215 protein-coding genes, 1 tRNA gene, 1 pseudogene and 1 riboswitch (2 of these 218 running past the window's edge) are annotated in these 228,571 nt (G+C 70.9%); of the genes and pseudogenes, 72 read left to right on the top strand and 145 right to left on the bottom strand.

Features of this window, described 5'->3' with window-relative positions:
* Positions 1-539, top strand: the 3' portion of a protein-coding gene (pstB, locus tag ACEN8D_RS13655; protein ID WP_070417788.1) for a phosphate ABC transporter ATP-binding protein PstB. It extends 241 nt beyond the left edge of the window; only the last 539 of its 780 coding nucleotides appear in the window; the start codon falls outside the window, past its left edge; it ends in the stop codon at positions 537-539.
* Positions 540-822: 283 nt separating this feature from the next.
* On the opposite strand, the gene ACEN8D_RS13650 is transcribed toward pstB, so the two are convergent.
* From ACEN8D_RS13650 to ACEN8D_RS13640, 3 genes are all read right to left on the bottom strand, one after another.
* Positions 823-1,704, bottom strand: a complete 882-nt coding sequence (locus ACEN8D_RS13650) for an anti-sigma factor (RefSeq protein ID WP_309777156.1) — start codon at positions 1,702-1,704, stop codon at positions 823-825.
* Positions 1,701-2,300 carry an ECF RNA polymerase sigma factor SigK gene (gene sigK, locus ACEN8D_RS13645; protein ID WP_309777158.1) on the bottom strand — a complete coding sequence of 200 codons (600 nt, stop codon included), beginning with the start codon at positions 2,298-2,300 and terminating at the stop codon, positions 1,701-1,703. The genes ACEN8D_RS13650 and sigK overlap by 4 nt, the downstream gene beginning before the upstream one ends.
* Before the next feature lie 582 nt (positions 2,301-2,882).
* Positions 2,883-3,512, bottom strand: coding sequence for a DNA-directed RNA polymerase subunit beta (locus ACEN8D_RS13640; RefSeq protein ID WP_070417785.1), 630 nt, complete (start codon positions 3,510-3,512; stop codon positions 2,883-2,885).
* A 125-nt stretch (positions 3,513-3,637) separates the two neighbouring features.
* Between ACEN8D_RS13640 and ACEN8D_RS13635 the strand changes: the two genes are divergently transcribed.
* The 5 genes from ACEN8D_RS13635 (at position 3,638) to ACEN8D_RS13615 (ending at position 6,438) form a co-directional block, all read left to right on the top strand.
* On the top strand, positions 3,638-3,799 hold the full coding sequence (locus tag ACEN8D_RS13635; protein ID WP_175473634.1) for a hypothetical protein: 162 nt from the start codon (positions 3,638-3,640) through the stop codon (positions 3,797-3,799).
* A 52-nt stretch (positions 3,800-3,851) separates the two neighbouring features.
* A tRNA-Lys gene (locus ACEN8D_RS13630) sits at positions 3,852-3,924 on the top strand.
* 51 nt (positions 3,925-3,975) lie between these two features.
* Positions 3,976-5,079 (top strand): acyltransferase family protein, encoded by a 1,104-nt coding sequence (locus ACEN8D_RS13625; RefSeq protein WP_309777162.1) that lies wholly within the window; start codon positions 3,976-3,978, stop codon positions 5,077-5,079.
* A 63-nt stretch (positions 5,080-5,142) separates the two neighbouring features.
* On the top strand, positions 5,143-5,952 hold the full coding sequence (locus ACEN8D_RS13620) for an SGNH/GDSL hydrolase family protein (protein ID WP_309777164.1): 810 nt from the start codon (positions 5,143-5,145) through the stop codon (positions 5,950-5,952).
* A gap of 165 nt (positions 5,953-6,117) precedes the next feature.
* Positions 6,118-6,438: a hypothetical protein gene (locus ACEN8D_RS13615; RefSeq protein WP_070417782.1), complete on the top strand. Its 321-nt coding sequence runs from the start codon at positions 6,118-6,120 to the stop codon at positions 6,436-6,438.
* Between the two features lie 182 nt (positions 6,439-6,620).
* On the opposite strand, the gene ACEN8D_RS13610 is transcribed toward ACEN8D_RS13615, so the two are convergent.
* Positions 6,621-7,553 carry an aldose 1-epimerase family protein gene (locus ACEN8D_RS13610; RefSeq protein ID WP_413398295.1) on the bottom strand — a complete coding sequence of 311 codons (933 nt, stop codon included), beginning with the start codon at positions 7,551-7,553 and terminating at the stop codon, positions 6,621-6,623.
* A complete protein-coding gene (locus ACEN8D_RS13605) occupies positions 7,550-8,428 on the bottom strand; it encodes a DeoR/GlpR family DNA-binding transcription regulator (RefSeq protein WP_309777166.1) in 879 nt (292 codons plus the stop codon). Before ACEN8D_RS13605 ends, ACEN8D_RS13610 begins: the two co-directional genes overlap by 4 nt.
* Before the next feature lie 64 nt (positions 8,429-8,492).
* Between ACEN8D_RS13605 and galT the strand changes: the two genes are divergently transcribed.
* Together galT and galK are read left to right on the top strand one after the other, a co-directional pair.
* On the top strand, positions 8,493-9,602 hold the full coding sequence (galT, locus tag ACEN8D_RS13600) for a galactose-1-phosphate uridylyltransferase (RefSeq protein ID WP_336697248.1): 1,110 nt from the start codon (positions 8,493-8,495) through the stop codon (positions 9,600-9,602).
* Entirely contained in the window at positions 9,599-10,735 is a 1,137-nt protein-coding gene (galK, locus tag ACEN8D_RS13595) for a galactokinase (RefSeq protein ID WP_413461494.1), read from the top strand. Before galT ends, galK begins: the two co-directional genes overlap by 4 nt.
* Positions 10,736-10,775: 40 nt before the next feature.
* On the opposite strand, the gene ACEN8D_RS13590 is transcribed toward galK, so the two are convergent.
* The 4 genes from ACEN8D_RS13590 to glyA all read right to left on the bottom strand — a co-directional run bounded on the left by ACEN8D_RS13590 (position 10,776) and on the right by glyA (position 14,058).
* Positions 10,776-11,279 (bottom strand): hypothetical protein, encoded by a 504-nt coding sequence (locus tag ACEN8D_RS13590; protein WP_413399149.1) that lies wholly within the window; start codon positions 11,277-11,279, stop codon positions 10,776-10,778.
* Between the two features lie 29 nt (positions 11,280-11,308).
* Complete coding sequence (locus ACEN8D_RS13585) at positions 11,309-11,662, bottom strand: hypothetical protein (protein WP_413399150.1); 354 nt, start codon at positions 11,660-11,662, stop codon at positions 11,309-11,311.
* Positions 11,663-11,848: 186 nt separating this feature from the next.
* Positions 11,849-12,778: a tetrahydrofolate dehydrogenase/cyclohydrolase catalytic domain-containing protein gene (locus tag ACEN8D_RS13580; RefSeq protein WP_413399151.1), complete on the bottom strand. Its 930-nt coding sequence runs from the start codon at positions 12,776-12,778 to the stop codon at positions 11,849-11,851.
* On the bottom strand, positions 12,775-14,058 hold the full coding sequence (gene glyA / locus ACEN8D_RS13575; RefSeq protein ID WP_302847420.1) for a serine hydroxymethyltransferase: 1,284 nt from the start codon (positions 14,056-14,058) through the stop codon (positions 12,775-12,777). The genes ACEN8D_RS13580 and glyA overlap by 4 nt, the downstream gene beginning before the upstream one ends.
* A 59-nt stretch (positions 14,059-14,117) precedes the next feature.
* Positions 14,118-14,203, bottom strand: a riboswitch (ZMP/ZTP riboswitch).
* 37 nt (positions 14,204-14,240) lie between these two features.
* Here glyA and clpS point away from each other — a divergent pair.
* The 8 genes from clpS (at position 14,241) to nagA (ending at position 20,657) form a co-directional block, all read left to right on the top strand.
* Complete coding sequence (clpS, locus tag ACEN8D_RS13570) at positions 14,241-14,540, top strand: ATP-dependent Clp protease adapter ClpS (protein WP_083403394.1); 300 nt, start codon at positions 14,241-14,243, stop codon at positions 14,538-14,540.
* Positions 14,537-15,013 (top strand): DUF2017 family protein, encoded by a 477-nt coding sequence (locus ACEN8D_RS13565; RefSeq protein WP_309777172.1) that lies wholly within the window; start codon positions 14,537-14,539, stop codon positions 15,011-15,013. The genes clpS and ACEN8D_RS13565 overlap by 4 nt, the downstream gene beginning before the upstream one ends.
* On the top strand, positions 15,010-15,951 hold the full coding sequence (locus tag ACEN8D_RS13560) for a GNAT family N-acetyltransferase (RefSeq protein ID WP_309777173.1): 942 nt from the start codon (positions 15,010-15,012) through the stop codon (positions 15,949-15,951). Before ACEN8D_RS13565 ends, ACEN8D_RS13560 begins: the two co-directional genes overlap by 4 nt.
* 51 nt (positions 15,952-16,002) lie before the next feature.
* Entirely contained in the window at positions 16,003-16,434 is a 432-nt protein-coding gene (locus ACEN8D_RS13555) for a MarR family winged helix-turn-helix transcriptional regulator (protein ID WP_309777174.1), read from the top strand.
* 164 nt (positions 16,435-16,598) lie between these two features.
* On the top strand, positions 16,599-17,933 hold the full coding sequence (locus tag ACEN8D_RS13550) for an MFS transporter (protein WP_309777176.1): 1,335 nt from the start codon (positions 16,599-16,601) through the stop codon (positions 17,931-17,933).
* 270 nt (positions 17,934-18,203) lie between these two features.
* Complete coding sequence (purU, locus tag ACEN8D_RS13545; RefSeq protein WP_071302110.1) at positions 18,204-19,082, top strand: formyltetrahydrofolate deformylase; 879 nt, start codon at positions 18,204-18,206, stop codon at positions 19,080-19,082.
* Between the two features lie 7 nt (positions 19,083-19,089).
* The gene (locus ACEN8D_RS13540; RefSeq protein ID WP_083295174.1) at positions 19,090-19,488 is read left to right on the top strand and encodes a YrdB family protein; all 399 of its coding nucleotides are present in this window, start codon (positions 19,090-19,092) and stop codon (positions 19,486-19,488) included.
* Positions 19,485-20,657 carry an N-acetylglucosamine-6-phosphate deacetylase gene (gene nagA / locus ACEN8D_RS13535; RefSeq protein ID WP_309777179.1) on the top strand — a complete coding sequence of 391 codons (1,173 nt, stop codon included), beginning with the start codon at positions 19,485-19,487 and terminating at the stop codon, positions 20,655-20,657. Before ACEN8D_RS13540 ends, nagA begins: the two co-directional genes overlap by 4 nt.
* 13 nt (positions 20,658-20,670) lie before the next feature.
* On the opposite strand, the gene ACEN8D_RS13530 is transcribed toward nagA, so the two are convergent.
* Positions 20,671-23,127 (bottom strand): GH92 family glycosyl hydrolase, encoded by a 2,457-nt coding sequence (locus tag ACEN8D_RS13530; RefSeq protein ID WP_309777180.1) that lies wholly within the window; start codon positions 23,125-23,127, stop codon positions 20,671-20,673.
* Between the two features lie 109 nt (positions 23,128-23,236).
* On the opposite strand from ACEN8D_RS13530, the gene ACEN8D_RS13525 reads away from it, so the two are divergent.
* On the top strand, positions 23,237-23,902 hold the full coding sequence (locus tag ACEN8D_RS13525; RefSeq protein WP_309777182.1) for an immunity protein CdiI family protein: 666 nt from the start codon (positions 23,237-23,239) through the stop codon (positions 23,900-23,902).
* Between the two features lie 36 nt (positions 23,903-23,938).
* Complete coding sequence (locus ACEN8D_RS13520; protein ID WP_309777183.1) at positions 23,939-25,126, top strand: MalY/PatB family protein; 1,188 nt, start codon at positions 23,939-23,941, stop codon at positions 25,124-25,126.
* Between the two features lie 9 nt (positions 25,127-25,135).
* Here ACEN8D_RS13520 and nagB read toward each other — a convergent pair whose 3' ends face one another.
* Positions 25,136-25,921 (bottom strand): glucosamine-6-phosphate deaminase, encoded by a 786-nt coding sequence (nagB, locus tag ACEN8D_RS13515; protein ID WP_071302113.1) that lies wholly within the window; start codon positions 25,919-25,921, stop codon positions 25,136-25,138.
* Between the two features lie 61 nt (positions 25,922-25,982).
* Here nagB and ACEN8D_RS13510 point away from each other — a divergent pair, with 61 nt between their 5' ends.
* The gene (locus tag ACEN8D_RS13510; protein WP_071302114.1) at positions 25,983-26,462 is read left to right on the top strand and encodes an NUDIX hydrolase; all 480 of its coding nucleotides are present in this window, start codon (positions 25,983-25,985) and stop codon (positions 26,460-26,462) included.
* 65 nt (positions 26,463-26,527) lie between these two features.
* On the opposite strand, the gene ACEN8D_RS13505 is transcribed toward ACEN8D_RS13510, so the two are convergent.
* The 4 genes from ACEN8D_RS13505 to ACEN8D_RS13490 form a co-directional block, all read right to left on the bottom strand.
* Positions 26,528-27,598, bottom strand: coding sequence for an ABC transporter ATP-binding protein (locus ACEN8D_RS13505; RefSeq protein ID WP_413461456.1), 1,071 nt, complete (start codon positions 27,596-27,598; stop codon positions 26,528-26,530).
* Entirely contained in the window at positions 27,595-28,362 is a 768-nt protein-coding gene (locus ACEN8D_RS13500; protein WP_413399949.1) for an ABC transporter permease, read from the bottom strand. The genes ACEN8D_RS13505 and ACEN8D_RS13500 overlap by 4 nt, the downstream gene beginning before the upstream one ends.
* A gap of 128 nt (positions 28,363-28,490) precedes the next feature.
* Complete coding sequence (locus ACEN8D_RS13495) at positions 28,491-29,447, bottom strand: ABC transporter permease (protein WP_495601035.1); 957 nt, start codon at positions 29,445-29,447, stop codon at positions 28,491-28,493.
* Between the two features lie 5 nt (positions 29,448-29,452).
* Positions 29,453-30,595 (bottom strand): ABC transporter substrate-binding protein, encoded by a 1,143-nt coding sequence (locus ACEN8D_RS13490; protein WP_413398697.1) that lies wholly within the window; start codon positions 30,593-30,595, stop codon positions 29,453-29,455.
* A 219-nt stretch (positions 30,596-30,814) separates the two neighbouring features.
* Between ACEN8D_RS13490 and ACEN8D_RS13485 the strand changes: the two genes are divergently transcribed.
* On the top strand, positions 30,815-31,252 hold the full coding sequence (locus tag ACEN8D_RS13485; protein WP_413398698.1) for a YdeI/OmpD-associated family protein: 438 nt from the start codon (positions 30,815-30,817) through the stop codon (positions 31,250-31,252).
* Between the two features lie 85 nt (positions 31,253-31,337).
* Here ACEN8D_RS13485 and ACEN8D_RS13480 read toward each other — a convergent pair whose 3' ends face one another.
* The 11 genes from ACEN8D_RS13480 to ACEN8D_RS13430 form a co-directional block, all read right to left on the bottom strand.
* A complete protein-coding gene (locus tag ACEN8D_RS13480; RefSeq protein ID WP_309777196.1) occupies positions 31,338-32,201 on the bottom strand; it encodes an NAD(P)H-hydrate dehydratase in 864 nt (287 codons plus the stop codon).
* Positions 32,191-32,931 carry a histidine phosphatase family protein gene (locus ACEN8D_RS13475; protein ID WP_413398700.1) on the bottom strand — a complete coding sequence of 247 codons (741 nt, stop codon included), beginning with the start codon at positions 32,929-32,931 and terminating at the stop codon, positions 32,191-32,193. Before ACEN8D_RS13475 ends, ACEN8D_RS13480 begins: the two co-directional genes overlap by 11 nt.
* A gap of 33 nt (positions 32,932-32,964) precedes the next feature.
* The gene (locus ACEN8D_RS13470; RefSeq protein WP_413398701.1) at positions 32,965-33,936 is read right to left on the bottom strand and encodes a hypothetical protein; all 972 of its coding nucleotides are present in this window, start codon (positions 33,934-33,936) and stop codon (positions 32,965-32,967) included.
* Positions 33,937-34,214: 278 nt separating this feature from the next.
* The gene (locus ACEN8D_RS13465) at positions 34,215-37,328 is read right to left on the bottom strand and encodes an alpha-mannosidase (protein ID WP_413398702.1); all 3,114 of its coding nucleotides are present in this window, start codon (positions 37,326-37,328) and stop codon (positions 34,215-34,217) included.
* Positions 37,329-37,359: 31 nt separating this feature from the next.
* Positions 37,360-38,190: a carbohydrate ABC transporter permease gene (locus ACEN8D_RS13460; RefSeq protein WP_309780391.1), complete on the bottom strand. Its 831-nt coding sequence runs from the start codon at positions 38,188-38,190 to the stop codon at positions 37,360-37,362.
* 68 nt (positions 38,191-38,258) lie between these two features.
* A complete protein-coding gene (locus tag ACEN8D_RS13455) occupies positions 38,259-39,209 on the bottom strand; it encodes a carbohydrate ABC transporter permease (RefSeq protein WP_396127713.1) in 951 nt (316 codons plus the stop codon).
* Positions 39,210-39,319: 110 nt separating this feature from the next.
* Positions 39,320-40,678 carry an extracellular solute-binding protein gene (locus ACEN8D_RS13450; RefSeq protein WP_309777201.1) on the bottom strand — a complete coding sequence of 453 codons (1,359 nt, stop codon included), beginning with the start codon at positions 40,676-40,678 and terminating at the stop codon, positions 39,320-39,322.
* Between the two features lie 121 nt (positions 40,679-40,799).
* The gene (locus ACEN8D_RS13445) at positions 40,800-41,642 is read right to left on the bottom strand and encodes a PhzF family phenazine biosynthesis protein (RefSeq protein ID WP_309777203.1); all 843 of its coding nucleotides are present in this window, start codon (positions 41,640-41,642) and stop codon (positions 40,800-40,802) included.
* Positions 41,643-41,799: 157 nt separating this feature from the next.
* On the bottom strand, positions 41,800-44,274 hold the full coding sequence (locus ACEN8D_RS13440; RefSeq protein ID WP_495601034.1) for a lamin tail domain-containing protein: 2,475 nt from the start codon (positions 44,272-44,274) through the stop codon (positions 41,800-41,802).
* Between the two features lie 190 nt (positions 44,275-44,464).
* Positions 44,465-45,709: an ROK family transcriptional regulator gene (locus tag ACEN8D_RS13435; protein ID WP_413398993.1), complete on the bottom strand. Its 1,245-nt coding sequence runs from the start codon at positions 45,707-45,709 to the stop codon at positions 44,465-44,467.
* 20 nt (positions 45,710-45,729) lie between these two features.
* A complete protein-coding gene (locus ACEN8D_RS13430; protein ID WP_413461506.1) occupies positions 45,730-47,790 on the bottom strand; it encodes an acyltransferase family protein in 2,061 nt (686 codons plus the stop codon).
* 76 nt (positions 47,791-47,866) lie between these two features.
* Between ACEN8D_RS13430 and ACEN8D_RS13425 the strand changes: the two genes are divergently transcribed.
* Positions 47,867-48,325, top strand: coding sequence for a GNAT family N-acetyltransferase (locus ACEN8D_RS13425; protein ID WP_070417757.1), 459 nt, complete (start codon positions 47,867-47,869; stop codon positions 48,323-48,325).
* Positions 48,322-48,657, top strand: a complete 336-nt coding sequence (locus tag ACEN8D_RS13420; protein WP_070417756.1) for an MGMT family protein — start codon at positions 48,322-48,324, stop codon at positions 48,655-48,657. Before ACEN8D_RS13425 ends, ACEN8D_RS13420 begins: the two co-directional genes overlap by 4 nt.
* Before the next feature lie 9 nt (positions 48,658-48,666).
* Here the strand turns inward: ACEN8D_RS13420 and ACEN8D_RS13415 are convergent, their stop codons facing one another.
* The 7 genes from ACEN8D_RS13415 to ACEN8D_RS13385 form a co-directional block, all read right to left on the bottom strand.
* Positions 48,667-49,092, bottom strand: a complete 426-nt coding sequence (locus ACEN8D_RS13415; RefSeq protein ID WP_413398991.1) for a DUF805 domain-containing protein — start codon at positions 49,090-49,092, stop codon at positions 48,667-48,669.
* A 120-nt stretch (positions 49,093-49,212) separates the two neighbouring features.
* Positions 49,213-51,021: an ABC transporter ATP-binding protein gene (locus ACEN8D_RS13410; protein ID WP_413398994.1), complete on the bottom strand. Its 1,809-nt coding sequence runs from the start codon at positions 51,019-51,021 to the stop codon at positions 49,213-49,215.
* Positions 51,022-51,131: 110 nt separating this feature from the next.
* Positions 51,132-52,955 (bottom strand): ABC transporter ATP-binding protein, encoded by a 1,824-nt coding sequence (locus ACEN8D_RS13405; protein ID WP_070417754.1) that lies wholly within the window; start codon positions 52,953-52,955, stop codon positions 51,132-51,134.
* A gap of 356 nt (positions 52,956-53,311) precedes the next feature.
* Complete coding sequence (locus ACEN8D_RS13400) at positions 53,312-53,518, bottom strand: hypothetical protein (RefSeq protein ID WP_139199214.1); 207 nt, start codon at positions 53,516-53,518, stop codon at positions 53,312-53,314.
* A gap of 142 nt (positions 53,519-53,660) precedes the next feature.
* Positions 53,661-55,295, bottom strand: a complete 1,635-nt coding sequence (gene purH, locus ACEN8D_RS13395; protein WP_413399873.1) for a bifunctional phosphoribosylaminoimidazolecarboxamide formyltransferase/IMP cyclohydrolase — start codon at positions 55,293-55,295, stop codon at positions 53,661-53,663.
* A complete protein-coding gene (gene purN, locus ACEN8D_RS13390; protein ID WP_413399872.1) occupies positions 55,292-55,885 on the bottom strand; it encodes a phosphoribosylglycinamide formyltransferase in 594 nt (197 codons plus the stop codon). The genes purH and purN overlap by 4 nt, the downstream gene beginning before the upstream one ends.
* A 23-nt stretch (positions 55,886-55,908) precedes the next feature.
* Positions 55,909-58,098, bottom strand: a complete 2,190-nt coding sequence (locus ACEN8D_RS13385) for a cell division protein PerM (protein WP_495601033.1) — start codon at positions 58,096-58,098, stop codon at positions 55,909-55,911.
* A 204-nt stretch (positions 58,099-58,302) separates the two neighbouring features.
* On the opposite strand from ACEN8D_RS13385, the gene ACEN8D_RS13380 reads away from it, so the two are divergent.
* Entirely contained in the window at positions 58,303-59,091 is a 789-nt protein-coding gene (locus ACEN8D_RS13380; protein ID WP_413399175.1) for a hypothetical protein, read from the top strand.
* Between the two features lie 74 nt (positions 59,092-59,165).
* Here the strand turns inward: ACEN8D_RS13380 and sucD are convergent, their stop codons facing one another.
* Positions 59,166-60,053 (bottom strand): succinate--CoA ligase subunit alpha, encoded by an 888-nt coding sequence (gene sucD, locus ACEN8D_RS13375; protein WP_413399174.1) that lies wholly within the window; start codon positions 60,051-60,053, stop codon positions 59,166-59,168.
* Between the two features lie 11 nt (positions 60,054-60,064).
* Complete coding sequence (gene sucC / locus ACEN8D_RS13370; RefSeq protein ID WP_309777219.1) at positions 60,065-61,234, bottom strand: ADP-forming succinate--CoA ligase subunit beta; 1,170 nt, start codon at positions 61,232-61,234, stop codon at positions 60,065-60,067.
* A gap of 252 nt (positions 61,235-61,486) precedes the next feature.
* On the opposite strand from sucC, the gene ACEN8D_RS13365 reads away from it, so the two are divergent.
* From ACEN8D_RS13365 to ACEN8D_RS13350, 4 genes are all read left to right on the top strand, one after another.
* Positions 61,487-63,118, top strand: a complete 1,632-nt coding sequence (locus ACEN8D_RS13365) for a RecQ family ATP-dependent DNA helicase (protein WP_413399173.1) — start codon at positions 61,487-61,489, stop codon at positions 63,116-63,118.
* Between the two features lie 196 nt (positions 63,119-63,314).
* Positions 63,315-63,608: a hypothetical protein gene (locus tag ACEN8D_RS13360; protein WP_413399172.1), complete on the top strand. Its 294-nt coding sequence runs from the start codon at positions 63,315-63,317 to the stop codon at positions 63,606-63,608.
* A gap of 40 nt (positions 63,609-63,648) precedes the next feature.
* On the top strand, positions 63,649-64,056 hold the full coding sequence (locus ACEN8D_RS13355; RefSeq protein WP_229085236.1) for a hypothetical protein: 408 nt from the start codon (positions 63,649-63,651) through the stop codon (positions 64,054-64,056).
* Entirely contained in the window at positions 64,053-64,904 is an 852-nt protein-coding gene (locus tag ACEN8D_RS13350; protein ID WP_413398320.1) for an oxygenase MpaB family protein, read from the top strand. Before ACEN8D_RS13355 ends, ACEN8D_RS13350 begins: the two co-directional genes overlap by 4 nt.
* Here ACEN8D_RS13350 and ACEN8D_RS13345 read toward each other — a convergent pair.
* Positions 64,877-65,386 carry an FHA domain-containing protein gene (locus tag ACEN8D_RS13345; RefSeq protein ID WP_413461360.1) on the bottom strand — a complete coding sequence of 170 codons (510 nt, stop codon included), beginning with the start codon at positions 65,384-65,386 and terminating at the stop codon, positions 64,877-64,879. The genes ACEN8D_RS13350 and ACEN8D_RS13345 overlap by 28 nt on opposite strands.
* Positions 65,387-65,504: 118 nt before the next feature.
* Between ACEN8D_RS13345 and ACEN8D_RS13340 the strand changes: the two genes are divergently transcribed.
* The 15 genes from ACEN8D_RS13340 (at position 65,505) to ACEN8D_RS13270 (ending at position 81,628) form a co-directional block, all read left to right on the top strand.
* Entirely contained in the window at positions 65,505-65,798 is a 294-nt protein-coding gene (locus tag ACEN8D_RS13340; RefSeq protein ID WP_070417742.1) for a WXG100 family type VII secretion target, read from the top strand.
* Between the two features lie 106 nt (positions 65,799-65,904).
* Positions 65,905-66,198 carry a hypothetical protein gene (locus tag ACEN8D_RS13335; RefSeq protein WP_070417741.1) on the top strand — a complete coding sequence of 98 codons (294 nt, stop codon included), beginning with the start codon at positions 65,905-65,907 and terminating at the stop codon, positions 66,196-66,198.
* Positions 66,198-67,481, top strand: coding sequence for a WXG100 family type VII secretion target (locus tag ACEN8D_RS13330; protein ID WP_413398318.1), 1,284 nt, complete (start codon positions 66,198-66,200; stop codon positions 67,479-67,481). Before ACEN8D_RS13335 ends, ACEN8D_RS13330 begins: the two co-directional genes overlap by 1 nt.
* 17 nt (positions 67,482-67,498) lie before the next feature.
* Positions 67,499-68,110 carry a hypothetical protein gene (locus tag ACEN8D_RS13325; RefSeq protein ID WP_139219757.1) on the top strand — a complete coding sequence of 204 codons (612 nt, stop codon included), beginning with the start codon at positions 67,499-67,501 and terminating at the stop codon, positions 68,108-68,110.
* Positions 68,107-68,580: a hypothetical protein gene (locus ACEN8D_RS13320; RefSeq protein WP_092385211.1), complete on the top strand. Its 474-nt coding sequence runs from the start codon at positions 68,107-68,109 to the stop codon at positions 68,578-68,580. Before ACEN8D_RS13325 ends, ACEN8D_RS13320 begins: the two co-directional genes overlap by 4 nt.
* Positions 68,573-70,054 (top strand): hypothetical protein, encoded by a 1,482-nt coding sequence (locus ACEN8D_RS13315; protein ID WP_413398317.1) that lies wholly within the window; start codon positions 68,573-68,575, stop codon positions 70,052-70,054. Before ACEN8D_RS13320 ends, ACEN8D_RS13315 begins: the two co-directional genes overlap by 8 nt.
* Positions 70,051-70,626, top strand: a complete 576-nt coding sequence (locus ACEN8D_RS13310) for a hypothetical protein (RefSeq protein ID WP_092385215.1) — start codon at positions 70,051-70,053, stop codon at positions 70,624-70,626. Before ACEN8D_RS13315 ends, ACEN8D_RS13310 begins: the two co-directional genes overlap by 4 nt.
* Positions 70,623-72,095, top strand: a complete 1,473-nt coding sequence (locus ACEN8D_RS13305; protein WP_413398316.1) for a hypothetical protein — start codon at positions 70,623-70,625, stop codon at positions 72,093-72,095. Before ACEN8D_RS13310 ends, ACEN8D_RS13305 begins: the two co-directional genes overlap by 4 nt.
* The gene (locus ACEN8D_RS13300) at positions 72,092-72,682 is read left to right on the top strand and encodes a hypothetical protein (RefSeq protein WP_092385219.1); all 591 of its coding nucleotides are present in this window, start codon (positions 72,092-72,094) and stop codon (positions 72,680-72,682) included. The genes ACEN8D_RS13305 and ACEN8D_RS13300 overlap by 4 nt, the downstream gene beginning before the upstream one ends.
* Positions 72,679-73,233, top strand: a complete 555-nt coding sequence (locus ACEN8D_RS13295) for a hypothetical protein (protein ID WP_092385221.1) — start codon at positions 72,679-72,681, stop codon at positions 73,231-73,233. Before ACEN8D_RS13300 ends, ACEN8D_RS13295 begins: the two co-directional genes overlap by 4 nt.
* Positions 73,234-73,441: 208 nt before the next feature.
* The gene (locus tag ACEN8D_RS13290; protein ID WP_413398315.1) at positions 73,442-77,812 is read left to right on the top strand and encodes a type VII secretion EssC family protein; all 4,371 of its coding nucleotides are present in this window, start codon (positions 73,442-73,444) and stop codon (positions 77,810-77,812) included.
* Positions 77,813-77,862: 50 nt separating this feature from the next.
* Positions 77,863-78,693: a phosphoribosyltransferase family protein gene (locus tag ACEN8D_RS13285; protein ID WP_413398314.1), complete on the top strand. Its 831-nt coding sequence runs from the start codon at positions 77,863-77,865 to the stop codon at positions 78,691-78,693.
* Positions 78,690-80,273 carry a nicotinate phosphoribosyltransferase gene (locus ACEN8D_RS13280; RefSeq protein WP_413398313.1) on the top strand — a complete coding sequence of 528 codons (1,584 nt, stop codon included), beginning with the start codon at positions 78,690-78,692 and terminating at the stop codon, positions 80,271-80,273. Before ACEN8D_RS13285 ends, ACEN8D_RS13280 begins: the two co-directional genes overlap by 4 nt.
* Entirely contained in the window at positions 80,270-80,971 is a 702-nt protein-coding gene (locus ACEN8D_RS13275; protein WP_083295168.1) for an NUDIX domain-containing protein, read from the top strand. The genes ACEN8D_RS13280 and ACEN8D_RS13275 overlap by 4 nt, the downstream gene beginning before the upstream one ends.
* An 18-nt stretch (positions 80,972-80,989) precedes the next feature.
* Positions 80,990-81,628 carry a pyridoxine/pyridoxamine 5'-phosphate oxidase gene (locus ACEN8D_RS13270; protein ID WP_413398312.1) on the top strand — a complete coding sequence of 213 codons (639 nt, stop codon included), beginning with the start codon at positions 80,990-80,992 and terminating at the stop codon, positions 81,626-81,628.
* Between the two features lie 169 nt (positions 81,629-81,797).
* On the opposite strand, the gene ACEN8D_RS13265 is transcribed toward ACEN8D_RS13270, so the two are convergent.
* From ACEN8D_RS13265 to ACEN8D_RS13245, 5 genes are all read right to left on the bottom strand, one after another.
* Positions 81,798-84,155, bottom strand: a complete 2,358-nt coding sequence (locus ACEN8D_RS13265; RefSeq protein ID WP_413398190.1) for a GNAT family N-acetyltransferase — start codon at positions 84,153-84,155, stop codon at positions 81,798-81,800.
* Entirely contained in the window at positions 84,152-85,570 is a 1,419-nt protein-coding gene (locus tag ACEN8D_RS13260) for a lysine N(6)-hydroxylase/L-ornithine N(5)-oxygenase family protein (protein WP_413398191.1), read from the bottom strand. Before ACEN8D_RS13260 ends, ACEN8D_RS13265 begins: the two co-directional genes overlap by 4 nt.
* Entirely contained in the window at positions 85,567-87,027 is a 1,461-nt protein-coding gene (locus ACEN8D_RS13255; protein ID WP_413398192.1) for a pyridoxal phosphate-dependent decarboxylase family protein, read from the bottom strand. Before ACEN8D_RS13255 ends, ACEN8D_RS13260 begins: the two co-directional genes overlap by 4 nt.
* Positions 87,028-87,121: 94 nt before the next feature.
* Positions 87,122-89,587 carry an ATP-dependent helicase gene (locus ACEN8D_RS13250; RefSeq protein WP_070417725.1) on the bottom strand — a complete coding sequence of 822 codons (2,466 nt, stop codon included), beginning with the start codon at positions 89,585-89,587 and terminating at the stop codon, positions 87,122-87,124.
* A gap of 12 nt (positions 89,588-89,599) precedes the next feature.
* Positions 89,600-90,610 (bottom strand): glycerophosphodiester phosphodiesterase family protein, encoded by a 1,011-nt coding sequence (locus ACEN8D_RS13245; protein ID WP_071294783.1) that lies wholly within the window; start codon positions 90,608-90,610, stop codon positions 89,600-89,602.
* 59 nt (positions 90,611-90,669) lie between these two features.
* On the opposite strand from ACEN8D_RS13245, the gene ACEN8D_RS13240 reads away from it, so the two are divergent.
* Together ACEN8D_RS13240 and ACEN8D_RS13235 are read left to right on the top strand one after the other, a co-directional pair.
* Positions 90,670-91,182 carry a hypothetical protein gene (locus ACEN8D_RS13240; RefSeq protein WP_413398194.1) on the top strand — a complete coding sequence of 171 codons (513 nt, stop codon included), beginning with the start codon at positions 90,670-90,672 and terminating at the stop codon, positions 91,180-91,182.
* Between the two features lie 209 nt (positions 91,183-91,391).
* Complete coding sequence (locus ACEN8D_RS13235; protein WP_070417722.1) at positions 91,392-92,255, top strand: Bax inhibitor-1/YccA family protein; 864 nt, start codon at positions 91,392-91,394, stop codon at positions 92,253-92,255.
* Between the two features lie 277 nt (positions 92,256-92,532).
* Here ACEN8D_RS13235 and guaA read toward each other — a convergent pair whose 3' ends face one another.
* The 5 genes from guaA to ACEN8D_RS13210 are packed head-to-tail and all read right to left on the bottom strand — an operon-like array spanning position 92,533 to position 97,340.
* Positions 92,533-94,125: a glutamine-hydrolyzing GMP synthase gene (gene guaA, locus ACEN8D_RS13230; protein ID WP_413398196.1), complete on the bottom strand. Its 1,593-nt coding sequence runs from the start codon at positions 94,123-94,125 to the stop codon at positions 92,533-92,535.
* Positions 94,122-94,568 (bottom strand): DUF3817 domain-containing protein, encoded by a 447-nt coding sequence (locus ACEN8D_RS13225; RefSeq protein ID WP_070417720.1) that lies wholly within the window; start codon positions 94,566-94,568, stop codon positions 94,122-94,124. The genes guaA and ACEN8D_RS13225 overlap by 4 nt, the downstream gene beginning before the upstream one ends.
* Positions 94,569-94,578: 10 nt before the next feature.
* Positions 94,579-95,358, bottom strand: coding sequence for an SURF1 family cytochrome oxidase biogenesis protein (locus ACEN8D_RS13220; protein ID WP_413398198.1), 780 nt, complete (start codon positions 95,356-95,358; stop codon positions 94,579-94,581).
* A gap of 5 nt (positions 95,359-95,363) precedes the next feature.
* Complete coding sequence (locus ACEN8D_RS13215; RefSeq protein ID WP_413398200.1) at positions 95,364-96,806, bottom strand: cation:proton antiporter; 1,443 nt, start codon at positions 96,804-96,806, stop codon at positions 95,364-95,366.
* A 3-nt stretch (positions 96,807-96,809) separates the two neighbouring features.
* A complete protein-coding gene (locus ACEN8D_RS13210) occupies positions 96,810-97,340 on the bottom strand; it encodes a cation:proton antiporter regulatory subunit (protein WP_022906983.1) in 531 nt (176 codons plus the stop codon).
* Positions 97,341-97,439: 99 nt separating this feature from the next.
* Between ACEN8D_RS13210 and ACEN8D_RS13205 the strand changes: the two genes are divergently transcribed.
* Complete coding sequence (locus ACEN8D_RS13205; protein ID WP_413398202.1) at positions 97,440-97,952, top strand: hypothetical protein; 513 nt, start codon at positions 97,440-97,442, stop codon at positions 97,950-97,952.
* A gap of 54 nt (positions 97,953-98,006) precedes the next feature.
* Here the strand turns inward: ACEN8D_RS13205 and ACEN8D_RS13200 are convergent, their stop codons facing one another.
* The 7 genes from ACEN8D_RS13200 to ACEN8D_RS13170 all read right to left on the bottom strand — a co-directional run bounded on the left by ACEN8D_RS13200 (position 98,007) and on the right by ACEN8D_RS13170 (position 105,565).
* Positions 98,007-99,896 (bottom strand): glycerol-3-phosphate dehydrogenase/oxidase, encoded by a 1,890-nt coding sequence (locus ACEN8D_RS13200; RefSeq protein WP_071294789.1) that lies wholly within the window; start codon positions 99,894-99,896, stop codon positions 98,007-98,009.
* Between the two features lie 60 nt (positions 99,897-99,956).
* Positions 99,957-101,078, bottom strand: coding sequence for a GuaB3 family IMP dehydrogenase-related protein (locus ACEN8D_RS13195; RefSeq protein ID WP_071294790.1), 1,122 nt, complete (start codon positions 101,076-101,078; stop codon positions 99,957-99,959).
* Positions 101,079-101,144: 66 nt separating this feature from the next.
* Positions 101,145-101,330, bottom strand: a complete 186-nt coding sequence (locus ACEN8D_RS13190) for a hypothetical protein (RefSeq protein WP_139199221.1) — start codon at positions 101,328-101,330, stop codon at positions 101,145-101,147.
* A 186-nt stretch (positions 101,331-101,516) separates the two neighbouring features.
* A complete protein-coding gene (locus ACEN8D_RS13185; protein ID WP_309777270.1) occupies positions 101,517-102,338 on the bottom strand; it encodes an ABC transporter ATP-binding protein in 822 nt (273 codons plus the stop codon).
* A complete protein-coding gene (locus ACEN8D_RS13180; protein ID WP_070417714.1) occupies positions 102,335-103,222 on the bottom strand; it encodes an ABC transporter ATP-binding protein in 888 nt (295 codons plus the stop codon). The genes ACEN8D_RS13185 and ACEN8D_RS13180 overlap by 4 nt, the downstream gene beginning before the upstream one ends.
* Positions 103,215-104,201, bottom strand: a complete 987-nt coding sequence (locus ACEN8D_RS13175) for a branched-chain amino acid ABC transporter permease (RefSeq protein WP_070417713.1) — start codon at positions 104,199-104,201, stop codon at positions 103,215-103,217. The genes ACEN8D_RS13180 and ACEN8D_RS13175 overlap by 8 nt, the downstream gene beginning before the upstream one ends.
* 11 nt (positions 104,202-104,212) lie before the next feature.
* On the bottom strand, positions 104,213-105,565 hold the full coding sequence (locus ACEN8D_RS13170; RefSeq protein WP_071294793.1) for a branched-chain amino acid ABC transporter permease: 1,353 nt from the start codon (positions 105,563-105,565) through the stop codon (positions 104,213-104,215).
* Positions 105,566-105,920: 355 nt separating this feature from the next.
* On the opposite strand from ACEN8D_RS13170, the gene guaB reads away from it, so the two are divergent.
* The 3 genes from guaB to ACEN8D_RS13155 all read left to right on the top strand — a co-directional run bounded on the left by guaB (position 105,921) and on the right by ACEN8D_RS13155 (position 109,453).
* Positions 105,921-107,423 (top strand): IMP dehydrogenase, encoded by a 1,503-nt coding sequence (guaB, locus tag ACEN8D_RS13165; RefSeq protein ID WP_070417711.1) that lies wholly within the window; start codon positions 105,921-105,923, stop codon positions 107,421-107,423.
* A 78-nt stretch (positions 107,424-107,501) separates the two neighbouring features.
* Positions 107,502-107,885 carry a VOC family protein gene (locus ACEN8D_RS13160; protein WP_261646623.1) on the top strand — a complete coding sequence of 128 codons (384 nt, stop codon included), beginning with the start codon at positions 107,502-107,504 and terminating at the stop codon, positions 107,883-107,885.
* A gap of 233 nt (positions 107,886-108,118) precedes the next feature.
* The gene (locus ACEN8D_RS13155) at positions 108,119-109,453 is read left to right on the top strand and encodes an ABC transporter substrate-binding protein (protein WP_071294794.1); all 1,335 of its coding nucleotides are present in this window, start codon (positions 108,119-108,121) and stop codon (positions 109,451-109,453) included.
* Positions 109,454-109,683: 230 nt separating this feature from the next.
* Here ACEN8D_RS13155 and rarD read toward each other — a convergent pair whose 3' ends face one another.
* Complete coding sequence (rarD, locus tag ACEN8D_RS13150; RefSeq protein ID WP_070417709.1) at positions 109,684-110,646, bottom strand: EamA family transporter RarD; 963 nt, start codon at positions 110,644-110,646, stop codon at positions 109,684-109,686.
* Positions 110,647-110,778: 132 nt separating this feature from the next.
* A complete protein-coding gene (gene groES / locus ACEN8D_RS13145; protein ID WP_017885484.1) occupies positions 110,779-111,075 on the bottom strand; it encodes a co-chaperone GroES in 297 nt (98 codons plus the stop codon).
* Positions 111,076-111,238: 163 nt separating this feature from the next.
* On the opposite strand from groES, the gene ACEN8D_RS13140 reads away from it, so the two are divergent.
* A complete protein-coding gene (locus tag ACEN8D_RS13140; RefSeq protein ID WP_413398696.1) occupies positions 111,239-112,441 on the top strand; it encodes a class I SAM-dependent methyltransferase in 1,203 nt (400 codons plus the stop codon).
* Positions 112,442-112,548: 107 nt separating this feature from the next.
* Here the strand turns inward: ACEN8D_RS13140 and ACEN8D_RS13135 are convergent, their stop codons facing one another.
* The 10 genes from ACEN8D_RS13135 to glmS form a co-directional block, all read right to left on the bottom strand.
* Positions 112,549-113,271, bottom strand: a complete 723-nt coding sequence (locus ACEN8D_RS13135; RefSeq protein WP_413398695.1) for a DUF4190 domain-containing protein — start codon at positions 113,269-113,271, stop codon at positions 112,549-112,551.
* Between the two features lie 123 nt (positions 113,272-113,394).
* Complete coding sequence (gene tsaD, locus ACEN8D_RS13130; protein WP_413398694.1) at positions 113,395-114,444, bottom strand: tRNA (adenosine(37)-N6)-threonylcarbamoyltransferase complex transferase subunit TsaD; 1,050 nt, start codon at positions 114,442-114,444, stop codon at positions 113,395-113,397.
* Complete coding sequence (gene rimI, locus ACEN8D_RS13125; RefSeq protein ID WP_413398693.1) at positions 114,437-114,988, bottom strand: ribosomal protein S18-alanine N-acetyltransferase; 552 nt, start codon at positions 114,986-114,988, stop codon at positions 114,437-114,439. The genes tsaD and rimI overlap by 8 nt, the downstream gene beginning before the upstream one ends.
* The gene (gene tsaB, locus ACEN8D_RS13120; protein WP_413398692.1) at positions 114,985-115,611 is read right to left on the bottom strand and encodes a tRNA (adenosine(37)-N6)-threonylcarbamoyltransferase complex dimerization subunit type 1 TsaB; all 627 of its coding nucleotides are present in this window, start codon (positions 115,609-115,611) and stop codon (positions 114,985-114,987) included. Before tsaB ends, rimI begins: the two co-directional genes overlap by 4 nt.
* Before the next feature lie 67 nt (positions 115,612-115,678).
* Positions 115,679-116,278 carry an NAD(P)H-dependent oxidoreductase gene (locus ACEN8D_RS13115; RefSeq protein WP_413398691.1) on the bottom strand — a complete coding sequence of 200 codons (600 nt, stop codon included), beginning with the start codon at positions 116,276-116,278 and terminating at the stop codon, positions 115,679-115,681.
* 45 nt (positions 116,279-116,323) lie between these two features.
* Positions 116,324-116,848, bottom strand: coding sequence for a tRNA (adenosine(37)-N6)-threonylcarbamoyltransferase complex ATPase subunit type 1 TsaE (tsaE, locus tag ACEN8D_RS13110; RefSeq protein WP_413398690.1), 525 nt, complete (start codon positions 116,846-116,848; stop codon positions 116,324-116,326).
* Positions 116,845-118,005 (bottom strand): alanine racemase, encoded by a 1,161-nt coding sequence (alr, locus tag ACEN8D_RS13105; RefSeq protein WP_413398689.1) that lies wholly within the window; start codon positions 118,003-118,005, stop codon positions 116,845-116,847. Before alr (ACEN8D_RS13105) ends, tsaE begins: the two co-directional genes overlap by 4 nt.
* On the bottom strand, positions 118,002-119,105 hold the full coding sequence (gene alr, locus ACEN8D_RS13100) for an alanine racemase (protein ID WP_413398688.1): 1,104 nt from the start codon (positions 119,103-119,105) through the stop codon (positions 118,002-118,004). Before alr (ACEN8D_RS13100) ends, alr (ACEN8D_RS13105) begins: the two co-directional genes overlap by 4 nt.
* A complete protein-coding gene (locus tag ACEN8D_RS13095) occupies positions 119,102-119,482 on the bottom strand; it encodes a holo-ACP synthase (RefSeq protein ID WP_413398687.1) in 381 nt (126 codons plus the stop codon). Before ACEN8D_RS13095 ends, alr (ACEN8D_RS13100) begins: the two co-directional genes overlap by 4 nt.
* Positions 119,483-119,489: 7 nt before the next feature.
* Positions 119,490-121,337, bottom strand: coding sequence for a glutamine--fructose-6-phosphate transaminase (isomerizing) (gene glmS, locus ACEN8D_RS13090; protein WP_309777303.1), 1,848 nt, complete (start codon positions 121,335-121,337; stop codon positions 119,490-119,492).
* Between the two features lie 70 nt (positions 121,338-121,407).
* Here glmS and ACEN8D_RS13085 point away from each other — a divergent pair, with 70 nt between their 5' ends.
* On the top strand, positions 121,408-121,893 hold the full coding sequence (locus ACEN8D_RS13085; RefSeq protein ID WP_309886590.1) for a glutathione peroxidase: 486 nt from the start codon (positions 121,408-121,410) through the stop codon (positions 121,891-121,893).
* 102 nt (positions 121,894-121,995) lie between these two features.
* Positions 121,996-122,940 carry a type I pantothenate kinase gene (coaA, locus tag ACEN8D_RS13080; protein WP_071295218.1) on the top strand — a complete coding sequence of 315 codons (945 nt, stop codon included), beginning with the start codon at positions 121,996-121,998 and terminating at the stop codon, positions 122,938-122,940.
* 273 nt (positions 122,941-123,213) lie between these two features.
* Here the strand turns inward: coaA and glmM are convergent, their stop codons facing one another.
* The 10 genes from glmM to ACEN8D_RS13030 form a co-directional block, all read right to left on the bottom strand.
* Positions 123,214-124,587, bottom strand: a complete 1,374-nt coding sequence (glmM, locus tag ACEN8D_RS13075) for a phosphoglucosamine mutase (protein WP_070417698.1) — start codon at positions 124,585-124,587, stop codon at positions 123,214-123,216.
* Between the two features lie 22 nt (positions 124,588-124,609).
* Entirely contained in the window at positions 124,610-125,095 is a 486-nt protein-coding gene (gene rpsI, locus ACEN8D_RS13070; protein WP_022906971.1) for a 30S ribosomal protein S9, read from the bottom strand.
* A gap of 38 nt (positions 125,096-125,133) precedes the next feature.
* The gene (gene rplM, locus ACEN8D_RS13065) at positions 125,134-125,580 is read right to left on the bottom strand and encodes a 50S ribosomal protein L13 (RefSeq protein WP_022906970.1); all 447 of its coding nucleotides are present in this window, start codon (positions 125,578-125,580) and stop codon (positions 125,134-125,136) included.
* 237 nt (positions 125,581-125,817) lie between these two features.
* Complete coding sequence (locus ACEN8D_RS13060) at positions 125,818-128,505, bottom strand: ExeM/NucH family extracellular endonuclease (RefSeq protein WP_413398559.1); 2,688 nt, start codon at positions 128,503-128,505, stop codon at positions 125,818-125,820.
* A 106-nt stretch (positions 128,506-128,611) separates the two neighbouring features.
* A complete protein-coding gene (locus tag ACEN8D_RS13055) occupies positions 128,612-129,358 on the bottom strand; it encodes an MBL fold metallo-hydrolase (RefSeq protein ID WP_413398558.1) in 747 nt (248 codons plus the stop codon).
* 39 nt (positions 129,359-129,397) lie between these two features.
* Complete coding sequence (locus tag ACEN8D_RS13050) at positions 129,398-129,661, bottom strand: hypothetical protein (RefSeq protein ID WP_413398557.1); 264 nt, start codon at positions 129,659-129,661, stop codon at positions 129,398-129,400.
* The gene (locus ACEN8D_RS13045) at positions 129,658-130,305 is read right to left on the bottom strand and encodes a hypothetical protein (RefSeq protein ID WP_229085532.1); all 648 of its coding nucleotides are present in this window, start codon (positions 130,303-130,305) and stop codon (positions 129,658-129,660) included. The genes ACEN8D_RS13050 and ACEN8D_RS13045 overlap by 4 nt, the downstream gene beginning before the upstream one ends.
* Positions 130,306-130,364: 59 nt before the next feature.
* Positions 130,365-131,234, bottom strand: coding sequence for an ABC transporter ATP-binding protein (locus tag ACEN8D_RS13040; RefSeq protein ID WP_413398555.1), 870 nt, complete (start codon positions 131,232-131,234; stop codon positions 130,365-130,367).
* 16 nt (positions 131,235-131,250) lie between these two features.
* Positions 131,251-131,679 carry a hypothetical protein gene (locus ACEN8D_RS13035; protein ID WP_495601032.1) on the bottom strand — a complete coding sequence of 143 codons (429 nt, stop codon included), beginning with the start codon at positions 131,677-131,679 and terminating at the stop codon, positions 131,251-131,253.
* Between the two features lie 122 nt (positions 131,680-131,801).
* Positions 131,802-132,689, bottom strand: coding sequence for a tRNA pseudouridine synthase A (locus ACEN8D_RS13030; RefSeq protein ID WP_413398553.1), 888 nt, complete (start codon positions 132,687-132,689; stop codon positions 131,802-131,804).
* 161 nt (positions 132,690-132,850) lie between these two features.
* On the opposite strand from ACEN8D_RS13030, the gene ACEN8D_RS13025 reads away from it, so the two are divergent.
* Together ACEN8D_RS13025 and ACEN8D_RS13020 are read left to right on the top strand one after the other, a co-directional pair.
* Entirely contained in the window at positions 132,851-133,840 is a 990-nt protein-coding gene (locus ACEN8D_RS13025; RefSeq protein ID WP_413398551.1) for an ATP-binding cassette domain-containing protein, read from the top strand.
* Complete coding sequence (locus tag ACEN8D_RS13020) at positions 133,837-134,667, top strand: ABC transporter permease (RefSeq protein WP_070417694.1); 831 nt, start codon at positions 133,837-133,839, stop codon at positions 134,665-134,667. Before ACEN8D_RS13025 ends, ACEN8D_RS13020 begins: the two co-directional genes overlap by 4 nt.
* Here the strand turns inward: ACEN8D_RS13020 and ACEN8D_RS13015 are convergent.
* The 8 genes from ACEN8D_RS13015 to infA form a co-directional block, all read right to left on the bottom strand.
* Positions 134,649-137,858 carry an AfsR/SARP family transcriptional regulator gene (locus ACEN8D_RS13015; RefSeq protein WP_495601031.1) on the bottom strand — a complete coding sequence of 1,070 codons (3,210 nt, stop codon included), beginning with the start codon at positions 137,856-137,858 and terminating at the stop codon, positions 134,649-134,651. The two genes, ACEN8D_RS13020 and ACEN8D_RS13015, sit on opposite strands and share 19 nt — an antisense overlap.
* Positions 137,859-137,886: 28 nt before the next feature.
* Positions 137,887-139,005 carry an FUSC family protein gene (locus ACEN8D_RS13010; protein ID WP_413461605.1) on the bottom strand — a complete coding sequence of 373 codons (1,119 nt, stop codon included), beginning with the start codon at positions 139,003-139,005 and terminating at the stop codon, positions 137,887-137,889.
* Between the two features lie 208 nt (positions 139,006-139,213).
* Entirely contained in the window at positions 139,214-139,780 is a 567-nt protein-coding gene (gene rplQ / locus ACEN8D_RS13005) for a 50S ribosomal protein L17 (protein ID WP_070417691.1), read from the bottom strand.
* Positions 139,781-139,846: 66 nt separating this feature from the next.
* Complete coding sequence (locus ACEN8D_RS13000; protein WP_022906362.1) at positions 139,847-140,842, bottom strand: DNA-directed RNA polymerase subunit alpha; 996 nt, start codon at positions 140,840-140,842, stop codon at positions 139,847-139,849.
* A gap of 208 nt (positions 140,843-141,050) precedes the next feature.
* Positions 141,051-141,449: a 30S ribosomal protein S11 gene (gene rpsK / locus ACEN8D_RS12995; RefSeq protein WP_017885507.1), complete on the bottom strand. Its 399-nt coding sequence runs from the start codon at positions 141,447-141,449 to the stop codon at positions 141,051-141,053.
* A 9-nt stretch (positions 141,450-141,458) separates the two neighbouring features.
* Positions 141,459-141,833: a 30S ribosomal protein S13 gene (gene rpsM / locus ACEN8D_RS12990; RefSeq protein WP_058728274.1), complete on the bottom strand. Its 375-nt coding sequence runs from the start codon at positions 141,831-141,833 to the stop codon at positions 141,459-141,461.
* 162 nt (positions 141,834-141,995) lie between these two features.
* Positions 141,996-142,112, bottom strand: coding sequence for a 50S ribosomal protein L36 (rpmJ, locus tag ACEN8D_RS12985; protein WP_022903266.1), 117 nt, complete (start codon positions 142,110-142,112; stop codon positions 141,996-141,998).
* Between the two features lie 70 nt (positions 142,113-142,182).
* Positions 142,183-142,404: a translation initiation factor IF-1 gene (gene infA / locus ACEN8D_RS12980; protein ID WP_017885509.1), complete on the bottom strand. Its 222-nt coding sequence runs from the start codon at positions 142,402-142,404 to the stop codon at positions 142,183-142,185.
* A gap of 288 nt (positions 142,405-142,692) precedes the next feature.
* On the opposite strand from infA, the gene ACEN8D_RS12975 reads away from it, so the two are divergent.
* Positions 142,693-144,003 (top strand): LCP family protein, encoded by a 1,311-nt coding sequence (locus ACEN8D_RS12975; protein ID WP_413398052.1) that lies wholly within the window; start codon positions 142,693-142,695, stop codon positions 144,001-144,003.
* Positions 144,004-144,232: 229 nt separating this feature from the next.
* Here the strand turns inward: ACEN8D_RS12975 and map are convergent, their stop codons facing one another.
* The 26 genes from map to ACEN8D_RS12845 form a co-directional block, all read right to left on the bottom strand.
* Positions 144,233-145,012: a type I methionyl aminopeptidase gene (gene map / locus ACEN8D_RS12970; protein WP_413398057.1), complete on the bottom strand. Its 780-nt coding sequence runs from the start codon at positions 145,010-145,012 to the stop codon at positions 144,233-144,235.
* 61 nt (positions 145,013-145,073) lie between these two features.
* Positions 145,074-145,664, bottom strand: a complete 591-nt coding sequence (locus tag ACEN8D_RS12965) for an adenylate kinase (protein WP_070417689.1) — start codon at positions 145,662-145,664, stop codon at positions 145,074-145,076.
* A complete protein-coding gene (gene secY / locus ACEN8D_RS12960; protein ID WP_022906357.1) occupies positions 145,661-146,983 on the bottom strand; it encodes a preprotein translocase subunit SecY in 1,323 nt (440 codons plus the stop codon). Before secY ends, ACEN8D_RS12965 begins: the two co-directional genes overlap by 4 nt.
* Before the next feature lie 146 nt (positions 146,984-147,129).
* Positions 147,130-147,594: a 50S ribosomal protein L15 gene (rplO, locus tag ACEN8D_RS12955; RefSeq protein WP_022906356.1), complete on the bottom strand. Its 465-nt coding sequence runs from the start codon at positions 147,592-147,594 to the stop codon at positions 147,130-147,132.
* Positions 147,591-147,776 (bottom strand): 50S ribosomal protein L30, encoded by a 186-nt coding sequence (gene rpmD / locus ACEN8D_RS12950; RefSeq protein WP_022906355.1) that lies wholly within the window; start codon positions 147,774-147,776, stop codon positions 147,591-147,593. The genes rplO and rpmD overlap by 4 nt, the downstream gene beginning before the upstream one ends.
* Positions 147,776-148,576, bottom strand: a complete 801-nt coding sequence (rpsE, locus tag ACEN8D_RS12945) for a 30S ribosomal protein S5 (RefSeq protein ID WP_413398053.1) — start codon at positions 148,574-148,576, stop codon at positions 147,776-147,778. Before rpsE ends, rpmD begins: the two co-directional genes overlap by 1 nt.
* Positions 148,573-148,947, bottom strand: a complete 375-nt coding sequence (gene rplR / locus ACEN8D_RS12940; RefSeq protein ID WP_031261773.1) for a 50S ribosomal protein L18 — start codon at positions 148,945-148,947, stop codon at positions 148,573-148,575. The genes rpsE and rplR overlap by 4 nt, the downstream gene beginning before the upstream one ends.
* A 2-nt stretch (positions 148,948-148,949) precedes the next feature.
* Entirely contained in the window at positions 148,950-149,486 is a 537-nt protein-coding gene (gene rplF / locus ACEN8D_RS12935) for a 50S ribosomal protein L6 (RefSeq protein WP_031261772.1), read from the bottom strand.
* Positions 149,487-149,492: 6 nt separating this feature from the next.
* The gene (gene rpsH, locus ACEN8D_RS12930; RefSeq protein WP_022906351.1) at positions 149,493-149,891 is read right to left on the bottom strand and encodes a 30S ribosomal protein S8; all 399 of its coding nucleotides are present in this window, start codon (positions 149,889-149,891) and stop codon (positions 149,493-149,495) included.
* A 153-nt stretch (positions 149,892-150,044) separates the two neighbouring features.
* Positions 150,045-150,635: a 50S ribosomal protein L5 gene (gene rplE, locus ACEN8D_RS12925; RefSeq protein ID WP_022906350.1), complete on the bottom strand. Its 591-nt coding sequence runs from the start codon at positions 150,633-150,635 to the stop codon at positions 150,045-150,047.
* On the bottom strand, positions 150,635-150,994 hold the full coding sequence (gene rplX / locus ACEN8D_RS12920; protein ID WP_022906349.1) for a 50S ribosomal protein L24: 360 nt from the start codon (positions 150,992-150,994) through the stop codon (positions 150,635-150,637). Before rplX ends, rplE begins: the two co-directional genes overlap by 1 nt.
* Before the next feature lie 3 nt (positions 150,995-150,997).
* Positions 150,998-151,366, bottom strand: coding sequence for a 50S ribosomal protein L14 (gene rplN, locus ACEN8D_RS12915; protein WP_017885523.1), 369 nt, complete (start codon positions 151,364-151,366; stop codon positions 150,998-151,000).
* Positions 151,367-151,397: 31 nt separating this feature from the next.
* Complete coding sequence (gene rpsQ / locus ACEN8D_RS12910) at positions 151,398-151,682, bottom strand: 30S ribosomal protein S17 (protein ID WP_022906348.1); 285 nt, start codon at positions 151,680-151,682, stop codon at positions 151,398-151,400.
* The gene (rpmC, locus tag ACEN8D_RS12905) at positions 151,682-152,002 is read right to left on the bottom strand and encodes a 50S ribosomal protein L29 (RefSeq protein ID WP_022906347.1); all 321 of its coding nucleotides are present in this window, start codon (positions 152,000-152,002) and stop codon (positions 151,682-151,684) included. The genes rpsQ and rpmC overlap by 1 nt, the downstream gene beginning before the upstream one ends.
* Positions 152,002-152,421 (bottom strand): 50S ribosomal protein L16, encoded by a 420-nt coding sequence (gene rplP, locus ACEN8D_RS12900; protein ID WP_022906346.1) that lies wholly within the window; start codon positions 152,419-152,421, stop codon positions 152,002-152,004. Before rplP ends, rpmC begins: the two co-directional genes overlap by 1 nt.
* Positions 152,422-152,423: 2 nt before the next feature.
* Positions 152,424-153,221 (bottom strand): 30S ribosomal protein S3, encoded by a 798-nt coding sequence (gene rpsC, locus ACEN8D_RS12895; protein WP_022906345.1) that lies wholly within the window; start codon positions 153,219-153,221, stop codon positions 152,424-152,426.
* Positions 153,221-153,613, bottom strand: a complete 393-nt coding sequence (gene rplV / locus ACEN8D_RS12890; RefSeq protein ID WP_022906344.1) for a 50S ribosomal protein L22 — start codon at positions 153,611-153,613, stop codon at positions 153,221-153,223. Before rplV ends, rpsC begins: the two co-directional genes overlap by 1 nt.
* Before the next feature lie 25 nt (positions 153,614-153,638).
* Positions 153,639-153,920, bottom strand: a complete 282-nt coding sequence (rpsS, locus tag ACEN8D_RS12885) for a 30S ribosomal protein S19 (protein WP_022906343.1) — start codon at positions 153,918-153,920, stop codon at positions 153,639-153,641.
* Between the two features lie 11 nt (positions 153,921-153,931).
* Entirely contained in the window at positions 153,932-154,771 is an 840-nt protein-coding gene (gene rplB / locus ACEN8D_RS12880) for a 50S ribosomal protein L2 (RefSeq protein ID WP_070417686.1), read from the bottom strand.
* Between the two features lie 18 nt (positions 154,772-154,789).
* Positions 154,790-155,089 (bottom strand): 50S ribosomal protein L23, encoded by a 300-nt coding sequence (rplW, locus tag ACEN8D_RS12875; protein WP_022903283.1) that lies wholly within the window; start codon positions 155,087-155,089, stop codon positions 154,790-154,792.
* Positions 155,086-155,745 carry a 50S ribosomal protein L4 gene (gene rplD / locus ACEN8D_RS12870; RefSeq protein ID WP_070417685.1) on the bottom strand — a complete coding sequence of 220 codons (660 nt, stop codon included), beginning with the start codon at positions 155,743-155,745 and terminating at the stop codon, positions 155,086-155,088. Before rplD ends, rplW begins: the two co-directional genes overlap by 4 nt.
* 2 nt (positions 155,746-155,747) lie before the next feature.
* On the bottom strand, positions 155,748-156,401 hold the full coding sequence (gene rplC, locus ACEN8D_RS12865) for a 50S ribosomal protein L3 (RefSeq protein ID WP_070417684.1): 654 nt from the start codon (positions 156,399-156,401) through the stop codon (positions 155,748-155,750).
* 13 nt (positions 156,402-156,414) lie between these two features.
* On the bottom strand, positions 156,415-156,723 hold the full coding sequence (gene rpsJ, locus ACEN8D_RS12860) for a 30S ribosomal protein S10 (RefSeq protein ID WP_022903286.1): 309 nt from the start codon (positions 156,721-156,723) through the stop codon (positions 156,415-156,417).
* Between the two features lie 518 nt (positions 156,724-157,241).
* Positions 157,242-158,054 (bottom strand): DarT ssDNA thymidine ADP-ribosyltransferase family protein, encoded by an 813-nt coding sequence (locus ACEN8D_RS12855; protein ID WP_070417683.1) that lies wholly within the window; start codon positions 158,052-158,054, stop codon positions 157,242-157,244.
* Between the two features lie 80 nt (positions 158,055-158,134).
* Positions 158,135-159,112, bottom strand: coding sequence for a DNA topoisomerase IB (locus ACEN8D_RS12850; protein ID WP_071295234.1), 978 nt, complete (start codon positions 159,110-159,112; stop codon positions 158,135-158,137).
* A 95-nt stretch (positions 159,113-159,207) separates the two neighbouring features.
* Positions 159,208-167,817 (bottom strand): isopeptide-forming domain-containing fimbrial protein, encoded by an 8,610-nt coding sequence (locus ACEN8D_RS12845; RefSeq protein WP_413398054.1) that lies wholly within the window; start codon positions 167,815-167,817, stop codon positions 159,208-159,210.
* Positions 167,818-168,070: 253 nt separating this feature from the next.
* On the opposite strand from ACEN8D_RS12845, the gene ACEN8D_RS12840 reads away from it, so the two are divergent.
* On the top strand, positions 168,071-168,637 hold the full coding sequence (locus ACEN8D_RS12840) for a GNAT family N-acetyltransferase (RefSeq protein WP_413398055.1): 567 nt from the start codon (positions 168,071-168,073) through the stop codon (positions 168,635-168,637).
* 81 nt (positions 168,638-168,718) lie between these two features.
* Here the strand turns inward: ACEN8D_RS12840 and ACEN8D_RS12835 are convergent, their stop codons facing one another.
* The 20 genes from ACEN8D_RS12835 to ACEN8D_RS12740 form a co-directional block, all read right to left on the bottom strand.
* Complete coding sequence (locus ACEN8D_RS12835; RefSeq protein WP_413398056.1) at positions 168,719-168,976, bottom strand: DUF6079 domain-containing protein; 258 nt, start codon at positions 168,974-168,976, stop codon at positions 168,719-168,721.
* A gap of 178 nt (positions 168,977-169,154) precedes the next feature.
* Positions 169,155-170,342 (bottom strand): elongation factor Tu, encoded by a 1,188-nt coding sequence (gene tuf, locus ACEN8D_RS12830; RefSeq protein ID WP_070417678.1) that lies wholly within the window; start codon positions 170,340-170,342, stop codon positions 169,155-169,157.
* Positions 170,343-170,476: 134 nt separating this feature from the next.
* Positions 170,477-172,591, bottom strand: a complete 2,115-nt coding sequence (gene fusA / locus ACEN8D_RS12825; protein WP_070417677.1) for an elongation factor G — start codon at positions 172,589-172,591, stop codon at positions 170,477-170,479.
* Between the two features lie 87 nt (positions 172,592-172,678).
* A complete protein-coding gene (gene rpsG / locus ACEN8D_RS12820; protein ID WP_022903294.1) occupies positions 172,679-173,149 on the bottom strand; it encodes a 30S ribosomal protein S7 in 471 nt (156 codons plus the stop codon).
* A 4-nt stretch (positions 173,150-173,153) separates the two neighbouring features.
* A complete protein-coding gene (gene rpsL, locus ACEN8D_RS12815) occupies positions 173,154-173,522 on the bottom strand; it encodes a 30S ribosomal protein S12 (RefSeq protein ID WP_017885540.1) in 369 nt (122 codons plus the stop codon).
* A 386-nt stretch (positions 173,523-173,908) separates the two neighbouring features.
* Positions 173,909-175,045, bottom strand: coding sequence for a hypothetical protein (locus ACEN8D_RS12810; protein ID WP_413400144.1), 1,137 nt, complete (start codon positions 175,043-175,045; stop codon positions 173,909-173,911).
* A gap of 34 nt (positions 175,046-175,079) precedes the next feature.
* On the bottom strand, positions 175,080-175,538 hold the full coding sequence (locus ACEN8D_RS12805) for a DUF6121 family protein (RefSeq protein WP_070417675.1): 459 nt from the start codon (positions 175,536-175,538) through the stop codon (positions 175,080-175,082).
* Positions 175,539-175,563: 25 nt separating this feature from the next.
* Positions 175,564-176,223: a CBU_0592 family membrane protein gene (locus tag ACEN8D_RS12800; RefSeq protein WP_495601030.1), complete on the bottom strand. Its 660-nt coding sequence runs from the start codon at positions 176,221-176,223 to the stop codon at positions 175,564-175,566.
* A gap of 176 nt (positions 176,224-176,399) precedes the next feature.
* Positions 176,400-177,161 carry a hypothetical protein gene (locus ACEN8D_RS12795; protein WP_413398756.1) on the bottom strand — a complete coding sequence of 254 codons (762 nt, stop codon included), beginning with the start codon at positions 177,159-177,161 and terminating at the stop codon, positions 176,400-176,402.
* 1 nt (position 177,162) lies between these two features.
* The gene (locus ACEN8D_RS12790) at positions 177,163-177,891 is read right to left on the bottom strand and encodes a hypothetical protein (protein WP_413398757.1); all 729 of its coding nucleotides are present in this window, start codon (positions 177,889-177,891) and stop codon (positions 177,163-177,165) included.
* Positions 177,888-178,940 carry a type IV pilus assembly protein PilM gene (pilM, locus tag ACEN8D_RS12785; RefSeq protein ID WP_413398758.1) on the bottom strand — a complete coding sequence of 351 codons (1,053 nt, stop codon included), beginning with the start codon at positions 178,938-178,940 and terminating at the stop codon, positions 177,888-177,890. The genes ACEN8D_RS12790 and pilM overlap by 4 nt, the downstream gene beginning before the upstream one ends.
* Positions 178,941-178,974: 34 nt before the next feature.
* Positions 178,975-179,805 (bottom strand): prepilin peptidase, encoded by an 831-nt coding sequence (locus tag ACEN8D_RS12780; protein ID WP_413398759.1) that lies wholly within the window; start codon positions 179,803-179,805, stop codon positions 178,975-178,977.
* Complete coding sequence (locus ACEN8D_RS12775; protein WP_413398760.1) at positions 179,802-181,724, bottom strand: hypothetical protein; 1,923 nt, start codon at positions 181,722-181,724, stop codon at positions 179,802-179,804. The genes ACEN8D_RS12780 and ACEN8D_RS12775 overlap by 4 nt, the downstream gene beginning before the upstream one ends.
* Positions 181,721-182,395, bottom strand: coding sequence for a PulJ/GspJ family protein (locus ACEN8D_RS12770; protein WP_402716825.1), 675 nt, complete (start codon positions 182,393-182,395; stop codon positions 181,721-181,723). Before ACEN8D_RS12770 ends, ACEN8D_RS12775 begins: the two co-directional genes overlap by 4 nt.
* Positions 182,395-183,759, bottom strand: a complete 1,365-nt coding sequence (locus ACEN8D_RS12765) for a prepilin-type N-terminal cleavage/methylation domain-containing protein (protein ID WP_413398761.1) — start codon at positions 183,757-183,759, stop codon at positions 182,395-182,397. The genes ACEN8D_RS12770 and ACEN8D_RS12765 overlap by 1 nt, the downstream gene beginning before the upstream one ends.
* An 85-nt stretch (positions 183,760-183,844) precedes the next feature.
* A complete protein-coding gene (locus ACEN8D_RS12760) occupies positions 183,845-184,312 on the bottom strand; it encodes a type II secretion system protein (protein WP_413398762.1) in 468 nt (155 codons plus the stop codon).
* Positions 184,313-184,513: 201 nt separating this feature from the next.
* Complete coding sequence (locus ACEN8D_RS12755; protein WP_413398763.1) at positions 184,514-185,737, bottom strand: type II secretion system F family protein; 1,224 nt, start codon at positions 185,735-185,737, stop codon at positions 184,514-184,516.
* Positions 185,737-187,413: a type IV pilus twitching motility protein PilT gene (locus ACEN8D_RS12750; RefSeq protein WP_495601029.1), complete on the bottom strand. Its 1,677-nt coding sequence runs from the start codon at positions 187,411-187,413 to the stop codon at positions 185,737-185,739. Before ACEN8D_RS12750 ends, ACEN8D_RS12755 begins: the two co-directional genes overlap by 1 nt.
* Before the next feature lie 16 nt (positions 187,414-187,429).
* The gene (locus ACEN8D_RS12745; protein ID WP_413398400.1) at positions 187,430-189,100 is read right to left on the bottom strand and encodes a GspE/PulE family protein; all 1,671 of its coding nucleotides are present in this window, start codon (positions 189,098-189,100) and stop codon (positions 187,430-187,432) included.
* A 208-nt stretch (positions 189,101-189,308) separates the two neighbouring features.
* A complete protein-coding gene (locus ACEN8D_RS12740) occupies positions 189,309-190,331 on the bottom strand; it encodes a GNAT family N-acetyltransferase (RefSeq protein ID WP_309886564.1) in 1,023 nt (340 codons plus the stop codon).
* Between the two features lie 79 nt (positions 190,332-190,410).
* Between ACEN8D_RS12740 and ACEN8D_RS12735 the strand changes: the two genes are divergently transcribed.
* Positions 190,411-190,806, top strand: coding sequence for a VOC family protein (locus tag ACEN8D_RS12735; RefSeq protein ID WP_413398399.1), 396 nt, complete (start codon positions 190,411-190,413; stop codon positions 190,804-190,806).
* A 160-nt stretch (positions 190,807-190,966) separates the two neighbouring features.
* Here the strand turns inward: ACEN8D_RS12735 and ACEN8D_RS12730 are convergent, their stop codons facing one another.
* The 7 genes from ACEN8D_RS12730 to ACEN8D_RS12700 all read right to left on the bottom strand — a co-directional run bounded on the left by ACEN8D_RS12730 (position 190,967) and on the right by ACEN8D_RS12700 (position 202,365).
* A complete protein-coding gene (locus ACEN8D_RS12730; RefSeq protein ID WP_413398398.1) occupies positions 190,967-191,218 on the bottom strand; it encodes a hypothetical protein in 252 nt (83 codons plus the stop codon).
* A 127-nt stretch (positions 191,219-191,345) separates the two neighbouring features.
* Entirely contained in the window at positions 191,346-195,227 is a 3,882-nt protein-coding gene (gene rpoC, locus ACEN8D_RS12725; protein ID WP_070417663.1) for a DNA-directed RNA polymerase subunit beta', read from the bottom strand.
* Positions 195,228-195,269: 42 nt separating this feature from the next.
* The gene (rpoB, locus tag ACEN8D_RS12720) at positions 195,270-198,758 is read right to left on the bottom strand and encodes a DNA-directed RNA polymerase subunit beta (RefSeq protein ID WP_070417662.1); all 3,489 of its coding nucleotides are present in this window, start codon (positions 198,756-198,758) and stop codon (positions 195,270-195,272) included.
* A gap of 368 nt (positions 198,759-199,126) precedes the next feature.
* Positions 199,127-199,654, bottom strand: a complete 528-nt coding sequence (locus ACEN8D_RS12715; protein ID WP_071302476.1) for a hypothetical protein — start codon at positions 199,652-199,654, stop codon at positions 199,127-199,129.
* A gap of 343 nt (positions 199,655-199,997) precedes the next feature.
* Complete coding sequence (locus tag ACEN8D_RS12710) at positions 199,998-200,657, bottom strand: response regulator transcription factor (protein ID WP_413398397.1); 660 nt, start codon at positions 200,655-200,657, stop codon at positions 199,998-200,000.
* A complete protein-coding gene (locus tag ACEN8D_RS12705; protein WP_413398396.1) occupies positions 200,654-201,859 on the bottom strand; it encodes a sensor histidine kinase in 1,206 nt (401 codons plus the stop codon). Before ACEN8D_RS12705 ends, ACEN8D_RS12710 begins: the two co-directional genes overlap by 4 nt.
* On the bottom strand, positions 201,856-202,365 hold the full coding sequence (locus ACEN8D_RS12700; protein ID WP_071302473.1) for a hypothetical protein: 510 nt from the start codon (positions 202,363-202,365) through the stop codon (positions 201,856-201,858). The genes ACEN8D_RS12705 and ACEN8D_RS12700 overlap by 4 nt, the downstream gene beginning before the upstream one ends.
* Before the next feature lie 133 nt (positions 202,366-202,498).
* On the opposite strand from ACEN8D_RS12700, the gene ACEN8D_RS12695 reads away from it, so the two are divergent.
* The 6 genes from ACEN8D_RS12695 to ACEN8D_RS12670 all read left to right on the top strand — a co-directional run bounded on the left by ACEN8D_RS12695 (position 202,499) and on the right by ACEN8D_RS12670 (position 207,794).
* Positions 202,499-203,341, top strand: coding sequence for a spermidine synthase (locus ACEN8D_RS12695; RefSeq protein ID WP_413398395.1), 843 nt, complete (start codon positions 202,499-202,501; stop codon positions 203,339-203,341).
* Positions 203,342-203,467: 126 nt separating this feature from the next.
* Complete coding sequence (locus tag ACEN8D_RS12690) at positions 203,468-204,244, top strand: hypothetical protein (protein ID WP_413461442.1); 777 nt, start codon at positions 203,468-203,470, stop codon at positions 204,242-204,244.
* Between the two features lie 135 nt (positions 204,245-204,379).
* Positions 204,380-205,222, top strand: coding sequence for a tetratricopeptide repeat protein (locus ACEN8D_RS12685; RefSeq protein WP_413400212.1), 843 nt, complete (start codon positions 204,380-204,382; stop codon positions 205,220-205,222).
* A complete protein-coding gene (locus tag ACEN8D_RS12680; RefSeq protein ID WP_413400213.1) occupies positions 205,219-205,695 on the top strand; it encodes a SprT-like domain-containing protein in 477 nt (158 codons plus the stop codon). Before ACEN8D_RS12685 ends, ACEN8D_RS12680 begins: the two co-directional genes overlap by 4 nt.
* Positions 205,696-205,742: 47 nt before the next feature.
* Positions 205,743-206,438 carry a CGNR zinc finger domain-containing protein gene (locus ACEN8D_RS12675; RefSeq protein WP_070417654.1) on the top strand — a complete coding sequence of 232 codons (696 nt, stop codon included), beginning with the start codon at positions 205,743-205,745 and terminating at the stop codon, positions 206,436-206,438.
* Positions 206,439-206,543: 105 nt separating this feature from the next.
* Entirely contained in the window at positions 206,544-207,794 is a 1,251-nt protein-coding gene (locus ACEN8D_RS12670) for an Nramp family divalent metal transporter (protein WP_413461841.1), read from the top strand.
* 43 nt (positions 207,795-207,837) lie between these two features.
* On the opposite strand, the pseudogene ACEN8D_RS12665 reads toward ACEN8D_RS12670, so the two are convergent.
* Both ACEN8D_RS12665 and ACEN8D_RS12660 read right to left on the bottom strand, forming a co-directional pair.
* Positions 207,838-208,143, bottom strand: a pseudogene (locus ACEN8D_RS12665) (DUF427 domain-containing protein); the annotation flags it as partial.
* Between the two features lie 51 nt (positions 208,144-208,194).
* On the bottom strand, positions 208,195-208,803 hold the full coding sequence (locus ACEN8D_RS12660) for a 2-phosphosulfolactate phosphatase (protein WP_413399628.1): 609 nt from the start codon (positions 208,801-208,803) through the stop codon (positions 208,195-208,197).
* Positions 208,804-208,899: 96 nt separating this feature from the next.
* Between ACEN8D_RS12660 and ACEN8D_RS12655 the strand changes: the two genes are divergently transcribed.
* From ACEN8D_RS12655 to ACEN8D_RS12640, 4 genes are all read left to right on the top strand, one after another.
* Positions 208,900-209,532, top strand: coding sequence for a GNAT family N-acetyltransferase (locus ACEN8D_RS12655; RefSeq protein WP_071295193.1), 633 nt, complete (start codon positions 208,900-208,902; stop codon positions 209,530-209,532).
* Positions 209,533-209,602: 70 nt separating this feature from the next.
* Positions 209,603-210,094, top strand: coding sequence for a hypothetical protein (locus ACEN8D_RS12650; protein WP_070417649.1), 492 nt, complete (start codon positions 209,603-209,605; stop codon positions 210,092-210,094).
* 118 nt (positions 210,095-210,212) lie between these two features.
* Positions 210,213-210,782, top strand: coding sequence for a DUF1684 domain-containing protein (locus ACEN8D_RS12645; RefSeq protein WP_071295230.1), 570 nt, complete (start codon positions 210,213-210,215; stop codon positions 210,780-210,782).
* Positions 210,783-210,792: 10 nt separating this feature from the next.
* A complete protein-coding gene (locus ACEN8D_RS12640; protein WP_071295229.1) occupies positions 210,793-211,152 on the top strand; it encodes a GntR family transcriptional regulator in 360 nt (119 codons plus the stop codon).
* 19 nt (positions 211,153-211,171) lie between these two features.
* Here ACEN8D_RS12640 and ACEN8D_RS12635 read toward each other — a convergent pair whose 3' ends face one another.
* On the bottom strand, positions 211,172-211,996 hold the full coding sequence (locus ACEN8D_RS12635) for an endo alpha-1,4 polygalactosaminidase (protein ID WP_336697343.1): 825 nt from the start codon (positions 211,994-211,996) through the stop codon (positions 211,172-211,174).
* 273 nt (positions 211,997-212,269) lie between these two features.
* Here ACEN8D_RS12635 and ACEN8D_RS12630 point away from each other — a divergent pair, with 273 nt between their 5' ends.
* On the top strand, positions 212,270-213,877 hold the full coding sequence (locus ACEN8D_RS12630) for a DEAD/DEAH box helicase (RefSeq protein WP_495601028.1): 1,608 nt from the start codon (positions 212,270-212,272) through the stop codon (positions 213,875-213,877).
* 125 nt (positions 213,878-214,002) lie between these two features.
* Positions 214,003-214,206, top strand: a complete 204-nt coding sequence (locus ACEN8D_RS12625) for a CsbD family protein (protein WP_070417647.1) — start codon at positions 214,003-214,005, stop codon at positions 214,204-214,206.
* A gap of 80 nt (positions 214,207-214,286) precedes the next feature.
* Here ACEN8D_RS12625 and ACEN8D_RS12620 read toward each other — a convergent pair whose 3' ends face one another.
* Positions 214,287-214,829 carry an NUDIX hydrolase family protein gene (locus ACEN8D_RS12620; protein ID WP_070417646.1) on the bottom strand — a complete coding sequence of 181 codons (543 nt, stop codon included), beginning with the start codon at positions 214,827-214,829 and terminating at the stop codon, positions 214,287-214,289.
* An 85-nt stretch (positions 214,830-214,914) separates the two neighbouring features.
* Between ACEN8D_RS12620 and ACEN8D_RS12615 the strand changes: the two genes are divergently transcribed.
* Positions 214,915-215,532 (top strand): alpha/beta hydrolase, encoded by a 618-nt coding sequence (locus tag ACEN8D_RS12615; RefSeq protein WP_309777415.1) that lies wholly within the window; start codon positions 214,915-214,917, stop codon positions 215,530-215,532.
* 77 nt (positions 215,533-215,609) lie between these two features.
* On the opposite strand, the gene ACEN8D_RS12610 is transcribed toward ACEN8D_RS12615, so the two are convergent.
* A complete protein-coding gene (locus ACEN8D_RS12610; protein ID WP_413461385.1) occupies positions 215,610-216,248 on the bottom strand; it encodes a PadR family transcriptional regulator in 639 nt (212 codons plus the stop codon).
* A gap of 170 nt (positions 216,249-216,418) precedes the next feature.
* On the opposite strand from ACEN8D_RS12610, the gene ACEN8D_RS12605 reads away from it, so the two are divergent.
* Together ACEN8D_RS12605 and ACEN8D_RS12600 are read left to right on the top strand one after the other, a co-directional pair.
* Positions 216,419-221,203 (top strand): Lhr family ATP-dependent helicase, encoded by a 4,785-nt coding sequence (locus ACEN8D_RS12605; RefSeq protein WP_413461386.1) that lies wholly within the window; start codon positions 216,419-216,421, stop codon positions 221,201-221,203.
* Positions 221,204-221,223: 20 nt separating this feature from the next.
* Positions 221,224-222,003, top strand: coding sequence for a DNA-formamidopyrimidine glycosylase family protein (locus ACEN8D_RS12600; protein WP_413399116.1), 780 nt, complete (start codon positions 221,224-221,226; stop codon positions 222,001-222,003).
* Positions 222,004-222,021: 18 nt separating this feature from the next.
* Here the strand turns inward: ACEN8D_RS12600 and ACEN8D_RS12595 are convergent, their stop codons facing one another.
* The 4 genes from ACEN8D_RS12595 to ACEN8D_RS12580 form a co-directional block, all read right to left on the bottom strand.
* On the bottom strand, positions 222,022-224,139 hold the full coding sequence (locus tag ACEN8D_RS12595; protein WP_413399117.1) for a glycosyl hydrolase: 2,118 nt from the start codon (positions 224,137-224,139) through the stop codon (positions 222,022-222,024).
* Positions 224,140-224,143: 4 nt separating this feature from the next.
* On the bottom strand, positions 224,144-224,884 hold the full coding sequence (locus ACEN8D_RS12590) for a biotin/lipoyl attachment domain-containing protein (RefSeq protein ID WP_092385340.1): 741 nt from the start codon (positions 224,882-224,884) through the stop codon (positions 224,144-224,146).
* Positions 224,881-226,641: a glycosyltransferase family 2 protein gene (locus ACEN8D_RS12585; protein ID WP_413399118.1), complete on the bottom strand. Its 1,761-nt coding sequence runs from the start codon at positions 226,639-226,641 to the stop codon at positions 224,881-224,883. The genes ACEN8D_RS12590 and ACEN8D_RS12585 overlap by 4 nt, the downstream gene beginning before the upstream one ends.
* A 353-nt stretch (positions 226,642-226,994) precedes the next feature.
* Entirely contained in the window at positions 226,995-228,029 is a 1,035-nt protein-coding gene (locus tag ACEN8D_RS12580) for an aldo/keto reductase (RefSeq protein WP_070417638.1), read from the bottom strand.
* 116 nt (positions 228,030-228,145) lie between these two features.
* Here ACEN8D_RS12580 and ACEN8D_RS12575 point away from each other — a divergent pair, with 116 nt between their 5' ends.
* Positions 228,146-228,571: the 5' portion of a TetR/AcrR family transcriptional regulator gene (locus tag ACEN8D_RS12575; RefSeq protein ID WP_309777425.1), read on the top strand. 120 nt of this gene lie beyond the right edge of the window; the window shows 426 of its 546 coding nt (coding positions 1-426); it begins with the start codon at positions 228,146-228,148; its stop codon lies beyond the right edge, outside the window.

Below are 228,571 nucleotides of genomic sequence, written 5' to 3'. Positions count from 1 at the left end.
TGCTCGTCCGTCGCCAGGTCGGCATGGTGTTCCAGCGTCCGAACCCGTTCCCGACGATGTCCATCAAGGACAACGTGCTCGCGGGCGTGAAGCTCAACAACAAGCGCCTCTCCCGCTCCGAGTCGGACGACGTCGTCGAGCGGTCCCTGCAGGGCGCGAACCTCTGGAACGAGGTCAAGGACCGCCTCGACAAGCCCGGCATGGGGCTGTCCGGCGGCCAGCAGCAGCGCCTCTGCATCGCCCGGGCGATCGCGGTGCAGCCGGACGTGCTCCTCATGGACGAGCCGTGCTCGGCGCTCGACCCGATCTCGACCCTCGCGATCGAGGACCTCATCGAGGAGCTGAAGAAGGAGTACACGATCGTCATCGTGACCCACAACATGCAGCAGGCCTCGCGCGTCAGCGACAAGACGGCGTTCTTCAACATCGCCGGCACCGGCGCACCCGGCAAGCTCATCGAGTTCGACGACACCGCGACGATGTTCTCGAACCCGTCCGTGCAGGCCACCGAGGACTACGTCTCCGGCCGCTTCGGGTGATCGTCGTCCGCCCGTGCGGACCCTGAACGACAAGACCGACGTCGTACGACGTCGGTCTTGTCGTTCGTTGTGCGCGCGGGCTGTTGCGGGCGCAGGATTGCGACAACGCGGTCGTCGTACGACAGCGGCGATGTCGTTCCGGCTCCGTAAGCCGCGGCAGCCAGGAGGCGCGTCCCACCGCCCACAGGCAGGTCACGAATCACCACCACCCGCAGGGAACGACGAACTCCCCGCCCGCGGACCGTGCCACGCGAGCGGGGAGACGTGCGAACCAGTGCCCGGGTCAGGCCGAGGTGGTCGGGACCGCCATGATCGGCGTCGTCGTCGGCTGGTCCGAGCCACCGGCGGGCTCCACTGTCATGCCGATCGTCGCACCGTGCGACAGCGACCCCTTGAGGACCGCCGAGTGCACCCCGGAGGACACCCCGTCCATCAGACCGGCAGCGTTGATCTTGCCGCCGGTGCCCTCGGAGCCGATGTACCAGAGTTCGTAGGTCTTGCCCTCCGGAGCCGCGGGGACCCCGTCGAGGATGACCGCGGACTTGCCGACCTCGTTCGACCAGACGACCGTGGCCGTCCCGCCGCCCGCGACCTTGGCGGTGCTGCGCTGGAAGTCCGACGCGGCGTAGATCCGGTCGAGTCCGCCGGAAGCCTGGGTCGTACCAGGGCCGGGCTCGTTCGAGGGCGTGAAGGACGTGCCGACGCCGAGTCCGACGCCGAGGAAGACCACGGCGACGGCGGCCGCGGCGGAGAGTGCCGCTGCCGGACGCTGGAACCAGCGACGGCGAGCCTTCTCCGCAGCCGCACCACCGGCGGACGTGAGGTCCGTGGCGGGGGCGAACCGCGCCTCCTGGCCGGCATCGCCGACCGGCGCGTCAGCGACCGGAGCGGTCGTGGCAGCCGCCTCGGACCGCGAGGCCACCGGAGCAGCCTGCGGGGTCGATGCGATCTGGGCCATCAGCGACGCCTTGAGCGACGAGGGCGGCTCGATCGGGGTGACGGCGTAGGCGAGCTGCAGCGCGGTCTCGCGCAGCGAGTCCGTCTCGGCCTGCAGCTCCGGCGAGGTGGCGAGCGTCGAGTCGAGCAGTGCCCGCTCGTCGTCCGACAGCGCGTCGAGGGCGTGTGAACCCGTCAGCAGTGCGGGGTCGTCGTGTCGTTCGGTCATGATGTCACCCCCATCTCGTCGCGGAGTCTAATCATCCCGTCACGGAGACGGGTCTTGACGGTGCCGATCGGGACACCGAGGTGGTCGGCCATCTCGCTGTGCGAGTAGCCGCCGTAGTACGCGAGTTGGACTGCCTGGCGCTGGAACTCGGTGAGCTTCGCGAGCGCCCGGCTGACGCGTTCGTGTTCGATCCGGATCTCGACCGACTCGGAGACCTGGTCGAAGCCGGCCTCGAAGTCGCGGATGCCGATCTTCGTGTCACGGTCGTGCGAGGACTGCGATGCCCGCACCCGGTCGACCGCTCGGCGGTGGGCCATGGTGAGGATCCAGCTCGCTGCGGTGCCGCGCTTGCGGTCGTAGCGGGTGGCTTGCTGCCAGACCTCGAGGAAGACCTCTTGCGTGACCTCTTCCGACTGCGCGCGGTCCCGGAGGAGCCTGGTCACGAGGCCGAGCACGCGGCCCGAGAGCACGTCGTACAGCTCGGAGAAGGCTGCCTGGTCGCCGGTCGCCACGCGGGTGAGGAGGTCGTCTGGGGACGCCTGAGCCGGCTCGGTCGAGCTCCAGCTCTCGGTGTCACTGTCCACGATGGCAAGCATTGCAGGTTTCCCTCCTCTCGGTTGCGATCTGGCTGTGAGTCCTGTCCGACCACGCGTTCGGGTCTCGTGGTCGGACAGTGGTGCAGGACAGCACGAGGGCCCGCGTGACCCGCAGGGAATTGACCGCCAGGGAGCGGACCGGGTCTCGCGGGACCCTCGCTGTCGTGACCGGCTCATCGCCTGTCACGGTGATGATTCGGCACCCTCGCCCAACCGGATTGGAGCGGTTCTCACGGCTTGTCGCTGGGGCGCGCTCGGGGCACGCCCGGCGTCGGTTCTGTCCACCGAGAGTGAACAGGGTCGTGTGCACGGCCGCGGTCTCGTAGAATCGATGTCGCCGGGCCGCAGCAAGCCCCGGGCTCCAAAATTCGCCGCTTCGAGCGGCCTCGCGCCGAGAGGCGCTTCTGCGGCCCGGTTCTTCTCTGCCCGCTTCGTGCCTCGTGCCCGCTTCTCGGGTGCGCGTTCCGTGCGCGCTTCTCGGGTGCGCGTTCCGTGCCCGCTTCTTGCGTGCGTGTCGCGTGCCCGGTGGGCGTCGTCGCGGTCGGGCCTGGAGGCGCGGTGCGGGTCCGCCCCGCGGCCCGCTCAGTCCAGGCTGTCGCGACGCCAGAGCGACGCCGCCTCGGTGAGGTCGGCCGCCAGTTCCGACAGGCGCAGCGCGCGCGTCGTGAGCTCGGACGCCCGGTCCCCCGCCGTGAGGTCCGCGTCGTCCGCCACCGCGGTCGCCCCCGCTGCCGTGAGCCGGCAGAACGCGGCACCACGGTCGAGCGCCACCGCGAGGTCACCCGTGTAGAGGCCGTGCAGGATCCGGTCGGCCAGCGTCAGGATCTCCGCCGGTCCGGTCGGCTGCTCCGCGCCCGCGACGGCCTGGTCGATCGTGCCGATCCGCTCCGTGCCGCGCGCGAAGAGGTACGCGATCTCCTCCGGGTTCTGCCGGATGACGGTGCGGACGAGGTAGATCCGCCACAGTGCGCCCGGGAGCGTGTGCGCCCCCACCCGCGCCCACAGCTCGGCGATGGCGTCGATGCCGTGCACGTCCGTGTAGGTCACCAGGCGCTCGACGACCGCCGGGTCGGGATCCTGACGCACGCGGTGGAGCAGGGCGTTCGCGGTCTCGTGCGCGACGCGGTTCACCACGGCCGGGTCCTCGCCGCCCTGGATCGCGGCGAACTCCTGGTCGGTGAAGTGGACGGGACGGTGGTGATCGCGAGGCACCGCGTCAGTGTAGGCACGGCCGGTGACGCGCCCGCCCTCCGTTCGCCCAGAACGCAACCGCTCCGTCGCGCGTACGGTGTCTGATCGGGAGGCGCTCCTCCCGCACGCGAAGGAAGAGGACTCCCATGAACCCCCTGCTCATCATCCTGGCCGTGATCGCGGTCATCCTGCTGTTCGTCGGTGGCTTCACCGCGAGCCTGAAGTTCCTGCTCTGGGTCGGCCTCGTGCTGCTCATCGTCGCGGTCGTGCTGTGGCTCGTCCGCACGCTCACCGGGCGTCGCAGCTGACCCGTCCCCTCGGTTCTTCCCGGAGGCCCTCACCCGCTAGCCTTGCGGGTGAGGGCCTCTAGCTCAGTTGGTAGAGCACCGGACTTTTAATCCGAGGGTCGTGGGTTCGAGCCCCACGGGGCCCACCGAACGTGACCGTTCCTTGGCTTGGCCGGGCTTCCCGTAGGATCGTCGGCATGCGCGATCGCCCAACCGGCAGGATCGGCTCACTGGACGGACTCCGCGGCGTCGCTGCCGCCGTCGTCGTCGTCCACCACGCCTTCCTCTCGATCCCGACCCTCTCGGACGGCAACTACCGCCGTGACGTCCCCGACTGGGCGAGCTGGATGGTGTACTCCCCCGCCCACCTCGTGTGGGCCGGCAGCGAGGCCGTCTTCGTCTTCTTCGTGCTGAGCGGCTTCGTCCTGACCCTCCCGGCCCTCCGCCGGTCGCAGGACTGGATCGCCTACTACCCGAGCCGGCTCGTCCGCCTCTACCTGCCGGTGGTGGCGTCGATCGCGCTCGCGCTCGTGTTCTTCTTCCTCGTTCCCCGGCAGGACCAGCCGCACCAGTCGTTCTGGATCAACCGGCACGCCGAGCCGTTCACCCTGCACGGACTCGTGAACGACCTCACGCTCCTCGCTCCGACGCTCGTGAACAGCCCGCTCTGGTCGCTCACGTGGGAGGTCCTCTTCTCCCTGCTGCTGCCGCTCTTCGTCTCGATCGCCGCGGTGACCCGACGCTGGTGGTGGGTGACCGCCATCGTCGCCGTCTTCCTGTCGGCCCTCGGCGAGTACGAGCACTCGAAGTGGCTGATGTACCTGCCGATGTTCCTGCTCGGCTCCGCGCTCGCGGCCGGCTGGGAGCGCCTGCCGGACGTCCCGACGCTGCTCGGCTGGGTCCTGCTCGTGGTGAGCCTCCTCGGCATCACCGTGAAGTGGTGGCTGCCGACGACGGCGTGGTGGTCGCCCGTGCTGCCCGCGATCATCCTCGCTTCGGCCGGCACGATCGTCGTGCTCGCCGGCAGGTGGTTGCCCGCCGAGCGCTTCCTGCTCGGTGCGATCCCCCGCGAGCTCGGGCGGCTCTCGTTCAGCCTCTACCTCGTGCACGAGCCCATCACGGTGACCGTCGCGAACCTCCTCCCGCGTGCCCTGCCGTCCTGGCTGGTCCTCGTCGCGATCCCGATCGGCATCGGCGTCGCCTACGTGTTCTCGCGGCTCGTGGAACTGCCGGCGCACCGCTTGGCGAAGCACATCGCGAAGTCGCTCTCGAGCCGTCCACCCGTCCCGCAGGCTGTCTGACGGTTCAGCACCTCGCCGGGCGGGTGTCCGGGGGCACGGATGCTGAGCACCTACAATCCCGGTGTGGCTCGACGAACCGACGGCGGTGTGCCCGGCGGCTCCCGTCGGTCCACCGCGCAGACCAGGCGCCGACGAGCGGTCCCCGCGATCGCCCTCGGCGCCATGTGCCTCGGCATCGCCGGGCTGCTCGTCATGCTGCCCGCCGTGTCCGACGCATGCCAGCCGGTGCCCGCGACATCCGACTTCTCCGCTGAGCAGGTCGCGGACGCAATCGCCCCGGGCTCCGACGTCCTCATCGTCGGCGACTCGTACACAACGGGTCGCGGTTCCTACGACGACGTGCACGGGTGGGCGCAGGACCTCGTGTCCGAGCGGCAGTGGGACGCGACCATCAACGGCTACCCGGGCACCGGCTACGTGAACCCCGGCCGCGGTCGCTCGTCGCGCACCGTCTACCTGTCCCGGATCGAGCAGCGGGCAGCGCTCACGCCGGACCTCGTCATCGTCCAGGGCAGCCAGAACGACTGGCTCACCGACTCCACCACCCTCGAGAAGACCGTCGAGCGGACGCTCCGGCAGGCCGAGCTGCAGTGGCCGGACGCGGTCGTGGTGGCGATCGGCCCGTCGGCACCCCAGCCGCGCGCCGAGGCCACGACGGGCATCAACGACGCGGTGGCCGCGGGTGCCAACGCCGTGGGCGTCCCGTACATCGACGCGATCGACGGGCAGTGGTTCACCGCGATGAACAGCGGCAGCTACGCCGCGACCGACCAGCAGCACCTCAACGACGCCGGGTACCTGTACCTCGCGGGCAAGATCGACGCCGAGCTCGAGCAGCTCGCGACGCAGCCCGACGGCGAGCAGTGCCTCTGAGCACTCGACCGGGGTACAAGTCGTCCTCAGGAGCCTCAGGGTGGTTCCACTGCACAGTTCAGTCCGCGTTCAGCCGACTGTTGGGCTGCCGCCGATAGTGTCGTTCCCGGATCCGATCGACGGATCCTGCAGCACCGCACCATCGCAGAACGAACGGGGTACACCGTGATCGAGCCCATCGAAGCCACGCAGACCAGCACCACCGGTGACGCGCGCCGCATCGTCGAGCTCGCAGCAGCGACCAACACGACGATGAGCAACGAGCTCCTGCTCGACACGCTCCGCCGGAACGCCCAGGTCACGACCCGCCACATCCGCAAGGACTTCGTCGAGGTCGCGACCGGCACCGCGGTGCTCGGCTACGTCTGCCGGCAGCGCAAGGACTTCATCGCCCTCCGCGGGGACGACCCGGCGTGGGCGCACGAGGTGGGCCGCTACGCGAGCGAGTCCCTCGCGGTCGAGGCGCTGCGCATGCGTCGCGCCTGACCCTCCCGGACGAACGACGAAGGCCGCCTCACCTCGGGGCGGCCTTCGTCGTGCCCGGCGCGGACCAGCGGCGAGTGCCCCACCGCCCGACCGAGCCTCGCCTCCGTGGACAGATTCGCGACGCTGGGCACGCGAAACCGTCCGCACGGCCGAGTCTCGGCTGCGGACCGGCCGCGCCCGGGTCAGGACCAGACGCGGCGGATGCCCCAGCTGCCGGTCCAGGCCTCGTCGGGCTCGAGCCAGCGCAGCCCCTCCCCGGAGTTGAGCGCGTCGGCCGGCGCCGTCATCGGCTCCACCGCCACGGCCAGCCCGGTGCCGTCGCCACGGGGGAACTCGCGGGAGGTGAACACCTGCACGTACGGGAACGACCCGTCCTGCCAGAGTTCGACGCCGTCGCCCTCCGGCCCGTGCATCGTCGTGCGCCGGATCCCCTCGGCGTCGGGCGTGACGTCCGTGTACGCCGTGTCGAGGTCGGCGTCACCGGCGCGGACACCGGAGCGCAGGTCGAACGGGGTGCCGTCGACGGCCACGGTGCCGTTCGGGATCTTCCGCTCGTCCACGGTGAACGCCGTCGCCGCGTCGAGTCGTACGACGAGGTCCTCGGCGGGGGTGTCCCCGGCACGGAGGTACGGGTGCGCGCCGATCGCGAACGGCGCACGCACGCCGGAGCGGTTCACGACCTCGTGCGTCACCCGGATGCCGTCGTCGACGAGCTCGTGGTGCACGCGGGTCTCGAGCGTGAAGGGCCAGCCGTGCTGCGGGTGGATCGTGACTTCCTGCACGATGCCGGACTCGGTCTGGGACACGACGCGGTACGGCGCGAACCGGAGCAGCCCGTGCGAGGCGTTGCCGTACTTCGGCTCGGAGACGTCGAGCTGCTGCTGCTTCCCGTCGAGTTCCCACACGCCGCCGGCGACGCGGTTCGGCCACGGCGCGAGCACGATCCCGTTCGCCCCGGGCGGCTGCGACGTGACGGGGAACGGCTCGGTGAGGTCGAACCCCGCGGCGCGGAGTTCCCGGATGCCGGCCGCCACCTCGGTGACGATCGCCTCGACGACCCCGTCGGGTCCGGCGTGGCGGAGGTGGTACTGCCCTCCGGTGGGAGCTGCGGTCATGAGGTACGGGTCCTTCCCGGTGCGGATGGTGCTGATCGTGCGGATGGTGCTGGTACTGCCGGCTCGTCCGCCACGACCACCTCGACGCCGGCCGCCCGGATCGGGGCGACCTGCTCCGCCGTGGTCTCGGCGGTGACGACGACGTCGATGTCCTCGAGCCCGCGGACGACCCCGATGTGGGCCCGGCCGAACTTCGACCCGTCCGCGACCACGACCGTACGCCGAGCCGCGGCCGCGAGCATCCGCTTCGCCTCGGTCTCGGGCAGGTTCACGTTGGTGAGGCCGTGCGCGACGTCGACCCCGGTGCCACCGAGGAACACGAGGTCCGCGGCGATCATCGGCAGCAGCGTGCCGTTGAACGGCGCCACGAGGGAGTGCTGCAGCGGGCGGAGCGTCCCCCCGGTGACGATGACGGTGAAGCGCGGGACGGCGGCCTCGAGCACGAGCGCGGTCGTCAGCGAGTTCGTGACCACCGTGACGTCGACGAGGTCCTCGCGGGCGACCAGTGCCGTCGCCACGGCGGCGGGCGTGGTGCCGACGTCGAGCACGACGCACTGCCCGGAGCGCACGAGCGCCGCCGCGGCGCGGCCGATGGCGGCCTTGGCCACCTGGTGCTCGACGGCGGTCTCCTCGAAGGGGCGCTCGGTGGAACCGGCCCCGAGGCGGACGGCACCGCCGCGGACCCGCCGGATCCGCGCCTCCTGGTCGAGCAGGGAGAGGTCCTGCCGGACGGTCACCTCGCTGGTGCCGAGGGCCGCTGCCAGGGCGGCCGTACGGACGAGTCCGGGCGCGCCCTCGACGATCGAGACGATGCGGTCCTGCCGCAGCGGCGCGGGGAGCGCGCCGGCCAGGAAGGAGAGGTCGTCGTCCGTCATGCCACCAGTTTCGCGTGCTTACGAACACTTTCGCAATGCTTCGTGGAGCCGCTAGGGTTGTGCGGTGATCACCAAGCGCGTGACGAAGCTCGCGGACGGACGCGACCTCTTCTACTTCGACGACGCCGACTCGACGCTGCCCGCAGAACGCAGCATCGACCAGCGTGTCCTCGACCCGCGGCCGGAGACGGCGCGCATGCGGCAGGACGTCCTCACGGGCGAGTGGGTGTCCATCGCGGCGAGCCGGCAGAACCGCGTGTTCCTGCCGCCGGCCGACCAGGACCCGCTCGCGCCGCAGTCGGCGGAGAACCCCTCCGAGATCCCGAGCCGGTACGACGTCGCGGTGTTCGAGAACCGCTCCCCGTCCTTCGGCCCGATGCTCGCCGGACCCGACGGGGCGGACGACGCCCCGCCGTCGCTCGACTCCCTGACCGAGGTCGGGCTGAACCGGCAGTTCCGGAGCGTCGGGCGGTGCGAGGTCGTCTGCTTCTCGCCCGCGACCGAGGGCTCCTTCGCGTCGATCTCCGAGTCACGCGCCCGCACCGTGGTCGAGGCGTGGGCGGACCGCACGGCGGCGCTGTCCCGCATGCCCGGCATCCAGCAGGTCTTCCCGTTCGAGAACCGGGGCGAGGCCATCGGCGTCACGCTTCACCACCCGCACGGGCAGATCTACGCCTACCCCTACGTCACCCCGCGCACCCAGCGCCTGCTCGAGAGCATCGAGCGGTTCGGGCCGGACCTGTTCGAGCAGCACCTCGCGAACGAGCGCGCCTCCGACCGGGTCGTCCTCGCCGGTGAGCACTTCACCGCCTTCGTGCCCTTCGCCGCACGCTGGCCCATCGAGATCCACATGCTCCCGCACCGGCACGTCCCCGACTTCGCCGGGCTCACCGACGCCGAGAAGGACGAGCTGGCGCACATGCACCTGCGGCTCACCCGCGGGATCGACAAGCTCTACGACGACCCGACGCCGTACATCGCCGCGTGGCACCAGGCGCCGGTGCACACCGGGCGCGACACCGTGCGGCTCATGCTCCAGATCACGTCCCCGCGACGCGCGGCGGACAAGCTCAAGTTCCTGGCCGGCAGCGAAGCCGCCATGGGTGCCTGGATCGGGGATCTCGTCCCCGAGAAGGCGGCCGAGTTCATCCGAGGAGGGATCGAACGCGCATGACGTTCCAGCAGGTCTACGGGTACGAGCCCGCGGTGCGGTACTCCGCGCCCGGCCGGGTCAACCTCATCGGCGAGCACACCGACTACAACGACGGGTACGTGCTACCCTTCGCCATCGACCGTCGCACGACCGCCTCGATCGCCCCGCGAGACGACCGGCAGCTGCGCGTCGCGTCGGCGTTCGACGCGGGCACCGTCGTCGAGCTCTCCCTCGACGAGCTGGCGCCCGAGCGCATGGACGGCTGGTCGGCGTACGTCCTCGGCATCGCGTGGGCACTCCGCGAGCAGGCGGGCGCGGACCTCATGGACAAGACCGGCTTCGACGTCTTCATCGAGTCGGACGTCCCGGTCGGTGCCGGGCTCTCGTCGAGCGCCGCGATCGAGTGCGGCGTCGCACTCGCCTTCAACGACCTGTGGGAGCTCGGGCTCGACCGGAAGACCCTGGCCCGGGTCGGCCAGTACTCCGAGAACCACGCCGTCGGTGCCCCCACCGGGATCATGGACCAGTCCGCCTCGCTGCTGGGGGAGCAGGACGCGGTCGTCTTCCTCGACTGCCGCACGCTCGACACCGCCGTGGTCGACCTGGCGCTCGAGGCGAACGGGCTCGAGGTCCTCGTCGTCGACACCCGCGTCGAGCACGCGCACGCCACCGGCGGCTACAAGGCCCGTCGCGAGTCGTGCGAGCACGGTGCGGCCGTGATGGGCGTCGAGGCGCTCCGCGACCTGTCGGTCGACGACCTGCCGCGCGCGCAGGAACTCCTCGACGACGAGACCTTCCGCCGTGTCCGGCACGTCGTGACCGAGGACCAGCGCGTCCTCGACACCGTCCGCACGCTGCGCGAGCACGGGCCGCGGGCGATCGGGTCCCTGCTGGTCGCGTCGCACGAGTCGATGCGGGACGACTTCGAGATCTCGGTGCCGGAGCTCGACCTCGCGGTCGCGACCGCGATGGAGCACGGTGCGGTGGGCGCGCGGATGACCGGTGGCGGCTTCGGTGGTGCGGCGATCGCGTTGGTCGACCAGGAGGCGCGGCAGACGATCGCAGACGCGGTCACCGCCGCCTTCGCCGCGGCCGGGTACCGCGAGCCGACGGTGTTCACGGTGCACGCCGCGCAGGGCGCCCGGCGCGACTGACGCGCCGGGTCCCGCCGGCCGCCCGGGCCGGGACCGCGGGTCAGCGGGTCGCGTGCCCCGTGGTGACGGTCACGCCGCCCCACGGGAAGCCGTGCGGGTGCAGGACCTCGTGGTCGATCTGGTCCATCACGACATGCCCCTGCCACACGGTGTAGATCAGCACGCCGACCACGACGACCACCGGGACGGCCAGGTACGCCGCGAACCGGACGACGTCGCCGAGTGATCGCTTGCCGAACCGCGCGAGCATCGGCGGCAGGAACACCCCGACGACGACCACGAGGAGCAGGACGGCGATCGCGGCGGGCGCTGTGTGTCCCTCGGCCTGCACGGTCGGCGGCGCGCTCGACAGCGGGTTGCCCGCGTTGTCGATCCAGTGACCGTCGCCGTCCGTCCCGCCGTACTCCGACGAGACGGACCACATCGTGAGCGTCGGGTACGACAGGAGGGCGACGGCCCCGATCAGCACGAGGCCCCGCGCTCGCGGTCGCAGCTTCCGTCCGGCGTGCGCCATCACGGGCGCGGTCTGCACGTTCTCCCCCATGTGCGAGACCGTAGCACCGCGGTCGACGCTCACGGCGCGCCCTCCAGTCGCTGGATCGACCACGAGACGTCACCGATCGTGAACGGGTGCAGGTCGCCGTGCGCGACGGCCCAGTACACCCACTGCCACTGCACGATGAACAGCACCCACACCAGTACGGTCACCCCGACCGTGAGGAGCACCCACCCGATCCACGGCCGGGCCTCGAACTGCACGAAGCCGAGTTCGTGCACGTCCGTGCTGCCGGGCAGTCGCGGCTGAGCGGACCAGTTCTGTCCGAGGACCTGCAGGAACAGGCACAGCAGCGTGATCCAGACGAGCTTGCGGGCGTCCTTCGTGAAGAGCGACTCGCGTGCCCGGGGCTCCGCGGCGGAGGTGGTCATGCCCGAACGGTAGCGCGGTGCCGGCCGCGGCAGAAGCGCCCGTCCGGGGCACGCCCCGGACCCGGCCACCTCGGGCCCGGGCGGACATGGCGGCGCCGACCCGCGCCTCCCGACCAAGCTTCGTGAGCAGAAATGGTCGGGTCCGACGACGGGACCCGACCATTTCTGCTCACGAAGCGACGCGCGCTAGTGCAAGTGGCGCTCGGCGGCCTCGACGACGTTCTTCATCAGCATCGCGCGGGTCATCGGGCCGACACCGCCGGGCGTCGGCGACAGGAAGCCCGCCACCGAGGCGACCGCGGGGTCGACGTCGCCCCGGAGGCGAGCCTCGCCCGTCTCCGGGGAGACCACGCGACTGATGCCGACGTCGATGACCGCCGCACCGGGCTTCACCCAGTCCGGCTGCACGAGCCCCGCGACACCGGCCGCAGCGACGATGATGTCCGCGCGGCGGCACTCTGCGGCGACGTCCTCGGTGAGGGAGTGGGTGAGGGTCGCGGTGGCCTCGAGCCGGGTGAGGAGCAGCCCGAGCGGACGACCGACCGTGAGCCCCTGCCCGATGATCGTGACGTGCTGGCCCCGGATCGGGACGTCGTACGCCTCGAGCATCGCGACGATGCCGCGCGGGGTGCACGGCAGGGGTGCGTCGATCGTGCCGGCACCGCCCGGGACGGCGAGCACGAGCTCACCGAGGTTGGTCGGGTGCAGGCCGTCAGCGTCCTTCGCCGGGTTCATCAGCTCGAGCATCGGGATCGGGTCGATCCCCTGCGGCAGCGGGAGCTGCACGATGAACGCGGTGACCCGGGGGTCGTCGTTCATCTGCAGGATCGCTGCCCGGATGTCGGCGGCCGACGCGGTCTCGGGCAGGTCGATGCGGACCGAGTCGAGCCCGATCTGCGCCGAGTCGCGGTGCTTGCCCGCGACGTAGGAAACCGAGCCCGCGTTCTGGCCGACCATGATCGTGCCGAGCCCGGGGCGGAACCCGTGGTCGTGCAGCCGGTCGATGCGGACCTTCAGGTCGTCGAGCGTGCGGGCGGCGAGGGCGGTGCCGTCGATGCGGACGGCACTGCCCTCACCCGCCCAGCGCTCGCGCGGCAGCGGCGCGGCGCCGCTCACGCGTAGAGCGGGAACGCGTCGGTCAGGGCCTTCACCCGGGCCGAGAGCGCGTCGATGTCGGGGTTCGGCATGAGGGTCAGCGCGATGATGTCCGCGACCTCGGTGAACTCCGCGTCGCCGAAGCCACGCGTGGCCAGCGCCGAGGTGCCGATGCGGACACCCGAGGTGACCATCGGCGGGCGCGGGTCGAACGGCACGGAGTTGCGGTTCACGGTGATGCCGACCTCGTGCAGGAGGTCCTCGGCCTGCTTGCCGTCGACCTCGGACGTACGGAGGTCCACGAGCACGAGGTGCACGTCGGTGCCACCGGTGAGGACGTCGATGCCCGCAGCCTTCGCGTCGTCGGCCGTCAGCCGTGCGGCGAGCGCCTGTGCACCGCGGATCGTGCGCTCCTGGCGCTCCTTGAACTCCGGGGTGGCGGCGAGCAGGAACGCGGTGGCCTTGGCGGCGATCACGTGCATGAGCGGACCGCCCTGCTGGCCCGGGAACACGGCCGAGTTGAGCTTCTTGAAGAGCGACTCGTCGTTCGACAGGATGATGCCGGAGCGGGGGCCGCCGAGGGTCTTGTGCACCGTCGAGGACACCACGTGGGCGTGCGGCACCGGGGACGGGTGCAGGCCGGCGGCGACGAGACCGGCGAAGTGTGCCATGTCCACCCAGAGCTTCGCGCCGACCTCGTCCGCGATCTCGCGGAACTTCGCGAAGTCGAGCTGGCGCGGGTACGCCGACCAACCGGCGATGAGGACCTTCGGCTGGTGCTCGATGGCCTTCGCGCGGATGTCGTCGTAATCGACCTCGAACGTCTCCGGGTCGACGCCGTACGCGACGGCGTTGTAGATGCGGCCGGAGAAGTTGAGCTTCATGCCGTGGGTCAGGTGACCGCCGTGCGCGAGCTCGAGGCCGAGGATGGTGTCGCCGGCGGACGCGATGGCGTGCAGGACGGCCGCGTTCGCGGTCGCACCCGAGTGCGGCTGGACGTTGGCGTACTCGGCGCCGAAGAGGGCCTTCGCGCGGTCGATGGCGAGCTGCTCGGCGACGTCGACGTACTCGCAGCCGCCGTAGTAGCGCTTGCCCGGGTAGCCCTCGGCGTACTTGTTGGTGAGCACGGAGCCCTGCGACTCGAGGACGGCGCGCGGCACGAAGTTCTCCGACGCGATCATCTCGAGGGTGTCGCGCTGGCGGCCGAGCTCCTGCTCGAGGACGCGGGCGATCTCGGGGTCGACCTCGTTCAGCGGGGCGTTGAAGGCGGTGTTGGTGGCTGCGGGGGGCAGATCGGTGATGGACACGGGACTCCTCGTTGTCTGTTCCGTCGCGCACGCGCACGACGAGGTGGACGGGTGGGCGCGGCCCAGGCGTACGGCCGCGCACCGTGTCAGGTGTCGCTCCCCGATGGTGACCCATCCAACGCCAGTCGCGACCCCCCGATCGTACCGAGCGAGCAGGTTCGTGTCACCCTGGGTGCATGACCCTGTTGACGCCCGACGTGGACGAGCGCACCGACGCCCGTACGAGCGTGCGACCGGACACGCCGTGGGTCGCGGTCGTGTGGGACGACCCGGTGAACCTCATGTCCTACGTGACCTACGTCTTCCAGCAGTACTTCGGCTTCCCGCGCGCGAAGGCGGAGCGACTCATGCGCCAGGTGAACGACGAGGGACGCGCGATCGTGGCGACCGGCCCCCGCGAAGCGATGGAGGCCCACGTCGAGGCCATGCACGGGTACGGGCTGCAGGCCTCGGTGGACAGGGCGCCCGCTCCGTGATCCCGTTCGTCCGCCGTGCCGACGGCGTGCACCTCGCCATGTCCTCCGGCGAGCGCGGCGTGCTCACGTCGCTGACCGAGCAGCTGCAGCAGGTGCTCGACGGGGACCTCGCATCGGACCCGGTCGCGGCGCGGATGTTCCCGGACGCCTACCGCGACGACGCCGAGGCGAGCGCGGAGTTCCGGCGGTGGACCGAGTCGGACCTGGTGGCGAGGAAGACCGAGAACGCCCGGGCCGTGCACGCGTGGCTCACCGGGGCACGGGACGGCGCCTTCGAGACCTCGGACGAGCAGGCGTGGCTGCGCTGCCTGACGGACCTGCGGCTGACGATCGCGGACCGGCTGGGGATCGTGGACTCCGCCACGGAGGAGCAGTCGTCCACCGCCGACGCGGGCGTCGGCCTCCGGGACGTCTACGACTGGCTCGGGTACGTGCAGGAGCACCTGGTCGAGACCCTGACCGGTCCGCGGTGAGCGTCGCCTTCCGCCCCGTCGACGGTGACGACCTGGAGGCGCTGCTCGCCTTCTCGACGGACGAACCGGTTGCGTGGATCGGTGCGAACCGGTACCGGGCCGAGTCCGCCACGGGCAACTACCGCCCGGAGTGGTCGTGGCTGGCCCTGCGGGACGGTCGCCCCGTCGGCCGCGCCCTGTGGTGGGGCGGCGCGGACGCCACGGCACCGTCGACACTCGACGACCTGCTCATCGCACCGGGTTCGTCCGACCCCGACGAGCGCCGGGAGATCGCCGCCGGACTCATCGCCGCCGGGGCCGCCGCGTTCGGTTCGCTGCCGGAGTGGATCGTCGACGTCGCGGTGGACTGGCACACGGACGACGACGCCGTCGCGGCCGTGCGGTGGCGGACGGAAGCGGCCCGTGCCGCCGGACTCGGACGGATGACCGAGCGGGTCAGCGTCGCGCTCGAACAGCCGGGCGCTCCCGCGACGGCGTCGGTGCCGACGCCGGCCCTGCGGTTCCGCGGCGGCGGCGACGCCGAGTTCGTGGACCTGTTCGCGCGCGTCGCGGTCGGGAGCCTCGACGCACACACGCTGGCCGCCGTCGCCGAGCTGGGCTCGCGGGGCGCGGCCGCCGACGACCTCGCGTTCTACCGGTCGCTACCCGGATCCCGTGACGGGTGGCGGATCGCCCTCGACGCGGAGGGGCTCGTCGTCGGCTTCGTCATCGCGACCCGGACGGCGTACGACGCGGCCGTCAGCTCCATCGGCGTCCTGCCGCAGCACCGGGGTCGCGGCGTCGTCGACGGACTGCTGGCCGAGGCGGTCCGGGTGCACGCCGCTGCCGGTGCACCGCGGGTGGTCGGGACGACGGACGCGACGAACACCCCGATGCGTCGGGCGTTCGAGCGTGCGGGGTTCGTGGTGACGAAGCGGCGGATCGTCTTCGAGCCGTGAGTTCAGAAGGCAGCCTTGCAAGTTCACCTGTCGAAGTAGTACCGTGACGGTATGGAATCTGACGGCGACGGCTCGGACGTGCTCGCCGGGGCGCTGCTGACGCTGTACGGCAAGATCCGCCGCACGACCCTCGTCGGCAAGGTCGACGACGTCACGGCCTCGCAGTCCGCCGCACTCGGTCGACTCGTCCGCGACGGCGCGACCACGACGGCCGAACTCGCCCGCGCCGAGGGCGTCCGGCCGCAGTCGATGGGGGCGACCGTCCAGGCGCTCGAGGACCTCGGCCTCGTCACCCGCACGCAGGACCCGACCGACGGGCGCCGGACCATCGTCGCCGCGACTGACACCGGCCGCACTGCCCGCGACGAGTCCCACCGCGCCCGGACCCGCCTGCTCGCCGAGCGCCTCGCGACGCTCGACCCCGACGACCGTGCCACGGTCGCCCGCTCCCTCCGCATCCTCGAACCCCTCGTCGAACCGTGACCACCAGGAGGGGCGACCCGCGTCGACCGACGCGAGCCGCGCCTCCTGGCCGTCACGACGCGACCCCCTCGCAAAGGCAGCCGAACACGTCCACCGCAACCGCCTCCACACCCGTCTCCCCGTCGACCGATCCCGGCGGGAGCGGCTTCGGCCCGAAGCTCCTCGTGCCGGTCCTGGTCGGACCGCTGCTCAACCCGATCAACACGACGATGGTGTCGGTCGCCCTCGCGCCGATCTCCCGCGACCTCGGGATCGGTGCCGCGCAGGCGATCTGGCTCGTCGCGGCGCTGTACCTCGCGAGCGCCATCGCGCAGCCGACGATGGGCAAGCTCGCCGACCGGTTCGGTCCGAAGAAGGTGTTCCTGACCGGACTCGTCATCGTCGGGGTCGCCGGGATCGTGCCCGAGTTCCTGACCGGCTTCGGCGGCGCGGTGTTCGCGCGCGTGCTGATCGGCATCGGGACCTCGTCGGCGTACCCGGCCGCGCTGACGACCCTGCGCCAGCACTCCGCCCGCATCGGGAAGCCCACCCCGCCGCTCGTGCTCGGCGCGCTGTCGATCACGTCGCTCGTGTCCGCCGCCGCCGGGCCGCCCCTCGGTGGAGCGCTCATCGCCGCGTTCGGCTGGCACGCGATCTTCCTCGTCAACGTCCCGCTCGCCGCCTTCGGGATCGTCGTCTCCGCGCTGTGGCTGCCGTCGGACAGGCTCCGGCCGCGGACCGACGAGGACCTGCCCGTCCTCACCGCGCTCGACCCGTTCGGGATGCTGCTCATGACCGGCTTCGTGTCGGCGCTGCTCGTGTTCCTGCTCGACCTGTCCGCCGGACTCTGGTGGCTGCTCGGCACGGCGGTCGTGCTGCTCGTCGCGCTCGTGCTCTGGGAGCTCCGCGCCGTGCGGCCGTTCGTCGACGTGCGCATGCTCGCCCGCAACGGGGCCCTCTCCCGCACGTACATGCGGCTGTTCCTCGTGTACATGCTCGCCTACACGATGACCTACGGCTTCTCGCAGTGGGTGCAGGACGTCGCGGGCTACTCGAGCGACGTCGCCGGGTACATCCAGCTGCCCGCGGCAGTCGTCGCCGGGGTCGCGTCGTTCCTCATCGCCCGGAAGACCGCCGTGCGGGGGCCGCTCATCGTCGCGGCCGTGGTGCCGATCGTCGGCGGGCTGCTCCTCCTGCTGCTCCACACCGGGTCGCCGGTGTTCCTGCTCGTCCTCGCGCCGGCGCTGTTCGGCGTGCCGCAGGCCCTGGCGTCCGTGTCGAACCAGGCGGCGCTCTACCGGGTGGTGCCCGCGGAGTACATCGGGACCGCGGCGGGGCTGTCCCGGACGAGCGTGTACATCGGAGCGATCGGGGCGTCCTCGCTGATCGGCGGGGTGTTCGGCCAGGCCCCGACGACGCCGGACCTGCACGTGCTGGCGTGGGTGATCGTGGGGGTCGCGGTGCTGTTGAGCGTCCTGACGATCGCCGACCGGGCGCTGTCGCGGCCGCTCCCCCGCTGACGCCGCGGGCGCGGCGCGCGCCGCGGCGGGCGGCGGGCGCAGCCCGCCCACCCGGCCGGCCGCTGGCCAGACGCGCGCACAACCAAAGTCACGTCGAACCGCGCGATCGTCCGGTTCGACGTGACTTTGGTTGTGCGCCGCCCGCTTGCGCCGCCGCCCGGCGGCGCCGGAGCCGCGCGCGCCGCGCCCGCGCGACCGCTGGCGAGCCGCAGCCCGACCGGCGGGGCCGCGCCGCGCCTCCCGACAGCGCGATCCCGGTACCCTGATGCGGTGACCGACCCGACCGCCCCGAGCGAGCAGACCCCCACGCACTGGACCCTCACGCTGGTCTGCGACGACCAGCCCGGGATCGTGCACGCCGTCTCCGGAGCCGTCGTCGCCGCGAGCGGGAACATCACCGAGTCGCAGCAGTTCTCGAGCGTCGACACGAACACGTTCTTCATGCGCCTCCAGGTCATGGCACCCGTCGACCGCACCACGTTCGAGGCCGCGCTCGCCCCCGTCGCCGAGCGCTACGACGCCCGCGTCCAGCTCGACGTCGTCGGCCGGCCGCTGCGCACCCTCGTCCTCGTGTCGAAGGCCGGACACTGCCTGAACGACCTGCTGTACCGGCAGCGCGGCGGACAGCTCCCGATCGAGGTGCCGCTCGTGCTCTCGAACCACGCGGACCTCTCCGAGCTCGCGTCGTTCTACTCCGTGCCGTTCGAGCACCGGCCGGTGACGGACGCCGCGAGCAAGCAGGAGATGGAGCGCCGGGTGCTGCAGGCGGTCGAGGAGCACGACATCGAGCTCGTCGTCCTCGCCCGGTACATGCAGATCCTCTCGCCGGAGCTGTGCGCCGCACTCGAGGGTCGCGCGGTGAACATCCACCACTCGTTCCTGCCGGGCTTCAAGGGCGCCAACCCCTACCGGCAGGCACACGCCCGCGGGGTCAAGCTCATCGGTGCGACGGCGCACTTCGTGACGAGCGACCTCGACGAGGGCCCGATCATCGAGCAGAACGTCGTCCGCGTGGACCACACGAAGGACCCCGCCGAGCTGGTCTCGATCGGCCAGGACGAGGAGTCCCGCACGCTCACCCAGGCGGTGCGCTGGATCGCCGAGGACCGTGTCCTCCTCGACGGCGCCCGCACCATCATCTTCAAGTAGGCACCGCATGTCAGCACCGCAGTCCCCCGTCGATTGGGGCGACACCCCGGACCCGCACGCCATCCGCCCCCGGAGGCTCGACGGCTGGACGGTGCTCCGCATCCTGGTGTGCGCGTTCGGCCTGGTCTCGCTGGCGTACTGGGGCTACATCGCGTGGCCGTTCCCGATGCCCGGCATCCTGTTCATGATCGGCGCACCGGTGTTCGCCGCGGTGGTCTGGTACCTGTTCCGGTCGCAGGCGTCGCCGATCGAGACGGACATCGTCGGCAAGACCATCGTCGAGGTCGCCCTCGTGATCGCGGCCGGCGGGTGCTGGATCTCGATCGGGCACCCGGTGGTGGGGCTGGTCTTCATCCTCGTGGCGGCCCTCTCCGGCGTGGTGCAGTTCCGGAAGGAGACCCGGTGAACGGCGGCGGCTCCGGCGGCCAGGAGGCGCGGCGCACCCTGATCCGCTCGGCCCACGTGGTCGACGCGGCCGGCTCCACGGCGGACGGCTGGGTCCTCGTCGTCGGTGACACGATCCACGCGGTCGGCTCCGGCCCCGAGGCACCGGCGGCGACCTCGGTGCACGAGGTCGTGGACCTCGGCGACGCCGTCCTGACGCCCGGCTTCATCGACCTGCACGGCCACGGCGGCGGCGGCACCGCGTACGAGGACGACTCGATCGCGGCCGCCCTCGAGGTCCACCGGTCGCACGGCACGACCCGCTCGGTCCTGTCCCTCGTCGCGAACCCGGTCCCCGCGCTGACCGCCTCGCTCGACCGCATCCGCACGGTGATGGCCGACGACCCGCTCGTGCTCGGCGTCCACCTCGAGGGTCCCTTCCTCTCCCCGCACAACAAGGGCGCCCACAACGAGTCGTTCCTGATCGACCCGGCGCCCGGTCCGGTCGCGGAACTGCTCGAGGCCGGCGAGGGCGTCGTCCGCCAGGTCACCATCGCGCCGGAGCTCGCCGGCGCCCTCGACGCGACCGAACGGTTCGTCGCCGCGGGCGTCACCGTCGCCGTGGGCCACACCGTCGGCACGTACGACCAGGCCCGGGCAGCGTTCGACGCCGGCGCGACCATGCTCACGCACGCGTTCAACGCCATGCCGGGCATCCACCACCGGGCTCCCGGGCCGATCGCGGCGGCCGTGGCCGACGACCGTGTGACGCTCGAGCTCATCCTCGACGGCGTGCACGTGCACCCGTCCGTGGCGTCGATGCTGCTGCGGGCGGCGCCGGGTCGTGTCGCCCTCATCACCGACGCCATGGGCGCTGCCGGTGCGGCCGACGGCTCCTACACGCTCGGGTCCCTCGCCGTGACCGTGACGGACGGGATCGCGCACGTGGCGGGGACGGACACCATCGCGGGGTCGACGCTGACGCAGGACGTGGCGCTGCGGAACGCCGTGACCCTCGCGGGACAGGCGCTGCCGGACGCCGTGGCGGCGCTGACCAGCGTGCCGGCGGCGGCGCTGGGGCTCGGCGACCGGCTGGGTCGGCTCGCGCCGGGGTACGCCGCCGACCTCGTGGCGTTGTCGCCGTCGTTCGAGGTCCAGCGGGTGTGGGGCGCGGGGCGCGAGCTGCGCTGACGCGCCGCGGCGCCTACCGGTCGACCGGCCGCCCCCGCACCCCGCTCGCCCACGACGTGTCCGCCGTGTCCCCGACCCGCAGCGACAGCGTCCCACCGCGGGTCACGAACGACGCCGGCACCCACGACTTCTCGAGCGTCCGGCCGTCCAGACGTGCACCGTGGACGTACGGCTCCGTGCCGGAGGACCGGACGACGATCCGCTCCCCGCTCGACCGCCGGATGTCGACCGTGCTGAACGTCGGGCTCCCGATGAGCATCTCCGCCCGCCCCGGCGTCTGCGGGAACAACCCGATCGACGCGAAGACGTACCAGGCGCTCATCGTGCCGAGGTCGTCGTTGCCCGGCAAGCCGCTCGGCCCGGTCGTGTAGGCGTCGTCGACGACCCGACGCACGGTCTCCTGCGTCTTCCACGGCTTGCCGAGCGCGTTGTACATCCACGGCGTGTGGATGTCGGGCTCGTTGGTCGGGTCGAACTTGGTGGGATCACCACCGGTCACCGCGAACGCGCCGGAGCTGTCGTGGAAGAAGGCGTCCAGGCGAGCCGCAGCGGCGTCGTCACCGCCCAGCGCGGTCGACAGCCCGTGCACGTCCTGCGGCACGAGCCACGTGTACTGCGCACTCGTCCCCTGCGCGAACCCGGTGCCGGTCGAGGGCGACCAGTCCGGTGTCCACGATCCGTCGGCCTGGCGAGCGGCCTGGTAGCCGACGGCCGGGTTGAACGTGTTCTTCCAGTAGGTCCCGCGCTCCGCGAACATCCGGGCGTCCGAGCGCAGCCCCAGCGACGAGGCCCAGTACCCGAGCGCACTGTCGGAGATCGAGTCCTCGAGGGTCTCCGCAGCGCCACCCCAGCACGAGCAGTCGTCGTTCGCCGCGTAGTGCCGCTGCAGGTACTCGTCGAGGGCCGGCCGCTGCGCCAGGCACTGACCAGGGCACCCGATGTCACTCTCGGCGTCGGCGTTCTCGACGGTGGCCTGGTGCCGTAGCGAGGCGTAGGCGGCTCGCACGTCGAAGTTCCGGACACCCATGGCGTACCAGGTGGCGAGGGTCGCGGCCGAGGGGTCGCCCGTCATCACGTGCGTCGGCGCCCCGAGGTGGAGCCAGCGGTCCCACACGCCACCGTTCTGCTCGGCGAACCGCAGCATCGACTGCGCCATGTCCCCGGCGACGTCCGGTCGCAGCAGGGCGAGCAGCTGGATCTGCGCCCGGTACTGGTCCCACCCGGAGTACGTGCCGTAGACGGCCCGGTGTCCCCGGTCCATCCGGTGCACCCGCTGGTCCGGCCCCAGGTAGCGGCCGTCGCGGTCGTTCAGCGTGTTCGGCTGCATGAGCGCGTGGTACACGGACGTGTAGAGCTGGGTGGTCCGGTCCGCCGTGCCGCCACCGACGCGCAGGCGCGACAGTTCGCGGTTCCAGGAGGCGCGGGTGCCGGCCGCCACGCTGGCGACGGTCGAGCGCGGGGTCACCTCTCCGTCGCGGTTCGCGACGGCTCCTGCCGCGCTCACGTACGAGATGCCGATCTTCGCGTGCACCGTCGCACCGCGACGCGCGTCGAAGCCGACCCACGCGCCGGAGCCGCGTCCGGCACGGTCGGCGCCGGTCAGGTAGCCCTCCCCGCCGGAGGAGGACGTGCCTCCTGGTCGGACCGCGCCGTCCTGCCAGGTGCCGGTGCTCGTGAACGCCCGGTCGAAGGTCGCCGTGAAGAACAGGCGGTAGTAGCTGCGGCGGTCGGGGTTCGTGGCCCCGCCCCCGTTCGCTCGGCGGCTGCAGAAGCCGCCGGTCAGGACGCTGCCGCTGACCGTGCGGGTCCGTGCGTCGACGCGGGTGGTCGCCGCCTCGCTGCCGTTGATCGAGTTCGACGTGCGGAAGAGCAGGTTCGCGTCCTTGCCTGCCGGGAACGCGAACTCGCCGACGCCGGCTCGCGTGGTGACGGCGAGGTCGGTTCGGACGCCGTTGTCGAGGCGGACCGTGTAGCGGCCGGGGCTCGCGGACTCGTCGTCGTGCGAGTACCCGGCGGCGTAGACCGCGTCGGTGGAGTCGGACGACGGCGAGGTCGTGACCGGTGTGGTGACGGGCATGATCGGCACGTCACCGGCGGCCCCCGGCGCGCAGCCGGCACCGTTCAGGTGCGTCAGGCTGAACCCCCGCAGTCGGTCGACGTCGTACGAGTAGCCGTTCGCGACCGGGGTCGAGGTCTGGTCGCCCGCGGTGCCGGTGGGGCTCCACTGCATCATGCCGAACGGGGCGGTGGCGCCGGGCCACGTGTTGCCGTCACCGCTCGTACCGATGAACGGGTCGACGTACCGGGCGGGGTCGGAGACGGTCCGGGCCGCCTGTCCTGCCTGCCCGGACGGCGAGGCGACCGCCGGTGCGGCGACCAGCCCCGTCCCGAGCAGCGCGGCGATCGTGGCCACCGCGGCGAGCGGCAGCGGGCGGAGGAGCGGGCGACGGTGCACGCGGGAACGGTTCACGCCCGCGACGCTAGACCCCTCGGACGGGGGACGCGCGATCGGTCACCGAGCGCTCTCCTGCTGTTCACGTCGATCGGCCGGCAGGCCCGCGCCTGCTTGGATGGACGCCATGCAGCACGGGGACGAGCACGCGCCGGGCGGTCGACGACACCCAGCGCGGGCGATCGTCCTCGTGATGGCCGAGTACGGCGTCGGGGACTCGCCGCTCTGGTACCGCGGATCCTCCCAGGACGTCGGCCTGGTCGATCCGGACGCGGACGGCCTCGGCCTCAGCGCTGCCCTGCGGCACGACCTCGAGGCGTGGAACGACGTGTTCGACGCGCTGAGCGGGACGTCGTTCGAGTGGCCCTCGGCCGCCGTCCGTGACGCCCACCGGGTCGACGCGTTCACGCTCGCGAGCAGGGTGCAGCTCGAAGTCGGTGACGACGTCCACGTCTGGTGCGGTGCCGGCGGCGGAATCGACACCTTCCCGGTCGCGCACCCCGTCGTGGTGGCGCCCGCCGACCGCGTCGGCACCGAGGTCGAGTCCTGGAACGGCCGCCGCCGCGCCGAGATCATGTCCGCGCGCGCCGCCGGGCTCCGCGAGGGCACCGAACGCGCGATCGTCGGGTGGCGCGCGCTGACCGAGCGGGCCGGGGGTCCGTTCGGTGACGCGGGGACCCGAGCACTGGGACTCCGCACAGCAGCACGCATGCAGGCCGATGTCGGCGTCCGGGCGCAGGTGGTGTCCTTCGCGGGCGCGAGCGGACCGTACACCCTCGCCGACGTCGACTGAGGTCCAGATCACACCCTCCGCTGCGAGGATGGGCCCATGAGCGTCATGGTCTCCCTCTTCGATGCGCACCGCACCCGCACCAGCGAGAAGTACACGGCCTACCCGCCGGACGTGCTGCCGATGTTCGTCGCGGAGATGGACAGCATGCTCGCCGAACCCGTGCGGGACGCCCTCGTGGCCGCGGTCACGAACGGCGACACCGGGTACGTCGGGCACGGCCGGGCGCTTCCCGAGGCGTTCGCCGACTTCGCCGAGGCCCGCTGGTCGTGGCGCCTCGACCCGGACCTCGTGCGGACCACCACGGACGTCTCGGTGGCTGCGGTGGAGACGCTCCGCCGGGTCATCGAGCCCGGGGACCAGGTCGTCATCATGCCGCCCGTGTACCCGCCGTTCTGGGAGTACGTCGCCGAGGCCGGCGGCTCCGTGACCGAGGTCCCGCTGCTCGCACCCGAGGGCACCGCGGACCCGTTCGACACCACGGCCGGGTGGCGGATGGACCTCGACGGGATCGGCCGGGCGTTCGCGGACGGAGCCCGGACGGTGCTGCTCTGCAACCCGCACAACCCCCTCGGACTCGTCCACACCCGGGAAGACCTCGCCGCCCTCGCCCGACTCGCCGCCGAGTGGGACGCCGTGGTCGTCTCGGACGAGATCCACGCGCCGCTCGTGCACGCGGACGCGACGTTCACGCCCTTCCTCGACTCGTGCCCCGAGGCAGCGGAGCTCGGGGTCACCCTGACGAGCGCGAGCAAGGCGTGGAACCTCGCGGGGACGAAGTGCGCCCTGATGGTCGGCGCCTCCGACCGCGCCCGCGCCTGGTTCGACGGCATGCCCGGCGAGGTCGTGGAGCGCACCGGGATCCTCGGGTACACCGCGAGCGTGGCGGCGTTCAGCGAGGGCGGACCCTGGCTCGCGTCGCTGCTGACCGAACTCGCCGCGAACCGCCGCACCCTGGCCGAGCGACTCGGCGACGTGCTGCCCGGCACCGGGTACCGGCAGCCGCAGGCGTCCTACCTGGCGTGGCTCGACCTGCGAGCGCTGCCGTGGGGTGACGACCCCGCAGCCCTCCTCGTCGACGAGGCGAAGGTCGCGCTCGGCAGCGGACCGGACTTCGGACGCCAGGGGGTCGGGTTCGCGCGACTCAACTTCGGGTGCTCGGCGGAGACCCTCGACGACGGACTCAGCCGCCTGCACACCGCGTTCGAACGACGTGCAGGAGGCTGATCCGCGGTCCTACTCGAACAGCTGCCAGGCCGGCTTGTTCGCGTACGTGTACGTGTAGTAGTCGGCGAGCTTGAGGCCCGCCGCGGCTTCCTCGTCGACGACGACGGTGGCGTGCTCGTGCAGCTGCAGCGCGGACCCGGGGACGAACGACGACAGCGGCCCCTCGACCGCGGCGGCCACGGCGTCGGCCTTCGACGAGCCCTGGGCGACGAGGACGAGCTCACGGGCCTCGAGGATGGTGCCGAGCCCCTGCGTCATGCAGTGCGTCGGGACCTGGTCGAGGCTGTCGAAGAAGCGGGCGTTGGCCTCGCGCGTGGACGGGGCGAGGGTCTTGATGCGCGTGCGGGACGCGAACGACGACGTCGGCTCGTTGAACCCGATGTGCCCGTTCGCGCCGATCCCGAGGATCTGCACGTCGACCCCGCCGGCGGCACGGATCGCGGCGTCGTACTCCTTCGCCGCGAACTCGAGGTCGGACGCGCGGCCGTCCGGGACCCGCACGCGGGAGGGCTCGAACCCGAGCGGCTCGATGACGTCGCGCTGGATCACCGAGGCGTACGACTCGGGGTGCTCGAGCGGGATGCCGACGTACTCGTCGAGGGCGAACGCGCGGGCCTCGGCGAACGAGATCTCCCCCGCGTCGACACGACGCTGCAGGTCGGCGTAGATGCCCTGCGGGCTGGACCCGGTGGCGACGCCGATGACGGCGGACGGCTTCTTCGCGACGACGGAGGCGATCTTGGCCGCGGCGACGCGACCGACCTCAGCCGGCGTGGGCAGGATGATGATCTCCACGGGGACAGCCTACTGGTCATGACCAGTCCGCGACAGGGCCCCGTGTCGGTAGCGTGGCGGCATGCCCACGCCTGACTTCGTCCTGTCCCTCCGCTCGAAGATCGGGAACGAGCCGCTCTGGCTCACCGGGGTCACCGCCGTCGTGACGCGCGGCGAGGGTCCTGATCGTGAGCTCCTCGTCGTGCGCCGGGCCGACAACCACGCCTTCACGCCGGTCACCGGCATCGTCGACCCCGGCGAGGAACCCGCGGTCGCCGCCGAACGCGAGGTCCTTGAGGAAGCCGACGTCGTCGCCGTCGCCGAGCGCCTCGCGTGGGTGCAGGTGCTGCCGGAGATGACGTACCCGAACGGCGACCGGGCGCAGTACCTCGACCTGGTGTTCGCCTGCCGGTACGTCTCCGGGGAGCCCTTCCCCGCCGACGGTGAGAACACCGAGGCCTTCTGGGCGCGGCTCGACGCGCTGCCGGAGATGCCCGCGACCATGCGGGCGCGCATCGAGGCGGCCCTGTCCGACGACCCGGCCGCGCGCTTCCAGCGCTGACCCGCGGGACGGGACGGGAGGCGCGGTGCGGGCCCGCACCGCGCCTCCCGTCCGGCAGTTCGCGATTACGCGAGCGGGGCGACCGCCACGGGCGCACCGAGCAGGCGCACGGCGACGGCCTCGCCGGCCGCACGACGGTCGCCGACCTCGTGCTGCACCGTCACGACGGTGTCGTCGTCGAGCCGCACCGTCGTGCGCCGGATCGACCCGAGGAAGCTCGAGGCCACGACCGTGCCGGTGACGCCCTCCGAGGCGAAGGCGACGTCCTCCGGGCGGACGTAGGCGAGCACCGGGCCGTCCGGCGCCGAGGCGTCGAGCGCCGGGACGCTGAACCCGTAGACGAACACGTCACCCCCGCGCAGGTCCCCGCGGAGCCGGTTCGACTGCCCGACGAAGTCCGCCGTGAACGCCGAGGACGGGGACCGGTAGAGCTCCTCGGGCGTGCCGATCTGCTCGATGTCGCCGGCGTTCATCACCGCGATGCGGTCCGAGACGGCGAGTGCCTCCTCCTGGTCGTGGGTGACGAACACGGTCGTGATGCCGAGGTCGCTCTGGATGCGGCGGATCTCGTCGCGGAGGGACACGCGCACCTTGGCGTCGAGCGCGGACAGCGGCTCGTCGAGCAGGAGCACACGGGGCCGGGTGACCAGGGCCCGGGCGAGGGCGACGCGCTGCTGCTGGCCGCCGGAGAGCTGGTGCGGGTAGCGGTCGGCGAACTCGGCGAGGTGCACCATGTCGAGCGCGTCGATGACCTGCTCGCGGCGCGCGGCGGCGGGGACCCGGCGCATCTCCAGGCCGAACGCGACGTTCTGCCGCACGGTCATGTGCGGGAACAGCGAGTACTGCTGGAACACCATGCCGATGTCCCGCTTGTCCACCGGGGTGCCCGCGACGTCGACGCCGTCGATGCGGATGGAGCCGGCGTCGATGGCCTCGAGGCCGGCGAGCGCCCGGAGCGCGGTCGTCTTGCCGCAGCCCGAGGGCCCGAGCAGCGACACGAACTCCCCGGGTTCGATGCGGAGCGACAGGCCGGCGAGGGCACGGTGCGCGCCGTAGTGCTTCTCGACGCCGTGCAGCTCGACGGTCGCGCCGTCGGTGGCGAGCGATGCCGGGGCGGCGGGGGCGGTGACGGTCATGCGGACTCCTTCGGGGCACGGCGACGGCGGGAGCCGACCCGGCCGATGACGACGAGCAGCACGAATCCGAAGACGAGTGCGCCCAGCGAGAAGATCGCGGCGACGTAGGGGTCGGTCGACTGCACGAGCAGGAGCGCCGTCTGGAACGTCGTGCGGGAGAGGAACGAGGCGAGGGTGTACTCGCCGAGGACGACCGTGATGGTCAGGAAGCAGGCGGCGGTGATGCCGCGGCGGAGGTTCGGCAGGAGCACCCGCCACGTGACGGTCCACCACGACGCGCCGAGCGACCGGGCGGCCTCGGAGAGCACGGCCATGTCCATCGCGGTGATGGCCGCGGCGATCGGTCGGAACGCGAAGGGCAGCGAGACGATGCCGATCGCGAACGACAGGGTCCACGCGCCCGAGCCGAAGACCTGGGCGACGACCTGGTACACGGGGATGAACCCGACGACGAGGACGACCACGGGGACGGTGATCGGCACGATGCACACGAACTCGAGGACCCGACGGAGCCGCGGGTACCGCAGGGCCGTGATGATCTGGGCCGGCAGCAGGACGAGCAGCACGATCCCCACGGTGATGAGCGCGATGAGCAGGGATGCCCCGAGGCCGTCGAACACCGGCTGGTAGGTCGCGGCGTTCACCGGGTCGACGAGTGCGCCGTAGTGCGCGAGCGTCAGGCTGCCGTCCGTCCCCTGGCGGAAGGTGAACTGCGCGAGGGCGACGAGCGGGACGGCGAACACGAGGCCGACCACGACGAGCACGATCGCGGCGGTGACCCGTGACGGGGCCGCGCCGAAGCCGCCGGGGCGAGTCGCGCCTCCTGGCCGACGACGAGACGACGAGCGCGACGGGCGCGACCCAAGCGACGGACGCACTGGGGCAGCCGCGCTCATCGCTGCCACCTCGACGCCCGGCGCTGCAGCAGCGAGTACGCGCCCATCACGACCGCCATCACGACGACCATGCCGAAGGCGAGCACACCGGCGACGTTCTGCAGTCCGATGATCGTCTCGCTCGTGAGCTGCGTGCGGATGGTGAGCGGCACGATCCCGCCCTGGGAGATCAGGGCCGCCGCGGTGGCGAACGACGAGAACCCGTTCGCGAAGAGGAGCAGCAGCGATCCCCAGAACGCCGGCGCGAGCACGGGCAGGCCGATGCGGCGCCAGTACGTCGCGCGGGAGGCGCCGAGGGTGGCGGCGGCTTCACCCCACTGGGTCTTGACGCCTTCGAGGGCGGGCATGAACGTGAGGACCATCAGCGGCACCTGGAAGTAGACGTAGGGGATGACGAGCCCGGGGACCGTGTAGAGGAAGGTGCCCTCGGCGTTGAGGTCGATGTGGAAGACGGACACCAACCACGTCGTGACGAGGCCCTGCGCGCCGATCGTGGCGATGAACGCGAACGCGAGCATGACGCCGCCGAACTGGGCGAGGACGCTCGCAGCGGAGTCGATCACGGACCGGACGAGCCCGTCGGGCCGGAGCGCGGCGAGCGCCCAGCACACGATCGCCCCGACGACGGCACCGATCACGGCGGACACGGCCGACAGGGCGAACGAGCCGCCGAAGGCACGGATGACCGACGGGTCGGCGAACGCGGCGAGGTTGGCGAACGTGAACGCGCCGTCGCTCGTGAAGAAGCCGCTGCCGATCGCGACCACCGCGGGGACGGCCAGGAACAGCAGGACGTAGGCGGCGAACGGGGTGAGGCCGAGCCACGCGATGCCGCCGCGGCGCCGGACACGGGGTCCGGCGACGCGGCGGGCGGTGGCATCGGCCGGCTGCTCGCTCGTGACGAGCGTCGCCCCGGCGACCGGTGCCGATGCGGTGGTCGATGCGGTGGTCATGCTGCTCAGGAGCCCATCGTCGAGGCCCACTTCGCCGACAGCACCTTCGCCGCGGCGGTGACCTGCTCGTCGGTCAGCTCGACGTAGTCCTTCGGCGCGCCACCGGCGGCGTCGAGGGCGTCCTGGTCGACCTTGCCCGACTTCTCGAGCGCGGCGAGGGTGGACGGGAAGGCACCGGCCTGGAGGTACAGGTTCTGCACGTCCGGGCTGGCGATGTACTCCTGCCAGAGGCGCGCGGCCGCGGGGTGCGGGGCGTCCTTGTTGATCGCCTGCGAGTAGTACGAGCCGAGGGCCTGGCCCTCGGGGACGACGGTCTTCCAGTTCTTGTTCCCGCTCGCGCCGGCCGCCGGACCCCACGCGAGGTTGTTGTAGGACCACTGGATCACGACGGGCGTCTCGCCCGAGGCGACGGTCGCCTGCGACGGCAGCACGTTCTGGAAGTTGCCCGCCTGCTTCAGCTTGCCGAAGTAGTCGACGCCCTTCGTGATGTCGTCGGCGGAGCCGCCGTTCTCGAGCGCCGCGAGGTACACCGCCGACGCGGCCTGGTTCGCCTGCGTCGGGTCGCCCGCGATCGAGACCTTGCCCTTGTACTCGGAGCCGAGCAGGTCGTCCAGGTCCTTCGGGGCGTCCGTGATCTTCGACGAGTCGTAGCCGATCGACATCAGGCCCGTGTAGTCGCGGGTCCAGGCGCCGTCCTCGTCCTTGAGGTCCGAGGGGATGTCGCTCCAGTTCGCGACCTTGTAGTCCGTCAGCAGGTCGAGGTTCTGCTGCAGCACGGCGTTGCCGAGGTCGAGCACGTCCGGTGCCGTCGACTGGCCCTTCTGCGACTTCACTGCGGCGATCTCGTCGGCGCTCGAGCCGTTCGGGTTCGCGGAGGTGATCTTGATGCCGTACTTCTTGGTGAAGCCGTCGATGATCTTGCCGTAGTTGGCCCACGACGGCGGCAGCGCGATGACGTTGAGCTGCCCCTCCGCCTTGGCGGCCTTCACGAGGGCGTCCATGCCACCGGCGGACTCGGCGCTCGTGGCGGTCTTCCAGTCGGTGTCGTCCTTGGTCGTGCTGGCGGAGCTCGTGGCCGAGCAGCCGGCGAGGGTGACGATGGCGGCGGCGGCCAGGGCGATGCCGGCGAGGGTGCGCTTGTGCTGCACGGGGTGTGCCTTTCGGGTGCTGTGGTGCGTCGGGGTGGACCGGGGTCCGGGTCCTGGACGATCGTGGACGCGTCCGGTTTCCGGCCAGTGCTGCGGCGGTGAACGGCTGCGGAACAGCGGGTTCGCCTGTACGGTTTCGCTTGTCGGCACAGGCGCCGGCACCGGCGTCGGCCCGCATCGGGCCGGCCGGGTCAGCCCGGTTCAGTCCAGGAGGCACGGATGCAGTTCACGACGACCGTCCTGCAGGCGCGGAAGACGGCGACCGGTCTGCCGGTCCCGTCCGACGTCGTCGACGCGCTGGGCGCGGGGCGCCGCCCACCCGTCGTGGTCACCCTGAACGGCGCCTACACGTACCGGTCGTCGATCGGCGTGATGGACGAGCAGTCCCTCGTCCCGCTGTCGGCGGAGCACCGTGCCGCCTCCGGGGTCGCGGCCGGCGACACCGTCGAGGTCACGATCGAGGTCGACACGCTGCCCCGCGTCGTCGACCTGCCGGAGGACCTCGCATCGGCGCTGCAGGAGGCCGGGGTCCGAGCGGCCTTCGACACGCTGTCGAACTCGCGGCAGCGGGCCCTCGCCGACCCGGTCGTGCAGGCGAAGGCGCCGGAGACCCGTGCGCGTCGGATCGCGAAGGCCGTCGAGTCCCTGCGCGGGTAGGCGCCGGGGCGTACCTGACCGTTTCGGGCGTACCTGGTCGGAAGTTTCGGGCAGGTACGACCGAAAGCACCATGTACCGCGTTCGTTACGCGCCGAGCTCCACCAGCACGCGCGGGATCTCCGTCACGAGCTCGCTCGCCAGGTAGCCGAGCGGCCCGACCTGCACGGCGAGGCGGTCGCCAGCCGCCGCGTGCACGTACGACGCCCACGCCACTGCCTGCGCCGGATCGGCACCGCGAGCGAGCAGACCGGTGACCGCCCCCGACAGGACGTCCCCGCTCCCGCTCGTCCCGAGCCCGCCGGAACCGGTGCCCTTCAGCCAGCTGCGCCCGTTCGGTGTCGCGATGGCGTCGCCGAGGGCCACGACCGCACCGAACCGCTGGGCGATGACCATCGCATCGGCCACGTCGTCTCCGCTGCCGTCGCGCCCGAGCAACCGCTCGGCCTCGCCGGAGTTGGGCGTCATCACCAGGCGGCCGCGCAGGGGCGCCAGTCGGTCCCGGACATCGACGGCCACGCCGAGAGCGAAGGCGTCGAGCACCACCGTCGTCCGGGCTCCGACCGCGTCCGCGAGCCCGGCGACGAGGTCACGGGTCCCGTCCGGCGCATCGAGCCCCGGGCCGATCAAGACAGCGTCGGCGCTCGCAGCGGGCTCCTCGATCCCCTCGATCGCGCCGACGGCGATGTGTCCGTCCGGGTCCTCGTCGAGGGGTTCGACACCGGACTCGGGGACCGCGACGGCGACTTCGTTCGCGATGCTCCTGCCGACCGCCAGCGTGAGCCGACCTGCACCGACCCGCAGTGCGGCGAGCGCCGAGAGCATCGCCGCGCCCGGTGTACGGGCGGCGCCGCCGATGACGAGCACCTGCCCGCGGCCGTACTTGCCGGCGCCTGCGTCGGGGAGCGGCCAATCCCGCAGGAAGTTCGGAGTGACGGGTTCAACGGACATCTTCGTCGTCCTTCCTGCCGGTGTGTGCGGTGACCTCGTCGTCATCGAGGTGTTCGACCGACGAGAACTCCTCGAGCATCCACGGCGCCCCGGCGTGCTCGCGCCGGACTCGTGTGAGCGAGGCGTTCGCGACCGCGTGGGTCCGCGCGAAGTCCATCAGGGCTGGTTCGTCGAGGTCGAGGCACACCGCGACGACCATCATGACCACGGCGTCGTGCGCAGCGATGACGAGGCGTTCGGTGCCCTCGAGGCGCTCGACGTCGGCGAGGGCGGAGCGGAGCCGGAGCATCACGTCTGCCCAGGACTCGCCGCCCGCCGGACGGTGGTAGAACTTGCCGAGCCACTGTCGACGGCGTTCCTCGTCCGGGTGACGGTTCCGGACGCCCTGCAGGGTGTGCAGGTCGAGGACCCCGAGCTCGCGGTCGCGGAGGCGCTCGTCCACGCGCTTCGGGGGCTCGGTCTGTCCGGCGGCGGCCAGCGCGATCTCGATCGTCCGCTGTGCGCGCAGGTACGGCGACACCCACAGCGCCACGGGGACGTCGTCGATGCCCCGATCGACGAGTTCCTGTCCGAGGGACCGGGACTGGTCCTCGCCGAGGGGGCTCAGCGGGACGTCGGCGTCACGGTAGGGCACGTCGATCAGGTCCTCGCCCGCTGCCTCGGCGCGCGCCGCGGCGACGTTGGCGACCGATTCACCGTGACGGACGAGCCAGATCTCCTGCACTGCCATGCGGCCACGCTAACCAGGCCGCACTGAGCCGACTCACCGCATCGGCGTCGTCGCGGGGCGTCGAGCGCTCCGCACCGGTCGGACAGCACACGGGAGGCCGGCGGCACGGAACCGGAGTGCCAGCGCGTCGAGGTCGAACAGCTCGCGCCACTCGACGCGGAGCACCGTGCGGACGCCCGGCACCGTGAGCAGGCGGGCGTGACGACGTTTCTCGTCGATGAACACCTCGGTCTGGTCGCGGCCCCCGAGGTACCGCTCCTGCGTGTACTTCGCACGCCCGTCGATCTCGACGATCAGCCCCTCGTCCGGGAACCAGAAGTCGACGACGGACCGACGACCACCGATCACGAACTCCTGCTGCAGCACGGGCACGGGGAGCCCGAGCTCGCGGAAGACCACACGTGCGAGGGACTCCGCCGGGGAACCCGATCGTCCGTCTGCGAGCTCGACGACCTGCGCAGCCCGGGCCCGTCCCCGAGCGCTCGGGTGCAGCGCTCGCCACAGGTCCTCTCGTCGGATGCCGCGGCGCAACGCTGCATCGGCGACGACGACTCCGGCCCGCAGGTCGTCCGTCATCGCGATGTCGATGACGGTTCGTGGAATCGTGGTGATCGCGAGGTCGCCCGCTCGGGTCCGTTCGGTGTCGGACACCGGCCGGGTGTGCAGGACCAGTTCGGAGGTCCGGGCGCGGTACATCGACTCCGGCACGGTCGCGTGGACCGGGATGCTCCACCCGCCGAGCGACGGCAGCCCGTGCACTGCGGCCGCGGATGCGTGGGAGACGGTCGCCCGGCTGCCGAGTCGACCGAGCCGCGCGTACACGCGGGTCACGTACCGCTGCCGGGGCCCCGCTGCGTCCCACGCCGCCCCGTCGACGAAGGCGTTCGGCCCCGCGCGGACGAGACGACCGGGGCCGTGCAGCCGTGTCCGGCGGCGGAGGGTGCTGGCGTCGAGGTCGGCTTCGCGCGTGGCGGAGGCCCGCAGGATGGGCAGCGGTTCGTTCATGGACGAGACGATGCCCGCCAGCCACGCGCGAAGCGGTCCGATCTCGTCAACTGTTGACGCGCCTCCAGGCCCACGCTGTTGTGGAGGACCAACGTTGTTTCCCAGGACGGACGCGATCCCTGACGGAATCGGGCGTACCTGGTCAGATCTTTCGACCAGGTACGCCCGATTCGACCACCTACGCCCGGAACGACCACCCCAACCCGCAGCACGGCGCCGGACGGAACGCACCCGTGTCCCGTCCGGCGCCGCGGTCCTTCGCGCGCGAGCCCGCTGCCTCAGGCCCGACGCACCCGGAGGGTCACGATCTCGAAGGGCCGGAGCGTGAGCACGACCGGCTCCCCCGACTCCCACGAGTCCCCCAGCGGGCGTTCCAGCAGGTCCACCGCCGCCACCCCGGCGACGTCGAACCCGAAGTCGACGCCGACGTCGGCCGCGCGACCGCCCGACGCCTCGTAGAGCCGCACGACGACGTCACCGGAGCGGTCCTCGGCGAGCTTCACCGCCTCGACGAACACCTGCGGCGACGACACCGTCACGAGCGGGTCGACCGTGGTCGTCCCCTCCACCGTGCGCACCGGCAGGTTGAGCCGGTACCCGGCATCGGCGGCGTCGAGCACCGAGGCGCCCACCCGCAGCACCGTCCGGAACACGTGGTGCCCCTGGTCGGCGTGCGGGTCAGGGAACGTCGGGGCCCGCAGCAGCGACTCCCGGACGAGCGTCGTGGTGCCGCCGTCGGCCCGGGTGCTCCGGGTGATGTCGTGTCCGTAGGTGGAGTCGTTCGCGACGGCGACGCCGAACCCCGGCTCGGCGACGTGCACCCAGCGGTGGGCGCTGGTCTCGAAGCGGGCCATGTCCCACGAGGTGTTCTGGTGGGTCGGCCGGTCGATGTGGCCGAACTGGATCTCGCTCGATGCCGACGCCGCGCGGACGTCGAGGGGGAACGCGAGCTTGAGGAGCTTCTGGCGCTCGTGCCAGTCGACCTCGGTCACGATCGTCAGCTCGGACTGGCCGGCGACGGCGGAGTACCGGGTGGTGATCGACGACGACCCGAAGGACCGCTGCACGACGAGTTCGTCGCCGGACACCTCGACCGAGGACGCCTCCAGCACCGTGCCGCTGCGCTGGTAGGCGCGGTCGATGTCCCACGCCTCCCACTGGTTCGGGGTGTCACGGAACACGGTGTACTCCGCGGCGGCCGCACCCGGGGCGACGGCGTCGCGTCCGGACGCGTGGTCGACGAGCGACACGACGTGACCGGCCGCGTCGATGGTCGCCGTGATGACACCGGTGTCGAACACGAAGCGGTCGCCGTTCCGGACGGGAGGCACGGCTCGCGGTTCGTCGCCCAGCGAACCACCCAGGGCGGTTGCGCCTCCAGCCGCGACCGGCGAGGCGTTGAAGCGCACGACGTTCCCGGTCGAGCCGCTGCCGCCGACGGCGTCCGCCCCCGACGGTGCGTCCAGCAGGGCGCTCCCACCGCCGGCCCGGGCGGTGGACGACGCACCGACCCCGGCGAGCGCCGCGGCACCGCCGTTCGCGAGCGCCGTCGTGGCGTTGCCGATCAGGCCCTCGAGCACACGGGCGACCTCGGCGTAGTTCGCCTCGGCGTTCTCGTAGACCCAGGCGATCGAGGAGCCGGGCAGGATGTCGTGGAACTGCTGCAGGAGCACGGTGTGCCAGGCCTGCTCGAGCTCCTCGTACGGGTAGTCGAGCCCGAGTCGGACGGCGGCGGTGGACGCCCAGAGCTCGGCCTCGCGGAGCAGGTGCTCGGAGCGCCGGTTGCCCTGCTTCGTGCGGATCTGGGAGGTGTAGGTGCCGCGGTGGAACTCGAGGTACATCTCGCCCGACCACACCGCCGGCGTCGGCAGTGCGGCCTCGATCTCCTCGAAGACCTGCGCCGGGGTGCCGAGGTCGACCCGCGGGGACCCGTCGAGGTCGTGCTGGCGTCGGGCAGCGGCGACCATCTCGCGGGTGGGTCCGCCACCGCCGTCGCCGAAGCCGTAGAGCAGCATCGAGGTGTTCGCGACGCCGCGCTCCTTGTTCTGCCGTTCGCCGCGGTGCAGGTCGGCGGGTGAGACGTCCGAGTTGTAGGTATCCGCCGGGGGCAGGTGCGTGAGGACCCGGGAGCCGTCGATGCCCTCCCAGTGGAACGACGTGTGCGGGATGACGTTCGTCTCGTTCCACGAGGGCTTCTGCGTGACGAACCACTTCGAGCCGGCGGCGCGGACGATCTGCGGCAGGGCTCCGGAGTACCCGAACGAGTCCGGGAGCCACGCCTCGGGGGTGTCGATGCCGAACTCCTCGAGGAAGAACCGCTTGCCGGCGACGAACTGCCGCGCGAGGGCCTCGCCGCCGGGCAGGTTCGTGTCCGACTCGACCCACATGCCGCCGACCGGGATCCACCGGCCCTCGGCGACCCGTTGCTTGATGCGGGCCCAGATCGACGGGTAGCCGTCCCGGATCCAGGCGTACTGCTGCGCCGAGGAGCAGGCGAACGTGAAGTCGGGATCGCGGTCCATCAGGTCGAGCACGTTCGAGAAGGTGCGGGCGCACTTCCGGATGGTCTCGCGCACCGGCCAGAGCCACGCCGAGTCGATGTGCGCGTGGCCGACGGCGATCGCCCGGTGCGCGGCAGCGCTGGCCGGCACGGCGAGGACGGGCGCGAGGACCGCTCGTGCGTCGGCGGCCGTCCCGGCGACGTCGTCCGGGTCGAGGGCGTCGGCGGCGCGCTCGAGCACGCGCAGGACGTCCGCGCCGCGGGTGCCGTCGGTGGGCAGCTCGGCCATCAGGCCGCGGAGGACCCAGAAGTCCTGCTGGAGCTCCCACACGGTGTCGTCCCGCTCGACGATCTCGAGCGCCTTCACCTTGTAGATCGGCTTCGTCCCGGCCGTGGAGCGCGACCCGAGCGGGGTCGCCCCCTGGAACGAGTCGCCGCCGATGTCCGGGTTCGCCGCGGCCTCGACGTAGAGCTCGAAGGACTCACCGGGACCGACCTCGAGCGGGACGGTGTCGTTCTTCGGCTCGATGCCCTTGACGGTCGTACCGTCCGGCCGCCACGCGAGCCCCTCGGCCTGGAACCCGGGGTGGCGCTTCGTGAAGCCGAGGTCGACCCGGAGCTCCGCCGTGGTGCCCGGCGCCGTCCCGAAGTCCTCCGGCACGGTGCCGCGGATCCGGAACCAGGTGGTCCCCCACGGTCGGCCGCCCCAGGAGCCGCCCACCGTGAACGGCTCGTAGTCGGCAGCCACCGCGACGTCGAACGGGACCGGTTCGTCCGGCACGGTCCAGGCGGCGATCTCCACCGGTGCGGACCGGCGCAGGACGGCGGGGTCGATGCGGTCCCGGACGAGCCGGGCGATGCGGGCTTCGACGAGGGGTTCGTCGTGGTGCATGGAGGTGGTTCCTTTCCAGCAGGGACGGGTGTCAGCCCTTGATGCCGCCGGCGAGGGCGTTGCCGCCGCCGAGGCCTCGGGACACGACCACGTAGAGGGCGATGACGGGCACGGAGTAGATGATCGAGAAGGCCGCGAGCTGCCCGTACGCCACCGCCCCGTACTGCCCGAAGAAGTTGAAGATGCTCACCGCGGCGGGCACCTTGTCGGGCGAGAGCAGCAGGACGAAGGGGACGAAGAAGTTCCCCCACGCCTGGATGAACACGAAGATGAACACCACGGCGATGCCCGGGCGCATGAGCGGGATCACGATGCGCGTCAGCGTCGTCATCATCGACGCGCCGTCGGTCCACGCCGCCTCCTCGAGGGAGATCGGCACCGAGTCCATGAAGTTCTTCGCCATCCAGATCGCCATCGGCAGCGAGGTGGCGGCGAGGAAGAAGATGCAGCCCCACACGTTGTCGATGAGGTTGAGCGACACGAACAACGCGTAGACCGGCACCATCATGGCGGTGATCGGCAGGCCGGTGCCGAACAGGATCCCGTACAGGAACGGCTTGTTGACGCGCATCTTGTAGCGGGACAGCGGGTAGGCGGCGAGCAGCGCGAACACCACGGTGACGAGCGCCGTGCCGCCGGAGATGAGCAGGCTGTTCGCGAGCGGGATGAACGACAGCTCCGGCGTGAGGACCTTCGTGAAGTTGTCGAGCGTGAACTGCGACGGCACCTTCACCGACAGGGACGCGTCGGGGTCGACCGAGGCGAGCACGAGCCAGAGCAGCGGCACCGCGAAGCACACCGCGATGACGAGCAGCACGATGTTCGACACCCAGCGCATGGTCCGACCCCGCGGGGAGGTCATGTGCAGCGAGCCCGGGGCGGTCACGGAACGGGTCGTGGTCTGGTCGAGGGACGGGGCTGTGATGGCCATCAGTCCACCTCCGGCTTCAGTGCCTTGATGTAGATGATCGAGAACACCGCGCCGACCACGAGCAGGATCGTCGCGATCGCCGTCCCGAAGCCGAGCTGCGAGAACTTGAACGCCTCTTGGTAGGCGAGGATCGGCAGCGTGGACGAGTCCGTCCCGGGGCCGCCGGCGGTCATCACGTAGATGAGGGTGAACACCGACAGGGTCTGCAGCGTCGTCAGCATGAGGTTCGTCGAGATCGACCGACGGATGACCGGCAGCGTGATGTAGACGAGGCGCTGCCACCCGGTGGCGCCGTCGACCTCGGCGGACTCGGTGATCTCCTCGGGGACCTCCTGCACGGCGGCGGAGTACACGAGCATCGAGAACGCGGTGCCGCGCCAGATGTTCGCGAGGATGACGGCGAGCATCGGGTACGTGTAGAGCCAGTTCGGCCCGTTGATGCCGATCGACGCGAGGAACTCGTTGAGCGTCCCCTTGTCGTTGAAGAACGCGTAGGCCGCGAACGACGCCACGATCTCGGGCAGCACCCACGCGGCGACGACGAACGTGCCGACGACGGCGCGGACGACCTTGTGGGCACTGCGCATGAGGAGCGCCAGCGCGAGGCCGAGCACGTTCTGCCCGACCACGGCGGAGGCGAGCAGGAAGACGATGGTGAGGATGACGGACTTCGGGAAGTCCGGGTCCTGGAACAGCTCGACGTAGTTCTTCAGGCCGACGAACTGCTGGTCGGCGGCGCCGACCCCGGTCAGCGCCGAGTTGGTGAACGACCCGTAGAACGAGGAGATGACCGGGCCGAGCAGGAAGATGACGAGCAGGACGACGGCGGGGAGGAGCGGGACCGCTCGTCCCACGTTCCGCAGGGGCTTCCGCTTGCGCGGGACCGGCGGATCGGTGCGCTTGGGCGCACCGGGCGCCGACAACGTCGGCGCGAGGGGAGTGCTGGACACAGTGGTTGCCTTCCGGGTGCGGAGGGGGTTCCGAAGGTGGGTGGGGTCGGACGGGAGGCGCGGCGCACGACGCGAGCCGCGCCTCCAGTCCGTCAGGTGGTGCCGTCCCGTCAGCCGGAGACGGTGTTGTCCTTGCCGACCACCTGTTCGACCGACTTGTCGTACGCGGCGGCCGCCTGTTTCGGTGTCTGCTGCCCGGTCATGACCGACTCCATCGCCACCTGGATGGCGTTGGACACCTGGGAGTACTCACTCGTCGCCGGGCGGAAGTTCGTGTGCTCCACGAGCCCGGAGAAGAACTTGAACGTCGGGTTGGACGCGTCGTACGTCGGGTCCTCGGCGACGTCCTTGCGGACGGCGATCTGGCTGTTCTCGATGTCGTACTTCAGCGAGCCCTTCTGGTTGAGGAAGGTCGAGATGAAGTCGAACGCGGCCTGCGGGTTCTTCGAGTTCTTGCCGACCGCGAGGGTCCAGCCACCGGACATCGAGTTGTAGCCCGGCTCCTGGCCGTTCTGCGTCGGCATCGGCGCCTGGCCCATCACGTCCGACCACTCGGGCCACGGCGCGGTGCCGGACTTCAGCCACGTCCCCGACTGCCACGACCCGTCGAGGTCGATCGCGAGCTGGCCCTTGGGGAGCCACGTCTGCGCGATCGTGGTGCCGACCTGGCTGTCGAGTGCCTGCTGCGGTGTCGGGCCGAGGCCGCCCTGGTAGACGTCCTTGATGAACTGCAGCGAGTCCTCGAACTGCTTCGAGCCGGTGACCCACTTCTTGTCCTTGTAGAGCGTGTTGCCGGAGCCGTCCGCGCCGTACAGGAGCATCTCGAAGCCCTGCATCGTCGACGCCTCGCCCTGGGGCTTGCCGGAGTAGACGTTGAACGGGATGACGCCCGGGTCCTTCTCCTTGATGGTCTTCGCGGCCGCGAGGACGTCGTCCCAGGTCTTCGGCTGCCACGGGACGGGCAGGCCGACCTTCTTGAAGATGTCCTTGTTGTACCAGAGGGCCCGGGTGTCGGTGCCCATCGGGATGCCGTAGGTCTTGCCGTCGACGCCTTCACCGGCCTGCTTGGCGTTGTCGTAGAACTGGCTCCAGTCCTTCCACTTCGCCGTGTACTTGTCGAGCGGCAGGAGGTAGCCGGCCTGAGCGTCGGCCTTGATGAGGAAGGTGTCCTCGTACATGACGTCCGGTGCGGTCGCCGGCGCCTTGTTCATGAGCGCGAGCTTCGTGTAGTAGTCGTTCTCCTGCGCCTGGATCGGCACGAGTTCGACCTTCTTGCCCGGGTTCTCCTTCTCGTACTCCTTCTTGACGACCTTCATCTGGGCGTCGAGCTGCTGGAAGGCACCGAACTTCTGGTACGCGATCTTGATGGTGTCGCTCGAGGCAGAGCCTGAACTGGAACAACCAGCCAGACCGACCGCGGCGACTGCCACGGCTGCGAGTCCGGCGATGATTCGGGTGCGGCGTTTCATCGGTGCTCCTTTGCACGGGATGTTCGCGGGCTCCGTCACCCGCGCGCAGGATTACTCCACCGTATTTACTTATCCGTGTCAAGAGTCGGTCCGTGTCGATTCGGTCACGCTCCCGGACCGCTCAGACCGGAGTGGCACCGCCCGTGACCGTGATGCCGCCGGTCGCCGGGACGTCGACGAGCAGCACGCTCGGCCGTCCGACGTGCCGGCCCTGCCGGATCACCACGCGGTCACCGGGCTGCACGGCCCCGATCTCGCGCAGGTAGGCGCCGGTCGACGCTGCCGCCGAACCGGTCGCCGGGTCCTCGGTGATCCGGCCGGCCGGGAAGAGGTTGCGCGCCTCGTACTCCAGCGCGCCGGTGCGGTGCAGGACCGTGACCGTCCCCGCCCAGCCGGCCTCGCGCTTGAGGGCCGCGAGGGGCTCCGGGGCGAAGCGGAACTGGTGGAACAGCTCGACGTCGGCGAGCACGATCACCGGGTGCCAGTTGCCGGCGAAGGACTCGAGCACCGGGAAACCCGCCGCGACGTCGTCGACCGTCAGGCCGAGCAGGGCGAACAGGCGGTCGCGGAGGTCGGGGTCGAGCGGCCGGGACGCCGGCTGGACGCTCGTCATCGCGACCTGCACGCTGCCGTCCGGAGCGGTCGTGGCGTCGAGGGCGATCTCCCCCGCGGCGGTCGTGAACACCCGGCGCCCGAGGCCCTCGCGTTCGGCGAGCACCACCGCCGTGGCGATCGTGGCGTGGCCGCAGAACGGGACCTCGGCCGCCGGCGAGAAGTACCGCAGGCGCGGGCCCGTGGGGGTCTGCCCGGTGACGAAGGCGGTCTCGGGGTACCCGACCTCCTGCGCGATCGCGAGCATCTCGTCGTCGGAGAGGTCGGCCGCGTCGAGCACGATGCCGGCGGGGTTGCCGCCGCCCGGCTCGGCGGCGAAGGCGGTGTACCGGAGGATCTCGTTGTGCACCATGCGACCGTACCGCCGCGGGCGCGTGGGCCTCGCGGGCCGATCGCGGGCGCGTGGCTCGCGGGCGCGTGGCTCGCGGGCGTCGGGGCTCGCGGGCGCGCGTTCGTGAGCAGGAATGGTCGGGTCCGCACCACGAACCCGACCATTCCTGCTCACCGGGTCACTCCGAGGCGGGGGTCCCCCTGCGCCGACGGAGCACGAGCACGCCCGCACCGGCGGCCAGGAGCAGGAACGCCGCCACGGCGCCGACCCCGAGCCCCCCGGCGCCCGTGAACGCCAGCGCGCCGGTCACGGGGTCGATCGTGATCGTGGTCCAGCCCAGCACCGTGCCGTCCTCGGCGGTCACCACGATGCGGTGTTCGCCCGCGGGGGCGTCGGCCGGGATGGTCGCCGTGACCGTTCCGTCCGCCGCGACCGTGGCGGTCCCGAGCAGCGTCGGCGTGGAGAACATCCAGACGTGCACCTGCTGCCCGGCGTACCGGGTACCGACGGCGATCGTGATGGTCTCGCCGGGGCGTGCCGTGGCCGGGGCGGTGAGCGTGCCGCGGTTCGCCTCGGTCAGGGACGACTCGGACGGTGCGACGGGCGCACCCGAGGGCGAGGCGCCCGCTCCGGGGGTGGAGCCACCCGGCGCGGTGTCGCCCGGGGCGGGCGTCGACCCGCCACCCGGCGTCGGGGTCGGGACCGGGGTCGGCGTCGTGCCACCGTCGCCAGGCATCCCACCGTCGCCCGGCGTCCCGCCATCGCCCGGCGTCCCGCCATCGCCCGGCGTCCCACCGTCGCCCGGCGTCGACGAGTCGCACGGGTAGGTGCCCGTCCGGAGTGAGAACCCGTCCGTGTCGTTGTCGTCGGCGTAGAACGTCGCCCGCGAGCCACCACTGCAGACACCCGAGATCGCGAAGCCCTCGTTCGCCAGCGTCCGGTCGGCGTTCGACGGCGCCTCGTACACGGTCGTCGCCGCGAAGGCCCCGTCGGCCACTTCGTACAGCGCCGTCCGGCCCGAGCACGCGTCGTCGCAGACCACCCAGAGCGCGTCGAGCGTCGGGTCGAACTGGACGTCGGCGACGACGGAGAACGGCGTCGCGATCGTGGCCACCCGCTGGAAGGCACCGTCGGACATCAGGGCGTACGCGTACACGCTGGCCGTGCCCTCGACGCCGACGAAGAACAGCCCGTCGCCGTGTCCGGTGTAGGTCGCCGGCGTGTACGCGGCGCCGGTGTGCTCGTCCGCGAAGCCGTGCGCGGTGAGCCAGGAGTCCGGGATCCAGGTGACGCCCTCGAGGCCCGCGTTCGCGCCGAGCCCGGGGAAGTCCGTCGCGAGGTTCCACTCGTCGGTGGCGTCCAGCGTCGACTGGGAGCCGTCGGTGGTGGCGAAGCGCAGGACGGCCGGGCGGCTCGTGGACGACACGTCGTTGTTCCGCTCGGTCGAGACGTAGACCGCGCCGGGGTCGTCGGACGTGACGGTGACGCCCTCGGCATCCGGGGTGCCGGAACCGTCGGCGTAGTGCAGTTCCGTACCGGCCGCGTTCGAGGGCGCCCATCCGCCCTCGCCGTCGGACACGAGGTGGTAGAGCAGCCCGTCCCCGTTCTGCACGACCCAGAGCTGCCCGGCGGCCGAACCCGACGTCGAACCCGAACCCGAGGTCGTCCAGTCGATGCCGCTCAGGTCACCGGTGAAGGTGTCCTCGTCGTCGAGCACCCGCTCGTCCGGACCACCGGGCCACGCCTCGGCGGTGACCACCCCGGCGAACCGGTTCGCGGCGCCCTTGGTCGGCGCCGAGGTCTCCGCGAACGCGCCGGTGCCGTCGGGGTTCCGGCCGTACGTCGTCGCGGCGTGCGCGCTCCACGTGTACGAGTCGACGACGTCACCACGAGGATCGAAGACCCGCGCCGAGTCGGCCTTGCCGAGCCCGAACCCGAAGTCCTGCTCGTCGAGGACGGTGAAGCCACCCGGTGCGACGGTCGTCCCGTTCGGGATCGTGTACGCGTGCGTGTCGTCGCTGTCCCGGAACACGTACCCGCCGAAGTCGATCGTGGTCGTCCCGACGTTCGTCAGCTCGACCCAGTCGCCCGGGGTCCCACCGTCGGACTCCACCTCGTTGATGCGCACCGGCGAGGAGCAGTCGTTCGCCGCACCCTTGGTCGACGCCGTGGTGTCCACGAGCGCGCCGGTTCCGTCCGGGCAGCGCCCGTACGTCACCGCGGCGTGCGCCGTCCACGAGTACCGCAGCACGAGGTCGCCGGCCGGGTCGTACACCCTGGCGGTGTCGGCGCCGCCGAGCCCGAAGTCGAAGCCGGGAGCGGTCGCCGACACCTGGTCGATGACGAAGTACCCGCCCGCGGCGATGGTCGAACCGGCGGGCAGGACGTACGCCTCGTGCGAGCTGTCGTCGTCGAGGAACGCGTACCCGGACAGGTCGATCGCCGCCGACGAGGTGTTCCGGAGCTCGACCCAGTCGGTGTCGTCACCGTTCGACTCGACCTCGTTCACGACGAGTCCGTTCGGGCTCGCGGCGCCCACGGACGGGTCGTCGTCACCGACGGCAGCGGAGGCGGGCGACGTCGTCAGCACGCCGGCGGCGACGACGAGGGCGGCGGCGACGGACGCGCCGAGGCGCAGAGCACGGGGATGCATGCAGAGTCCTTCTCGGGAGTTCGGGGGGGGACCTGCACGACTGTTCAGCATCCGGGCATCCGGCCGGTGGCGGCGAGGTGAACGACGGGTGTCGCGCGCGACACGGGGAACGGCACCGTGTGCCGGACGGGAGGCGCGGGTCGGGCCCGCACCGCGCCTCCCGTCACCCGCTGGTCGCGACCGACCCCCGTCAGCGACGGATGAGGAGGGTGCTCGCCCGCGGAGACAGCGCCGCGTCGAGGACGAGGCAGGCCGCGCCGACCGCGGCCACGTCCGCTCCGCGACCGCTCTCGGTCACGACGACGGGGTGCTTCGGCACGAGCAGCGGCGAACCGACGATCGCCTCGCGCGCGGCGGGGAGGGCCGCGCTCGCAATCCGCGACCAGAACGGGCCGCCGAACACGACGCGGTCGATGTCGAGCAGGTTCACGATGAGGACGACCGCGTTGCCCATCACCGTCCCCGCCTCGGCCGCGAGTCTGACGGCGACCGGGTCCCCGGCGTCGATCGCCGCGCCGAGCGCGTCCCAGGCACGGTCGACCGCGGCGACGTCCGCGGGTGCGCCGCCGAGCGCGAGCCCCCGGGCCTGCGCGATGTGCACCAGGCGGTCCGGTGCCACCGCCGCGCCGACCTCGCCCCGCGTGCCCTCGCCGTCCGGCGTCCCGGCGAGGGATCCCTGGTCGACCATGATGTGCCCGGCGTCCCCGGCGTTCGACCCGACCCCGCGGACGGGCTCGTGGTCGACGGCGAGGCCCACGCCGAAGCCGGTGCCGAAGTACACGAAGGCGAAGTTCCGCGCGGAGGACTCCCCGGCGAGGAACATCTCCCCCACCACGGCCGCCGTCACGTCCTTCTCGAGGAGGACGGGGTACCCGGTCGCCTCGGCGAGCGCATCGCGCAGGGGGACGTCGCGCCACCGCGGCAGGAAGGGCGGGTCGAGCACCACGCCGGCGTCGACGTCGATGGGTCCGGGGCTGGCGATGCCGACCCCGAGCACGGCCTCGACGTCGACGCGCGCGCCCGAGACGAGCTCGTCGATCGCGGTCGCGATGGTCCGGACGACCTCGGACGGGTCGTCCGCGGTCGGGGTCGACGTGGTGCTCGACGCGACAACGGTGCCCGCGAGGTCGAGCAGCACGTACGTCACGACGGCCGGGTCCACGTGCACCCCGACGGCGTAGCGGCTGCCGGCCTCGAGCCGCAGGATCGTGCGGGGCTTGCCGCGACCGGACACGACCGTGCCCGACTCGGCGATCATCCCCGCCTCGATGAGGAACCGCGTGACGTTCGACACGGTCTGCGCGCTGAGGCCCGTGCGGGACGCGAGCTCGACGCGGCTCAGCCCGTCCGGCGAACGGCGCACGGCGTCGAGCACCACCGTCCGGTTGAACCCGCCGATCGACGGGAGGTTCGCCCCGCGCCGATGCTCTGCCATGCCGCGACCATACCGCGCTGTCACCGCTCGGCGAGCACCGCTTCGCGGAGGACCACGGCGAGACGCTCGGAGAACTCGAGCGTGATGTGTTGGCCGTCCTTCCGGATCAGGACGTCGCCCGCGAGGACCGGGCAGCGGCCGTCGACGCAGTACCAGCCGCTCGAATCGACGAAGTCCACGCCCGGCCGGGACTCGGCGACTCGACGCTCGGCAGCGGCTCCGAGCTGGTACGCGTCCGACAGCTCCGAGGTGCACGCGTCCGGCCCGTTCAGCCGCAACGCCGCACACTGCGACGGGTCCCCACCCTGCGGCACCGCGGCGACGAAGACGACCCGGGCGCCCGATCCGGCGACGGCGTCGACGAACCGACCGGCGGCGGCTTCCCACTCGCGCGCAGCCTCGGGCAGACTCGGGCGCCCGACGAGCTGCGCGACCCCGTCGTACCCGTGGGTGACGACCACGATGTCCGGCGTCGTCTCGTTGATCTCGTCGATGGCAGCTGTCCGTTGCTCATTGCACCGCCTGCGATCGTCGTCCGACTTCCCGCGCACGGCGATGTCGAGCATCGGACAGCCGCTGGCGGTCAACCCGCGCACGATCGAGTCATGTCCGAAGGCCCCGACAGCCGCGGGCATCAGGGCGACCCCCACGGAGCTCCCCACGACCGTGACCTGTCGGACGGGATCATCCGCCGCGAAGCGACACGGCCCGGGATCGCCGATGACAGTCCGGTCGCACGCCTCGTACCCTTGCGGCGGCCCCGGCACCAGTTCGTCCAGCGCCGGGGTGAGTCCGACCGGCCACTGCTCCGACCGGAGACCACTCCCGAGCGCGGCACCGAGGGACCGCGGGGTCCAGGGTTCGGCGACCGCGCTGTCCACCCCGTCGCCGACCCGCTCGGTCTGCGGGGTCGGGGCTGCCGTGAACGTACCCGTCCCGAACGCCACCACCGCGAACGCCGCGACCGAGGCGACGACGCGGACGGTCGCACCGGCTCGGAGTCCGACCCGCATCGCCGGGAGTTCCACCCAGCGGCGTGACAGTCCGCCGAGGACGAGCCCGACGAGGACGGCCGCGCTCCCGGCGACCACCCGCTGCTCGGGGAAGACGTACGTCGCTGCGACGATCGCCGGGAAGTGCCAGAGGTAGATCGAGTACGACGCTTCACCGACCCACTGCACCGGGCGCCGCCGGAGGACAGGGAGCGGAGGGAGCCCCTGCCCGGAGACGAGCACCACGATCGTTCCCACGACCGCCAGGACCGCGTCGGGGACCGGGACGGCATCCGCACCAGGGGCGGTGAGGGCGGCGACCCCGATGATCCCGAGCCCGGACAGGACGCCGCCGACGCGGATGCGGGCCGGCACGCGCTGCGTCCGCGCACCGACTGGGACCGAGAGTGCTCCGAGTGCGGCTCCGGCGGCCAGTTCCCAGAGACGCGATCCCGTGTCGAAGTACGAGGCTGCTGGCGCGGTCGTCCACGCCGACGCGGCCCAGGCCACGGACGCGACGAGCACGAGCACCGAGGCCGCGACGGCGATGCGTCGGACCGAGACGGCGATGCGTCGGACCGAGACGGCGTCGGGTCGACGGAGCGATCGCCAGAGGACCGCCACGAGCAGCGGGAACACGACGTAGAACTGGAGCTCGACACTGAGCGACCAGAAGTGCTGGAGGGGGGACGTCGACGACGCCGACGCCCAGTAGTCGGCGTCACGGCCGAGGAACACCCAGTTCACGATGCCGAGCGCGGCCGCTCCCGAATCGCGCAGGACGGACGCGGCGAGCGGCTGGCGGAGCGCGGCCACAGCGCCGATCGCCACGACGGCGAGGGTCAGCACCGCTGCCGGGAACAGCCGCCAGAAACGCCGGCGGAGGAAGCCGCCGAGTGCGAAGCGTCCGGTTCGCACCCGTTCGGACACCATCGATCGCGCGAGCAGGTACCCGGAGAGCGCGAAGAACACGTCGACGCCGACCCACCCACCGATCGGGACGCCGAACGCGTGGACGCCGACGACGAGCAGGACGGCGACTGTCCGCAACGCGGTGAGGTCGTGGCGGATCCGTCGATCGAAGGTCATGATGTTGACATATTACATGTCATGCGTTGGGATCGGTAGTGGCCCCCGCACGGGTCGCACGGCTACCCTGAGCGGCATGACGGACCTCCGCCTCGAAGAACTCTCCGCGTCGACCGCTGCGGCGGCGAACTCCCTGACGCTGAAGCCCGGGCAGGAGCAGTTCGTGCAGCCGACGACCTACGGCGTCGCGGAGTCGGACGTGAAGCCGAGCTCGGCGTGGACGCGCGTGGTCCTCGACGGCGACGAGGTCGTCGGCATGATCATCGGCACCTTCGACGAGGACAACGCCGAGGAAGAACTGCGCAGCGCGATCTGGCGGGTCAACGTGTCCGCGACGGCCCAGGGTCGGGGCGTCGGTCGCTTCGCGGTGCACGGCCTCGCCGACGAGGCCCGCAATCGTGGACTCGAGCGCCTCACCGTCGTGTACGAACCCGGTGGCGACGACAGCCCCGAGGCGTTCTTCCGCGCCGTCGGGTTCGAGGTGGTGCGCGAGACCCAGTACGGCGACCACTTCGCGGTCCTGCAGTTGGTGTGACCGAGGCTCCCCCCGACGACTTCGGCGCAGCCGTCGCCGAGGTCGTCCGGCTCATCCCGGCTGGTCACGTCATGACCTACGGCGACGTGGCCGCGGCGCTCGGCTCCCGGGCGTCGCGTGCCGTCGGCAAGGTCATGGCGCACGAGGGCTCCGACCTGCCGTGGTGGCGCGTGGTCCGGTCCGGCGGTCTGCCCCCGGTGCACCACGAGGCCCGGGCGCACGAGCACTACCGCGCCGAGGGCACCCCGCTCGTGCAGGGGACGACGACCTGGAGGATCGACATGCGTCGGGCGCGCTGGTCACCCGCCACGGACGCGGACGACCCGTTCTGAGCGGCGCCCTCACGCGTCGAAGCGTGCGCCCTTCGGGTTCGACGGCAGCAGGCACATGACGAAGAGCACGAGCGAGCCGATGCCGACCACCACGTGCAGGAACTGCCAGAAGCCGGAGAGGTTCGCGTCGTGCAGCCGTCGGGCGCCGAGGGCGAGGGACCCGATCAGCGTCGCGAGCCCCCAGAGCACGAACAGGTAGGAGCCGACCGGGTTCTCGAGCACCGGGGTGTCCGGCGTGAAGACCTGCGGCACGAGCTGCAGCACGAGGCCGATCGCGAACGACGTGATCCACCACCACCAGAACTCGGAACGGGAAGCCCGCCCGGTGAACACGGTGTACTTCCGCCAGAACCGCCGGACGGCCTCGGTGAAGGGTGCCCCGTAGAAGGGGTCGCGCAGGGCCACGCCGCCGGGCTGCACGCTGTCGTCGCTCATGGGTCAACCCAACCACGTGGAACCACGAATCCGACGTGGAACCAGCGCGAGTGCGTGGTTCCACGTCGGATCCGTGGTTCGTCCGACAGCGCCGATCGACAGTGCCGATCGACGGTGCCGCTACACGAGCGAGTCCCGCCAGGCCGCGTGCAGCTGCGCGAACCGTCCGGTCCCGGCGATGAGGTCGTCCGGCGTGCCGTCCTCGACGATCCGGCCGTACTCCATCACGAGCACCCGGTGCGCGATCGCCACGGTCGACAGCCGGTGCGCGATGATCACCGCGGTCCGGTCGGCGAGCAGCGTCTCGAGCCCCTCCTGCACGAGTCGCTCCGACGGGATGTCGAGCGACGCCGTGGCCTCGTCGAGGATGAGCACCTTCGGGTCCGCGATGAACGCCCGGGCGAACGACAGGAGCTGCCGCTGCCCGGCCGACACCCGGCCGCCGCGCTTGTTCACGTCGGTGTCGTACCCGTCGGGCAGCGCCATGATGAACTCGTGCGCGCCGACCGCCTTCGCCGCCGACTCGATCTCGGACCGTGACGCCCCCGGCTTGCCGAGCGCGATGTTGTCCGCGACGGTGCCGGAGAACAGGTACGCCTCCTGCGTGACCATGACGATCGCGCGGCGCATGTCCTTCGTGTCGAGGTCCCGCAGGTCCACGCCGTCGAGCTTCACCGAGCCCTGCGACGGGTCGTAGAAGCGGGCCATGAGCTTGGCGAGCGTCGACTTGCCGGCACCGGTCGACCCGACGAGCGCGATGGTCTGCCCCGCCGGGATGCGCAGGTCGAACTCGGGCAGGACGACCTTGCCCTTGTTGTACGCGAACACGACGTCGTCGAAGTCCATCCGCCCGGTGGCGTCCGGCAGCTTCACCGGCTTCGCGGGGTCCGGCACGCTCGGCCGTTCCTCGAGCACGCCCGAGATCTTCTCCATCGCGGCCGAGGCAGACTGGTACCCGTTGTAGAACATCGCGAGTTCCTGGGCCGGGTCGAAGAAGCGCTTGGCGTACAGCGCGACCGCGAGCAGCGCGCCGACCTCGAGCGTCCCGCCGACGATCCGGAAGCCGCCGACGACGACGACCGCGGCCAGCGTGACGTTGCCGATGAGCACGAGCACCGGGTCGAAGGTCCCGAACAGGTTGAACACCTTCGTGTTCGCCTGCCGGTAGTCCTCGACGTAGCCGCCGTACTCGTCGCGGTTGCGGGACTCCTTGCGGAACGCCTGCACCGCCCGGATGCCCGTCATCGTCTCGACGAAGTGCACGATCACGCGCGCCGAGGTGACACGGGTGGCGCGGAACAGCGTCTGCGAGTTGGACTGGAACCAGCGGATCAGGAACCACAGCGGCACGAGCGACACCGCGAGCACGAGCCCGGACGTCGGGTCGAGCGCCACGAGCGCGATGGCGGTGAACACCATGTACAGCACGCCCTGGATGAGCTGGTTCAGCCCGGAGTCGAGCAGCTCGCGGATCGAGTCGAGGTCGCTCGTCTGGCGGGAGATGATCCGACCGGACGTGTAGGTCTCGTGGAACTCGAGCGAGAGCCGCTGCGTGTGCAGGAACACCCGCTTGCGCAGGTCGAACAGGATCGCCTGGCTGATCCGCGCCGCCAGCACCGTGTACCAGGCCGTGAGCACGGCACCGAGCACCGCCACGACGATGTACGTCGCGACGACGCCGAACGCCGGCACCCAGTCGTTCTGCTCCATCACCGCCGGCAGCGCGTTGTCGATGCCCCAGGCGATGAGCGCCGGGCCCGCGACCGTGCCCGCGGTCGAGACCACGACCACGACGGCGAGGACGACGAGCCGGGCCTTGAGCGGCGCGGCGAGCGACCCGAGCAGGGCGAGGGAGCGGCGCCGCAGGCGCTTGCTCTCCGCCTTGGTGAAGTCCTCGCGCTCCTCGCCGCGCACGCCGAGCGTGGTGATCGACGCGGTGACGGGCGCGGCAGCCTGCGTGTCGGCGATGTCGTCGACGACGGGATCCGCGCCTCCTGGACCGGCCGACGTGTCGACCGGGAGATTCTTCTCCTGCTGGCTCATGCCATCGCCTCCTCTCGTGCGGTGGCGTCGTCGTCGTCGAGCGACGAGATGACGTAGCGGTAGTGGTCGTTGTTCGCCATCAGCTCCGAGTGGGTGCCGACGGCCGTGACGACGCCGTTCTCCATGAGCGCCACCCGGTCGGCGAGCGTCACGGTCGACGGGCGGTGCGCCACGATGAGCGACGTGGTCTCGGCGAGGACGCGGCGGAGACCGGCCTCGACCCGCGCCTCGGTGTCGACGTCGAGCGCGGACAGCGGGTCGTCGAGGACGAGCACCGACGGCCGCGCCGCGATCGCACGGGCGAGCGCCAGGCGCTGCCGCTGCCCGCCGGAGAGGGACAGGCCCTCTTCGCCGACACGGGTGTCGACCCCGTCGGGCAGGTCGTCCACGAAGGACGCCTGGGCGATGTCGAGGGCCTCGCGCATGAGGGCCTCGGCCTCGTCGCCGGACAGGTCCGGGCGACCGAGCAGCACGTTCTCGCGCACGGTCGTCGAGAACAGCGTGGCGTCCTCGAACGCGACACCGACGTGGCGACGCAGCTCCGCTCGGGTCAGCGAGCGGATGTCGACGCCGTCGATCGTCACGGAGCCGCCCGTGACGTCGTACAGCCGTGGCACGAGCGACAGCAGCGTGGTCTTGCCGCAGCCGGTCAGCCCGACGAGCGCCATGGTCTCACCGGGTCGGAGCTGCAGGTCGACCCCGTTGATGAGGTCCGGGAACTGCGGCGGGGAGTCCTGGTACCGGAAGTGCACGCCGTTGAACGACAGCGCACCGTGCGGCTCCGCGATCGTCTCCGGGTGCTCGGGGTCCGTGATCGTGTTCTCGGAGTCCATGACCTCGAAGAAGCGGTCGACCGCGGTGCGCGTGTCGAACGTCATCGAGAGCAGGAAGCCGATCGACTCGATCGGGAACCGGAGCACCGTCGCCGTCGCGAAGAACGCGAAGAGCTGTCCGACGGACAGTTCCCCCTGGCTCGCGAGCCAGATGCCGGCGAGCAGGCAGAGCGCGAATGCGACGTCGGGCACGAGCAGCAGCCACAGCCAGATCCCCGCGATCGCCTTCGCCTTCTCGATCTCGGTGCCGCGCAGCGCCTCGGCCTGCTCGCTGAACTCGTCGAGCTTGTAGCGACCGCGGCCGAACGCCTTGAGCACGCGGATGCCGTGCACCGACTGCTCGACGCTCGTGGCGAGGTCGCCGACCTGGTCCTGGCTGCGGCGCGCGACGACGGAGTACCGGCGTTCGAACAGCAGGCCGTTGATCCACAGCGGGATCGACGCGACGAGGAACACCAGGCCGAGCAGCCACCCGAAGGTGAACAGCACGACGAAGCCGACGACGATCGTCACGATGTTGACGACCAGCAGCACGACGCCGAAGGCCAGCCACCGGCGGATCAGCGACAGGTCGGACACGGAGCGGGACAGCAGCTGTCCGGACTCCCACCGGTCGTGGAACGCCACCGGCAGGTCCTGCAGCTTCGCGTAGAGCGCGTTCCGCATGCTCGTCTCGATGCGCGTCGACGGCCGCATGACCATCCGACGCCGGGACGCGATGAAGAACGCCTCGAGCACGCCGAGCGCGAGCACACCGAGACCCGCGGGCCAGATCTGTGCGGAGTCCTTCGAGGACAGCGGGCCGTCGACGAGCCACTGCAGGACGTAGGGGATCGCGAGCGCGACCAGGGAGGCGCCCATGGCGGCGAACATGCCGCCGATGAGCCGGCCCTGGTAGGGCTTCACGTAGGGGTAGATCCGCGCGATCGCGCGAAAGGTCGAGGGGCGGTCGGTGGACGGGCGCGCCTGGTCTGGCGTCTTGGACATGGATTGCGTCCTCGTGCGTCGTGCCGAGACCCTCGGGATCGGCCGCTGCTGTCGCAGCCGTCGGTCTGGAGGCTCGGTGTCCGTTGCGTGGTGGTCGTCGGCCGAGCGGGTCGGTCGCGTCCCGGGCCGTGCCCGCCCTGGTGGGGCGTGCTCGGTCCTCGTCGCGGTCGCCCGCCGCCGCGTCGCGCGCGGCGTCGGTTCGGTCGGAGTGCACCGGGAGACAGTCGTCCCCCGGGTTCAGGCGTGGGCTCGCGCTGGCCCGTGCTCGTCGTCGTCGCTGGTGTGGCGGCGGCTCGTCGCGTGCTCGTCGTCGTCGGGCGGTGCCGACGGCTCGTCGCTGGCTGTGGGAGGCAGCCCTACGCGGACAGCGGTGCCGTGACGGCGGGCGCACCCCGGTGGGGGTACGGCGCGACGGCCGCGTGTGCGGGACGCGGGCGGATGCCACGTGCCCCACCGAACGGTCGTGCGTCGGGAGCGGTCCCCACGAAGAGCACGAGACCCGCACGGGCAGCCGTCGCCACGGTTCCGGTCGTCGTGTTCATCGTCACTCCAGTCGTCGTCATCGTCACCGTTGTGTCCGCGGTGCCGCCGGCCGGTGTCTGTCGTGGACACTGGGGCCGTCGGCGTGCCTGTCGCGGAGCCTTACAGACTATTCACAGTCGAACGTGGTGCGCAAGCGTTTCCCGGAGTTGCCGGTTGTTCGACTCAGTGGAAGAAGTGCCGCTCGCCCGTGAAGTACATCGTCACGCCGGCAGCCCTGGCCGAGGCGATGACCTCGTCGTCGCGGACGCTCCCACCGGGCTGGGCGACCGCACGGACGCCCGCGTCGAGGAGCACCTGCAGCCCGTCCGCGAAGGGGAAGAAGGCATCGGACGCCGCGACGCTGCCGGTGGCGCGCTCACCCGCACGGTTCACCGCGAGGTGGCACGAGTCGACCCGGTTCACCTGGCCCATGCCGACGCCGACGCTCGCGCCCTGGTTCGCCAGGAGGATCGCGTTCGACTTCACCGCACGGCTCGCCTTCCACGCGAAGGCGAGGTCGGCCAGGGTCTGCTCGTCGGCCGGTTCGCCCGCGACGAGGGTCCACGTGGACTGGTCGAACGCGGTGAAGCGGTCGGCGTCCTGCACGAGGAACCCACCCGAGATCTGCTTGACCTCGCGCGGGGCGAGGGCGAAGTCGGTCGGCAGCGTGAGCAGGCGGATGTTCTTCTTCCGCGAGAGGATCTCGATCGCCTCGGGGTCGAAGGCCGGCGCGACGACGACCTCGGTGAAGATGTCGGCGACCGTCTCGGCCATCTGCTTCGTGACGGGTCGGTTGGCGGCGATGACCCCGCCGAACGCCGAGAGCGGGTCGCACGCGTGCGCAGCGGCGTGCGCGGCGGCGATCGGGTCGGCCGCGTCCGCCGGGGCGATCGCGATCCCGCACGGGTTGGCGTGCTTGATGATCGCGACGGCGGGCTCGGCGAAGTCGTAGGCCGCGCGGACGGCGGCATCGGCGTCGACGTAGTTGTTGTACGACATCTCCTTGCCGTGCAGCTGCGCCGCCTGGGCGATCCCGGTGCCACCGGCGCTCGTGTACAGCGCCGCGGCCTGGTGGGCGTTCTCGCCGTACCGGAGCGTCGCCGCGAGGTCGGCGTCCACCGTCAGGTGCTCGTCGAACGACCCCGGCGTCTCGATGTCCCCTCGCGTGGTCGGTGCCGCGGCGTCCGCCACGACGTCGCTCGCGAAGTAGCCGGCGACCGCGGTGTCGTACGCGGCGGTGTGCGCGAAGGCCTGGGCGGCGAGGCGCTTCCGCAGCTCGAGCGTGGTGCCGCCGGCGCGGACGGCCTCGACCACCTCGGCGTAGGACGACGGCGACACGACGATCGCAACGTTCGGGTGGTTCTTCGCCGAGGCGCGGACCATGGCGGGGCCGCCGATGTCGACGTTCTCGACCACTGTCGCGGTGTCGGCACCCGAGGCCACCGTCTCGACGAACGGGTACAGGTTGACCACCACGAGCTCGAACGGCTCGATGCCGAGGTCGGCGAGCTGCTGCTCGTGCGACTCGAGTCGGAGATCGGCGAGGAGCCCCGCGTGCACGGACGGGTGCAGCGTCTTCACCCGGCCGTCGAGCGACTCCGGGAAGCCCGTGACGCTCGACACGTCCGTGACGGCGTACCCGGCGTCGCGGATGGTCTGCGCCGTGGAACCGGTCGACACGATCACGACACCGGCGTCGGCGAGGGCCCCGGCGAGCTCGAGCAGGCCGGACTTGTCGCTCACCGAGATGAGCGCCCGCCGCACGGGGACGAGGTCCCGGTCGCGGTACAGGCTGGGGTCGGCTGCGTGCACGCTCATGCGCTCGGGGTGCCCTTCAGGTCGGTGGTGCCGTTGGCGATGTCGAGGATGGTCTGGATGAGCAGGCGTCGCTCGATCGGCTTGATCCGGTCGTGCAGCGTCGACTCGGAGTCGCCGGGGAGCACGGGGACGCGCTCCTGGGCGAGGATCGGACCGCTGTCGACGCCGTCGTCGACCTGGATCACGCTCGCACCGGTCTGCTCCACGCCGGCGGCCAGGGCGTCCCGCACGCCGTGGGCGCCCGGGAACTCGGGCAGGTACGCGGGGTGCGTGTTGATCACCGCGGGGCCGAACTCGGAGACGACCGCCGGCGGCAGCAGCCGCATGAGGCCCGACAGCACGAGCAGGTCCGGCGACCACGGCCGGATCTGGGCGGCGAGCTCGCGGCCCCACTCCTCGCGCGAGTCGAACCGCGAGAACGGCACCGTGAACGTCGGGATGGAGAACTCCTCGCCCAGACCGAGCCCCTCGGCGTCGCGGTCGGCACCGATGGCGACGACCCGAGCGGGGTACTCCGCGTCGAGGGTCGCCTCGAGCAGGGCCCGGAGGTTCGAGCCGGCACCGGAGATCAGGACGACCAGTTCGAGCACGGGACAACCCTACCGGGCTGCGGTCACCGGTCGTCCTTCGGGCGGCGCCACCACGGCAGCTCGTCCTCGGGGATCTGGTCCGTTGCGTCCCATCGCTGCTGCTGGACGGGCGGCGAGGACGGCACGGAGCCGCCCTCAGCACGGGCCCGGTCGTCGGCGTCCTCGACGTCGTCTCGACCCGCGACGAACTCCTCGGTGCTCCACGGGAACGCGGGCTGCGGCTCCGTCCCCGGCGCACGCGGCACGGCGGTGGCGGCCTCGTCCGGCTCGCGGTCGACGTCGGCTCCGGTGACCCGGTCGCGCAGGTCGCCGGCGCGCTCGCGGACGCCGTCGGCCGCTCCGCGCAGGCGGTCGCGGATCGCGCCGACCCCCCCGCGGCCGGTGGCACACGGGCGATCGGTGAGGCGGTCGGCGGGCACCCGGTCGGCGGCGACGGCGTCGGTGCGGGCCCAGTCCGGCAGTGCGACGTCAGCGTCCGGGTCGCGGTCCGGTGCGGGGTCGGATGCGGTTCGGGAGGCGCGGCTCGACTCCCCCGGACCGCCCGCCTCGGTCTCGGTGCGGGTCGGCTCGGTCCGCGCGCTGCGGTCAGCCCCGGTCCCCGGACCGTTCCCGCCCTCGGTGCCGTTCCCCGACCCCTGCGGGCCACTGCCCGGGACGCGGCCCACGGTCGCATCGTCGCGGTCGTACCGCGTGGCGGCGACGCGTGCCCGATCGCCCTGCTCGGGTCCGCCGCGCCCCGGCAGACCCCGGGCGTCGCCGCCGTGGGCACCGTCGGCGTGGCCGCCGTCGGCATGGGCGTGGTCGGCGCGTGCGGCGTCGGCCGTGGTGCCGCCGTGCGTCTCCTCGACCACGAAGCGGTGCACGTCGGTGGTCCGACCGGCGCCGGCGCGGTCGAGTGCGGCGAGCAGCGAGCCGTCGGCAGCGGCCTCGGTGTCGGCGTCCGCAGGGCCGTCGTCCGTCTCGTGCCACTGTTCCCGGGCCCACCCGCGCTCGGGCATCCGGACGAGGTCGCTGCCGGCCGCGAGCGCCACCACGGCGGGCACACCGACCTCGAGGACCGCGAACGCCCCGACGACCAGCGCGTGCGGACCGACGTCGGCCAGGCGGCCCGGGCCGAACGACCCCGCCGAGAGCCAGGCCACGAGCCCGGTCAGCACACCGGCGACGATCCCCGCAGCGACGCCGCCGAGCGCCCGGTGCAGGGCGGAGTTCGCACTGCCGAGGGCCTGCACGAGCCGGGGGCGCAGGAGGCCGCCGGCCGCGAACCCGGCCACGACCGGCACGAGGACCCAGACCAGGCCGAACGTGTGCCCGGACGCCGGGAGCGCGCCGAACACCGGCAGGCCGGGGATCGGCCCGAGCGTCGTGCCGATCGGCGACACGCTGGACCCGGTCCCGATCGCGAAGCCGGGCCCGACGAGCCACGACGTCGCCCAGCCGACGAAGTCCGGCAGGAACGCGAGCTGGCCGACCGTCAGGGCGATCCCCCCGACCACGCCGGCGTGCGACCGCTCGTACAGGGAGATGACCTCGGCGAAGGAGGCGAAGAGCAGGAAGGCGACGACGACCCCGGCGACGGCGACGACCGCAGCCGTCGCGGCGGTGCCGGCACGGAGGCCGAACGCCGCGATCGCACGCCAGGCGGTCGGGACACGGTCGAGCTGGTCGAGCACGCGCCCGGTGACCGGGTCGGCCGGGAGCCCCCGTCGCCGTCGGCACACCTCGCTCGTGACGAGTGCGGGGATCCCGAACCAGAGCGCCGGGAGGACGATCGCCTGCCAGAGCGTCGGCACGGTCGCCGCGGACCGGGAGGACAGTGCGACGAGGAGCCCGAGGACGGCGACGACGCCGGTGCCGACGAGGAGCCCCGTCGTGCGGTGCTCGGTCTCGGCGAACCGGCGCCCGGCACGCCCGGCGAGCCAGGCGGTCACGAGGGCGAACCCGAGCGCCGCGAGCGTCACGTGGATCGGGTCGGTGGCGCCGCTCACGCCGGACGACCTCGCGAGCGCCGAGCCGAGCACGAACGACACGTCGACCCCGTGCCCGACGAGCCACACGCTCCCCGTGGCCTTCCAGAACACGTCCCAGTCGACCTGCAGTCCGTACTCGAAGCCCCACAGGAGCGTCAGCGGCACGAGGGCGATCCCGATGCCGACGCCGACCGTCACGACCGCCTCGATCGCGGCGAGCACTGCGGTTCCCAGGCGGTTCATCGCAGCGAGGATACGTGCCGTCGCCGCGATCCCGTGTCAGCCGCGCGGCGGCTCGGCGCAAGCCAACGCTCATGCGCGAGGCGTGGCTCGTGACAGCGTCGACTCGTTGCTATTTAACATTTGGTATTTCATACTGGATGTATGCGCAATCCAGCACTCGTTGCCCGCACCCGACAGCGCCTCCTCACCCTGCAAGCACGAAACATGACCTCCGCGGAACAGGTGACGCGTCCCGGTGGCCCCGTGGTGAGCATGACGAGCTTCGGCGAGCGCATAGCCACCGCGCACCTCGCGCTCGAGAGCATCGCCCGAGGGACCGCCCGCCCGAGCCGGCTGATCCTGTGGCTCGACGACGCCTCGACGGTGGCGAACCCGACGCCGGGCCTGCAACGGCTCATCGCACGCGGAGCGGAAGTCCTCCGCACCGAGGATGACGGCCCGCACAAGAAGTACTACCCCTACGTGCAGTCGATCCCGGTCCACCGCGTGCCGCTGGTGACCGCAGACGACGACTGGCTCTTCCCGCGACGGTGGCTGGAGACGCTGATGTCCGTGCACCGAACCGATCAGTCGACGAACACGACGCACCGCGCGCGGCGTATCGAGATGCACGGCGGCATCGTCGCCCCGTACATCGACTGGAAGCGGATCGCCGCCGGACCACCATCAGCACGACACCTGGCAACCGGAGGCTGGGGACACGTCATGGTGCCGAAGATGCTCGAGGCGCTGCGCGACCGTCGCTCTGAGTTCCGCAAGAGCGCGCCGAGGGCCGACGACATCTGGCTGCACCGCGTGGCCGTCGAGACCGGGACGAGTCCGAAGTCAGTGGGCATCTACGACCATCGACAGATCCTGCACATGCCGATCGGGAACGGGCCGACGTTGGCCTCGACCAACGTCGACGAGGCCGGCAACGACCATCAGGTCCGTTCGGCGTGGACTTCGGATGTCCTGCGAGCGATGACAACCGAACCGGCGGTGAGCCGCTGAACGTGCCCGCCTGACGGACGGGAGGCGCGGTGCCAGCCGGCACCGCGCCTCCCGTCCGTCCGGACCCGCGAGCGCTACTTGCTCGCGACCACCTCGCGCAGCAGCGCCGCCGTCTCCGACGGCGTCTTGCCGACACGCACCCCGGCGGCCTCGAGCGCCTGCTTCTTCGCCTCGGCCGTCCCGGCGGAGCCGGACACGATCGCGCCGGCGTGACCCATCGTCTTGCCCTCCGGCGCGGTGAAGCCCGCGACGTAGCCGACGACCGGCTTGGTGACGTGCGCCTTGATGTAGTCGGCCGCACGCTCCTCGGCGTCGCCGCCGATCTCGCCGATCATGACGATCGCCTCGGTCTCGGGGTCGGCCTCGAACGCCGCGAGCGCGTCGATGTGCGTGGTGCCGATGACCGGGTCGCCGCCGATGCCGATGGCGGTCGAGAAGCCCAGGTCACGCAGTTCGTACATCATCTGGTAGGTCAGCGTGCCCGACTTCGAGACGAGACCGATCGGGCCCTTGCCGGTGATCGTCGCCGGGGTGATGCCGACGAGCGACTCCCCGGGGGTGATGATGCCGGGGCAGTTCGGGCCGATGATGCGGGTCTTGCCGCCGAGGGCCTTGGCGTGCGCCCAGAACTCCGCGGAGTCCTGCACGGGGATGCCCTCGGTGATGACGACGACGAGCGGGATCTCGGCGTCGATGGCCTCCATCACGGCGTCCTTCGCGAACGCCGGCGGCACGAAGACGATGGAGACGTCGGCACCGGTGGTGTCGATGGCCTCGCGCACCGAGCCGAACACCGGCAGCTCGATGTCGCCGTGGGTCACGGTGGTGCCGGCCTTGCGGGCGTTGACGCCGCCGACGACGTTCGTGCCGGCCTTGAGCATGAGCGCGGTGTGCTTGGTGCCCTCGCCGCCGGTGATGCCCTGGACGATGACCTTGGAGTCCTTGTTGAGGAAGATCGACATGGTCAGTCCCTTCAGGCCGCTGCGGCGGCGAGTTCGGCGGCCTGCTCGGCCGCGTCGTCCATGGTCGCGGCGACGGTGACGAGCGGGTGCGCTGCCTCCGCCAGGATCCGGCGACCCTCTTCCACGTTGTTGCCGTCGAGGCGCACGACGAGCGGCTTGGTGGCCGCGTCGCCGAGGATGCCGAGGGCGGCGACGATGCCGTTCGCGACGGCGTCGCAGGCGGTGATGCCACCGAAGACGTTCACGAAGACGCTCTTCACCTGGGGGTCGCCGAGGATGACGTCGAGGCCGTTGGCCATGACCTCGGCCGAGGCGCCGCCGCCGATGTCGAGGAAGTTGGCGGGCTTCACGCCGCCGTGGCGCTCACCGGCGTAGGCGACGACGTCGAGCGTCGACATGACGAGCCCCGCACCGTTGCCGATCACGCCGACCTGGCCGTCGAGCTTGACGTAGTTGAGACCGTGGGCCTTCGCCTTGGCCTCGAGCGGGTCCTCGCTCGCGGTGTCCTCGAGGTCCTTGTGGCCCTCGTGCCGGAAGTCGGCGTTCTCGTCGAGCGAGACCTTGCCGTCGAGCGCGAGGATCTGGCCGTCGCCCGTGCGGACGAGCGGGTTGACCTCGACGAGGGTGGCGTCCTCGCCGGCGAACACGTCGTAGAGCTTCACGAACACCGCGGCGACCTGGTCCACCAACTCGTCGGGGAACCCGGCCTGGCGTGCGATGTCCTTCGCTGCCGAGTCGTTGATCCCGGTGAGCGGGTTGACCTCGACGCGGGCGAGGGCCTCGGGCTTCTCGACGGCGAGCTGCTCGATCTCCATGCCGCCCTCGACGCTCGTGAGCGAGAGGTACGAGCGGTTCGCCCGGTCGAGCAGCACGGAGAAGTAGAACTCCTCGGCGATGTCCGCGCCCTGGGCGATCATGACCCGCTTGACCGTGTGGCCCTTGATGTCGAGGCCGAGGATCGCCTGGGCGTGCTCGTAGGCCTCGTCCGGGGTCTTGGCGACCTTGACGCCGCCGGCCTTGCCGCGACCGCCGACCTTCACCTGCGCCTTGACGACGACGACTCCGCCGATCTTCTCGGCCGCCGCCCTCGCCTCGTCCGGGGTGTCGGCGATGATCCCCTGCAACACGGGGACGCCGTAGGACTCGAAGAGGTCCCTGGCCTGGTACTCGAAAAGATCCACGCTGTTCTTCTTCCCGCACGTTCCGTGCGATCGGCATCGGTTACCCGGTCGCCACACTCACCATCGAGGGTCGCTCGATGTCGAGACAACGGCCGGGAGCCAGCCTAGCGCCGGCAGGTGGACGCGCGGTGCGCGCCCGTCACGTCGTGCGCGCACCCGTCGGTCGGGAGGCGCGGATCACCTCCGCCCCGTCCGATCCGCTGGGCGCATCCGTCGAAGGGTCCCCCAGCGTCCGCCCGGCAGTGTGGAACGGTGAACGACGCGCTCCGTACCCGCGCCGCCGACGTGTTCGGCTGGCACCTCCGACCCGACCAGGAATCCGTCATCGACGCCGTGCTCGACGGGCGTGACGCACTCGCCGTGATGCCGACCGGATCGGGGAAGTCCGCGATCTACCAGGTCGCCGGCATCGAGCTGGACGGCGTCGTCGTCGTGGTCTCACCCCTCGTCGCGCTGCAGGAGGACCAGGTCGTCGGACTCGAGCACCACGATGGCGCTCCCCGCGCCGTCGCGATGAATGCCACACGGAAGGCCCGCGACGTCGCCGAAGCCTGGGACGCCGTCGCCGCCGGTGCGGTCGGCTACGTGTTCCTGGCGCCCGAACAGCTCGCGAAGGACGACGTGCTCGAGCGACTCCGCGACGCCGGCGTCGTGCTGCTCGCCGTCGACGAGGCTCACTGCATCTCGTCCTGGGGCCACGACTTCCGCCCGGACTACCTGGCGCTCGGCGAGGTCGCGGAGCGTCTCGGCCGTCCGCCCGTGCTTGCGCTGACCGCGACCGGCTCCGCTCCGGTGCGGGACGACATCGTCGAACGGCTCGGCATGCGCGACCCGTTCGTGCTCGCGTCGGGATTCGACCGGCCCGGCATCCGGCTCGAGGTCGTCCGGCACGCCGAGGACGCCGAGAAGCGCGCGGCCGTGGTCGAGCAGGTGGCCGAGCTCGACGGCGCCACCGTGGTCTACGTCGCCACCCGTGCGGCGACCACGGAGTACGCGGACTCGCTCGCCGCCCGGGGTCGTCGGGCCCAGCCGTACCACGCCGGCATGCCGATCCGCGAGCGGGAGGCCGTGCACACCGGGTTCCTGGACGGCGACGTCGACGTCGTGGTGGCGACCAGCGCGTTCGGCATGGGCATCGACAAGCCGGATGTCCGGTACGTCGTGCACGCCGACGTGCCCGAGTCGATCGACGCCTACTACCAGGAGATCGGGCGTGCAGGACGGGACGCCGAACCCGCTGGCGCCACCCTGCACTACCGCGCCGAGGACTTCGGCCTGCGCACGTTCTTCGCGTCCGGGTCGCCGCGACCCGCCTCGGTCCGCGCCGTGTTCGACGCCGTCCCGGCCACCGGCTCGTCGCTCCGGTCGGCGGTCGTGGAGGCCTCGGGCCTCTCCGCCCGGACGGCGGGTCGCGCGCTCAACGCCCTGCTCGACGCCCGGGCCCTGCGCGAGGACGTGGACGGGATCGCCCGGGTGCCGGACGGTCCACGGGACGCCGGCCGTGCGGCCCGTGCCGCCGCGGACCGCGCCGCCGAGCGGGAGCGGGTCGAGGAGTCCCGGATCGCGATGATGCGCCAGCTCGCCGAGACGACCGGCTGCCGGAGGCAGTTCCTGCTCGGCTACTTCGGGGACGAGCTGCCGGAACCGTGCGGGAACTGCGACACCTGTTCGTCGGGGACGGCCTACGAGGCCGCCGCACACGTCGCCGACGGCGCCAACGACACGGCCTGGCCGCCGGACGCCCGGGTCGAGCACGCCGAGTGGGGCACCGGTGTCGTGATGAGCACGGAGGAGGACCGCATCACGGTGTTCTTCGAGTCCGCCGGCTACCGCACGCTCGCGCTGGCCGACATCGAGCGGCACGACCTGCTCGAACGGCTCTGACCCGCCGGGATCGCCCGGGCGGGAAGGCGCGGTTGCTCGACCACCCGTCGGCGACCGCGCTCCACTCCCCCGAGCACCCGCGATGCTGCCCTGGCGGCGTGACCGGCAGGTGTCCTCCGGGTGAACACGACACGAAACCGGACGCCCGTCGAGGCCTGACGGGTAGGCAGGAAGCCCGCAACGGAAAGGAACCACCATGAGCGATCCCGGCATCAGCCCCGTCGACGACTTCGAGGCCCAGCAGCGTCGCGACGACGACGTCGACCGCGAGCACGTCGGCCCGTACGAGGTGGACGAGTCCGAGGAGTCCCTCGAGAACGTCACGAACGACGCCGTCGCCGGCGAGACCGTCGAGCCGCAGCCCGGTGACGGTACCGACGACGGGCCGACCGGTGGCTCGCCGCGCGAGGGTTCCCCCGACCTGTGGGAGCACGACGACGACGAGGACCGCCCCGACCTCGGGAACGACCTCGGCACCAAGCCCCTCTGACCGACGGCCCCCACGGAGCACGGCCCAGTACGATCGGGCCGTGCTCCGTCGCGTCCAGGACAGTGTCCGCAGCATGCCCGCCGTGGCTCGGCTGCTGGCCCTCGCATCGCTCCTGCTCGTCGCGGCCGCGGCGCACACGGGTGTCCGGTCCGGTGTGACCGACTGCGGTCCGGGCACGTACGGACCACCGTGCGGCACGAACGTGCTCTGGGTGCCGCTGGTCGTCGCCGGGGTGCTGCTCGCGGTGGTCGCCGGATCGCCGAGCCACCTCTGGCCGCTCCCGGCGATCTGGCTGGTCGCCGTCCTGGTCGCCGCCGCCACGGGGCAGGTCGGGAGCGCGGCGTTCCTCGTCGCCGCCCTGGTGGGCGGGACGCTCGCGCTCGCCGCCGCCATCGTGATCGACGTGCTCCCCCGCCTCCGCGCCGGACGGCGCGGGCCACGACCGTGAGCGGTCGCCGGACGGGAGGAACGGGGCCGGGCCCGCGCCGTCCCTCCAGTCCGTCCTCGGGCGGGGTCCCGGAACGCGACCTGCGTCGGTTCCTCGCCGACAGCACGCCCGTGGCCGCCGGAGGCCGGGCCATCCTGCTCCAGATCGCCGACCCCGTGGTCGCAACGGGGGTCCGGCGGCACTCGGACTTCGCTCGACGGCCGCAGCAACGGCTCGCCCACACCCTCACGTTCGTGTACGCGGTGGTGGTCGGCACCGACGCCGACGCTGCCGTCGCGGCCGGCTTCGTGGACCGCGCCCACCGGCCGGTCGCCGGAGCCGACGACGTGGACCGGCAGCTCTGGGTGGCCGCGACCCTGTACGACTCCGCGATGCGCGCCCACGAGCTGTTCGGTACGCCCGCGGGACCCGCGCTGGCCGAACGCGTACTCGACGCCTACGCCCCGATCGGCACGGCGCTGCGCGTGCCCGCGGACCGGTGGCCGGCGACCGTCGCCGACTTCGACCAGTACTGGACCCGCACGCTCGCCGGGCTCCGCGTCACCGACGACGCCCGCGGCGTCGTGCGCGACCTGCTGCACCCCCGGTTCGCGCCGCTGTGGGTCCGGGCCGCGATGCCGCTCGTGCGGATCGTCACCGTCGGGATGCTCCCGGACGCCCTCCGGTCGCAGTACGGCTTCGCGTGGGGGCAGCGCGAACAGCGGCGCTTCCGGCGGACCGCGCGCCGGGTACGGGTCGCACGGGCGATCCTGCCCGGATGGCTGCTGCGGCTACCGGGGCCGCTGCTCCTGCGGGCGATGCGGCGGCACGCGGCCGGGGGTCAGCCGGCGAGGACCCGGACGGCGTAGTCGCCGACCATCACCACGTCACCGGGTCGGGCCACGACCTGCGCGCCACCGACGCTCGGCTCCTGCGCCCCGGACGCCCGGACCACCACCGTGCCGTTCGCGGAGCCGAGGTCCTCGACCACGAGTCCACCGTCGCCCGTCGGCCGGATCGCCGCGTGCTCGCGCGACACCGAACGACCCGGGTCGTCGAGCAGCACCGCACGCCGTCCGGGCGTCGTCTGGACCTTGCGCCCCAGGACCACCGGCTGGTCGAGCGGCACCACGTTGCCCGGTGCGACCTCGAGCACGAGCCGCGGCACCACACCGATCGTGGGGAGCGGCTGGTCGGTGTGCACCACGGCGTCCGGCTCGCGGTCGGACACCGGTGCGCTCGGCAGCACCCACGCCCGTGACAGGTGACCGGCCTGTCGATCGCGCTCGACCTCGGCGTGGGTGACGACCGGACGCTCCGGTGTCCCCTCGTCCTTGCGACGTCGTGCCACGGTGTACCCCTCGTTCTGGTTCTTGTCCCCACCTGGTGCGAGATGCAACGGAATCAAGTATCGTCGAACCGCCGGGGGGCTCCCGGTACATCAAATACCGCATCGGGAGGGTATGCACATGGCAAACGTCAACGTCACCTACGACGATCTCCGCAACCAGGCTTCGCAGCTGCGCAACGGCCAGAAGTCCATCGAGGACCAGCTGAGCCAGCTCAAGAGCCAGATCGACAACCTCGTGTCGTCGGGCTACGTCACCGACAAGTCGTCCAAGGCCTTCGACGCGACGTACTCGGAGTTCAACTCCGGCGCGACGCAGACGATCCAGGCGATCGACGGCATGGCCGGGTTCCTCGAGAGCGCGGCGAACACGCTCGAGTCGACGGACGAGCAGCTCGCTTCGAGCATCGGCTAGTCAGGACCAGCACGACGGTGGCCGGCGCCTGGGGGTGCCGGCCACCGCTCTCGCCGCAGGGGCGGCGTCGAACGACCAGCAGCAGTAGGAATCCACCGGGGGAACCGTGGCCGGCACCATCAAGCTCGATCTCGACCTGATCGGGAATCTCGCATCCGACCTCTCGAGGCTGCACGGCGACTTCCAACACGTCGCCTCTGCCGCATCCGACTACAAGACCGGCATCGGCTCGATGACGGTCGGCAGTGCGATCGACGACTTCGCCGGCAACTGGGACATCCGGCGCGGGCGCCTCCAGGAGTCGATCAAGGCCGTGGCCGAGATGGCCGAGAGCGCGCACGACGGCTTCACCCAGACCGAGGTCGAGCTCGCGAACAAGATCCTCGGGAAGGACAGCTGATGGCACGGCCCAGCGACTGGAGCGCCGTCGACATGCAGCTCGACCCGGTGCCCGGCGACCCGGCCGCGATCCGGCAGTCCGCCTCCGGTGCCCGTTCGATCGAGCAGGCCATCACCGAGCAGGTCAACCGCCTCAACAGCCTGAAGGACGGCGAGGGCTGGGAGAGCGAGTCGGGGACGAAGTTCCGCGACTCCGCCGGAGACCTCGCCGGCGCCATCGAGAAGGCCAAGGGCCGCTACACCGAGCTCGCCGCCGCGCTCGACCAGTGGGCGGACGGGCTCGAGGGGCTCCAGCGCGAGGCCGACGCAGCCCTGCTGCAGGCGCAGGATGCGCGAGACGCGCACCGCGCTGCCGCGAACCAGACCATCACGGCCGAGGCCGACAGTCCGGAACACCAGGACCAGGTCGACGCGCAGGACCGGGCGCTGAGTGCGGCGCAGGGCGACATCGACGCGGCGAAGGCGATCATCCACCGGCTCGCCGGGCCCTTCGGCGAAGAGGGCGAGTACGGGGAGCTGGCCGGTCGGGTCGCCGATCGCATCCGACAGGGCGCGGACGACGGGCTGAAGGACGGCTGGTTCGACCACGTGAAGCAGGCCATCCACGGGGCGCGCGGCGTGCTCAACGTCATCAAGGATGCGCTCGACGCCGTCGGCGCCGTCCTCCTGGTCGTCACCGTGGTCGCGGCCATCTTCTTCCCCGTGGCGCTCCCGGTGATCGCCGCCATCGGGCTCGCTGTGGCCGGCGCGAAGCTGCTGATCACGGCAACGCAGGCGGTGGCGGGTGACGCGAGCGCGGGGGACGTCGGCAAGGACGCCCTCGGCTTCGCACTGGCCGGGGTCGGGTTCGGTGCCGCCAAGTACGCCAGCTCCGCGATGGGGCTGCTGCGGGGCGCAGTGGGAGAGACACGTGCAGCATCGGCTGCCGCTGCGGCGCGAAACGCGAACGCCGGAGTGGGCGGCGAGCTGAGTGCGTTCCTCCGGGGTGGCGATGCCGGCATCCGGGAGGCAGAAGCGGTCGGACGGAAGCCCCTCACGGCGTTGCTCGACACGTACGTGACCGGCGGTCTGATGGAGACCGCTCAGGTCCTCAAGCTCGCGCCGGATTCCGCCCTCGCACGCGAGGCAGCGACGCGCGCAGCGCTGGCCAACGGTGTCGTCGCCGGCTCCGGACTTCCCGGTCTCCCGGATCTGCCGGAACCCGTGGTGAACGTCGTCTCCGCCGCCACGGACTGGAACGGGTACTGGAAGTCGAAGAGCGAGATCCACGTCGGTTCCCTGTGACGCAGTACCGAGTCCTCTTGCCCGACGGGTGGTACCGGTACCCGGTCGACGGCGATCCGAAGCGCGCTTCGCGAGCGTTCGCCGATCGTCACCTGGTCCTCCGCGGTGGGGACGACCCGACGGCTGTGGAGGCACGGCGCCGCGCGCGCGACGACATCCGCTCCGCCTTCGGCACGATGGCGAACGCGGGGACGACAGACCTGTACTTCTTCGACGGCCAGTTCGGCGGAGTGCCGATGAACATGTTGTTCACGGTCGGTGTGGTCTACCTCGGACCGACGATCGCCGATCTCGAACTCCGTGCGGTCGCTCCGGTGCTCGGTGCATCGACGACGCTCACGGAGTTGCCCGTGGGGGAAGCACTCCGGGCGCGGTCCGAAGGAGAGATCGACGGAGGAGGATCGCTGCCGGCGTCGCTCCCCGGTGACATCGCCGCGGCGTTCCTCGCTGCATCGGGATCAGGCGGGCCAGCGAGGACGACTCGCGTGGACTACCTCCTGCCGGTGCCGCAGGAGCACGGCTCCTTCGCGCTGATCTCGTTCCAGTGCGCGGGCGATCCGTTCGTGGACGAGCGCGTTGCACACTTCGACATCCTGATGACCGGCTTCGCCTGGGACGGCGGGCGATGAAGTTCACATGGCCCCCGACCGACACGCTCCGTCCACTCGACCTCGAAGCGCATCGTCGTGATCCCTCGAGTGCGCCGACGATCATCAGACTCCTCAACGAAACGGATGCAGCAGCAGCCTGGACGGTCCTCGAGGACTCGCGCGAGGTCGGCTGGGTCGCCGTCCGCACGGCCCCGCTCGACGGCCGTCCCGCCGGGGTCGCCCGGGCTGGCCTCCGTGCGCCTGATCCGATCTGGCCGATCGAGGAATCGATGCTCCCCACGAGCAGCGGCGACGCGCTGCGACTGGTCCAACGCCTCGCGCTGGAACGGCCGGACGGCGCAGCCTTCGTCGTGGTCCAAGCATCGTGGTCCTGGGTCGTGGGTGACGAGCTCGTCGTCCTCTCATCGAGCAGCGCCGAACCCGCACTCGCCGAGCTGTTGATCGCACGCATCGACGCCCTCGCTGCGAAGATCGTCATCGATGCTTGAAACCCTTGCCCGCCCTGCTGCGTCGAGCGACCGGGCGGCCGCTGCGACCAGTGCCATGCGGCTCGTCATCGACGAGCGAGATCGGCTCGTCGTCCTCGACCAGGGCGGTGAACGAACGACGACGGACACCGTCGCCCGCGCCTGGTTCCTGAACGGCGACGTCCTCCCGAGGCACCTCGCGCCCACAGCCAGCAACGGCGCCGTGCTGATCGAGGACGTGAGCGGCAGCCTCTACCTCGTTCCGATCGACGATTGGTGGATGGCTCCCGTCTCCATCGTGCCGAAGGAACTCGCACTCCGCTCGAGCGGTCTCTCCGCGTTGCTCGATCGTTTCGGCACCGATGATCCACCGCCCGGCCACTTCGCCTCGGCCCACGTCCTGACACCCACGGATGAGCGGCGACGCCGCAGGAGTCAGAAGATCCTGGTCGTCGTCATCCTGCTCGGACTCGGCGCATTCCTGACGGATGCATTCGGCCCGATCGTGCTGGCGATGACCCGCACCCCCGACGCCCCGGCCTTCGGATGGATCTCGGCCGGTGCAGCCGCCGCCAACGCATTGGTGGTGCTGGTCGTCGCCGCAGGGCGCAGGCGTCGACCCAGGAGCGCCGACGCGCCGGCACTCCGGCCCGTGGCCGGCCCCTCCTGGTTCCGCAACGCGGCGTCGATCAGCGCGGACGACCAGGGTCTCGTCCTCGTCGACGGGCAGGGCATCGCGCAACGGTTGGCAACACCGGATCGGCATCTCGGGCCGGATGCCCTGGTGCGCGCGGCGTTCGTGCACGACGAGGACCCTCGAGTGCTGCTCATCGACGGAACGGACACCGTCCGCGCGCAGTTGCCGCTGCGTCTGTGGGCGCCGTCGCCGGACGAGGCACTCGTCCTCCGAGAGTTCCTGCAGCGTCTCGGTGTCCTCACCGTCGCATCCGACGATCTGCGCAACCAGCCCGCGCTCGCGCTTGACGAGATGCGCAGCAGCCGCGTCGGCCCGTCGTCGCTGATGCTGCCGAACGTCCTGGGCGCCGTACCCGCGTACCCGTTCCTCGCATCGTCGGCCTTCACGACGGTCGTGCTCGCCGGGGCTCGGTCGGCGGGCCCCGGGGACACCGCGACGATCGTCACGGCGCTGTTCGCCGCCATCGCGGTCGCAACGGTCGCCGCGGTCTTCGTCGTCGAATCGAGTTCGCGCCTCCCCGTCGCTCGCATCCGTCCGGAACAGCACGGACGTCCGGACCAGCCAGCGCTCACCCGACGCCACCTCGTCGCTGTGGGCATCCCGCTCATCGGAGCAGCTGTCGCCGTCTGGTACTTCGAGCAGGGCAACATCTTCTCTGCGACCAGCATCCTGCTCCTGGTGCTCGCCGTCCCACTGGTCTCGTGGCTGACGTTCCGTCGCCGTCGCGCAGAGCGGGGAAAGGCACCGGTCGGGCTCGGACGGTGGATCGTGATCGGAGCCCCGAGAGGAGACGAATGACTCGCCTGCTGTGGAACTACAACCGCGCGTGGACGCTGCTCGACGACGAGGGTGAGGTCGACGAGGTCACCGACGCAGCGGTGGAGCATGCGCTCGCGCAGGCGAAGCAGCGGCCGAAGCGTCGAGAACGCACGGTGCTCCGAACGGTCGTGCGTGACATCGCCGCCTTCCAGACCGCGGCGAAGGCGGAGACCTGCTTCGTGCTCTCGACCACGGCGCCGACGGTCCGAGCGATCGCGTACACGGTCGTGCACACCGTCGCCGGTGTCGACCGCGCGGACACGTTCATCGACGACGCTCGTGCACCGCGGGCGTCCGGCATCGGCGACGCCAGTGTCGGGACACTCGACCTGCCCGTCGGCCGTGCAACGCTCGTGGAGATGCGGGAACGCAGCACCGGCGGCCGGGGGCGGCCGGTGATGCAGGTCGTTCGTGCGATCATCCCCATCGTCGACGGCTTGAACGAGCTCACGGTGGTCGTGTCCTTCTTCGTCCCGGACGAGAACGACAGCGCCCTCGCTCGGCCCATGCTCGATGAGCTCCTCCGCGACCTGCGCATCGACTGGGGGTGAGCGTCATCGGCGGGGCGGAGACGGTCGCCCACGCGGCCGTGCTGAGCGACCGACGCGCCGCGCGGGGTCAGGTGGAGTCACTCGCTGTCGTGGACGACCGCTTGTACGGCGTGCGGTCGACGGGCCACCTCGCGCTCACCGGGCGGATCGTGGCCGCTTGGGCCCTCGACTGGTCGGACGTCCCGCGCTCGATCGTCGCGAGTCCCGGCAACGGAGCCGTCGCGATCCGCGACGAGCACGGACGCGAGTTCATCGTGCCGATCGACGACTGGTGGATCACGCCGTCGAACCCGACACTCTTGTCCACCGCACTCGATTCGAGCGGTCTCGCGTTGCTGATCCAGCGGTACGGAGCATCGGCAACGCTCAACGGAACCCCACGTCCCACGGTCATCCTTCCTCGGCCACCGGCGTTCTTCACCCGTGCCGAGCTCCTCGTGCGCGTGGCGGTCCTCGGAGGTGGTGCGCTCATCCCGCTCTCCATCGCCTCCGCCCTCGTCGTGGCAGCGACGGCGCATCGCCTGCTCTGGGAGTTGTGGAGCCTCCCACAGATCGCGGCATCGATCGCTGTCGTCGTCGCTGCCTTCTCGGTGATCATCGGCAGGCGACGGATCACGAGGGAACCGACTGACGCGGTCCGACCACACGGACCAGCTTGGTTCACGAGTACGGCATCGCTGTCGGTCAACGGTGGTCAGCAGCTGGAGCTCACGGACGGCCAGGGCATGTGGCGCCGTCTGGAGACTCCCGGTTCGACGCTGTCCCCGATGGCGGTCAGCCGTGTGGTGTTCACCGACCACGCTCGTCGCACTGCTCTGCTGGTCGACGGCACCGGTACCGTTCGCGCAGAACTGGATGCAGCGACCTGGTACCCGGACGGACCCGACCAGCTGACGGCGCTCTTCAACGCATCCGGCATCCTGACGGCGCATCAACCGGACGTGCGGTCTTCTCCGGCGCAGCGCCTCGACACCCGATCCAGCCTGGACATCGCGAAGGGATCACTGTCGTCCTGCAACGAGCTCGGGGTCGCACGGGTGACGCCGGTCCTCGTCGCAACCATGTTGCCGGTCCTGGGTTCTGCGACGTCGTTCGCCGCGGGACTGCCCTGGGCCGGTGCACTGTGCCTCGCGTTCGCTGCGACGAACGTCGGCCTCACCTGCTGGCTGGGCTGGACGGAGACGTCTGTGCGCGTCGGCGACCCGACGAGAGTCGCGGTCGACAAGCCCAACCGGATGAGCGGACGGTCCGCAGCGCTGACGATCGTCGTGCTGGCTTCGCTGCTGACCCTGCTCTGGACCGTTCCGGCCCAGCGCTGGGACCTCGTCGTCGCAGCCGTCTTGCTCGCGATGGCCCTCCCCGGTCTCGCTTGGGTGGCGTACCGGCGTCGAGCACTGATCAACGGGAGCGGCCCACTGGCGCTCCACCGGTGGTGGCTCAGCGGCGCATCACGAGGAGAGGAATCATGAAGAACCTGCACTTCCGGCCGATCGACGCCTGGACGTTCATCGAGCCCGGGGCGCCGGATGAAGTCGGGACGGCCGCTGCCACTCGCGCGGTGAGCTTCGCGGAGACGGCCGTGTCGTCGAGGGACCGTGCCCGCCTCGTGCGCGAGTTCAGCGACCTTGCTCGGTACCGCGACACGTTCGAGGCGCCGGACTTCGCCGTCCTCACCACGAACAGACCGTCAGTGCACGTCATCGCGCACACCGCGGTGCACTACCTCGTCGGAGACGGAGCGGCCGACTTCGTGATCGACGACTCCTGGGCGGAGCGCCGCGATGGATCGCTCACTGCTGACCCCGAGATCACGACGACACGCACCGCGCTGGGTACCGCCACACGGATCCTGCTCAGACACACTTCGGAACCGAGCAGGTTCCTCCGGAGACGATCCGTCAAGACCTCGGTCCGATGGGTGCAGCCGTTCTCCGACGAATCGCTCTCCCGCACGGCCGTGCTCACATCGGTGATCGCGCACGAGAGCAACGTCGATCTCGCGCTGCCGCACGTGGACCGGCTCGCGCTCAGCCTCGAACTCCGGGAGACGTCATGAGCGGCGCCGCGGACCCGACGCCCGTCGGCCTCCCCGACCTCGAGGGCCTCGCCGGCGCGGACTGGTTGGTCGTCCCGCTGCCGGAGGACGTCCGGGGCAAGCCGAAGCGCTGGGCGAACTCGACCACCTACGGACTCTTCCCCTGGTACGTGCGACCGTTCAAGACCGTGGAGGTCATCTTGACCGCTGGGTCGCTCGAGCAGCACTGCAGGATGAGCGCGCCCGACCTCCGGTTCGCGTTCTTCCGCCCGCAAATCACATCCCCGACGGACACGACGACCGTCTCCGTCACCGCGACCGGGGACAGACTGGGCGGTACCGGCATCCCACCCTTCGAGGGCCTCCGCGCCGGCGCTCAAACGGTGTGGGAGCAGACCGCGGAGACGTGGCCGTTCGTCGATGCGACGGGAGCCGTGGTCGCGCGCTGCTGGCGTTTCCGATCCGGCACCCTGACCATCACGGTCACCGGTCTCGGCGATCATGCTGCGGCCTTCACTGCCGCTGAGACGTCCCTGGAGGCGTTCGTCCGACGCATCCACAACGCGAGGTGAGCGCTGGGGCTGGACGCGTCGCAGGTGAGCCGACCCGTTCCCCCGCACCGCGCCTCCAGTCCGACCGCCCATCCACAAGCCGGACGCAACCCGGCCTGCACGTCGCAGGAACCTGCGAGAATCGACCCATGAGCGGCAGCACGACGCTGCGGGGGGCCTCGACGGGGTGCTCCGCGACGACCAGGACCCACGACGTGGCAGGTGCCGCGTGCGCCTGACGTTCACCGCGACCCACCTGCCGACCGACGCCACCGCGGACTTCGTGGTCGAGTGCGACGAGGACACCGTCCTCGGCGAGGTCGTCGAGATCGTCGCCCGTCGCTTCGGCCTGAGCGCCGAGTCCATCGTCGAGGTCGCGGTCGACGCCGTCCCGACGACCCCGCACGCCCGGCTCGGTGACGGCGTCCTGCTCGAGGGGTCCCGCCTGACCTTCGGCGCCCCCGCGCCGGTCCTCCCGCTGCCGGCCGACCTGCCGAGCGTCCGCATCGTGGGCGGGCCCGGTGCCGGCACGGTCGTGGTGCTGGACGCGGGCATCGCGCACGTCGGTTCCGCTCCGGACGCCACGGTGCACCTGCCGGACCGCACCGCCCCGGAGTACGCGGCGATCCTGCGCCTCGACCTCAACCGGCGGTTCTCGATCATCCCGACGCGCGGCTCGCGCGTCCTCCTCGACGGTACGGAGCTCGACGAGGAGACGTCCGTCGAGCCCGGCAGCGTCGTCACGATCGGCGACACGCTGCTGTCGGTCGCGGTCCCGGACGCCGACCGGGCGGCGATCACGCTGACACCAGGTGGCGGGACGCTCGACTACACCCGGCCGCCGCGTCTGCTGCCCGAGGAGACGCCGACGGTCTTCAAGCTGCCGGCGGCGCCGGGGCAGCAGTCGCGCCGCTCCATCCCGATCATCGCGGCGCTCGCGCCGCTCGGCATGGCGGCCGTGATGATCTCGATCTTCCACAACGTCGCGTACCTGGCCTTCGGCCTCATGTCGCCGATCATCATGTTCGGCAACGCCTGGTGGGACCGCCGCAACGGCAAGAAGACGCACCGGCAGCGGGTGGCGGAGTACGAGGAGACGAAGAAGGCGGTCGAGGCGGACGCCCTGGAGGCAGTGGTCCGGTACCAGCGCGAGTCACGCACCAGCGCGCCCGATCCGGCGACGGTGCTCGACATCGCCCTGCGCCGTCGCGCCCGGCTGTGGGAGCGTCGGCGGACCGACCCCGACTACCTGACGCTGCGTGTCGGCACGGCGGACGTGCCGTCCGGCGTCGTGCTCGAGGACCCGGCAGCGCTGGAGCACCGGCGGGCGGTCGACAAGCTGGCCGAGGACGTGCCGGTCGTGGTCGACCTCGGCGAGCACGGCGTGGTCGGTGTCGCCGGGCGCGACGAGCACACCAGGCACCTCACGTCGTGGCTCGTGGCGCAGCTCGCGGTGCTGCAGAGCCCGCGGGACACCCAGTTCGTGGTGCTCACCGACGCGCAGTCCGCCGACGAGTGGGCCTGGCTGCGATGGGTGCCGCAGGCGCGACCGGGCTTCGGGCAGGACGCCGTCATCGCGATCGGCAACGACGCCGAGACGCTGGGCGCGCGGGTCGCCGAGATCGGGCAGCTCATCGACGCACGGCAGCGGGCGATGCGCGAGTCGAACGTGCGGGGGATCCCCGGTCCCGACGTGGTCGTGGTGCTCGACGGCGCTCGACGGCTGCGCGCACTGCCGGGCCTGATCCGCATCCTCAAGGAGGGCCCAGCGGTCGGCGTCCGGGCGATCTGCATCGAGGAAGAGGCACGCCTGCTGCCCGAGGAGTGCTCGGTCGTCGTCACGGTGGGTCCGGAGCGCATCCGTGTCGCCGCCCAGCGTCAGGCGACGGTCACCGACGTCCGACCGGACCGCATCCCGGACAGCTGGTTCGAGACCGTCGCCCGGGCGGTGGCGCCGATGGTCGACGCCGACGACGAGAGCGATGCCGGTGGGCTGCCGTCGTCGTCGCGACTGCTCGACGTGATGCTGCTGGAACCGCCGACGGCGCGGGCGATCACGGGCAAGTGGAACGTGCGTGCGCGCACCACCGAGGTGGTCGTGGGCGAGAGCCTCGACGGCCCGTTCGCGTTCGACCTCCGCAAGGACGGCCCGCACGGCCTGGTCGCCGGCACGACCGGGTCGGGCAAGTCCGAGCTCCTGCAGACGATCGTCGCGTCCCTGGCGGCGACGAACACCCCGGAGGGCATGAACTTCGTCCTCATCGACTACAAGGGCGGTGCGGCGTTCCGCGACTTCGCGCCGCTGCCGCACACGGTCGGCATGGTGACGGACCTCGACACGCACCTGGTGGAACGCGCCCTCGAGTCGCTCGGCGCCGAGCTCCGTCGCCGCGAGCACCTGCTGGCCGACGCCGCCGCGAAGGACATCGAGGACTACGTCGACCGCCTCGTCCGCGGTGAGCCGCTGCCGCCGATGCCGCGTCTGCTCATCGTCATCGATGAGTTCGCGAGTCTCGTGCGCGAACTCCCGGACTTCGTCACCGGCCTGGTCAACATCGCACAGCGGGGACGGTCACTCGGCATCCACCTCATCCTCGCCACGCAGCGTCCGACGGGTGTCGTGTCGAACGACATCCGCGCCAACACGAACCTCCGGATCGCGCTCCGCGTCACGGACTCGAGCGAGAGCACCGACGTCATCGACGCCGGTGACGCGGCGCAGATCCAGAAGAGCACGCCCGGCCGCGGGTACATCCGGCTCGGCGCCGGCGCGCTGCTGCCGTTCCAGGCCGGTCGGGTGGGTGGCCGGCGGCCGGGGCTGTCGACCGGACGCAAGCAGGTCTGGGCCGGAGCCGTCTCGTGGTCGTCGCTCGGCACCACCCCACCGGCACCACCGAAGTCGAAGGAGCTGCAGGCAGAGGAACGCACCGACCTGCAGGAGCTGGTCGGTGCGGTGGCCGAGGCGGCGACGGAGCTCGGTGGACCGGCTCCCTACCGTCCGTGGCTCGACGCCCTGCCGGAGACGCTGCTCTTCACCGACCTGAACGACCGGGCGTGGGAACTCGACGACAGCAGCACGACCGATGCCCGGGTCGGCCCGCTGCCCTTCGCGCTGCAGGACTTCCCGGCCGAGCAGGCGCAGCGGGTCCGGAGCCTCGACCTCGACTCGGACGGACACCTCTACGTGGTCGGTGCTCCGCGGAGCGGTCGGTCGCAGGTGCTCCGCACGATCGCCGCCGCGGTCGCCCGGAACACCTCGGCAGCCGACGTCCACGTGTACGCGCTCGACTGCGGCAACGGTGCGCTGCTGCCGATCCAGGCCCTCCCGCACGCCGGCGCCGTCGTGCAGCGTGTGCAGACCGAACGCGCGCAGCGTCTCCTCACGAAGCTCACCCAGGAGCTCGCCCGCCGGCAGCAGGTCCTCGCCGACGGCGGGTTCGCGAGCATCGTCGAGCAGCGCGCGGCGGCGGTCGTGCCCGCCGACCGGCTCCCCCACATCGTGTTCATGCTCGACCGGTGGGAAGGGTTCGTCGGCTCGCTCGGCGAACTCGACCACGGCGCACCGACGGACCAGGTGATGACCCTCCTGCGCGAAGGGGCGAGCGTCGGCATCCACCTGGTGGTCACCGGGGACCGTCAGCTCCTGTCGAGCCGGATGGCGACCCTGGTCGAGGACAAGCTCGTCCTCCGGCTCTCCGATCGCGGTGACTACGGCCTCGCGTCGCTCAACCCCCGCAAGCTGCCCGAGCAGGTCCCTGACGGACGGGCGTTCGCGTCGGAGTCGGCCACCGAGACGCAGATCGCCCTGCTCGCCGCCGCCGGCACCGGCCAGTCGCAGGCCGCGGCGATCACCGCCCTCGCGACCTTCGCGACCGAGCGCGACCGCGCGGTCGAGCGTGTGCGTCGGCCGTTCCGCGTCGACCAGCTGTCCGGGCCGGTGCCGTTCGACCGGGCGTGGGAGATGCGCGACGACGACGCCGCCCTGTTCGGCCTCGTCGGCATCGGCGGGGACGACCTCACCGCCATCGGGCCGGACCTCGCCGCCGCGGGCTCGTTCGTCGTGGGCGGTCCCGCGAAGTCCGGTCGGAGCTCCGTCCTGCTGTCGATCGCACGGTCGGTGCTGCGCGAGGGGGGCGAGATCGTGCTCGTCACCCCGCGGCAGTCGCCCCTGCGCGCCCTCGCGTCCGAACCCGGCGTCCTCGGCGCGCACGAGGGCGTCGACGTCACCGAGGCCGACCTCGCACCGCTATTCGACGGGCAACCCGGCCGCCGGGTCCTCGTCATCGACGACGCCGAGCTCGTCAAGGACGCACCCGCGAAGAGCTGGCTGCAGGGCTTCGTGAAGAGCGCGGCGGACAACGGGCAGGCCATCGTCGCGGCGGGGTTGACGGCCGAGTTCGGCGTCGGGTTCACGGGCTGGCAGGTGGACATGAAACGACGTCGCTCGGGCGCGCTCCTCAGCCCGCAGGCGATCACCGAGGGCGACCTGCTCGGCATGCGCCTGCCGCGCAGCAGCATCGTCGAACGGGTGCAGGTCGGATCCGCCCTGGTGCACCTCGGCGACGGCGAACTGGTGTCGGTGCAGGTTCCGGTCCCCTGATCGCACCACAGTTCTTGTCACACTGACAAATACCGTGGTACGGTCGGGTCATGGCAGTCGAACTCAGCACCCGGACCAGCCGGGGCACCCAGGCGACACCGACGTTCTCCACCATGCGGTTCCCCGCCGGTGAAGCACACGTCAAGGTCGCACACGACGCCGACGCGGGGGACCTCATCGAGATCGCGACCCTGCGCGGCACGAACGGCGACGACCTCCTCATGCTCGGCATGTGGGCGGACGCCGTCCGGCAGCGCGGATCGCGGTCCGTCGCCCTCGTCCCGTACCTGCCCGGCGCCCGGCAGGACCGCGGCCTCCCCTTCGGCGCGAAGGTCTACGCCGACGTCGTCAACGGCTTCGGGATCGACCAGGTCATCGCGTTCGACCCGCACTCGCCGGTGATCGTCGACCTGGTGGAGCGCCTGACCGTGGTCACGAGCGAGACCGTCGTCCGCGACCAGGTCGTCGCCGGCTCGGACTACAGCGGGATCATCGCCCCCGACAAGGGCGCGGTCGCGCGGGCCTCCGCCGTCGCCGACGCCTGCGGGCTGCCGGTGTTCCGCGCCGAGAAGCACCGCAACCCGGACACCGGCAAGCTCGACGGCTTCACGTGCGAGCCGCTGCCGGACACCGGTCGCCTGCTCGTCGTCGACGACATCTGCGACGGCGGCGGCACGTTCATGGGCCTCGCGGCCGCGACGGGTCTGACGAAGGACCGCCTCGGCCTCTGGGTGTCGCACGGCGTCTTCTCCGGCCGGGCCCCGCAGCTCGCCGAGCACTTCGGGGAGATCGTCACGACGGACTCCTACCCCGCGCAGAACGCCATCGAGGGCCTGCGCACGATCGAACTCACCCCCTACCTGACGGAGCAGATCCGATGACGCAGATCGACACCACCACGACCGGCACCACCGGCATCGCGCCCCGCCTCACCGGCCCGAGCCCGATCGCCCCGCTCCTCGCCGTCGACGGCTACAAGCACTCGCACCGGCAGGTCTACCCGGCCGGCACCACCCGGATCCTCATCAACTGGACGAACCGTTCGAACGCGCACATGCCCGAGTCGACGCACGCCGTGGTGTTCGGCCTGCAGGCGTTCATCCAGCGCTCCCTCGTCGAGGCGTGGGCGCCGTTCTTCGCCGCGGACGAGGACGAGGTCGCCGGCCTGTTCGAGCAGGCACTGCAGGGGTACTTCGGCCCGAACCACATCGGCACCGACCACGTCCGGGCACTCCACCGCCTCGGGTACCTCCCGCTCGAGATCCGCGCGCTCCCCGAGGGAACCCTCGCCCCGATCGGCGTCGCGACCCTCACCGTCGAGAACACCGTCGACGAGTTCTTCTGGCTGCCGAACTACATCGAGACGGCCCTGTCGGCCTCGATCTGGCACCCGTCGACCGTCGCGACGAAGGCACTCGAGTACCGCGACCTCATGGAGGACTGGGCCGCCCGCACCGGCGCCGACCCGGCCAGCATCGACTTCGCCGCGCACGACTTCTCCTTCCGGGGGCAGTCGAGCATCGAGTCGGCCGCGGCCGGTGGCGCCGGGCACCTCCTCTCGTTCCTCGGCACCGACTCGATGCCGTCGCTCGACTTCATCGACCGCTACTACCCGGGCGACAACGGCTGGGTGGCCGCGAGCGTCCCGGCCACCGAGCACAGCGTGATGTGCGTGCGCGGCGCCGAGGGCGAGCTGGCGACCTTCGAGCAGATCCTCGACGTGTACCCGACGGGCATCGTGTCGGCCGTGAGCGACGGGTTCGACCTCTTCAAGGTGATCACCGAGACGCTCCCGCAGCTCAAGGACCGCATCACGGGTCGCGACGGCAAGCTCGTCATCCGCCCGGACTCGGGCGACCCGGTGGACATCGTCACCGGCACCGTGCACGGGGTCGACACCGCGGCGCTGACCGACCCGGGTCGCAGCCACGAGGAGAAGGGCGTCGTCGAACTCCTCGACGAGATCTTCGGGCACACTGTGAACGACCAGGGCTTCAAGGTCCTCGACCAGCACATCGGCGTGATCTACGGCGACAGCATCACCCTCGACCGTGCCCGCCGCATCTACGAGCGGCTCGCCGCCAAGGGCTACGCGAGCGACAACATCGTGCTCGGTATCGGCTCGTACACGTACCAGTACATGACCCGCGACAACCTCGGCAGCGCGGTCAAGGCCACCTGGGCGCTGGTGGACGGCGAGCCCGTCGACATCCAGAAGGACCCGAAGACGGGCAGCGGCAAGAAGAGCGCGAAGGGACGGATCGCCCTGCACCGCGACGCGACCGGCGAGATCCGCCAGACCGACCAGGCCACCACCGAGGACGAGGCGACGAGCCTGCTCCAGCCCGTGTGGGTCGACGGTCGGTTCCGGGTCCTGCAGTCGTTCGCGGACGTGCGGGAGACCCTCCGCCGCGAACGCACCGAGCGCGCCGACCGCGCGGCCCGTCGGGCGACGGCGTGACCGACGCCACCTCGGCGGCCCGCGACCAGCCGCTCATCGCGATCGACGTCGTCCCGATGTCGTTCACGACGAGCGATGGGTTGCGGGTCGCCACCGCGCGTCGGCAGTACGCACCGTACGCGGGCCAGGAGGCGCTCCCCGGCGTGCTCCTGGAGGGTGCGGAACTCCTCGCCGACGGTGCACGACGCGCACTGCGCACCAAGACCGGGATCGACGCGGCGGCGGTCCGGCACCTCGCGCAGGTCGGTGCGTTCGACGGACCCGACCGCGACCCGCGGAGCGCCGCGATCAGCGTCGCCTTCCTGGCCGTCGTGGCACCGGCGGTGACGACCCCGACGCCGGCCGCGGCGGCCGCTGTGGTGGCCCCGCCCTCGGCCGCCGGACCCGCGGTCTGGCGCGTGCCCGGGGGAGACGACCCGCGCCTCCCGTTCGACCACGACGCGATCATCCGAGCCGCCCTCGACCACGTCCGTACCCGGATCTGGCGCGACCTGCCGCTCACGCGCGCGTTGCTCGGCGAGGTGTTCACCACCTCCGATGCCTCCGCGCTGCAGACCGCGCTGACGGGCGTGCAGCCGGACCCGGGCAACACGAACCGGGCGCTGCGGACCAACCCGGCGCTCGTCCGGGCCGACGCACCGGCCACGGCCGCGGTCCGTGGCGGCCGTCCCCCGGCAACCTGGACGTGGGCGGGCTGATCGCGGTTGGGTGGGGGCATGCCCTCCGCTCCGCTGTCCGGTGACACCTCGTTCGCGTTCCCGGAGTACACCGACCCGCCAGCATCACCGTTCGACGTCGCGCGCACCTGGATCGACGAGGCACGGGACGGCGACGTGTCCGAGCCGATGTCGATGACGCTCGCCACCGCGGGGTCCGACGGCCGGGTCTCGGCGCGGACCGTGGACGTGAAGCGGCTCGACGACCGCGGGCTCGTGTTCGGGACCTCGACGCTCAGCCCGACGGGCCGGCAGCTCGACGACAACCCGTTCGCCGCGCTCCAGGTGTACTGGCGGGAGACCATGCAGCAGCTGCGGTTCGAGGGCCGGGCCGTGCAGCTCTCCGACCCCGAGTCCGACGCGCTGTTCGCCGACCGGTCGCCGAAGTCCCGCGCCGCGACCGCGATCGCCGACCAGTCCTCGGTGCTCGAACCCCGGACGCTGCAGGACCTCATCGACGACGCGAACGCGCTGCTCGACGAGTCCGAGGACGACGTGCCCCGCCCGGAGGGCTGGGTGGCGTGGCGACTCGAGCCGGACCGCGTCGAGTTCTGGCACGGCAGCCGCGACCGGATGCACCGGCGGTTGCAGTACGTGCTCGCCGACGGTGCGTGGTCGGCGGCGCGGCTGCAGCCGTAGCGCGGCGCGGGCGGCGGGCGGCCGCCGGCCTGCCGGCCGCACAACCAAAGTGCGCTCGAACCACGCAATCCCGTGGCTCGAGCGCACTTTCGTTGTGCGAACGCGAACCGACCCAGCCGCCGCGCGCGGGGCCGCGCCGCGCGCCGCGCCGCGCGGCGCGCCGCCCGCGCTACCGCGCGATCGGGTTCGGCATCGCCCCCGCCCGGATGAGCGACGATGACTGGTCCGCCAGGTCCACCATCGACAGCGTGTTCCGCAGCTGCAGCCGGTTGAGGCACGAGTGCTCGAACGCCGGCACCCGCAGGTCCAACGGCCGCCGGCGCTCCGGGTGGGCCGCGGCGTGCGCGTCGACGCACTCCCCCACCACCTGCCAGAACCGTGACTCCGGCAGGACCCCGTCGTCGTCGAGGATCGCCGCGACGAAGCGCAGCACCCCGTCGAACACGTCGGTGAACACGGCCAGCGCCGCTTCGTCGTCGTCCACCGGGTGCACGATGCGTTGGATGTCGTCGGGCACCGGGCGGTCGGCGTGCCGCCCGAGCACCGCGACCTCCTCGCCGATGTCCTTCATCACGGCGCGCACCACGACCCCGTCACGGACGACGAGCACGAGGTTCTCGCCGTGCGGCATGAACACCAGGTCGTGCACGGTCAGGCAGTGCACCACGGGCAGCAGGTACGCGTCGAGCCAGCGCCGCACCCACTCGTCGGCCGGCAGCCCCGATGCCTCGATCAGCGCCGACACGACGGCGTCGCCCGAGGCGTCCCGGTGCAGCAGCGCGGCCATCGTCAGCAGTCGCTCGCCGTCCGTCACCCGCGGCAGCGGGCTCTCCCGCCACAGCGCCGCGAGCATCTTCCGCTGCGGTGAGGACACGTCGACCCGGTGGTAGGCGTCCCCGGTGTACCCGATCGCCGCGTGCTCCCGGAGCACCGAGAACCCGGCGCCGGCCAGCGTCTCGTCCGCGGACACGAGCGCCGCGACCCAGTCGTTCACGGCCGGGGTGTTCCGCATGTACGCGGGCGACATCCCCCGCAGGAACCCCATGTTCTGCACGGCGAGCGCCGTCTTGACGTAGGAGCGCTCCGGGCGGGAGCGGTCGAACGCCGTCCGGATCGACTGCTGCGGCTGGTACTCGTCCGGCCCCTCGCCGAGGTCGACCAGGTCCTGCCGCCCGAGGTCCGGCGCGAACGTGACGGCGATCCGGTGCTGCCACTGCCACGGGTGCACGGGGATCCAGACGTAGTCGTCGGGGTCGAGTCCCCGGGACACGAGCACGGCCCGGAACCCGGCGGTGGTCTCCGGGTCGAGCTCGGCCGCCCAGTGGTCGCGCTCGGTGCGGTCCGCGGCGAGCGCGAGGTGCGTGCAGGCCCGGCGTGCGGCGAGCCAGCGGTAGCGGAACCGACCGCCGGCCTCGGGAGCGTAGGCGCGGTACTCGTCGAGCCCGAACCCGATCCGCCCGTTCGCCGCCACGAACGCCGGGTGCCCCTCGGTCATCGCCGACTCGACGTCCTGGAACGATGCGACGACGCGGTCGGCCCCCTCCGTGCGTCCCCGTGCGAGCTGCGCTGCTGATGGCCCACCGCGACGGTGCTTCGCGGCGGCGCTGGCGAGGGTGGAGGCGATCTCCTCGAGGTACGTGCCGAGCAGCGCGTCGGGGATCCCGAGCACGTCGCGCAGCTCGAGGACGAGCTCCTGCGCGCTGAGCGGGGCCGCCGCACCGGCACGGGTGCGGGTCAGCGACGTCTCGTCGATCGACCAGTGCTCGAGCACGTGCCGGCGCGCGCGGAACCGGTAGGTCGACTCCCCCGCGTCGAGCCGCCAGGCGTCGCCGTCCGGCTGCGGTTCCACGAGGCGCTCGTGCGTGAACTCGGCGATCGCCTTCGCCACGAGGTGCCGCTGGGCCGGTTCGAGGTGCTCCGGCCGGAGGTGCGCCGCGGGCCCGTCGCCCTCGGGCAGCCCGATCCGGTCGGTGTCGAGCACGGACAACAGGGCGCGCTTGCCGTCGACGTCGACCTCGCGCAGCACGCGGAACCCGACCTCGGCGTTCTTCGCGTGCACGGCGGTGTTCCGGACGTCGGGCTCGACGACGACGCGGCGTGCTCCGAGGACGTCGCGGCAGTGCTCGACGACGGTGCGCATGACGGCGCTCGTCAGTCCGTGCACCCGTCCGTCGGCGGGCGGCGGCGCGACGAGCAGGTGCATGCCGACGTCGCCGGGTTCGGCGGCGAACACGTCGGTGAGCAGGACCCGGGCCGGGTCGTACGTCTCCGCGAGGAACACCGGGACGCCGTCACGACGGCCGAGCCACGCGGCCTGCGCGGGATCCGCCTGCACGTCCGCGAGGTACGTCCGCACCGCGTCGACGTCGAGGTGTCCCATGCCCCACCACGACGACGCGGGGTGCGCGAGCCACGACTGCACGAGGGCGGCGTCACGATCCGGGTCCACGGGTTCGACGGCCAGGAGGCGCGGCTCGGCCCGGCCGACCTCGGTCACGTCCGGCAGGGTGGTCGCGTCGACGGTCATGCGGAGACCTCCGCGCGCTCGGTCGCGTGCCGGGGCGGCGCGCCGTCCGCGGTGCTGCCACGTGCCGTGGAGCGGGCCGAGGCGGGCAGGCCGAACTCCTGGAAGGCGATCCGTGCCTCCAGGCCGTAGACGGGCCGACCCGTGACGGACCGGATGATCGACGCGTTCCGCCACGCCCCCATGCCGAGGTCGGGTGCGGTGAGGCCGTGCGTGTGCTCCTCGGCGTTCTGCACCCAGATGCGGCCGCCGAGTCGGTCGACGTGGTGGTCGCGCGCGACCGCCAGGCGCCCCCGGGAGTCGCGGGCGACGAGGTGCTCGACCGGTGCGAGGAACGCCGCGGACCGCGGTCGGTACCCGGTCGCCAGGACCAGCCGCTCGACCTCGTGCTCGTACGTCTCGCCGAGCTGCTCGTGCCGGAGGGTCAGCCGGTACGTCCCCCGGTCCGCCAGCCACACGGCGTCGACCACGCTCGTCTCGGTGCGGAGCGTCGTCGGGACCGGTCCCGGCGCGCTGAGCCGGTACAGCTGGTCGTAGAGCGCGTCGACGAGGTCCGCGCTGATCCCCTTGTACAGCCCGCGCTGCTCGCGACCGAGGTGGTCGCGGACGTCCTCGGGCAGGGCGTGGAAGTGGTCCGTGTACTCCGGGCTCGTCATCTCGAGCGTGAGCTTGGTGTCCTCCATCGGGAAGAACCGCGGCGAGCGGGTGATCCAGTCGAGGCGGTAGCCGTCCCGCCGGACGTCCTCGAGCAGCTCGCGGTAGACCTCGGCGGCGGACTGGCCGCTGCCGATCACCGCGATCGACCCGGCACGGCGCAGGGCGTCACGGTTCGGCAGGAACTCGGCGGAGTGGATCGCCGGCCCGTCGATGCCCCGCAGGGGTGCGGGGACGGACGGCTCCGTGCCGATGCCGACGACGACGTGGCGTGCGCGGTACGTCTCGGGACCCTGATCGGTCTCGGCGTGCACCGTGAACACGTCGGTCGTCACGTCATGCTCGACGGCCGTGACCCGACGACCCCAGCGGAGGGTGTCGAGCCGGTCGGCGGCCCACCGGCAGTACGCGTCGTACTCGCTGCGGAGGGGGTGGAAGTCCTCGCGGATGTAGAACGGGTAGAGCCGACCGGTCTCCTTGAGCCACGCCAGGAACGAGAACGGCGAGGTCGGGTCCGCCATCGTCACGAGGTCCGCCATGAACGGCACCTGGATCGTGGCGTCGTCGAGCATCATGCCGTGGTGCCAGGCGAAGCCGTCGGCGGCGTCCAGGAACACCGCGTCGAGCTCGTCGAGCGGGTCGGTGAGGCAGGCGAGGCCGAGGTTGAACGGCCCGATGCCGATGCCGATCAGGTCGTGGACGGGACGGTCGGCGGTCTCGTCGGCGGTCCTGTCGGCGGTCCGGAGGTCGTCAGCGGTGGTCATCGCGTTGCTCCTTCCGGGGCGGAGGTGGCCGCGCGGACGCGCGCTGCCGTCGCGGCGACGTGGTCGAGCGAGGCGCGCATCTGCGCCGGGGTCGTCTCCGGGTTCAGCAGCGTCAGCTTGTTGCAGGGGCGCCCGTCGATCACGGTCTTCGCGATGAGCACCCGCCCCTCGGCGAGGAGGGCCGCACGGATCGGGGCCACCAGTGCGTCGGCGTCCGCATCGGTCACGCCGGCGGGCTGCCACCGGAACAGCACGGTGCTGAGCTGCGTCGGCGCGACGAGCACGAGGTCCGGGTGCTCGTCGACGATCGCGTGCGTCGCCGCCGCGAGGTCGATCACCGCGTCGAACGCCCGCCCGACGGCCCCGGCGCCGGACGCTCGGAGGGTCGCCCAGAGCTTCAACGCGTCGAACCGCCTGGTGGTCTGCAGGGACTTGTCGACCTGGTTCGGCTCGGCGGCGTCCTCGGGGTTGAGGTAGTCCGCGTACCAGGCCGTCCGGCGGAGGTCGGCGGGGTCGCGGACGACCAGGGCGCTCGACGACACCGGCTGGAAGAACGACTTGTGCAGGTCGGCGGTCACGCTCCGCGCACGCTCGATCCCGTCGAGCAGGTGCCGACGGGTCGGGGACACGAGCAGGCCGCAGCCGTACGCCGCGTCGACGTGGAGCCAGACGTCCTCGAGGTCGCACACGTCGGCGATCGGCTCGAGCGGGTCGATCACGCCACGGTCGGTGGTGCCCGCCGTGGCGACGACGGCCATCGGGGTGCGGCCGGCCGTGCGGGCGGCCGCGATCGCCTCGGCGAGGGCCGCGGGACGCATCCGGCCGGCCTGATCGGTGGGGACGTCGACGACGGCGTCGTCGGGGAGGCCGAGGAGCCGGGCGGACTTGCGGACGCTGAAGTGGGACTCGGCGGTGGCGAAGACGGTGAGCATCGAGGCCGTCGCGGCTGTCGCGGCCGTTGCTGCCGTCGCTGCTTCTCGCGCCAGCAGCAGCGCCTGCAGGTTCGACTGGGACCCGCCCGAGGTGAACACGCCGTCACCGCCCGCGAACCCGATGCGCCCCGCGAGCCACGCCACCACGTGCCGCTCGATGTCGGTCCCGATCCGCGACTGGTCCCAGGTGTCCACCGAGGTGTTCACGGCGGCGAGCACCGACTCCGCCGCGACCGCGGGCAGCGCGACCGGGCAGTTGAGGTGGGCGAGGTACGCCGGGTCGTGGAACCATACGGCCTCGCGGACGAACAGGTCGTCGAGCTCGGCGAGCGCCCGGTCCGTCCCGAGGGGTTCCGCGTCGAGGTCGACGGCGGCGACGCGGGCCCGGAGTTCGTCCGCGGCGGTGTCGGTCGTCGGTCGGTCGACGTCGGAGATGCGGTCCGCGAGCCGGTCGACCGTCGTGGTGACGGTGGTCCGGTAGCGCTCGGCGTTGGCAGAGGTCAACAATTCGATGAGGGCTGTCACGTTAGGTAAGGCTAACCTCACCTCGCCGCGATTGTCACGCGCAGCAGCACGCTCCCGACATGGCCGGGCGCGTCGGCGTCAGGGGCTCAGCGCCTCAGAGCTTCTCGATCGGCGCGATCTTGATGAGGAGCTTCTTGCGGCCCGCGGAGTCGAACGCGATCTCGGCGATGCGCTTGGCGCCGATGCCGGTCACGGCCGAGACCGTCCCCTCGCCGAAGTCGACGTGCTTGATGCGGTCGCCGGCCACGAGCTCCATGTCGCCGTTGTCGCGGACCTGCCCGGACACGCGGTTCGCCCACTCGGTCTTCGGACGGGTCTTCTGCGCTGCGGCCGCCCGGTCGTACGAGCCACCGCCCCAGCCGCCACCGCCGCGGTACCCGCCGCCGGCGCCGCCGCCCGAGCCACCGATCCCGCCGCCCCGTCGGGCGTTGAGGGCTCGGGGTTCGGTCCCGCCGCGGCTGTTCGCCATGCCGGGAGACTGCTTCCACTCGATGAGCCCCTCGGGGATCTCCTGCAGGAAGCGGGACGGCATCGCCACGTTGACGTCACCGAACTGCGCGCGGGTCATCGCGAGCGACAGGAAGAGAGACTTCTTGGCGCGGGTGATCCCCACGTAGAAGAGCCGGCGTTCCTCGGACGGGCCACCCGGCTCGTTCGCCGACATCCGGTGCGGCAGCAGGTCTTCCTCGACGCCGGTGAGGAACACCGCGTCGTACTCGAGCCCCTTCGCCGTGTGCAGGGTCATGAGCGACACGGTTCCCGACGAGTCGTCGAGCTCGTCCGCCGCGGCGACGAGGGAGACCTCGGTCAGGAAGTCGGACAGCGTGCCCTCGGGGTTGTTCTTCTGGAACTCCCGCGTCACCGCGACGAGCTCGTCGATGTTGTCCGCACGGGCGGCGTCCTGCGCGTCGGGCGACTTCCGGAGGTTCTCGAGCAGCCCCGAGCCGTCGAGCAGCTGTGTGAGGGTGTCCACGACCGGCTGGGTACCGGCGCGGGACGAGACGTCGTCGAGCAGGGCGGCGAACGCCGTGATCGCGTTGCGCACCTTCGGCCCGAACCCGAGTTCGTCGGCGTGCCGGAGGGCGTCCCGCATCGTCGTCTCGTGCTCGTCGGCGTAGCGCTGCAGGGTGGTCTCGGTGACCGCGCCGATGCCGCGCTTCGGGACGTTGAGGACCCGTCGGAGCGCCATCGGGTCGGCCGGGTTGGCGACGGTGATCAGGTACGCCATGGCGTCCTTGATCTCGGCGCGCTCGTAGAACTTCGTGCCGCCGAGGACCCGGTACGGGATCGCCGCCCGGATGAAGATCTCCTCCAGCGCACGGGTCTGCGAGTTCGTCCGGTAGAAGACGGCCATGTCGCGGTAGGACATGCCGTCCTCGTGCAGACGCTGGATCTCGTCGGCGACGAACTGGGCCTCGTCGTGCCCGGTGTAGCCCGTGAACCCGACGATCTTGTCGCCGGCACCGACGTCCGTGAAGAGGTTCTTCGCCTGCCGGTCGAAGTTGTTCGCGATGACTGCGTTCGCGGCGTCGAGGATGTTCTGCGTCGACCGGTAGTTCTGCTCGAGCAGGACGACCTTCGAGTTCGGGAAGTCCCGCTCGAACTCGACGATGTTGCGGATGTCCGCCCCGCGGAAGGCGTAGATGGACTGGTCGGAGTCGCCGACGACGGTCAGCGACGCCGGGGCGATCGAACCGTCGGCCTCGCGCATGCGGGCCACGTGCTGCCCGGCGTCCTCGAGCTTGTCCACCTGCTCGACCGGGACCGGCCGCGTGAGCTCGCGGATGAGGGCGTACTGCGCGTGGTTGGTGTCCTGGTACTCGTCGACGAGGATGAACCGGAACCGGCGCTGGTAGAGCGCGGCGACCTCGGGGAAGGCGCGGAAGAGGAACACCGTCTGGCCGATGAGGTCGTCGAAGTCGAACGCGTTCGCCCGGCGCAGCTCGTTCGTGTACCGCCGGAAGACCTCGGTGAACATGACTTCTTGCGGGTCGTTCGCGTTGATGTTCCGGGCGTAGGAGTCGATGTCCTGCAGCTCGTTCTTGAGCTTCGAGATCTTCGAGGCCGCAGCGCCCACGGTCAGCCCGAGCGAGTCCGCCTCGAGCTCCTTGATGATCCGCTTGAGCAGGGCCTTCGAGTCGGCGGAGTCGTAGATCGTGAACGACTGCGCGAACCCGAAGCGCTCGGCCTCGCGCCGGAGGATCCGCACGCACGCCGAGTGGAAGGTGGAGATCCACATCCCCTCGGACGCCTGCCCGACCAGCGCCCGCACGCGCTCGCGCATCTCGGCCGCGGCCTTGTTCGTGAAGGTGATCGCCAGGATCTGCGACGGCCAGGCTTCTCGGTTGGCGAGCAGCAGCGCGATGCGGCGGGTCAGCACGCTCGTCTTGCCGGAGCCCGCACCCGCCACGATGAGCAGGGACTCGCCGCGGTACTCGACGGCTTCCTTCTGCTGGGGGTTCAGACCCGCGGTGAAGGGGTCGTCGTAGGCGCGGTCACCGGCGCCGGAACCGTCAGCACGGCCGGGCGTCGAGTCGAAGGGGTCGAGCACGATCGTCATGTCCGGGACAGTCTAGGCCGGGCCTCCGACAGCCGAGCGGGCGAGCACGGCCAGGTCGGTGTGGTCGGCGAAGACCCCGTCGACGCCGGTGCGGACGACCGAGGTGAACCACCGCTCCCAGTCGCCGAACGCCGCGACCTCGCCGCCGCGACGCAACGGCGCCGGCAGGAACCGGTTCTCCGGCCGCAGCGTCCACGTGTACACGGCGAGCCCGGCCTCGTGCGCGCGGTCGACGACGGCGCTCCGCACGGGTGCCGGATCCTCGAGCGCGACGCTGTCCACCCCGGCCATCAGCGTCCCCAGGTCGACGCTGATGCCGTGGAACTCCGTCGCGAACGCCGTGAGCGCGTCGTCGGACCGCTCAGCCGCGTACGTGGGAGCCAACGACCCGTGGGACGCGACCTCGTCCGCCGCGCTGCCCCGCGCCTCCTGGAGGTAGACGAGCCGCCCGCCGGTCCCGCGCTCACGGAGGTCCCGCAGCACCCCCTTCTCGAAGCTCTCGACGGTGAGGCGCTCATCCCCGCGCCACCCGGTCTCGGCGAGGACCCCGTCGAGGAGCTGCCCCATCGGGAAGCCCGCTCGGTCGAAGAAGTCGGCGTGCTTGACCTCCGCGACGAGTCCGACCGGCCGGGGAGCCGCGTCGAGGATCGCGAGCAGGTCCTCGAGGCGGAGGACCGGCTCCTCGCCGTCGTGCTCCGCCGACCCCGGTCGCAGGGCGGGGAGGCGCTCGCGGGTCCGCAGCGTCCGCAGCTCGGCCCACGTGAAGTCCTCGGTGAACCAGCCCGTCGTCTTCTGCCCGTCGACCGTCTTCGTCGTGCGCAGGTGCCGGAACTCGGGGTGGTCGGCGACGTCGGTCGTGCCGGACACCTCGTTCTCGTGCCGCAGCACCAGCACGCCGTCCTTCGTGGGCACGAGGTCCGGCTCGATCGCGTCGGCACCGAGTTCGATCGCGAGCTCGTAGGCGCTCCGCGAGTGCTCGGGACGGTAGCCGGACGCGCCGCGGTGGGCGATCACCAGGGTCATGCCTGCGACACTACGGGCACATCCGGCGCGCGGCGTCCCCGGGCCGGTAGGTTCACGGCATGGGGCTCGACCGGGGGTGGAAGCGGAGCAGCGTCGCCGCGGCGACGCTGCTGGTCGGCGTCGCGGCGTGGGTCGTGCCGGCCTCCGGATCGGCGCCCCTGCACCTCGCCGAGGGCGGGGGCGAGGTCTGCATGGAGGGTCGCACGGACGCCACCGTCGGCATCGCGATGCTCGACCACCCGACGGGCGACCCGATCGTCGTCAGCGCGGTGTCCGCACCGGGGGACGGCGTGCGCATCGTCGACGCGTTCGTGGTCCGGTACCCGCACGGTGCGTCGGACCCGGTCCGGTACGGGACGGACGAGTGGCCGGTCCCCGCGCACTGGGGCGAGCCGGAACCGGCGCTCGGCGCGTCGGTCGCCGCGGGCGATGCCGCCGACCTCGTCGTGCACGTCCGCCGCGATGCGCGCGACGGCGGCACGGTGGGACCGGTCCGGGTCGCGTACACGCAGGGCGCGCGGCTGTGGTCGGAGACCACCGGTACCGAGGTCGCGCTGCGCGCGCACTGCTGATCCAGGAGGCGCGGTGCCGGTCCGTTCCGACCCTCGCCGTGAGCGGTCGGCGGGCTCCGGGCCGGTTCGGGGCGCGCACGCAGCGCACGACCGTAGGCTGCGCTCGTCGGGTCCCCACGGGGCCGCTTCCGCTCGCCGCGAATCCTCAGCCTTCCGCGACCGAGCCCACCTAGGCTGAGAGGACTCGAATCTCCAAGGAAGAGGACACCATGGCCTTCAAGCCCGGTTTCGACCAGTCCCCCGCCTTCAACAACCAGGGGCCCAACACCTGGGGTGGGCGCGGCGCTGGTCAGCAGCAGGCCGGCTGGGGACAGACCCCGCAGCAGGCACAGGGCGGGATGACCCCCGAGCAGCTGCAGTACATGTACGACCGCCCGGCGGCCAGCACGGTCGACACGGACCGCATGTCGTACGAGGACACCATCGTCAAGACGCTGCTCGCGTTCGGCGTGCTCGTCGTGGGTGCCGTGGCCGGCTGGAACGCACCGATGATCGTCTGGATCATCGGCGCCGTCGCCGGGTTCGTGCTGGCGCTCGTCAACATGTTCAAGAAGAAGCCGTCGCCCGGGCTCGTCCTGGCGTACTCCTTCGCCCAGGGCCTGTTCGTCGGTGGCATCTCGCACTACTACCAGAACGCGTTCGGCGGCATCGTCGTGCAGGCCGTGTTCGGCACGCTCGGTGTCTTCGCCGTGACGCTCGCGCTGTTCGCCTCCGGCAAGGTCCGCGCGACGCCGAAGGCCACGCGCTTCTTCCTCGTCGCGATGGTCGGGTACCTGGTGTTCTCGCTCATCAACCTGGTCCTCATGTGGACCGGCGTGACGCAGACCGCGTTCGGTGCCCTCGGGTTCGAGATCTTCGGCATCCCGCTCGGCGTGATCATCGGCATCCTCGTCGTGGTCATGGCGGCGTACTCGCTGATCCTCGACTTCGACCAGATCCAGACCGGCGTCCGTCGTGGCGCTCCCCGGATCTACGCGTGGACGGCGGCGTTCGGGCTCATCGTCACGATCGTGTGGCTGTACCTCGAGATCCTGCGCATCCTCGCCATCGTGGCGAGCAGCCAGCGCAACTAGTACTCGGCACGACCCGAAGGGCCCCGGCGAACACGCCGGGGCCCTTCGTCGTTCCCGGGTCGGGGGCGGCCGACGACCCTCCCACGCCGAGATCGCATGACATGCCGCACGTGCATCGCCGAGGTCGCACGACGTGCCGCACGACTTCGCCGCGAGCGGCAGATCGTGCGACTTCGCCGCACGCACGACCTCGCCGCACGCACGACCTCGCGACTGGCCTCCGGACGCAGGACGGCCCGGCACGCAGGACGCGTGCCGGGCCGTCAGCGCGGGAGGACTACTCCCACTCGATCGTCCCCGGCGGCTTCGACGTGACGTCGAGCACGACACGGTTCACGTCGGGCACCTCGTTCGTGATGCGGTTCGAGATCTTCGCGAGGGTGTCGTACGGCAGGCGCGTCCAGTCGGCGGTCATGGCGTCTTCCGACGAGACCGGACGGAGCACGATGGGGTGGCCGTACGTGCGACCGTCGCCCTGGACGCCCACGGAACGGACATCGGCGAGCAGGACGACCGGGCACTGCCAGATCTCCTCGTCGAGGCCGGCCGCGGTGAGCTCTTCGCGGGCGATCTTGTCGGCCGCGCGGAGCAGCTCGAGGCGGTCCTTCGTGACCTCTCCGACGATGCGGATGCCGAGCCCCGGGCCGGGGAACGGCTGGCGACCGACGATGACCTCGGGCAGACCGAGCTCGCGACCGACCGCGCGGACCTCGTCCTTGAACAGGGTGCGGAGCGGCTCGACGAGCTCGAACGTCATGTCGTCGGGGAGACCGCCGACGTTGTGGTGCGACTTGATGTTCGCCGTACCCGAGCCACCGCCGGACTCGACGACGTCCGGGTAGAGCGTGCCCTGCACGAGGAACTCGACCTCGCCGGCGTCCGAGCCCTCGGCCGACTCGGCGCGGGCCTCGAGCACGAGCGCCTCGGCCGCGGACTCGAACGTGCGGATGAACTCGCGCCCGATGATCTTGCGCTTCTGCTCCGGGTCGCTCACGCCGGCGAGGGCATCGAGGAACTGCTGCTCGGCGTCGATCGTGATGAGCCGCACACCGGTGGAGGCGACGTAGTCCTCTTCCACCTGCTTGCGCTCGTCGGCGCGGAGGAGCCCGTGGTCGACGAAGACGCACGTGAGCTGGTCGCCGACGGCCTTGTGCACCAGGGCCGCGGCGACGGCGGAGTCGACGCCACCGGAGAGTCCGGCGATGACCCGGGCCGAACCTACCTGTGCGCGGATGCGTTCGACCTGCTCCTCGATCACGTTCGCGGAGTTCCAGTCACCGGGGAGCCCTGCAGCACGGTGCAGGAAGTTCTCGAGCACGGCCTGGCCGTACACCGAGTGCTTGACCTCGGGGTGCCACTGCACGCCGTAGAGCTTGCGCTCGTCGGAGGCGAACGCGGCGACGGGGGTCGAGGCGCTGGACGCGAGGACCTCGAAGCCCTCGGGTGCCTTCGCCACGGAGTCGCCGTGGGACATCCAGGTCACCTGCGAGTCCGGCTGGTCGCCGAGGAGCGTGCTCGTGCCGGGCGAGAGCGTGACGTCGGTCGCGCCGTACTCGCGCAGCCCGGTGTTCGCCACCTCGCCACCGAGTGCGGTCGCCATGGCCTGGAAGCCGTAGCAGATGCCGAGCACGGGGACGCCGAGGTCGAGGATGTCGCCGTCGAGCGCGGGCGCACCGGTCTCGTACACGGACGACGGGCCGCCGGACAGCACGATGGCCGCGGGGTCCTTCGCACGGACCTCGTCCGCCGTGATCGAGTGCGGGACGATCTCGCTGTAGACGTTCGCTTCACGGACCCGACGCGCGATGAGCTGCGCGTACTGGGCACCGAAGTCGACGACGAGGACGGGACGCTGTTCGGTCTCGCTCACCGAGCGGCCTCCTTCTCACGCTGCTGGGCAGCGGTCAGCTCGTGGTAGGTGTCCATGGCGATCTTCTGCATGCGGTGCTCGACCACGAACGACATGAACGGGATGATGCCCCCGAGGGCGATGAGCAGGAAGCGGATCGGCTTCCAGCGCATGATGCTCCACAGACGGAAGTCGGTGAAGAGGTAGAGCACGTACAGCCAGCCGTGGGCGATGAGGATGCCGATCGACAGGTTGAAGGTGCCGGGCTCCTTGCCCGCCGTGCCCTCCGGCACGAAGAACGCACCGCCGCCGAGCTGCATCTCGAGGTGCAGCGGCGTGTACTTGATGACCATCTCGACCACCAGGGCGAGCAGCAGCACGCCGGTGATGTACGCCGAGACGCGGTACCACTTCACCGCGCCCGGGATCTTCGGGATGTCGCGGGTACGGACGGTCAGAGCCATATCGGCCATCCTACCGTCGGTCGACGAGGGCACCGTCGACGCTGAGTGCGGCCTCACGCCGCTCTTCTTCCTCACGCTCCCAGGCGTCCTTCACGAACCGGTACCAGAGGAAGACGGCGAACCCGGCGAACACGACCCACTCGATCGCGTAGAACAGGTTGAGCCAGTCGAACTGGACCTCGCGCGAGGGCGCACGGTCGGCGATGGTGCCGAGGTCGGCCGCCTTCGCCGTGGTGCCGTCGGCGACGACGTACCCGAGGTACATCCGGTCGTCGAACGCCTTCCACGTGTTCACGAACCGGGCCGGCGCGACCGCCGAGTACTCGCCCTTGTCGTAGGTGTCCTGGTCGGGCGACTCGGCCGGGTAGTAGCGCCCTTCGACCGTGAGCCGCGTGCCGTCCGCCAGACGGTCACCACCGGCGACGGCGGCGGACCGCTGGTCGGACCACCCGATCACCACCGGGAGGCTCGCGCCGCTCGTGTCGTCCACCAGGTGTCCGACGGTCTGGTACGACCCGCCACCGGTCCGGCCGGTCAGGACGGTGGTGTCACCGGCGACGAACGTCCCCGTGACCGTCACCTTCTGCCCGGCCATCTTCTCGGTCGCGGGCTGCATCGGCCCGGTCACGGCGTCGAGGCTCTTCCGGTTCTCGGTCGTCGCGGGGAGGGGGGTGCCGTTGGCGATGCTCCGCTCGAGCTGCCACTTGCCCAGCCCGGCGAACACCGCCGCGAGCACGAGCGCCAGCAACAGCAGCGCGATCCACCTCGGTCGTCGGGCTACGGCCCACATCTGTATCAGTACTCCGGATCGCGCTGGCGGACCGGGCGCTCGGGGCGCTCGGCGGGGGTCTCGACCGACGACGTCCGGGGCTCGGACACCGTCTCCGGAGACTCATTCTCCCGCTCTTGGCTGCCAGCGGCCTCCACCAGGGCGAACTCCTCGGCGAACTGGCGGTCCCGCTCTGCCCGACGAGCGGCAGCGGCGGCGTCCGACTCGGCCTCTGCCGCCTCGGCCGCGGCAGCCGCTGCGACCGCTCGACGGCCACCGAGACGCGTCCGCAGGCGTGCCAGACGAGCTGGGCGGATCACGAGCCGACCGATGCGGTCCGAGTTGACCGCGAGCAACGGCCCGAGGATCGCCATGACGAGGACGTACAGACCCGCGAAGGCGGTGATGCGGGCTTCGAGCCCGGCAGCGGCCGAGAGCGTCGCGAGGATCAGCGCGAACTCGCCGCGGTTCACCAGGATGACGGCGGTGTTGATCCCCTGCTGGATATTGAAGCCGTTCATGCGCGCGACGAGCTGTCCCGCGATGGCGTTCAGCGCGACGGTCATGCCGATCGCACCGAGCACCGGCCAGAGCACCTCGCCGAAGGTCGACAGGTCGAGCCCGAGCCCGAAGTTCACGAAGAAGAACGCCGCGAACACGTCGCGCATCGGCAGGGCGAGCTGTTCGATGCGGTCGCGGTAGCGCGTGGCGCCGCAGAGCAGGCCGATCACGAACGCACCGATCGCGTCCGTGACGCCGAGCAGGTCGCCGATGCCGCCGAACATGACCGCGAGGCCGAAGAACAGCACGGTGAACAGCTCGTCGTCACGGGTCGCGAAGATCCGGGACACCCACTTGCCGGCGAACCGGGCCAGCGTGAACATCACGATGAGGAACCCGAACGCGAGCGCGAGCTTGCCGACGACACCCCACACGTTCGTGTCGCCGGAGAGGACCACCGAGACGATCGCGAGGTAGATCGCGATGAAGACGTCCTCGATCACGGTGACGCCGAGGATCATCGGGGTCTCGTCGTTCGCCAGGCGACGGAGCTCGATGAGGAGCTTCGTCACGATCGCGCTCGACGAGGTCGCCGTCATGCCGGCGATGATGAGGGCTTCGCGCGTGCCCCACCCGAGCGAGAACCCGAAGGCGAACCCGACGCCCATGTTGATGGCGACGTACGTGCCACCGGACACCAGGAGCTTGCCGGCGTTGCCGTAGAACTCTTCCTGGTCGAACTCCAACCCGAGGTTGAACAGCAGCAGGATGAGCCCGAACGTCGCGATCAGCTCGATCGTGTGCGACTCGACGTTCAGCCCGATCCACGGGGTGTGGGGACTCGCGATGAGCCCCACGACCATGTAGATCGGGATCGCGGGCAACCCGATCGTCTTGCCGAGTCGTCCGAGGACGTAGGCGATGACGAAGAGGATGCCGATGGTGAGGAGCTCACCACCCAGGTGCACGGGCTAGCTCCTCGGCGGGGCCTCGGCCGCAGCGGCCGCAAGCTCTCCGCTGCGGTAGAACGAGAACGCCTTCGCGACCTTCTCGGGTGCACCGGCGACGACGATGGTGTCGCCCGGGAACACGACGAAGTCGGACGACGGGGCCGGGTTGGCGCTGTCACCACGGACGACCGCCACGACGGTCAGGCCGATGAAGCCCGAGTCGTGCAGGTCGCCGAGGGGCTTGCCGGCGATGGCGTCGTCGTAGTCGACCGAGAACCAGTCGATGCTGAGGCCCGGGATCTCGTCGAGCTTGTCGAGGCCCTCGGTGATGCGCGTGCCGCCGAGGAGTTCGGCGAGCGTGTGCGCCTCGTCCTCACTGAGGCGCAGCGACACCTTCTCCGACTTGTCGGCGCCGTCCGAGACGTCGGCGAAGGAGATGAGGTCGGAGTGACCCGACCGGTGCGTGATGACACCGCACTTGCCACCGTCGTCGGTGTAGAAGCTGTGCAGCACGCCGACTCCGGGGAGTTTGACGCGATGGACGTCGACCATGATGGCTCCCTTTTCGAGTACCCCGATGATAACCACCGCGATGGTCCGTCCATTCCGTTCCGCTACAGTCCGGTGGACGGGGACGACAGGGGGAACGCTGTGGACGAGCAGGACAGGACCAACCGGCTGGTGGCCGGCACCGGGATCGCGGTGGTGGCACTCTACGCCGCACTGCTCGCCGTCCAGGGACTCGTGCTCGATCCACTCGCAGCGGTGCCGGGTGCGTCGCTCGGCAGCATCCACGCGGAACTCGAGCGCCAAGGCTTCGCGGTCGGCACCGACATCGCCGTCGTCGTCGGGATCGCCGTCGTCGGCGTCGCCCTGGCGATCGGCCTCGGCAGCTCCCTCGTCGTCACCCGCGCGCGACCGTACGTCACCGCCGCGGTCCTGCTCGGGGTGGTCGCGCTCGGCGGTCCGATGACCTGGTGGAGTGGCTTCTGGCTCGGCATGGACGTCGCCGACGCGTACGGCGTCGGCGGTGGAGCGCACACCGCCTGGGCCGGTGTCCTCCTCGTCACCAGCGCGAGCGCGCTGGCCGCGATCCCGTTCGTCCTCGTGATCGGCCAGGCGATCAGTGCTCGCCGGAGCACGCACCGGTCGCGCGCTGCCTGACGGAGCCGACCCGCGCCTCCAGGCAGTCGAGAGCCAGGAGGCACGGGGCGCGTCCTACTCGGGCTCGCTCGTCTTCTCGCCGACCACCTGCTCGTCGGACGCCTTGGCGCCCTCGGCGCCGCTCGACCGGCCACCGCCGACCACCACGTCGTCCTCGTCGAAGCCGAACGCGATGTCCGGCGCCTCGAGCCGCACGCGGTCCGCCGAGGCGTCGTCGGGCTGCAGCTGCGACTCGCGTTCCGCGGCGACGCGCTTCAGGTAGTTCGACACCTCGTTCTCGGTGGTCTCCTGGTCCCAGCCGAGCACGTCCGCCATGAGCTTCGCGGCGACTGGGGCCGCCGACTCACCGCGGTCCCACGCCTCGATCGAGATGCGGGTCCGGCGGGCGAGGACGTCCTCGAGGTGCAGGGCGCCCTCGTGCGAGGCCGCGTAGACGACCTCGGCGCCGATGTAGTCGTCGGCACCGGGGAGCGGCTCGGCGAGGGACGGGTCCTGCTTCACGAGTCGCAGCACCTCGGTCGCGAGCGTGCCGTAGCGGTTCAGCAGGTGCTCGATGCGGACCTTGTGCACGCCGAAGCTCCGCGCGGTGCGGCCGCGTCGGTTCCAGGCGGCCGGGTAGCCCTCGGCACCGAGCAGTGGGATGTCCTCGGTCGTCGAGCCCGGGATCTTCCCGTCCATCGCCGCGACGGCCTCGTCGATGGCGTCCTTGCCCATCACGCGGTACGTGGTCCACTTGCCGCCGGCGACGACCACGAGCCCGGGGACCGTGTGCGCGACGACGTGCTCGCGGCTGAGCTTCGACGTCTGGTCGGACTCCCCCGCGAGCAGCGGCCGGAGTCCGGCGTACACGCCCTCGACGTCCTCACGCGTGAGCGGGACCGCGAGGACCTTGTTGACGTGCTCGAGGATGTAGTCGATGTCCGCCGCGGTCGCCGCCGGGTGCGCCTTGTCGAGGTACCAGTCGGTGTCCGTCGTACCGACCAGCCAGTGCCGGCCCCACGGGATCACGAAGAGCACGCTCTTCTCGGTGCGGAGGATCATGCCCGTGTTCGACTGGAAGCGGTCGCGCGGGATGACCAGGTGCACGCCCTTCGACGCCCGCACCTTGAACTGCCCGCGGGTGCCGACCATCGCCTGGGTGTCGTCGGTCCAGACACCCGTCGCGTTGACGACCTGCTTCGCCCGGATGTCGAACTTCTCGCCCGTCTGGATGTCGTGCGCGTGCGCGCCCACGACCCGCTCCCCGACCTTGATGAAGCCCTCGATGCGGACGCGGCTCGCGGCGGAGGCGCCGTACGACGCCGCCGTGCGCACGAGCGACGCGACGTACCGGGCGTCGTCGACCTGGGCGTCGTAGTACGTCATGCCGCCGACGAAGGCGTCCTTCTTGAGACCGGGCATGTTCTTGAGGACCTGGCTCCGGCTGAGGTGCCGGTGGTGCGGGACCCCCGGTGGCCGACCACCGGACCAGCTGAAGACGTCGTACATCGCCATGCCGATGCCGATGTAGAAGCGCTCCCACACGCGGTGGTTGAGCGGGTAGAGGAAGCGGACGGGCTTCACGAGGTGCGGAGCGATGCGCTGCAGCAGGAGGCCGCGTTCGATCAGTGCCTCGCGGACGAGCGCGAAGTTCAGCTGCTCGAGGTAGCGGATGCCGCCGTGGACGAGCTTCGACGAGCGGCTCGAGGTCCCCGAGCCCCAGTCGCGGGCTTCGACGATGCCGACGCTCAGGCCACGGGTGACGGCGTCGAGTGCGCTGCCGCCACCGACGATGCCACCGCCGACGACCAGGACGTCGAGCTCCTTGGTCTTCAGGGTCTCGATGGCGGCCGCGCGTTCGTCGGGACCGAGCTTCGCCGACGGGTCGAACCCCACCCCCGGGGCGGCGGTCTCGGGCCGGGCGGGCCGGGTCGCGCTGGACGTGCTCGTGCTGGTCTTCGCCATCGTCGCCTCCGTGTCACGGTGACGCCGGGCGTCACCCGCGCCGGAGTGCGGGTGCCACCGTCAGTTCCGGTGGTACGGCGCCACGACCACTTCTACTCGCTGGAACTCCTTGACGTCGGAGTATCCGGTCGTGGCCATCGATCGACGCAGGGCGCCGACGATGTTCGCGCGGCCGTCCCACGTCGGGGTGGGGCCGTTCAGGACGTTCTCGAGCGGGGCGATCGTGCCGACCTCGACCCGGCGGCCGCGCGGCAGCTCCGGGTGGTGCGCCTCGGCACCCCAGTGGAACCCACCGCCGGGGGCCTCGGTGGCGCGGGCCAGCGCGGTGCCGAGCATCACGGCGTCGGCGCCCATCGCGATGGCCTTGACGACGTCGCCGGCGGTGTCGAGCCCGCCGTCCGCGATGACGTGCACGTAGCGGCCGCCGGACTCGTCCATGTAGTCACGGCGAGCGCCGGCGATGTCCGCGACGGCCGTGGCCATCGGGGCGTGGATGCCGAGGGCGGCCCGCGTGGTCGATGCCGCGCCGCCGCCGAAGCCGACGAGCACACCAGCGGCACCGGTGCGCATGAGGTGCAGTGCCGCCGTGTAGGTCGAGGCACCGCCCACGATCACCGGGACGTCGAGCTCGTAGATGAACTTCTTGAGGTTGAGCGGCTCGGTGTTCTGCGAGACGTGCTCGGCCGAGACCGTCGTGCCGCGGATGACGAACAGGTCGACACCGGCGTCGACGACGGTCTGCGAGAACTCTTGCGTGCGCTGGGGGCTGAGCGACCCGGCGACGGGGACACCGGCGGCGCGGATCTCGGCCAGGCGCGCGGTGATGAGCTCGGCCTTGACCGGCTCGGAGTAGATCTCCTGCATGCGCTTCGTGACGTTGCCGTCGGTGAGCGCCTTGATCTCGTCGAAGTAGGGCGTCGGGTCCTCGTAGCGGGTCCAGAGGCCCTCGAGGTCGAGGACGCCGAGCATGCCGAGCCGGCCCATCTGGATGACCGTCGCGGGCGAGGCGACGGAGTCCATCGGGGCCGAGAGGATCGGCGACTCGAACGTGAACGCGTCGATCGACCACTGCACGCTCACGTCACGCGGGTCACGCGTGCGCCGCGAGGGGACCACCGCGATGTCGTCGAACGCGTACGCCCGACGTCCGCGCTTGCCAGCACCGATCTCGACTTCACTCACCCGGCAAGCCTAGCGGTCGTGTCCCCCGGGTGACACGGGCGCGACGGGCAGGGCGCGCGGCGGAGGTCAGCGCGTCCGGCGTGCGCGGCGCCTGCGGAGCGTCCGCAGGACGAGCCCGAGCAGCAGCGCGAGCACCACCAGCACGCCGACCAGCGCCGCGGCGACCTTCACGAGCAGCGCCGCCCCGACGAAGAGCACGGCGAACACCAGCCACACGAGGGCGTCGAGCACGAGGGGGCCGGGAGTCCGCACGCGACCGACGATAGCGACCCGGCGGGGCGGGTCGCGCCTCCTGGCCGGCGACGCGCCGTCCCCGCGACGTGGGCCGCGCACCGGTCCGCATGAGGAGCGGGGCCGTGCGGCGCTGAGCGTCCACGCACGACCCCACTCGGTGCGGGTACCGCCCCCACAGCGGCACCCACGGTCGACACCGCTCGCTCAGCGCGCGGAGTCGACGTCCTTGGCGAGCGTCCCCAGGTACAGCTCGATGACCTTCGGGTCGTCGGCGAGCTCCTTCCCGGTGCCCGAGTACGCGTTCCTCCCCTGGTCGAGCACGTACCCACGATCGCAGATCTGCAGACAGCGTCGCGCGTTCTGCTCCACCATGACGATCGACACACCGGCCTTGTTGATCCGGCGCGTGCGGATGAACGTCTCGTCCTGGCGCACGGGCGACAGCCCCGCGGAGGGTTCGTCGAGCAGCAGCACCTTCGGGTCCATCATGAGCGCCCGGGCCATCGCGACCGACTGCCGCTCACCGCCGGACAGCGATCCGGCGCGCTGGCCCTTCCGCTGGCCCAGGACGGGGAACAGGTCGTAGATGACCTCGAGCCGCTCGGCGAACTTCCGGGGCCGCAGGTACAGGCCCATCTGCAGGTTCTCCTCGATCGAGAGCGAGGGGAAGACGTTGTTCGTTTGCGGGACGAAGCCCACGCCGGCCTGCACGAGCTTGTTCGCCTTGAGGTTGGTGATGTCCTCGCCCTGCAGGGTGACCGAGCCCTCGCGGATGGACACGAGGCCGAACAGGGCCTTGAGGAGCGTCGACTTGCCGGCGCCGTTCGGGCCGATGATGCCGATGAGCTCGCCCGGGTAGCAGTCGAGGTCGCAGCCGTTCAGGATGTTCACCCCCGGCAGGTAGCCGGCGACGAGGTTCTTCGCGCTGAGCACGGGCTCGCGTTCCAGCGTGGCCGCCGGGGCGGCGGTCGCCGGCGACGGACTGGAGGCGCTGCTCGCGTTCGTGGGCTCGCTTGCGTCGGTCATCGGGTCGCCTCCTGCTCGTCTTCTTCCGCTACTTCCTCGGCGAGTTCCTCGTAGGTCTCCTCGTTGAGGAGCGAGTCGTCACCGAGGTCGGTGTCGTGGTGCGCACCGAGGTACGCGTCGATGACCGCACGGTCGTCCATCACCGTGTCGGCCGGGCCCTCGGCGACGACCTTGCCCTCGGCCATCACGACGACCCAGTCCGAGATGTGCCGGACCATGTGCATGTCGTGCTCGACGAAGAGCACGGTCATGCCGTCGTCGCGCAGGGACTGGATGTGCCCGAGCAGCGACTGGGTCAGCGCCGGGTTCACGCCGGCCATCGGCTCGTCGAGCATGATCATCGTCGGGTCGGACATGAGCGCCCGGGCCATCTCGAGGAGCTTGCGCTGCCCGCCGGACAGCGAGCCCGCGTAGTCGTCGGCCTTCGTGTCGAGCTTGAAGCGGGCGAGGAGGTCCTCGGCCTTCGCCGTGATCTCGCGCTCCCGCTTCCGCCAGAGCGCGGGGACGAGGCCGACGAAGAAGTTCTCGCCGGGCTGGTCGCGGGCGCCGAGGAGCATGTTCTGCATCACGGTGAGGCGGCTGAGCGCCTTCGTGAGCTGGAACGTGCGGACCATGCCCTTGTTCGCGATGTGGGTGGCGCTGGTCTTCTGCAGGGTGTTGCCGTCGAACCGGGTCGTCGCGCCGGGGCTCGGCTTGTCGAACCCGGTGAGCAGGTTGAAGAACGTCGTCTTGCCGGCGCCGTTCGGGCCGATGAGGGCGGTGATCGAGCCGCGCTGGACCTCGAGGTGGTCGACGTCGACCGCGGTCATGCCGCCGAAGCGACGGGTGACGTCGTCGACGACCAGGATCGGGTCGTTCTTGGGGTGGGCGTACGACTCAGACACTGAACGTCAACTCCTTCTTGTTGCCCAGGAGGCCCTGTGGACGGAACACGATGAGGAGCATGAGCGCGACGCCGACGAGCACGTAGGAGAACTGCTCGGCCTGCTGCGCGTTCATGATCGAGTTCGGGATGAAGTCACCGGCGAGGGTGCGGATCGCGAGTCGGACGACGAAGAAGAGCACGGCGCCGAGCACCGGTCCGAACACCGTCGCCGCACCGCCGAGGATGAGCGCCGTCCAGATGAAGAACGTCATCGAGCGGCCCATCGCGTCCGGTTGCACCGAACTCGGCAGGACGTAGATGATCCCGGCCAGGGCCCCGAGCGCACCGCCGAACACGAGCGCCTGCATCTTGTACGAGTAGACGTTCTTGCCGAGGGAGCGGACGGCGTCCTCGTCCTCGCGGATGGCCTTCACGACACGGCCCCAGGGGCTGCGCATGAGCAGGAACAGCACGAGCGTGAACAGGGCGACGAGCCCCCACGCCGCGATCCGGATCCACCAGCCGTTGACGCCGTTGTTCGAGTACGTGAACCACAGGATCGTGGTGGTGCCGTCGGGGAGCGGGCTGAGCGCGTTGAACGGGTCGCGGTAGCTCGACCCGGTGATGCCGTTCGAGCCACCGGTCGTCGTGGTGAGCAGGCTCGACCGTCCCACCATGCGGATGATCTCGGCGCCGGAGATCGTCACGATCGCCAGGTAGTCGCCGCGGAGCCGCAGGGTCGGGATGCCGAGGATGATCGCGAACACGATCGACACGAGCAACGCGACCAGGACGGCCATCACGAACGGCAGCCCGTTGGTGATCGAGATCGCGAAGCCGTAGGCGCCGAGCAGCAGGAACGCCGCCTGGCCCATGTTGACCAGGCCGGTGAGTCCGAAGTGGACGTTGAGGCCGATCGCGGCGAGCGCGAACGCCGCCGTGGTCGGGGCGAGTGCCTCCTGCGTGAGGGAGGACAGCAGGTTGAGGATGTAGTCCATGGCGGCGCTCCTTAGCCGATCCGCTCGGCGCGGCCGAAGATGCCCTGCGGCCGGAACAGCAGGATGAGGATGAGGATCACGAGGGCGGTGGCGTACTTGAAGTCACCGGGCAGCACGAGGTTCGTGAGCTCCACGACGACGCCGATGATCATCGAGCCGACGAGTGCGCCGTAGGCGGTCCCGAGGCCACCGAGCGTGACCGAGGCGAACATGAGCAGCAGCAGCTGCAGGCCGGTCTGCCAGTTCACGCCGTTGAGCACGAGGCCGAGCATCACGCCCGACAGTCCCGCGAGGCCGGCGGCGAGCGTCCACACGAACCGGATCACCCGGTCGACGTCGATGCCGGACGCGCTGGCCAGTGCCGGGTTGTCCGACACCGCACGGGTCGCACGGCCGAAGCGCGTCTTCGCGAGGAACAGACCGGTCGCGACGAGGACGACGAGCGCGATGCCCATCGCCACGTACGACTGCACCGTGAGCGTGACCCCGGCGAACCGGACCGTCTCGGGGTTGCCCTGCTGGATGCGGACGGTCGAGGCGCCGAAGAAGTACTGGAACGCGTACTGCGCGGCGATCGACAACCCGATCGTCACGATCATGAGCTGCGTCAGGCTGATGCGCTTGCGCCGCAACGGCCGCCAGATGCCGGCGTCCTGCAGGTATCCGGTCGCCGCGCACAGCAGCGTGACCACCACCCCCGTCAGCCAGATGTTCCACCCGAGCTGGTTCGCGAAGAGGTAGGCGAGCAACCCGCCGAGGGTGACCTGCTCCCCGTGCGAGAAGCTCGACAGGCCGGTCGTGCCGTAGATGAGCGAGAGGCCCACCGACGCCAGCGCGATGAGGAGCCCGAGCCGGATGCCGGACGCGAACTGCTGCCAGGCGCGCTGGGGCGTGACGCTCGTCGCGTCGTCGTTCGTGACGACGCCCTGCTGGTCGGACAGCTGGAAGATCTGCCCGACGTTCGCGTTGAGGCTCGCCGACACGGTGCGCTTCGCGTCCGCCGCGTTCGTCAGGTACTGGCCCTTGGGCAGCGTGTCCTGGTCGACGCTCACGGTGTAGCTGCCCGCCTCGGTCACGCTCACCGACCAGCGCCCGGCGTCGGACGTCGTCGCGGTCTGCGCGAAGCCACCCGGCCCGGCGACGTCGACGTCGACGCCCGGGACCGGTTCGCGGTCCGAGTCGGTGATCGTGCCCTGGATGCAGCCGTTCGTCGGGCTGACCGTGCACGGCTGGGTGCTGGCGGGTGCGGTGCTCGCGGACGCCGATGCGCTCGCGGTCGGGGCCGAGGTGGCGCCGATCGCCGGCAGCGTCACCGCCCAGTCGATCAGGAAGGTCGCCAGGAACGCGAGCACGAGGACGGCCATGATGACCGGTCGCTTTCGTCCAGGGCGGAGGCGGAACCTGCGCAGCAGTGCAGGTCCCGGCGGAGTGATGGATCCCACGGAAGAGCCTCTCGTTCGGATGACGAGGACGCTAGGGGGATTGTGTGACACCCGTGTTTCCATCACGTTCCCTGTGTGATTCGTGCCGCAACTGTGACGTTGTGGAGGAAGGCCGGACGGAGGTCCCGGGACGGGGCCGCACCGCGCCTCCTGGCCGCCCACGGGTGTCCACGGGGCGGAATGCGGAAGCGCGCCTGCGCGTTACCATGGTCTATCCGGAACCCGCCGCAGCGTTCCCGGTGTCTCGACCACTTCACCTCGCCCACGAAGGGGACCCATGGACCAGCCGGATCCGTTCGGATTCATCGGACTCACGTACGACGACGTCATGCTCCTGCCGGGGTACACCGACGTCATCCCGAGCGAGGCGTCGACCGCGTCCCGGCTCACCAAGCGCATCACGGTCAACGTCCCGCTGCTCTCTGCGGCGATGGACACCGTGACCGAGGCCCGCATGGCGATCGCCATGGCCCGACAGGGCGGCATCGGGATCCTGCACCGCAACATGTCGATCGCCGACCAGGCGGCCGCGGTCGACAAGGTCAAGCGCAGCGAGTCGGGCATGATCACCAACCCGGTGACCACCAGCCCGGACGCCACCGTGGCCGAGGTCGACGCGCTCTGCGGACAGTTCCGCGTCTCCGGCCTGCCGGTGGTCGAGGGTGACGGCACCCTCGTCGGCATCATCACCAACCGCGACATGCGGTTCGTGGCGCCGTTCGAGCAGCAGACCACGCTCGTGCGCGACGTCATGACGAAGGCCCCGCTCATCACGGCCCCGGTCGGCATCGACCCGGACGACGCCGTCGCGATCTTCGCCGAGCACAAGATCGAGAAGCTCCCCCTCGTCGACGAGGACGGCAAGCTCCGCGGTCTCATCACCGTCAAGGACTTCGACAAGAGTGAGAAGTACCCGGACGCCACGAAGGACGACGCCGGACGCCTGCGCGTCGGTGCCGCGATCGGCTTCTTCGGCGACGCCTGGGAGCGCGCGACCGCGCTGCGCGAGGCCGGCGTGGACGTCCTCGTCGTCGACACCGCCAACGGCCACAGCGCCGGCGTGCTCGACATGGTCCGTCGCCTCAAGGCCGACCCGGCGTTCGCCGCGGTGGACGTCATCGGCGGGCAGGCAGCCACGCGCGAGGGCGCCCAGGCGCTCATCGACGCGGGTGTCGACGCCGTCAAGGTCGGCGTCGGCCCGGGATCGATCTGCACGACGCGCGTCGTGGCTGGTGTCGGCGTCCCGCAGGTCACCGCCGTGTACGAGGCCTCCCTCGCCGCGCGTGAGGCCGGTGTGCCGGTCATCGCCGACGGCGGGCTGCAGTACTCGGGCGACATCGCGAAGGCCCTCGTGGCCGGTGCCGACACCGTGATGCTCGGCTCGCTCCTCGCCGGCACCGACGAGTCGCCCGGCGACCTGGTGTTCGTCAACGGCAAGCAGTTCAAGGCCTACCGCGGGATGGGCTCCCTCGGCGCCCTGCAGACCCGTGGCAAGAAGACCTCGTACTCGAAGGACCGCTACTTCCAGGCCGACGTCCCCTCGGACGACAAGCTCGTGCCGGAGGGCATCGAGGGCCAGGTCCCGTACCGCGGCTCGGTGGCGAACGTCGTCTACCAGCTCGTCGGCGGCCTGCGGCAGTCGATGTTCTATGTCGGCGGCCGGACCGTCCCGGAGCTCAAGGCCCGCGGCAAGTTCGTCCGGATCACCCCGGCCGGGCTCAAGGAGTCGCACCCGCACGACGTGCAGATGGTCGTCGAGGCGCCGAACTACAGCCGCTGACCCGACCAGCACCCTCGAACGCCCCTGCTCCCGGACGGAGCGGGGGCGTTCGTCGTCGGTCGGCAGTAGGGTCGCGGCATGGTCAGCGCCGTGTCCCACACCTCGATCGACTGCCGTGACGCCTACACGCTCTCCGAGTGGTGGAAGCAGGTCCTCGGCTACGTCGACGTCGCCGACGACCCGAACGCGCCCGGGCACGAGGAGTGCATGATCGTCGCTCCCGACGGGTCGCACCACGTGCTCTTCATCGAGGTGCCGGAAGCGAAGGCCGTGAAGAACCGCATCCACTTCGACCTGCGGCCGACCGACCGGACCCGCGACGAAGAAGTCGTCCGGCTGCGGGGCATCGGTGCGCTCGAACTGGCCGACCGACGCACGGCGACCGGCGGCTGGGTGGTGTTCGCCGACCCCGAGGGGAACGAGTTCTGCGTCCTCCGGTCCCAGGCCGAGCTCGACGCCTGACCCCGGCCAGCCCCCACCCGGGCCGCCGGCGTCCCTGTCCGGACTGCGCGGGTCCGGTCAACCGCGCCCGGGCACTCGGCTCGAGACCCGCGGGTTTCCGCACACCTCGCGTCACGGCTGGGTAACGAAACACTTTGCGTACCGCCCCGTCACGCGGCTGAAACACCGTGACCCTACGTTCTCTCACATCCCCAGCGGGACCTGAGGTTCCGCGCAGAGAAAGGGCTCCACGGATGATCAGAACCACCCGTGCCACCACGGCACTGGCAGTGGCAGGAGCGGCGGCGCTCCTCCTCGCCGCCTGTTCCACCACCAGCGGCGGCACCTCACCGTCCTCCTCCGCGTCGGGCGGCGCGAAGAAGGACCCCGCCGCGAGCTGCAAGGCCCCCGACACCCCGGGCACCGACGCGCTGAAGATCGGCACGATCCTCCCGCTCACCGGTTCGCTCGCCTACCTGAACCCGCCCGCGGAGTCCGGTGTGGGACTCGCGGTGCAGGACATCAACGCGGCCGGCGGTGTGCTCGACAAGGACGTCACCATCGACCCCGCCACCGACTCCGGTGACAGCAACGACATGACGGTGTCGAGCTCCGCGGCGACGAAGCTCGTGAACGCGAAGGTCCCGGTCGCGATCGGCGCCGAGTCCTCCAGCGTCACGCTCAACGTCATCGACCAGCTCACGAGCAACTGCATCGTGGAGATCTCCCCCGCGAACACCGCCTCGGACCTGTCCGGCTACTCGTCGTACTACTACCGGACCGCTCCGCCGGACTCGGTGCAGGGTTCGGCGCTGGGCCAGCTCGTCACGGGTGACGGCAACGCCAAGGTCGCGTTCCTCGTCTTCAACGACACCTACGGCACCGGCCTCCGCAACACCGTGCAGAAGGCGATCGAGGACTCGGGCGGATCCGTCGTCTACGGCGGCAAGGGCAAGGGCCAGGAGTTCCCGCCCGGCCAGACGACCTTCTCCTCCGAGGTGACCGCGGCACTCGCCACGAAGCCGGACGCCATCGTCGTCCTGGCCTTCGACGAGACGAAGTCGATCATCCCGGAGCTGAAGTCGCAGGACGCCGACATGTCGAAGATCTACATGTCCGACGGCAACACCGCGGACTACTCGAAGGACTTCGACAAGGGCACGCTCACCGGCGCGCAGGGCACCATCCCCGGTGCCTCGCCGAAGGACGAGTTCAAGGCCCAGCTCTCCGCCTACTACAAGAAGTCGTCGGGCAAGGACCTCGCCGACTACTCGTACGCGGCCGAGTCGTACGACGCCACCGTCCTCGCCGCGCTGGCCGCGGTGAAGGGCAAGGGCACGGACTCCGGCACCATCCAGGCCAACATGGCCGCGGTGTCCGGTGCCGACGGCGGCACGGAGTGCTCGACGTTCAAGGACTGCGTCGCCCTGCTCGACAAGGGTGAGGACATCCACTACACGGGTCCGTCGGGCATCGGTCCGTTCGACGACAACAACGACCCGTCGAGCGCCTACATCGGCATCTACAAGTTCGACGGCGACAACAAGCCCGTCTACCAGAGCGCGATCCAGGGCTCGGTCAAGAAGTAGTCGGCAGCACCGGATCGACAGCGCCTCGCGGCCCGGCCGCGGGGCGCTGTCGCGTGCGGCGGCGGCGGCGGGCCGGCGGCGGCGGGCCGAGACTCGGCTGCGCGGACAGTTCCGTGGCGGACACGGCGCGAAACTGTCCGCCGGGCCGAGACTCGGGGCCCGACGGGCGGGCCGGCGGGCGGGCAGGCAGGCGGACAGGACACGGGTCCTGGAGGCGCGGCTCGGCCCCGTCAGACCGGCTCGGCCGCGGTGGGCGCCACCGCCCGGCGCCGCGATGCCCGAGCGGCCAGGAACGAGTCGGCCGTCAGGATGACCAGGGCGAGCCAGACGATCCCGAAGCCGAACCACCGGGCACCCGACATCGGCTCGTGCTGCACGACCACCCCGACGAGCAGCTGCATCACCGGCGCGAGGTACTGCGTCAGCCCGAGCGTGGACAGACTCACCCGACGGGCGGACGACGCGAACAGCAGCAGCGGCACGGCCGTCGCGGGCCCGGTCAGCACCGTCACGAGGACGTGCACCCAGCCCTCGCTCGTGAACGTCACCCCGCCGCCGAGGCCGGTCGCGCCGAGCACCACGAGGGCGACCACGGCGATCGGCAGCAGCCACACCGTCTCGATCGTCAGGCCGCTCAGGGCGTCCACCGTGCCACCGACCCGCTTCTTCACGAGCCCGTACAGGCCGAACGAGAACGCCAGCACGAGGGAGATCCACGGCATCTGTCCGTAGCCCACCGCGATCACGACGACGGCCACGATGCTGATGCCGACGGCGGTCCACTGCAGCGGACGCAGGCGTTCGCGGAGCACCACGACACCGAGCGCGATCGTCACGAGCGGGTTGATGAAGTACCCGAGCGCCGCCTCGACCGTGTGGCCCGTGGTCGTCGCCGCGACGTACACGGTCCAGTTCACCAGGATGAGCACGGCCGCGAGGCCCATCACGAGCATCACCCGACGCTGGGCCATCAGGGTGCGGGTCCGGAGCCAGGAGCGGGTGACGGCGATCGCGATCGCGCAGAACACCAGCCCGAAGACGATCCGCCAGGCGACGATCTCGAACGCGCCGGCGGGGGCCATCGCCGCGAAGAGCAGCGGCATGAGTCCCCACAGCCCGTACGCGATGATCGCCTGCACGACGCCGACGGATGCCTCGCTGCGGGCCGGGCGCGCCGGGGACGGTTCACTCACGGAACCATCCTAGGAACGGGCACCGACGGTGCGGGGTCGAGCCGCGCCTCCTGGACCCGCCGACCCGGCGCGGAACGCGAGAACGCCCCGCCCGGCCGGAGCCGAACGGGGCGTTCGCGATGTGTACTGGACTCAGTGCACGATGACCGCGAGGACATCGCGCGCCGAGAGGACGAGGAGGTCCTCGCCCGAGTACTTGACCTCGGTGCCGCCGTACTTCGAGTAGATGACCTTGTCACCCACGGCGACGTCCAGCGGGACGCGGTTGCCGTTGTCGTCGATACGACCCGGGCCCACGGCGACGACCTCGCCCTCCTGGGGCTTCTCCTTCGCGGTGTCCGGGATGACCAGACCGGAAGCGGTGGTCTGCTCCGCCTCGACCTGGCGGATGACGATGCGATCCTCGAGCGGCTTGATGCTGACGGCCACGGTGACCTCTTCTTTCTCGGTACTGACTCGGTACAGATGAAAACCGTGTTGGCACTACGCACAGGAGAGTGCCAACCGCCCCAACTCTAGGGCGTCGTTGGCACTCGGTCAATCCGAGTGCCAACGTCCGACCGGGCTCTCGGCGACCTGGGAGGATCGTCGGGTGGAAGCCGCCGATCTCGCCCAGTTGCTGACCCCCGAGGGGATGGCCCTGCTCGACCGTACCCCGGCCGTGTCCGACGGTGGTGAGATCGTCCGGGTCGTCTCACGACTGCGCTCCGAAGGACACGATCCGGGCCTCGTCGCGGCGGTCCTGACGCAGGCGAAGCTCCGGCAGAAGGCCCGTGGGAAGTTCGGCGACTTCGCCTCCCGCATGCTCTTCACCGAGGCCGGCCTCGAGCAGGCGACCCGTCTGCAGGTCGCCGCGCAGCACGCCGGACGCTTCACCGCCGCGGGGCTCACCCGGGTCGCCGACCTCGGGTGCGGCATCGGCGGGGACGCGATGGCGATGGCGGCGCTCGACCTCGAGGTCACCGCGGTCGACCGTGACGAGGTCACCGCGGCCGTCGCGACGCACAACCTGTCGCTCTGGGACTCCGCCCGGGTGGAGCTCGGCGACGCCGCTTCGTTCGACCTGTCCCGCGTCGACGGGGTCTGGATGGACCCGGCGCGCCGGACCTCCGGCCACGCGAACACGAAGCGCCTCGCCGACCCGGACGACTGGTCCCCCTCGCTCGACACCGTGTTCGCCGCCGCCACGACCACCCCGACGGGCGTGAAGCTCGGGCCGGGCGTCGACCGCGACCTCATCCCGGACACGGCCGAGGCGCAGTGGACCTCCGTGGACCGCGAGGTCGTCGAGCTCGCCCTCTGGTTCGGCCCCCTCGCCCGTCCCGGTGTCCGCCGTGCCGCGACCGTCATCGGGGCGCACGGGATCGCCGAGCTCACGGGCGACGCCGACGCCGCGGACGTCGAGGTCGGCGCGCTCGGCGCGTACCTGTACGAGCCCGACGGGGCGGTCATCCGTGCGCGGCTCATCGGCGACCTCGCCCGGTCGCTCGACGGCCGGATGCTCTCCGACGGCATCGCGTACGTCACCTCGGACCGGGCCGTCACGACACCGTTCGCGCAGGGCTTCCGGGTGCTCGACACGATGCCGCTCGACGTGAAGCAGCTCGCCGCGCGGCTCGCGGCGGACGACATCGGGACCGTCGAGATCAAGAAGCGCGGCGTCGACGTGGACCCGGCGCAGTTCCGGAAGCGGTTGCGGTTGCGGGGACGGGGGCGCGTCACGCTCGTGCTCACCCGCCTGGAGGGACGGCACACCGCGATCCTGTGCGAGCGGCTGGGGGACGTGGCCGGCTAGGCCGCGGGGCGGCGGCGCGCGCCGCGCACAACGAAAGTCACCCCGAACCGCGGCGATCCGTGGTTCGGGGTGACTGTCGTTGTGCGAGCGGGTCGCCGGGGTCCCGGTCAGCCGATGAAGGCGCCGGACCCGTAGTCGTCGTAGTTCGAGTACGAGCTCCCCATCGAGGCGAACGCGAACAGCCCGATGATCCAGAGGATCCACACACCGGTCATCACCCAGCCGGCGATGACACCGGTGAGCGCCAGGGCACGCCCGCTCTCACCGGTCTGCTTGATGCGACCGAGGGCGAGGTGGCCGAGGATCGCGCCGGCGGGACCGAGCAGGATCGCCATGAAGAACAGCGGGATGGCCCCGAGGCCGAACACGATGGACAGGATCGCCAGCGTGTTGGTCTTCGGGCGCTGTGCGTAGGGCTGGTAGCCCGTGGCCGCGTAGGGGTTCTGCTGGCCCGGGGCGGCGTACGGGTTCTGCTGGCCGGGGGCCGCGTACGGGTTTCGCGGCGCGGCGTAGGGGTTCTGCTGCTGCGGAGCGCCGTAGGGGTTTTGCGGCTGCTGCGCGGCGTACGGGTTCTGCGGCTGTTGCGGGGCCGCGTACGGGTTCTGCGGTGCGGCGTAGGGGTTCGAACCCTGCGGGGCGCCGTAACCCGGGTGCGCCTGCTGTCCGGACTGCCCCCACGGGTCGTTCGGCGCTGCCGCCGGCGCCTCGGGAGCGGACGCGCCGTACTGCTGCGGCTGCCCGGACTCGGGCTGGGCCGCACTCGACGGCACCGACGATGCGGTGCCGTCCGGCGTCTCGCCCGGCTTCGGCCACTGGTTCTGATCGGACACCGTCCACCCCTCTCGGCGCCACGGTCGTCGGCGCCTCATGTGAATCCTCCCACAGACACTCCCCTGCGGGCCGGACGCGAGCACGGCGCAGACCGGACGCGGAACGGCGTCGGCCCGCGGGCGTCAGACCTGGACGGTCGTCACCGGCAGCGTCGAGTCCGCCGCGATCCCGAGGTCGCTCGGCGCGTGCCCCTCGGCGACGAGCCGGGCGCCGATCGCCGCGATCATCGCCCCGTTGTCCGTGCAGAGGTCGAACGGCGGGATCCGGAGCTCGACACCGGCCGCAGCACAGCGCTCCTCGGCGACGGCCCGCAGCCGGGCGTTCGCCACGACGCCGCCGCCGAGCAGGAGCCGGTGCACGCCGGTGTCCTCGCACGCGCGCAGCGCCTTCGTCAGGAGCACGTCGACCACGGCTTCGCGGAAGCTGGCGGCGACGTCGGCCACGGGGACTTCGCGCCCCTCGTCACGGCAGCGCTCGACCCACCGGGCGACGGCGGTCTTCAGTCCGGAGAACGAGAAGTCGTAGCGGTGCGCGGCCATGTCCTTCGGCAGCGTCAAGCCGCGGGGGAAACGGATCGCGGTGGGGTCGCCGTCCGCCGCGGCCTTGTCGATCTGCGGACCGCCGGGGTACGGCAGCCCCAGGAGCCGCGCGACCTTGTCGAACGCCTCGCCCGCGGCGTCGTCGATCGTCTCGCCGAGCAGTTCCACGTCGCCGACGAGGTCCCGCACGAGCAGCAGCGACGTGTGCCCGCCGGACACCAGGAGCGCCACCGTCGGCAGGTCGATCTCGGACCCGTCCGACCGGAGGACGTCGGCGCCGACGTGCCCGACCAGGTGGTTGACGCCGTACAGCGGCTTGCCCGTCGCCACCGCGAGGGCCTTCGCGGCACCGACCCCGACCATGAGCGCCCCCGCGAGGCCCGGCCCCGCGGTCACCGCCACGGCGTCGAGCTCGTCGAGGGTGACGCCGGCCTGTTCGAGCGCAGCAGTCAGCGTCGGGGTCATCGCCTCGAGGTGCGCCCGTGCGGCGACCTCGGGGACGACGCCGCCGTACCGCGCGTGCTCCTCCATGCTCGACGCGATGACGTTCGCGAGCAGGGTGGTGCCGCGCACGATCCCGACACCGGTCTCGTCGCAGCTCGTCTCGATGCCGAGCACGAGTGGTTCAGCCATCGAGGGCCTCCTGTCCGATGGGGCCGACGCCGGACGGGCCGACGTCGGACGGCCCGACGCCGGGAGCCGTCGCGAGCTCCGCCCGCATCACCCACGCGTCCACGCCGTCGGGCTGGTAGTAGCGGGGGCGGACGGCGATCCGCTCGAACCCGAACGCCGTGTACATCGCCTGGGCCACGGGGTTGTCGGCACGGACCTCGAGGAAGACCTCGTGCACGCCACGCCGCCGTGCCTCGTCGAGGAGCTCGGTGAAGAGCACCCGACCGAGGCCCTTCCCCCGCTGGTCCGCCGCGACCGCGATCGTCTGGACGTCCGCCACGGGGTTGCCCGCCAACGAGGAGAGCCCGGCGTACCCGACGATCGTCGGCGCCCCGCCCTCGGTCGTCTCGACGACGACGTAGTACCCGTGCGGCGAGTACAGCTCGCCGGACATCTGCGACGCCGACCAGGCATCGGTCGGGAACGACGCGTGCTCCAGCCACATCACGTCGTCGAGGTCCTGCGGGTGGGCGCGCCGCAGGCGCAGCCCGTCGGGCAGCGTCACTGCTTCACCCGCTTGGGCGCACCCGGCATCGTGACGTCCGGATCGCGGAGGTAGAGAGGCGCGTCCTCGGCGAAGGGCGCGCCGGAGGTGAGCCGGTCTGCGGCGAGCGCGCCGAGCCTCCAGGCCGGGATGGACAGGGCCGTCACGCGGTCCCAGCCCACGGCGTCGGGCCAGGAGGCGCGGATCGCCTCGTCGAGGTCCGCTGGCTTGGCGAGTCCGGGACCCGCGACGCGCGTGCCGGTCTGGTCGTAGGCGCTCCAGTAGACCTCGCGCCGACGCGCGTCCGTCAGGACGACGAACGGACCGGGGCCGTCCTGATCGTCCGCGACCGCGTCGTGGCTGACCAGCGGGAGGACGGGGACGCCGCGTGCCGCGGCGAAGGTGCGGGCTGCGGCGATGCCGACGCGGAGGCCGGTGAACGGCCCCGGCCCCATGCCGGCGACGACGCCCGAGACATCGGCGGGGGTGATGCCGGCCTCGTCGAGGACCTCGGCGAGGAACGGGCCGATGACCTCGGCGTGGCGGCGGCTGTCCTCGGTGCTGCGGGTCGCGAGGGCCTGCCCGCTGCCCGGGTCGACGACAGCGACCGAGGTTCCGGCGGAGGTGTCGATCGCGAGCAGCACGGTCCCATCGTAAGCGGCGGCGCGGTTGCTCGATGCCGATCGAGCGCCGCTCTGGCGGCGGTCCCGGTCAGTGCTCGTCGTCCCGGACGACCGCACGCCGGACCTCCTCGACGGCAGCGGCGACTCCTCGTTCGCGGACCGCCGGGTCCTCGTGTTCGGACTCGTGCACGAAGACGGTGGCCCCGCGGCGCGCTCCGCAGAAGTCGACGACGCCGTGCTCGATCTGGGTCCGCAGCGCCTCGCGGTACCCGTGCCGGTCGTAGACACCGGCATCGTCCCCGGCGACGGGCACGAGGTGGACGGTGAGCCGACCGAGGTTCCGGCGCATGCCCTCGTCGCCGCCGACGTCGAACGCCCACCCGTTCACGAAGACGCGGTCGATCCACCCCTTCAGCAGCGCCGGCAGCGACCACCACCAGACGGGGAACACCAGGACGAGGTCGGCGGCCCGGTCGATGCGCCGCTGTTCGGCGACGACGTCCGTCGGGGCGTCCTCGCCGGTCCGGTAGGTGTGGCGGTCGGCGAGGGTGAAGCGCGGGTCGAAGCCCTCGGCGGCGAGGTCGGCGATCTCCGCCGTCCCCTCGGGCAACGCGCCCCGCAGTCGTTGCGCGACGTGGTGGGTCAACGAGTCGGGGTCGGGGTGGGCGGTCACGATGAGCGTCGGCACACTGCATCTTCGCGAGGGCGGCTGGACGGCAGCAGGACCGCAGGGTCAGAGGACGGCGTCCGCCCAGCGCGGGCCGGAGGCGGTGACGACCACACGGCGCGGCTCGTCGGGGACGTCGTCCGGGTCGAGGTCGTCCGGGGTGCTGTCGTCACCGGCGACCGCGTCGTCGGCACCGGTCGCGCGGACGATCTCGACGTCGAGGACGCTGTCCGAGATGCCGTCGACGAACCCACGCCCCCACTCGACGACGACGATCGAGGCGTCCCAGTCGAGGTCGAGGTCGTCGAGCTCCACCGGGTCGGACAGTCGGTAGGCGTCCACGTGCACCAGGTCCGGCCCGGCCGAGGTCGGGTGTGTCCGGGCGAGGACGAACGTCGGGCTCGAGACCTGCCCGCGGGCGCCGAGCGCTGCGCCGAGCCCCCGCGTCAGGGTGGTCTTGCCGGCGCCGAGCGGACCGGTCAGGACGACGAGGTCACCGGCACGGAGGACGGCCGCGAGTCGGGTACCGAGAGCACCCATCTCCTCGGTGGTCCGGGCCGTGGTGTCGAGCAGCACCCGGGAGTCGGTCACCGTTCGCCCCGGAGGTACTCGGCGACGTGGCCCTCGACCCGGTGCCCTTCGTAGACGCGGGGCACCCGGGAGCCGATCCGGCAGACGATCTCCTCGCCGATGGTGCCGAGCGCGTCGCCCCACTCGAGGACCGTCATCTCGTCGTGCTCGCCCGTGCCGAACAGCACGACGGTGTCGCCGACCCGGACGTCGTCGTCGCCGACGTCCACGAGGAACTGGTCCATCGCGACGCGACCGGCGATCGGGTAGCGCGTGCCGCCGATCGCGACCTCGATGCGGCCCTGCGCCAACCGCGGGACGCCGTCCGCGTAGCCGACCGGAACGAGCGCGAGGGTGGTCTCGGCGGTGGTGCGGTACGTGTAGTCGTACGAGACACCGGTGTCGACGGGCACGCGCTTCGTCTTCGCGACCGAGGCGGTCAGAGTCATCACGGGCTCGAGGCCGAGGTCGGCCGCCGAGACGCCGTCGGCACCGGGGATGCCGAACAGGTTCGCGCCCATCCGGACCATGTCCTTGCGGAACTCCTTGCGCTCGAGCCCGGCGAGCGAGGCGGCGACGTGCTCCGTCGGGATGTCGAGCCCGAGGTCGTCGGCCTGCTCGACCGCGTCGTCGAAGAGCGCCACGGCGGAGGCGTCCTCGTCGTCGGAGGACTCGGCGAGGTGCGTGTAGGCGGCCACGACCTCGATGCGGCCGTCACGCTGGGCGTCACGGGCGAGGGTCACGAGGGCGGGCCAGTCGTCCGGCGTCGAACCGTCGCGGTGCAGGCCGGAGTCGAAGCCGAGGTGAACCCGGGCGGGACGCTGGTCGACGGCGTCGATCACCCGCTGCAGCTCCGGCACGTTCGAGACGCCGAGGTCGACGGCGGAGTCGATCGCGTCGCGGAAGTCCAGCGCGGGGTCGTGCTGCCACGTGAAGAGGTGGACGTCCTCGCCGACGCCGATCGACCGCAGACGCAGGGCCGCGGGGACTGTGAGCACGCCGATCCACCGGATCCCCGCGTCCACCGCGGCGAGGGCGATCGGCTCGAGACCGTGCCCGTAGGCGTCGGCCTTCATGATCGCCATGAGCTCGACCGGGTCCATCCACTCGCGGACCAGGTCGAGGTTGGCGCGGTAGGCGTCGAGGTCGATCCGGGCCCGGCGCAGCGGCGCGTTCACGAGGTCCTCCGTTCGACGTTGCGGCCGACCCGGGCGACCACCTCGTAGTTGATGGTGCCCACTGCGGCGGCCCAGTCCTCGACCGCGGGGTCGCCGTTCGCCGGGTCGCCCCAGAGCACGGCCTCGTCGCCGATCCGGACGTCGGCGTCGCCGATGTCGACGTGCATGGCGTTCATCGCCACGCGACCGACGACCGGGAAGGTGCGGTCGCCGATCCGGACCGAGACGCGGTTGCCGAAGTCGCGGTCGAAGCCGTCCGCGTACCCGAGCCCGATCACCGCGAGCCGGGTGTCCGTCGTCGCGCGCCAGGTGTAGCCATAGCTGACGCCCTCGCCCGCACGGACCGGCACCGTCCGGAGGACCGCGGCGGTCACGCGCATCGCGGGGCGGAGCCCGAGGTCGGCCGAGGTGCGGTCGGGGAACGGGCTGAGACCGTACAGCGCGAGGCCGACCCGGGCGACGTCGTGCCGGGTCTCCGCAACGGCGAGGCTCGCGGCGCTGGCGGCGAGGTGCACCATGTCGGGAACGATGCCGTTCGCAGCGAGACCCTCGAGCGCCCGCTGGAGTGCGGCGTCCTGGTCGAGGTCGTCGGCGCGGGAGGCGTTCGCCAGGTGCGACATGAGGCCCTCGATGCGGGTGCGGTTGCCGCTGCGGGCAAGGCGACCGGCGGTGGCGAAGAGCTCGGACCACTCGGACTCCACCGCGCCGTTGCGGCTCAGGCCGGTGTCGACGCAGATGTGCACCGCGGGGACCTCGGAGTCGGCGGCGGCGGAGAGCTGGTCGACGCTCGAGACCGCCGGGGTGATGCCGTACTGCGCGGCGCGACGGAAGTCCTCGTCGGGGGCGTGGAGCCACGCGAGGATCCGGACGCCCTCGTCGATGCCGGCGTGGCGGAGGGCGATCCCCTCGTCGATGTCCGCGACGCCGAGCCACTCCGCGCCGGCGTCCACGAAGGCCTGCGCGGACTCCGCTGCGCCGTGGCCGTAGCCGTTGGCCTTGACGACCGCGATGACGCCGGACGGAGCCACCTGTTCGGCGACGATCGCGTAGTTGGCGATCAGCGCCTCCCGATCGACCGTGATGCCGGTGAACGCGCTCACGCAGATTCCCCTGTTCCTTCGAGGACCACGAACGCCGTCGCGATCCCTCCGTCGTGCGAGAGCGAGAGGTGCACGCTCGTCACCCCGCGCCCGTCCGCCACCTGGCCCGCCCCCTGGCGCAGCGTCAGCGACGGGTTCCGCTGGTCGTCGGAGACGACCTCGAGGTCCTGCCAGCTCAGTCCGGCGCTCGACCCGAACGCCTTGATCAGCGCTTCCTTCGCCGCGAACCGCGCGGCCAGCGACGCGATCGGCCGGGGTTCCCCGTCGCGGACGAGCTCCGACGGGGTGAAGAGGCGCGTGCGCATCGCGGGCGTCCGGTCGAGCACCCGCTCGAACCGTTCCAGGTCGACCACGTCGACACCGATGCCGATGATCATCGTGCGACTACTCGACGGTGACCGACTTCGCGAGGTTGCGCGGCTGGTCGACGTCGAGGCCCTTGGCCGCGGCTAGCTCCATGCCGAACATGTGCAGCGGTGCGACCGCGAGCAGCGGCTCGAACAGCGGCGTCGCGAGCGGGATGCGCAGCACCTCGTCGGCGAAGGGCAGCACGGCGGCGTCGCCCTCTTCCGCGATCGCGATCACCCGGGCGCCGCGGGCGCGGATCTCCTGGATGTTCGAGACGACCTTGGGGTGCAGCGACCGCGGGTCGCGCGGCGACGGGACGATCACGAAGACGATCTGCCCCGGCTCGATCAGGGCGATCGGGCCGTGCTTGAGCTCACCGGCGGCGAAGCCCTCGGCGTGGATGTAGGCGAGTTCCTTGAGCTTGAGGGCACCCTCGAGCGCGATCGGGTAGCCGACGTGGCGGCCGAGGAAGAGGACGCTCCGGGTGTCGGCCATCCAGCGGGCGAGGTCCTTGATGCCGGACGCGTCGTCGATGGTCTGCTGCAGCTTCGGTGCGAGGCCCTCGAGCTCGGCGACCTGCTCGGCGATCTGCTCTGCCGTGAGGGTGCCCCGCAGCGTGGCGAGGTGCAGCCCGAGCAGGTAGAGCGCGACGCCCTGCGCGATGAACGCCTTGGTCGACGCGACGGCGACCTCGGGCCCGGCGTGCGTGTAGATCACGGCGTCGGACTCGCGCGGGATCGTGGCGCCCTGGGTGTTGCAGATCGACAGGACCTGGGCGCCCTGCTCGCGGGCGTACTTCACAGCCATGAGCGTGTCCATGGTCTCGCCGGACTGGCTGATCGAGACGACCAGCGTGCGGTCGTCCAGCACCGGGTCGCGGTAGCGGAACTCGTGCGCGAGCTCGACCTCGACCGGGACGCGGGCCCACTGCTCGATCGCGTACTTGCCGAGGATGCCGGCGTAGGCCGCGGTGCCGCAGGCGATGACGATGACCCGGTCGACCTGCGCGAGGCGGTCGGCGATCGGGTCGAGGTCCGTCAGCGTCACGGCACCGTCGTGCACGCGGCCGAGGATGGTCTTCGCGACGGCCTCGGGCTCCTCGCTGATCTCCTTCGCCATGAACGACGTCCAGCCGCCCTTGTCGGCCGCGGAGGCGTCCCAGTTCACCTCGAACTCGCTCGGTGCTGCCGGGGTGCCGTCGAAGTGGATGACGTCGACGCCGTCGGGGCGGATCGTGGCGATCTCGTCCTGCCCGATGGCGAGGGCACGCTGCGTGTAGGCGACGAACGCGGCCACGTCCGAGCCCATGAAGTTCTCGCCGTCGCCGAGGCCGACCACGAGGGGGGAGTTGCGACGGGCGCCGACGACCACACCGGGCTGGTCGGCGTGGACGACGAGGAGCGTGAACGCCCCTTCGAGCCGCTGCACGGCCTGCTGCATGGCGGCGGTCAGGTCACCGGTCGCGCGGAACGACCGGGCGACGAGGTGTGCCGCGACCTCGGAGTCGGTCTCGCTGAGGAACGCGACGCCCTCGGCCTCGAGCTCGGCACGGAGCTCGGAGAAGTTCTCGATGATGCCGTTGTGGATGAGGGCGAGCTTGCCGCCGTCGGCCAGGTGCGGGTGCGCGTTGCCGTCGGTCGGGCCACCGTGGGTCGCCCAGCGGGTGTGGCCGATGCCCGTCCCGCCGTCGGCGATGGGGTGCGATTCCAGCTCGTCCACGAGGGCCTGGAGCTTGCCCGCCTTCTTCGCGGACGCGAGCTCGTGCGACCCGTCCACGACGGCGATGCCCGCCGAGTCGTAGCCGCGGTACTCGAGCCGACGGAGACCACCGAGGAGGACGTCCTGGCTGCTGTTGCTGCCGACGTAGCCGACGATTCCACACATGGGGACGATCCTACGGTCTGGCTGGACGACGACCCTGCGAACGAGCAGGGCTGGGGATAACGTTTGGGACATGGGACGCTTCGACGACATCGCGATCACGACGCTGCACGGTGAGGACACCACGTTCGGGGCGTTCGCGGACAAGGCGGTGCTCGTCGTGAACGTCGCGTCGCGCTGCGGCCTCGCTCCGCAGTACGAGCAGCTCGAGGCGCTCCAGAAGGAGTACGGCCCCCGCGGCTTCACGGTCCTGGGCTTCCCGAGCAACCAGTTCCTGCAGGAGCTCGGCTCGTCCGAGGCGATCGACGAGTACTGCTCCACCACGTGGGGCGTCACCTTCCCGATGTCCGAGAAGGTCAAGGTGAACGGCAAGAGCGCCCACCCGCTCTACCAGGCGCTCAAGGAGACCCCGGACGCCGACGGCAAGGCCGGGCGGGTCACGTGGAACTTCGAGAAGTTCCTGGTCGCCCCGGACGGCGCGGTCACGCGGTTCCGCCCGACGACGAAGCCGGACGCGCCGCAGGTCATCGCCGCGATCGAGGCGGCCCTGCCGGCCTGAGCGCGCACGCCACACGTGGGCGCGGGTGTCGGACGGGAGGCGCGGATCACGCGAGCCGACCGGCTCACGTGATCCGCGCCTCCCGTCTGTACGCTCGTTCCCATGCCGATCCCGGAGACCACCGTCGCGCACCCGACCCCCTTCGTGGAGATCCCGCGTGGCGAGTGGTCGCAGCTCGCTCCGAAGGAGCACCTGTCCCTCACCGAGACCGAGATCGTGCAGCTGCGCGGTCTCGGCGACCGCCTCGACATGCAGGAGGTGCAGGAGGTCTACCTGCCGCTGTCCCGCCTGCTGACGCTCTACGCGGCGGGCGCACGGAACCTGCACGCGTCGACGTCGGCCTTCCTGGGTGACCGAGCCGGGCGGACGCCGTTCGTGATCGGTGTCGCCGGGTCGGTCGCCGTCGGCAAGTCGACCGTCGCCCGTCTGCTGCGCGAGCTGACGAAGCGCTGGCCGGACACCCCGCGCGTGGAGCTCGTGACCACCGACGGGTTCCTCTACTCCAACGCCGAGCTCGAGCGGCGCGGGATCATGGACCGCAAGGGCTTCCCGGAGTCCTACGACCGCCGGGCCCTGCTGCGCTTCGTCAGCCAGGTGAAGAGCGGCGCGACCGAGGTCCGAGCGCCGTACTACTCGCACCTCGTGTACGACATCGTGCCGGACGCCGAGATCGTGGTGCGACAGCCGGACATCCTCATCGTCGAGGGCCTGAACGTGCTCGCGCCGCCGGTGCACGGGCGGCTGGCACTGTCCGACCTCTTCGACTTCACGATCTACGTCGACGCGAAGACGAAGGACATCGAGGCCTGGTACGTCGACAGGTTCCTCGCGCTGCAGGAAGAGGCCTTCGCGAGCCCGGACTCGTTCTTCCACCGGTTCGCCTCGCTCTCCCGGTCGGATGCCGTGCAGACGGCGACCGAGGTGTGGCGAGCGATCAACGAGCCGAACCTGATCGAGAACGTGTTGCCGACGCGCTCCCGGGCGACCCTCGTGTTGAAGAAGGCGGCGGACCACAAGGTGTCGTCGGTGTTGCTCCGCAAGATCTGACGCGCGGGGCGCGGCGCGAGCCGCGGGGCGCCGCCAGCGGCGGGCCGCTGCGCCGAACCACGAATCCGACGTGGAACCGGGCGCGCGGGCTGGTGCGATGTCGCATCCGTGGTTCGACGCGGCTCGGCCGGCTCGGCCGACGCCGTGGGGCGGCTCGAGCTGCCGCCGCACAAGCGAAGTCCGTCGGAACCACGCATCTGCGTGGTTCCGACGGACTTTGGTTGTGCGAGCGCGCGCCGCGCGCACCGAGCGCACCGAGCGCGCGCCGAGCGCCTACGCCGCGTCGAGCGCCAGTCGCTCGCGCACCACGGCCGCGAGCTCCTCGGCGATCCGCTCGGCATCGGCCTGGGAGGCCGCCTCGACCATGACCCGCACGACGGGCTCGGTGCCGGACGGCCGGAGCAGCACGCGTCCCGCGTCGCCGAGTGCGGCGGTCGCAGCGGCGACGGCGTCCTGCACGCCCTGGTCGGCGAGGCCGTGCCGGTCCACCCCGCGCACGTTCACGAGCACCTGCGGGAACACCGTCATGCACGACGCGAGCTGCTCGAGCGTCTTGCCCGTCCGGGCCATCTCGGCGACGAGGTGCAACCCGGTGAGGATGCCGTCGCCGGTGGTCGCGAACTCGTTGAAGATGATGTGGCCGGACTGCTCGCCACCGAGCGAGTACCCGCCCTCGGTCATCTTCTCGAGGACGTAGCGGTCGCCGACACCGGTCTCGAGCATCGTGATGCCCGCGTCCGCCATGGCGCGCTTCAGCCCGAGGTTCGACATGACCGTCGCGACGAGGGTGTCGGACGCCAGGCGCCCGCGCTCCTGCAGCGACAGCGCGAGGATCGCCATGATCTGGTCGCCGTCGATAGCGTTGCCGGCGGCGTCGACCGCGAGGCAGCGGTCCGCGTCACCGTCGTGGGCGATGCCGACGTCCGCACCGTGCGAGAGCACCGCGCGGGCGAGGTTGTCGATGTGGGTCGAGCCGACACCGTCGTTGATGTTCATGCCGTCCGGGTCGGCACCGATCAGGGTCACGCGGGCCCCGGCGTTGACGAACACCTCGGGCGAGACACCCGCGGCGGCGCCGTTCGCGCAGTCGAGCACGACGTGGATGCCGTCGAGCCGGTGCGGCAGCGTGCCGAGCAGGTGGACGACGTAGCGGTCCTCGGCGTCGGCGAACCGGGTGATCCGGCCGACGTCGCCACCGGTGGGGGTCGGTGCGGAGTGGTCGTGCATGGCCGCTTCGATGCGGTCCTCGACCTCGTCCGGGAGCTTCCGGCCGCCCGTGGCGAAGAACTTGATCCCGTTGTCGGGAGCGGGGTTGTGCGACGCGGAGATCATCACGCCGAAGTCGGCGTCGATGTCCGCGACGAGGAACGCCGCAGCGGGGGTGGGGATGACCCCGGCGTCGAGTACGTCGACGCCGGCGGAGGCGAGCCCGGCCGCGACCGCGGCACCGAGGAACTCGCCGGAGACGCGCGGGTCGCGCGCGAGGACCGCACGAGGGCGCGGTCGACCGGACGCCCGACGGGCGTCCGCGTGGTGTCCGTGTGTGAGGACGGCCGCGCTCGCCTGGGCAAGACCCAGTGCGAGCGCGGCCGTCAGCTCGCCGTTGGCGAGACCACGAACCCCGTCGGTACCGAACAGACGCGGCATTGCGATCTTCAGCCGGTGACGACTAGCGCTTCGAGAACTGCGAAGCCTTGCGGGCCTTCTTGAGACCGGCCTTCTTGCGCTCGATGACGCGGGCGTCACGGGTGAGGAAGCCGGCCTTCTTGAGGGTGGCGCGGTTGTTCTCGCGGTCGATCTCGTTCAGCGAACGGGCGATGGCGAGACGGAGCGCACCAGCCTGACCCGAGGGGCCACCACCGGTGATGCGGGCCACGACGTCGTAGGCGCCGAGCAGCTCGAGCACCTTGAACGGGTCGTTGATGAGCTGCTGGTGCAGCTTGTTCGGGAAGTAGTCCTCGAGCGAACGGCCGTTCACGACGAACGAGCCGGAGCCCGGGACGAGACGGACGCGTGCGATGGCCTCCTTGCGGCGCCCGACGGCACCGCCCGAGACGTTGAGGATCTGACGGGGAGCGGCCTCGGAAGCGGCGGGTGCGCTCTCCGTGGTGAAGCTCTCCGGGGTCTGGTCGAGGGAGTCAGCGATCTGAGCCATGAGTTTTACCTAGTCCTTGGAAGTCGTCGTGGCCGGAACTACTGTGCGACCTGGTCGAAGGTGTACGCCTTGGGCTGCTGCGCCGAGTGCGGGTGCTCCGCGCCGGCGTAGACCTTCAGCTTCTTGAGCTGCTCGCGACCGAGGGTGTTCTTCGGGAGCATGCCGCGGATCGCCTTCTCGACGGCGCGGGTCGGGTGCTTCTCGAGCATCTCCGGGTAGGAGGTCGCCGTGAGGCCGCCCGGGTAGCCCGAGTGGCGGTAGTAGACCTTCTTCGCGAGCTTCGAACCGGTCAGGGCGACCTTGTCGGCGTTCACGATGATGACGTAGTCACCCATGTCCATGTGCTGGGCGAAGGTGGCCTTGTGCTTGCCGCGCAGGAGCGCCGCGGCGTGGGTGGCGAGGCGGCCGAGGACGACGTCGGTCGCGTCGATGACGATCCAGTCGTGCTGGACGTCTGCCGGCTTCGGGGAGAACGTACGAGTCACAGTGGTGCTGCTTTCGTGTCGAGGTGAGGAGTCCGTGAATCCCGCTCCGGTGGGTGTTCACGCGGGAGAACCTGGGTGAACGGCCCGGTGGAGGGCTCATCTGACTGTCCGGCGCACGGAGCGCGCAGACCAAGGTGAGAGCCTACCCGACGCAGGTGACGGCGGTCAAACGGAGACAGGACGGACGGGAGGCGCGGTGCCGGCTGGCACCGCGCCTCCCGTCCGGTGCAGCGAACGTCAGCCGAAGAGGCTCCGCAACCACGCGAGCAGGGCGGCGAGCGCCGCCAGCGCGTCCGCGACCGGACCGCCGTGGCCCGGGTTCCCGCCGTGTCCGGGGTCGCCGCCGTGGCCGGGGTCCCCGCCTCCCGGGGTGCCGACTCCCGGCAGGTCGATGCCCACCACGACCGGGTCGTGGTCGCTCGCCCGGTACACGTCGTCCTGGTACAGGTCCGTGACGTTGTAGTCGTACCGGCTGTACTCGAGGCCCACAGACTCGACCGAGTTGATGTTCCAGATGTCCACGCCGGTGACGGTCTCCAGCGCAGCAGGGGACGCGAACACGTGGTCGAGCGAGCCGCTCAGCCCGCTGAAGACGTACGACCACTCGGACGCGTCCTCGGTCGGGCCGAGGTCCGTGTAGCCGGCGTCCTCGAGGGCGACGACCGGGTCCTCCTCGCTGTAGGCGTTGAAGTCGCCGAGCATGAACACCTTGTCGGTCCGCGCCTGGCGCTGCATCGCGGTCGAGAACGTCACGAGCGCCTTCGCCTGCTCGACGCGCGAGTGGTTCGACGCACCCTGCCCGTCGCCCTGGTCGGCGTCGACGCCCTCGCCGGAGCCCTTCGACTTGAAGTGGTTCGCGATGACCAGGAAAGTGTCCTTCGCGCTCGGCTTCTGCGCGCCCTTGCCCTTGCCCGGCTTCGCGACGACCGGGGCGAAGGCCTGCGCGAGCGGCTGGCGGGCGTTCGTGAACGCCGTCGAGTCGGTGAGGATCGTCGACGAGCCGACCGGCTGCACGCGGTCCTTCTTGTAGATGAGCGCGAGGCGGATGACGTCCTCGCTCGACGGGAGCTTCGACGGGGACTTCGCGTACGCCCAGGTGTCCTTGCCGGTCGCGGCGTTGAGCGCGGCCACGAGGGTCGCCACGGCCGCGTCACGGTCCTGGCCGAAGCGCGCCGAGTTCTCGATCTCCTCGAGGGAGACGACGTCGGCGCCGAGGCCGTTGATCGCCTTGACGATCTTCACCTGCTGGCGGGCGAGGTCGTCGGCGTTCGCGGCACCGCGGGCGTCGCAGCCGCCCCGGACGGTCACGGGGTCGCCGTCGCGGTCGGTGTAGTACGTGCACCCGGTGAGCTGGTCGCCGGTCGTCGGGAAGTAGTTCAGGACGTTGAACCCGGCGAGGCGGATGTCACCGCCGACGTTCTCCGGCGCGGCGGTGCGGACGTCCGAGAACGACGCCGGCAGGTCGGCAGCCGGGGTGGCGCCGGTGATCGGCGACGTCGGCTGGAACTTCCACGAGTCGTTCCGGTAGTCGACGACGACCGGCTCGCGGAAGGTCGCCGCGGCACCGACCGTGACCGGGCCCTGCGTGAGCCACGACACCGGGATCGACTGGTTCGCCGCGCTGAGGAAGTTCGTGCTCGCACCGTCGTCGAGGACGACCTTGCGCGCCGCGTTGTCCGCGGTCACGGCGGCGGCCTCGGCACTGCCCGGACGGGCGACCTCGGTCGGCTGGAGCAGGCGCTGCTTCCCCGATGCCAGCACGACCTCGCCGTACTGGTTCGTCGTGTAGTTGTCCGCGACGGTGTAGTCGCCCTGCGGCGCCACGAGCATGCTCTCGAGCGACTCGCGCTGTGCGTCGGTGCGCGGGAAGGTCAGGGTGGCCGGGACCGGCTGGACGACCCCCGCGGCGGGGAGCTTCGTCAGGCCGGACGAGGTGGGCACGGTCAGCTCGGTCAGGCCGTTGAACTCGGACACCGTGCCGGTGAGGCGCACCGCGTCCCCGATCGCCACGCTGCCGACGGTCGCCGACGAGTAGACGAAGACGGCGTCGGAGGCGGTGTGCGTCCCGAGGTCGAGCGCGCCGCCGGTGCCGGCGGTCTGGACCGTGTAGCCGTTGAAGCCGCCGGTGGCGTACACCGCGGTGACGACGCCGTCGGTCGTGACGGTCTTCCCGGCGTACGGCGAGGCGTCGCCGGTGCCCTGCAGCTGCGCGATCGTGACCCGTTCGGCCGGGGTCGTGCCGCCGTCACCGGGGTCGGTCGGGTCCGTCGGCTGCGTGGTCTCGCCCGCAGCGTTCTCCGGCGTGACGGTCGTCGTCACCCGGAAGTCGGCGGCGTTCGAGTCGGTGTCGGTCGTGCCCTGACGGGTGAGCGCGTCCGGGACGGCGTTCGCCGTGCCGGTCGGTGCGACCGCGGTCTCGAAGGTGTTCGACGTGCCGTAGCCGAGCAGGTCGACGACGCCGGGGGTGCCCGTCGTCACGGCGCCGGCGGGGAGTGTCAGCGCCGTCGCCTGGTCGGCGAGGACGAGGGTGCCGGTCGACCCGGAGGGGTTCAGCCCGGTGACGGCGTCCGGCTCGGGCAGCGCCTCGCCGTTCGTGCCGTTCGAGCCCATCTGCACGAGGTAGGTGCCGTGCGCGGGCACGGAGCCGGCGAGCTTGCCGACCGAGGGCGCTCCAGTACCGGTCGCCGCGCGGTACTGCACCGACCAGCCGTCGACGCTGACGGGGCTGTCGGTGGGGTTGCCGAGTTCGACGAACTTGTTCGTGAAGGGCTGGTTCGCGCTGCCGCCCTTGAGGTAGGCCTCGGCGATGACGAGCCCGGAGCCCTGGGGGTTCGCGGTGGCAGTGGAGACGGAGACGAGCGGAGCGGCGACGAGCGCGGCTGCAGCGGTGGCGCACAGCAGAGTGCGCCCGACGGATCTGTGCATGGTCGCACGGTACCGACCTGCGGGGCCCCTCAGGTTTCCGGCGGGTGAACGATCCGTTCCACCCCTGATCGGGGTGCAGCCGGCGGCGGTGCGCGGTGCCCGGGGATCAGGACCCGATCGGCCGCCAGGTGGACCCGACGCGGTGCACGGCCGGCCCGTGTCCGGGGAGCAGGACCTCCGGGATCGGCAGCGCCCGCGCGGACTCGAGCGCTCGTGCCTGGTCGGCGGTGAAGAACGACGTGATCATGCGCGGCCGCGGCTCCCACGACGACGGCTGCGTGTCGTGCCGGCTGACGACGGCGTCCCCGGTGACGATCGCGTTCGCGGCGGGCAGCAAGTAGGCCGTGGACCCGTCGGTGTGCCCGGTGGCCGGCAGCGGCGCGATCGCCCGACCGACGAAGTCCGCACCCGTGAACGCGCGGGCGGTCGGCACCGCGGTGGGTCGCAGCGCGTCGGAGCGCACTGCGCGGGCGAGCCACCGGAGGACCCGGGGTGCGGCCAGCCGTCCACCGATCTCGGCCGGCGTCACCTGCTGCCGCGCGGGCCCGCGCACGTTGTCGAGCTCGTCGGCGTGGGCGAGCACCTCGACGTGCGGGTACCGCTCGAGGATGCCGGGGATGCCGCCGACGTGGTCGACGTGCCCGTGCGTGACGTACACCCGGCGCAGGTCGTCGAGCTCGTGGCCGGCGTACCGCACGGTGTCGAGCACGAGGTCGGTGTCGGCCGGGTAGCCGGCGTCGATCAGTGCGACACCGTCCTCCTCGGCGAGGACCACCCAGTTCGAGACGGGCCCCTCGACGAACACCACCCCGGGTGCGACGGACACGACGGAGCGGGGTTCGCGGGAGGTCATCCCCCGACGGTACCGCCGAGCGGGCGTGCTCCTGGTCGATCAGCCTGCGACGAGTTCCTTGACGAGTCGGAAGAGGAGCACGCCGCCGGTCGCCGCGTACCACCCGATCAGCGAGTTCCGCTTGGCGGCCAACGCCAGTGATCCCCCTGCCGCACCGACCCCGAGCAGCAGGGCCGGCCAGCGGATCCACGGGTCCTGGTGCGAGACACCGGCGACCAGAGCTCCGATCGTCGCGAGGATCACCAGCACGATGATCGCGGCCCGTCGACGACCGGCGGCCTTCGCCGGGCGCACCTGGGTCATGCTTCCACCGTCCGTGTTCTGAGGTACCCGCCGAGGCACGGGACTGCGATCCAGACGAGACCGGAGGTGACCGCCGGCAGTACGCGTGATTCGCCGAGAACGCCGCCCTGCACCGCGCTGAAACGAATCCATTCGGTCCACTCGCCGGCGAATGACAATGCCACGTCCGCCACGAGCACGATGAGCACGACGCTCACCAGCGCCAGGGGGAGCGAGCGCACGGAAGCCCCGATCCCGAAGGCCATGGCCGCCGACGACAGAGTCAGCGCCGCCACCTGCCCGATCGGCGTTCCGATCGAGGCCGAGTTCAGGTGGCCCCCGAGGGACACCGCTGCGACCACGCCGACCGCGGCTGCGACGAGCGACAGGAGCACGACGCCGGCCACCAGGCAGGCGCAGGCCGCGGCTCGCGCTCCGTAGATCGTGCCGCGAGGGAGCCCGGTGAGGATCCCGTCGCGCTCTCCTCCGGCGCGTCCGTCTCCGACACCGCACACTGCCCCGATGACGGCCGAGACGAGGGCCCCGGGCAAGCTCACCGTGATGATGACCTCCCCGGCATCGAACGAGCCGTTCCGGAGCACGAGCGAGACGCTCGAGATCGCGCACAGGACGACGAGGAGCACGATGGCGCCGTAGCCGATCATGGCTCCTCGAGTGTCCAAGCGTTTGCGCAGTTCGAGGCGGACGTGCTGGGAAGCGCTGATCATCGACCGACCTCCGCGATGTGCTCTCCCGCTGAGGCTTCTGCGTAGAGCATCTCGAGATCCACAGAGGCCGGGACGATCGAGCGGACGTCGATGTCGTGACGGACCGCCAGTCGCACTCCCTCGGCGACCGCGCAGCCAGCAAGGATCCGGTCGCCGCGACGTTCCGCCGTCTCTCCGGACGCGGTCAGCGCGTCGATCATCCTCGTTGTGTCGGACACTTCGATGATGCATCCGCTGGACGCCTGGAGGTTCATCGACTGCACGCAAGCGATGCGACCACTGCTCATGACGACGGCGACGTCGATCATGGACTCGAGTTCGGACAGCAGGTGGCTCGAGATCACCACGACGGCGCCGCGCGCGCGCAGGCGGCGCACGGTCTCACGCACCCAGACGATCCCGTTCGGATCGAGGCCGTTCATCGGCTCGTCGAGCAGCACGACGACTGGATCCCCGAGGAGCGCAACCGCGATCCCGAGGCGCATCTTCATCCCGAGGGACAACGCCCCGACGCGCCTTCGCGCCACCCGTTCGAGCCCGGAGGACTGCAGCGCTGCTGCGACGTCGCTCCGCGGCGCTCCCACGTAGGCGGCCCGCAGACGCAGTGTCTCCCGGACGGTGCGCCCAGGATGGAGCCCGTTCTCGGCAAGGACGGCGCCGATGACGACCGACTGCCCTCCGGCAACGCTGATGGTCCCCGTCGACGGTCTCACGAGCCCCGCGACCGCGGCCATCAGCGACGTCTTCCCCGCACCGTTCGGACCGACGAGGCCGTACGTCATGGCAGGAGCGAACTGGATCGTGATGTCGTCGAGCCGCGGCCGTCCGCGTCCGCGCACCCCCACGTTGCACAGATCGATCGTCATGATGCCTCCCTGGAGCTCAGAAGAAGTAGTTCCACAGAGCGTCGAAGAGCTGCTGGATCGTCATCGTCGCGATCGCGTTGATCGCGGCCTTGATCCAACCGGCGACCCCCGCCCACCACCTCTTGAACGCGGCCGAGCCCTTCTTCACGGCGTTCTTCATCGGCGTGATCAACGACGGTGCGTTCCGCTTGACCCAGTTGATGATCGGACCGATCGGGATCCCGTTGGTGGAGGCCCCATCCGTGCCGATGGGCGCGCCGGTCGTCGAGCCACCCACGGGTCCACCTGTCGTGGTGCCCCCGGTCGCGCTGACGAAGCTTGCCGAACTGACACTCGAACTGGACGCCGTAACGGGCGCTGCCGACGCAGCTGTCGCTCCGGCGGTTCCCATCAGCGTGCCGACGACGATCGCCCCGATCACCCTTGCTGTACCGATCCTGTTCATTGCCATCCCCTTGTGTGGTGCGGCGCGAGCATCGTTGCCGCGCGGTGCCACTCTGGCAGTCAGGATGTCAACGGTCAAATTTCAGTGTGCGATATCAATGTGGCGAACGAGCATGGATCCGCTCACTCGCGTCGCGCACGGGTCTGCGACGCCCGCGCCGCGAGGTCGTCGTCCGCCGGGTACCCGACCTCGGTCAGGGTGAGGCCCTTCGCCGGCGCGACCTTGAACTCGCTCGTCCGGGCCTCGGCGACCCGCAGTTCCTCGAGCCGGTCGGCGCCGAACCGGCCCTCGCCGACGGCGATCGTCGCCCCCACCATCGCGCGCACCATGGAGTGGCAGAAGGCGTCGGCCTGGAGGCGCGCCACCAGCACGCCGTCCGGCTCGCGGCCCCAGCGGAACTCCTGCAACGTCCGGATGGTCGTCGCCCCCTCGCGCGGCTTGCAGAACGTCGCGAAGTCGTGCAGCCCCAGCAGCCGCAGCGCACCGCGCTCCATCGCCGCCGGGTCCAACCGCGTCGGGTGCCAGACCGTGTGCCCCCGTCGACGTGGATCGCGCGGGGCGTCGGCGTCCGCGATCCGGTACGAGTAGCGGCGCCACAGCGGCGAGAACCGGGCGTCGAACCCCTCCGGCGCGACCGAGGCCCGGGTGACGACGACGTCCCCCTCCGGCGCCGCGATGCCGTTCACGCGCTTGACGAGCCCGTCCAGCGGCGAACGCCCCGACCCCCGCTTGGCGGCCAGCGCGTCCCACTGCGCCGGTGTGAGGTCGAGGTGGGCGACCTGCCCGGTGGCGTGCACGCCCGCGTCGGTGCGCCCGGCCACGGTGAGCAGCGGCGGCTCGCCCCACCGGGTGAAGACGGTGGCGAGCGCGGCCTCGAGCGCGCCCTGCACGGTCCGGAGACCCGGCTGCCGGGCCCACCCGGAGAACGCGGCACCGTCGTACGCGATGTCCAGCCGCAGCCGCACGCCGTCACCGTCACCGCCGCCCTGCGGGCCCGCCGTCTCGTCCACCAGGCCACCGTACCGGGGCCGGACCGCGCCTCCTGGCCCCCGTGCTGACACGCGCCCCGCCCCGGTGTCAGTGCCACGTCAGTGTCGCGTGAGCGGGCCGCGGCACCATCGTCCTCGACATCGACGAACCACGTCGAGTCACCACGAAAGGACCTGCGCGAATGACCACCACACCGCTCGCGGTCGAGGCCACCGGCCTCGTGAAGACCTTCGGGACGAACCGCGCAGTGGACGGTGTCGACCTCCGCGTGGAGGCCGGCACGGTCTACGGCGTGCTCGGCCCCAACGGCGCCGGCAAGACCACCACCATCTCGATGCTCGCGACGCTGCTCAAGGCGGACGCCGGCGAGGCCCGCATCTTCGGGCGGGACGTCCGCCGTGAGGCGCAGGCCGTCCGCTCCCTCATCGGCGTGACCGGCCAGTACGCGAGCGTCGACGAGACGCTCAGCGCGACCGAGAACCTCGTCATCTTCTCGCGACTGCTCGGCCTGGGCCGCGCCGAGTCGAAGCGGAAGGCCGCCGAGCTGCTCGAGCGCTTCGGGCTGACCGAGGCTGCGTCGCGTCCGTTGAAGAACTTCTCCGGCGGCATGCGTCGTCGTCTCGACCTCGCCGCGAGCCTCATCGCACAGCCCCCGCTGCTGTTCCTCGACGAGCCCACGACGGGTCTCGACCCCCGCACCCGCGCCCAGATGTGGGACACGATCCGGGAGCTCGTCGCGACCGGCTCCACCGTCCTGCTGACGACGCAGTACCTCGACGAGGCCGACCAGCTGGCCGACCGCATCGCCGTGATCGACCACGGCCGCGTCGTCGCCGAGGGCACGGGCGACGAGCTGAAGGCGTCCATCGGGTCGAGCTCGCTCCAGCTCCGGCTGGCCGACCCGCTCCGACTCGACGCCGCCCGCACCATCGTGCGGAACAGCCTCGGCGTCGACGCGGTGGCCAGCCCCGAGGGCTCGCGCCTCACCGCTCCGATGTCCGACCCGGACCGCGTGACCGACCTGCTCGTGTCGTTCCGCGACGCCGGCATCTCCCTCGCCGAGATGAGCGTGCAGAAGCCCACGCTCGACGAGGTCTTCCTGACCATCACGGGTGCCCCGGCCACCACCGACGAGGACACCTCGCGCGAGCTCGAAGGGAGCATCGCATGACCACCATCGCCCCCACCCCCACCTCGGCGCCGCGGGTCGCCCCTCGCCCCGGCATCGGCGGCTCCGGACTCGGCGCGACCGTCCGGCAGTCCTTCACGATGGCGTACCGCGGCCTGGTGAAGGTCCGTCGCACACCCGAGCAGCTGTTCGACGTGACGCTCATGCCGATCGTCTTCACCGTGATGTTCACGTACATCTTCGGCGGCGCGATCGCCGGCGACGTGTCCAGCTACCTGCCCGTCATCATCCCCGGCATCCTCGTGCAGACGAACATCACGTCCTCGATCGTCACCGGTGTCCAGCTCCGCGAGGACATGGACAAGGGTGTGTTCGACCGCTTCAAGTCCCTGCCGATCGCCCGCATCGCCCCGCTCGCCGGTGCGCTGCTCGCCGACACGGTCCGGTACGCGATCGCCACCGCCATCACGTTCACGGTCGGGATCATCATGGGCCTCCGTCCCGAGGGCGGTGCCGCGGCGGTCGTGCTGGCCGGCGTGCTCGTCATCGTCGTCGCCTGGTCGATCAGCTGGATCTTCGCCTACTTCGGCGTGGTCGCCCGCACCGCGTCGAGCGTCTCCGGCATCGCCAACCTGGTGCTCTTCCCGCTGACGTTCCTGTCGAACGCGTTCGTCCCCACGGACACGCTGCCCGGCTGGCTGCGCTGGTTCACCGAGGTCAACCCGATCTCGCACCTCATCACCGCCGTCCGCGAGCTGATCAACCACGGCGCCGTCACCGGTGACCTCTGGATCAGCCTGCTCGGCGCCGCCGTGGTGGTCGCCGTGTTCGCGCCGCTGACGGTCCGCGCCTACATGCGGAAGGCGTAGCGGAGGTCCTCCAGCAGCGTCCTCGCCCGCGCGACGGCCTCGGTCCGGTCCCATCCGGCCGAGGCCGTCTCGGCGTCCGCGACGCGGGCCTCGCCGAGCGCGTCGACGAGGAGCGGTCGGAGCCGTCCGTGGGCGAGCACCGCGAAGTCCTGCCGGGTGCCGAACCGCATCGCGGCACCCCAGCACCGGGCCGCCTCGGCCGGACGGTCGCTGCGCGCCGCCGCGACCGCGAGTCCCGCCAGCGTCGTGCCGATGACGGGCAGGTCGAGCCACCACGGGTGGACGCGGATCATCACGAGTGCGGCCTTCCGGATGCGGCGAGCGACCGCGCGTTCGTCGGCCTGGAGGCGCGGTGCGGCTCCGTCGGGCGCGCCGAGCGCCGCCTCGTCGACCGCTGCGATCCGCGCCGCGCCCGCCATCACGGTCCAGTGCGGTGTCGCCTTCCGGTGCGGCAGCACCCAGTCCCACGCGGCCGTGTACTGCGCGGCGGCAGCATCGAGGTCGCCCTCGAACCGGAGGCACTCCGCGCCGATCGCGACCGCGAGCACGCCGATCTGGGAGCGGTCGCCGTCGAAGCCGCCCCGCCCCGCGACCGGTCGGTGCTGCAGCTCGGCGGCGATCGACCGGGCGGTGTCCACGGCGCCGGTCGCGGCCGAGCAGAGCCCGACGGTCCAGCCGATCTCGTACAGGTCGTCCTCGGCGCCGAAGCGCTCGAGCTGCTCACGGGCGCGGTCGGCGTTCGCGAGGGCGTCCGCGTACCGGCCGGTCTGGGCGAGGAGCTGCGTCATGGTGACGGCCACGGTGCCGATCGTCCACGCGTCGGCGGTGCGCTCCGCGAGCGTCTGCGCCCGGGTGGCGTACCGGAGGGCCGCCGCGAACTCGCCGTCGTTCTCCGCGAGGGGCGCGCTGAGCATGTTGGCGGTGCCGGCCACGCCCTCGTCGGGATCGTCGCGGAGGCGCGCGAGGAGCGCGGTGCCCGCCGCCGGACGCCCGATCGTCAGGAGCAGGGCCGCCTGTGCGTCGAGCACCGGGAACCCCGTCGTCCCGACACGGCGGAGGCGCCGGAGCGTGGAGATCGCCCACGCGGCGGTCCGGCGGTCGTCGAACGCCGAGGAGGCCCCGGCGACGACGAGTCCGACGTGCACCGCGGCGACGTCCTCGGCCGCGGGCGGACCCGAGCGCAGCACCGCGACCACGTCGGACGCGATCGCGGTGACCTCGCCGTGGGCACCCCGGAGCGTCCAGTAGGCCCCGAGGGCGGCGAAGACGTGCGCGGTCGCCGAGGCGTCGTCGGCGCGGAGGCTCCAGCGGAGCAGGGTCACGAGGTTGTCGGCCTCGCGCTGGACCTCGTGGAAGCGGTCGAGCTGCTCCGGGCCGGTGAGCGTGAAGAGGTTCCTGGCGGCGGCGAAGTCCCGCCCCCAGCGGATCATCGCCGTGCGCACCGCCTCGGTGGTGCCGCGTTCGTCGAGCCGTGCGGCCCCGAACTCGCGGACGGTCTCGAGCAGGCGGTAGCGGACCGGCTCCCCCTCGACCTCGACGAGCTGCACGAGGGACTGCTCGACGAGTTCGGCGAGGTCGTCGAGCGCATCGTCCCGGCGGTCCGGCGCGGCCACGGCCTCGACGGCGTCGACCGCCAGGCCGTCCGGGAACAGTGCCAGGCGGGTCAGGAGGTCCTGCGCGCCCGCGTCGAGCAGGCGCCAGCTCCACTCGATGACCGCCAGGAGCGTGCGGTGCCGCTCCGGGGCGCTGCGGTCGCCGCCGCGGAGCAGCGCGAACCGGTCGTCGAGCCGGCGCTCGATCTCGTCGATGCTCATCCCCCGGATCCGCGCCGCGGCCAGCTCGATCGCGAGCGGCGACCCGTCGAGCCGCGTGCAGATGCGGCGGACGGTGTCCACGGGCAGCACGGCCCCGGGTCGGGCGGCCCGGGCGCGCTCGGTGAACAGCCGGACCGCGGCGCCGTCGGCCTCGACCGGGAGGGGCGCGAGGGGCGCCACGACCTCGCCGGCGATCGCGAGCGGTGCGCGCGAGGTCGTGAGGATCCGGAGGTCGGGGATGCTCGCGAGCAGGTCGGCGGCGAACCCGGCGACGTCGCCGACGAGGTGCTCGCAGTTGTCCAGGACGAGGACCGTCGGGGCCTCCCCGAGCGCCCGCCCCACCCGCGCGCGCAGGTCGGCGACGACGACCTCCCGCAGCGCCCGGGCGGAGCGGAACTCGGCCACCCCGAGCAGGGCACCGAGCGCGGGGACGACGTCCTCGGCGGTGGCGATCGGTGCGAGCTCGAACACCACCACGCCGGTGGTCGGCGGCACACCGGCGGCGACGGCCTGCGCGAGGCGGGTCTTGCCGAGCCCACCCGCACCGAGGATCGTGACCAGCCGGTTGCGGGACAGGAGGTCCGTGACGGCGGCGAGGTCCTCCTGCCGCCCGACGAGCGTGTTCGGCGCGGCCCGCAGCCCGACCCGACGAGCGCGACCGGAGTCGGCGGCGGACCGGCGGAGCAGATCCGCGTTCAGCCGCACCAGGTCGGCCGAGGGGTCCGCGCCGAGCTCGTCGGCGAGGCGGTCGCGGTGCGTCGCGAACGCGGCGAGCGCCTCGGCGTTCCGGCCGGCGGCGACCAGCGCGCGCATGCACCCGGCGACGGCGACCTCGTCGAACGGGTTCGCCTCGGACTCGGCGAGCCAGAGCGCGGCCGCTTCCGCCGCGTCCCCGCGGTCGAGGAGGAGTTCGCCCAGCCGGCGTCGGAGCGCACGGCGGGCAGTGGCCGCGCGGTCGGCGAGCGCGGCGCCGAGGTCCCCGTCGACGTCCGCGCCGGGGTCGCCCCGCCAGCCGTCGAGCGCTGCCCGGACCACGGCGACGTCCTCGCTGGCAGCCGCGCGCTCGGCGGCCGTCAGGTCGACCGAGCCGGGGTCGACCCCGAGTGCGTACCCGGTGCTGGTCGACACGACGACGCCGTCGGCCGTGCTGCGCCGGAGCCGGGAGACCAGGGTCTGCAGCGCTGCACGGGCACCCCGCGGCTGGTCGTCGCCCCAGAGCTCGTCGATGAGCGCCTCGGTCGTCACGGCGTGTCCGCGCGCGAGCACCAGCGCGACGAGGAACGACCGCGAAAGGGCACCGGGCACCGCCGTCGGCGCTCCCGTCGGGTCCGCGACGGTGACGGCCCCGAGGACGGCGACGCGTGGCGGTTCGGACACGTCCCGAGTCTAGGTCGAGCGTCGGACGTCAGCCGCGGGCGCTCCGGAAGGCGGACGGCCCCGTGCGGGTGTCCAGGTCGTTCGTCGCCCGGCGCTCGGACTCCACGATGCCGCGCATCGCCACGAGTGCGGCGGACGTGACCGCGACGTGCGACGGGTTCTCGCGCGACGCGTCCAGCGCCCGCTCGACCTCGGCGATCGCGTCGTCGCCCGCCTCTTCGGGGCACTCGCCGCGGACCATGCACGCGAGCTCGCGGAGGGCCGTCGCGAGCGGCTCGGCGAACTCGGGGTCCGGTCGCCCGAGCCCCTCCGACACCGGACCCGACCGGGCGACGAGCTCGGTGAGGTCCGTCGTGTACCAGGCGACCCGCTCGAGGGCACGGAAGCGGGCACCGTCCTGCTCGAGCCGTGCCCGGGACCCACGGAGTGCTCCGCGCGGGTTCAGCCGCCGGCTCTCGTGCGCGATCGACACCCGGGAGCGGACGTCGGCGATGGCACGGTCCAGCCGGTCCTGCTGCCGATCCCACGCCTTCTCGTCCCGCTCGCCCTCCTCGAGGACCGCCGCGAGCCCGTCCAGGTGGTCTGCGAGCACCTGGTTGACCGAGTCGATCCGGTGCTCGGCGTCCCAGAAGCGCAGGGGCGGGAAGACGAGGAAGTTCACCAGGAGGCCCACCACGACACCGACGGCCATCTGCACGAGGTACCCGAGCGAGTACCCCTCGGCGTGGGCGCCTCCGACGAGCAGGACGAAGAGCGCGGCAGTCGACACCCAGGAGCTGCCCTCGCCGAGGACGCGGAACCCGCCGACGAGGACGCCGATGCCGACCGCCAGCGCGATCGCCAGGAAGCCCGGGTCTCCGACCCACATCGTGAACCCGGCGATGACGATGCCGAGCGCGATGCCGACGAGCGTCTGGACCCCACTCCGGATGCCGGCGAACACCGTCGTCTGCATCGCCACGACGGCGCCGAGCGGTGCGTAGTACGGGTACTCCGCCGCGACCCCGGGCATGTGTCGCGCGATGAACCACGCGAGGACCGCTGCGACGGCGGCCTTCGCGGCGTGGAGCAGGCGCGGTTGCGTCCCGGAGGTCCGGCTCCACCGCCAGACCCGGGTCCCCACACCCGCGATGTGCTCGAACTGCATCGGTCCCTCTCGTCGTGTCGGCCGGTCACGATACGGTGCCGCGCCTGTGAGACGGAGCCGGTCCGCGTTCTGCGGCTCGGCCGCCTGCGGTCCAGGAGGGACGGGGCGGGCCCGCACCGCACCTCCAGGCCGCCGTCCGGTCACCCCCAGGACGCGACGAAGCCCCCGCAACGCGTGTTGCGGGGGCTTCGTCGTGGTGGGGCTGTGACTACTTGTCGTCCGACTTCTCGGCGGCGTCGGCCTCGACCTCGGCAGCTGCCTCGGTCTCGGTCTCCTCGGCGACGGGAGCGGACTCCTCGGTGGTCTCGGTCTCCTCGACCGGGGCCTCGTCGGTGGTGTCCTCGGCGGCGGGCTCCTCGACCGGAGCAGCAGCGGCCGGGGCCGCGTCGCGCTTGACCGGGGCCGGCGTGCTCGACACCGGCTCGAGGACGAGCTCGATCGACGCGAGGGGAGCGTTGTCGCCCTTGCGGAAACCGAGCTTCGTGATGCGGGTGTAGCCGCCCTGACGGTCCTCGACCTGCGGGGCGATCTCGGTGAACAGCGTGTGCACGACGGACTTGTCGCGCAGGATGCTGATCACGCGACGACGCGCGTGCAGGTCGCCACGCTTCGCGAACGTGATGAGACGCTCGGCGACGGGACGGAGGCGCTTGGCCTTCGTCTCGGTGGTCGTGATGCGACCGTGCGTGAAGAGGGCGTTGGCGAGGTTGCTCAGGAGCAGGCGCTCGTGGGCGGGGCCGCCACCGAGGCGGGGGCCCTTGGTGGGCTTCGGCATGTCAGTTCTCCAGTGGTGAAAGTGTTGCGCGCTGCGTCAGCGGCGCGCGTGCGCGTCAGCGCGAGGTCAGTTGTTGGACTCGTCCTCGTCGTACCCGCTGTAGAAGTGGGCGCCGTCGAATCCGGGGACGGTGTCCTTGAGGGACAGGCCGAGCTCGGTGAGCTTGTCCTTGACCTCGTCCACCGACTTCTGACCGAAGTTGCGGATGTTCATGAGCTGCGTCTCCGACAGGGCGACGAGCTCGGACACCGTGTTGATGCCCTCCCGCTTGAGGCAGTTGTAGCTGCGGACCGACAGGTCCAGGTCCTCGATCGGGGTCTGCAGCTCGTTCGAGAGCACGGCGTCGACCGGCGCGGGGCCGATCTCGATGCCCTCGGCCGCGGTGTTGAGCTCGCGGGCGAGCCCGAACAGCTCGACGAGCGTCCGACCGGCCGACGCGATGGCGTCGCGCGGCGTGATGGCCGGCTTCGACTCGACGTCGACGACCAGGCGGTCGAAGTCCGTGCGCTCACCGGCACGCGTCGCCTCGACGCGGTAGGTGACCTTGAGGACCGGCGAGTAGATCGAGTCGATCGGGATCTGACCGGCCTCGCTGAACTCCGAACGGTTCTGCGTCGCCGAGACGTAGCCACGGCCACGCTCGATCGTCAGCTCGAGCTCGAAGCGCGCGGTGTCGTTCAGGGTCGCGATGACGAGGTCCGGGTTGTGGATCTCGACGCCGGCCGGAGCGGAGATGTCCGCTGCGGTGACCTGACCGGCACCCTGCTTGCGCAGGTACGCCGTGATCGGCTCGTCGTGCTCGCTGGAGACGACCAGGCTCTTGATGTTGAGGATGATCTCGGTGACGTCTTCCTTGACACCGGGAACGGTGCTGAACTCGTGGAGGACGCCGTCGATGCGGATGCTGGTGACAGCCGCGCCGGGGATCGAGGAGAGGAGCGTGCGGCGCAGCGAGTTGCCGAGGGTGTAACCGAAGCCCGGCTCGAGCGGCTCGATGACGAAGCGCGAGCGGAACTCGGAGATCGTCTCCTCGGTCAGGGTGGGGCGCTGTGCAATGAGCACTGTGGGATTCCTTTCGGCGGAGTGTCCGCTATATGACACTCGGCGGTACGACGGGGCCGACCGGGCCCCGACGGGTCTGTTGAGTTGTGATCACGCGCACGCGCTTGCCAGGACGGCACGGCCTGCGCGATCGAACGACCAGGAATGGCCGCGGGCCCTGCTCGCTCCCGTCAGGGGACGAGCAGGGCGCGGCCGGTTGCTCCTCGCGTCAGACGCGACGGCGCTTGGGCGGGCGGCACCCGTTGTGCGCCTGCGGCGTGACGTCGTTGATCGAACCCACCTCGAGGCCAGCGGCCTGGAGCGAGCGGATCGCGGTCTCGCGGCCCGAACCCGGACCCTTCACGAAGACGTCGACCTTCTTGACGCCGTGCTCCTGCGCCTGACGCGCAGCGGACTCGGCGGCGAGCTGCGCCGCGAACGGCGTCGACTTGCGCGAACCCTTGAAGCCCACGGCACCCGAGGACGCCCAGCTGAGGACGGCACCCGACGGGTCGGTGATGCTGACGATCGTGTTGTTGAACGTGCTCTTGATGTGGGCCTGGCCCACGGCGACGTTCTTCTTCTCCTTGCGGCGCGGCTTGCGCGCGGCAGTCTTGGGGGTAGCCATCGGGGTCTCCTATCGAGCCTTCTTCTTGCCTGCCACGGTGCGCTTCGGTCCCTTGCGGGTACGCGCGTTGGTCTTGGTGCGCTGACCGCGCACCGGGAGACCACGACGGTGGCGAAGACCCTCGTAGCTACCGATCTCGACCTTGCGGCGGATGTCGGCTGCGACCTCACGGCGGAGGTCACCCTCCACCTTGAAGTTGCCCTCGATGAAGTCACGGAGGGCGACGAGCTGGTCGTCGGTCAGGTCCTTGACGCGGATGTCACCGGAGATACCGGTCTCGGCGAGTGCCTGGACCGCGCGGGTACGGCCGACGCCGTAGATGTACGTGAGTGCGATCTCCACGCGCTTCTCGCGCGGGATGTCGACGCCTGCTAGACGTGCCATGTGATGGCTGCTCCTGTTGTCGATGGAGGTGTGGAGCAGTACCGGTGCTCGGGCCTCCGACCCGAGGTGTCCCCGCTCGCGCGGATCTTGGTACTGCGTTCGATGTTGAGTTGTGGATCCTGCTCGCAGCCGCCCGAGGGCGATCGCGTCAGGCAGCCGGGACTAGCCCTGGCGCTGCTTGTGACGCGGGTTGCTCTTGCAGATCACCATGACGCGGCCCTTGCGGCGAATGACACGGCAGTGCTCGCAGATGGGCTTGACGCTGGGGTTGACCTTCATTGTTCTTTCCTCGTGCTCGCTGGCTTCGTGCTCGGCAGGGTTGCCGGGCCGTTCCTTTCCAGCTCGCGGATCACTTGTAGCGGTAGACGATCCGGCCGCGGGTCAGGTCGTACGGGCTCAGCTCCACGATCACGCGGTCCTCGGGGAGGATGCGGATGTAGTGCTGGCGCATCTTCCCGGAGATGTGCGCAAGGACCTTGTGTCCGTTGGTCAGCTCAACGCGGAACATCGCGTTGGGCAGAGCTTCGAGCACCGAGCCCTCGATCTCGATGACGCCGTCTTTCTTGGCCATAGCCTCACTGTCGCTTGGTTGGATTACCGGTGTGATCCCCGAGCCGGTCTGCGGGTCGGGCGCCACGCCCAATGGGCATGACACACCAAAGATCGATCCTATGTGGTAAACCCAGGATTGCCAAGTGGAGACGGCGAAGTCCCCACGTCTGGGGCTTCACAGCGCTGTCTGAGCGTTCCACAGTGGTTTGACGGCGCGCTCCGGGGTCCCGTTGGTCACCGGCCCCTAGCGTGGCCGTCGCCCCCGCCCGTGCAGACCGCGCCGCACGGACCACCGAACGGAGACCACGTGCACGACGCCACCCGACGCCCGTTCGCCCGCCACGGCCGCCTCCCGCGCCGCCGCGGATGGGGCACGCTCGCGTCGATCGTGGCGTCCACCCTCGCCGTCGTCCTCGTGAGCGGGACGAGCGTCGCCGCCATCGCGGGTGCGCAGCTCGCCACGGCGCCGAGGACGGTCAAGCTCAGCACGGACGACCAGAGCACCGCGCAGACGGCCGACATCACGGCCATCAAGGGCGGTGCGAACATCCTGCTCATCGGCAGCGACACCCGCATCGGGCAGTTCGACTCGGACGAGGACGTCGAGGGCGCCCGCAACGACGTCACGATGCTGATCCACATCTCGCAGGACCACACCCAGCTGACCGCGGTGAGCTTCCCGCGCGACCTCATGGTGCCGATCCCGGCGTGCACGAACCCCGAGAGCGGGACCACGTACCCGGCGGCCACGTCCGCGCAGTTCAACACGGCCCTCGGGAACGGCGGGGTCTCGTGCGTCGTCGACACCGTCGAGAACCTCACCGGCCTGAGCATCCCGTACGCCGGGCTCATCACGTTCGACGGCGTCATCGAGATGTCGAACGCCCTCGGCGGCGTGGACGTGTGCGTCGCGGACCCGATCAACGACTCCTACACGAACCTGCACCTGACGGCCGGCTCGCACAAGCTCGAGGGCACGGATGCGCTCGCGTTCCTCCGCACCCGGCACGGTGTCGGCGACGGGAGCGACCTCGCGCGCATCAGCTCGCAGCAGGTGTTCCTGTCGGCCCTGCTGCGCAAGGTCACCTCGGACGGGACGCTCTCGAACCCGATCACGCTCTACAAGCTCGCCGGCGCCGCGCTGTCGAACATGACGCTGTCCGACGGCCTCGCCCAGGCGCGCACGCTCGTCGGACTGGCCGGGGCCCTGCGCGGGATGAGCACGGCGAACATGCTGTTCGTGCAGTACCCGGTCGCGGACGACCCCGAGGACAGCGCGCGCGTGATCGTCGACCAGGACGCCGCCCACACCCTCAACGTCGCGCTGCAGAACGACCAGAAGACCTCGCTGAGCGACTCGAGCACGGGGCGCGCGTCGGAGGAGTCCTCCGGCTCGAGCGGGACGGCGACCGCTGCTCCGTCCACGGGGACCTCGACCGGGACGTCGTCGGCCGGTGGGTCCTCGGCCGGGACGTCCTCGGGTACCGCGGCCGGCAGCGGCACCGGCACGGCGTCCGGCACCGCCACGAGCGCCGCGACCGGTTCGGCGACGCCGCTGCCCTCGTCGATCACCGGACAGAGCGCGTCCGAGGAGACCTGCTCCGTCGGCAACGACTGAGGCCAGCGCGCGACGCCCGTCGCGCAGCGCGCGCGGGTGCGCACGCTGACGACGAGTGCACGTGGTCCACACGGTGCAGACGTCGTGGACGTGCGCAGGTTCGGACCGGAGGCGCGTGGCGGGGCCGCACCGCGCCTCCTGGCCGTCCGACGGGACCGGACGCGACGGCGCGCACGCGCCCGGCCAGGCGGTCACGCCTGCGGGACATGCGACCGACGGGAGGCGCGCCCTACGGGATCGGGACCGGCGTCACACCCAGCGGGGCCAGGCCCTCGGCGCCGCCGTCGGCCGCCGTCAGCACCCAGATGCCGTCGGCGTGCACCGCGATGCTGTGCTCCCAGTGCGCCGCGTCGGAACCGTCGAGCGTGCGGACGGTCCAGTCGTCGTCGTCCGTCGAGCTGTCGATGGTGCCGGCCGTGACCATCGGCTCGATCGCGACCACGAGTCCGGGCTTGACCGCCGGACCGGCGCCACGGACGCGGTAGTTGAAGACGGGCGGGTCCTCGTGCATCGAGCGGCCGATGCCGTGGCCGGTGTAGTCCTCGACGATGCCCCACGCGCCGGTCTCGTCGATGGCGTCCTCGATGACGGCGCCGACCTCGTGCAGGTGCTTCGCGTGCGCGAGCGCGGCGATGCCGTGCCAGAGCGCGCGCTCGGTGGTGTCCGAGAGCGTCTGCCGGGCCGCACTGACGCCGGCGTCACCACCCGGGACGACGACCGTGAAGGCACTGTCACCGTTCCAGCCGTCGACCTCGGCACCGGCGTCGACCGACACGACGTCACCGGGCTGGAGCACACGCTCCCCCGGGATCCCGTGCACGATCTCGTCGTTCACCGACACGCAGAGCGTGTGCCGGTAGCCCGGGACGAGCTGGAAGTTCGGGATGCCGCCGCCGTCGCGGATGACCCGCTCGGCGATGGCGTCGAGCTCGCCCGTGGTGATGCCCGGACGGATCGCGTCGCGCACCGCCGCCAGTGCGTCGTGGGTCAGCAGACCCGGACGCACCATGGCGCGGAGCTCGTCCGGCGTCTTGTAGATCGAGGGCTTGCGGAACCGCACCACGCTGGCGTCAGACGCCCGCGGTCAGCCCACGCGAGGACAGCGCGGCTTGGATCCGGTCGCCGACCTCGTCGATGCCACCGAGGCCGTCGACGTCGACGACGAGCCCACGCTCGCCGTACGCCGCCACGATCGGAGCGGTCTGCTCGGTGTAGACCTGCTGCCGACGACGGATGGTCTCCTCGTTGTCGTCGCTGCGGCCCTGTTCCTCGGCGCGCTTCAGGAGGCGGCCGACGAGCTCGTCCTGGTCGGCGACGAGCTGCACGACCGCGTCGATGCCGGTGCCCTGCTCGGCGAGGAGCGCGTCGAGGTACTCGACCTGCCCGACCGTGCGGGGGTAGCCGTCGAGCAGGAAGCCGTTCTCGGCGTCGGCTTCGTGCAGGCGCGACTTCACGAGCTCGTTCGTGAGCGAGTCGGGGACGTAGTCGCCCGCGTCCATGATCGCCTTCGCCTGGACGCCGAGCGGGGTGCCCTCTGCGACGTTCTTGCGGAAGATGTCACCCGTCGAGACGGCGGGGATCCCGAACGCGTCGGCGATGCGACCGGCCTGGGTGCCCTTCCCGGCTCCGGGAGGTCCGACGATGATGAGACGTGCGCTCAACGGAGAAGCCCTTCGTAGTGACGCTGCTGCAGCTGCGAGTCGATCTGCTTCACGGTCTCGAGGCCGACACCCACGATGATGAGGATGCTCGCGCCGCCGAACGGGAAGTTCTGGTTCGCACCGAAGAACGCCAGCGCCGCCAGCGGGATCAGGGCGATGAGACCGAGGTACAGGGAGCCGGGCAACGTCACCCGGGTGAGAACGTAGTCGAGGTACTCGGCCGTCGGACGACCGGCCCGGATGCCCGGGATGAAGCCGCCGTACTTCTTCATGTTGTCGGCGACCTCTTCGGGGTTGAAGGTGATCGCGACGTAGAAGTACGTGAATCCGACGATGAGCAGGAAGTACAGGACCATGTAGAACCAGTTGTCACCCGAGGTCAGGTTGTTCTGGATCCAGGTCACCCACGCCGCCGGCTCGCTGCCGTCGGAGGGCTGGTTGAACTGCGCGACCAGGGCCGGCAGGTACAGCAGCGACGAGGCGAAGATGACGGGCACGACGCCGGCCATGTTCACCTTGATCGGGATGTACGTGTTGTTGCCGCCGTAGGTGCGACGACCGACCATGCGCTTGGCGTACTGCACGGGGATCCGCCGCTGCGATTGCTCGACGAACACGACGGCCATCATGATGACCAGTCCGACGAGGATGACGAACAGGAACAGCTCGAAGCCGTTCGACTGCTCGATCGCCCAGAGCGCCGACGGGAACTGCGCCGCGATGGACGTGAAGATGAGGAGCGACATGCCGTTGCCGATGCCGCGCTCGGTGACGAGCTCGCCCATCCACATGATGAGGCCGGTACCGGCGGTCAGGGTGACGACCATGAGCATGATCGCGTACCAGCTGTCGTTCGAGATGATCGACGAGCAGGAGGCCGAGGCGTTGGTACCGAACAGGGCGCCGGAGCGGGCGACCGTGATCAGGGTGGTGGACTGCAGCACGCCGAGCGCGATGGTGAGGTAGCGCGTGTACTGCGTCAGCTTCGCCTGACCGGACTGCCCCTCCTTGTAGAGGGCGTCGAAGTGCGGGATGACCACGCGGAGCAGCTGCACGATGATCGACGACGTGATGTACGGCATGATGCCGAGCGCGAAGACCGAGAGCTTCAGCAGCGCGCCGCCGGAGAAGAGGTTGATCAGGTCGTACAGACCCTGCTGCGACGAAGCGCTGGCGAGACAGGTCTGCACGGATGCGTAGTCGACGAACGGCGCGGGGATGTACGACCCCAGGCGGAACAGCGCGATGATCGCGAGGGTGAAGCCGATCTTCTTGCGAAGATCTGGGGTGCGCATGATGCGCGCGACCGCTCTGAACACGAGGACTCCGAACTTCTGGGACCGGCGGCCCGTCGAGGGGCCGTCACCGGTGTGGTCGGCAGGACCGACCTGGCCGGCGGACGCCGACCACTGTCAAGGAAACCGTAACGGCGGCCCGTGCGCAAACGCACGGGCCGCCGACGGGGTTACTGGGAGACGGTGCCGCCAGCAGCCGCGATCTTCTCGGCGGCGGACGCCGAGACCTTGTCGACCGAGACCGTGAGCTTCACGCTGATGTCACCCTGACCGAGAACCTTGACCTTCTCGTTCTTGCGGACGGCGCCCTTGGCGACCAGGTCCGCGACGGTGACGTCGCCACCGTTGGGGTAGAGCTCCGCGATCTTGTCCAGGTTCACGACCTGGTACTCGACGCGGAACGGGTTCTTGAACCCGCGGAGCTTCGGGGTGCGCATGTGCAGCGGCATCTGCCCACCCTCGAAGCCGACCTTGACCTGGTAACGAGCCTTCTGGCCCTTGGTACCACGGCCGGCGGTCTTGCCCTTGGAGCCCTCACCACGACCGACGCGGGTGCGAGCCTTCTTGGCGCCCTCTGCCGGACGGAGGTGGTGCAGCTTCAGGACCTGCACGCGCTCGTTCTTCTCGTCGCTCATGCGTCGACCTCCTCGACCTTCACGAGGTGCGCGACCGTTGCGACGTACCCGCGGTTCTGGGCGTTGTCCTCACGCAGGACCGTACGGCCGATGCGCTTGAGACCCAGGCTGCGGAGCGTGTCGCGCTGGTACTGCTTCTCGCTGATAACGGACTTCGTCTGCGTGATCTTCAGCATCGCCATCACGCACCTGCCTTCTCGGACGCGGCACGCAGAGCAGCGGCCTCGGCCTGGAGCAGACGGTCCGGGACGACCCGGTCGACGGGGAGACCGCGACGGCTTGCGACCGCACGGGGCTCCTCGAGCTGCTGCAGCGCCGTGACGGTCGCGTGCACGATGTTGATGGTGTTCGACGAACCGAGCGACTTGCTCAGGACGTCGTGGATACCGGCGCACTCGAGGACGGCACGGACCGGACCACCGGCGATGACACCGGTACCGGCAGCGGCCGGACGGAGGAGCACGACGCCAGCAGCGGCCTCGCCCTGCACCGGGTGCGGGATCGTGTTGCCGACGCGCGGGACGCGGAAGAAGTTCTTCTTCGCTTCCTCGACACCCTTCGAGATGGCGGTCGGGACCTCGCGGGCCTTGCCGTAGCCGACACCCACGAGACCGTTGCCGTCACCGACGACGACGAGCGCGGTGAAGCTGAAGCGACGACCACCCTTGACGACCTTGGAGACGCGGTTGATGGTCACGACGCGCTCGAGGAACTGGCTGTCGCCACCCCGACCGTTGCGGTCGTTGCCACGGCCGCCACCCTGCTGACGGTCGCGACCGCCACCACGGCGGCCACGGTTGTCGGCGGAGTCGCGGTTGTTCGATGCCGAACCGGCTGCGGTCTCGACGGGGCGCTCGACGACGGGGACCTCGGGCTCCTTGGCCGCGGGGGCCGTGGTGCTCGTGGCCCCAGCCTCGGTCGCCTCAGCGGCCTCGGTCGTTTCGACGTTGGCGTCTTCGTTCGTGTTCGCGATGTCGCTCACAGGTTCAGCCCTCCTTCACGGGCACCATCGGCGATCGCGGCGACGCGACCGGCGTACTTGCTACCACCGCGGTCGAAGACCACGGCCTCGACGCCAGCGGCCTTCGCGCGCTCGGCGAGGAGTTCGCCGACACGACGGGCCTTGGCGGTCTTGTCGCCGTCGAACGTACGGAGGTCGGCCTCCATCGTCGACGCGCTGGCCAGCGTGTGGCCCTTGGCGTCGTCGATGACCTGGACGAACACGTGACGCGCCGAACGGGTGACAGCGAGACGCGGACGGGCCTCGGTGCCGGTGATCTTCTTGCGGAGGCGGTTGTGACGGCGCGCCTTGGCCGCCGACTTGCTCTTGCCTCGTGTCTTGAGGAGACCCATGATCACTTACCTGACTTTCCGGCCTTGCGGCGCACGATCTCGCCGGCGTAGCGGACACCCTTGCCCTTGTAGGGCTCGGGCTTGCGCAGCTTGCGGATGTTTGCAGCGACCTCGCCGACGGACTGCTTGTCGATGCCGTTGACGGTCAGCTTGTTGTTGCCCTCGACGGCGAAGCTGATGCCCGCGGGCGGCTCGACCGTGATCGGGTGGGAGTAGCCGAGCGCGAACTCGACGTTGTTGCCCTTCGCCTGCACGCGGTAACCGGTGCCGACGACCTCGAGGCCCTTGGAGTAGCCCTGGGTCACGCCGACGATGTTGTTCGCGATGAGGGTGCGGGTCAGGCCGTGCAGCGCACGCGAGCTGCGCTCGTCGTCCGGACGGGTGACGAGGACCTGGTTCTCCTCGACCTTGGCCTGGATGGGCTCCGCGACGACGAGCGCGAGCTCGCCCTTCGGGCCCTTGACCGCGACGTTCTGACCATCGATGGAGACGGTCACGCCAGCGGGGATGTCAATGGGAAGACGTCCGATACGAGACATTGTCGATCACCACACGTAGGCGAGGACTTCCCCACCCACGCCCTTCTGCTCGGCTTCACGGTCGGTGAGCAGTCCCGACGAGGTCGAGAGGATCGCCACGCCGAGGCCACCGAGGACCTGGGGGATCTCCGTCGACTTCGCGTAGACCCGGAGACCGGGCTTCGAGACGCGCTTGATGCCGGCGATCGAACGCTCGCGCTCGGGGCCGTACTTCAGGTCGATCGTGAGGGTCTCGCCCACGCGGGCGTCCTCGATCTTCCACTCGCTGATGTAACCCTCGCGCTTGAGGATCTCAGCGATGTTCTTCTTCAGCTTGGAGCTGGGAAGCGAGACGGCGTCGTGGTGCGCCGAGTTCGCGTTCCGCAATCTGGTCAGCATGTCTGCGACCGGATCGGTCATCGTCATGATGGTCGTCCATTCTTCGCCTGGTTTCGACACCCGTTCCACGAATGCCGACCTGAGCGATCGGGTGATCCCGGGGCGATTCCCCTGGATCGGTGTGTTCGTGCGTGCGGGCCGGAGGACGTGAATCCTCCGGCCCGCACCGCCCGAAGTATCTTAGACCGTCTGCTCGGCAGAACGGAACGGGAACCCGAGCTGGCGGAGCAGCGCGCGGCCCTCGTCGTCCGACTTCGCGGTGGTCACGACGGTGATGTCGAAGCCACGCACGCGGTCGATGCGGTCCTGGTCGATCTCGTGGAACACGGACTGCTCCGTGAGACCGAACGTGTAGTTGCCGTTGCCGTCGAACTGCTTGTCGCTGAGACCGCGGAAGTCGCGGATGCGGGGCAGTGCGAGGGTCACGAGACGGTCGATGAACTCCCACGCGCGGTCACCACGGAGGGTAACGTGCGCGCCGATGGCCTGGCCCTCACGCAGCTTGAACTGCGCGATGGACTTGCGGGCCTTCGTGACCTGGGGCTTCTGACCCGTGATCGCCGTGAGGTCCTTGATGGCCCCCTCGATGATCTTCGAGTCGCGAGCGGCCTCACCGACACCGGTGTTCACGACGACCTTGACCAGGCCGGGGACCTGGTTGACGTTCGCGTACCCGAACTGCTCGGTGAGGGCAGCCTTGATCTCGTTCTTGTACTTCTGCTTGAGGCGCGGCTCGACCTTGGTCGCCGGCGCGGCAGTCGTGTCGGTCATCAGAGCTTCTCACCCGACTTCTTGGCGTAGCGGACTCGGACGGTCTTCTTGACGCCGTCCTTCTCCACCTCTTCGTTGCGGAAACCGACGCGGGTCGGCTTCTTGGTCTTCGGGTCGACGATGGCGACGTTCGACACGTGGATCGGAGCCTCGTGCTGCTCGATGCCACCGGTCTTCGAGCCGCGCTGCGTCTGGCCGACGCGGACGTGCTTCGTGACGAAGTTCACGCCCTCGACGACGACGCGGTTCTTGTCCTTGAGGACCTCGATGACCTTGCCCTGCTTGCCGCGGTCACCGCCGCGCTCCTGCTTGGCACCCGTGATGACCTGGACCAGGTCACCCTTCTTGATGTTCGCCATGGCTTACAGCACCTCCGGCGCGAGCGAGATGATCTTCATGAACTTCTTGTCACGGAGCTCGCGACCGACCGGACCGAAGATGCGCGTGCCGCGCGGGTCGCCGTCAGCCTTGAGGATCACTGCCGCGTTCTCGTCGAACTTGATGTAGGAGCCGTCCTGACGACGGGTCTCCTTCTTGGTGCGAACGATGACCGCCTTGACGACGTCACCCTTCTTCACGTTGCCGCCGGGGATGGCGTCCTTCACCGTGGCGACGATGACGTCACCGAGACCGGCGTAGCGACGACCCGAGCCACCGAGCACGCGGATGGTCAAGATCTCCTTGGCACCCGTGTTGTCGGCGACCTTGAGGCGGGATTCCTGCTGAATCACTGCTGTCTCCTATTCCGAAGCAGGCCGGGGCCTACTTGGCCTTCTCGAGGATCTCGACCAGGCGCCAGCGCTTGGAAGCGCTGAGGGGACGGGTCTCGCTGATCACGACGAGGTCGCCGACACCAGCGGTGCCGAGCTCGTCGTGGGCCTTCACCTTGGACGTGCGACGGATGATCTTGCCGTAGAGCGCGTGCTTCACGCGGTCCTCGACCTCGACCACGATGGTCTTGTCCATCTTGTCGCTCGTGACGTAGCCACGACGCGTCTTGCGGTAGCCGCGAGCGGAGGCGGCGGAGGTCTTCTCTTCGTTCGCCATTACTTCTCCTCGGCGGTCTCGGCCTCGGCCGACTCAGCCGGCTTCTCAGCCTTCTTGGTCGTCTTCTTGGCCTTGGGGGCGGTCTCGACGGGCGCGGGAGTGGCACGGATGCCGAGCTCGCGCTCGCGGAGGACGGTGTAGATGCGAGCGATGTCGCGCTTGACGGCACGGAGACGACCGTGGCTCTCCAGCTGGCCGGTGGCCGACTGGAAGCGGAGGTTGAAGAGCTCCTCCTTGGCCTTCTTCAGTTCGTCAGCAAGACGCTCGTTCTCGAACGTGTCGAGCTCCGTCGGACGGAGCTCCTTGGAACCGATCGCCATTATGCGTCGCCCTCCTCGCGCTTGATGATGCGTGCCTTGAGGGGCAGCTTGTGGATTGCACGGGTCAGCGCCTCACGGGCGATGTCCTCGTTGACGCCGGAGAGCTCGAAGAGCACACGGCCCGGCTTGACGTTGGCGACCCACCACTCGGGGGAACCCTTACCGGAACCCATGCGGGTCTCGGCGGGCTTCTTCGTGAGCGGACGGTCCGGGTAGATGTTGATCCACACCTTGCCGCCACGCTTGATGTGACGCGTCATGGCGATACGAGCGGACTCGATCTGACGGTTGGTCACGTAAGCGGGCGTCAGCGCCTGAATGCCGTAGTCACCGAACGACACCTTGGTGCCACCGGTGGCCTGGCCCGAACGCTTCGGGTGGTGCTGCTTGCGGTGCTTGACTCGACGGGGAATAAGCATGGTTACGCCTCAACTCCTGCGCCGGCCGGCGCGTCCTGCGGGGCCTGCTGCTGACGGCCGCCACGGTCGCCGCCACGGCGGTCGCCGCGCTCGCCACGGGGGCCGCCACGACGCTCCGGGCGCGACGAACGCTGGTTCGCCTGCTCGCGAGCGAGCTCCTTGTTCGTGATGTCGCCCTTGTAGATCCAGACCTTCACGCCGATACGGCCGAACGTGGTCCGGGCCTCGTAGAAGCCGTAGTCGATGTTCGCGCGGAGCGTGTGCAGGGGCACGCGGCCCTCGCGGTAGAACTCCGAGCGCGACATCTCGGCGCCGCCGAGACGACCCGACACCTGGATGCGGACACCCTTGGCGCCGGCGCGCTGTGCACCCTGCAGGCCCTTGCGCATGGCGCGACGGAACGCGACACGAGCGGAGAGCTGCTCGGCGATGCCCTGCGCGACGAGCTGGGCCTCGGTCTCGGGGTTCTTGACCTCGAGGATGTTGAGCTGGATCTGCTTCTTGGTGAGCTTCTCGAGCTCGCCACGGACGCGCTCCGCCTCGGCGCCACGGCGACCGATGACGATGCCCGGACGCGCGGTGTGGATGTCCACGCGGACGCGGTCACGGGTGCGCTCGAGCTCGATGCGGGCGACGCCGGCGCGGTCGAGGGTCTTCTTCAGGTACTCGCGTACCTTGATGTCCTCGGCCACGTAGTCGGCGTAGCGCTGACCCGGCTTCGTGCTGTCGGTGAACCAGTGCGAGACGTGGTCCGTCGTGATCCCGAGACGGAAGCCGTACGGGTTGACCTTCTGGCCCATTACTTGCTCGCCTTCTTGCTCGTCGCGGCAGCCTCGACCTCATCCGGCGTCGCGAGGACGACCGTGATGTGGCTGGTGCGCTTGTTGATGCGGAAGGCGCGGCCCTGGGCGCGCGGCTGGAACCGCTTCAGGGTCGTACCTTCGTCGACGAAGACGCGGCTCACGTAGAGGTCGCGCTCGTCGAGGAAGCTGTTCGTCGAGTCCGCCTTGACCCGCGCGTTCGCGATCGCCGAGGCGACCAGCTTGTACACGGGCTCCGAAGCGCCCTGGGGGGCGAACTTCAGGATGGCGAGGGCCTCGTGGGCCTGCTTGCCGCGGATCAGCTCGATGACGCGACGGGCCTTCTGAGGCGTGACGCGGATGTGTCGCACGCGTGCGATCGACTCCACCATTTCGTTCCTCCTCTGCGTCGCCGCCTTAGCGGCGACGGCCCTTCTTGTCGTCCTTCACGTGACCACGGAAGGTGCGGGTCGGCGCGAACTCGCCGAGCTTGTGACCGACCATCGACTCGGTGACGAACACCGGGATGTGCTTGCGGCCGTCGTGCACGGCGATCGTGTGCCCGAGCATGTTCGGGATGATCATCGAGCGACGCGACCAGGTGCGGATCACGTTCTTGGTGTTGGCCTCGTTCTGCGTGACGACCTTGCGGAGCAGGTGCTCGTCGACGAAGGGGCCCTTCTTCAGACTGCGTGGCATCTTCTGAACTCCTACTTGCGCTTCTTGCCGGCGTTACGGCGACGGACGATGAGCTTGTCGCTCGGCTTGTTCGGCTTGCGCGTGCGACCCTCGGCCTGACCCCACGGGCTGACCGGGTGACGGCCACCGGAGGTCTTGCCCTCGCCACCACCGTGCGGGTGGTCGACCGGGTTCATCGCGACACCACGCACGGTCGGGCGGACGCCCTTCCAGCGCATGCGGCCGGCCTTGCCCCAGTTGATGTTCGACTGCTCGGCGTTGCCGACCTCGCCGATCGTGGCGCGGCAGCGTGCGTCGACGTTGCGGACCTCGCCCGACGGCAGACGGAGCTGCGCGTAGGGGCCGTCCTTGGCGACGAGACGCACCGAGGCGCCGGCTGAACGCGCGAGCTTGGCGCCGCCACCGGGGCGGAGCTCGATCGCGTGCACGACGGTACCCACGGGGATGTTGCGCAGCGGCAGGTTGTTGCCCGGCTTGATGTCCGCGCCGGCGCCCTGCTCGATGACGTCGCCCTGCTTGAGCTTGTTCGGCGCGATGATGTAGCGCTTCGTGCCGTCCACGTAGTGCAGGAGCGCGATGCGCGCCGTGCGGTTCGGGTCGTACTCGATGTGCGCGACCTTGGCGTCGATGCCGTCCTTGTCGTGACGACGGAAGTCGATCACGCGGTACTGACGCTTGTGGCCACCACCGATGTGACGGGTGGTGATGCGGCCGGAGCTGTTGCGGCCACCGGTCTTCGGCAGCGGACGAAGCAGCGACTTCTCCGGCGTCGAACGGGTGATCTCAGCGAAGTCGGCGACCGACGAGCCGCGACGACCGGGGGTCGTCGGCTTGTAGTTACGAATAGCCATGATTTATCCCTCTGGTCCTCAGCCGACAGCCGTGAAGATGTCGATCGAACCGGACTTGAGCGTCACGATGGCACGCTTGGTGTCCTTGCGCTTGCCCATGCCGAAGCGCGTGCGACGGGTCTTGCCCGGACGGTTCAGCGTGTTGATGCTCGCGACCTTGACGTCGAAGATCTTCTCGATGGCGAGCTTGATCTCGGTCTTGTTCGAACGGGGGTCCACGATGAACGTGTACTTGCCCTGGTCGATCAGGCCGTAGCTCTTCTCCGAGACGACCGGCGAGATGATGATGTCGCGCGGGTCCTTGTTGAAGCCGCTCATGCGGAGATCTCCTTCGCGGTCTTCGACGCGATGAAGGCGTCGAGTGCGCTCTTGCTGAAGACGAGCGCGTCGGCCTTGAGCACGTCGTAGGCGTTGAGCTGGCCGTACGAGAGCGCGTGGACGTTCGGCAGGTTGCGGATCGACTTGAGCGTGAGCTCGTCGTCCTGCTCGAGCACGACGAGCACGTGCTTGACGGGCGCGACCTTCTCGATGAGCGTGCGGGCGGTCTTGGTCGACGGCACCTCGGCCGCGACGAAGCCCTCCACAGCGGAGATGCGGCCACCGCGGGCGCGGTCCGAGAGCGAGCCGAGCAGAGCAGCGGCGATCATCTTCTTCGGGGTGCGCTGCGAGTAGTCGCGCGGGGTCGGTCCGTGGACGACGCCACCGCCGGTGTGCTCCGGAGCGCGGACCGAACCCTGACGGGAGCGGCCGGTGCCCTTCTGCTTGAACGGCTTGCGACCAGCACCGCGGACCTCGCCGCGGTTCTTGGTCTTGTGGGTGCCCTGACGCGCGGCTGCGAGCTGCGCAGTGACGACCTGGTGGATCAGCGGGACGTTGGTCTCGACGTCGAAGAGCTCGGCGGGGAGCTCGACGGTGCCGGACTTGACGCCCGATGCGTCGAGGACGTCGATCGTGGTTGCGGTCGTGGTGGCCATGATCACTTACCCTTCACGGCGGTGCGGACGAAGACGGAGCGACCGCGAGCACCGGGGATCGCGCCCTTGACGAGCAGCAGACCCTTCTCGGCGTCGACGGCGTGCACCGTGAGGTTGAGGACGGTCACACGCTCGCCACCCATGCGACCCGCCATGCGCATGCCCTTGAAGACACGCGACGGGGTCGACGAAGCACCGATCGAACCGGGCTTGCGGTGGTTGCGGTGGGCACCGTGCGAAGCGGACACACCGGCGAAGCCGTGGCGCTTCATGACACCGGCGAAGCCCTTGCCCTTGGAGGTGCCGACGACGTCGACCTTCTGGCCCGCCTCGAACGTGTCGACGGTGAGCTCCTGGCCGAGCGTGTACTCAGCGGAGTCGTTGGTGCGGATCTCCGTGAGGGTGCGGCGCGGGGTGACCCCGGCTGCCTCGAAGTGGCCGGCGGCCGGCTTGTTGACCTTGCGCGGGTCGATGGCGCCGGCGGCGATCTGGATCGCCTCGTAGCCGTCGCGCTCGACGTTGCGGATCTGGGTGACCACGTTCGGGCCGACCTCGATCACGGTGACGGGGATGAACTTGTTGTTCTCGTCCCACACCTGGGTCATCCCGAGCTTCTTGCCGAGGAGGCCCTTGACGGTCTTGGTTGAGTTCGCCATCAGTCCAGCCCCCTTACAGCTTGATCTCGATGTTGACGTCGGCCGGGAGGTCGAGTCGCATGAGCGAGTCGACGGCCTTCGGCGTCGGGTCGACGATGTCGATGACCCGCTTGTGCGTGCGCTTCTCGAAGTGCTCGCGCGAGTCCTTGTACTTGTGGGGAGAACGGATCACGGTGACCACGTTCTTCTCGGTGGGGAGCGGCACCGGGCCGACCACGGTCGCACCGGCACGGGTCACCGTGTCGACGATCTTCCGGGCCGACGTGTCGATGACCTCGTGGTCGTACGACTTGAGCCGGATGCGGATCTTCTGTCCCGCCATGTGTCTCTTTGTCCTCTCTGCGCCGCGCACCCTCGGGCCGCCTGACGCCGCCACCGTGCATTCCTGCAGGGCTTGGCTGTTTTCTGTGAACCAACCGGCCGCATCCGCTGGGGATGACCGCTGTTCTCGTGTCAACCGCGCGGAGCGACCTGGGCCGTTCAGCGTGGGCATGTCGTCTCCCGCACGCTCTGGGCACAGCAGTGCCCGTCACGCTTGGTGGGGAGTCGATCGTGTTCTGCTGCCTGCGGCCCAACCCAGCCCTGCTGGACAGGGGGGTTGTGCACTGCCAGAGCAGTGATCCTGCGCACGCGAACGCGCGCGGAATTTCGGAACCGGACAAGTCTCGCATAGGCACGGCATCCGTGCAACCCGGGCGTGTCGCGAATCACGGGCGTGTCGGGATCGGCCCGCTTCCCCGGATCCACGCGGATCGAGGGCCAGGAGGCGCGGGTCGCCCCCGACGCACGACGTGCCCTCCGGAGCTGGTCCGGAGGGCACGTCGCAGGGGTCGGTCGGGACTACTCCGCGACGACCGGGGGGACGAACCACGGGGGGAAGACCGCGACCCGGGGAGCGTGTCCGCCGTGGTCCTTGAGCACGGCCTTGACCGTCTGGCGGACGCGGTCGTTGGGGACGCCGATGACCGCGACGGCGGAGAACGGCACGCTCGGGCCGGCGAGCAGCTCGAGGCCGAGCATCTCAGGGTCGGTGAAGTCGGTGCGACGGATGAGGTTCGTCGCGGCCTCGGGCCCGACCGCGAACCGGACGTCCTCGGCGTCGGCGTCCTGGTCGGCGACGATGACCGACGCCCCGAAGGCCGACACCGGCACGACGAGCATGATGTACTCCGTCGCCCGGGTCCGGCGGGCCGCGTCGGACCACCGCTCGCCCTCGGCGCCGGTGCGCAGCTCGTCCCAGCGGGTCGCGTCGGGCGACAGCGTGAACGGCACGTGCGCGGCGACCGGGGAGCCGTCGGGGGCGTGTGCCTCGGCGCGGGCGGCCCGGGCAGCGGCGGAGGCGACGTCGACGACCGGCGTCACGGCGTCCGACGCGAGGATCGCACCGGACCCCACGATGTCGTCGAGGTTGTCCACGTGCGTCACGTGGTGCGCGCGGAGCGAGGCGAAGTCACGCGCCTCGGGCAGGTCGGGCACCGGGGACCGCAGCGAGGACGCCGGGGTCGCCGCCTGGCCGGGCACGGTCCGGAGCGAGGTGGTGATCCGGGTGCGGCGCGGGGTCGGGGTGGTGGGGAGTTCTGCGGCCTCGCGCTGCCGTGGCGCGCAGATGTCGCAGAGTTCGGTGGGGAATCCGTGGATGCACTCGTCAGTCACGACTGGTGGGGTCCTTCCGTGCCCGGGTGGGGGTGTTCGGGCACGAGGTCCAACGGTACGTCATCCCGGCCCCTTCCCGGTCACTGTCGGTAGAGCAGTGCGCGGACCTCCGACTCGGCCGCGTGCGTGCGGTCGGGGTCGATGGTCTCGCCGTGGTCGTAGGCGTCGAGCAGGCGCGGGTCGATGTAGCTCTGGCGGCACACCGTCGGGGTGTTGCCGAGTTCCTCGCTCGCGACCTTCACCGCGTGCGACACCGCCTTCTTCCGTTTCGCCACGGACGACTGCGGTCCGGTCGCCGCGAGGTCGACCGCGGCGGCGACCGTGCCGTGCAGGGTGCGGAAGTCCTTCGCGGTGAACTCGTCACCGGCACGTTCCTTCACGTACTCGTTGATGTCCTCGGCGGAGAGGGGCTCCCACTCGGCGCCGCGGCGTGCACGGAACGAGAGCAGCCGGGCGTTCGGTCCGCGCCGCTTCATGCCCGCGATGACGGTCGCGAGGTCCGGGTCGTGGATCGACGACGACCACTCTTGGCCGCTCTTGCCCGGGAAGTCGAGCTCGATGTCGTCGCCGGAGACGTGGGCGTGCGCGCACAGCAGGGTGGACAGGCCACGGCTGCCGTGCTCGGTGGCGTACCGCTCCGACCCGACCCGCAGGGAACCCTGGTCGAGCATCCGGAAGGCCGCCGCGAGGGCACGCTGCCGGTCGGGCTCCGGCCGCCGGAGGTCCATCGTGACCCCGCGTCGTGCGACCGGCAGCGATTCGGCGAGCGCCAGCGCACGGTCGTACTTGATGCGGTCCATCCGTTCGCGCCAGGACGGGTGGTACATGTACTGCCGCCGACCGGCGCCGTCGACGCCGGTCGCGAGCACGTGCCCGTTGTCGTACGGCGAGATCCACACGTCGTCCCACGCGGGCGGGATGACGAGGTCCTCGAGACGCTGCCGGACCGCGGCGTCGGTGACGGTGGTGCCGTCCGGGTCGCGGTAGGAGAAGCCACGCCCGCTGCGGACGCGGTGGTAGCCGCGACCGTTGGTCGCGGAGCGGCGGAGACGGGTCACGCTCTCGATGCAACTCGCCACCGCCTGTGACCCGGCCCGGCGACGGACGGGAGGGACGGTGCCAGCCGGCACCGCGCCTCCCGTCCGTCAGGTGGTCACGCTCGGCGACGTCGTCGCGTCACCAGCAGGACGCCACCGGCCGCCATCGCGAGGAGCGCGATCAGCGCACCGATGCCGAGTCCGGCCGCACCCGTGAAGGCGAGCTCGCTCGCCGACTCCGGTGCGTCGCGCACCGGGGCCGGGTCGCTGGCGCGCATCGGGTCCGTCGGGCTGGCGGATCCCGCGACCGGCACCACCTGCGTCGTCGGCGACTCGACCGTGGCGACGTTCGTGATGCGGTCCGGTGCGTCCGTCGCGACCTTCGCCGTGACCTGGAACGCGACCTTCCCGTCGACGGCGAGCGGACCCGTCAGGGTGCAGGTGACGGTCTGCCCGGTGGTGCAGGTCGCCGCCTTCGCGTCGTTCACGCTCACCAGGGTGAGGCCGGCTGGCAGACGGTCCGTGACGACCACGGGACCCGGGTCCTCGGTGGGGCCGTCGTTGCGCACCGTGATGGTGTACCCGACGGTCTCCCCACGGACCAGCTGCCCGGTGTGCGTCTTCGTGACCGCCAGGCTCGACGCGGGGTCGACGGCCAGCTCGTCCGAGTCGTCGTTGTCGGCGAGCGTCGTCTCGGTCGTGCTCGTCGCCACGGTCGCGCTCGGCTGCACGCCCGGGTAGGCGGCGGCCGTCGGCGTCTGGTGCACCGTGATCGCCGGAGCGAGCGAGCCCGCCGGCAGCGTGCCCGCGAGGGCGAACGACACCGTGGTCGAGCCGTCGGCGTTCTTCGTGACGGACGTGACGGTCCACGCGGGGTCGGCCTCGGCCCCGACGTACGTCAGGCCCTTCGGCAGCGTGTAGGTCGCGGCGACCGCCGCGGCGTCGGAGAGGCCGACGTTCCGGACCCGGATCGTCTCCGGCAGGTCCTTGCCGATCACCGCGGTGCCGTCGTGCCCGATCGTGATGGCCACGTTCGCCACCTCGTCGACGTCGAGGGGGCTCGTCACCGGCTCGTCGTTCGTCCCGACCGGCGGGGTGGTGCCCTGGCCGGTGATCACCGCGCGGTTCTCGATCGTGCCGGCGGTGTGGCCGGACGCGAGCTTCGTGGTGATCCACAGGCCGGGGGCGTCCGTCCCGGCGACGATCGTCGCCGGGAGCGAGCACGTCACCAGGGCCGGGTCGGTCGTGCCGTCGCAGGTCCACACCGCTCCGTCGCTCGAGGCACCGGTGAACGTCAGCCCCTCGGGCAGCTGGTCGGTGACGACCGTGGTGGGCTGCTCGTCCGACGGACCCTCGTTGCTGACCTGGAGCAACCAGGTCTGCTCGGCGCCGGCGGTGACGCGCTTCGCGGCCGTCGTCGACCCGGGCTTCTCGACCGGGGTCTTGGTCAGGCGGAGCGCGGCGTGCGTCGTCACCGTGACGTCGTCACCGGCGGTGTCGTTCGTCGGGTCCGTGTCGGGCGTCGCACTCGACACGACCGCGGTGTTGCGGAGCGTGCCGGCCGGGGTGCCGGACGCGATCGAGGCGGTCACGTGGAACACCGTGGTCGCACCGTTCGCGACCACGTCGGTCGACCAGGTCCTCGGGTCCGCGCCCTGCTCCCAGGCCGTGTCGTCCGTCGTGACCTTCGTGACCGTCATCCCCGCGGGCGGGGTGTCGGTCCACGTGACGTCCTGCGCGTCCGAGGGGCCGTCGTTCGTCACGGTGACGTCGTAGGTGACGGTCGTGCCGGCGTCGGCGCTCGGGGCGCTCGTGCGCTGCTTCGTGATCGACAGGTCGGCGTGCGTGGTGACGTCGACGGTCGCCTCGTCGTGCGCGGTCGGGCCGGTGGCCGTGACGGGCGCCGCGGTCGCGGTGTTGACGATCGACGATCCGCGCAAGGACGCCGGCACGTGCACGGTCAGGACGATCGTGTTCGGGTCGGTCGCGCCCGCCGCGATCCCGTCGGCGCTCGACAGGGTGAGCACGCCGTCCTCGTTCGACTCGAGCGTCCAGTGCTGCTGGGTCGCCACGGTCAGCCCGCGGAACTCCACGCCGGCCGGGAGGGTGTCCTGGACGCGGACGCTCGGCGAGGTGCCGTCACCGGCGGGCAGGTCGGACGGGCCGGTCGGGTTCGCGACCGTGATCGTGTAGGTGACGTCCTTCCCGGCGTCGACCGTCTCGACGTCCGCGGTCTTCGTCACCGACAGGCCGGCGGTCTGGGTGGCGTCGCTGCGGCCCTGCGCCTCGGCGGGTGCCGCGTTGTCGGCGGTCACCACGGCCGTGTTCAGCAGGGTGCCGGACATCGACGACGGGGTCGTCACCGTGATGGTGAACGTCGTGCTCTTCCCGGCGGCCAGGGTGCCGTCGAGCACACAGGTCACGTCGTTCCCGTCGGCGGCGGGTGCGGTGCAGGTCCAGGCGCCGTCCGTCTGGGTGATCGTGTCGGTCGCCTCGTCGACCGGCCCGTCGGCGCTGAGCCGCGTGCCGGACTCGAGCGTGTCCGAGACCCGGACCGTGCGCGCGTCGGCCGTGCCGGTGTTGGTGACCCGGATGGTCCAGTCCGCGGACTCGCCCGCGACCAGGGCCGCGCGGTCGGTCGCGTCCGGCGCGGTCTGCGCCGTCGAGCCGAACGCCTTGGCGATCGTCAGCGAGGTCGTGTCGTCCACGCCGGTGGTCGCCTCCGCGTCGTCGTTCGACGAGGTCGGGTCCGTCGTGCGCGTCGGGTCGACCGCGACGGCCGCGGTGTTCACGATCGACTGCGAGGCGGTGACGTCCGGGTGCACGGTCGCGGTGACGGTGATCGCGCCGGCGGTGGTGCCGTTCGCGAGGCCGTCGCGCGTGCAGGTCACGGTGTCGTCGTCCGTGGAGCAGGTCCACGCGGGGTCGTCCGAGGTCGCACCGACGAGGGTCACCGTGTCGGGCAGCGTGTCCGTGACGGTCACCGTGCCGCGTGCGTCCGAGACGCTCTGGGTCGTCGGGTCGCTGCGGTTCTCGACGGAGAGGTTCCACGAGATCGTCCGGCCGGCCTGCACCGTCCCGGAGGGACCGGTCTTCGTGATCGCGAGGTCGGCGATCGCGACCGGGGTCACGCTCGCGGTGTCGCTGTCGTTCCCGCTCTCCGGGTCGAAGGTCTGGCCCGTGCCCTGGTGGATCGTGGCGGTGTTCCGGACGGCGGTGAGCGGCGCGTTGGCCGGCAGCGTCAGCGCGACGTCGAGCTCGGGGAACGAGTCGCCCTCCGCGACGGTGGCGCCGTTGACGCAGGACCACGTGCCGTCGTCCGGCGTGCAGGTCCAGCCGCTGCCCGTGAAGGCCAGCGTCGCACCGGTGGCCAGGCCCGTCGGGGCGTCCACGACGGTCGTGCCGTGCGCGGCGTCGGGGCCCGTGTTGGTCACCCGGATGGTCCAGGCCTTCGCGGTGGTGGCACCGGCGACGACCTTCGACGTCGTGGCGGTCTTCGTCAGGGCGAGGTCGGCCGCCGCGATCCGTGCGGTCGCGGTGGCGTCGTCACCGCCGTTCGGGTACGAGACGAAGGAGCCCTTCGCCGAACCGGTGCCGCCCGATGCGCTCGTCACCGTCGCCGTCACGTGGTTCGTGTGGACGATCGAGGTACCGGCGCCGGGGTCCGTCGTCGCACCGGTGCCGGGGACGGCGCGGTAGTGCAGCACGAGGGACCGGTCGGCACCGAGCGCACCGAGGTCCGCCCACGTGAGGGTCGTCCCGCCGCCGCTGCGCGTCGGGTCGGCCACGGCGGACGCGGCACCACCGTCACGTGCGACCGTCGCGCTGCCGGACACGTACGACCAGTTCGCCGGCAGGACGTCCTGCACGCGCACCGACGCGGCAGCGCTCCCGGTGTTCGAGAACGTCACGCTGAAGTCCGAGGCGACGCCCACGTAGGACAGCCCGCCGATCGTGTCGTTCGACTTCGTCACGGCCACGCGGGGGAACGACGGCGTGACGCTCGCGGTCGCCCGCGCCGCGGCGTAGTCCGCCCCGCCCGAGGCGAGCGAGTGGTAGACGCCGGTCGACGCCGTGTTCACCAGCGGGCTGCCGGAGAGGGTGGCGTCCTCGGCGAGCTTCGCCGTGTAGGTGTGGGTGACCGTCGCGCCGGCTCCGATGACCGCCGTCGGCCACGTGATCCGCCCGCCGCCGCAGTCCGCGTCGGCGGCGATCTCCGCGCCGTCGGCGGTGAGCGACGCGCGGTCGACCGTGATGCCGTCCGGCACGCAGTCGGTGACCGGGGTGCCGTACGCCGGCGAGCCCGAGTTCGTCACGGTCACCCGGTAGGTGATCGTCTGGCCCGGCTCGACGTTCATCGTCGTGGACGTCTGCGAGCCCACCGTCGCGGTCTTCGCGATCGCGAGCGACGGCGCGACGACACTGCCGTTCGCAGCGTTCGACGTGACCGACGCGTCGGTCGGCGCCGCGCCCTTGCTCGTGCGGTTCCACGCGAGGGTGGCGGTGTTCGCGAGCCCCGTGCCCGCGACCTGGTCGGTGCCGACCGTGACCGGGATCGACGTCGTGATCGTCACCGGGTGGTCGATGCCGGTCGGGATGTCCGACAGCCGGACCACGACGGAGGCACCGTCGACCGAGGGGGTTGCGGTCACGGCGTCGTCGGAGCTCGTCGCGGTCGGCGTGCCGGTCGCGGCGGTGCCCGCGGGCAGGACGTCCGTGATCCGGGCGTCGTAGAGCGCGACGTTCGCCGGGATGGTGGTCGTGATCGTGTAGGTCGCGCCGTCACCGGGGCGGACCTGCAGCGCAGCGGTGCCCGACGGGTCCGTGCTGGCGGTGCCGGTCGACGCCCCCGTCCCGGGGTTCCACGTCGGTGCCGTCAGCCGCTTGGTGACGGAGGGACCGGTGACGGTGACGTCGTCCGTGTCGCTCGCGAGCTGCACGTACGAGCTGTTCGCCGTCGCGTAGTCGGTCGTCAGGCTCGACGCCAGCACGCGCGCGGTGTTCCGGTAGGTCTGGCCGGCGGGAGCGTCCTGCTTGACCGTCGCGACGACCGTGATGGTGGCTGAGGCCCCGGCGGCGAGGACGCCGTCGCTCGTCGCGTTCCACACGTGCAGCGTGGTGCCGGTCGGGCAGCTGCCGAACGCTGCGCGCTGCGCGGAGGTCGGGGTGGTCTCGGCCGCCGAGCTCGACGTGAGCGTCAACGCGTCCGGGAAGCAGTCGCCGACGAGGGTGGACCGTGCGTCCGCGCTCGTGGCCGTGTTCGTCGTCCTCAGGGTCCACGTGACGGTGTCGCCACCGGCGACCGTGCGGCCACCGAGGTCGTCGGACTTGTCGATCGCGACGGCCGGGGCCTGCACGGTCACCGTCTTCGACGCGGTCGCGGTGTACGCCGTGACGCCGGAGGGCTTCGAGGTGAAGGTGGCCGTGTTCTTCGGTGCCGCGGTCGTGAAGCCCGTGCCGTCCGACGCCGGGTACGTCCCGACGCCCGCGGTCGCGCGGAGCCCGGTGACGACGACCTCGAACTTCACCGGCGCACCGGTCGTGTTGTCGAACGTGGCCGGGAAGAGGACGGCGCCCGCACCGTTGGCGTTGCCGGTCCCGGTGAGCGTGAACGTCTGCCCGCCGTACGTCCCGGTGACGTCGGTGCCCTGCGCACTCGCCGGCACCGTGATGGTCGTCGCATCCGGGAAGGTGAGGGTCCACGAGGTGGCAGCCGTCCGGCCGACGCCCGTCGGCAGCGGGTCGGTCAGGGTCGCGTTCGCGGCGCTCGTGCGGTCCGCGATCGTCGCCGAGTACTTGTACCCGAGCGTCTGACCGGGGGCGGCCGCGTCACCGGACAGGTTCGTCAGCGTCGAGTCGGCGACCGCTGCCCCGGACTTCGCCACTGTGACACCCGGGATCGCGACCGAGCGGTTCGCGTCGGCCTGCGGTGCGGTGCCCTGACCGGCCGCCGGGGTGGAGGACGCGGTGGCGTTGGCCCCGCGCTTCGGGATCCACGTGGTCGTGGCACCGGAGTCCGTCGCGGTCGTGAAGGAGACGACGGAGGAGTAGTTGGGGAACGTGGTCCCGACGTAGCCCGGCGACGGGGTCTGGACGTCGTACGTCAGGCTCTTCGTCGTGCTCGCGGCGATCGACGGGATCGTCCAGGTGAGGTACTGCACACCCGTGAACTTGGTCGCCGCCCCGGTGGGCGCCGCACCGCAGGCGCCTTGGTCGGAGATGTTCGTGACCATCGCACAGGTCACCTTCGACGGCAGGGCGTCCCAGACGGTGACGCTGCCGATGGCCGACGTCGTCCCCGTGGCCGGGGTGTTGCCGACGTTCAGCCGGTAGCTGAGCACCTGGCCCTCGGTGGTGGTGGTGGGGTTGGACACCGTGGTGCCGTCTGCCTTGACGATGTCCTTCGCGAGCGTCGCGGTCGGGGTGCCGGCGACCGTGTAGCCGACCGAGGACCGCAGGCTCGTCACGGAGCCCTTCGTGTTCTGCTGCGCGAACTTCATGAGGTTGTCGACGAGGTCGACCTTCGTGCTGCTCGAGCCCTGCGTGCTGATGGTCGCCGCGACGTAGAGGACGAGGCGCACCGCCTGGCCGTCACCGTCGACGTAGGTGCCACTCGCGCCGGACATCGTGTGACCGACCGCGAACGACGCCGTGGTCGCGCTCGACGACTTCAGCGTGACGTCCGATGCGGGGACGGAGCTCTCCGACCCGTAGGTCCAGTCCGTGCCCTCCGTCCACGTCGCACCGGCCGCGGTGGTACCGACCGGGAGCATGTCGGTGATCGTCGCGTTGCGGCTCTGGACACCGGCCGGGAAGTCCACCTGCAGCCGGAAGCAGACGACGTCGCCGAGCTGGAACGGGGCGGTGGGGGTCGTCGTCTGGTACCCGGTGCGCGTCGTGGCGGTGCAGTCGGCGGACTTCCGCACGCCGTCGCTCGACGCGCGCGGCAGCACGGACTTCGCGATGCTCGGGGAGTTCGACACGATCGTCGCCGCGGAGTCGTCGACGACCGCCGTCGAGCCGGTGTCACCGTGGACACCGGTCGCGGTCCCCGCGATCCGGACCGTGTTCGTGAAGTCGTCGCCGGCGGCGGTCGGGCCGCCCGAGCCGGTGACCGAGTACTTGTCCCGCATGAGCGCTTTGTACGAGACCGTGACCGAGCCGTCGGTGGCCAGGTCCGCGACGTGGAAGGTCATCGTGAACGTGCCCGCCGCGGCGTCGTAGGCGACCTGGTCGACGGTCCCGTTCGTCATCGGCTGGTTCAGCGCGCTGACGGTGTTCGGGTCGCAGTCCGCGGGGATGGTCCCGGTGGTCTTCGTCCCGGCGGGGAACGCCGGGCAGAGTCCGTCCGGGATCGTGTCGGTCAGCGTGATGCCGGCGGACGACTCGTACTCGCTCGTGCGGATCAAGAGCGAGTACGTGGCCTGCTGGCCCGCGGCGAAGACGTTCCCGTCGACGGGCGTGGTCACGGACTTCGCCACCGCGAGGTCCATCGCCTCGACGGTCATCGACGCCGTCGAGCTCTGCGCCGACGTCGCCGTTCCGTCGACCTTGCCGGTGTAGGTGCCGGCAGCGGTGACCGTGTTCGTCTGGCCGCGACCGTTCGACGTCGTGTCCGCGGTGTTCTGCCTGGTCGACGCACCGGTGTTGTTGTCGAGGTTCGCCGTGCTGGCCAGCGCGGCCGTGGTCGGAGCGGCGGGCGTCTGGCTGCCGGTGGCGAAGGTCATGGTGTTCTCGCGCAGCGGCACGGCGGTGAGGTACTGGATCGTCACGGGCGCGTTCGTCAGCTGGCCGAGGTTCCAGACCACCTTCGTGAAGACGGCCGTCCCCTTGCCCGGGACGTTGTTCACGGTCGTGACGCTCTGGGGCGTGAGGCAGTTCGCCGGCGTCAGGGTCCCGGACGCCTTCGCCGCGGTCGCTGCCGTGAGGTCGGGTGCTCCCGCGTACTCCGGCCCGGAGGTCGTATTGTCGACCGCGCCGCACTGCAGGAACTCGAGGCCCGCCGGCAGGTAGTCCGTGACGGTCACGCCGTTGCTCGGCGCGGTCGAGGTGTTCTGCACCGTCAGCGTGTAGACCGTCGGGTGGTCGTGGACGCCGCGCACCAGCTCGTTCTCCGGGCTGGCCTCGGCCTTCGTGACCTTGATCGCCGCGATCGCGGTCGTGGTCGACTTCGCCGTCGCGGCGTTCGTCGCGTTGGTCGCCGGGGCACCGGTCGTCGGGTCGAACGTCGGCACGTTCCGCGCGTTCCCGCTGCCGGCGACCTGGACCGTCCCGGCGAACGACGAACCCACCGGGTAGGTCGTCGTCGAGGGCTGGACCTGGAAGGTGATCGACTTCTCGTCACCCGCGACGAGGTCGGACACGTTCGAGAAGACCAGGAGCAGGCCGCCTGCCGTCGGGGTGCTCGTGGTCGGGTCCGGCAGCGCGACGCCCGATGCCTTCGCCGAACCGGCGACGTAGGTCACCCCGGCCGGCAGCAGGTAGGAGTACCCGAGGTTGTAGAGCGGTGTCCCGCCCGACGCCGGCGTGCTGTTCGTCGCGGTGAGCGTGACGTTCACCGGGTCCCCGCTCAGGGCCGTGGCGGGAGCCTTCGCGGTGACCGTCACGACCGAGTCCGCTGCCGCGGGCTGCGCGACCGCCAGGACCGCGAGGAGTCCGGCGAGGAGCGCCGTCACGACGAGCATCGCCAGGGCGCGCGGACGGGCGGGGAACAGGGCAGGACGCATCGGGTGTGCTCTCGGGTCGTCGTCGGGCGACGCCGAGCAGAGCGCAACGATGCGGCACCGTCCGGGCAGGGGTCCCAGGGCGCGCGTGCGTGGGTGTTCGGGTCACCACGAGAGGCCGGGTCGGCCTCGCGACTCCACGGTATCGAGTCGCGGGAAACCGCAACAACACCCCGAGCGGGGTACATCGCGTCCCACCTTGTGGGGACAACTGCGCCGGCTTCCGGAACGCCGACGGCGCGTCTACGCTGCCGCCATGGCGTCGTACACCGTACGTCCTCTCGACGCGTCCACGTGGGACGCCTTCGACGAGCTCTGCCGCACGAGCGACGGCTTCCCGAGCGGCTGCTTCTGCATCGGCTTCCACGACGAGGGGCCGACACGGGACGCCGCGTGCAACCGGGAGCGCAAGTACGAGCGCGTCCTCGCCGGCACCACCCACGCCGCGCTCGTCCTCGACGGGGAGCGGTGCGTCGGCTGGTGCCAGTACGGGCCGGTCTCCGAGGTCGTCCGCATCAAGAACCGTCGCGTGTACGACCGGTCGCAGGTCGGTCCGGATCCCGCCTGGCGCATCGGTTGCACCTACGTCCGCGCCGGGTACCGCCGACAGGGGGTCGCCACCGAGGCGCTCGGCGGTGCGCTCGCCCTCATCGCCGCCGCCGGCGGCGGGACCGTAGAGGGCTACCCGGAACCCGCCGGGGCGGTGCCGGCCGGCTTCCTCTTCCACGGCGCGCTCTCGACGTTCGAGCGGTTCGGGTTCGCGCGCCAGCGCGCGATCGGCAAGCACCGCTGGGTCGTCACCACGACGGTCGAACCGGCCTGACGATCGAACCGGGCCCGAGACGGCACTGGAGGCGCTGCACACGTCGCGCGCAGCGCCTCCAGTTCACCGTCGGCGTCGGACCTACTCGCCGTTGTTGCCGATCCTGTCGTCCAGGTCCTGCGCGGTCTTGTCGATCTGCTCGTCGAACTTCCCGCCCGTGACCTTCTTGATGCCGTCGGCCAGGCCGTGGATGATCTTGTCGGAGACGTCTTCCGCCTTGTCGCTCTGCAGCGCCTCCTCGATCTTGTCCTTGTTCTCGTCCACGAACGCCTTCGCGCGGTCGGTGACCTCCTCCGCCTTGGCGGAGACGTTCTTCTGGATGTCGTCGAAGCCGGCCATGCTGCCTCCCTGCCGGCCGGAGGTGACCCGGCCGCTCGATGGCCGGTCGATCCGGCCGCTTGGCCCACATCGTGCTCCGATCCCCGCGATCTGTCCGCCGAACGCGAGCGAACTCCCGGGAAACGGAAAGCGGGGCCGGACCCGAAGGTCCGACCCCGCTGACGCGTGGTAACCGGAGTTACTTGACGATCTCCTCGACCGTACCGGCGCCGACCGTACGACCACCCTCACGGATGGCGAAACGGAGACCCGGCTCCATGGCGATCGGCTGGATCAGCTCGACGGCCATCGACACGGTGTCGCCGGGCATGACCATCTCGGTGCCCTCGGGCAGCGTGATGACGCCGGTGACGTCCGTGGTGCGGAAGTAGAACTGCGGACGGTAGTTCGCGTAGAACGGGTTGTGACGCCCGCCTTCTTCCTTGGTCAGGATGTAGGCGTTCGCCTTGAACTCGGTGTGCGGCGTGACCGAACCCGGCTTCACGACGACCTGGCCGCGCTCCACGTCCTCGCGCTTGAGGCCACGGATGAGCAGACCGGTGTTGTCACCAGCCTCGGCCTTGTCGAGCAGCTTGCGGAACATCTCGATACCCGTGACCGTGGTCTTCTGCGTCGGGCGGATGCCGACGATCTCGACCTCGGAGTTGAGGTCGAGCGTGCCACGCTCGACACGACCGGTGACGACCGTGCCACGACCGGTGATCGTGAAGACGTCCTCGATCGGCATCAGGAACGGCTGGTCGGTGGCGCGCACCGGGTCCGGCACGTGCTCGTCGACCTGGGCCATGAGGTCCTGGACGGACTTGACCCACTTCTCGTCGCCCTCGAGCGCCTTGAGCGCCGAGACCTGCACGACGGGGGCGTCCTCGTCGAACTCCTGCGAGCCGAGGAGCTCACGGACCTCGAGCTCGACGAGCTCCAGGATCTCCTCGTCGTCCACCATGTCGGACTTGTTCAGCGCGACGACGATGTAGGGGACGCCGACCTGGCGGGCGAGCAGCACGTGCTCACGCGTCTGGGGCATCGGACCGTCGGTGGCGGCGACCACGAGGATCGCGCCGTCCATCTGCGCCGCACCCGTGATCATGTTCTTCACGTAGTCAGCGTGACCAGGAGCGTCGACGTGCGCGTAGTGGCGCTTCTCGGTCTGGTACTCGACGTGCGAGATGTTGATCGTGATGCCGCGCTCGCGCTCCTCGGGAGCGTTGTCGATCTGAGCGAAGTCACGGGCCTCGTTGAGGTCCGGGTACTGGTCGTGCAGAACCTTGGTGATCGCCGCCGTGAGCGTGGTCTTGCCGTGGTCGACGTGACCGATGGTTCCGATGTTGACGTGCGGCTTGGTCCGCTCGAACTTGGCCTTGGCCACTGTGGGTCCTCCTCAGGACTCGGAGAGCATGCCCCCGGTTCGTGAACCGTTGGCGTGCAGTGTGTGTCTTTACTGTACTTGGTGGCGAGGGGCCCGTCGCCGGGCACCCCCGCCTGTGGAGAGACGCTGGAGCGTCACTCCCCCGCGTTCTTCGCGATGATCTCCTCGGCGACCTTGGCCGGGACCTGGCTGTAGGTCTCGAAGGTCATCGAGTAGACCGCACGACCAGAGGTCTTCGACCGCAGGTCGCCGACGTAGCCGAACATCTCGGACAGCGGCACGCTCGCGCGGACCACCTTGACGCCCGAGGCGTCCTCCATCGAGGCGATCTGGCCACGACGGGAGTTCAGGTCACCGATGACGTCGCCCATGTACTCCTCCGGAGTACGGACCTCGACGGCCATGATCGGCTCGAGGATCGCCGGACCGGCCTTGCGGGCCGCTTCCTTGTAGGCGATCGAACCGGCGATCTTGAACGCCATCTCGGACGAGTCGACGTCGTGCGCCGCGCCGTCCTTGAGGATGGCCTTCACGCCGACGGTCGGGTACCCGGCCAGGATGCCGACCTGCATGGCGTCCTGGATACCGGCGTCGACCGACGGGATGTACTCACGCGGGACGCGACCACCGGTGACGGCGTTCTCGAACTCGTAGACCTTCTCGGCCGTGACTTCCATCGGCTCGAGGGCGATCTGCACCTTCGCGAACTGGCCGGAACCACCGGTCTGCTTCTTGTGCGTGTAGTCGTAGCGCTCGACGACCTTGGTCAGGGTCTCGCGGTAGGCCACCTGGGGCTTGCCGACCGACGCCTCGACCTTGAACTCGCGCTTCATGCGGTCGACGAGGATGTCGAGGTGGAGCTCGCCCATGCCCTTGATCGTCGTCTGACCGGTCTCGGCGTTGAGCTCGACGCGGAACGTCGGGTCCTCTTCGGCGAGCTTCTGGATGGCCGTGGAGAGCTTCTCCTGGTCGGCCTTCGTGTTCGGCTCGATGGCGACCTCGATGACCGGCTCCGGGAACGTCATCGACTCGAGGACGACCTGGTTGGTCGGGTCGCACAGGGTGTCACCGGTGGTGGTGTCCTTGAGACCGATGACCGCGTAGATGTGGCCGGCGGTCACGTTGTCGACCGGGTTCTCCTTGTTGGAGTGCATCTGGAAGATCTTCCCGATGCGCTCCTTCTTGCCCTTGGTCGAGTTGATGACCTGGGCACCCGACTCGATCGAGCCCGAGTAGACGCGGACGTAGGTGAGACGACCGAAGAAGGGGTGCACCGCGACCTTGAACGCGAGGGCCGAGAACGGCTCCGACGCGTCGGGCTTGCGGATGATCTCCTTCTCCTCGTCCTTGACGTCGTGGCCGATCATCGGCGGCACGTCGAGCGGGGACGGGAGGTAGTCGATGACGGCGTCGAGCATCGGCTGGACACCGCGGTTCTTGAAGGCCGAGCCGCACAGGACGGGGTAGACCTCGGACGCGATCGTGAGCTTGCGGATCGCAGCCTTGATCTCGTCCTTGGTGAGCTCCTCGCCGCCGAAGTACTTCTCGAGCAGGGCGTCGTCGGTCTCGGCGACGCGCTCGATCAGCTTGGCGCGGTACTCGTCCGCACGGTCCTTGAGGTCCGCGGGGATCTCCTGGACCTCGTACTGGGCGCCCATGGTGACGTCACCCTTGGAGTCGCCCGGCCAGACCTTGGCGTGCATCTCGATGAGGTCAACGATCCCGACGAAGTCGTTCTCGGCGCCGATCGGGAGCTGGAGCACGAGGGGCTCCGCGCCGAGGCGGTTGATGATGGTGTCGACCGTGAAGTAGAAGTCGGCGCCCAGCTTGTCCATCTTGTTGACGAAGCAGATGCGCGGGACGTCGTACTTGTCGGCCTGACGCCACACGGTCTCGGACTGGGGCTCGACGCCCTCCTTGCCGTCGAAGACGGCGACCGCACCGTCGAGCACGCGGAGCGAACGCTCCACCTCGACCGTGAAGTCCACGTGACCGGGGGTGTCGATGATGTTGATCTGGTTGTTGTCCCAGAAGCAGGTCGTCGCGGCCGACGTGATCGTGATGCCGCGCTCCTGCTCCTGCGCCATCCAGTCCATCGTGGCAGCGCCGTCGTGGACCTCACCGATCTTGTGCGTGATGCCCGTGTAGAACAGGATGCGCTCGGTCGTCGTGGTCTTGCCGGCATCGATGTGCGCCATGATGCCGATGTTGCGGACCTTGTTCAGGTCGGTGAGCACGTCCTGTGCCACAGGGTTCCTCCGGAAGAGTTGTAGGAGAGGTTGGCGTCCGTGCGGGCGCCGGGGTTCATGACCACCGGCGCCCGGACGGTGCCGGGACTACCAGCGGTAGTGGGCGAAGGCCTTGTTCGACTCGGCCATCTTGTGCGTGTCCTCACGGCGCTTGACCGCGGCACCGAGACCGTTCGACGCGTCGAGGATCTCGTTCATGAGACGCTCGGTCATCGTCTTCTCGCGACGGGCCTTGGCGTACGAGGTCAGCCAGCGGAGCGCGAGGGTGTTCGCGCGGTGCGGCTTGACCTCGACCGGGACCTGGTAGGTCGAGCCACCGACGCGGCGGCTGCGGACCTCGAGGGTGGGACGGACGTTGTCGAGCGCCTTCTTGAGCGTCGCGACGGCGTCCTGCTGGTTCTTGGCGGAAACGCCTTCGAGGGCACCGTAGACGATGCGCTCGGCGAGGCCCTTCTTGCCGTCGAGCAGGATCTTGTTCACGAGCTGCGAGACGATCGGTGCGCCGTAGACCGGGTCTGCGACGACGGGACGCTTGGGGGCGGGACCCTTACGAGGCATTGGCTCAACCCTTCTTGGCGCCGTAGCGGCTACGTGCCTGCTTACGGTTCTTCACGGCCTGCGTGTCGAGCGCACCGCGGATGATCTTGTAGCGGACACCGGGGAGGTCCTTCACACGACCGCCGCGCACGAGCACCATCGAGTGCTCCTGGAGGTTGTGGCCCTCACCGGGGATGTAGGCCGTGACCTCGGTGCCGTTCGAGAGCTTGACACGAGCGACCTTGCGCAGTGCCGAGTTCGGCTTCTTCGGGGTGGTGGTGTAGACGCGGGTGCACACACCACGCTGCTGGGGGTTCGCCTTCAGGGCGGGCGCCTTGGTCTTGGTGACCTTCGGCGTACGACCCTTGCGAACCAGCTGCTGAATAGTAGGCAACTGTTCTCCTGGTTCTTCGCTCGTGTTCTCCGGCCGGCGCGGTCCGCCGACTTCCTCGTCCCACGCTGATCACCGCCTGACGGCGGATGACGAGTGGGGGACGGAGTGTTCCGGCCGACCGTTGGTCGGACCGGACTTTTCGGGCACGCCCGAAGGCGCACACCCGGAAGAGATTACCCGCGTAACCCGGCGAAATCAATCCGGGCGCGTCGCCCTGGAGGCGCGTGACGAGTGCCCTGGGCGAACAGGCGTCGCGTGGGTGGTCACGCGGGGCGCGGGGCGCTCCGCCCGGCCGGGCGCGGTGGACCGGACCCACGGCCGCCGGAGGGACGTGGCGGGCCGGCACCGCGCCTCCTGGACGCACCGGGGCGCCGTCGTGCGCGGCGTCAGGAGCCCGTGTCGGACGAGCCGTTGCCCACCGCCGAGCGGAACGTCGCCCCCGCGTCCGTGAACTCCGTGACGTACCCGCTGGCGTTGACGTTCATCGGCCCGGCGGACGCCGTGCCCACCCCACCCGGGCCGGAGATGTCCGCCGTGAACGTGGCACGGCCGAAGGACGTCGTCGTGACGAGCCACCCGTTCGACACCCAGCCGCCGATCGACACGGTGGGGCGGGTGTCCAGCGTCCACTTCTGGTTCGTGTACGTGTAGGCGGCGTCCTGACCGTAGGCGTAGAAGCTGCACCCGGCCGGTGCCGCCTCGGTCGAGGCGATGCAGCCGTCGACCCACGCGTCCACCGCCGCCTGGGCGGACCGCTTGCCCGCTGCGGTGAGCTCCGTCGTCATCGAGACGGGGCTCGAGGCGGTGCCCCCGAACCCGGTGACCGTCGCCGTCGCGGCCTTGGCGGAGTACCACTCGCCACCGTCCACCGCGACGTCGTACGTGCCGGGGAGGGCCGTGAGCGTCGCCGTGCCGTCCTTCGACGTGACCACGGACTGCCCGGCCACCGACACCTTCGTGCCCGTGGGGCCGCGCAGGCTGACGTCCACCGCACCGAGCCGCGGTGCCTCGAGCTCCCAGACCGGGAACACGCCCCAGTCGGTGCCCGTCTTGTCGAGCGTGAAGGTGGACGAGACGTCGCGCCCCGCCTGCCGCAGGTACGCCGTGACCGTGGCGGTGTCGCCGTCCGCACGCGTGGCGGCGATCCGGTAGCCCGTGACGCGGTCCTTCGCCTTCGCGTAGGCGGCCTTGGTGAGGAGCAGGTCGCGTTCGTCGTGCTCGATGCCCGCCACGTCGAGCGCAGCGCCCACCCGACCCGCCGTGAGGTCGTCGAGGAAGGCACGGACCGGCCGGTCGGCGGCGTGCGTCGACGTGCCGACCGAGTAGCCGACCACGCCCGCGACCAGGAGCAGCACGACGGCCGCGCCACCCGCGACGATGCTGACGAGCCGACCGCGACCGAGTCGACGACGGGGCCGGGGCTGCGGTCCGGACGCCCCCGCCGGTGGTGCGTCCCGCGTGCCGCGGATCGAGTCCACGGCCGGGACGGATCCCCATCCGTCGGCCTGGTGCTGGTCGGTCATCGGTCCCCCGTCGTCCTGTGGTGCTGCAGGAAGACTACCGGCGGGCACCGTCATCGCCGGGCTCCGGGCGCACCCCCGACGCGCGCGACTGGTGCCGTGCCGCGGCGATCCCGCCGACGACGCACAGGAGTGCCACGACCACCGAACCGACGACGAACGGGCCGAGTGCGTAGCCGGCCGGGAACACGAGCAGCTCGGTGAGGTCGCTGCGGACCAGGCTGTAGCCGACCGCCCCGACGCCGAGCATCACCAGGTAGCAGGTCGCCGCGGCGACGAGGCCGGTGACGCCGGGGTTGCCCTCGCGGGAGCCGACCGCGGTCGCGAGGAACACCACCACGGCACCGCCGAGCACCATCGCGGGGCCGAGGTACGGGGTGGCGTCGGGCTGGGAGATGACCTCGACGTCGGCGAGGAGGGCCTCGAAGCCGGTCACCGCGATGACGAGCGCGATGAACAGGATCGACGTCATCGTCGCGATCAACCACCGGGACATGCGGTGATCGTATCGCTGGCGGGGCTCAGGCGGGGGTGGCGTCTGCGCGCTGCGGCTCGTTCGCGTGCGTCTGCTGGTCGGCGTGGGCCGGGTCGGCGTGGGTCGCCTGGTCGGCGTGCTCCTGCGCTGCGGCGACGAGCGCGAGGGCGATCGTGGCCGTGATGACCGGGATGGACTCGGTCATCGGCGCGGCTGCGGTCGGGGCGTCGGTCGTGCTGGTCGCGTCGGGCGTGCTGGTCGCGTGCGTCGCGTCCGTCGCGTGCGTCGCGTCGGGCGTGGTGGTCGCGTCGCCGTCGGCGTCCGGGCCCTGGAGGCGCGGCGCGGGTGCCGCGGCGAGCGTCGCCTCCGCCCCGTGGTCGCGCAGCGCCGGTCCGACGATCGGCAGGACCGCCGTGGTCGCCGGGGGCTCGGCGTGGAGCACCGGCGTCTCGGTCGACGGGGCACCCCGCTTCGCCGCACGACGGGCCCTCGTCATCTTGACGAGCACGACGACCGCGACGATCGCCCAGATGCCGTTCACGATCGTCGACGGGACGGCGTGGTGCGCCGCGACGTTGATCGCCACCGCGAGCCCGCCCACGAGGTTGAACAGCTGGTACACCGGACCGTTCGGGAGCTTCCCCATCGAGAAGAGTAGGTAACCAGCAAGGACGGTTACTGCTCCGAACCAACCGAGGAACTCCACGATTCCAGCCAACACGCGCGACTCCGGGCACGACGAGGAACGGCCGTTTCGAGCGACCGTTCGAGAGAGGGACGAGCAGCCGCGAACGCGGGCTCAGGAGCATCGTAAGCACAGCGGGAGGCCGTGCGGAAGAGGGTGCGGCGTGGCGCGTCGGACCCCAGTTGGTGGGGGTCGGGTCAGCCGTTCGTGGCGGGGTCCGCGACGGTCCCCGACGTGCCTCCGGAAGCGCCGTCGAGCACGAAGATGAAGCCCGAGAGCGTCCAGGTCGTCGAACCCGTGTCAGCGGACGCCGGGGCCTCGTCCCCGGTGGTCTCCCCTTGGGTCGACCCGGTCCCGATGGAGTTGACGAGGAACAGCCGCGCACCCTTCTGCACGCCCGAGGTGAACGCCATCGCCTGGGCATCGGAACCGTCGACCGACACCGACACCGGGATCACGATGAAGTTGCTCGCCGTGATGAGTGGATCCGTCACCGTCCTCGGTGCTGCGACCGCACTGCTGCTCCCGCCGGTGGGTTCCGCCGTGGCGGAGGGAGCTGGCGTCGCTGCAGCGGTCGCGCTGCCGTCGGCCGGGGCCGCCGTCGATGCAGGAGGGACGTACGCCTGCGCGTCTCCGAAGGTCAAGGACGAGATCGTCAGACCGTTCGCCTCGGCGAGTTGGTTGAGCTCCTTGATGAAGGGCGTCGTGTCCGTCGACTCCGGGATGGAAGCCTCGAGCGTCGCGAGGTCGGCCTTCAGCGTGCCGAGCTCGCTGTACTGCTTCTCGAGTCGAGCGAGCTCCGTCCGCACGGTGTCGTTCCGGCTGTCGATGTCCGACCGCTGCTGAGCTGACGTGGACGCCGCCGCGAGCTGTGGTTGCACGCCGACGAACCAGCCACCGAGCGCGAGCGCCAGCGCCGCGAACCCTGCGACGATGAGGGAGAGCTTGTTGCGGTCCACGTCAGTCGCCCTTCGCGTACTTGCCGTCGTACGCCTTCTCGTTGATGTGCACGGTGATGTCGGCCGTGTACCCGCCCGACGGCTGCTTCGTGATCGACGCGATCGACGAATCGACGTAGCCCGGCAGGGCGCTGAGCGAGTCCGTCCAGTCGGGGACGGACGGGATGGTTGGGCTGTCGACCGTCACGGAGATCGTGGCGATGCGCTGCCCCTGCAACGGCGTCGACGACTGCGTGTAGGCGGAGATCGGTCCGGCTGAGTCGACCCCGAGGCTGGAGATCGTGACCCCCGACGGAAGCGCCCGCTGCAGGCCTGCGATGTACGTGCTCCAGTCGATCTCGGTCGCGCCGCCCACTCGCTGACCGGCTTCGATGAGGGCGGACTGTTGCTCCGTCGACCGGACTTCGCCGTACTTCTGCTGCTGTTGCAGCAGCGCGTTGGTCTCGCTCTCCGCCGACGCCAACTCGCTCGCGGACTGCGCCGCGGACAGCCCTGCACCGGCGATGGCGAGTGCCGCGGCGACCCCGACCACCACGACCCCGAGCCAAGCGCGACGGGCCAGCGCTCGCTGACGCCGTCCGATGTGGACCTCGATCGGGAGGAGATCGACGCGGGGCTCGCCCCCGACGACCGCGGCACCCTTGCCGGCCTTGCTCGGTGGGATCGGTGCGGTGACCTTCGCGCGCGGAGTGGTCCGGAGGACCCGACCCGCCATGGACGTTTGTGTCATGCTGCCTTGCTCCCGATGGCGAGCCCGTACGCGACAGCGACGTCGTGTCCGCGTGCTGAGACGTCAGCGGCGTCGATGCTCCGAGCGAGTGCGGCGCCGGCGAAGACGTCCCCGACCACGACGGGGAGTCCGGTCTGCTCGGACAGGGACTGCGCGAGCCCCGCCAGCCGGGCGCCTCCCCCTGCGAGGACGATCCGGTCGACGCGTTCCGTGGGCCGCGTGTTGACGTAGTAGTTGATCGTGTTCCGGAGACTCGAGAGGACTTCGCCGACCGCCTCCTGCGCGACGGAGATCGCGCGCATGTCGTCGGCGGTGCGCCCGCTCCCCGCGATCCCCAGGTGCCGCTTGACGAGCTCCGCCTGGTCACGATGGATGTCGAGGCTCGTCGCGAGTCGAGTGGTCACGTCCTCGCCGCCGGTCGGGATGATGCGGACGAACTGGGGGATGCCGTCGAGTGCGATCACCACGCTCGTCGTCTCCGCGCCGAGCTCGATGAGCGCGATGGTCCCGCCGTGCCCCGGCCGGCTGACGAGCGCACGGGTCATCGCGAAGGGGATCAGGTCGACGCCTGCCGGGTTGAGTCCGGCCTGCTGCGCGGCCTTGACGTTCGCGAGGACCGCGTCCTTCACAGCCGCGACCAGGAGGCCGTGGAGGACCGGGCCGCTCTCGCTGACCCCTTCGGACGTGGGGTAGAAGTCGAGGATCGCGGCACCGACCGGGACGGGCAGCATGTCCTGCACCTGGAAGGGCAGCGACTGTCGGACCTGGGCGATCGGCGCCTTCGGCACCGTCAGGTCGCGGGAGAGCACGCGCTGGTTGCCCATGCCGAGCACCACGTTGCGCGAGCGGAAGCGTCCGATCGACCAGAGTTCCTTCAGGGCTCCGGCGACGGTGTTCGGCTCGAGGACCTCCCCGCGGCTCACGGACCCGTCAGGCGTGGGGACCTCGGCGATGCGGACGACCGTCGGACGCGACCCGTGTGGGTCACTGACCTCGACGCCACGGATCGCGGCGGACGAGATGTCCAGACCGACGATGCTCTTTGCCATGTTCGACGCTTTCGAGAGTGGGTGGGGCAGGGATTCAGGCGAGGCCGAGGAGCGACAGGTAGGCGTTCCACAAAGGTGCGCCGAAGAAGACGCCGATCCATGCGCCGGCGAGCATCCAGGGGCCGAACGGGATCCCGGTCCGGCGGTTGCCCGCGCGGACGATCAGGACTCCGATCGCGAAGCTACCGCCGAGGACGAAGGCAGCGAAAGCACCCACAGCGAGGGGTCCCCATCCGAGGTACGCGAGCGCGAACCCGATGACGACGGCGAGTTTGACGTCGCCGAGGCCCATGCCGCCGGGTACCGCGACCGCGAGGACGAGGTACGCGCCCCCGAGCACGATCGCACCGAGAGCGGCGCGGAGGCAGGCCTCGAGGTCTCCGCCGATCGCTGCGGCCGCGGTGAGCAGGACGGCGATGACGACAGCGGTCGGGTACGTGATCGCGTTCGGGAGCCGAGCGGTGTCGAGGTCGATCGCGGCGAGCGCCACGCTCACTGCCATCAGGTACCCGAAGGCGATCAGGATGAGCACCCCCGCGACCAGTGGTCGCCAACCCGTGGTGGATCCCGGTGCGAAGCGGAACAGGACGAGGACGAACGCGACACCGGTGATCAGCTCCACGACCGGGTACCGCGCGGAGATCCCCGTGCCGCAGTCCCGGCACCGTGCGCGGAGCACCAGCCAGGAGATGACGGGCACGTTGTCCCGCCGTCGGATGCCGTGTCCACAGTTCGGGCACGCGCTCGCCGGCGAGACGACCGAGAGTCCCGCCGGAACACGGTGCACGACGACGTTCAAGAACGAGCCGACTGCGAGCCCGAGCGCCCCGCTCAGCGTGGCGAGTGCGATGACGATGCCGCTCATGAGGCTGGTGTCCCGTCTGCGCTGAAGGCTGGCTTGACCTCGACCTGGGTCGTCGCCCCGTACGTCGTCGCGACCGGCTGGAGGAACTTCGGAGGAGCTGTGGTCAGGAGTCGCTTGTCGTACGAGTACGCCTTGCTGAACCCCGTCCCGCCGGTCGTCGCCACCGGGCCGCGGTACTTCTGGGCGATGGACCCGAGCACCGTGAGCGTGCCCTGACCGTACGTCCGGATGGCACTCCGGCTGTTCGAGGCCGCGTAGCGACCCTGGTCGTAGTTCTGGACGGTGAACGTGCCGTTGTTCGAGGCGATCGCGGCGTCGATCTCGAAGTCCTTCGCGGCGCGGCTCCCGCTCACCCAGTTCATCGGGACGCACTGGTAGCCCCACGAGGAGTAGCCCTGGCGGTCCCAGTAGGTCGAGGTGAAGTCAGTGCACATGGAGGACGCGACCGGGTTGTAGACCCACACCGCTTTCTGCCCGACGAGGCCGAGCAGGTTCGGGTTCGCGCTCGCGCCGGAGTTCACGTAGGTCAGGTCTCCGGTGACGTACACGTAGTTCTGCGCGGCCACCGTCATCGCGCCCTTGAACTGCCCCTGCACGAACACGTCACCGCTCTGGCATCCGTACGGCGTGCTGACGCTCAGGGTCTTGATGGTCTCGCCGGCAGCCGGGTACCCGACGCCGTTCCCGCTCTGGCTGCCGTCCGCGCTCTTGCAGGAGTAGTTGGACGGCGTCGTGGAGCCCCAGCGGTTCGGGTCACCGGTCGTCGAGGGCACGTTCTGCACGTAGGCGAGGTTGTTGGGCAAGACGTCGAGCGTCTGCCCGCCGGGACTTCCCAGAGTGTTGCCGGAGGAGCTGTAGCCCGGGGTCCCGCACGCGGGTGCGGCCGTGGATCCGCTCGCCGGGTCCCCGGTGATCTGGACCGCCTTCGTCCACGGTGAGTAGACCGTCATCTTGCCCGCGCTCGTGAACTTGATCGTGGTCGGACCCGTGTAGAGACATCCGGGTTGCGGAACTGTCGACGTCTTGAGGTCGCTCCGTGTCTCCTGCATGAGGTTCGTGTTCGTCGGCGGCAGTCCGATGGATGAGACGTGCTGGACCTGCTTGAGGCCGGTCGTCGAGTTCTTGGCGAAGATCGCGCTGCTGCACCCGCTCGGCTTGCTGTAGACCCCGTCCGCCGTCGTCGACTGGACGTCGTTCTGGAAGGTCGCACCGCAGATCGTGAACTGGTCGTTCGAGCGCACCGGACCGGCGAGCGTGTCGCGGGCCGCGAACTGGATCGCAGCGCACTTCGTGACGCCCCGGGGCGCCGTCTCGTTCCAGTGGAGCGGTGTACAGCTGTCGCCCGTGATCGCCGGGTCACCCGATTCGTAGTCGGTGAAGTACAGGTAGTTGATGAAGCCGGTGCCCTTCAGGTTCGCGACGAGTGACCGTGTGACGGTTCCGGCCTTGCCGGTCACACGGACCTTGACGACGCCCTGCCCGTAGTAGTTCGCGTTGTTCACCTCGTACCGGAACGACTGACGGTACTTGCCGTCGCGTGACCCGTCAGCGGCGACGTTGTCGCTTCCGGGCACTCCCACCCACTCGCCGTTCGTCGAGGTCGAGAAGGCCTTGTTTCCCTTCGTGCTCGAGAAGGTGCTCCCGGTGCTGAACGACGTGCCGAGCGCGCCGTACTGCTCGTAGGAGTTGTCCGCGCTGATCCGGCTCTGGTAGTCGGCGAGGCCTGCGTACGCCGCGGCCCCCGCGTTGTTCCAGTCCTCGTCGCGGTTCGACTTGATGGTCCCGCTCACTGCCGTTGCGAGCACGGTGGTGACGATGATCATGAGCACGGCTGCGGTGCCGATGACCGTGACGAGCACCGCGCCCCGTTCGCCGTCCTGGTGGAGGGCGCGGAAACGCCTGAACAGGCCGCCGCTCATAGGTTCTCCTGCATGACGTTGGGGAGCCCGACGGTGGTCGCCGTCAGGACGTTCGAGTAAGCGCCGACGGTGGTGGAACCGACCTCGAGGTTGACCTGCACGTAGCGGACGTCGTCGAGCTGACCCGGGTCGGCCACCGGGTCGAGCGGCGTGGTCTGGTCGACGCCGAGGTACGCGAACGGCGTCGCCGTCGAGGACGCGACGGCCGGGGCGAGGACGCGCCGTGAGCTCGGCGAACCAGGGTAGGCAGGGAAGGTCCAGTACCCGTCGGACCCCGTGACGGCAGTGGCGGGCCACTGGGTCTCGACGAGCTGGCCGCCCGTCACCTCGAACTGGACCATCACCGGCTTCGTCTCCGCGGATGTCAGGTTCACGAACGCGAAGAACCTGACCAGGGTCGGCGACGCGACGATGAAGGCCGGGTCGGACTCGTCGTTGACGATCGGGTTCTCGGTCGCACCACGGAACATCCGACTCATCTCGTTGAGGACGTTCGAGGAGACTCGCGTGTTCTGGTCGATCCGGTTCACTGATCCCTGTGCCTTCTGCGCGGCGCCGAGGAACCCGGCAGCGGTGGCGACGATGATCATCGACAGCGCCATCGCAACGAGGAGCTCAGCGAGCGTGATCCCCCGATCGTCGCGTCGTACCCGCGCGATCCAGGCACGCATCACGAGCTCCTCGGATCGAGCATGATCGTGGATCCGCTGACCGTCGCTTTCGACTTGCCCGCGAGTGTGACATTCGTGCCGATCGAGAGCCCCGCCACGTTGAGCACGGTCGCCGAGATGCTGTAGGTGCCGTAGGGCAACGCGAGGGTCTGCGTCGTCCCGGTTCCCCTGGCAAAGGTGTAGCTCGTCGCCGGCGCCGTCTTGCACCCCGGATCCGCCGGGTCGAGCACGGTCGTCGGGGTCGCGGTGATGACCGCGGCACCGACCGCGGTCTTCACGGTGAAGGTCCCCATCGGGACGCTGACCGCGCCCGTCCCGCCTGGCGACGCCGCGACGTTCGCGGCGGCCGGGGCCACCTTGCCGTCACTCGCGGCGGTCGTCCAGGACGTCCAGTCGACGTCGGTGCACGCGCTCGCGACCGGGCTGCCGACGTACGAACCCGTCATCGCGTTGTACCCGTCCGGGAACGGGAAGAGCCGCTGTGCGCCCGTGCTCGGGACGACGGTGTCGTTCGTCGGGTTCCGGTAGGTCATGGTGAGGTTGGTCGGTGTCGCGGCGCCCGACGTCTGGAGCGACGGCGTGTAGGTCGCAGCGGTGTCGTACTGGAAGGACGCGGTCGCGGTCCCGCCGCCCGTGACCGTGACCGCCGAGGTGGGAGACACCTCCTGCGAACTGCTGATGCCCCCGGTCCGGGTGATCGTGACGACGTAGTTCCCCGGGGTCACGCCTCGGGCCACCGAGCATCCGGTCGCCGACGTCGCAACCGGCTGCGCCGTGAGCGACTTGGCTCCCGCCGGGTCGGTCGGGCTCGGCACGATGGCGACGGACACACCGGCGCTGCCGGTACCGGTGGCGCCGACGACGCCGACGAAGATGACGCCGGAGTCTGGGCTGCTGGAGTCGCTGCCCGGCGAGACGAGTGCCGTCATGCGGACGGGAGCGTACTTCGCAGCGCCGGAGCTCGAGGTCCACGAGACCTTCACGTCGACGGACTTGTTCGCGATGGTGGTCGTCGATCCGCTGAGGCCGCAGTTGCCGATGGTGCCAGCGGCGTCCGCCCAGGCAGCGGTGACCGCGATCGTGTACTGAATCCGCCCGACCGTCTGGGTCGAGGACTTCGAGACCACCTGGAAGATGTCGGTCTTGCCACGCTCGATGTCCATCGCCTGGTTCGCGAGGTGCGTGGCGACGGTGCGCGCCTTCGAGTCGTTCGTGAGGACGAGGGAGTTGATGACACCGGCGGCGACGCCCACCGAGATCACGGCGAACACCATCATCGCGACGAGGACCTCGGCGATGCTGAAGCCCGCTTCGCGGTCGTCCGGGTCAACCGGACGGAGTCGGGCAGCCATGCTCTGGATCATCGTCATCCCCTCTCGCGGTGTCGGTGTGCGGAGAAGGGCGGGACGTTCATCAGCTGAACGTCCCGCCCTCGTGTCGATCAGACGATCAGGAGATCGTGCAGGCCGTGGACGAGACGCCCCTCGACTCGGTCGCGTAGAAGAGCTTGTCCGTCGTGCTCGTCCCGATGATGCAGAAGCCGGTCGCGCTCGGCCCGTAGCTCAGCGACTTGGTGTTGGTGCCGAGCGTCGCGCCCGCATCGGTCCAGGTGGCGGCGGGGCTCGGGAAGGACGACGGCGTGGCAGTGGTGCCGTTGAGGGCGGTGAACTTCGCCGGGTACGCCCCGCTGTTGGTCTGCTGCGCCACGACGGCCGTCTTGAGGTTCGAGACGTCGTTCTGGACCGACGAGTCCTTGGCGTTGTTCTGCACGCCGATGTAGATCGGAATGGCGATCGCGGCGAGGATGCCGATGATGATGACCACGACGAGGAGCTCGATGAGCGTGAAGCCCTTGTCGTTCTCTTCGAGGAGACCCTTGCGGCGAGCGTTCAGCTTGCCCATGAGAGCTGCGTACATGGTTTTCCACTCTTTCGGGAATGTAGACGGGGAATTGTTTCGGGGCTGTGCTCTGCCGCCGCGGTCAAGCGTATGGACCGCCGTTTCACGGCATAATCCCAACAACGGGGGGCTTCTGGGGTGCGAAATGCCCCCATTCACAGGGGCACCCGTTCGGGGAGAAACCCCCGAACGGGTGCCAAGACGAAGGTGCGAGCCGGCTCAGTGGATGAGTGAGGTGATCTGGAAGATCGGCAGGTACAGTGCGACGATCATCCCGCCCACCACGACGCCGAGGAATGCGATGAGCAGCGGCTCGATGAGCGAGGTCAACGCCTCGGTCGTGGATTGCACTTCGGCGTCGTAGAACTCGGCGATGCGTTCGAGCATCGTTTCGAGCGAACCAGCATCCTCACCGACCGCGATCATTTGCGAGACCATGTCCGGGAACACTTTCTCACGGGTGATCGGAACGGCGATGGATTCACCTTTCCGAACGGATTCCGCAACCCGGTCGAGTGCTTTCTGGACGACGAAGTTGTTCGAGACCTCGCCGACGATCTTCAATGCTTGGAGGATGGGGACGCCGGCCCCGATCATGTTCGAGAAGTTCCGCGCGAACCGTGCGACGACGATCTTCTTGTTCAACGCGCCGAACACCGGCAATCGGAGTCGGATCGGATCGAGGAACGAGCGGACACGATCGGTGTTCTTGTTCGCCCGGTACCAGAGCACGCCGACCACGATCGCGACGGCCAGGATCGGACCGACCCAGACCATCGCGTGCGACGCGTAGACGAGCATCATCGTCGGCAGCGGGAGCTGACCGCCGAGTGACGAGAACATGTTCTGGAAGATCGGGACGATGAACACGAGCATCACCACGACGGCGACGAGTGACATGACGAGCACGACCACCGGGTAGGTCATCGCCGACTTGATCGTCGAGCGGAGCTTGTGCTCCTTCTCGAAGTTCGTCGCGATCGAGTCCATGGCACGGTCGAGGAAGCCGCCCGTCTCACCGGCCCGGATCATGTTGATCATGATCGGCGGGAAGTCGACCGGGTACTTGCCGACGGCGTCGGACAGCGACACACCCTGCTCGACCTCGGCGCGGACCTTGCCGAGGATCTCCTTCAGCTTCTTGTTCTCGCTCTGCTCGGCGAGGATCGTGAGCGCACGCAGGAGCGAGAGCCCCGAGGCGAGCATCGTCGCAGCCTGACGCGACATGATCGCCAGGTCCTTGAGCCCCACACCCTTCTCGAACCCCGGGATCTTGATCTCGGTCTGCAGTCCGGTGCCGGGCTTCGCCTCGGTGATGGCGATCGGTGAGACGCCCATGCCCCGCAGCCGCTGGACGACCGCTCCTTCGGAGGACGCGTCGAGCCGTCCCTTGACGAGCTTCCCGGCGCCGTCGCGCCCTCGGTAGTCGTAGGCGAGTGACATCAGTGGCCTCCTGAGTACTTGTCGCCGAAGTCGATCTCGGACGCGGCGATCGCGGCGGCCGAGGAGTCGGACGGGGACTCGACGCGCTGCACGAGCCGGTCGAAGCCCTCGTGGTCGTGCACCTTCTCCATCGCGGCAGCCCGCGTGACGGTTCCGACGTTGACGAGCTCGGCGAGGTCCTGGTCCATCGTGTGCATCCCCATGTCACGCCCGGCCTGCATGGCGGAGGTGATCTGGTACGTCTTGCCCTCGCGCACGAGGTTCCCGATGGCCGGGGTGGTCCTCATGATCTCGGTGGCGACGACCCGGCCGGCACCGTTGGCCTTCGGCACGAGCGTCTGGCAGACGACCCCCTCGAGCGTCGAGGCGAGCTGCGTCCGGATCTGCCCCTGCTGGTGCGGCGGGAAGACGTCGATGACGCGGTCGATCGTGCCGGGAGCGCTCTGCGTGTGCAGGGTGGCGAACACGAGGTGGCCGGTCTCGGCCGCGGTGAGGGCGACGGAGATCGTCTCGAGGTCGCGGAGCTCGCCGATCAGGATGACGTCCGGGTCCTGGCGCAGCACGTGCTTCAGGGCGGCGGCGAACGAGTGCGTGTCTGCCCCGACCTCGCGCTGGTTGATGATCGCCTTCTTGTGGTCGTGCATGAACTCGATCGGGTCCTCGACCGTCACGATGTGGTCGGCCCGGGTCTCGTTGACGAGGTCGATGAGGGCGGCGAGCGTGGTCGACTTGCCGGAACCGGTCGGCCCGGTCACGAGCACGAGTCCGCGCGGCAGCTTGGCGAACTCCCCCACGTGTTCGGGGATGCCGAGCTGCTTGAGGGTCTTGATCTTCGTGGGGATGATGCGGAAGGCCGCGCCCCAGTTCCCGCGCTGCTGGTAGTAGTTCACGCGGAAGCGGTACTCGGGCGACAGCGAGTACGCGAAGTCGAGTTCCTGCTCGTGGTCGAACTGCCCGGCCTGCTCGACCGAGAGCAGGGTCTTGAGGGCGGCGATCACCTTGTTCCGCGCCCACGGCCCACCGGGGACCGCCGGTCGCAGGGATCCGTCGACGCGCACGGTCGGGGCCGCGTCCGCGGTGAGGTGGAGGTCCGACGCACCCTGGTAGACGACCTGGGCGAGCGCGGTGATGAGGTCGGGGTCGGCGACCTCACGCGCGTGGCGGGTGAAGTTGATCTCGTCGTGGCCGGCGGGTGCCGGCACGTGGGTGGCCGCGACGTGGGCGACGGTCGGGAGGATCGTGGTCGGTTCCGCAGGCACGACCGGCAGGTGCTGGGTCACCGCGTCGGCGTAGCCGTAGGACGCGGTCGACGGCGGGACGGCGGCGGACGGCGTCGCGGGGCGGGCGTGCGGCTGCGCGACCGGCACGGCGACGGGGTCGCCGGACGGCGCCGGCCAGGACCCGCTCGGGACGGACGCGGAGGGCACGGCAGCACCGGGGACGGGCGCAGCCGGAGCCGGAGCCGGCCACGCGGTGTCACCCGACAGGTCGTAGACCGGCGCGGCCGAGGCGGGGGCGATCTGCGCCTCGACGGCCGGCGACGTCGGCTGCTGCGCCGCTGCGGCCGCGAGCCGGGCGGCGCGGCGACCACCGACCTCGTGGCCGGGACGGCCCGGGTGCCACCCCGCGACCGGCTCGTCGCCGGGCACGGAGATGTCGTAGACGGAATCGGTCATCGTTCCACTCCCACGCCTACGCGACCACGCGAAGGATCTCGTCGATGCTCGTCATGCCGAGCTTGACCTTCTCCCACCCGTCCTGGCGGAGGGTGAGCATGCCCTGCTGCTGGGCGACGCGGCCGATCTCGGCGCTCGAGGCACGCGAGACGGCGAGACGCTCGATCTCCTCGGTCACGGTCATGACCTCGTGCAAGGCGATGCGGCCGCGGTACCCGGTGTTCGAGCACACGGCGCAGCCGACCGGGCCGAAGAACTCCGGCACGGCGGTGTCCTCGGTGCCCACGAAGCCGAGCGCCACGAGCTGCGCTGGCGTGTACTGCGCCGGGGCCTTGCAGCGGTCGCAAAGCCGTCGTGCCAGACGCTGGGCGACCACGGAGTCGAGTGCGGACCCGACGAGGAACGGCTCGATGTCCATCTCCGTCAGTCGCGTCACGGCCGACGGGGCGTCGTTCGTGTGCAGCGTGGACAGCACGAGGTGGCCGGTGAGCGAGGCCTCGATCGCGATCTGCGCGGTCTCGTGGTCGCGGATCTCGCCGAGGAGCACGACATCGGGGTCGGACCGGAGGATCGACCGCAGGGCCGACGCGAACGTGAGTCCGGCCTTCGGGTTGACCTGCACCTGGTTGATGCCGGCCATCCGGTACTCGACCGGGTCCTCGACGGTGATGACGTTGATCTCGGGACGGGCGACCGCGTTGAGGGTCGTGTAGAGCGTCGTCGACTTGCCGGACCCGGTGGGACCGGTGACGAGGATCATGCCGTACGGCTTCGAGTACGAGCGCTGGTACGCCTGGAAGTTCTGCTCGAGCAGGTTGAGGTCCTTGAGGGACATCGACGTGTTCGTGTTGTCGAGGATCCGCATGACGACCTTCTCGCCCCACACGGTGGGGAGCGTCGCGACGCGGAGGTCGATCTGCCGGCCACCGTAGCGCACCGACATGCGGCCGTCCTGCGGCTTCCGACGCTCGGCGATGTCGATGTCGCTCATGATCTTGAGCCGACTGATGACGCCGTTCTGGATGTTCTTCGGCGCCGGGGCCATCTCGTGCAGCACGCCGTCGATGCGGTAGCGCACCCGGACCTCGTGCTCGCCGGGCTCGATGTGGATGTCGGACGCGTGGTCCTGGATGGCCTGGGACACGAGCAGGTTGACGAACCGGACGATCGGGACGTCGTCGAGCGCGCCGTCCGTGAGGTCGACCTGCTGCTGGGTCTGCGCCGATGCCTCTTCCTCGAGCGAGGAGGTCAGGTCGTTCAGCTCGTCGTCGGCACGCAGGTAGCGGTCGAGCGCTGCGGCGAGGTCGCGCTCGTCGACCTGCAGCGGCTTTACGGGGCGTCCGGAGGCGGTCCGGGCGTCGTCGATCGCCAGCACGTTCGTCGGGTTCACCATCGCGAGGACGAGGACGTCGCCCTCGAACCCGACGCCGAGCACGCCGTGCCGACGGCAGAGGGTCGCCGGGAGCATCGACACCGCGGTGCCGTCGACCGGGTAGTCCGTCAGCGGGACGGTCTTGGAGTTGTTCGACGCAGCGCGCGCGGTGATGTACTGCGCCTCGCTGACGAGGCCCTGGTCGACGAGCGAGCGGATCGAACGGTCGTCGATCTCCTCGTCGCCGGTCATCGAGTCGAGGTGCTCGATCGGCAGGGCTCCGTTGAGGATGAGGATCTCGGACAGCGTGGCCATGAGCTGCGGAGCCTCCTTCGGGTCGCGCGCGGTTCGTGGGGACGAGCGCCGCAGGGGTTCGACGCCCGACCACGCTACGTCCGCACGGAACGGCCACCGCAGTCCCACAACGAGGGGGCGAGGGGGTGTTCGGTGGCCCCAGTGCAGGGGTACCCGCGGGTATCGACACCGCCGACGGCGTGCGCGCCGAGGGCCGCGACGACCCCCGTCAGAGGGTCGTCGACGCGGTGACGTGCACCGGCCCCGGGACGAACCCGAGCCGCTCGTAGATGCGTCCGGCGCCGGTCGGGTTCTCGGCGTCGACGTGCAGGACCGCGGCGGACAGCCCCTCGGCACGCATCCCTTGCAGCGCGGCGTCGAGGACGATCGGCGCGAGTCCCGTCCCACGTGCCGCCCGCACGACACCGACCCAGTGCACGTACCCGAACGACCGGCCGCGAGCGGCGAAGCCGTCCGGGTCCACCTCGACGAGCGCGAAGGCCACGATCCGGCCCGACGGGTCGACGACGACGCGGCCGAGGTCGAGCCGGGCCGTCGCCGCGGTGAGGAACCCGCGCCAGTCGGACTCGACCATCGGTTGCGATCCCCAGTGGTCGCGGAAGGCGTCGTTCTTCGCGATCCGCAGCGGCTCGATGTCGTCGAGGGTCGCCGCACGCACGCTGTACCCGTCCGGCAACTGCGGGACCGCGGCACCGGCGGGCTCGTCGAGCACCGCCTGCATGTCCACCCAGTGCCGGACGGGCTCGAGTCCGGCACGGGCTGCCAGCCGGAGGGCGCCGGATCCCTGCGGCGCACCGAGCGAGATCGTCGCCGGCAGGTCGAGGTCGAGCGCGGCGAGTCGCTGCCGTGCGCGCCCGATGAGCCACGCGAGCACACGACGGCCGATCCCCCGGCCGCGCAGCGCGGGGTGGACCGCCCCCTCGAGCACCACGCGAGCAGCGGTGACCCGGGAGGGGACGTCGATGACGATGCCGTACGCCTGCACATGCCCATCAGCATCGACGCCGACCAGGGTGTCCCGGGCGAGATCGAGCCCTTCGGTGGACAACGTCCGCTCCAGGCTCGCTGTGGAGGGACGAGCGTGTGGGTCGTCGACCGCGGCAGCCGCCACGGCGAGGGCGTGCACGGCCTCCAGGTCGTCCCGGGTCGCCGCCCGGAAGGTCAGGCCGGCAATCGGGACCGGGAGCTCGAGGTGGGCCGGGGCGGTGATCCGTTCGCGCAGCGTTGCCATCCGCCCAGCCTGCCATCCGGCACGGGCGCGACGGCGGAAAGTGCTCGACGCGCAGCCCTGCTCCGGGACATGATGAGTCATGGACATCACGAGCGTGACCGTGGGGCTGCCCGTCACCGACATCGAGGCGTCCTGCCTCTGGTACGGCGCCGTGTTCGAACGTGCCGAACCGGACCTCCAGCCCGACGAGGGCATCGCCGAGTACGAGGTCGGCGGCATCTGGATCCAGCTCTACGAGGACGCCGACGCCGAGGAGAACCCCGTGAGCGTCCGCTTCGGCGTCGACGACGTCGCCGCCCAACACGCACGCATCGGCGCGCTCGGGATCGACATCGGCCCGGTCGAGTGCGTCGACGGAGCAGTCGACTGGTTCGACGTCCGCGATCCCGACGGCAACGTCCTGAGCCTGTTCTCCCTGGTCGACGAGACCGGCCGGGGCTCCGGACGCGACAACGGGGCGGACCGCGCGGTCTGAGCCGTCACGCCAGCGCCTGACGGACTGGAGGCGCGGTGCGGGCCTGCACCGCGCCTCCAGTCCGTCAGCGGCGTTGCGCGAGCACGACCGCGTTCAGGACCCACGATCGCGGTCGGCTCCGGACCACACCACTTCGGAACGCCCACCGGATCGAGCACGGTCACCCCTCGGACACGAAGAACAGCACCGCAGCGAGGACGACCAGCACGAGGTCGACCAGGAACACCGCGGGCGCGAGCCGACTCTTCTCGTGGATCGTCCCCGCGGTCGTCGCGGAACCCAGCGACATCGCACCGAAGAGCAGCGCGGGCCCGTGGACCAGGACCGCGATGACGGAGGCGCAGCCGAGGACGACGGAGAGCGTCGCGAGCGAACGGGCTGACGTGACGCGAAGTCGGGCGGAACGATGCATCGCACTCCTTCACGAACGCCGATCGTTGTCTGTCATGTCACAATATCAGCAAACGCGCAGTGGGGCGCACCAACGGGAACGGCCCCCGCATCCGAGGATGCGGGGGCCGTTCCGGTGGAGCTCAGGCTCAGTTGTAGGTGCCCGGCGTGAAGTCGTCCGACGAGAAGCTGTCGAAGTCGACGAAGCTCAGGTCGGCGTCCGAGAACGACGAGTCGTCCGCGAAGATGCGGTTCGGGTACCGCTCCGCCTTCGCTTCTTCCGTCGCGTTCACGTCCACGTCGCGGTACCGGCTGAGGCCCGTCCCGGCGGGGATGAGCTTACCGATGATGACGTTCTCCTTGAGGCCGACGAGGTGGTCCTGCTTGCCCTCCATGGCCGCCTGCGTGAGCACGCGGGTGGTCTCCTGGAAGGACGCGGCGGACAGCCACGACTCGGTCGCGAGGGACGCCTTCGTGATGCCCATGACCTCCTGGCGAGCGGAAGCGGTCTTGCGACCCTCCTGCAGCGCCGCACGGTTGAGCTCGTTGTACCGCGAACGGTCCACGAGCTCGCCCGGGAGCAGGTCGGTGTCGCCGTGGTCGACGACGGTGACCTTGCGGAGCATCTGGCGCACGATGACCTCGATGTGCTTGTCGTGGATCGGCACGCCCTGCGAGCCGTACACGTCCTGCACACCGTTGACGAGGTGCTTCTGGACCTCACGGACACCCTTGACGCGGAGGACTTCCTTCGGGTCGACGGTGCCGGCGATGAACTGCTCGCCGAGCTCGACGTGCTGGCCGTCCTCGATGAGGAGCGTCGCACGCTTCAGCACCGGGTAGATGAACGGCTCGTCACCGTTGTCCGGCGTGAGGATGATGCGACGACCCTTGTCGGTGTCCTCGATCGTGGCGCGGCCGGGGGCCTCGGCGATCGGGGACGCGCCCTTGGGGGTACGCGCCTCGAAGAGCTCCGTGACACGCGGCAGACCCTGGGTGATGTCGTCGGCCGAGGCCGAACCACCCGTGTGGAAGGTACGCATCGTCAGCTGGGTACCGGGCTCACCGATGGACTGGGCGGCGATGATGCCGACCGCCTCGCCGATGTCGACGAGGTTGCCCGTGGCGAGCGAACGGCCGTAGCACTTCGCGCAGACACCGACGCTCGACTCGCAGGTCAGGACCGAGCGCACCTTGATGCTCTCGACACCGGCCGCGAGCAGCTTGTCGATGAGGACGTCACCGACGTCCTCGCCGGCCTCGGCGACGACCGTGCCCTTCGCGTCCACGGCCGGGGTGGCCAGGGTGCGGGAGTACACGGTGTTCTCGACGCGCGGGTCGCGCACGAGCTTGCCGTCGGCGCCCACGGTCGCGATCGGGAGCTCGAGGCCCCGGGTCGTGCCGCAGTCGTCCTCGCGGATGATGACGTCCTGCGAGACGTCCACGAGACGACGGGTGAGGTACCCGGAGTCCGCGGTACGGAGCGCGGTGTCGGCAAGACCCTTGCGAGCACCGTGCGTGGCGATGAAGTACTCCGCCACGGTCAGGCCCTCGCGGTACGAGTTGATGATCGGGCGGGCGATGATCTCGCCCTTCGGGTTGTTCACCAGACCACGCATACCGGCGATGTTGCGGACCTGGAGCCAGTTACCACGAGCACCGGACGACACCATGCGGTTGATGGTGTTGTCGACCGGGAAGTTGTCGCGCATCTCCTGCGCGATCTCGTTCGTGGCCTCGGTCCAGATCTTGATCAGGTCGGCGCGACGCTCGGCGTCGGTGATCAGACCCTTGTCGAACTCGCCCTGCACCTTGGCGGCCTGGACCTCGTAGCCCGCGATGATCTCCTTCTTGCGAGGAGGCGTCACGACGTCGGAGAGCGCCACGGTCACACCGGAGCGCGTGCCCCAGTAGAAGCCCGCGTCCTTGATCCGGTCTAGCGCGGCGGCCGTCTCGGTCTTGGAGTAGCGCTCGGCGAGGTCGTTGACGATCGCGGAGAGCACGCCCTTGTCGGTGACCTTCTGGACGAACGGGTAGTTCGCCGGGAGGGTCTCGTTGAAGAGCGCACGGCCCAGGGTCGTCTCGAGCAGCACGGTGTCGCCCTGCTCGTAGCCCTCGGGAGCTTCACCCTCGGCGAAGTGGACGTCCGCCATGCGGATCTTCACGAGCGCGTTGAGGTGCAGCGTGCCCTGGTCCTTCGCGAGGATGGCCTCGGCGACGGAGGAGAACGCACGGCCTTCACCCACGGCGCCCTCGCGGACGGTCGTGAGGTGGTGCAGACCGATGATCATGTCCTGTGCGGGCAGGGTCACCGGACGGCCGTCGGACGGCTTCAGGATGTTGTTCGAGGCGAGCATCAGGATGCGGGCCTCGGCCTGGGCCTCGACCGACAGCGGCAGGTGCACGGCCATCTGGTCACCGTCGAAGTCCGCGTTGAACGCAGCACACACGAGCGGGTGGAGCTGGATGGCCTTGCCCTCGACGAGCTGCGGCTCGAACGCCTGGATGCCCAGACGGTGCAGCGTCGGCGCACGGTTCAGCAGCACGGGGCGCTCGCGGATGATCTCCTCGAGCACGTCCCACACCTGCGGACGCGAACGCTCGACCATGCGCTTGGCCGACTTGATGTTCTGCGCGTGCGACAGGTCGATCAGGCGCTTGATCACGAACGGCTTGAAGAGCTCGAGCGCCATCTGCTTGGGCAGACCGCACTGGTGCAGCTTCAGCTGCGGGCCGACGATGATGACCGAACGGCCCGAGTAGTCGACGCGCTTGCCGAGCAGGTTCTGGCGGAAACGACCCTGCTTGCCCTTGAGCATGTCGCTCAGGGACTTCAGGGCGCGGTTGCCGGTACCCGTGACCGGACGACCACGACGACCGTTGTCGAACAGCGCGTCGACCGCTTCCTGCAGCATGCGCTTCTCGTTGTTCACGATGATCTCGGGGGCACCGAGGTCGAGCAGGCGGCGGAGACGGTTGTTGCGGTTGATCACACGACGGTAGAGGTCGTTGAGGTCACTCGTGGCGAAGCGGCCACCGTCGAGCTGCACCATCGGGCGCAGCTCCGGCGGGATGACCGGCACGACGTCGAGCACCATCGCGGCCGGCGAGTTGCCGGTGGCGAGGAAGGAGCTGACGACGCGCAGACGCTTGATCGCGCGAATCTTCTTCTGGCCCTTGCCCTCGGCGATCTGCAGGCGCAGCGCCTCGGCCTCGGCGGCCAGGTCGAACGCCTCGAGCCGCAGCTTGATCGCCTCGGCGCCCATGTAGGCGTCGAAGTAGATCCCGAAGCGGTCCTGGAGCTCGTGGAAGACGGCGTCCTCGGGCTTGAGGTCGCCCACCTTGAGGTTGCGGAAGTCCTCCCACACGCGCTCGAGGCGGGTGATGTCCTCGTCGAACGACTTGCGGACCTGGGACATCTCCTTCTCGGCGGTGTCCTTGGTGCGGCGCTTGACGTCGGCCTTGGCGCCCTCTTCCTCGAGCGCTGCGAGGTCGTCCTCGAGCTTCTTGAGGCGGTCGGCGATGATCGAGTCGCGCTGCCCCTCGAGGTTCTTGATCTCGAGGCGCATCTCGTTCTCGAGACCCGGCATGTCGGCGTGACGGCCCTCTTCATCGATGTCGATGATCATGTACGCCGCGAAGTAGATGACCTTCTCGAGGTCCTTCGGCGCCATGTCGAGGAGGTAACCGAGGCGCGACGGGACGCCCTTGAAGTACCAGATGTGCGTGACGGGCGCGGCGAGCTCGATGTGGCCCATGCGCTCACGGCGGACCGAGGACTTGGTGACCTCGACGCCGCAGCGCTCGCAGACGATGCCCTTGAACCGGACACGCTTGTACTTGCCGCAGGCGCACTCCCAGTCGCGGGACGGACCGAAGATCTGCTCGCCGAACAGACCGTCCTTCTCGGGCTTGAGGGTGCGGTAGTTGATGGTCTCCGGCTTCTTGACCTCGCCGTACGACCACTGGCGGATGTCCTCGGCCGTGGCGAGACCGATCCGCAGTGCGTCAAATGAAGTTGCTTCGAGCAATGTTCTTCTCTCTAGCTGGATTCGTTACGAGTACGGGCGGGATCAGATGTCGTCGACGGACGACGACTCGAACCGCGAGGAGATGTTGATGCCGAGCTCTTCAGCGGCACGGAAGACCTCGTCGTCCGTGTCGCGGAGGCTGACCGCCTGGCCGTCGGCCGAGAGGACCTCGACGTTCAGGCAGAGCGACTGCATCTCCTTCATGAGGACCTTGAACGACTCCGGGATACCCGGCTCCTGGATGTTCTCGCCCTTGACGATCGCCTCGTAGACCTTCACGCGGCCGAGGATGTCGTCGGACTTGATCGTCAGGAGCTCCTGGAGGGCGTAGGCGGCGCCGTACGCCTCGAGCGCCCACACCTCCATCTCGCCGAAGCGCTGTCCACCGAACTGCGCCTTACCACCCAGCGGCTGCTGCGTGATCATCGAGTACGGACCGGTCGAACGGGCGTGGATCTTGTCGTCGACCAGGTGGTGCAGCTTGAGGATGTACATGTAGCCGACCGACACGGGCTCCGGGAACGGCTCGCCGGAGCGGCCGTCGAAGAGCTGCGCCTTGCCGGACGAACCGATCAGGCGCTCGCCGTCGCGGTTCGGGAGGGTCGAGTCGAGGAGGCCCTCGATCTCGCGCTCGTAGGCACCGTCGAACACCGGGGTGGCGACCTTCGTGCCGGGCTCCGCGCTGCGAGCGGCCTCGGGGAGGGCAGAAGCCCACTCCTGGATGCCCTCGACGTTCCAGCCCTGCTTCGCGAGCCACCCGAGGTGGATCTCGAGGACCTGGCCGAAGTTCATGCGGCCGGGGACGCCGAGCGGGTTGAGCACGATGTCGACGGGGGTGCCGTCGGCGAGGAACGGCATGTCCTCGACCGGGAGGATGGTCGAGATGACGCCCTTGTTGCCGTGACGACCGGCGAGCTTGTCGCCCGCGGTGATCTTGCGCTTCTGGGCGATGTACACGACCACGCGCTGGTTGACGCCCGAGCCGAGCTCGTCGTCGCCGTCCTGCGAGTCGAACACCTTGACGCCGATGATCGTGCCCTCTTCACCGTGGGGCACCTTGAGCGAGGTGTCGCGGACTTCGCGCGACTTCTCGTTGAAGATGGCGCGGAGGAGGCGCTCTTCGGCGCTGAGCTCGGTCTCGCCCTTCGGCGTGACCTTGCCGACCAGGATGTCGCCGGGGCGGACCTCGGCACCGATGCGGATGATGCCGCGCTCGTCGAGGTCGGCCAGGAGGTCCGGGCTGACGTTCGGGAGGTCGCGGGTGATCTCTTCCTTGCCGAGCTTCGTGTCGCGGGCGTCGACCTCGTACTCCTCGATGTGGATCGAGGAGAGCGTGTCGTCCTTCACGAGGTTCTGCGACAGGATCATCGCGTCCTCGTAGTTGTAGCCCTCCCACGGCATGAACGCGACGAGGAGGTTCTTGCCGAGCGCGAGCTCGCCGTTCTCCGTCGCGGGGCCGTCGGCGATGACCTCGCCCTGCTCCACACGCTCACCGGCCGAGACGACCACGCGGTGGTTGTAGCTCGTGCCCTGGTTCGAGCGGTCGAACTTGCGCAGGTAGTAGGTCTGCGTGCCGCCCTCGTCGAGCTGCAGGGTCACGGCGTCGGCCGAGACCTCGGAGACGACACCGGCCTTGTCGGCGGTGACGACGTCGCCGGCGTCGATGGCGGTGTAGCCCTCCATGCCGGTGCCGACGAGCGGCGACTCGGAGCGGAGCAGCGGGACTGCCTGACGCTGCATGTTCGCACCCATGAGGGCGCGGTTCGCGTCGTCGTGCTCGAGGAACGGGATGAGCGACGTCGCGACCGACACCATCTGGCGCGGGGAAACGTCCATGTAGTCGACCTCGTCCTTGCCGACGAGCTCGACCTCGCCGCCCTTCTTCCGGACGAGCACCTTGTCGTCCTGGAAGTGGAAGGAGTCGGTGAGCGGGGCGTTCGCCTGCGCGACGACGAAGTCGTCCTCTTCCGAGGCCGTGAGGTAGTCGATGGTCGTGGTGACCTGACCGTTCACGACGCGGCGGTACGGCGTCTCGATGAAGCCGAAGGAGTTGATCCGACCGAACGACGCGAGCGAGCCGATCAAGCCGATGTTCGGGCCTTCCGGGGTCTCGATCGGGCACATGCGGCCGTAGTGCGACGGGTGGACGTCACGGACCTCGACGCCGGCACGCTCACGGGACAGACCACCCGGGCCGAGGGCCGAGAGGCGACGCTTGTGCGTCAGACCCGCGAGCGGGTTGTTCTGGTCCATGAACTGCGACAGCTGGGACGTCCCGAAGAACTCCTTGATCGCGGCGACGACGGGGCGCACGTTGATCAGGGTCTGCGGCGTGATCGCCTCGATGTCCTGCGTGGTCATGCGCTCGCGGACGACGCGCTCCATGCGGGACAGACCGGTGCGGACCTGGTTCTGGATGAGCTCGCCGACGGCGCGGATGCGACGGTTGCCGAAGTGGTCGATGTCGTCCACGTCGAGGCGCAGCTGCACCGGCTCGCCGTCACGGACACCGTCGAGCGTGGTCTTCTCGGCGTGCAGCGAGACCAGGTACTTGATCGTGCGGACGATGTCCTGCACGGTCAGGACCGAGTCGCTGAGCGGCGCGTCGATGCCGAGCTTGCGGTTGACCTTGTAGCGACCGACCTTCGCGAGGTCGTAGCGCTTCGGGTTGAAGTAGAAGTTGTCGAGGAGCGCACGCGCGGCCTCGGCGGCGACCTGCTCGCCCGGACGCAGCTTGCGGTAGATGTCCTTGAGCGCCTCTTCCTTGGTGAGGATGGCGTCCTTCTCGAGGGTCGACTCGATCGAGGCGAAGCCCTGGAACTCGTCCATGATCTCTTCGCTCGTCATGCCGAGCGCCTTGAGGAACACGGTGACCGACTGCTTGCGCTTGCGGTCGATGCGCACGCCCACCTGGTCGCGCTTGTCGATCTCGAACTCGAGCCAGGCACCACGCGACGGGATCACGCGGGCGGAGTAGATGTCCTTGTCGGAGGTCTTCTCCTGCTGACGCTCGAAGTACACGCCCGGCGAGCGGACGAGCTGCGAGACCACGACACGCTCGGTGCCGTTGATGATGAACGTGCCGCGCTCGGTCATGAGCGGGAAGTCGCCCATGAAGACGGTCTGCGTCTTGATCTCACCGGTCATGTGGTTCATGAACTCGGCGTTGACGTAGAGCGGGGCAGCGTAGGTCTTGCCACGCTCCTTGCACTCGTCGATCGAGTACTTCGGGTCCTCGAGCTCGGGCGACGTGAAGCCGAGCTGCATGGTCTCGCCGAGGTCCTCGATCGGGGAGATCTCCTCGAAGATCTCCTCGAGCCCGGAGTGCAGTGCGAGGTCGGTGCGACCCTGCTCCTGGCCTTCGGCGAGGCGGGCCTTCCAGACGTCGTTGCCGACGAGCCAGTCGAAGCTCTCCGTCTGGAGTGCGAGCAGATCAGGAACCGTGAGGGTGTCCGTGATCTTGGCGAACGAGAGTCGCGAGTGGTTGCGACCGTTCTTGGGGTTGGTGGATGCGTTGGGCGCAGCAGCCAAGGGTTTGACCTCCGGTAGGCCCCGTCGGGCCGGTACTGACGAGCAGCACGTAGGTGAGTGGATTGACGCTTCAGCGCACCCCTCGAAGACACGCGATCACGCGACGGCCGGTGAGCTGTGCACGTGTGCGATGATCTGGGTGGACGGGACCCGCCGACATATACGGGACCGGCACCACCAGGGCACGTTCTGGAAGAACGCTGCGTCGACCGCAATATGACGACACGGATGCCAGGGAGCGCGAACTGCCATCATAGGTCGGGCTCGTCGCGGATGTCCAGTCCTGGCTTGACCGAATTCGGCAGTGCCGTGTATAAGCCGGTGGACAGCGCGGGTATTCCCCCGCACTGCGCCCGGGAACGCGGCCGTCAGCGCAGGGCGCGGAACGCCGCCTCGGGCTGCCGCGTCCGCACGAACGTGACACGTCCGCGGTCGTCGGTGAACTCGATCCCGAGCCCCGGCGTGAGGATGAGCGCGCGGACACCGCGTCCGATCCGGAGCCCGATGCCGCCGTACGTCGACGCGTCCGCCTCGACGAGTCGAACGTCAGTGATCCGGTCGCGGGCGATCCGTCGCGCGGGCAGCGGCCGGAAGTGCAGGACGACGTGGGTGTCCGTCACCGTCCACCCCGAGCGGGCGACGAGGAGCAGGAACCCGACCGCGACGCCGACGAGCGCCGGCACCAGCAGCGCCGTCTCCGGAGCGTCGCCCGGCCATCCGAGCACCGCTGCGGTCAGCCCGAGCCCGCCCACCAGCAGGACCGCACCCACCGCACGCATCCAGGTCGGCGCGTGCTCGCGCTCGGTGTGGGTGGACGGACGGGAAGCGCGGGTGGCGACCGCGGGACGGCTCGCGGTGGCGCGGCGGTACGTGGGCACGCTCATGGTGTCGGTCATGCAGGTCGACTCCTCGTGGGATCGGGTCCGTTCGTGCTCATATTTTACATAGCGCACGCAATGTGTTCAATGGTCACGGCGGGCGGACCACGGCGGCGCGCAGGAGAGCGGGGAGCCCGACGCACGCCGACGGCGCGCACACGAGGGGCAGTGGGGGTGCCGGACGGTCGCGCCGCGGTCACGAGCGGGGTGCGGAAGCGCGCGAGGTGTGGGGCACTGCGCGGATCGACGCACCGAGGTGACGACCCGGTGAACGGTAGGCGACGACCCTTGGCGTCCGCTGGTGGTGCATGTGCACGCATTCACCTGCGCCGGGTTGACCGGTCGGGACCGCGGACCCGGGTCAGCGCAGGACGAGGGCGACGGCCTCCGCGCGGGTGCGGACGCCGAGCTTCGTGAACACCTGGTTCACGTAGGACTTCACGGTGGGCACGGTGAGGAAGAGCTCGGCGGCGATCTGCGGGTTCGACCGACCCTCGGCGATGCGCCCGAGCACGTCCGCCTCGCGCGGGGTGAGCGTCGGGAAGCGCGCACGGAGCGACTCGGTCGGGTCGGGCGTCGCGACGGGCGCGGGCGCGGTGCCGCCGGCCAGCTGGGCGACGAGCCGGGCGCCCACGGTGGCGTCGAACGTCGACTGCCCCGACGCCACCGCACGGATCGCCGTCGCGATCTCGCCGCGGCCGGCGTCCTTGGTCAGGTACCCGCGTGCACCGGCCCGCAGCGCGGTCAGGATCGACTCGTCGTCGGCGAACGTGGTGAGGACGAGCACGGCGACCCCGGGGTGCCCCTCGGTGATGCGTGCCGTCGCCGTCGGGCCGTCGACGCCGGGCATCCGGAGGTCCATGAGCACGACGTCCGGGGACTCCCGCTCGACCGCGGCGACCGCCTCGGCACCGTCCGACGCCTCACCGACGACCTCGAGGTCGTCTACGAGCGAGAGCACCGTCACCAGCCCGTCGCGCACGATGGCCTGGTCGTCGACGACGAGCACGCGGATGGTCACGGGCGGTCCCCCTCGGCGGCCAGCTCGTCGACCGGCAGGTGCATCGCCACGACGAACTCGTCGTCCGACCGGTCCGCCTCGACCGCGGCGCCGCTGCCGAGCTCCGCGAAGCGTTCGCGCATCCCGAGCAGACCGTGGCCGCCTCCGGACAGCGGGTTCGCGACCACGACGTCCACGGCGTCGCCGTCCCGGATGACGGACAGGGACACGGGGCGGCCGGGGGCGTGCCTGCGGGCGTTGCTGAGCGCCTCCCGGACCACCTGGACCACGGCGGCGCGGTGGGCCGCATCGAGGTGGGTGAGCGCTGTGTCGCCCTGCGTCACGATCTCGCCGCCGAACGACCGGTGCGCGTCGACGAGGGCCGCCAGGCCCGTCGCGGGGTCGGCGGTCGGACGGGAGGCACGGTGCGGGACCTCGGGCGAGCCCGCGTCCGCCTCGGTGTCCGTCTCCGCGTCGTCCCGCAGGGCGTGCACCGCACGTCGCGCCTCGGCCAGGCCGTCCGCGGCGAGCGCGCGGGCCTCGGCGGCGCGCTTCGTGGCGTCGTCGACCCGGCCGGCCTCGAGCAGGGCCTCGACCGCGTCGAGCTGGAGCACCAGTCCGCCGAGGGAGTGCGCGAGCACGTCGTGGATGTCCCGGGCGGCGCGGGACCGGTCCGCGAGGAGTTCGGCGCGCTGCTGGTCCCGCTCGGCCTCGCGCGCCCGTTCCGCCGCGATGCGGAACTGCCGACGGCTGAAGCCGATGAGGACGCCCAGGAGCATGCCGCCGCTCGTCCCGAGGACGAACTGGACCGAGGCGTGCTCGATCGAGGCGGACACCGCGACGACCACGATCGCGGCGAGTGCGGCGACGGCTGCCGCCCAGACCGGGACGCGGAGGTTCGCGCCGAGCAGGACGATCCCGACGATCACGGGGACGATCATGAGCGAGTCCGTCGGCACCACCGTCAGGGTCCCCGCGGCGATCATCAGGACCCCGGCGACGACGAGGAGCCGGGGTGTGCGACCGAACTCGCGGAGCGCCCACGCGGCGAGCGCCACCGCGCCGAGCACCCACACCCACGCGGGGTGCTGCAGGGCGATGCCGTTCTTCACGAACCAGAACGCGACGATCGCGATGCCGAGGGCGTTGAGCCCCCAGGCGGCGCCCGAGCGGGACCGGCCTCCGGGGAGGTCGGTCTCGTCCTGGCCGGTCAGCAGGGTCACCGGACCATCATGCCGCGCGGCTGGCGGTCGCCGCGGGGGATGCGGCCGTCGATGACGACGGCGCGTGCGGCGCGGTTCAGTGCGAGGACGAGCAGGATCGTGCCGGTCGACGTGAGCAGGTGCGCGCCGAGGTGGCCGCCGAGCACGTCGAGGCCGACGCGGACGGCGATGAGGACGATCCACAGCACCGCGCCGAGCGCACCCGTGCGGGACTGGATCGTGCGGCCCTTCGCGTCCGGGGTGCCGACCGTGCGGAAGCGGGTGATGCTGCCCATGGTCAGGCCGACCCCGATCGTGATGAGCGCCTCGATCCCGAGGAACACCACGTCGGTCGTCGTGATCGTCGCCTTCGTCTGGGCGAGGACGACCACGCCGACGATCGCCATGATGAGCGGCGTGCGCCAGATGCGCGCCGGGTCGAGGTACTGCCAGGTCGCCTGGCGGTACCCGAGGAACGCGACCAGGGCGATGCCGACGAGGATGTTCACGAGGAGCTGGACCGACATGGTGTCCGCCTTCCGAGGAGGTCCGGCGGGCGTCTCCCGGCCGGTGGTACCAGCCTCGTTCGACGGCGCCGGCGGGCACACCAACCAGGGGTGGGGACGCGGGGGGTGATCGCGGTGGTGTTCGATTGGTGCCATGGCTGATGCGTTCGACAGGTTCCGGATCGGTGCGGGGTACGCGGTGGTCGAGCCGGACCGGCACCGCCCGGGGTCGTTCACGCTCGTGGTGGACGGCACGCCGCAGTCGCACGTCGACCTCGAGGACCCGACGCACCTGGCGTTCGAGTACATCCGGCGGATCGGGCACGCCATCGACCTGCTCCCGGACGGCCCGGTCACGGCGCTGCACCTCGGTGCCGGGGCCCTGACGCTCCCCCGGTACGTCGCGGTCACGCGGCCGGGCTCGCGGCAGCAGGTCATCGAGCTGGAGCGGGACCTGGTCGACCACGTGCGGGACGCGCTGCCCTTCCCCCGCGGGGCCTCGATCCGGGTGCGGTACGGCGACGCCCGCGAGGTCCTCGGCAAGCTCCCAACCGGACTGCGCGGCACGGTGGACCTGGCCGTGGTGGACGTGTTCGGCGGCTCGCAGATCCCCGCGCACGTGACGAGCATCGAGTTCTACCGCGAGGTCGCGGAGTTCCTGTCGCCCACCGGCATCGTGGCCGTGAACGTGGCGGACGGGGCCGGGCTCGCGTTCGCCCGGGGGCAGGCGTCGACGCTGCAGGCGGTGCTGCCGTCGGTGGCGGCCGTCGCGGACACCGGGATGCTCAAGGGCCGGCGGTTCGGGAACATCGTGCTGCTCGGGTCGCCGACGGACCTGCCCGTGGCGGAGATGCCTCGTCGGTACTCCTCCGACCCGATGCCGGCGAAGGTCGTGCACGGGGCGGAGCTGCGGGCGTTCATCGCCGGGGCGCCGATCGTCACGGACCAGACCGCGGTGGCGTCGCCGGAGCCGAACCGGAGCGTCTTCGGCGGCTGACGCGCGACCGCGGGTCGGGCCGACGGTCGCCGTGCGATCGGGCGGATGCCGCGCACGCGGAGGGTCCGCCTGCCAGGATGGGTCTGAACGACCGCGCAGGTGCGCGACCGAGCAAGGGGATCCCTGATGACGAACGACGACCGGAGCAACGAGGACCGGACGGGCGACGGCCAGGCGCCGAGCTGGGGCGGAGCGCCGCAGCAGCCCGCTCCCTCGGCCGACGAGCCGCGCTACGGCGAGCGGGTCGACCCCGCTCCCGCCTCCACGCCGCAGTACGGCGAGCCGGCCCCGCAGGCCGACGCGCCGCGCTGGGGCGAACAGGCCCAGCAGTACCAGGCACCGCAGGGCGAGACCCCGCAGTACGGGTCGACCCAGTACGCCGAGCAGCAGGGCCAGTACGGGCAGCCGCAGCACGGGCAGCCCCAGTACGGGCAGCAGCCCTACGCGGCGGCTCCGGCGAGCGCCGGTGCCCCCTCGTGGCAGGGCTACGAGGAGCCGAAGGCCAAGAAGAAGACCGTCGGTGTGGTGGCGTTCGTCCTCGGGCTCGCGTCGCTCGTGGTCGGCGTCATCGGTGGCTGGCTTATGGGGGCTGCGCTCGCGAGCAGCGACGCCCTCCGGAGCGTCGTACCGACGGACGGGTCGACGCCCGACCAGAGCCAGTTGCAGCAGCAGCTCATGAACGACCCCAACGTCGTGTCACAGCTCGGGGTCGGGGCGATCGTCGCCGGGATCGCTGCGCTCCTCGGCCTCTGGGCGCTCGTGCAGGGCATCGTCGCGATCGTCACGAAGCGCGGCCGGGGCTGGGGTGTGTTCGCGATCATCCTCGCGGTCGTCGCCACGATCGCGACCTTCGCCACCTACATCGGCGTCGCGGCCGCGGCGGTGGTGAACGGCGGCAGCTGAGCTCCGGAGACCGTCCCGGACGGCCCGTCGTGCACCCGCACGGCGGGCCGTCCTCGTCCCCGCGGTCGACACGAGCGTGACCCCCGTGCGCGTGGCACCGCTCGCTCTCGGGGCGGCGCGGCTACCCTCGAACCGATGTCCCTCCCGCCCGACGACCGCCAGCAGCCCGACCGCACCGACCGCGCCCGGGAACCGCGTCATGCGGCGCCCGTGACGGCCGGCGTGAGCCCCGGCAGCACCTTCGCTCCGATCAGCCTGCGCCCCGCGGTCGACGCCGACGCCGTCCAGCAGCGGCTGCGCGACCTCGGACAGAGCCGCAGCACCGAGGCGCTCGCGGAGCGTGCCGAGCTCCTCCGCCTGCTCGGGCGGCTCGACGAGTCGCTCGTCATCGCCGAGGAGGTCTTCCGCCTGACGATGTTCACGGGGGAGCGCTCGGACAAGGTCTCCGCACGAATCCGTCGCGCGCACATCCTGCACGACCTGGGGCGGTACGAGCGTGCCGCGACCGAGTCGGCCCTGGCGCGGGACACCGCCCGGACCGAGGAGTGGCCGGAGCTCGAGGGCGCTGCGGCCGAGCTCGAGGGCTGGTCGCTGTTCGAGCTCTCCCGCTTCGACGAGGCCCGTGCCGCGCTGTCCCGGGCGTACCAGGCGTTCCGCCAGGCCGGTGCGCCGTCGGAGCGCACCGAGGCGCTCCGGACGGCGGTCGAGGCAGCGCTCCGGGCCTCGGTCGCGCAGCCCCCGGCCGAGGACAAGCCGCGCACCGCCCGCGACGTCGCCGCACGCCGCGCGGACGAGGAGGAACCGGCCGCACCCCGCGCTCCGGAGCCCGTGCAGCAGAATCCGACGGTGCGCCGCCGGGTCCTCGGTGCGCCGGACGCCGCCCGGACCGAGGCGGACGAACTCTGGGGCCGCATCGCCGCACGTGCCGCGCAGAAGGGCCAGGCCGGACGCGACGAACCCGGCGACGACGAACGGTGACAACGCTCGAGGCCGTCCGGTCCCGCGCCGAGCACCTGATGACGGCACACCTCGGGGCGGGCAGCTGGTCGTTCGGGTTCGATCATGCGAAGACCCGGGCGGGCCAGTGCGACTTCGCCCGCAAGCGCATCACGGTGAGTCGCCACCTCGCCGTGCGGTTCTCCGAGGACGACGTCGACCAGGTGCTCCTGCACGAGATCGCGCATGCGGTGGCCGGGGCCCGCGCCGGCCACGGACCCACGTGGCGTCGGACGGCGAAGGCACTCGGCTACACGGGCTCACGCCTGTACGACGGCCCCGTGGCGAGCGAGCTCGCACCCTGGATCGGCACGTGTCCGGCCGGGCACGAGCACTTCCGCTACCGCACCCCGACCCGACCGCTGGCGTGCGCGAAGTGCTCCCGCCGCTTCGACGCCCGGAACGTCATCACGTGGGAGCGCCGAGCGGCGGAGGCCAGCCGAGCTACCGCATGATGCCGATCGCATGCGGAGGCGCGCCGGTAACCCGTTAGCCTGGGTGGATGCACACGGGGCAGCACATCCGCACGGACACCGGTTCCACGTGGTTCTTCGACGCCGGACGGATCGCCCTCGACTTCGCACACACCGGCGGGTTCGCCGACGACCCGGACGGTCGACGTCCGCGGGCGCAGCTCGGCGAACTGCTCGCGACACCGGCCGACCTCGACGAGTGGCTGAGCGACCACACCGAGCCGATCGACGTCGGCGCGACCGCCCGCGAGCTGCAGGACGCCCGTGCCCTCCGCGCAGCGATCGCCCGGCTGGCCGTCGCCGCGGCTCCGGGTCCGGCCTCGACCGCGGCGGAACGGACCGCGGTGGCTGCCGGCCTCCGCGCCGGGACGGGTCGCACGCGCCCGGCACCGGACGACATCGACACGGTCAACCTGTTCGCCGCGCTGCCGGACGTGCCGCCGAGCCTGCCCGGTGGTCGTCGTCGTGCGGGTGCGAACCGGGTGCGGCTCGCCCAGGCGCTGTCGAGCGTCGCACGGGACGCCGTGGCCCTGTTCACCGAGGTCGGCTTCGACGACGTCGCCGCGGACGGGCAGCCGACGCGGTTGAGCCGGTGCTCGGCGGACGACTGCGGCCTCGTCTTCTACGACTCGTCGCGCGGGGGCACACGCCGGTGGTGCTCGATGCAGCGGTGCGGCAACCGGGCGAAGGTGCGGGCGCACCGGGCCCGACGCGCGGCGGTCTGAGCCGACCCGCGCCTCCTGGCCTGCTCGCCGCTCCGGGCCGGGCCGATTCGCATGCGACACGAAAACAAGGATTCGGCGCGCCGAATCCTCTGGCATGCTGTCTGCATGACCGACACCGCTGCCCGCCTCGCCGAGACGACCACGCCTCGGAAGCGCGCGGCCGGCCTGACCCTGCTCGGCCCCGCGTTCGTGGCCGCCATCGCCTACGTCGACCCCGGCAACGTCGCCGCGAACCTCACCGCGGGCGCGAAGTACGGCTACCTGCTGCTCTGGGTCCTCGTCGCCGCGAACGCCAGCGCGGTCGTCGTGCAGTACCTCTCCGCCAAGCTCGGCGTCGTCACCGGCAAGTCCCTGCCGGAGCACCTCGGCCTGCGGATGAAGCGCACGCCCCGGCTGCTGTTCTGGGCGCAGGCCGAGGTCGTGGCCGCCGCGACCGACATCGCCGAGGTCATCGGCGGCGCACTCGCGCTGCACCTGCTGTTCGGGCTGCCGCTCGTCGCCGGCGGGGTGATCACCGGCGTGGTCTCGATGGCGATCCTCACCCTGCAGAGCCACCGCGGCACCCGGACGTTCGAGGCGGTCGTGACGGCGATGCTCGCGATCCTCACGGTGGGGTTCTGCGCCGGGCTGCTGTTCGCGCAGGTGTCACCGGGCGAGCTCGTCTCCGGACTCGTCCCGCGGTTCGAGGGGTCCGAGTCGGTGATGCTCGCCGCCTCGATGCTCGGCGCGACGGTGATGCCGCACGCGGTCTACCTGCACTCCGCCCTGGCGCGCGACCGGCACGGCGACGTCCCGGCGGGCCCGGAGCGTCGTCGGGTGCTCGTCGCGACGCGGTGGGACGTGGGGCTGGCGCTCCTGGTGGCCGGTGGGGTGAACATCTGCATGCTCGTCCTCGCGGCGGCGACGCTGCCCGGGGTCGCCGACACGGACTCGATCCCCGGAGCGCAGCGGGCGATCGCCGAGCACGTCGGCCCCGTCGTGGGCGTCCTGTTCGCGGTGGGGCTGCTGGCGTCGGGACTCGCCTCGACCTCGGTGGGCTGCATGGCCGGCGCCGAGATCATGAAGGGACTGCTGCACGTGCGGATCCCGCTGCTGGCCCGACGGCTGGTCACGCTCGTGCCGGCCATCGTCCTGCTCGCGGTGAACGCCGACGCGACGATGCTGCTCGTGGTGAGCCAGGTCGTGCTGAGCTTCGGGATCGCCTTCGCGATCGTGCCGCTGGTCGTCTACACGTCCCGCCGCAGCGTGATGGGTGCAGACGTCAACGCGATGACCACCCGCGTCGTCGCGGGGGTCATCGCGTTGGTGATCGTCGCGCTCAACGTGGCGCTCATCGCGCTGACGCTGGCCGGCTGAGCCGGTCGGCGCTGGCGGGTCGGCGCCGGCGAGTCGGCGCCGACTAGTCGACGACGCGGACGCCCTTCCAGAACGCCACGTAGCCCGAGTAGTCCTTGCCGACGCGGTCGAACGACGACCGGATGGGCGTCGGGTACGACCAGGCGTTGTCCTGCAGCGCCTGCCCGTCGACGTTCACCGTGTAGTACTGCGTGTCGCCCTTCCACGGGCAGTGGTACTGGGTGGGGCTCTCGGTGAACAGCTCGCGCTTCACGCTCGACGGCGGGAAGTACCAGTTGCCCTCGATCTGGATGAGGTCCTCCTGCGGGGCCTCGGCGATCACGGTGTCTCCGACGACTGCCTTCACGGCACGCTCCTTCGCTCTGCGGTCCGGCGGGGTACCGGATGTGGAGGTCGAACGCTACGCGCGCGAACTCGATTCCCGCAGGGTCTCCAGCTGGCCGTCCACCGCGAGCGCCGCGCGCACGTCGGCCGGTTCGAGCGCCGCGGCCGCCTCGGAGGCGCTGACCAGGTGCTTCACCGCCCGCCGCAGTCCCGTGTACGCCGCACAGGCGGCCGCCGCCTCGGGCGAGGTGTGGTCGATCCCGACCTCCGCGAGCGCGTCGACCACGGCACCGGCCGCGAGCAGGTCCTCGACCGCGAAGTCCGGTGCGTCCGGCACGTCCGCGGCCTCGCCCGCCGCTTCCGCGGCGTCGTCACCGGGTGCGTGGTGGCGTCCGGCGGCGACGATCGCGACGACGCAGCGGTCACCGCGTTCGGCCTGGAGGCGCGTCACGCGTTCCGCGACCGCCGTCGCGTTGCCGAGGTGGCCGAGCACGACCTCCGGACCGTCCGGCACCTGCGCGGCGACCGCGCGGAGCGCCCGTCGGCGGGCGGGTCCGTCGTGCGCCGCGGACGCCGGGAGGACGTCGACCCAGACGACCAGGTGCGTCCCCGGGGCGATCCGCGCCGCGCCGCCGGTCCCCCATGCGAAGCGGACCTGGTACTTCTCCTGCGTGCGTGCTGCCACCTGCGACACGATAGCCGTCGGCGGGTCCCTGATCCTTTCCACAGGTGCTCCGCCGTCCGGGGTTCGTCAGGGTCGGCGACCGTAGGATCTGGTGCCATGGAGATCGCCCCCGCACCCACCCTGACCGGCGACCGCGTGACGCTCGAGCCCCTCGGCTCCGAGCACGCGGACGACCTGCGGGCGGCGGTCGCGGACGGGGATCTGTGGCGCACCTGGTACACCTCGATCCCCGCCCCGGCACAGGTCGACGACGAGATCGACCGGCGGCTCGCCGAGCAGGCAGCGGGACGGATGGTGCCGTTCGCGGTGCGCGACCGCCCGACCGGCCGGGTCGTGGGGTCGACGACGTTCCTCAACCCCGACACGGGCAACCGCCGGGTCGAGATCGGTGCGACGTTCCTGTCGCGGTCGACGCAGCGCACGGGCATCAACACCGAGGCGAAGCTGCTCATGCTCTCGCACGCGTTCGACGTCTGGCAGTGCATCGCGGTCGAGTTCCGGACCCACTGGCACAACCTCCAGTCCCGCACGGCCATCGCGGCACTCGGTGCGAAGCAGGACGGCGTGCTCCGGAACCACTCGATCGGCCGTGACGGCACGCTGCGGGACACCGTGGTGTTCTCCGTGATCGCGTCGGAGTGGCCGACCGTGCGGTTGTCCCTCGCCGAACGGCTCCGTCGGCACGACCGCGCCGAGGGTGCCCGACGCCGATCCGCTCGACACGCCTGACCCGGTTCCGTCCGGCACGCCTGCCGCCGGGCCCGCCGGTCGTCCACCGCGCACGAGTAGCGTTCGCGGCATGCACGTGGGCATCCGGATCACCCTCGACGCACCGGTCGAGGCCGTGCGTGACGCCCTGCTGTCCCCGGCGGTGATGGTCGCCGTGACGAAGCCGTTCCTGGTCTACCGGTCGCGCGATCCGCAGGGGTTCCCGGTGCGCTGGGTGCCGGGTGAGCCGCACCCGATCACCGCGAGCGCCTTCGGCGTGGTCCCGAGCGGCGACACGCACGTCGACCTCGACCTGTACGAGGTGCGCGGTGTGCCCGTGCAACGCGACAACGGCGGTGGCACGAGCGGGCTGTTCGGACGGATGTCGATGCAGCACCGGATGGCGACCGTCGACCTCGGGGACGGTCGGACGCTCCTCGTCGACCGGCTCTCGTACCGGATGCGGCCCGCGGTGCTCGGAGTCCTGCTCTGGCCGGGGATGTGGGTGATCTGGCAGTGGCGCGCGCTGCGGATGCGCGCCCTCGCGCCCGGTTGGCGGCGCGCCCGACGAGCCGCTGCCTGACCGCCGGACCCGCGCCGTTCCTCCAGGCAGGGCGTACGCTCGTACCGTGAGCCAGACGCATGAGCCGGCAACCGACGACCGCGTGCACAGCACGCTCGCCACCGTGGACTGGCGGCGGATGACCTTCGACCTGTACCGACGGGTGCGGGCGACGAACGACCCGGAGACCGCCCACGCGCTGTGGCGCGAGACCCGTGACGCGATGTTCGGCGAGCACCCGGCCAGCCCGCTCCTCGACGAGGACGCCCGCGACTTCGAGTCCCTGCCCGTCCCGGACTACGACCCGTCGTGGCGCTTCCGGGCCCGGATCGAGCCGGCGGAGCCCCTCGCGATGGACGTCGAGACGGGTACCGACGGCATCGTGCACTTCGACCGGCTCGGTGTCGTGACCCTGGCCGGCATCGGTTCGCTCGACGTGTGGTCGCACGGCGGCTACGCGGGCGGCGTGTTCATCCCGGTCAAGGACTCGAGCGCCGGCAAGGCCCGTGGGACCTACGGCGGCGGACGCTACCTCGTCGACACGATCAAGGGCGCGGACCTCGGGGGCGACGACGGCGAGCTCGTCCTCGACTTCAACTTCGCCTACAACCCGTCGTGCGCGTACGACCCGGCGTGGGCGTGCCCGCTCGCGCCTCCGGGCAACACCGTCGCGGTCCCGATCCCCGTCGGCGAGCAGTACGACTTCTAGGGTGGAGCACATGTCGGGTCTCGTCGCGATCGACGCCGGAGGGCGCATCCCGCCGTTCGAGCAGGTCCGGTCCCAGATCGCCGCGCAGATCAGCGCCGGGTACCTCGTGGACGGTGAACGGCTGCCGAGCGTCCGTGGACTCGCGGACGAGCTCGGGCTCGCCGCCGGGACGGTGGCGCGGGCGTACCAGTTGCTGGAAGAGGCCGGGCTCGTGCAGACCGCACGCGGCGCCGGAACCCGGGTGATCCGACCGGCCGAGGTGCCGTCGTCGGTGACCGATGCCGCCCGTGCCCTCGCTGCCGCCGCACGGGCCGCGGGGCTGTCCGCCGACCAGGCCGCTGCCGCCCTGCGGGACGCCTGGCCCGCCTGACGCGGGCGCGGGCGCTACGTCAGCAGCGCTCGAACACGTAGTCGTCGCTCGACGGCGTCACGAGGTCCCGGTCGCGCAGGATCGTCATCGCCGGCCGCTTCGCCGAGGCACACACCGATGACCACGGCTGCTCGCTGTTGTCCGAGTACTCGACGTCGATGACCCGCTTGCCGTACGCCTTCGTGTACTCGCCGCACTCCTGGTAGACGAAGCACTCCTCGGCGACCACGAAGTCGAAGCCGGTCTGCTTCCGCCCGGACGCCCCGAGCTGCGGCGTGTTCTTCTGGCCGACCGCGAGCCCCTCGCCGTGCCCGAGACGGACGAGCGCGGCGGCGAGTGCGAGGTTCCCGGACCGCGTCAGCTTCCCCTTCGAGCGCGTCCACGAGTCGAGGTTGTCGAACTCGACGGCGTCGAACCCGCGATCGGCGCACCGGGCGACGGACTTCGTGAGGACCCGCACGATCGTCGCGCGCTTCGCAGCGGTCGTCGTGTCGAGCAACATCTCGTCCGGCCAGCCCGGGTCGGACACCGGCTTGCCCGATCGGTCGCGGAGGATCGCCGTCGGGTGGTCCCGCTTCCACATCGCGGCGTCCTCCGGCTGGGTCTGGAAGCCGTTGACGTAGCAGATCGAGTACTTCCCCGTCGCTGGTCGTGCGGTGCTGTCGCGCTCGACGATCGTGACACCTGCCGGAGGCGCGTACGAGCCGCCCAGCTGGTAGTCGGGGACGCCCGAGGTGGGCAGGTTCCGGTACGACGCGGCGGGCACCGCGGCGGCGCAGGACGCCGTCCCCAGGACGGCGACGAGGGCCGTCGCGACGGTCAGCAGGACGGTTCTGGTGCGCACCGGTGCATCCTCGCACGAGCCGGCGGACACCTCGGCCTGGGGGATCCGACCCGCGCACGCTATGCTGGACGTACTCGAGGCGCCGATCGCCTCGTGCGTCGTACGGACGCCCCCGAACTCCCGGTCCACGGACCGATGATCGAGCACCTCCCGAAGGTGCCAGGCTTCTCTGCTGCGGCGACTGCGCCAGCCACACCCGTTGGCGCGCATCCCGCCCGCGCGCTGCCTCGCAAGCGCGACCACAGCCGGAGCACTCCGGTTGGAAAGGTCACCATGACCAACGAAGACATCCGTTTCTCCGACCTCGGCGTCCCCGCGCCGATGGTCGCCGTCCTCGCCGACCAGGGCAAGGAGACCGCGTTCCCCATCCAGGAGGACACGCTCCCCGACTCCCTGCAGGGCAAGGACGTGCTCGGCCGTGGCCGCACCGGCTCCGGCAAGACGATCGCGTTCGCGATCCCGCTCGTCGCCCGCCTCGCCGCGAGTGGCCGCAAGCGCCGCGCCGGCCGGCCCCGTGCCCTGGTGCTCGCCCCCACCCGTGAGCTCGCGACCCAGATCGACGTCGCCCTCGCCCCGCTCGCCAAGGCCATGGGCCTGAACACCACGACCGTCTTCGGCGGCGTCGGGCAGGGTCGTCAGGTCGACGCCCTGCGCGGCGGCGTGGACGTCGTCGTGGCGTGCCCCGGCCGTCTCGCCGACCTCATGCAGCAGGGCCACGTCAACCTCGGCGACATCGAGGTGACCGTCCTCGACGAGGCCGACCACATGGCCGACATGGGCTTCCTCCCCGGTGTGACCAAGATCATGCAGGCCACGCCCGAGCAGGGGCAGCGTCTGCTGTTCTCCGCCACGCTCGACAACGGCGTGGACAAGCTCGTCAAGAAGTTCCTGCACAACCCGGTCATGCACTCGGTCGACGAGGCGAACAGCCCCGTCGAGGCGATGACCCACCACCTGTTCGAGGTCGCCGACGCCGACGCGAAGAAGGACCTCGTCCGGACGCTCGCGAGCGGCACCGGTCGTCGCATCCTCTTCATGCGCACGAAGCACCACGCCAAGCGCCTCGCCAAGCAGCTCAGCAGCCAGGGCATCCCGGCCGTCGACCTGCAGGGCAACCTGTCGCAGGGTGCCCGTGAGCGGAACCTTGCGAAGTTCTCCTCCGGCGAGGCCCTCGTGCTCGTCGCCACCGACGTCGCCGCCCGCGGGGTGCACGTCGACCACGTCGAGCTCGTCGTCCACGTCGACCCGCCGACCGAGCACAAGGCGTACCTGCACCGCTCGGGCCGCACCGCCCGCGCCGGTTCGTCCGGCGACGTCGTCACCGTGACGATGCCCGCCGAGCGTCGCGACGTCGCGCAGATGATGCGCGCGGCCGCGATCAAGGTCACGCCGCAGCAGGTCACGGCGAACTCCCCCGCCGTCACGGAACTCGTCGGCGAGGTCGCTCCGGTCCGCCACGTCGCCCCGGAGCAGCCGGCACAGCAGCAGCGCCAGCCCAAGCAGCGCACCACCGAGGCCGACAACGCGGGCGGCGGCCGTCGCCGTGGTCGCGGTGGTCGCCCCGGAGGCGCGGCGCAGCCCGCGCGCACCGGCTCGGCTTCCGGGTCGTCCGGTGCAGGGCGTCGCGGCGGTCGTCCCGCCGAGGCCGGCGCCGGCGCGTCGACCGGCTCCGCCGGTGGGCAGCGCTCGGGTGCCGCGTCCGGCGGTCGCCGCAGTGGTGGCAGCCGTCGTGCGTCGAGCGACACCGTCCGCGGCGGGTCCGCTCCGGTCTGGTCCTCGGAGGGCGGCTACGCCGCCGGTCGTGGGTCCGGCACCGAGTCGGGCGGCAACCGTCGTGGTGGCTCGCGCCGCGCCTCCCGTCCCGCCGGTTCCGCGCGCTGATCCTGTCGGCGTGGGGAACCTCCACGCCGCCTGAGCACGGACGCACTCCACGGGCGTAGGTTCTCCTTCACCGGATGCCGCGCGAGCGACTGACGGGGAACTGTCCGCTGTCGGAAGGAGAGCCTATGGCTGGGATCGAAGACGTCAAGAACGCCGCTGCGAAGGCAGCTGGCAAGGCCAAGGAAGCCGTCGGGAACGTGACGGACAACGACCGCCTCAAGGCTGAAGGCAAGACCGATCAGGTCAAGGCCGACACCAAGCAGGCAGGTACGAACGTCAAGGACGCCGCTTCAGGCGTGGCCGACAGCCTCAAGAACGACAACAAGTAAGCCGGTCCAGTACCGCGCTGCGAAGCCCCCGGGTCCGATTCGGATCCGGGGGCTTCGTCGTGTGCGGGTGGCGTCGGCCGCTACATGAGGGCGCCGACCGATGCGAGTCCGGCGCGGAGGAGCGCTCCGCGACCGCCCTCCATCTCGTCGGCGACGGCGTCGGAGGCCGCCTCCATCGGGCTCATCCAGGTCAGCTCGAGGGCGTCCTGCCGGGGCTCGCACGTGCCGGTCACGGGGACGACGTACGCGAGGGAGATCGCGTGCTGCCGTTCGTCCGTGTAGACGGACGCGCCGGGCAGCGGGAAGTACTCGGCCACGGTGAACGGGGTGGGGCTCGACGGCAGCTGCGGGAACGCCATCGGCCCGAGGTCCTTCTCGAGGTGCCGGAACAGTGCGGTCCGGATCGACTCGCCGAACATCACGCGCCCGGAGACGAGCGTGCGGGCGATGGAACCGCTCGGGGCGACGCGCAGCAGCACGCCCACCTCGGTGACGACGCCGAGGCCGTCGGTGCGGACGGGCACCGCCTCGACGTAGCAGATCGGCAGTCGACGGCGGACGTTCGCGAGCTCCTCGTCGGACAGCCAGCCGGAGTCGGGGTCGGGGGTGCGCAGCGAGGCCATGCACCGTGTCTACCAGTCACCGCGGCGAGTTCGGCGGAAGGCGCGGGGGTTGGGGATGGTTGATGCGTCAACTACTGTCGTCCCCATGATCGATCGCGATGCCGTGCAGTGGACCCGGAGCCCCTCCGAGCGTGCGGGGACGCCGCTGCTCGTGACGATGCACGGGGTGGGGTCGAACGAGCGCGACCTGCTCGGACTCGCCCCGGCGCTGCCGTCGTCGTGGACCATGGCGTCGTTGCGTGCGCCGATGCCGTTCGGGCAGGGGTACAGCTGGTACCCGCTCGGGACGCCGGGCTCCCCGGCACTCGGGCCCGTCGACGAGTCCGTCGCCGGCGTCCTCGAGTGGATCGACTCGGTCGCGGCCGAGCACCCGCGGATCGGACTGCTCGGGTTCTCGCAGGGCGGGTCGATGGCGCTGCAACTGCTCCGGGCACGGCCCGCTGCGTTCGCGTTCGCGGTGTCGCTGTCCGGGTTCGTCGTGCCGGGCGTGACGGACTCGCGTGACGAAGCAGTCGCCGCCGTCCGGCCCCGGGTGTTCCTCGGTCACGGCGACCTCGACCCGGTGATCCCCGGCGAGGCCACCGCCCGGACGCAGGCGTGGGCGGCGACGAACACCACCGTGACGGATCGCACGTACGAGGGTCTGCCCCACGCGGTGTCCGCAGCGGAGCTGGCGGACGTGGCCGCGTTCGTCGGGGGCTGACAACCCTCCACGCGAGGAGACGAGGACGGGAGGCGCGGTGCCAGCTGGCACCGCGCCTCCCGTCACGGGTTCCGACGTCAGTCGGCGAGGATCTGCAGGAGGTCCTTGCGGAGCTGGTCGATCTTGGCGGTCGCCGCCTTCGCCTGCTCCTCCGTCGCGCTGGTGCGGTACATGTGCAGGACGCCCATGGTCTTCCGGAGCGCCTCGATGAACTCGCGGGACGAGTCCGGGAGGCCCGGCGCGTCGAAGGCCGCCGCGATCTCGTCCGCCTTCGCCTCTGCCTCGGCCTTGCCGGCGTCGGTGAGCTCGAAGAGCGTCTTCCGGCCGTCACCCGTGGCGACGACGAGGTCCTCGTCCACGAGCTGCTGGAGCGTCGGGTAGACCGAACCGGGGCTCGGCTTCCAGGCGCCGCCGGTGCGTTCGGCGATGGTCTTGATGACGGCGTAGCCGTTCTGCGGGCCCTCGGCCAGCAGGCCGAGGATCGCGAGGCGGACGTCGCCGCGGCGACGGCGTTCGCGGCCGAAGCCGGGACCGCCGAACCCCGGACCGCCGAAGCCGGGTCCGAAGCCGCGGCCGAAGCCGGGGCCGAAGCCGCCGCGTCCGCCGTGGTCGTGGTCACCGCGGTCGCGGCCGGGGAAGCCGGCGCCGTGGTGCTGCCGCGGGCCGCCGAAGCGGGGACCGCGCGGGTGCTGGGTGGTGTCGAAGTCGTTGTGCATGGGTCGCATGATGCGTCCTTCCGTCGTGCTGAGTCGGCTCGCGAACGGTCTGACCGGAATTGTCTTCGTCGTATCGCGATGTGTTAACGATAGATCGATATGTATCGCTCTGTCAAGAGGTACGTCCGCACGGGCCGCTGTCGGTGGTGGCGGGCAGGATGGGACGGACCATGACGGACGTCCTCGAGCGCTTCTCCCCCGCCACCGCGGAGTGGTTCCGCGGCGCCTTCGCCACACCGACCCCGGCGCAGGCCGGTGCGTGGGACGCCGTCTCCACCGGGCAGCACGCGCTCGTGATCGCCCCGACGGGGTCCGGCAAGACGCTGGCATCGTTCCTGTGGTCGATCGACCGACTCATCAGCTCGACCGACCGTCCGCCCGCGAAGCAGCGCACCCGGGTGCTCTACGTGTCCCCGCTGAAGGCCCTCGGCGTCGACGTCGAACGGAACCTGCGCAGCCCGCTCGTCGGCATCACCCAGACCGCACGGCGCCTCGGGCTCGAACCACCCGACGTCACGGTCGGGGTCCGCAGCGGTGACACCCCGTCGTCCGATCGGCAGAAGCTGCTGCGGCAGCCGCCGGACATCCTCATCACGACGCCGGAGTCGCTGTACCTCATGCTCACCTCGCAGGCGCGCGAGACCCTGGTGAACGTCGACACGGTCATCGTGGACGAGGTGCACGCCGTCGCGTCCACCAAGCGCGGCGCCCACCTGGCGGTCTCGCTCGAACGACTCGACGACCTGCTCGAGAAGCCCGTGCAGCGCATCGGGCTGTCGGCCACGGTGCGCCCCCCGGAAGAGGTGGCGCGGTTCCTCGGCGGACGCGCACCGGTGTCGATCATCGCCCCGCCGGCGCAGAAGACGTTCGACCTGCGGGTCGTCGTGCCCGTCGACGACATGGCCGAGCTCGGTGCACCGCCCGTCGGTGCGGACGCGACCGAGTCACCGACGAACGGGTCGATCTGGCCCCACGTCGAGGAACGCGTGGTCGACCTGGTCGAGGAACACCGGTCGACCATCGTGTTCGCGAACTCCCGCCGACTGGCCGAGCGGTTGACGGCACGGCTGAACGAGATCCACGAGGAACGCGTGCTCGCGGCGGCGGGCTCGGTCGGTGACGGGGCGCTGGTGCCGGCCGGGGCCTCCCCCGCCGACGACGGCCTGCCGGTCGCGCGCGGGCGTCCGCAGTCCCCGGCACGGACCTCGGCGCACGCCGTCGCACCGCAGGGCACGAAGCGGCCCCCGGCGCAGGTGATCGGCGCGTCCGGGCAGACCGGTGGCGGGGGCTCCGACGCCGCGGTGCCGGTCCTCGCCCGCGCCCACCACGGTTCCGTCTCGAAGGACCAACGCGCCATCATCGAGGACGACCTGAAGTCCGGTCGACTGCGCTGCGTCGTCGCGACGAGTTCGCTCGAGCTCGGCATCGACATGGGCGAGGTCGACCTCGTCGTGCAGGTCGAGGCACCGCCCTCGGTGGCCAGCGGCCTGCAGCGCGTCGGTCGCGCCGGGCACCAGGTCGGCGAGATCTCCCGCGGCGTGCTGTTCCCGAAGCACCGCGCCGACCTGGTGAACAGCGCCGTGACGGTCGAGCGGATGGTCGCCGGGCAGATCGAGTCGATCTCGGTGCCGGCGAACCCGCTCGACGTCCTCGCGCAGCACACCGTGGCAGCGGGGGCGATCGACACGGTCGACGTCGAGCACTGGTTCGAGCTCGTGCGGCGGAGCGCCCCGTTCAGCGGTCTGCCCCGCTCCGCGTTCGAGGCCACGCTCGACCTCGTGACCGGGCGCTACCCGAGCGACGAGTTCGCCGAGCTCCGCCCGCGCCTGGTGTGGGACCGCGTGCACGGCACCCTGACCGGGCGTCCGGGTGCCCAGCGGCTCGCGGTCACCAGCGGCGGGACGATCCCGGACCGCGGCATGTTCGGCGTGTTCATGGTCGGTGAGAAGGCCTCGCGCGTCGGCGAGCTCGACGAGGAGATGGTCTACGAGTCCCGCGTCGGCGACGTCTTCGCGCTGGGTGCGACGAGCTGGCGCATCGAGGAGATCACCCACGACCGGGTGATCGTCAGCCCCGCGTTCGGGCAGCCGGGCCGCGTGCCGTTCTGGAAGGGCGATGGCATCGGTCGCCCGGCGGAACTCGGCCGTGCCACCGGGGCCTTCGTGCGCGAGGTCGAGGGGGCTTCCGACGACGACGCACGTGTCCGGGTCGCCGCCGGCGGGCTCGACGAGCGGGCCGTGACGAACCTGCTCACCTTCCTCCGCGACCAGCGCGCCGCGACCGGACACGTGCCGAACGACACGACCCTCGTGATCGAGCGCTTCCGTGACGAGCTCGGCGACTGGCGGCTCATCCTGCACTCGCCGTACGGCATGCAGGTGCACGCGCCGTGGGCACTGGCGGTCGCCGCACGACTCCGTGAGCGCCACGGGATCGACGGCGACGCCATGGCCGCCGACGACGGGATCGTCGTGCGCATCCCCGAGACCGATGCCGAGCCTCCCGGCGCCGACCTGTTCGTGTTCGAGCGGGACGACCTCGAAGCGCTCGTGACGGACGAGGTCGGGGCGTCGGCGCTGTTCGCCGCGCGCTTCCGTGAGTGCGCCGCGCGGGCGCTCCTGCTGCCCCGCCGGAACCCCGGGCAGCGGTCCCCGCTCTGGCAGCAGCGGCAGCGGGCCTCGCAGCTGCTCGAGGTCGCCCAGAAGTACCCGACCTTCCCGATCGTGCTCGAGACCGTGCGCGAGGTCCTCCAGGACGTGTACGACGTGCCCGCCCTGCTGGGGATCGCCGACGACATCGCGGGCCGGCGCATCCGGTTGGTCGAGACCGAGACGGAGACGCCGTCGCCGTTCGCGCGCTCGCTGCTCTTCGGGTACGTCGCCGCGTTCATGTACGAGGGGGACTCCCCCCTCGCCGAGCGTCGGGCGGCCGCACTGTCCCTCGACTCGACGCTGCTCGGCGAGCTGCTCGGTCGTGCCGAGCTCCGCGAGCTGCTCGACCCGGCGGTCATCGCCTCGGTCGAGCGTGACCTGCAGCGGCTCTCGCCGGAGCGCCGGGCGCGCGACGCCGAGGGGATCGTCGACGTCCTGCGGCTCGTGGGCGCGCTCGACCTCGACGAGATCGTGGACCGGAGCTGGCTGGCGGAGGCGGACGACCGCGCCGCAGCGACGACCGAGGTGCAGACCGTGCTCGCCGCGCTCGAACGGGACCGCCGCCTGCTCGCGTTCTCGCACGCCGGCGCGACCCGGTGGGCCGTGATCGAGGACGCCTCCCGCCTGCGCGACGCCCTCGGGGTGCCCCTGCCGATCGGCGTGCCGACGGCGTTCGTCGAACCGGTGGCCGACCCGCTCGGCGACCTGGTCGGCCGGTACGCCCGGTCGCACGGGCCGTTCTCCGCGCAGGACGCCGCCGGACGGCTGGGGCTCGGGATCGCCGTCGTGCAGGACACCCTGCGCCGCCTCGTCGCCGACCGTCGCGTGGTCGAGGGCGAGTTCCGTCCCGATCGCCAGGGTGCGGAGTGGTGCGACGCCGAGGTGCTCCGCCGCATCCGCACGAAGTCGCTCGCGGCGCTCCGGCACGAGGTCGAGCCCGTCGCCCCGGACGCCCTCGCGCGGTTCCTGCCCGCGTGGCAGCACGTCCGGACCGCCGGTACCCGCGGTGGGCTGCGCGGCGTCGACGGGGTGCTCCAGGTCGTCGACCAGCTCGCCGGGGTGGCACTGCCCGCGAGCGCATGGGAGACCCTCGTGCTGCCGGCACGCGTCGGCGACTACGCGCCGAGCATGCTCGACGAGCTCACCGCCACGGGCGAGGTCCTCTGGTCCGGCGGCGGCACCCTGCCGGGCAACGACGGCTGGATCCGCCTGCACCTCGCCGACACCGCGGCCACGATCCTGGCGGAGCCCTCCGGCGACGAGACGACCGAGCTCCAGCGGGACGTGCTCGGTGCGCTCGCGGGCGGCGGCGCGTACTTCTTCCGGCAGCTCGGTCAGGCCGTGGGCAGCACCGACGACACCGCCCTGTCGACCGCACTGTGGGACCTGGTGTGGGCCGGACAGATCACGAACGACACCTTCGCGCCGTTGCGGGCGATGCTCGGCGGGAAGGCGAAGAGCTCGAGCGCACCCCGCGCACGGGCGTACCGCGGGCGTCGTCGGCCGACGATGCCGACCCAGTCCGGTCCGCCGTCCGTCGGCGGCCGGTGGTCCCTGCTCCCCCTCGCCGAGTCCGACGCGACCGTCCGGGCCGCCGCGACCGCCGAACAGCTGCTCGAGCGGTACGGCGTCGTCACCCGCGGCGCGGTGCAGGTCGAGGGCGTCCGGGGCGGGTTCGCCGGCGTGTACCGGGTGCTCTCCCGCTTCGAGGAGTCCGGCCGGGCGCGCCGGGGTTACTTCGTCGAGGGTCTCGGCGCCGCGCAGTTCGCGACGGGGCCCACCGTCGACCGGCTCCGCACGTACGCGCGCGACATCGACGACGACGAACGGGCCGACCCGGACCGGCCGCGTGATGCCCTGACCCTCGCGGCGACCGACCCGGCGAACGCGTACGGGGCATCGCTGCCGTGGCCGTCCGACACCGCCGCCGGGCCCGACGACGACGGTCCGGGCAGCGCCGACGGTACCGCTGGTCGTTCCGGTGCGCCCGCCGACCCCGCTCCCGCGAAGACGACGGGCCGCGGGCACCGGCCCGGGCGCAAGGCGGGTGCGCTCGTCACGACGGTCGACGGGCACCTCGCGGTGTACGTCGAACGCGGTGGCAAGTCGGTGCTGACCTTCACCGACGACCCGGCGGACCTCGCCGTGGCGGCGGCGTCGATCGCCGCGACCGTGCGGAGCGGCCTGCGGAAGCTCTCGGTCGAGCGGGTGGACGGCGACTTCGTCCTCGAGACCCCGCTCGGTTCGGCGCTGCGCGAAGCCGGGTTCACCGCCACGCCGCAGGGGCTGCGTCTCCGTGTCTGAGCGCACGACGGGGGTGCCCGGTGCCTGAGGGCGACACCGTCTTCCGCGCCGCCCGTCGGCTCCACGCCGCACTGGCGGGGAAGGTCCTCACCCGCAGCGACTTCCGGGTGCCGGCGTTCGCCACGCTCGACCTCGTCGGCCGCACGGTGGAGGAGGTCGTCCCGCGTGGCAAGCACCTGCTGCACCGGATCGGCGACCTCACCGTGCACTCGCACCTCAAGATGGAGGGGCGGTGGGACGTCTACGCGCCCGGGGACCGCTGGCGTCGCCCGGCGCACCAGGCACGGGTGGTGCTCGACGCTGCGGAGGTCTCGACGGTCGGCTTCGCGCTCGGGGTGCTCGAGGTCGTCCCCCGCGACCAGGAGTCCGAGATCGTCGGGTACCTCGGCCCCGACCTGCTCGGTCCCGACTGGGACGCCGAGCTCGCGCTGGCGAACCTGAAGCGGGACCCTGATCGTCCGGTCGGCCTCGCACTGCTCGACCAGCGGGTGCTCGCCGGCCTCGGGAACGTCTACCGGAACGAACTGTGCTTCCTGCGCGGTGTCCTGCCGACCCGTCCGGTGCGCGAGGTGCACGACCCGGCGCGGATGATCGCCCTGGCGAGTCGGCTCATCCTCGCCAACCGTGACCGCAGTGCCCGCGTGACCACCGGGGTCGATCGGCCCGGTCGGCGCTTCTGGGTGTACGGCCGGGCGGGGAAGCCGTGCCTGCGCTGCGGGACGCCGATCCGGTACGGGGAGCTCGGTGAGTCGGAGCTGACCCTGCGCGATACCTACTGGTGCCCGCGCTGCCAGACCTGACGAGGCGCGGCGCCGGCGCTACGCGCGCGACATGATCCACGCCAGCATGTACGACCGCGAGTTCGCGGAGTCGACCACCGCGTCCGGCAACGCCCGCGCCTCCCGCAGCGCCGTGGCCGCATCGGCCCGTGACGCCAGCGCCCGGTACATGAGCAGGTAGTCACCGAACTGCACGTCGTACCTCCCGTCCGGCACGGCCTCGGCCAGCACCCGGCGGATCTGCGCCGCCCCGCCGGCATCGACGTACGAGGCGGCCACGGCCGGCATCGGGATGAGCTCGATGCCCGCGGGCGCGGCCTCCGCGGCGCTGAACCAGGTCGCGTGGTCGCGCTTGCCGCCCCAGGTCAGCGAGACCACCCGGTGCCGGAACTCCGGGAACGCGGACAGGTCCGGGTCGAGCACGTCCCGCGCCGCCGAGGCCGCCTCGTTCGAGAGCAGCCACGTCCCGACCGACCGGAGCGACGACGACCCCGACGACGAGCCCGACGACGAGCCGGACACCGCTCCCCACAGCGCGACGCCGTTCCACGCCGAGACGGCCTCGGACGACGACTCCTGGTTGTTCCCGTCGGCGAACGGCGAGAACCCGGACGCCCACGAGTGCTGCACGTACGGGTCGTAGACGCGGAGCGCCGGGAACGAGGCGGTGGCCTCCGGTGACGCGATGTCCGCCGCGACGAGGTCGGCCACGGTCCGCCACCGGCTCACGAGCGCCGGGTCGTCGGCGGCGAGGACCGCGGCTGCGGACAGCACGTAGCCGTAGTGGAAGTGGTGGTCGTTGAACTCGTCGGAGCCGAACGAGGCCTCCTGCCCGACGAGCCCGTGCAGCGTGGGGTCGTACGCGAAGCACCGGGCCGTGCGGGTCCCGCACCCGGCGGGGTCGAACCACTGGTCGAGCTCGTCGACGACCGAGGTCTTCAGTGCGTCCGCCACCGACGCGAGGTCGAGCTGCGTCGCGAGCCGGTACAGGTTCGCGACGCGGTACAGGTCCTTCCCACCGCCGTAGCTGTCCGCGGCGTACGACGAGGCATCCACCGTGGACGCGTCGGCGCGGACCTGGGTGACGAGCGCCGCTCGCTCCGCGGACGACAGCCCCGACAGGTCGAGGGTGTCCGATGGCCGGACCGTGTCGACCGCGAACCGCAGGGCGGTGCCGGTGCAGACCGGGGCCGGTCCCTGGACGGTCTCGTAGTGCAGGCCGGTGCACTCCAGGCCGGTCGTGCCCTGCCCCGGCTGCGGGACGAGCACGCCCCGGTCGCCGGAGCCGAAGTCGTACGTCAGCGTCGTGCGCTGTTTCCCCCGCGAGGCGCTGCGGTCGAGCGTGACCCCCGTGAGCGGACGGGCGGCGGCGACGAGCCGGGCCGTCTGTGCCACGGTCGCGCCGTCCGGGACCGGCAGGAGCACGACGCTGCCGCCGGACCGCAGGTCGATCGCGTCGCCGTCGATCGTCCCGTCGCGGACGACGAGCTGCCAGGTCCGGCCACCGCTGGTGACGGTCCCGGTGCCGTCCCCGGTGCCGTCGATCGGCGAGGTCGCGGTGACGGTGCCGGCACGCGCGGCGGTGTACGTCACGAGCGGCGAGCCCTCGGCGACCACCGTGTGCCCGAGGACGGTGGAGCCGTCACGGTGCTCGACGGTCACGGACACCGAGTCGTAGTCCGACACCAGGGTCGAGGTCGCACCGAGGTCGAGTCCGACCTGCTGCGTCGCGCCGCCGGCGATGGTCTTCTCGGTGGCCGTGACGGTGGGGAGCCCGGCCGCGAAGCCGTCGTCGGTCACCTGCCACGAGATCGGGCTGGGGAACACCGGCTGCGGTGCCGCGCCGAAGACGAGTCCCGAGAACCAGCGGTTCGTCGGCGGCAGCAGGCCGTCGGCGAGGCGCATCGCGCCCGCCTTCGACGACGCGACGTCGCCGAGAGCGGCGACCGCGCGCGCCTGTGCCGCACCGTTCGTGGTGGGCGAGGTGGTCTCGCCGGGGTGATCCGTGCCTCCAGGGCCGGTGCACGCGGTCACGAGCATCGCGACGGCCGTCACGACGGTGACGCTGGTGGACAGCCTGGAGGCACGGCGCACGCCGACCCGACGGCGCGCGTCCGGCGCCTGGTCGCGACGGGCAGACCGAGGCAGCCGGAGCATGGGGCTACAGTCCGATCTGCCGCGCGAAGTCACGGACGAGGTCCGTGACACCCGCGAGCCGGCCGTCGTCCCGCAGGTGCAGGGTGGCGTCCACCGGCGTCCCGGGGCTCGTGATGCCGCTCGACGGCGACGCGGAGAGCTCGGGGCTCTCGACGTCGACCGTGGTCTTCGCCTGCCCCTGGTCGTTGGTCTCGACGCTGACGCTCTTCACGGTGCCCCGGATCGTCGTGTCGTTCGGGAGCACGAGGTCGACCGCGGCGCCGTTCCGGATCCGCCCGTAGTCCCGGGCCGTCACGATGAAGCTCGAGGTGACGAAGAGGCTGTCCTCCTTGTGGATCGTGCCGAGCTCGGAGCCGGCCTGCACGTATCCGCCGGTCTTCACGTCGACCTTGGCGACGGTGCCGGAGACCTCGGCCTTGAACGTGATGAAGCCGTCGGCGCCGATGTCGTACGCGCTCGTCTGCGTGTTCGCGCCCACGACGCCCTTCCGGATGTCCTGCGCGAGCTGGAGGCTCTGCACCTGCAGGAGCTGGTCGCCCTTCCGGACGGTGTCGCCCTCCTCGACGTACTCCTCGGTGACGGTCCCGCCGTAGTCGGTGCCGACGGCGTACTCCTGCGCGGCGATCGCCGCCGAGGTGCTCGCCACGGCGCTCTGCCGCTGGTTGAAGACGAGCGTGCACGCCGCCACGACGACGAGCACCACGATGAGCCCTGCGAACAGCCGGAGTCGGTTCGTCCAGGTCATGCCGTCACCCCGTCCAGCATCGCGGTCAGCCGGTCCGTCACACGGTTCCGGGCCTGTTCGCGGAACGCGGCGATGATGAACGCGAGGAACACGAGGGTGTTCGTGGTGTTCCAGGCCGTCGCGAGCGTCAGCTGCCCGTTGTCGAGGTCACGCCAGACCGCCACGACGCTCGTCAACGCCAGGAACACGAACACGAGCACCTGCGGGACGATGAAGTTGAACGGGGAGGGCGTCCGACCACGGGAGGCGCCGGTGACGTGCCACGCCTGCTCCTTGCCGCAGACGACGTTCCAGAGCGCGCTCGCGTAGATCGGGAACGAGACCGCGGCGAGCAGGAGCGTCTCGTACCGGAACGACCCGAGGGCGTAGAACGCGAGGAGCACCTGCGCACCGTAGAAGCCGAGGTAGAACAGCACCCACTCGCCGGCCCCGATCGTCAGGTTCATCGGGCGCAGGTCGAAGTAGATCTCGAGCGGCGGCACGAGCAGGAGGAGCCCGGGGACGATGCCCGTCAGGTAGAAGCTCGCGGTGACGAGGTACTGCAGCCGCTGGTCCATCGTCAGCCGGTGCTTCGGGCGGAACGGGAAGTGGGTGAGCAGGATCTCGAAGCCGCCCGTGGCCCACCGGAGCTGCTGCTTGGTGAAGCCCTCGATGGTCTCCGGGGCGTCGCCGACGGCGAGGGTCATCGGGATGAAGACGGTCTTCCAGCCGCGCTCGTGGAGCATCAGGCTCGTCCAGACGTCCTCGGACTTCGAGTCGGTGTACATGCCGCCGATCTCGTCGATGGCCTCGCGGCGGAAGATGACGTTCGTCCCGACGCAGAACGCCGCGTTGAACCGGTTCCGGCCGGGCTGGATGAACCGGTAGAACACCGTCTGCATGTACCCGGCACCCCGCGAGACGAGGTTGTGGAGGTTGCCGTACGACTGCGGGGTCTGCACGAAGGCGATCCCGTCGTCGGCGAAGAACGGCACGGTCTCGAACAGGAAGTCCGGCTTCGGCACGAAGTCCGCGTCGAAGACCGCGAAGTAGTCGCCCTTGGCGAGCGTCAGCGCGTGGTTGATGTTGCCCGCCTTCGCGCCGTGCGACGAGAGCCGACGGACGTACCGGGCGCCGAGCTCCTCGGCGAGCGCCCGCACCTCGTCGCTCCGCCCGTCGTCGAGCACCCACGTGCGGTGCTCGCCGCGCATGGCCACCGCGGCCTGCACCGTCGCGGCCACCTTGGTGAGCTCCTCGCCGTAGACGGTGATGAAGACGTCGACGTCCACCCGGCGTCCGCGCACGTGCATCGGCCAGCGGTGGGGCTGGTCGGCGGCGCCGCTGCGGGCGATGGTGTCGCGGTCGAACAGGGTGTCCTGGGTGTGGTGGAACGCGAAGTCCCGGGGGTCGGAGCCGCCGGAGAGGATCGTCCACATGGACAGGAGCGCCTGCCCCACGAGCACGCTCTCGGCGACGATCACGAGCCCGTACGGCAGGAAGTCGCCCCGGTTCGCCGGGTCGAGGAGGAACACCGCGTACGCCATCACGCCGAGCGTGGCGACGAGCACGATGAGGACCATCACGGGGCTGTGCGCCCGGCTCTCGGCACGTGGTCGGACGTAGGGCACCGGCTCGGTCTGCCGGCGGCGTCGGGCGCGCTCGCGGTCGCGCGGCGTGAGCGGTGCCGGGAGCTGGAAGTCGAAGGACTGCAGCTCGTCGGTCGCCTCTGGTGCTCGGAGTGACCTCTGGGTACGACGGACGTCGGGTGGTGCGGACATGGCGTGGTCTCCTGTCGGGTTCGGAGAGGACTCACGCCGGGTCGAGCGCAGGCGCCGACGCATCGTGAGACGGGCGTCGGCGGCTGCGGCGACATGGATCCGGACCCTCGGGAGGTCCGGCCGGCGAGGGACTAGGGATCCTGCGCCGGCGGTGCTCGCGACCGTGGGTGCGGTCGCGGTGTTCGGTGTGTCGTGTCGTGGTGCGGTCGTGCGATCGTGCTGTCGACGGCCCGTCGCCGTCGGTCCTGCGATCGTAGGGCCGCGATCGGGCCGGTTGCGTGACGAACGTGTGAACACGGCCCCGGGGGCGGCGATCGTGCGGTTTCCCGCAAGCGGCCGCCCCCGACGCGACGTCAGGCCGCGGAGCGTCCCGCGGCGGGGCGTCGGCGCAGGGTGGCGTCGAGCACGGCCGGCGGCTGGTATTGCTGGTCGAGCCGTCCGACGTCGGTGCCCGGCGGGACGATCGCGTCGATGCGGTCGAGGACCTCGTCGGAGAGCACGACGTCGGCGCCGGCGAGCAGGTCGTCGAGCTGCTCCACCGAGCGCGGGCCGATCAGGGCACTCGTGACGCCGGGGTGCGCGATCGCGAAGGCCATCGCGAGGTGGGTCATCCGGATGCCGGTCTCCTCGGACAGTGCGACCACCTGTTCCACGGCGTCGATCCGTCGCTCGTCGCGGTTGTGCCGGAACATGGTCGCGCGGGCGAGGTCGGTGTCCTGCCCCTTCCGGAAGCGGCCGGTCAGCATGCCGCCGGCGAGGGGACTCCACACGAGGGACCCCATGCCGTACCGCTGGACGACCGGGAGGACCTCGCGCTCGATGCCGCGGTTGAGGATCGAGTACGTGGGCTGCTCCGTCCGGAAGCGCTCGAGCCCGCGGCGCTCCGACGTCCACTGCGCCTCGACCTGCATCGACGCGGGGAAGTCCGAGCTGCCGATCGCCCGGACCTTGCCACTGCGGATCAGGTCGGTCAGGGCGGACAGGGTCTCCTCGAGGTCGACCGTGTCGTCGGGTCGGTGCGCCTGGTACAGGTCGATGTGGTCGGTCCGGAGGCGCCGCAGCGACCCCTCGACGGCCTGCGTGATCCACCGCCGGGAGTTGCCGCGCCGGTTCGGGTCGTCGCCCATCGGGCCGTTGAACTTGGTGGCGATGACGACGTCGTCCCGGCGGCCGGCGAGCGCCTTGCCGAGCAGTTCCTCGGAGCCGCCCTGCGAGTAGCGGTCGGCGGTGTCGATGAAGTTGATGCCCGCGTCGAGTGCGCGGTGGACGATGCGGATCGAGTCCTGCTCGTCGCCGTTGCCGATGCTGCCGTCGGTGCCGAGCATCATGGCGCCGAGGGCGAAGGGGCTGACCTGGATGCCGGTGCGGCCGAGGGTGCGGTACTGCATGTGCGGTTCCTCCTGTCGATGGCGTTCCGGGTGTCGGTGCCGTATCGTGGCCGGAAGTGGAACGCTCTTCCGGAACTATACGGAATGACTTTCCGTTTACGCAAGAGGAGGACTCCGTGCGCGCTGACGCCCGACGCAATGCCGACGCCCTGACCGACGCCGCCAAGGCCGTCTTCGCGACCGACGGGGTGGACGCCCCCGCGAAGCTGATCGCGGACCGGGCCGGGGTCGGCGTCGGCACGCTGTACCGGCGGTTCCCGCAGCGCTCGGACCTCGTCGTCGCGGTGTTCCAGCGGGCGGTCGAGTCGACGGCGGCCGCCGCGGACGAGCTCGCCGCCGCGCACGCTCCCGACGAGGCGCTCGCCCTGTGGCTGCAGCGGTTCACCGAGTTCGTCGCGACGAAGCGCGGGCTCGCCGCCGCCCTGCACTCGGGCGACCCGGCGTTCGAGGCGCTGCCGGACTACTTCCTCGCGCGGCTCGGTGGCGCCCTCGGTGGGCTCCTCGAGGCCGCGGCGGCCGCCGGGACGATCCGCCCCGACGTC

Source organism: Curtobacterium sp. Curtsp22 (assembly GCF_059492135.1).
Note: the sequence above shows the minus strand (reverse complement) of the source record. Positions and strands in the feature narration are given on the sequence as shown.

Excerpts from the sequence above, each read along its gene's own strand:
- ACEN8D_RS13650 (WP_309777156.1), bottom strand. The coding sequence starts at position 1,704 with ATGACCGAACGACACGACGACCCCGCACTGCTGACGGGTTCACACGCC.
- sigK (WP_309777158.1), bottom strand. The coding sequence starts at position 2,300 with ATGCTTGCCATCGTGGACAGTGACACCGAGAGCTGGAGCTCGACCGAG.
- ACEN8D_RS13635 (WP_175473634.1), top strand. The coding sequence starts at position 3,638 with ATGAACCCCCTGCTCATCATCCTGGCCGTGATCGCGGTCATCCTGCTG.
- ACEN8D_RS13625 (WP_309777162.1), top strand. The coding sequence starts at position 3,976 with ATGCGCGATCGCCCAACCGGCAGGATCGGCTCACTGGACGGACTCCGC.
- ACEN8D_RS13610 (WP_413398295.1), bottom strand. The coding sequence starts at position 7,553 with ATGACCGCAGCTCCCACCGGAGGGCAGTACCACCTCCGCCACGCCGGA.
- ACEN8D_RS13605 (WP_309777166.1), bottom strand. The coding sequence starts at position 8,428 with ATGACGGACGACGACCTCTCCTTCCTGGCCGGCGCGCTCCCCGCGCCG.
- galK (WP_413461494.1), top strand. The coding sequence starts at position 9,599 with ATGACGTTCCAGCAGGTCTACGGGTACGAGCCCGCGGTGCGGTACTCC.
- ACEN8D_RS13590 (WP_413399149.1), bottom strand. The coding sequence starts at position 11,279 with ATGGGGGAGAACGTGCAGACCGCGCCCGTGATGGCGCACGCCGGACGG.
- ACEN8D_RS13585 (WP_413399150.1), bottom strand. The coding sequence starts at position 11,662 with ATGACCACCTCCGCCGCGGAGCCCCGGGCACGCGAGTCGCTCTTCACG.
- clpS (WP_083403394.1), top strand. The coding sequence starts at position 14,241 with ATGACCCTGTTGACGCCCGACGTGGACGAGCGCACCGACGCCCGTACG.
- ACEN8D_RS13555 (WP_309777174.1), top strand. The coding sequence starts at position 16,003 with ATGGAATCTGACGGCGACGGCTCGGACGTGCTCGCCGGGGCGCTGCTG.
- ACEN8D_RS13540 (WP_083295174.1), top strand. The coding sequence starts at position 19,090 with ATGTCAGCACCGCAGTCCCCCGTCGATTGGGGCGACACCCCGGACCCG.
- ACEN8D_RS13525 (WP_309777182.1), top strand. The coding sequence starts at position 23,237 with ATGCAGCACGGGGACGAGCACGCGCCGGGCGGTCGACGACACCCAGCG.
- ACEN8D_RS13520 (WP_309777183.1), top strand. The coding sequence starts at position 23,939 with ATGAGCGTCATGGTCTCCCTCTTCGATGCGCACCGCACCCGCACCAGC.
- ACEN8D_RS13510 (WP_071302114.1), top strand. The coding sequence starts at position 25,983 with ATGCCCACGCCTGACTTCGTCCTGTCCCTCCGCTCGAAGATCGGGAAC.
- ACEN8D_RS13505 (WP_413461456.1), bottom strand. The coding sequence starts at position 27,598 with ATGACCGTCACCGCCCCCGCCGCCCCGGCATCGCTCGCCACCGACGGC.
- ACEN8D_RS13495 (WP_495601035.1), bottom strand. The coding sequence starts at position 29,447 with ATGACCACCGCATCGACCACCGCATCGGCACCGGTCGCCGGGGCGACG.
- ACEN8D_RS13485 (WP_413398698.1), top strand. The coding sequence starts at position 30,815 with ATGCAGTTCACGACGACCGTCCTGCAGGCGCGGAAGACGGCGACCGGT.
- ACEN8D_RS13480 (WP_309777196.1), bottom strand. The coding sequence starts at position 32,201 with ATGTCCGTTGAACCCGTCACTCCGAACTTCCTGCGGGATTGGCCGCTC.
- ACEN8D_RS13475 (WP_413398700.1), bottom strand. The coding sequence starts at position 32,931 with ATGGCAGTGCAGGAGATCTGGCTCGTCCGTCACGGTGAATCGGTCGCC.
- ACEN8D_RS13470 (WP_413398701.1), bottom strand. The coding sequence starts at position 33,936 with ATGAACGAACCGCTGCCCATCCTGCGGGCCTCCGCCACGCGCGAAGCC.
- ACEN8D_RS13465 (WP_413398702.1), bottom strand. The coding sequence starts at position 37,328 with ATGCACCACGACGAACCCCTCGTCGAAGCCCGCATCGCCCGGCTCGTC.
- ACEN8D_RS13460 (WP_309780391.1), bottom strand. The coding sequence starts at position 38,190 with ATGACCTCCCCGCGGGGTCGGACCATGCGCTGGGTGTCGAACATCGTG.
- ACEN8D_RS13450 (WP_309777201.1), bottom strand. The coding sequence starts at position 40,678 with ATGAAACGCCGCACCCGAATCATCGCCGGACTCGCAGCCGTGGCAGTC.
- ACEN8D_RS13445 (WP_309777203.1), bottom strand. The coding sequence starts at position 41,642 with ATGGTGCACAACGAGATCCTCCGGTACACCGCCTTCGCCGCCGAGCCG.
- ACEN8D_RS13440 (WP_495601034.1), bottom strand. The coding sequence starts at position 44,274 with ATGCATCCCCGTGCTCTGCGCCTCGGCGCGTCCGTCGCCGCCGCCCTC.
- ACEN8D_RS13435 (WP_413398993.1), bottom strand. The coding sequence starts at position 45,709 with ATGGCAGAGCATCGGCGCGGGGCGAACCTCCCGTCGATCGGCGGGTTC.
- ACEN8D_RS13430 (WP_413461506.1), bottom strand. The coding sequence starts at position 47,790 with ATGACCTTCGATCGACGGATCCGCCACGACCTCACCGCGTTGCGGACA.
- ACEN8D_RS13425 (WP_070417757.1), top strand. The coding sequence starts at position 47,867 with ATGACGGACCTCCGCCTCGAAGAACTCTCCGCGTCGACCGCTGCGGCG.
- ACEN8D_RS13415 (WP_413398991.1), bottom strand. The coding sequence starts at position 49,092 with ATGAGCGACGACAGCGTGCAGCCCGGCGGCGTGGCCCTGCGCGACCCC.
- ACEN8D_RS13405 (WP_070417754.1), bottom strand. The coding sequence starts at position 52,955 with ATGTCCAAGACGCCAGACCAGGCGCGCCCGTCCACCGACCGCCCCTCG.
- ACEN8D_RS13400 (WP_139199214.1), bottom strand. The coding sequence starts at position 53,518 with ATGACGACGACTGGAGTGACGATGAACACGACGACCGGAACCGTGGCG.
- purH (WP_413399873.1), bottom strand. The coding sequence starts at position 55,295 with ATGAGCGTGCACGCAGCCGACCCCAGCCTGTACCGCGACCGGGACCTC.
- ACEN8D_RS13385 (WP_495601033.1), bottom strand. The coding sequence starts at position 58,098 with ATGAACCGCCTGGGAACCGCAGTGCTCGCCGCGATCGAGGCGGTCGTG.
- ACEN8D_RS13380 (WP_413399175.1), top strand. The coding sequence starts at position 58,303 with ATGACCTCCGCGGAACAGGTGACGCGTCCCGGTGGCCCCGTGGTGAGC.
- sucD (WP_413399174.1), bottom strand. The coding sequence starts at position 60,053 with ATGTCGATCTTCCTCAACAAGGACTCCAAGGTCATCGTCCAGGGCATC.
- ACEN8D_RS13360 (WP_413399172.1), top strand. The coding sequence starts at position 63,315 with ATGAGCGATCCCGGCATCAGCCCCGTCGACGACTTCGAGGCCCAGCAG.
- ACEN8D_RS13340 (WP_070417742.1), top strand. The coding sequence starts at position 65,505 with ATGGCAAACGTCAACGTCACCTACGACGATCTCCGCAACCAGGCTTCG.
- ACEN8D_RS13330 (WP_413398318.1), top strand. The coding sequence starts at position 66,198 with ATGGCACGGCCCAGCGACTGGAGCGCCGTCGACATGCAGCTCGACCCG.
- ACEN8D_RS13320 (WP_092385211.1), top strand. The coding sequence starts at position 68,107 with ATGAAGTTCACATGGCCCCCGACCGACACGCTCCGTCCACTCGACCTC.
- ACEN8D_RS13315 (WP_413398317.1), top strand. The coding sequence starts at position 68,573 with ATGCTTGAAACCCTTGCCCGCCCTGCTGCGTCGAGCGACCGGGCGGCC.
- ACEN8D_RS13310 (WP_092385215.1), top strand. The coding sequence starts at position 70,051 with ATGACTCGCCTGCTGTGGAACTACAACCGCGCGTGGACGCTGCTCGAC.
- ACEN8D_RS13300 (WP_092385219.1), top strand. The coding sequence starts at position 72,092 with ATGAAGAACCTGCACTTCCGGCCGATCGACGCCTGGACGTTCATCGAG.
- ACEN8D_RS13295 (WP_092385221.1), top strand. The coding sequence starts at position 72,679 with ATGAGCGGCGCCGCGGACCCGACGCCCGTCGGCCTCCCCGACCTCGAG.
- ACEN8D_RS13285 (WP_413398314.1), top strand. The coding sequence starts at position 77,863 with ATGGCAGTCGAACTCAGCACCCGGACCAGCCGGGGCACCCAGGCGACA.
- ACEN8D_RS13280 (WP_413398313.1), top strand. The coding sequence starts at position 78,690 with ATGACGCAGATCGACACCACCACGACCGGCACCACCGGCATCGCGCCC.
- ACEN8D_RS13270 (WP_413398312.1), top strand. The coding sequence starts at position 80,990 with ATGCCCTCCGCTCCGCTGTCCGGTGACACCTCGTTCGCGTTCCCGGAG.
- ACEN8D_RS13265 (WP_413398190.1), bottom strand. The coding sequence starts at position 84,155 with ATGACCGTCGACGCGACCACCCTGCCGGACGTGACCGAGGTCGGCCGG.
- ACEN8D_RS13260 (WP_413398191.1), bottom strand. The coding sequence starts at position 85,570 with ATGACCACCGCTGACGACCTCCGGACCGCCGACAGGACCGCCGACGAG.
- ACEN8D_RS13250 (WP_070417725.1), bottom strand. The coding sequence starts at position 89,587 with ATGACGATCGTGCTCGACCCCTTCGACTCGACGCCCGGCCGTGCTGAC.
- ACEN8D_RS13245 (WP_071294783.1), bottom strand. The coding sequence starts at position 90,610 with ATGACCCTGGTGATCGCCCACCGCGGCGCGTCCGGCTACCGTCCCGAG.
- ACEN8D_RS13240 (WP_413398194.1), top strand. The coding sequence starts at position 90,670 with ATGGGGCTCGACCGGGGGTGGAAGCGGAGCAGCGTCGCCGCGGCGACG.
- ACEN8D_RS13235 (WP_070417722.1), top strand. The coding sequence starts at position 91,392 with ATGGCCTTCAAGCCCGGTTTCGACCAGTCCCCCGCCTTCAACAACCAG.
- ACEN8D_RS13225 (WP_070417720.1), bottom strand. The coding sequence starts at position 94,568 with ATGGCTCTGACCGTCCGTACCCGCGACATCCCGAAGATCCCGGGCGCG.
- ACEN8D_RS13220 (WP_413398198.1), bottom strand. The coding sequence starts at position 95,358 with ATGTGGGCCGTAGCCCGACGACCGAGGTGGATCGCGCTGCTGTTGCTG.
- ACEN8D_RS13210 (WP_022906983.1), bottom strand. The coding sequence starts at position 97,340 with ATGGTCGACGTCCATCGCGTCAAACTCCCCGGAGTCGGCGTGCTGCAC.
- ACEN8D_RS13200 (WP_071294789.1), bottom strand. The coding sequence starts at position 99,896 with ATGGCGAAGACCAGCACGAGCACGTCCAGCGCGACCCGGCCCGCCCGG.
- ACEN8D_RS13185 (WP_309777270.1), bottom strand. The coding sequence starts at position 102,338 with ATGACCGACGCAAGCGAGCCCACGAACGCGAGCAGCGCCTCCAGTCCG.
- ACEN8D_RS13175 (WP_070417713.1), bottom strand. The coding sequence starts at position 104,201 with ATGGACTACATCCTCAACCTGCTGTCCTCCCTCACGCAGGAGGCACTC.
- ACEN8D_RS13170 (WP_071294793.1), bottom strand. The coding sequence starts at position 105,565 with ATGGCCGTCCTCGTGCTCGCGTTCCTGGCGACCTTCCTGATCGACTGG.
- guaB (WP_070417711.1), top strand. The coding sequence starts at position 105,921 with ATGGACCAGCCGGATCCGTTCGGATTCATCGGACTCACGTACGACGAC.
- ACEN8D_RS13160 (WP_261646623.1), top strand. The coding sequence starts at position 107,502 with ATGGTCAGCGCCGTGTCCCACACCTCGATCGACTGCCGTGACGCCTAC.
- ACEN8D_RS13155 (WP_071294794.1), top strand. The coding sequence starts at position 108,119 with ATGATCAGAACCACCCGTGCCACCACGGCACTGGCAGTGGCAGGAGCG.
- tsaD (WP_413398694.1), bottom strand. The coding sequence starts at position 114,444 with ATGGCTGAACCACTCGTGCTCGGCATCGAGACGAGCTGCGACGAGACC.
- ACEN8D_RS13095 (WP_413398687.1), bottom strand. The coding sequence starts at position 119,482 with ATGATCATCGGCATCGGTGTCGACGTGGTCGACCTGGAACGGTTCGAG.
- glmS (WP_309777303.1), bottom strand. The coding sequence starts at position 121,337 with ATGTGTGGAATCGTCGGCTACGTCGGCAGCAACAGCAGCCAGGACGTC.
- ACEN8D_RS13085 (WP_309886590.1), top strand. The coding sequence starts at position 121,408 with ATGGGACGCTTCGACGACATCGCGATCACGACGCTGCACGGTGAGGAC.
- coaA (WP_071295218.1), top strand. The coding sequence starts at position 121,996 with ATGCCGATCCCGGAGACCACCGTCGCGCACCCGACCCCCTTCGTGGAG.
- glmM (WP_070417698.1), bottom strand. The coding sequence starts at position 124,587 with ATGCCGCGTCTGTTCGGTACCGACGGGGTTCGTGGTCTCGCCAACGGC.
- rpsI (WP_022906971.1), bottom strand. The coding sequence starts at position 125,095 with ATGGCTCAGATCGCTGACTCCCTCGACCAGACCCCGGAGAGCTTCACC.
- ACEN8D_RS13060 (WP_413398559.1), bottom strand. The coding sequence starts at position 128,505 with ATGCACAGATCCGTCGGGCGCACTCTGCTGTGCGCCACCGCTGCAGCC.
- ACEN8D_RS13055 (WP_413398558.1), bottom strand. The coding sequence starts at position 129,358 with ATGACCTCCCGCGAACCCCGCTCCGTCGTGTCCGTCGCACCCGGGGTG.
- ACEN8D_RS13050 (WP_413398557.1), bottom strand. The coding sequence starts at position 129,661 with ATGACCCAGGTGCGCCCGGCGAAGGCCGCCGGTCGTCGACGGGCCGCG.
- ACEN8D_RS13045 (WP_229085532.1), bottom strand. The coding sequence starts at position 130,305 with ATGATCGGCTACGGCGCCATCGTGCTCCTCGTCGTCCTGTGCGCGATC.
- ACEN8D_RS13040 (WP_413398555.1), bottom strand. The coding sequence starts at position 131,234 with ATGACGATCGATCTGTGCAACGTGGGGGTGCGCGGACGCGGACGGCCG.
- ACEN8D_RS13035 (WP_495601032.1), bottom strand. The coding sequence starts at position 131,679 with ATGAACAGGATCGGTACAGCAAGGGTGATCGGGGCGATCGTCGTCGGC.
- ACEN8D_RS13025 (WP_413398551.1), top strand. The coding sequence starts at position 132,851 with ATGACCACCACACCGCTCGCGGTCGAGGCCACCGGCCTCGTGAAGACC.
- ACEN8D_RS13020 (WP_070417694.1), top strand. The coding sequence starts at position 133,837 with ATGACCACCATCGCCCCCACCCCCACCTCGGCGCCGCGGGTCGCCCCT.
- ACEN8D_RS13010 (WP_413461605.1), bottom strand. The coding sequence starts at position 139,005 with ATGCAGTTCGAGCACATCGCGGGTGTGGGGACCCGGGTCTGGCGGTGG.
- rplQ (WP_070417691.1), bottom strand. The coding sequence starts at position 139,780 with ATGCCGAAGCCCACCAAGGGCCCCCGCCTCGGTGGCGGCCCCGCCCAC.
- rpsK (WP_017885507.1), bottom strand. The coding sequence starts at position 141,449 with ATGGCTACCCCCAAGACTGCCGCGCGCAAGCCGCGCCGCAAGGAGAAG.
- rpsM (WP_058728274.1), bottom strand. The coding sequence starts at position 141,833 with ATGGCACGTCTAGCAGGCGTCGACATCCCGCGCGAGAAGCGCGTGGAG.
- rpmJ (WP_022903266.1), bottom strand. The coding sequence starts at position 142,112 with ATGAAGGTCAACCCCAGCGTCAAGCCCATCTGCGAGCACTGCCGTGTC.
- infA (WP_017885509.1), bottom strand. The coding sequence starts at position 142,404 with ATGGCCAAGAAAGACGGCGTCATCGAGATCGAGGGCTCGGTGCTCGAA.
- map (WP_413398057.1), bottom strand. The coding sequence starts at position 145,012 with ATGGTGCGTCCGGGTCTGCTGACCCACGACGCACTGGCGGCGGTGCGC.
- rplO (WP_022906356.1), bottom strand. The coding sequence starts at position 147,594 with ATGAGCGACGAGAAGAACGAGCGCGTGCAGGTCCTGAAGCTGCACCAC.
- rpmD (WP_022906355.1), bottom strand. The coding sequence starts at position 147,776 with ATGGCGATGCTGAAGATCACGCAGACGAAGTCCGTTATCAGCGAGAAG.
- rplR (WP_031261773.1), bottom strand. The coding sequence starts at position 148,947 with ATGGGTCTCCTCAAGACACGAGGCAAGAGCAAGTCGGCGGCCAAGGCG.
- rplF (WP_031261772.1), bottom strand. The coding sequence starts at position 149,486 with ATGTCTCGTATCGGACGTCTTCCCATTGACATCCCCGCTGGCGTGACC.
- rpsH (WP_022906351.1), bottom strand. The coding sequence starts at position 149,891 with ATGACGATGACCGATCCGGTCGCAGACATGCTGACCAGATTGCGGAAC.
- rplE (WP_022906350.1), bottom strand. The coding sequence starts at position 150,635 with ATGACCGACACGACTGCCGCGCCGGCGACCAAGGTCGAGCCGCGCCTC.
- rplX (WP_022906349.1), bottom strand. The coding sequence starts at position 150,994 with ATGGCGAACATCAAGAAGGGTGACCTGGTCCAGGTCATCACGGGTGCC.
- rpsQ (WP_022906348.1), bottom strand. The coding sequence starts at position 151,682 with ATGGCGAACGAAGAGAAGACCTCCGCCGCCTCCGCTCGCGGCTACCGC.
- rpmC (WP_022906347.1), bottom strand. The coding sequence starts at position 152,002 with ATGGCGATCGGTTCCAAGGAGCTCCGTCCGACGGAGCTCGACACGTTC.
- rplP (WP_022906346.1), bottom strand. The coding sequence starts at position 152,421 with ATGCTTATTCCCCGTCGAGTCAAGCACCGCAAGCAGCACCACCCGAAG.
- rpsC (WP_022906345.1), bottom strand. The coding sequence starts at position 153,221 with ATGGGCCAGAAGGTCAACCCGTACGGCTTCCGTCTCGGGATCACGACG.
- rplV (WP_022906344.1), bottom strand. The coding sequence starts at position 153,613 with ATGGTGGAGTCGATCGCACGCGTGCGACACATCCGCGTCACGCCTCAG.
- rpsS (WP_022906343.1), bottom strand. The coding sequence starts at position 153,920 with ATGCCACGCAGTCTGAAGAAGGGCCCCTTCGTCGACGAGCACCTGCTC.
- rplB (WP_070417686.1), bottom strand. The coding sequence starts at position 154,771 with ATGGCTATTCGTAACTACAAGCCGACGACCCCCGGTCGTCGCGGCTCG.
- rplW (WP_022903283.1), bottom strand. The coding sequence starts at position 155,089 with ATGAGCGGCTTCAACAAGGACCCGCGCGACATCATCATCTCGCCGGTC.
- rplD (WP_070417685.1), bottom strand. The coding sequence starts at position 155,745 with ATGGCCACCACGACCGCAACCACGATCGACGTCCTCGACGCATCGGGC.
- rplC (WP_070417684.1), bottom strand. The coding sequence starts at position 156,401 with ATGGCGAACTCAACCAAGACCGTCAAGGGCCTCCTCGGCAAGAAGCTC.
- rpsJ (WP_022903286.1), bottom strand. The coding sequence starts at position 156,723 with ATGGCGGGACAGAAGATCCGCATCCGGCTCAAGTCGTACGACCACGAG.
- ACEN8D_RS12845 (WP_413398054.1), bottom strand. The coding sequence starts at position 167,817 with ATGCGTCCTGCCCTGTTCCCCGCCCGTCCGCGCGCCCTGGCGATGCTC.
- ACEN8D_RS12840 (WP_413398055.1), top strand. The coding sequence starts at position 168,071 with ATGGCGTCGTACACCGTACGTCCTCTCGACGCGTCCACGTGGGACGCC.
- ACEN8D_RS12835 (WP_413398056.1), bottom strand. The coding sequence starts at position 168,976 with ATGGCCGGCTTCGACGACATCCAGAAGAACGTCTCCGCCAAGGCGGAG.
- rpsG (WP_022903294.1), bottom strand. The coding sequence starts at position 173,149 with ATGCCTCGTAAGGGTCCCGCCCCCAAGCGTCCCGTCGTCGCAGACCCG.
- ACEN8D_RS12810 (WP_413400144.1), bottom strand. The coding sequence starts at position 175,045 with ATGACCGACCAGCACCAGGCCGACGGATGGGGATCCGTCCCGGCCGTG.
- ACEN8D_RS12805 (WP_070417675.1), bottom strand. The coding sequence starts at position 175,538 with ATGTCCCGGTGGTTGATCGCGACGATGACGTCGATCCTGTTCATCGCG.
- ACEN8D_RS12790 (WP_413398757.1), bottom strand. The coding sequence starts at position 177,891 with ATGACACAAACGTCCATGGCGGGTCGGGTCCTCCGGACCACTCCGCGC.
- pilM (WP_413398758.1), bottom strand. The coding sequence starts at position 178,940 with ATGGCAAAGAGCATCGTCGGTCTGGACATCTCGTCCGCCGCGATCCGT.
- ACEN8D_RS12780 (WP_413398759.1), bottom strand. The coding sequence starts at position 179,805 with ATGAGCGGCATCGTCATCGCACTCGCCACGCTGAGCGGGGCGCTCGGG.
- ACEN8D_RS12775 (WP_413398760.1), bottom strand. The coding sequence starts at position 181,724 with ATGAGCGGCGGCCTGTTCAGGCGTTTCCGCGCCCTCCACCAGGACGGC.
- ACEN8D_RS12770 (WP_402716825.1), bottom strand. The coding sequence starts at position 182,395 with ATGCGTGCCTGGATCGCGCGGGTACGACGCGACGATCGGGGGATCACG.
- ACEN8D_RS12765 (WP_413398761.1), bottom strand. The coding sequence starts at position 183,759 with ATGATCCAGAGCATGGCTGCCCGACTCCGTCCGGTTGACCCGGACGAC.
- ACEN8D_RS12760 (WP_413398762.1), bottom strand. The coding sequence starts at position 184,312 with ATGTACGCAGCTCTCATGGGCAAGCTGAACGCTCGCCGCAAGGGTCTC.
- ACEN8D_RS12755 (WP_413398763.1), bottom strand. The coding sequence starts at position 185,737 with ATGTCACTCGCCTACGACTACCGAGGGCGCGACGGCGCCGGGAAGCTC.
- ACEN8D_RS12750 (WP_495601029.1), bottom strand. The coding sequence starts at position 187,413 with ATGACCGATTCCGTCTACGACATCTCCGTGCCCGGCGACGAGCCGGTC.
- ACEN8D_RS12745 (WP_413398400.1), bottom strand. The coding sequence starts at position 189,100 with ATGGCCACGCTGTCCGAGATCCTCATCCTCAACGGAGCCCTGCCGATC.
- ACEN8D_RS12740 (WP_309886564.1), bottom strand. The coding sequence starts at position 190,331 with ATGGCAACGCTGCGCGAACGGATCACCGCCCCGGCCCACCTCGAGCTC.
- ACEN8D_RS12735 (WP_413398399.1), top strand. The coding sequence starts at position 190,411 with ATGGACATCACGAGCGTGACCGTGGGGCTGCCCGTCACCGACATCGAG.
- ACEN8D_RS12730 (WP_413398398.1), bottom strand. The coding sequence starts at position 191,218 with ATGCATCGTTCCGCCCGACTTCGCGTCACGTCAGCCCGTTCGCTCGCG.
- ACEN8D_RS12715 (WP_071302476.1), bottom strand. The coding sequence starts at position 199,654 with ATGACCGACACCATGAGCGTGCCCACGTACCGCCGCGCCACCGCGAGC.
- ACEN8D_RS12700 (WP_071302473.1), bottom strand. The coding sequence starts at position 202,365 with ATGTCGGTCCAGCTCCTCGTGAACATCCTCGTCGGCATCGCCCTGGTC.
- ACEN8D_RS12695 (WP_413398395.1), top strand. The coding sequence starts at position 202,499 with ATGGCTGATGCGTTCGACAGGTTCCGGATCGGTGCGGGGTACGCGGTG.
- ACEN8D_RS12690 (WP_413461442.1), top strand. The coding sequence starts at position 203,468 with ATGACGAACGACGACCGGAGCAACGAGGACCGGACGGGCGACGGCCAG.
- ACEN8D_RS12685 (WP_413400212.1), top strand. The coding sequence starts at position 204,380 with ATGTCCCTCCCGCCCGACGACCGCCAGCAGCCCGACCGCACCGACCGC.
- ACEN8D_RS12675 (WP_070417654.1), top strand. The coding sequence starts at position 205,743 with ATGCACACGGGGCAGCACATCCGCACGGACACCGGTTCCACGTGGTTC.
- ACEN8D_RS12670 (WP_413461841.1), top strand. The coding sequence starts at position 206,544 with ATGACCGACACCGCTGCCCGCCTCGCCGAGACGACCACGCCTCGGAAG.
- ACEN8D_RS12655 (WP_071295193.1), top strand. The coding sequence starts at position 208,900 with ATGGAGATCGCCCCCGCACCCACCCTGACCGGCGACCGCGTGACGCTC.
- ACEN8D_RS12650 (WP_070417649.1), top strand. The coding sequence starts at position 209,603 with ATGCACGTGGGCATCCGGATCACCCTCGACGCACCGGTCGAGGCCGTG.
- ACEN8D_RS12645 (WP_071295230.1), top strand. The coding sequence starts at position 210,213 with ATGACCTTCGACCTGTACCGACGGGTGCGGGCGACGAACGACCCGGAG.
- ACEN8D_RS12640 (WP_071295229.1), top strand. The coding sequence starts at position 210,793 with ATGTCGGGTCTCGTCGCGATCGACGCCGGAGGGCGCATCCCGCCGTTC.
- ACEN8D_RS12630 (WP_495601028.1), top strand. The coding sequence starts at position 212,270 with ATGACCAACGAAGACATCCGTTTCTCCGACCTCGGCGTCCCCGCGCCG.
- ACEN8D_RS12625 (WP_070417647.1), top strand. The coding sequence starts at position 214,003 with ATGGCTGGGATCGAAGACGTCAAGAACGCCGCTGCGAAGGCAGCTGGC.
- ACEN8D_RS12620 (WP_070417646.1), bottom strand. The coding sequence starts at position 214,829 with ATGGCCTCGCTGCGCACCCCCGACCCCGACTCCGGCTGGCTGTCCGAC.
- ACEN8D_RS12615 (WP_309777415.1), top strand. The coding sequence starts at position 214,915 with ATGATCGATCGCGATGCCGTGCAGTGGACCCGGAGCCCCTCCGAGCGT.
- ACEN8D_RS12610 (WP_413461385.1), bottom strand. The coding sequence starts at position 216,248 with ATGCACAACGACTTCGACACCACCCAGCACCCGCGCGGTCCCCGCTTC.
- ACEN8D_RS12605 (WP_413461386.1), top strand. The coding sequence starts at position 216,419 with ATGACGGACGTCCTCGAGCGCTTCTCCCCCGCCACCGCGGAGTGGTTC.
- ACEN8D_RS12595 (WP_413399117.1), bottom strand. The coding sequence starts at position 224,139 with ATGCTCCGGCTGCCTCGGTCTGCCCGTCGCGACCAGGCGCCGGACGCG.
- ACEN8D_RS12590 (WP_092385340.1), bottom strand. The coding sequence starts at position 224,884 with ATGACCTGGACGAACCGACTCCGGCTGTTCGCAGGGCTCATCGTGGTG.
- ACEN8D_RS12585 (WP_413399118.1), bottom strand. The coding sequence starts at position 226,641 with ATGTCCGCACCACCCGACGTCCGTCGTACCCAGAGGTCACTCCGAGCA.
- ACEN8D_RS12580 (WP_070417638.1), bottom strand. The coding sequence starts at position 228,029 with ATGCAGTACCGCACCCTCGGCCGCACCGGCATCCAGGTCAGCCCCTTC.